A 201,518-nucleotide genomic window follows, 5' to 3' on the forward strand; every position below is an offset into this window, starting at 1 on the left:
GACCGCGGCGACCGACAGCGGCCACACGCCGTACGGGGCCCGGCCGGCGCCCCGGCTGCCCGTCCGCCTGGCCGGGGCGGTACGCCGCGAGGCGTGGCGCACGGCGGCCGCGGCGGTGAGCGGTGTCGCCCTGGCCGCCGCCTTCCCCCCGTACGGCGTGTGGCCGCTGTCGGTCGCCGCGGTCGCCGTCCTCGCCCTCCTCACCCGGGGGCGTACCGCCCGCCAGGGCGCCTGGCTCGGTCTGGCCATGGGGCTGCCGTTCTTCTTCGTGCTGCTGAAGTGGCTCCATGTGATCGGCTGGGACGCGGTGTTCGGCCTGTCCGTGGTCGAGTCGCTGTTCTTCGTGCCGATGGGCGCCGGGCTGGCCGCGACCTCGCGGCTGCCGCTGTGGCCGCTGTGGGGCGCCTGCCTGTGGGTCGCCGAGGAGTGGGCGCGCGACCGGATCCCCTTCGGCGGCTTCCCCTGGGGACGGCTGGCCTTCGCCGTCACCGACTCGCCGTTCCTGCCGCTGGCCGCCCTGGGGGGCGCCCCGCTGGTGACCTTCGCCGTCGCGCTGACCGGCGGCCTGCTCGCCGCGGCGGCCATCCGGGCCGCGGCGGCCGGCTCCCGTACGGCGCGCCCGGCCCTCGCCGCCGCCGGGGCGGTCGCCCTGGCGGCGGCCGTGACCGCGGCCGGCCTCGCCGTGCCGGTCCGCACCGCGGCGGCCGACACCGTCCGCATCGCCGTCGTCCAGGGCAACGTCCAGCAGCCGGGCATGGACTTCCTCGGCCGCCCGATGCTGATCCTCAACAACCACGTCGAGGCCACCCTGAAGCTGGCCGAGGACGTGGAGGCGGGCCGGGAGGAGCGGCCCGATCTGGTGATCTGGCCGGAGAACGCCTCCGACCTGGACCCGCACCGGTACCCGCAGGCGTACGACGCCATCGACCGGGCGGCGAGGGCCGTGGGCGTCCCCGTCCTGGTCGGCGCCCTCGTCGACCATCCCGAGCGCGAGGGCTACGTCGAGAACCAGGGCATCGTCTGGGACCCCGAGGCCGGTCCCGGAGCCTCGTACACCAAGCAGCACCCGGTGCCCTTCGGTGAGTACGTCCCCTACCGCGACCAGCTCAGCAAGGTCATCACCCGCCTCCAGCGCGTCCCGCGCGACTTCTGGCCCGGCCAGAGCACCGGGGTGATGGACGTCGGCCCCGCCAGGCTCGGCGACGTCATCTGCTTCGAGGTCGCCTACGACGAGATCGTGCGCGACACCGTCAACGACGGCGCCCGCGCCCTGGTGATCCAGACCAACAACGCCACCTACGGCAACACCGGCCAGCCCGAGCAGCAGCTGGTGATGTCCCGGTTGCGGGCCGTCGAGCACGGGCGGGCCGTGGTCACCGCCGCCACCAGCGGCATCAGCGCGGTCGTCGCCCCCGACGGCACGATCGGGCAGCGCACGGAGGAGTTCACGCAGGACGTGGTCACCGCCGACCTCCCGCTGCGCGACGAGACCACCCCGGCCGACCGGATCGGTCCCGCACCGGAGTGGGTGCTCGCTATGGTGGGCCTCCTGTCCTGCGCCGCGGCCTTCGCGACCGGCCGACGGGGGCGGGCACACGGGGTGAACAGGACGGACGAGATGAGGCGGCAGCAGTGAACGAGGCGGGGCAGCGCCGGAAGGATCCGCTCGGCAGGATCCTCGTGATCATTCCGACCTACAACGAGGTCGACAACATCCGGCCGATCGTCACCAGAGTGCGCGCCGCCGTCCCCGAGGCCCACGTCCTGGTCGCGGACGACAACAGCCCCGACGGCACGGGGAAGGTCGCCGACGAGCTGGCGGCCGGGGACGAGCGGGTCGAGGTCCTCCACCGGGAGGGCAAGGAAGGGCTGGGAGCCGCCTACCTGGCGGGCTTCCGCTGGGGCATCGACAACGGCTACGACGTCCTGGTCGAGATGGACGCGGACGGCTCCCACCAGCCCGAGGAGCTGCCCAGGCTGCTGACCGCGCTCAAGGGCGCCGACCTGGTGCTGGGCTCGCGCTGGGTCCCGGGCGGGCGGGTGGTCAACTGGCCGGGCCACCGCAAGTTCCTCTCGCGCGGCGGCAGCACCTACTCCAGGCTGCTGCTGGGTGTGCCCCTGCGGGACGTCACCGGCGGCTACCGGGCCTTCCGCAAGGAGACCCTGCTGGGGCTGGGCATGGACGACGTGGCCTCCCAGGGGTACTGCTTCCAGGTGGACCTGGCCCACCGCGCCGTGCAGGCCGGGTACCAGGTGGTCGAGGTGCCCATCACCTTCGTCGAGCGCGAGCGCGGCGACAGCAAGATGAACCGCGACATCGTCGCCGAGGCCCTGTGGCGGGTCACCGCCTGGGGTGTGAGGTCCCGTGTGAACCAGGCGCTCGGCCGCAGGCACACTGGATGACATGACGACCGGCGCACCGTACCCGTACGAGCCACCTCCGCGGCACTCCCGTCCCGGACCGCAGGGACCGGGATCTCCCGGCACCGGCCCCCGGCGCCGGCCCCGGCGCAGTTTCGTCCCCCTGGGGCTGGCCGCCTTCGTGATCCTGGAGATCTGGCTGCTGACCCTGCTGGCGGACGCCACGAACGGGCTGGTAGTCCTGATCGTCCTGGTCGCGGGGGCGGTACTGGGCGCCGCGGTCGTCAAGCGCGCGGGACGCCGTGCCTGGCGGGGTCTGGTCGAGACCGTCGAGAGCCTCCAGCCGGGCGCCGAGCCCGTGCCGGAGCCGCGGGCCGACCGGGGCGGCCACGGGCTGGCCATGCTCGGCGGCCTGCTGCTGATGCTGCCGGGGCTGATCTCGGACGCGGCCGGGCTGCTGTGCGTCTTCCCGCCGACGGCCGCGCTGCTGCGCCGCGCGGTGGAGCGCCGGCTCGGCGGCCGCGCCGGCCTCGCCCCCGGCTCCCTGGGGGACTCGCTGCGGCAGGCGCGCACGGCGGAGGAGCAGTTCCGCATCCACCGGCCCGACGGCAAGGTGGTGCAGGGGGAGGTCGTGCGCGAGGACGAGCGCGACGCCCGCGGCGGGGAGGGCGGGGAAGCGCGCTAGCCGTTTCGGCGGAGGCGCACACATGGGTGAGGGCCCGACCACCGGCCGGTGGTCGGGCCCTCACCCACGTGCTCCCGCGGCGCGGTGCCGCGTGCCGCCGTCAGGCGGACTTGCGCTTGCTGTCCCGCGGGTGCACGGCGATGTTCATGGTCCCGGAGCGCAGGACCGCCAGCCTCTCGGCCAGCACCTCCTCCAGCTCCTCACGGGTGCGCCGCTCCATGAGCATGTCCCAGTGCGTACGCGCGGGCTTGCCCTTCTTCTCCTCGGGCCCCTCGCCGTTGACCAGGAGCGCCTGGGCGCCGCATACCTTGCACTCCCACTCCGGCGGAATCTCGGCCTCAACCGAGAACGGCATCTCGAACCGATGACCGTTCTGGCATGCGTACTCCACGGCCTGGCGCGGCGCCAGGTCGATACCGCGGTCGGTCTCGTAGCTGGTCACCACGAGTCGCGTGCCGCGCAGAGCTCGCTCACTCATGAATCGTGCCTCCCGGGCTTGTCGCCCACAGGACAGGTGTCGCTGTCGTCGTCATCCGGTCAACGTCCGGTCGGCGGTGAAGATTCCCGATCTGGGACATGCGTCGCCCGTCGTGCCGCTGCCTCGTCGGATACGCGGTACCCGCAGCCGCCCGCTTTGTCACATCCCACAAGGGGCGTAACGTAACGTTCGCCTATCTTTGGCGTGCGGTAACGGTCCATCCGACGAGTTGCAGGCGTACACTACCCGCCCTTCGGCCGATGGCCTAAATCCGATCCGGCGCAACGGCACCCACCGCCGCCACCGCTCGTCTGACCGGTACCCGCAAAAGCAGGACGAAACCCAGAACGAAGAAGATCACCAGGGAGATGATCGCGTCCCGGTAGCTGCCGGTGAGCTGGTAGGTGAGTCCGAACACCAGCGGCCCCAGCCAGCTGGTGCCGCGGTCGCTCACCTCGTACAGCGAGAAGTACTCGGCCTCCTTGCCCGGCGGCACCAGTTGCGCGTACAGCGACCGCGACAGCGCCTGCGTGCCGCCCAGCACCATCCCGATCGCCGCGGCCAGCACGAAGAACCACACCGGCTCGCCCGCGGGCAGCACGTATCCGGCGCCCACCGTGGCCGTCCACGCCACCAGCGAGCCCAGGATCGTGCGCTTGGCGCCGTAGCGCACCGCCAGCCGTCCCAGCAGCAGCGCCCCCACCACGGCCAGGACCTGCACCAGCAGGATCGCGCCGATGAGGGTGGTCTGGTCCATCCCCAGCTCCCCGGCGCCGAAGACCGAGGCCTGGGTGATCACCGTCTGCACGCCGTCGTTGTAGAGCAGATAGGCCAGCAGGAACATCATCGTCAGCGGGTAGCGGCGCAGATCGCGCAGCGTCCCGGCGAGCTGCCGCCAGCCGCCCCGCAGGGACATCCCCCCGCCGGCCGGGCCGGCGGGGGCGTGGGCGGAGGGCCGCTCGCGCAGCCGCCGCAGCGGGATGACCGCGAAGACCGCCCACCACAGGCCCGCCGAGGCCAGGCAGATCCGCACCGCGGTGCCCTCGTCCACGCCCAGCGACTCGTGCCCGAGGAACAGCGCCAGGTTGGCCACCAGCACCAGGGAGCCGGAGGCGTAGCCGAAGGCCCAGCCGCGCGAGGAGACCGCGTCCCGCTCCGCGGGAGTGGCGATCTGGGGCAGGAAGGAGTTGTAGACCACCACGGCCGTGGCGTAGGAGACGTTCGCCACCACCAGCAGCACCCCGCCCAGCAGATAGCGGTCGCCCTCCAGGAAGAACATCCCCGTGGTGGCCGCCGCCCCCAGGTAGGCGAACGCGCCCATGATCGGCTTCTTGCGCCCCGACCGGTCGGCGACCGCCCCGGCCAGCGGCATCACCAGCACCGACAGCAGTACCGAGACGGAGACGGTGTAGGCGAAGTAGGAGCCGGCGCGAACCGGGATGCCCAGGGGGTGGACGTAGCCGGCGCCGTCCGCCGCGGCCTCGGCGACCGAGGTGAGATAGGGGCCGAGGAAGACGGTGAGCACGCTGGTGGAGAAGACGGAGACCGCCCAGTCGTAGAAGTACCAGCCGCGCTGCTCACGGCGCCGCTCGGCGTCCCCGGAGAAGCCCCCCGGACCCTTCGCCGGGGCGCCGGTGCCGCCCGTGCCCTCCGCGCCGCCGGTTCCGCCGCCCGCGCTCCTCGCCGTTCCTCCGGCGTCCCCGGCGTCCCCGGCGTCCCCGGCCCCCGCCACGGTCTCGGTCTCGGTGCCCACCCGCGCCCCCTCGTTCGTCCCGTGCGCGGCGGCGGGCCGCGGGCGGGGGGAGCGGTCCGTGCCGCCCGGTGGCTCCGGCCGTCCGGCCGCCGGACGTCAGATCCAGGCCCCCCGCTCGGCCAGCACCGTGCGCAGTGTCTCGATGTGATCGGTCATGATGCCATCCACGCCCATGTCCAGCAGCGCCCTCATCCGCTCCGGATCGTTGACCGTCCACACGTGCACCTGGAGGCCCCTGCGGTGCGCGTGGCGGACGAACGCCCGGTCCGCCACCGGTATCCCGCCGTGCCGCACCGGGACCTGCGCGCACAGCGCGCCGCGGGCGACCGCACCCGGCAGGCGGTACGAGCGCAGCCGCAGGCCCAGGACGCCGCGCGTGCCCAGCGAGGTGGCCAGCCGCGGGCCCGCCAGACGCCGGGCCCGGGCCACCCGGGACTCGTCGAAGGCCCCCAGGCACACCCGGTCCCAGGCGCCGGCGCGGTCCAGGATCTCCAGCAGCGGGGCGAGGGCCGCGTCCGCCTTGACGTCGATGTTCCAGCGGGCGCGGGGGAAGGCGCGCAGCAGGTCGGCGAAGAGCGGCACCGGCTCGCCGCCGCCCACCCGCACCCGCCGCACCTGCGACCACGGCAGGGAGGCGATCGCCCCGCCGCCGTCGGTGACCCGGTCCAGCGTGGCGTCGTGGAAGGCGACCAGCTTCCCGTCCGCAGTGGCGTGCACGTCGGTCTCCAGATAGCGGTAGCCCAGCTCCACCGCCCGCGCGAAGGCGCCGTGGGTGTTCTCCGCTCCCGGCGCCGCGCCGCCGCGGTGGGCGAAGGCCAGGGGGACGGGATGGTCGAAGAAGGGGTGGTCGGGACGCGGTGCGCGCAGGGCCGGTGCCGTCATGGACGCAGTATCGCGCGACGCCTTCGGCGCCCCTGCGGGCGGTTCGCCGAGCCGTCCCCGGGGCCGCCCGCCGGATCGCCTCCCGAACCGCCCCGTCCGCCTTCCGGTCCGGGGGCGGGTGTGCCGAAGACCCTCAGGAAGAACTGGGAGAGCGGACCGATCGCCAGGGCGTAGAGCACCGTGCCCGCGCCCACGGTGCCGCCCAGCAGGAAGCCGGTGGCCAGGGCGGCCACCTCGATGCCCGTCCGCACCAGGCGCACCGAGCGCCCGGTGACCCGGTGCAGGCCGGTCATCAGGCCGTCGCGCGGGCCCGGCCCGAAGCGCGCCGTGATGTACAGGCCGGTCGCAGCCCCGTTCAGCACCACCGCGCCCGCCAGCAGCGGCACCCGTACCGCGAGCGCGCCCGGTTCCGGAGTGAGGGCCAGGGTGGCGTCCATGGCCAGTCCCACCACGACCACGTTGGAGACGGTGCCCAGACCGGGCCGCTCCCGCAGCGGTATCCACAGCAGCAGCACGGCCGCGCCGGTGATGATCACCACGGTGCCGATGGTCAGCCCGGTGTGCCCGGAGACGCCCTGGTGGAAGACGTCCCACGGGCCGAGGCCGAGATCGGCGCGGACCATCAGCGCCAGGCTGGCCCCGTAGAGCACCAGGCCGGCGTAGAGCCGTACGAGGCGGCGGGCCAGGCGGCCGGGGCGGCGATCAGGACGGTGATCGGGGCGGCGGTCGGGATGCGCGGCGAAGCCGCCTGGATCCCCGGAGCCTGTGAACCCTGTGGAGCCGGACAAGGGGCCGTCCTTTCTGGCGCGTTGGACCGATGCGTGACACTCTGTGGCCTGTAAGCGGTTCCCGGACATGGCCAATCCCGAGAAGGTGGACTCAACCGATGGCTCAGTGGACCTCGGCGGTCGGAGCACCTCAGCTCGCCCGCCTCCTGTCCTCCCACCGCACCGAGGCGGACGGAGCGCGGCGGACGCCCGCCTACCGGGCCCTCGCCGACGGAGTGCGCCTGCTGGTGCTGGAAGGCCGCGTCCCCGTCGCCGCCCGGCTGCCCGCCGAGCGGGAGCTCGCCGCGGCCCTGTCCGTCAGCCGCACCACCGTGGCCGCCGCGTACGAGGCGCTGCGCGGCGACGGGTTCCTGGCCTCGCGCCGCGGCGCGGGGAGCTGGACGGCCCTGCCCGCCGGCAACCCCCTGCCGTCGGGTGGACTGGCGCCCCTGCCCCCCGACGCCGCCGGGACCATGATCGACCTGGGGTGCGCCGCCCTTCCCGCCCCCGAGCCCTGGCTCACCCGCGCCTTCCAGGGTGCCCTGGCCGACCTGCCTCCCTACGCCCACACCCACGGCGACTACCCGGCGGGGCTGCCGGTCCTGCGTCAGACCCTGGCCGACCGCTACACCGCCCGCGGCGTCCCGACGATGCCCGAGCAGATCATGATCACCACCGGTGCCATGGGCGCGGTGGCCGCGATCCGCGCGCTGTTCGTGCCGCGCGGCGAGCGCGTCGCCGTCGAGCACCCCTCGTACGCCAACGTGCTGCGCCTGCTGAGCGAGTCGGGCGCCCGGCTGGTGCCCGTCGCGATGGGCGAGGGCCTCACCGGCTGGGACCTGCCCGCCTGGCGCCGGGTGCTGCGGGACGCCGCGCCGCGGATGGCGTACGTCGTCGCCGACTTCCACAACCCCACCGGCGCGCTGGCCGGGGAGGAGCAGCGCCGGGAACTGGTGGCCGCCGCCCGGGCCGCGGGCACCGTGCTGGTGGCGGACGAGACCATGGCCGGCCTCGACCTCGACGCCCCGCCCGGCGAGCCGATGCCCCGCCCGGTCGCGGCGTTCGACGCGGGCGGCTCCACCGTTGTCACGGTCGGCTCGGCCAGCAAGGCCATCTGGGCGGGGCTGCGCATCGGCTGGATCCGGGCCGCGCCCGAGACCATCCGCAGCCTGGTCGCGGCCCGTGTCTACGCGGACCTGGGCAGCCCCGTGCTGGAGCAGCTCGCCGTCGCCCGGCTGCTGACCGAGGGCGGCGGTCCGGGCGGCGGACAGGGCGACGGACGGGAGGGCGGGGGCAGCGGCTGGGACCGGGCCATGGAGGTCCACCGGGAGCGGGCCCGGGAGAACCGGGCCGCCCTCACCGAGGCCCTGCGCGAGCACCTCCCGGACTGGGGGTTCACCGTCCCGCGCGGCGGCCTCACCCTGTGGGTGCGCACCGGTGACCTGTCCGGTTCGCGGATCGCCGAGGCAGGCGAGCGGCTGGGGGTGCGCGTCCCCTCCGGGCCGCGCTTCGGGGTGGACGGCGCGTTCGAGGGCTATGTGCGGCTGCCGTTCACGGTCTCCGGCCCCGTGGCCGCCGAGGCGGCGGCCCGGCTGGCGGCGGCCGCGCGGCTGGTCGCCGACGGTCGGAGCGCGGGCGGCGACATCCCGCGCAGCTCCGTCGCCTGAAGCGCCGCGCGCCCCGCCGCCGGGCGGAGCCTCAGTGGAGCGCCCGCCGGGCCGCGGCCCTCGGCGGACCGGCCACCGGCTCCGGCAGCAGCTCCAGGACCGCCCGCCGCTGCGGCTCGGCCGCCTCCTGGTCGAAGGGATCGGGGGCGGCGGGCACCTGGAGGCGGTGCACCGGCCCCGAGCCCAGCCGGGCGTAACCGCGCCCCGCGGGAACCTGGGGCGGCGCGGTGGTCGAGGGCGCCTCGCCGAGCACGGCCCGCACCTCCTGCGCGGTCGCCGCGCCGAGCACCACCCGCGCCCGGGTGTACGCGCGGACGGCCTCGGTCAGCTCCCCCGCGCCTTCGAACTGGTCGGCCAGCGCCACGGTCACCCGCACCGCGCGCCCGTACCGCAGGGGCACCTGGAGCAGGTCCTGCGGATCGCGCTGCCCCTCGGCACGGGCCAGGTGGCTGAGGACCGAGGGCCGGTCCACCAGTACCCACAGCGGGCGGCAGACGTCCTCCGGCGCGTCCCGTCCGGTCTGGCGGACCCGGTTGGCGGCCAGCAGCCTGCGCTCGGTCTCCCGCACCACCCACTCCAGCGCCGACAGCGCGCCGGCCGGGGTGGACTCCACCGCCCGCACCCTGCCGCGTCCGGCCAGGAACGCGTACTCGCCCGCCCCGCCGCCGTCCACGACCAGCACCTCGCCCTGTCGCAGGGCCTGGAGGGCGACCGACCGCAGCAGCGTGGTCGTCCCCGACCCCGGGTGGCCCAGCGCCAGCAGGTGCGGCTCGGTGGAGCGCGGGCCCGTGCGCCACACGACCGGAGGCACGTCCAACCGCTCGCCGCCCTCCGCGACCACCGGCACCGTGCGGGGGACGGTGTGGAGGTCGGTGAAGCCCAGCACGGTCTCGCCGGGTGCGGTGACGAAGCGCTGCGCGCAGACGCCGGAGGGCAGCGGCGGCAGCGCGGTCAGGGCGAGCTCGCCCACCTCCTCGTCCCAGGAGAAGTGGTACTCCCGGCCCCGGCCGACCTTGGCGCACAGCAGTTCTTGCAGGTGGGCGCGGGAATCCGGGTCGTCGTCGCCGAAGTGCGGTGGGTAGCGCAGCCGCAGCCGTGCCAGCCGCCCCTCCTCGGCGAACGCGAAGCCGGTGAAGGCCCGCCGCCAGTCGCCGTCGTGGGCGTAGAGCGGCTGCGGGCGGGGGTCGTCGGCGAGCGAGAGATGCGGCACCAGCGCTTCGTAGAGGGTCTGCAGCCGTGCGCGCTCGGCCTCGCCCGGCTCGCCCCCGGCGGCGTCCGGGGACCGGTCGCGGCCCTGCCAGAGCGCGGCGCCCGCCAGCGTGACCGCCCCCAGCAGCGGCCCGTACGGGGCCAGCCACAGTGCCAGCAGGCAGGCGGCCACGGTGAACAGCACCGGGCCGCGCCGCTCCCGGGGGGTGCGCTCCCAGCGGCGCCGTCCCGCGGAGGCGAGACGGCCCAGACCGCGGGCGGCCACGGCCGGCAGGTGCAGTACGTCGAGGGCGTGTTCCGCGGCCACCCGCCGCAGGTCCCGCCCGCGGACCGGCGGGGCGGCGCCCGGTGCGGGATGGGGGTGGGAAGCGTGCAGCGGGGTGAGTGCCGGGGGATAGGGCCGCCAGGCCACGCCGAATCTCCTGCCGTCCGGAGCCCTGGGGCTCGAAGTCCTGCGGGTCGTGGGTGCGGTGGTTCCGGTGGGTGTACCGGGGGAGCCGGGGAGGGGCTTTTCAGAAGGGGATGTTCCCCAGGAGGTTGGCGAGGGTGTCCCCGCCCGCCTGGATGCCGGGTGCGATCGCCGATCCCGCCAGGTAGAACCCGAAGAGCGCGCACACGATGGCGTGGGAGAGCTTGAGGTTGTCCTTGCGGAAGAACAGGAAGACGATCACTCCGAACAACAGGACACCGGAGATCGACAGCACCATGGGTCAACTCCCTGTGTGGCGATGGGTTTGTCACCGTGTGTCCCTCAAGCTTCACAGAGCGTCCGGGGCGCCGAAAGCGGCGGAAGAGTGATATCAGCACATTTCCTCTGCTCCGCCCGGGGTACCCCGTCCGGAGGGAGGGGGCGGCCGGTCCCCGGAGGCCGGGAGGTAGCTTCTCGGGAGCCGACACGCGACAGGGAACGGGAACCATGCGTCACAAGCCCGCACTGCTCTACGTCACCGACCTCTCCTACGAGGCCCGGGGCCGCCGCTACGGCGACGAGGACGTCCGCCTCTCGGCCCGGCTGCGCCAGGACTTCCGGATCGCGCTCTGCCACCCGCGCGACGCGGCGGTGCTGATGGACGCCTTCGACGCGGTCGTGGTGCGCAACAGCGGCCCCGTGCTGCACCACCGGGACGCCTGGGAGGACTTCCGCGCCCGGGCGCTGGAGCGGGGGAGCAGGGTCTTCAACGAGCTGTCGGGCAGGGCGGACATGGTCGGGAAGCGGTATCTGACCGAGCTGAGCGCGGCGGGGGAGCCGGTCATACCCACCGTCGACCGCCGCGAGGACCTGGACCGGCTGCCGCCGGCGGCCGAGTACGTCGTCAAGCCCGAGCTCGGCGCCGACTCCATCGGCCTGGAGATCGTCCCCGCGGAGCGGCTGGCACACCTCGCCCTCGGGCCGGGCGCCGGCCTGCTGGTCCAGCCGAGGGTCGACTTCCGCCACGAGGTCTCTTTCTACTTCGTCGACCGCTCGTTCCAGTACGCCCTCTACGCCCCCGACCCCGCGCGGCGCTGGGAGCTGGAGCCGTACGCCCCCACGGCGGACGACCTCGCCTTCGCACAGCGGTTCGTGGACTGGAACGCCATCGACCACGGCATCCAGCGGGTGGACGCCTGCCGTACGGCGGAGGGGGAGCTGCTGCTCGTGGAGCTGGAGGACCTCAACCCCTACCTGTCGCTGGACCGGGTGGACGCCGGCACGGGGGAGGCGTTCGCCGCCGCGATGACCGCCTCGCTGCACGCCCTGCTGGCCTGAGGCCGCTCCGGGCTCTGCTCCCGGGCCGTGTGCGGCGGCTAGGGTCGCCGTATGACGGACACGACGGGCACCGTGAACACCGCGGACGCGGGCGGTACGGCGAGCGCGGCGGAGGGGCCGCGCGGCGACGTGCGGCCGCCGGAGGTGGAAGCCGGTGAGCGGACCACTTTGCTGGCCTTCCTCGACTATCTGCGGGACGCGGTCGCGGCCAAGGCCGCCGGTGTGCCGGACGAGGCGGCCCGGGCGGCGGGGGTGCCCTCCGGGACGAGTCTGCTGGGGCTGGTCAAGCATCTGACGGCAACCGAACACAACTGGTTCGCCTGGGCGTTCGCAGGTGAGGGGGACGCCCCCGCGGACGACGGCGCGCCGCCCGCGCCCGGGGAGACGGCCGGAGAGATCCTGCGCGCCTACCGGGAGGCCGCCGGGCGCTCGAACGCCATCGTCGCAGCCTGCGACCGGCTGGACCGGCCCGGGGTGCGGTCGCTGCGCGAGGCCCCGCCGCCGACCATGCGCTGGATCCTGGTGCACATGATCGAGGAGACCGCCCGGCATGCGGGCCACGCCGACATCCTGCGTGAGCACATCGACGGCTCGACGGGCCGCTGACGGCTGGGAGCGGTACACGTCGGCGGGTACTGAGGGCCCTCGCCCGCAGGCCGGGTCAGGGGCGGAGCCCGGCCAGTTCGGCGGCGAGCCGGGCGCGCCAGGCCGGGACGCGGCCCAGCAGCCGCAGCGTCATGTCGCGGCCGGCGCGGACGGGCAGGGAGCGGGCGGTGACCGCCCGGGTGAGGCGGTCGGTGAAGGTGATGACGCGTTCGGCCGCCGGGCGCCGCTCCCGTTCGTAGGCGTCCAGCCGGGCATCCGGGTCCGCGCCGCGGAGGAGGATGTCGGCCAGCGCCCGCCCGAGGGCGCCGGCGTCCTGGATGCCGATGTTCATGCCCTGGCCGCCGGCGGGGCTGTGGACGTGGGCGGCGTCGCCGGCCAGCACGATCCGGCCGGCGCGGTAGCGGTCGGCGATCCGGTGGTGGACGTGGAAGCGCGAGCCCCACAGCACCTCGCCGACCCGTCCCTGCCCGCCCGCGCGCTCGTCCAGCACCCGCTGGACGAGCGCGGCGTCCGGTTCCCCGGGCGCCTCGGGCACGGCGGCCACCAGACGGAAGACGTCCCCGGGCAGAGGTGCCACCAGGACCGGTCCGTCCGGGCCGAACAGCATGGACACCTCCTCGCGGCCGGGCCGCCAGTCCATCCGCACGTCCGCCAGTACGAAGGACTGGGCGTAGCGGCCGCCCCGGTAGCCGATGCCGGCGGCCTCCCGGACCGTGCTGCGCATCCCGTCGGCGCCGACGGCGTACGCGGCCCGGACCGTCTGTGTCCCCCGCGGACCGTCCACCGTGACGGTCACCCCGCCGGGCTCCTGCCCGAGGCCGGTCACGGTGTACGGGCGGCGTACCGGGGCGCGGTCGCCGGAGAGGGCGCGGACGCGGCCTTGCAGCACGGCCTCGGTCTCGTGCTGCGGGAGCATCAGTGCGTAGGGGTACGGGGTCGGCAGGCCGTCGAAGGAGACGGTCGCCAGCCGGTGCCGTCCCCGGCTCACACCGAACCGCGTCACCCGCAGACCGCGTTCGACCAGCGGAGCGGTGGCCCCCACCGGCTCCAGCGTCTCCAGGGTGCGGGCGTGGACGACCCCCGCGCGCGAGGTGCCCGCGCCCTGCGGCAGCCGGTCCAGCAGGAGGAAGGCCACGCCGGCGGAGGCCAGGTGGGCGGCCAGGGCCAGGCCGGTGGGTCCGGCGCCGACGATGACGACGTCCGTCCGTCCGGGGAGGGCGGGGGTGGTGGCTTCGGCGGTTCCGCTCATGGGGCAGCACCTCTTCCGTTTGATGCCAACGGTTGTTGGCCAACGTCTGGTGTCAGGATGGCTCGCCGGACGGCATCGAGTCAACAGATGTTGGCCAACGGGTGTTGGCATGTGAGGTGCGTCAGGGCGACTCCGCCGTCAGATAGCGCTGCACCGTCGGCGCCAGCCAGGCGACGGCCTCCGCCCGCGGCATCCCGGCGGCGGGCGGGAAGCGCAGCACGTACCGGCTCACGGCCATGCCCAGGATCTGCGAGACCACCAGGGCCGCGCGGGCCCCCGCCCGCTCCGGATCGGGGCAGACGGCCGCCACCGCGGGCGCCACCTGCTCCTGGAAGACCGCCCGCATGCGCTCGGCGCCCGCGGGGTTGGTGACGCCGACGCGCAGCAGCGCGTTCAGCGTCTCGTCCTCCTCCCAGCGCTCCAGGAAGTGCCCGACCAGCACGGCCCCGGCCTCCTCGCGGGGCACGGCGGCCAGGTCGGGGAGGCGCAGGTCGAACTCGCTGGCCGCCGCGAACAGTCCCTCCTTGTTGCCGTAGTACCGCATCACCATCGAAGGATCGATGCCCGCGTCCCGGGCGATGGCGCGGATGGTGGCGCGCTCGTAGCCGTCGGAGGCGAAGCGCTCACGGGCCGCCTCCAGGATCGCGGCCCGGGTGGCGTCGGAGCGGCGGGGACGGCCGCCGGAGGCGGTGTCGGTCGGCTGCATGGCGGCGAGTCTAGGCCAACGCCCGTTGGCCCCCTCTTCCGTCCGGGGAGCAGGGGGCCGGGAGGCCGGGCGGGGAGGTCAGGAGCGGGACGGAGGCTCCCCGGGCGGCCGGGCGCCGCCCCGGCCGCGTACCTCAAGGTCGTCCAGGAGTTCCCGGGTCGCCTCCGCCACCGCCTCGACGGCACGCTCGAACGCGGCGCGGTTGTGGGCGGCGGGCGCCCTGAAGCCCGAGACCTTGCGGACGTACTGCAGGGCGGCGGCGCGGATGTCCCCGTCGCTCACCTCGGGCGCCATGGGCGGTCGGAGTGTCCTGATGCTGCGGCACATGCCCCCAGTGTGGCGCGTGTCCGGCCCGGCCGGGGGTACCGGGGAGAGACACCGGACCCCGCCCGACGGATGGAGTGGACGTGCAGGCACTGACCGTGGCTCCCGACCGGAAGAACTCCCTGCGGCTCGACACCCTCCCCGACCCCGAGCCGGGGGAGGGGGAACTGCTGGTGGACGGCCTGGCCGTTGGCGTGTGCGGCACCGATCTGGAGATCGTCTCGGGAGGCCACGGAGCCCCGCCGCCGGATCGGGAGCGGCTGGTCGTCGGCCACGAGTCCCTGGGCCGGGTGCGCCAGGCGCCGCCGGACAGCGGCTGGGTGCCCGGCGACCTGGTGGTGGGCGTCGTCCGCCGGCCCGACCCCGTGCCGTGCGGAGCCTGCGCCCACGGCTACTTCGACATGTGCCGCAACGGGATGTTCACCGAGCGCGGCATCAAGGGGCTCGACGGATACGCCTCCACCTCCTGGACGGTCGAGACCGACTACGCGGTGCGCCTGGACCCCGGACTGGAGCACGTCGGGGTGCTCATGGAGCCCGCCACCGTGGTGGCCAAGGCGTGGGACCAGGTGGAGCGCGTCGGCGGGAGGTCCTGGTTCGCCCCGCACTCGGTGCTCGTCACGGGCGCCGGTCCGATCGGGCTGCTCGCCGCGCTGCTCGGGCATCAGCGGGGCCTGGAGGTCCACGTCCTGGACCGGGTGGAGAGCGGCCCCAAGCCGGAGCTGGTCCGGGGGCTGGGCGCCGAGTACCACTGCGAGGACGCCGAGCGGGTCATGGAGCGGGTGCGGCCGGACGTGGTGATCGAGGCGACCGGCGCCGCGCCGGTGGTCTTCGGGGTGATGTCGGCCATGGACCCCTACGGAGTGCTCTGCCTGACCGGGCTGTCGTCCGCCGGGCGCACCCTGGAGGTGGACGCCGGATACCTCAACCGCGAGCTGGTTCTGGACAACTCCGTGGTGGTCGGGTCGGTCAACGCCAACCGGCAGCACTACGCAGCGGCGGCCGAGGCCCTCGCCAGGGCGGACCGGGGCTGGCTGGACGCGCTGATCACCCGCCGGGTGCCGCTGGAGTCCTTCGCCCAGGCCTTCGAACGGCGGCCGGACGACGTCAAGACGGTCATCGAACTCGCCCGGCACTGAGCGGGCCCGCCGGGCCCGTGAACGGTGGCCCGTGGGCGGCGGGTTTAGGGGCGCCCGTCGCCGGAGCGGAGGCGGGAGGGGCTCCGGATCCCGGCCAGGTTCTGCGCGGTGTCGATCAGCGGGATGTGGGAGAGGGCCTGGGGGAAGTTGCCGACCAGCCGCCGGTGCCCGGTGTCGTACTCCTCCGAGAGCAGGCCCAGGTCGTTGCGCAGGTCGAGCAGCCGCTCGAACAGCTCCCGGCCCTCCCGCACGCGGCCCTGGAGGATGTAGTTGTCGGCCAGCCAGAAGGAGCAGGGCAGGAAGGCCGCCTCGCCCGCGGGCAGGCCGTCCACGGAGTCGGTGCGGCCGCCCATGGTGTAGCGCTGCACCAGGCCGTCCCCGACCAGCTCCCGCTCGATCGCGGCCACGGTGCCCCTCATGCGGGGGTCGTCGGCGGGCAGGAAGCCCACGGACGGGATGAGCAGCGGCGAGGCGTCCAGCTCCGCGGAGCCGTAGAACTGGGTGAAGGTCGCGCGGTCGGGGTCGTAGCCGTACGCGCAGACCTCGCGGAAGATCTCCCGCCGCAGACTCCTCCACCGGTCGGCGGGCCCCTCCAGACCGAAGCGCTCCACGGCCTTGACCGCCCGGTCCGCGGCCACCCAGGCCATCACCTTGGAATGGGTGAAGTCCCGGCGCGGGCCGCGCACCTCCCAGATGCCGTTGTCGGGATCGCGCCAGTGGGACTCCAGGAAGTCCATCAGCACGCGCTGGACCCGCCAGGCGTCGGGGTCCGGCGGCACACCGTGGGCCCTGGCCTGGTGCAGGGCGTCCATGAGCTCCCCGTGGACGTCCAGCTGGAGCTGGCCGGAGGCGGCGTTGCCGATGCGCACGGGGCGCGAGTGCTCGTAACCGGGCAGCCAGTCCAGCTCCGTCTCGCTCAGCAGCCGTTCGCCCTCGACGCCGTACATGATCTGCATCCGCCGCGGGGCGCCGGCCAGCGCGCGCAGCAGCCAGTCGCGCCAGGCCACCGCCTCCCGCTCGTATCCGGAGTCCAGCAGCGCCATGAGGGTGAAGGTGGCGTCGCGCAGCCAGCAGTAGCGGTAGTCCCAGTTGCGCACACCGCCCAGTTGCTCGGGCAGGGAGGTGGTGGGGGCGGCCACGATGCCGCCGCTGGGCGAGTAGCTCAGGGCCTTGAGCGTGATCAGGGAGCGCACCACCGCCTCGCGGTACTCGCCGGAGTAGGTGCAGTGGCCGGCCCACTCCCGCCACCACCGCTCGGTGGCGGCCACCGTCCGGACCAGCTCCGCGGTGTCCGGCCGGTCCGGCTCCCCGTGGCGCAAGCCCCTCCATGCCAGTCTGAAGCCCACCTTCCGGCCCGCGTCGACGGAGAAGTCCGCGACGCAGCGGCCGTCACCGTCCACGGTGAAGTCCGCGCCGGAGTCGAGGACGACCACGTCCGGCCCCGCGTAGGCGCGCAGCCTGCGTCCCTCGGGCCGCAACCAGGCCGGGGTGACGCCGTAGTCGAAGCACAGACGCACCAGCGAGCGCATCCGCACCCGCCCCTCCAGGCCCTCGACCACGCGCACCACCGAGGGGTGCTCGCCGTCGACGGGCATGCAGTCGGTCACCCGGGCCCGGCCCTCGGGGCCGGCGTACTCGGTCTCCAGCACCGTGCTGTCGCCCCGGTAGCGGCGGGCCAGTGGCCGGGCCCGGTCGCGGGGGGCCAGCAGCCAGCGGCCGTGCTCGGGACGGCCCAGCAGGGCGGCGAAGCACGCGTCGGAGTCGAACCGGGGCAGGCACAGCCAGTCCACCGAGCCGTCGTAGCCCACCAGTGCGGCGGTGCGGGTGTCGCCCAGCAGGGCGTAGTCCTCAAGCCGGAGCGGCACGCGGCGTCTCCTTTCGGCCCGCTCGGGTCGCCGGCGGCACGGGTACCCGGTGATCCCGCCACCACACGGGCGGGCGGGGAGGAGCACCCGGGTTTCCGCGAAGGAAAGGGAAACTTCTCATTTTGGCCCACCTTTGTCTCTTTTGACGGTTTCCAGGGCCTTTCGGGTGGTTATCCGCAGTCTTGGAGTCAGAGGAAGCCGGCAACGAGGAGAGGCTCATGATCACCAAGGAGCAGATACCCGAGGTACTGGACCACCAGGTCTACGACGCCGAGGGCAAGAAGATCGGAGAGGCGGGGCACGTCTTCCTCGACGACGTCACGGGGCAGCCCGAGTGGGCGAGCGTCCGCACCGGGCTCTTCGGCAGCCATGAGACCTTCGTGCCGATCCACGACGCGGCCATGGTGGAGGACCACCTGGAAGTGCCGTACTCCAAGGACCAGGTCAAGGGCGCCCCCCACGTCGATGTGGACCAGGGCGGGCACCTGTCCGAACAGGAGGAGCGCCGGCTGTACGACTACTACGGCGTCGACTGGGGCGGCTACGGGCAGGAGGCCGGCCGCACCGACACCGGTCGCACCGGCACCACGGGCACGGCGGGCACCACGGGCACGGCCGCCGCGGCGGGTACCGCCGGCACCGCCGGGGGCCGCACCGGCACGGGCGGGACCCGCGGCGACCGCGACGAGGCCATGACGCGCTCCGAGGAGGAGATGCGCGTCGGCGTCGAGCGCCAGGAGACCGGCAAGGCCCGGCTGCGCAAGTACGTCGTCACCGAGGACGTCCAGAAGACGGTGCCCGTGCGGCGCGAGGAAGTCCGCGTGGAGCGCGAGCCCATCACGGAGGAGAACAGGGGCGAGGCCATGAGTGGCCCGGAGATCTCCGAGGCCGAGCACGAGGTGACCCTGCACGAGGAGCACCCGGTGGTCGAGACCGAGACGCGTCCGGTGGAGCGGGTGCGCCTGACCACCGACGAGCGCACCGAGGAGGAGACCGTCGAGGGGCAGGTGCGCAAGGAGCGCATCGAGGAGGAGACGGGCGAGGACAAGCGGCGCCGCCGCCGCTGAACCGCCGGTTCCATCCCCCGGGGCCCGTTCGGAGACGTCCTTTCCGTGCGGGCCCCGGCCGCGCCGGAGTGTCGCCGAGGCGTCGGCGGAGCGCGGCCGGAGGTTCGGGCAAAAGGGAATGTTGTGTGAATGCCGGGTCGAAGGCAGGGTACTTCGCCCTTCGTGAGCCACTAGTCACATATGACGCAAAAGGCAAATTCCGCAGGACCAACTGGAGGCACCGGTGAGTGAATCTCCGATCACGGGCAACGGCCCCGCACAGCAGACAGGCCAGACCGCGAAGCAGGAGACCCGCGCCACGGCCGACCGGGCGAAGGAGGCCGCGGGCACCGTGGCCGGCAGCGCCGGGGAACAGGCGCGCAATGTGACGGGCGAGGCCCGCGACCAGGTCGTCGGCATGGCGGACCACCTCAGGGAGCGTGCCACGCGGGAAGCGGACACGCAGACCAGGAGGACGGCCGACACCATACGTCAGTGGGCCGACGACCTGTCGGGCATGGCGGAGAACACCCGGTCCGACTCCCCGGTGCGGAACCTGGTGGCCCAGGCCGCCGACGGCGGCCGCCGCGCGGCGGACACGCTGGAGGAGCGGGGCGTCGGCGGCCTGATCGAGGGCGTGGAGTCCTTCGCGCGCCGCCGTCCGGGCGCGTTCCTGGCGGGTGCGGCGCTGGCCGGCTTCGCCATCGGGCGCGTGGCCAAGGCGGGCACCAAGTCGGCCCGGCAGGGGCAGGACGGTTCCGGTACGGCGCAGGCGCAGGGCTACGAGGCCTACCCGCCGACCCCGGGCGCCGCGGTTCCCACCGGCCCCGGCGGAGAGGTCCGGCAGATGCCCGGTTACGGGGAGCCCTCCTACGGCGCCCCGGGCGCCACCGGCACCGGCACCGGCACCGGCGGTTACGGGGCCACCGGCACCTACGGGACCCCCGACGTCCCCCGCCGTCCGGAGGTGGGCTGACATGGCGTACACGGCTCACCGGCCGGACACCGACCTGGAGGCCCGGGGCGGGACGGCGCAGGAGGACGCCTCGATCGGCGAACTGCTCTCCGCGGTCACCTCGGACGCGCAGAAGCTGTTCCGGCAGGAAGTGGAACTGGCCAAGGCCGAGATCCGCGAGGAGGCCACCAAGGCGGGCAAGGCCGCCGGCATGTACGGCGGAGCCGGGTTCGCCGGCTACATGACCGTCCTGTTCGCCTCGCTGGCGCTCACCTTCGGTCTGGCCAACGTCATGGACTGGGGCTGGGCGGCGCTCATCGTCACCGTCCTGTGGGGCGTGGCCGCGGCCGTGATGTACGTGATGGGCCGCTCGAAGATGAAGCAGGTCCACCCCAAGCCGGAGCGCACCGTCCAGACCCTCAAGGAGGACGCCGAATGGGCACGTCACCCGACGAGCTGAGGGCTCAGATCGACACCACCCGGCAGGAGCTGTCGGAGGACGTCGGCAGGCTTGCCGACCACGCCAACCCCCGCCACGCCGTCCGCCGTCGCAAGGAGCGGGCACGGGGCAGGATGACCGTAGTACGGGAGCGAGTCATGGGAACCACCTCGGACACGACGCAGTCGGTCCGTGAGAGCGCCGGGCACACCGCGGGCAGGGCGCGCGAGGGAGCCGGACAGGCGGGCGAGGCCGTCAAGGCCGCCCCCCACCACGCCGCGCGGAAGACCCAGGGAAACCCGCTGGCCGCCGGTGTGATCGCCTTCGGCGCCGGGATGCTGACGGCCTCGATGCTGCGCAGCTCGCAGAGGGAGGAGCAGGCGGTGGGCCGGCTCTCGGAGAAGGCGGGCGGCCTGGCCGAGCCGGTGAAGGAAGCGGCGATGGAGTCCGTGGAGCGCCTGAAGGAGGACGCCAGGGAGTCCGGCCAGCAGGCCGCTCAGCAGGTCAAGGAGACCGCCTCGGACGCCGCCCGCACCACCGCCGAGGAGGCTCGCGGGCAGGCCGGTGAGGTCAAGGGGCAGGCCCGCCAGTCCGGGCAGAGCGTGGCCGGTGAGACCCGCCGCCAGAGCCCCGGCTCGGCGCACTGAGACAGGCTCCGCGGCGTTCGCCCCCGCCCGCGAGGGCGGGGGCGGCCCGGCCGGGAACGGACGAGGTGCCACCACATGACGAACCACGAGAGGCGGCAGCGGGACGGCTCGGCCGGGCAGGCCCCCGAGGAGCCCACCGATCTGCCGAAGAGGTCCTGGAAGGGCGTGCTCAAGCGTACGGTCGCCGAGTTCAAGGACGACAACGTCACCGACTGGGCGGCCGCCCTCACCTACTACGGAGTCCTGTCGATCTTCCCCGCGCTGCTCGCGCTGGTGTCGATCCTGGGCGTGATCGGCAGCTCCGCTATCCAGCCCCTGATCGACAATCTCGGCAACATCGCCCCGGGGGCCGCGCGCGACATCCTCGAGAGCATGCTGACGCAGCTCCAGAACAACCAGGGGGCCGCCGGATTCGCGCTGGTCATCGGTGTCGCGCTGGCGGTGTGGTCGGCCTCCGGATACGTCGCGGCCTTCATGCGGGCCTCCAACGCCATCTACGACATCGAGGAGGGGCGCCCGATCTGGATGACGCTGCCGGTACGGGTGGGCATCACCCTGGTACTGCTGGTCATCCTGGCGCTGAGTTCGGTCGCGGTGGTCTTCACCGGCGACATCGCACAGCGCGCCGGCGACGTCATCGGCCTGGGCGAGACCTTCCTGACGGTGTGGAGCATCGCCAAGTGGCCGGTGCTGGTCCTGCTCGTCGCCTTCATGATCGCGCTGCTGTACTGGGCCGCGCCCAACGTCAAGCGCCGCTTCCGCTGGATCAGCCCCGGCAGTCTGGTCGCCGTGCTGCTGTGGATCGTGGCGTCGGCCGCCTTCGCCTTCTACGTCGCCAACTTCGGCAACTACAACAAGACCTACGGCAGCCTGGCGGGCGTGATCATCTTCCTGATCTGGCTGTGGATCACCAACATCGTGATCCTGCTGGGCCAGGAGCTCAACGCCGAGATCGAGCGCGGCCGGGCCATCGAGGCGGGGCATCCGGCCGAGGAGGAGCCCTACGTCGAGCCGCGCGACACCCGCAAGTTCTCGGACGACAACCCCAGCGGCCGGGACTGACCCCGGCCCCGCGCACGGCGGCCCCGGCCGCTTGGGCCGGGGCCGGCGCACGTCGGGGCGGAGGCGGGCATCGGACGGACCCCGGCGGGTACGGGGGACCAGCGGGGCGCCGCGCCGCCGGGCGCGGCGGGAACACGAGCACCGGGCGGACCGGGCCCGGAGGGAGAGGGAGACGATGCCGCAGAGCGGGACCGCGGGCGAACACATCGCCGACGCCGTGGAGCAGGTGACCCGGGAGGCGTCCGAGCTGTTCCGCGACCGCTTCCAGGGGTTCGGCGACGGGCTGCGCAGCGCCGCCCGGCAGGCGGGCGCGGGCGGTGCGCTGCTGGGCGGCGCCGGGGTGTGCGCGCTGCTGGCGGTGGGCTCCGCCCACCGGGCGGCGCTGCGTGCCCTGGAGTCCGCCCTGCATCCCGCGCAGGCGGCGGCCGTGCTCTCGCTGGCCTACGCCGCGGGGGCCGGGGCGTTGGCGGGAGCGGGCCGCGACCGGCTCAGGGCCGCCGGGCGCGCCTCGGGGGCGAGCCCGGCACCGACCGGCCCGTGACCGTGTGTCCCGTACCGGGCGAATCAGCCGGGAATGTGAGGGTACGCAGCAGACAAACCCGCTCATGAGGGGTGGAACCGAGCAGAGGAGGCTCGTTGTGAAGGGTGAACACGAGAAGGAGGAGTCCTCCGCACCGCGGCCGACGCAGCTGCGCACCGGCAGCGAGCAGCCGGTGGACCCGGAGGACCTGGTCAGGCTGTCCGGCCGCGAACCCACACCGGAGCGGATCGAGAGGGCACGCAGGGAGCTGGAGGAGCACGGAGCCGCCGCCGTCGAGAGGTACCTCCCCTAGGGCGTGTTTCCCGCGGCCGTTCCACGGCGCCGCCCGCCGCGTGCGGGCGGCGCCGTTCGCCGTCGGCCGGCCCGCGTGCTCCACGAGCGTTTCGGCCGTCCGTTCTCCGGAACGGGAACCGGGCGGCCGCCGGAAACGCTGTAAGTTCCAGCCACAGGTGCCGTCCGGCACCACGATGCCCGGGCGACGCGTGCGCCTGCGGTCTCGCCCCGGCGCATGCGTACCTCCCAGGAGCACGTCCCCAGTGACCACCCTCGCGCTCGGTCCGGCCTGGCTGGACCCGGACCACCTCATCCAGACCTTCGGCCTGATCGGCATCCTCTGCATCGTCTTCGCCGAGTCCGGACTGCTCATCGGTTTCTTCCTGCCCGGCGACTCGCTGCTGTTCACCACCGGCCTGCTGGTCGCCACCGATCAGTACCTGCACCACCCGCTGTGGCTGGTGTGCACCCTGATCGTCATCGCCGCGGTCGTCGGCGACCAGGTGGGCTATCTGTTCGGCCGCAAGGTGGGCCCGGCCCTGTTCAAGCGGCCGGACTCCCGGCTCTTCAAGCGGGAGAACGTGGAGAAGGCTCACGAGTTCTTCGAGAAGCACGGACCCAAGTCCCTGGTGCTGGCCCGCTTCGTGCCGATCGTGCGGACCTTCACCCCGGTCGTCGCCGGCGTCAGCCGGATGGACTACCGCACCTTCGTGCTCTTCAACATCATCGGCGGTGTGCTGTGGGGCGCGGGCGTGACGCTGCTGGGCGCGGCGCTCGGGCAGATACGGTTCGTCCGCGACAACATCGACCTGATCCTGGTCGGCATCGTGCTGCTCTCGGTGCTCCCGATCGTCGTCGAGTACCTGCGTGCCCGGCGCCGGCCGGAGGGCGCGGCGCCCGCCGCCGGCGTCCTTCCCGCCGGCGTTCTCCTCGACGACACCACCCTCGCCCTGCGCGCTGCGGCCGGGGCGCGGGCGGCCGGCACGCCCCCGGAGCGGAAGCGCGGCCGGGGCCGCCACGCCAGGCGTTGAACCGCCGCCCCGCCCCGGCCGCGCTCCCGGTCGTCACGGTCCGGTCGTCACGGTTTGACGCCGACCCCGCCGTACTCGTCCACGGCGGGGGGAAGGCCGCCGGAGAGCGGCGCATTGGTGGGTGGGGCCTGCGGCCGCCACCGCGAGACCGGCACCACCCCCGGCTCCAGCACCTCCAGGCCCCTGAAGTACCCGGCGATCTGCTCGGGGGTGCGCAGCAGGTAGGGAACCCCGGCCATCTCGTTGTAGAACCGCTGCGCGCGGTTGAAGGCCTCATTGCCGTCGGTGCCGTCGTTGCTCACCAGGCAGCTGCCCGACGGCAGGGCGGCCATCAGCCGCTTCACGGTCGCCCTGGCCTCGTCGTAGTTCTCGATGTGGCCCAGGATGTTCATCAGCATCAGGCCGACCGGCCGGTCGAGGTCCAGGGTCCGGGCGGCCTCGGCCAGGATGGTGTCGGGGCTGCGCAGATCGGCGTCGATGTAGGCGGTGGCGCCCTCGGGGGTGGAGGTCAGCAGGGCCCGGGCGTGGGCCAGGACCAGGGGGTCGTTGTCGACGTAGACGATGCGCGAGTCGGGGGCGACCCGCTGGGCGACCTCATGGGTGTTGTCGGCGGTCGGCAGCCCGGTGCCGATGTCCAGGAACTGCCGGATCCCCAGCTCACCGGCCAGATGCGTCACGGCGCGGGAGAGGAAGCCCCGCGAGGCGCGGGCGATCTCCACGATTCCGGGGAAGATCTCGCAGTACTGGTCGCCCGCCTCGCGGTCGGCGGTGTAGTTGTCCTTGCCGCCCAGCCAGTAGTTCCAGATCCGCGCCGAGTGCGGGATGCTGCGGTCGATCGCGGGCGGCGCGTCCCGGTCGGTGCGGGGTCGGCCGTCGGTCATGGGGGCCTCCTGATCCTGTGCCCTGTGGTGGCGGCGGCCGGCCCGGCCGCCGCCACACAACCTAGGACCTGTCGTCCTCCGCGCGCCGGTGGTCGCGCGATCGGGCGGGAGGCCGAGCGGCTCCGGGGTCCGCCGACGACTGCGGACATGCCATTCACGCATGTGTGCTGTGAGAAGTAAATCCGTTATGGTGGCGTTTACCCCGGGCGATTAACAGACATCGTGTGTACGTAGGTGAAACCTCACCCGGATGGGCGTGTGAGTTGTTCGGGTCCGGGTACGCGCCGTGCTGCACATGACAGATCAAAAGAGGAGGGCACGATGCGTACTCTGAGCCCGGAGGTTCAGCTGACGAGCGGTGACGTCTTGCCGGACCAGGAGCAGGAGACCGCCTCCACTGATCTGCCCGAACTGCCGAGAATCGAGGACGCGGGCAAGGTCGCGCCCCGCGACGCCCGGCAGCTCTCGAAGCTGTTCTTCGAGCGCCTGCGCGTGCTGGAGGAGGGGACGCACGAGTACCAGTACGCGCGCAACACCCTCATCGAGCTCAACCTGACGCTCGTCAACTACGTCGCCTCCCGGTTCCGCCACCGCGCGGAGCCCATGGACGACATCGTCCAGGTCGGCACCATCGGCCTGATCAAGGCCATCGACCGTTTCGACCTGAGCCGCGAGGTGGAGTTCACCTCCTTCGCCGTCCCGTACATCGTGGGGGAGATCAAGCGCTTCTTCCGGGACACCAGCTGGGCCGTGCGCGTCCCGCGCCGGCTGCAGGAGCTGCGCATCGAGCTGGCCCGCGCCAACGAGGAGCTCGGCCGCCGGCTGGGCCGCTCCGCCACCACCGAGGAGCTGGCGGAGTTCATGAACGTCACCGTCGAGGAGGTCATCGAGGGGCAGGTGGCCAGCAACGGCTACGTCGCCGGCTCCCTGGACCTCCCCGTGGGCGACGAGGGCAAGGACACCCCCCTGGCAGACCAGCTCGGGGATGTCGACCCGGCCCTGGAGAAGGTGGAGAACCTCCACGCGCTCAAGCCGCTGATGGAGCAGCTCGACGAGCGCGACCGGCGCATCCTGCAGATGCGCTTCGGCGGTGACATGACGCAGTCGGAGATCGGCGCCGAGCTGGGGATCTCGCAGATGCACGTCTCCCGGTTGCTGAGCAGGGCGCTGGCACGCCTGCGCGAGGGCATGCTGACCCAGAAGTGAGCCGGACGGCCGGTGCCCGCCGAAGGGCGGGGCGCACGGCGACGCGGGGCCCGCGGCCGACAGGCCGGGCGGCCCCGCGTCGGCATGTCCGGAACGCACCCGCGGGCGCGTTCCGGACCCCGCGGCCGGGGGCGCGTACGGCGCCGGGTCACCGGGCGTTAACCGCCCCGGACTCCGGGCACACGGTGCGTATGTCCGCTTTTCGGCGGACGCCTGTGACAGACGGCGAAAGGAAGACACCGGCCATGGGACACGGCGGAGACATCATCCAGGAGCTGAGCACGGACCACCGGGAGGTCGAGGAGCTCTTCGGCAGGATCGAGGCCATGCCCGTGGGAGACGCGCGGCGCAAGGAGTTCGCGGACCGGGCCGTCATGGAGCTGGTGCGGCACTCCGTGGCCGAGGAGCAGTACCTGTACCCGGCTGTGCGGGAGATGCTCCCCGACGGAGACGAGATCGCCGACAGGGAGATCGAGGAGCACTCCGCGGCGGAGCGCACCATGAAGGCGATGGAGGGGCGCGGCGCCGACGACCCCGAGTTCGGCCGGCTCGTCGCCGAGCTGATGACAGAGATCCGCTCCCACATCGCCGACGAGGAGCGCAACCTCTTCCCGCGGCTGCGGCAGGCGGCGACCCAGGAGCAGCTGGACAAGCTGGGCGACAAGGCGCGCACCGCGAAGAAGACCGCCCCGACGCGCCCCCACCCCTCGGCCCCCGACACCCCGCCGGCCAACAAGGTCATGGATGCCGGCGCGGGCATGGTCGACCGGCTCCGCGACGCCCTCACCGGCCGGGGCAAGGGGCAGTGAGGGACTGCTGAGGATTCATCGGACCCACCCACCGGACCATGTGCGGCGGCCGCCGCTCCCACCCGGGAGCGGCGGCCGCCGCGCATGCGCACCCGGGCGCGTGCGCCGCCTACGGCGCCGTCGGCGCGGCCGCCCGGTCCCGGCGGAAGACCAGGGCGCCGTCCGACACGTCCACCCGCAGCCGGGTGTGCGGCGCCAGCTCACCGCCCAGCAGCATCCGCGAGAGCTGGTTGTCCACCTCCCGCTGGATGGTGCGGCGCAGCGGCCGGGCCCCGTACTCCGGCTGGTAGCCGTGCCGGGCCAGCCACTCCACGGCCTGCGGGGTGAAGTCGACCTCCACGTCCTGGGCGCGCAGCCGCCGCCGCGTCTCGTCCAGCAGCATGTCCGTGATCCGCCGCAGCTGCTCGTCGGAGAGCTGCCGGAAGACCACGATCTCGTCGATGCGGTTGAGGAACTCCGGACGGAAGTGCTCGCGCAGCGGGCGCAGCACCCGCTCGCGGCGGGCCGCCTCATCGGCCTCACCGCCCGCCGCGCCGGGGGAGAAGCCCAGCGCGCCGCCGCGCCCGGTGATGGCCTCGGAGCCCAGGTTGCTGGTCATCACGATGACGGTGTTGGTGAAGTCCACCGTGCGGCCCTGGGAGTCCGTCAGCCGCCCGTCGTCCAGCACCTGGAGCAGGATGTTGAAGACGTCCGGGTGCGCCTTCTCCACCTCGTCCAGCAGCAGCAGCGAGTACGGGTGGCGGCGCACCGCCTCGGTGAGCTGGCCGGCCTCCTCGTGGCCGACGTACCCGGGCGGTGCGCCGACCAGCCGGCTGACGGTGTGCCGCTCCTGGTACTCGCTCATGTCCAGGCGCACCATCCGGTCGTCGGTGCCGAACAGCGCCTCCGACAGGGCGCGGGCCAGCTCGGTCTTGCCCACGCCGGTGGGGCCCAGGAAGAGGAAGCTGCCGATCGGGCGGTCGGGGCTGGACAGCCCGGCCCGCGAGCGCAGCACGGCGTCGGCGACCACGGAGACGGCCTCGTCCTGGCCCACCACCCGCCGGTGCAGATGCTCCTCCAGGCCCAGCAGCCTGGCCTTCTCCTCCTGGGTGAGGGTGCTGACGGGAATGCCGGTCTGCCGGGAGACGATGTCGGCGATGTCCTCCACACCGACCTCGGCGATACGGTCGCCCACCGGCTGCCTCCCGTCCCCCCCGGCGGCCTGCCGCTCCACCTCCGCCAGACGGTCGCGCAGCTCCTTGGCGCGCTCGTAGTCCTCGTCGGCCACCGCCTGGTCCTTGTCGCGCCGCAGCTGCTCGGCCTCGCGTTCCAGGGCCCGCACGTCGGTGCCCCGGGTGGAGGAGCGCAGCCGCACCCGCGCCCCGGCCTGGTCCATCAGGTCGATCGCCTTGTCCGGCAGGAAGCGGTCGGTCAGATAGCGGTCGGACAGCTCCACGGCCGCCAGCAGCGCCTCGTCGCTGTAGCGGACCTGATGGTGCGCCTCGTAGCGGTCGCGCAGCCCCCGCAGGATCTCCACGGCGTCGGCCGTGGTCGGCTCGGGGACCAGAACGGGCTGGAAGCGGCGGGCCAGCGCGGCGTCCTTCTCGATGTGACGGCGGTGCTCCTCCAGTGTGGTGGCGCCGATGACGTGCAGCTCACCGCGGGACAGGGCCGGCTTGAGCATGTTGCTGGCGTCCATCGCGCCGCTCTCGCCGCCGCCCCCGGCGCCCACCACCGTGTGCAGCTCGTCGATGAAGACGAGCAGTTCGTCGGTGTGCTCGCGGATCTCGTCGATGATGCCGCTGAGCCGCTCCTCGAAGTCGCCGCGGTAGCGGGTGCCGGCGACCACGCCCGCGAAGTCGAGCTGGACGACGCGGCGGCCCAGCAGGTTGTCCGGCACGTCGCCGTCGGCGATGCGCTGGGCCAGGCCCTCCACGATGGCGGTCTTGCCGACGCCCGCCTCGCCGATCAGCACCGGGTTGTTCTTGCCCCGCCGGGCCAGGATCTCGATGGTCTGCTCGATCTGCTCGTCCCGGCCGATCACCGGGTCGATGCGGCCCTCACGGGCGAGTTCGGTCAGGTCGCGGCCGAACTTGTCCAGGTTCGGCGTGCTGCCTCCCCCCGGCCGTCCTCCGGGGGCGGGCTGGCGTTCGCCGGCCGGGCCCGGGCCGCCGGGCTGCGGCCCCTCCGGGAGCCCGGAGCGCGGATCGAAGTGGGCGGCGTTGAGGATCTGGCCGGCCGCGGAGTCCCGGTTGGCGGCCAGGGCCACCAGCACGTGCTCCGGGCCGATGTAGGACGAACCGGAGGAGCGGGCGACCTGATGGGCGTCCATCAGGGCGCGCTTGACGGCGGGGCTGACGGAGATGGAGGAGCGCGGCGGACCGTCCCCGGCGTGCCGGTCGATCTCGGAGACGATGGTGTCGGGATCGCCGCCGGCACGGGAGACCATGGCGCGGGTCGGGTCGGTGGTGAGCGCAGCCCGCAGCAGGTGCTCGGTGTTGAGGTCGGTGCTGCCGTGCTGCGCGGCGTAGGAGGCCGCGGAGGAGACGAGCTGCCGGGCGGGCTCGCTCATCAGCCGCACGAAGTCGAAGTACCGGGGCCCCGGCCGCTGCCCGCCCGACGACGAGGAGCCCAGGAAGCGCGCGAGGAACTCTCCGAGCGGATCCCGGCCGAAGTCCTCGGGACCCATGTACCCGCTGGTCATAGATGTCCATCCCGCCGGCCCGGCGGTCCGGGCCGCGCTGCTGTCTCGGTGCGTCTGTCTCGACGCACCGGGGTTCCCCCTCGGACCGGTACGACACGTCGGGTACGCCCCCACTTGTCCGTGAGAGCCGCGGGCGGCAGGTGTGAGCCGGGCGTACGGGGTTATCCGGAGCGTGCGACTTCTCCGGCACGGTCTCCGCCGGCGTTGCCGCATGCCCGTGGATCCGTCCGCGGGTCCGTCTGTCGGTTCGGGGTCGGGAGGGCACGGTCGATGTCGTTGCTGTCGGGTCTGCCGGGGCTGCCGGGTCTGCGTCTGCCGGGGCCTTCGCCGGCCGATCTGGTGCCGCGGGGAGTGAGGGACGGGGCGCGCGAGGCGGTGGGCACCGCCGGCCGGCTGGCCGGGCAGTTCATGGGGCTGTCGCGCCGGGCCGTGTGGTCCCGGCCGGGGCGCTGCTACATCGCCGTCCACGGGGTCAACACCCCGGAGGGCGAGCGGACCGCCCGGCGCGTGGAACGCGTCCTGGAGCGGCACCCCGGGGTGCTGTGGGCGCGGGTGAACGCGCCGTCGGGGCGGGTGGTGGTGGCGCTGGAGTCCCCGCCGCCGCCCGAACGCGAACTGGTGGCGCTGGTGGAGCGAGCGGAGGGGCACGTCCCCTGCGCGGACGAGGAGCACGAGGAGTGGTGCCAGGAGCCGCACCACCCCTGCGAGGGGCCGCGGACCGGCCAGTCCGTCACCGCCCTGGCGGCCGACGTGGTGGGCCTGGGGCTGTCCACGCTCAACCGGGTGGCCCCCTGGACGCCGCTGCCGCCCGAGGTGGCGGCCCTCACCGGGGCGGTGGCCCGCCACCCCCGGCTGCGGCGACTGGTCGCCCAGGGGCTGCACGACCCGCAGCAGGCGGACTCCCTGCTGCCGGTCCTCACCGCCCTGACCCAGGGCGTGGCCACGCGCGGCGGCGGCCTCGTGCTCGACGTCGTGGAACGCATGGCGCAGTGGCGGGAGGCCGGGGCCTACCGCAGGGCCTGGGAGGAGGCCGAGGCGAGGCTGGTGGGCAGCCCCGGGGACGCGGCGGCCGGCCCGGTCGCGGTGGAGCGGCCCGTGCCCCCGCCCCCCGACGCGGTCGACCGCTACGTCGAGCGCTCGATGGCGCTGACGGCCGCGGCCGGGGCGGCGACCGCGCCGTTCGCCGGACCGCGGCGCGGGCTGGCGGTGGCGCTCTCCGGTGTGCCCAAGGCCCCGGACGCGGGCCGGGAGGGCTTCGCCACCACACTCGGCCGCGCCCTGGCACTGCGGGGGGCGACCGTCATGGACCGGAGCGTGCTGCGCAGGCTGGGCCAGACGGACACCGTCGTCCTCGACGAGGAGGCGCTCAGCGGCAGCCACCACGAACTGGCCGATCTGGTGCCGCTGGAGGGCGCCGAGCCCCGGGAGGCCGCCGAGCGGCTCTTCGCGCTCTTCGCCCCCGACAGGACCGGCCAGACCCACCGGGACGAGGACGGCTGGGTCCTGGGCCCGCTGGAGGAGCTGGAGCTGACCGGGCGCAAGGGGGCGCGGGCGGCGGCCCGGCTGCGCCGGCAGGGCAGTGAGAGCGTTCTGGGCCTGGCCAGGGGCAGGCGGCTGGAGGCCGTCGCCGGCCTGGCCCGGCAGAAGGCCCCGGGCGCGGACGCGGTGGCGGCCGCGGCCCGCCGCGCCGGGGCGCGTGTGGTCCTGGCCAGTGCCCGCCCCGAGCCGGCGTTCGGCTTCGCCGACGCCGTCGTCCCCGGCGGCGACCGCCTCACCGCCTCCCTGCGCGGGCTGCAGGCGGACGGCGCGGTGGTGCTGCTGCTGTCGGGCGACCGGCGGGCGCTGGCCGCCGCCGACTGCGGGATCGGTGTGCACCGCGAGGACGAGCCGCCGGCCTGGGGCGCGCACATCCTGATCGGCACCGACCTGGAGTCGGCCGGCCTGGTCGTGGACGCGGTCGGGGTGGCCGCCCAGGTCGACCGGGAGAGCCGGTTCCTGGCCGCGGGCGGCAGCGGCGTCGGCGCCGTCGCGGCCCTCCAGGCGCCTCCCGCCCGGGCGACGGCCCGCGGCGCCGCGGCGGGTACCAGTGCCGGGACCGCGGCGTTCTGCCTGGGTACCTGGCGGGCCCGGCAGCTGCTGTCCCGCCCGGTCACCCCACCGGTGGAGACCACTCCCTGGCATCTGATGCCCGCCGATCGCGTACTGGAGCGGCTGGACAGCACCGACGAGGGGCTGAGCAGGGAGGAGGCCGAGCAGCGGGCGGGCCGGGACACCACCTCCGGGCAGCCGGCGCGCATCGGCCTGCCGGCCGCGTTCATCGAGGAGCTGGCCAACCCGCTCACCCCGGTGCTCGCGGCGGGCGCCGCGCTGTCGGCGGCCGTGGGCTCGCGCACCGACGCGGCGCTGGTGGCCGGCATCACCGGTGCCTCCGCCCTGGTGGGCGCCGTTCAGCGGGTCAGGACCGACAAGGCGTTGGAGGAGCTGTTCGCCCGTTCGGCGATCGGCGCGCGGGTGCGGCGCGGCGGGGCCGAACGCCTGGTGGCCGCGGGGGATCTGGTGGTCGGGGACGTGGTGGTGCTGCGCTCCCAGGAAGTCGTCCCCGCCGACTGCCGGCTGCTGCGGGGCGAGGGACTGGAGGTCGACGAGTCCTCGCTGACCGGCGAGTCCCTGCCGGTGGCCAAGGACGCGGCGCCGGTGGTCGCCGCGCAGATCGCCGACCGCCGCTCGATGCTCTACGAGGGCACCACCGTCTCGGCGGGCACCGCGGTGGCCGTCGTGGTGGCCACCGGATCGGCCACCGAGGTCGGGCGCAGCCTGGCCACCGCCCGCCAGAAGGCCCCCGACACCGGGGTGGAGTCGCGGCTGCACGCCCTGACGAAGACCAGCCTGCCGCTGGCGCTCGGCTCGGCCGCCGCGGTCGCCGGATCCGGGGTGCTGCACGGCCGCCCTCTGGCGGACACGCTCGCCTCGGCGGTGAACCTGGCCGTCGCCTCCGTGCCCGAGGGGCTGCCGCTGCTGGTCAACGCGGCCCAGCTCGCCGCCGCCCGCCGCCTGGCCGACCACGGGGCGCTGGTGCGAAACCCCCGCACCATCGAGGCGCTCGGCCGCGCCGACGTGCTCTGCTTCGACAAGACCGGCACCCTCACCGAGGGCGATCTGCAGCTCGCCGCCGTCAGCGACGGCCGGCGCGAGCTGCCCGCCGACCGGCTCGACGCCGCCCGCAAGCAGATCCTGGGTGCCGCGCTGCGCGCCACCCCGCCGGCCCGCGCCTCCGAGCCCATGGAGCACCAGACCGACCGCGCGGTGGTGGCCGGTGCCCGGCGGGCGAAGGTGGCCGTACGCCAGGGCGCACCGCAGTGGCGGCGCACCGACGCCCTGCCCTTCGAGCCGTCCCGCGCCTACCACGCCACCGCCGGCCGTACCTCGCGCGGAATGCTGCTCAGCGTCAAGGGCGCGCCCGAGAACGTACTGGAGCGCTGCACCCGGCTGCGGGAGGGGAGCGGCGGCAAGGACGCGGGCAAGGACGCCGGGAAGGACAAGGAGCTCGACGCGGCGGCCCGCGAGTGCCTGACCGGCGCGGCCGAGGAGCTCGCGGGTGCCGGACGGCGGGTGCTGGCCGTGGCGGAGCGCCCGCTGGAGACGGGGGAGGACCTCACCGACGAGGCCGTCGCCGGCCTGACGTTCCTCGGCTTCGTCGCCCTCGCCGACCCGGTGCGCTCCTCGGCCGCGCCCGCCACCGCGCGGCTGCGGGCGGCCGGGGTGCAGACGGTGATGCTCACCGGCGACCACCCCGCCACCGCGGACGCCATCGCGGCCACGGTCAGCGAGGACCCCGACCAGAAGGTGTGCACGGGCGCCGAGATCGACGAGCTGAGCGACGAGGAGCTCGACGAACTGCTGCCCACACTCGACGTCATCGCCCGGTGCAGCCCCCACCACAAGGTCCGCATCGTCCAGGCGTACCAGCGCATCGGGCGGGTGGTGGCGATGACCGGGGACGGCGCCAACGACGCCCCGGCCATCCGGCTGGCGGACGTGGGCATCGCGCTCGGGCGGCGCGGCACGCCCGCCGCGACCGCGGCCGCCGATCTGGTCGTCGGCGACGACCGGCTGGAGACGATCATCGCCGCGCTGCTGGAGGGCCGCGCGATGTGGGGCTCGGTGCGCGACGCGCTGGCCATCCTCGTCGGCGGCAACCTCGGGGAGGTGGCCTTCAGCGTGCTGGCCGCCGCACTGACCGGCAGCTCGCCCCTGAACGCCCGTCAGATCATGCTCGTCAACCTCCTCACCGACCTCGCCCCGGCGCTGGCCATCGCGGTGCGCGAGCCGGCGACGGAGGCCGGCGAGCGGCTGCTGAGCGAGGGCCCGGACCGCTCCCTGGGGGCCGGTCTGAGCCAGGAGGTGCTGCTGCGCGGCGCCACCACCACGCTCGGCGCCGGGCTGGCCTGGGGCGCGGCCAGGCTCACCGGGCGGGGCAGGCGCGCCGGGACGGTGGCCCTGGCCTCGGTGGTGGGCACCCAGCTCGCGCAGACGCTGCTCACCGGCGGGCTGGACCGCAACGTGCTGACGGCCGGGATCGGTTCGGCCGCTGCCCTGGTGGGGGTCATCCAGACGCCCGGGGTCAGCCAGTTCTTCGGCTGCACCCCGCTCGGTCCCGTCGCCTGGGGCATCACCCTCGGCTCGATCACCACGGCCACGCTGCTGGGGGCGGCCGCGGGCCCGGTGGTGCGCAGGCTGGTGCCGGAACCGGAGGGGTGGGCCCCGCCGGAGCCGGCCGGGGAGCCGGCCGGAGAGCCCGCCGGGGAGGAGGACGGGACACCGCAGCGGCCGGGGGAGTGAGCCCGCGTGCGGGAGGGGTGTACGGCATGCCGTACACCCCTCCCGCACGTATGGGAGAACCATGGGAAAACCGCGGCCCGTGACCACCGTGGAGGTGGTCACGGGCCGCGGCCACATGACAGGGGGTGAGGAGCCCCCTCGCGGTCGGAGGACCGGGTCAGACCTGGCCGCGCCAGGCGCCCGTCTCCGCGCCACGCTTCTCGATGAACTCCTTGAACCGCTTCAGGTCGCCCTTGGCGCGGTGGCGGACCACACCGAGCTTGTCGCCGACGGTGTCCGTCGCGCCCTCGGGGTCGTGGTCCATCTGGAGCATCACCTTGGTCGTGCTGTCGTCCAGCCGGTGGAAGGTGACCACGCCGGCCTGCTTGGCCTCGCCGTCGACCGTCGTCCACGCCACCCGCTCGTCCGGGATCTGCTCGGTGATGCGGGCGTCGAACTCCCGCTCGGCGCCGGCGACCTTCGTCACCCAGTGGGTCAGTGTGTCGTCCTTCTGCTCCACCCGCTCGACGCCTTCCATGAACTCGGGGAAGCTCTCGAACTGGGTCCACTGGTTGTACGCGGTGCGCACCGGCACGCGGACCTCGATCGACTCCTCGACGTGAGACATCCAGCATCCCTTCTCTCGCTGTGATGACTGGTATGTGACGCTTTGTGTCGTTGCCTCACGCCTACCCGGAAGGAGTACGGCCATGCGGGTGTGTTCGGTGAACACCCGTCAGGTCCGCGGCTCCTGCCGGCCCGGCGTCAGGGCAGCGGAGTCCCGCCGGTGGCGTTGACGACCTCGGCGGTGATGTAACTCGCCTCCCGGGAGGCCAGGAAGACGTAGGCCGGGGCCATCTCGGCGGGCTGGGCGGGCCGCCCCAGCGGGGACTGCGCGCCGAACTCCGAGGTGTCGGGCATCGTCGCGGGGATCAGCGGGGTCCACACCGGCCCCGGGGCGACGGCGTTGACCCGGATTCCCCGCTCGGCCAGGTACTGGGCGAGCCCCTGGGTGAAGGTGACGATGGCGCCCTTGGTCATCGCGTAGTCGAGCAGATGGGGGCTGGGCTTGTACCCCTGCACCGAGGTGGTGTTGATGATGCTGCCACCCGAGGGGATGTGGGGCAGGGACAGCTTGGAGAGCCAGAACATGCCGTAGAGGTTGGTGCGCATCGTCCGGTCGAACTGCTCGGTGTCGATGCCTTCGATGCTCTCGGGCTGCGCCATCTGGAAGGCCGCGTTGTTCACCAGGACGTCGATGCGCCCGAACTCCGCCACCGCCCGGTCCACCAGCCGGCGGCACTCGGACTCCTCACGGATGTCGCACATCAGGGGCACGGCCTTCCGGCCGGCCTCCTCGACCAGCCGCGCCGTCTCCCGGGCGTCCTTCTCCTCCTGGGCGAGGTAGGTGAACAGCACGTCCGCGCCCTCCCGCGCGAAGGCGAGGGCCACGGCGCGTCCGATGCCCGAGTCGCCGCCGGTGACGACCGTCTTCCGGTCCGTCAGGCGGCCGCTGCCCCGGTAGGACGACTCGCCGTGGTCGGGCTCGGGCTCCATCCGTCCGGTCAGGCCGGGGTGCGGCTGGTCCTGCTGGGGAAACTCCGGCTGCGGGTGCTTCCGGGTGGGGTCCTGCTGCTCCTGGTCGCTCATGTCCGCCTTTCTTCCTCCGTCTCGTCGTCTCTTCCGTGCCGCCGGCCGCCCGGCTCTCCTCGCCGCCGCCGTCCGCCACCGCGGCGGACTCCCGCTCCCGCGAGACGCCGCACCGCCCGGAGCCTTGGCGCTCCGGGCGGTGCGGCGTCCGGGTGGACGCGGACGTCCGCCCGTCCCCGGGGGGAGGCGTACCCGGGCCGTCGCCGTCAGGTGCGGTGGCTGGTGTCCTCGACGCCCAGCCCGAGGGCCCGGGCGATGTCCTGGACGTTCCGGAACTCCTGCCCGGCCGGCAGCCTCTCCGCCAGTCCCAGCAGGCGGTCGGGGGCGTTGTTCTCGCGCAGTTTGCCGAGCACGGCGTCGCGGTCGGCCGGGTAGAGACCCAGGCCCAGGTGCCGGGCCAGCTCACTGCGGATCTCGACGTCGCTGTGGTCCATCCCCGGAGGGGTGCCGCCGGTGAGCACGGTGTTGGGTGCGCGGTCCACATCGGGCTGGTCCTCGCCCGAGGGCTGGAGTTCGTGGTCCTCCTCCATGCGGAGCGACCGGCCCGCGCGGAGCTCGCCCTCCATCTCCTGCTTGAGCTCGTCGTCCCGGGCGGGGCCGGTCTTGTTCTTCCCGTGCGTGGCCATCTGGTCCTCCCGAAAGGTCGAAGCGCTGGCCGGCGGCGTGCACCGACGTGGGGACCGCGTTCCCGGGGATGCCTGGATTACACCGTTTGCGGATCTTTTGCGTCCGTCCCCCGTGCTCACCCCATGTCGCCGCGCCGCTCCGGGGTGACGTCGGTGATGTCCCTGCGCCCGACGTTCTCGGCCTGGTCGATGGCCGCGACGTCCGGGTGGTGCAGGTCGAACGCCGGGGACTCGGAGCGGACCTTCGGCAGGGTGACGAAGTTGTGCCGCGGCGGCGGGCAGGAGGTCGCCCACTCCAGCGAGCGGCCGTAGCCCCACGGGTCGTCCACGGCGACCTTCGGCGCGTACTTCGCCGTCTTCCAGACGTTGTACCAGAACACCAGGAACGACATGCCCAGCAGGAACGAGCCGATGCTGGAGACCGTGTTCAGCGCGGTGAAGCCGTCGGCCGCCAGGTAGTCGACGTACCGGCGCGGCATGCCCTCCGCGCCCAGCCAGTGCTGGACCAGGAAGGTCATGTGGAAGCCGGTGAACAGCGTCCAGAAGGTGATCTTGCCGAGCCGCTCGTCGAGCATCTTCCCGGTGAACTTCGGCCACCAGAAGTGGAAGCCGGCGAACATCGCGAAGACGACCGTGCCGAAGACCACGTAGTGGAAGTGCGCCACCACGAAGTAGGAGTCGGTCACATGCCAGTCCAGCGGCGGGGAGGCCAGGAGGACGCCGGTGAGCCCTCCGAAGAGGAAGGTGACCAGGAAGCCGATCACCCACAGCATCGGCGTCTCGAAGCTCAGCGAGCCCTTCCACATCGTGCCGATCCAGTTGAAGAACTTCACGCCGGTGGGCACCGCGATCAGGAACGACATGAAGGAGAAGAACGGCAGCAGCACCCCGCCGGTGGCGAACATGTGGTGCGCCCACACGGTGATCGACAGACCGGTGATGGCGATGGTGGCGCCGATCAGGCCGATGTAGCCGAAGATCGGCTTGCGGCTGAAGACCGGGATGACCTCCGTGACGATGCCGAAGAACGGCAGCGCGATGATGTAGACCTCGGGGTGGCCGAAGAACCAGAACAGGTGCTGCCACAGCAGCGCGCCGCCGTTGGACGGGTCGAAGATGTGCGACTGGAAGACCCGGTCCGACTCCAGGGCGAACAGCGCGGCCGCCAGCGGCGGAAAGGCCAGCAGGACCAGCACACTGGTCAGCAGCACGTTCCAGGTGAAGATCGGCATCCGGAACATCGTCATGCCCGGGGCGCGCATGCAGATGATCGTGGTGATGAAGTTGACCGCGCCCAGGATCGTGCCGAAGCCGCCCAGGCCGAAGCCCATGATCCACAGATCGCCGCCGACCTGGGGTGTGCGGGTGTCGTCCGACAGCGGCGTGTACGCGGTCCAGCCGAAGTCGGCCGCGCCGTCGGGTGTGAGGTAGGAGGAGACCGCGATCAGCCCGCCGAAGAGGTAGAGCCAGTAGGCGAGCATGTTCAGGCGTGGGAAGGCCACGTCGGGCGCGCCGATCTGCAGCGGCATGATCCAGTTCGCGAAGCCGGCGAACAGCGGGGTGGCGAACAGCAGCAGCATGATCGCGCCGTGCATCGTGAACGACTGGTTGTACTGGTAGTTGGAGAGGATCTGTGTGCCGGGGCGGGCCAGCTCGGCCCGGATCAGCAGAGCCAGCACACCGGCGAGCGTGAAGAAGCCGAAGGAGCTGATGAGGTAGAGGGTGCCGATCTTCTTGTGGTCGGTGGTGGTCAGCCACTCGACCACCACCGCTCCCACGGTTTTCTTCTTGTTCTCCTGCGCCGGCTCCGACTCGTCCGTCCGCACTGCCATGCCCGTGTCCTCTCGACCCACCAGCTCCGACCGGTGCCGCGGTGGCGACGCCAGTCCGGCGCGCTCCTGCGGTCCCGGTTCCCGTCCTTCTCCACGGGCGGTCGCCTCCGACGGGCCGCCCCGACGTGGATAACACCGCCGCCCGGCTCCACCGGCTTTTGACCCTTCGGTGGGCGTGTGAAACGAATGATGCCTTTGTGGTCTCTGCCCTATGTCTTACGCGCGCCGGCCGTCGGCGGCAACGGCACGTCCGGGCGCCCGGCCCCCGGAGCGCCCGAGGAGCGGCCGCCGGACCCCGGGGAGACGGCCCCGCGCGATCCGGTTTCCCCGCCGGGCGCCTCACGGCCGCGGGGGTCGGCCGGGGCGAACCACAGCAGCCATGCGGCGAACGCCGCCCCGGTTCCCAGCAGGACGGCGAGGACGCAGTCGCCCAACACCTCGGGGGAAGGGGCGAAAGAGGCCGTCAGGTCGTAGGCGATGTGCCCGGCGACCAGCGGAGTGAGCCTGCGGCAGCGCAGGTAGAGCAGAAGGGCGCACGAGCCGAGCAGCAGCAGGGCGACTCCGGGCACACCCAGGTACAGGTGCGCCGCCACCCGCAGCAGCAGGCTGAGCGCGCAGGCCGCCCACAGCGGGCGTCCCGCCGCACGGCCCAGCACGACGACGGCGCCCACCAGTACCATCTCCTCGGCGACGCCCGTGAACAGGATGTTGGCCACCATGTCCGCGGGGCCGCTCCAGCCCAGTGCCGCGCTCTGGGCGCGGTCCAGAACGGGCAGCCAGGGCGCGGCCGCGGGCAGACCCTTCTGGAGGCCCGCCATCCAGGTGACGGTGGTGTAGGCGAGGACGAAGACCGCCCCGAAGACCATCACGGCCGTCAGCCGTTCGGCGGCGGGCCGCGCATCGGACGGACCGACCCCCAGCCCGCGCCACCCGGACCCGTGCCGCGCCGCCAACTCGCCGCACAGCCAGGCCAGCAGGATGGTGGTGGCGACGCTGCCCACCACCCCCTGGAACTCACCGGCCCGCACCAGATCGGCGATGCGGGCGGCACCGGCGACGGCCGCCACGGCGAGGGCGGCACCACGCGGCCGCGGCCAGCGAGCACAGCAGCCGCAGCCACGGAAGCACCGCGCCGGACCACCCGTCCACCGGCGCGCCGGACAGCCGGGCGAAGTCGAGCACCGATCCGGTGAGCGGCACCGCGCACGCCACCAGCAGCAGCCCCCACAGGTCGCGTTCGGCCCGCCGCGCGCCGGCGGTACGCGCGATGCGGCGGGCCGGGCCGCGGGCGGTGTCGCGCGTGATGTCGCGAGTGGTGGTGTTCGGCGGTATGTGGGCCACGGGTGTGCTCCCGTACGTCGGCGTCGGCGCGGGGCCGCGCTGTCGAGGAGTGCCGGAAAAGGCTCTCCCTGTCCGGGTAGCCGGTCGCGGGCGGCCGACACCTGCGAGGCCGGCATCCGGCCGCGAAGTCCCGTGGAACCCGGCGGAGGCTTTTGCGGGAACCCCACCCGAACGGACCCGGGAAACTGGGCTCCTGAGGCCGGGTCAGGAGCACGAACGGCACCGTGTCCGATCGCCCCTGCCCGCCCGGCCCGGCCTCCGGCGGGGCCGGGCCGGGCGGGACTCAGAAAACGTCCAGGGGGATCTCGGGAACGGCACCCAGCGCCTGCTCGGTCCAGATGGTCTTGCCGGAGAGGGTGTAGCGGCTGCCCCAGCGGTGTGCGAGCTGGGCGATGAGGAACAGCCCCCGGCCCCCCTCGTCGGTCAGCCGGGCCCGGCGCAGATGGGGCTGGGTCTGGCTGGGGTCGGAGACCTCGCAGATCAGGGTCTTGTCCCTGATCAACCGCAGCCCGATGGGGGAGCCGGCGTAACGGATGGCATTGGTGACCAGTTCACTGACGATCAACTCGGTGGTGAAGGCCATCTCCTCCAGGCCCCAGGCGGTGAGCTGGGCTGTGACCAGCTCGCGGGCCTGGCCGACGACGGTCGGGTCGGCGGTGAACCGCCAGGCCACGGTGGCACCTTCGGGCAGTGCCCGCACCCGGGCGACGAGAAGGGCGATGTCGTCGGCCGCCGGTTCGGTCAGGACCCGGTCGACGGCGGTGCGTCCGATGTCGGCGGGGGAGCCCCCGGCCTCCACCGCGGCGTGCAGACTCTCGCGCAGCCGCCGCGTCAGGCCCTCGGAGGACGTCTCGTCGTGGGCCACCAACTGGTTGGTGTAGAAGGCCAGTACGCTGCCCGGGCCCAGATGGAGTTCGACGGGCTCGAAGGGCATGCCGCCCACCCCCAGGGCGGGGCCGGGCTTGAGGTCCACATGGCGGGTGCGCCCCTCGGCGCTGGTCAGGATCGGCGGCGGATGGCCGGCGCTGGCCATCGCGCAGCGCCCGGTGACCGGGTCGTAGACGCAGTACAGGCAGCTCGCCCCCACGACCCCGCCCGCGCTGCCGTCCGGCTGCGGTTCGGTGTAGGCCAGGCGGGTGGCCAGATCGTCGAGGTGGGTGAGGAGTTCCTCGGGAGGGAGGTCGAGGTCGGCGAGGGTCTGCACGGCGGTGCGCAGCCGGCCCATGGTGGCCGTCGCTCCCAGCCCGTGCCCGGCCACGTCGCCGATGACGAACGCGACCCGTGTGGAGGACAGGGGGATGACGTCGTACCAGCTCCCGCCGATCCCCGCGGCGGTGCCGGCCGGCACGTAGGTGCCGGCGGTCTCGGCCGCGGTGAACTCCACCCCGGCCGGGGGCAGCAGACTGCGCTGCAGGGTCTCCACGGTGCGCAGTTCGGAGGTGTACCGGCGGGAGTTCTCCACGCTGAGCGCGGCCCGGGAGGCGACCTCCTCCGCCAGGGGGACGTCGTTCACCCCGAAGGGGAGCCGGTCCCGGCCGCGCCACAGACCCAGCACGCCCAGCACCCGCCCCCGGGCGCGCAGCGGGACGATCAGCGCCGAGGCGGCCGCCTCCGGGAACAGCAGCCGCTGCCGCGCCGGGTCGGGAACCAGGCGCTTCCCCAGGTCGGCCAGATCGGGTACGAGCACGGCCTGTCCGTCGCGGAGGGCGTCGCTCTCCAGATCCCTGGCGTGGATGGAGTCCCCGCGCTGGTACATCTCGGCCGGCCAGGAGCCGTCCACCGGGGCCACCGCGATCCGGCGCAGCGGCGTACCGGCGGAGAAAGCCCCGGGGTCGTCCCCCTGGATCACCTTCTCCACCAGGTCCACACAGGCCAGGTCCGCGAAGTCGGGCACCAGGATGCGGGTCAGCTCCTCGGAGTTGCGGGTGATGTCCAGGGTCTTCCCCAGCCGCGCGGCGGCGGCGTGCAGAAGGGCCAGCCTCCGCCGCGCGGTGTACTGCTCGGTGATGTCGGTGAAGACCGCGGCGACCCCGATGGCACGGCCGTGGCTGTCCTCGAGCCGGAAGGCCGAGGAGGACAGGATCCGCTCCTGGTCGGGAGCCTTCAGACGCCGGGCCGAGTGCTCCCAGTCGATCACCGCCTCGCCGGTCCGCAGGACCCGCCGCCACTGCTCCTCGATCGCGGCGGCGTCCTCCGGCACGAGGATCGACCGCAGGTCCAGGCCGGGAGCGTGCTGCCAGGGCTTCGCGGGCAGGGGGGTGCCGAAGAACTCCGAACCGAGGTTCGCGCGGGTCGTGTGCAGCTCGGTGTCGTGGATCACCAGGCCGATGCGGCTCTGGCCGAACAGCGCGCGGATGAGCGACTGGTCCTCCGTCCAGCGCCGCCCGGCGGCAGACTGGGCGGCGCACATCAGCAGGCGCGCCTCGCCGCCGGCGGGCAGCGGCAGCACCTCGGCGTCCACCTCGACCGGCGTGCCGTCCCGGTGGCGCAGGGCCGTGCGGAGTCCCACGGGTTCCGGACCGAGCTCGCCGGCCGCTCTGTCCCAGGGGCCGGGCGTGGTGGCGATCTCCGCCATCGGCCGTCCGCGGACCTGGTCGGCCGGGCGGCCGATCAGGTCGAGCACGCCGTCCGTGCACCGCAGCACGGTCCCGTCCCCGTCCAGCACGAACACCACCGGGCCGCCCCGCGCGGGGTCGGCACCGGCGTCGTGACGATCTGTGGTCGGGCTCACTCGGCTGCCTCGCTCCATGGGAGTGCGACGCTACTTTTGGCCATTCAACCCCGACCGGAGCCTGTGCGCATGACGACGGCCGCCCGCACACCGGCCCGGCGGGGTCCATACCGCGAGGACGGACGGTTACCTCGCGAGCCGGGCGGGAACCACGGTGCCGCTCAGGTGCCGCCCGCGCGTCTTCGGGGAGCGGCGGGGCAGGAGAGCGAGGGGAAGGCGGGGAGGGACGGCCGGAGCGCGGCGGACGACGGGAGGAGGCGCCATGGCGGAGGGCCCTCGGCCGGCTCCGGTGCTGTACACCGTGGGGCACGGCACGGCGGACCGGGAGAGGCTGGCAGGGCTGCTGGCGGAGGCAGGCATCGCCCTGGTGGTGGACGTCCGCACCGCCCCGGGCAGCCGCCGCGACCCCGACCTCGCCCGCGACAGGCTCGTGCGGTGGCTGCCGGGGCACGGCATCGCCTACCGCTGGGAGAAGGCGCTGGGCGGTTTCCGCAGGCCACCGGCCGATTCGCCCGACACCGTGTGGCGCAACGCGTCCTTCCGCGGATACGCCGCCCACACCCGGGACCCCTCCTTCCGGGAGGCGCTGGACGGGGTGCTGGAGGACGCCGCGCGGACCGCCACGGCGGTCATGTGCTCGGAGTCGGTGTGGTGGCGCTGCCATCGCCGGCTGATCGCCGACGCCGCGGTTCTGACCGCGGGGGCGGAGGTACGGCACCTGATGCACGACGGCAGGCTCATGCCGCACCGGCCGACACCGGGGGCTCGGTTGCGGGAGGACGGTCTGCTGGTCTACGACGACCTGGCCGCCGCCGAGGAGCGGTGACGGCCGGACGCCGGTCCGCGTCGGCCCCGCACCGGCGGCGGGCCGGTGCGGGGCCGGAGGTCACACCACCGTCCACAGGCCCAGGGCGATCAGGAACGCCGACAGGCCCAGGGTCGTCTCCATCACCGTCCAGGTCCGCAGGGTGGTCTTGACGTCCATTCCGAAGAAGCGGCTCACCAGCCAGAAGCCGGAGTCGTTCACATGTGAGAGCACCGTGGCGCCCGCCGCGACGGCCACCACCAGCAGGGTGAGCCTCAGATCGCTCAGCTCCGCGGCGCGGGCCGCCCCGGCGATCAGGCCGGAGGCGGTGGTCAGGGCGACCGTGGCCGAGCCCTGGGCGACGCGCAGCAGGGTGGCGATCACGAACGCCTGGACGATCAGGGACATGCCCAGGCCGGACAGGGAGTCACTGAGCGCGGTCCCGATGCCGGACAGTTCCAGCACACCGCCGAACATGCCGCCCGCGCCGGTGATCAGGATGATCGAGCAGATCGGCCCCAGGGCGCCGTCGACGATGTCGCCGACCTTCCCCATCGGGGCGCGCGGCCGCCCCAGTACGAGGATCGCGGTGATGACGGTGATCAGCAGGGCGACCGGGGTGAAGCCCAGCAGGCCCAGGAACTCCGCCCAGTCCTCGCCCTCGTCGATGACGCCCGCGGTGACCAGGGTGCTCAGGACGGTGTCGAAGGAGATCAGCACCAGCGGGATCAGCAGCAGGCCGAGGACCGTGCCGAAGGACGGCGGCCGCTCGCCGAGCCGCTCCTCGCCGGCGCCGTCCGCGCCGTCCCCCTCGCCGCGTCCGCGGGTGTCGCGGACCTCCCCGAAGATCACGTCGGGCAGCGACACATGGATGCGGGAGCCGAGGAAGCGGGATACCAGCAGGACGCCGACGTACCACGACGCCACCGCGACCGGGAGGCCCACCAGCAGGGTGAGCCCGATGTCCGCGCCGAGCACCTCGGAGGCGGCGACCGGTCCCGGGTGGGGCGGGACGATGGCGTGCATGGCGGCGAAGGCGCCGGCCGCGGGCAGGGCGTACAGCAGCAGCGAGCCGCCGAAGCGCCGGGCCACGGTGAGGATGATGGGCAGGAACACCACCAGCCCGGCGTCGAAGAAGATCGGGAAGCCGAACAGGAGCGCGGCCGTGCCCAGCGCCAGGGGCGCCCGGCGCTCCCCGAAGCGGTTGATCAGGGTGTCGGCCAGCACCTGGGCGCCGCCGGTGATCTCCAGCAGCCGGCCGAGCATCACTCCGAAGGCGACCAGGAGCGCCACCGAGCCGATGGTGTCTGCGAAGCCGAACATCAGGACGTCGGGGATGTCGGCCAGGGGGAAACCGACCGTGATCGCGGTCAGTACGCTCACCAGGACCAGCGACACGAAGGCGTGCAGTCTCACCTTCATGATCAGGAACAGCAGCAGGGCCACGGCGCCCGCGGCCATCAGCAGCAGTGTCGTCGTTCCGTAGGCCGGGTCGATCGCTTCCACGGACCACTCCGTTCTCGTGCTCGCATCACCGGTCGCCCCGCCCGCGACGGCCGGTGGCGGTCAGGGGCACCGTCCCCATGCCCCGGGGCGCTCCCTCCGACACGTGAGAAGCGGAGACCGGGGGAGGGGGCGGGAGGGGAGAGCGCCTCGGAACCCGCTGATGGAAGCGCTCCCATGGAAATGCCGGCAGAGGGTGGCGCCTCCGAGAGGTGCCGTGATGTCTCGTATCCCGGTGCGTGCCTGTTCGGAAAGGTGTCTCCGTTCGGTTGTCATGCAGTTTCCCTTGACGTCGGACTCAGTGTCATTACTCTTTCTGGGAGCGCTCCCATCCGTTCCTCCAGACCACATGCTCCGGATCGGCGGTCGGCCGCCGACGGTCGGCGTCCACCGCGGCGCCGCACCGCCGATCCGGTGACCGTGCTCTCCCGGCCCTCGCGTCCGGCCGGCCCCAGGGCTTCCGCGCGGTGCGGAGGCACTCCGTCCCGGCCGTGCGGGAGCGGGGCCGGGGCCTCCGGAGTCGCGACGGGCCGCCGGCGAGCGGCGGTCCGTTTCCCCCCACCGAGGAGTACGCATGCTCCGCAACACCTTCCCCCTGGCCGGCCGCGCGCTCGCGCTGGCCGCGGCCGCGCTGGCGGCCGCCGGTACGGCCCTGCTCCTGCCGGGCGGGTCCGCGCGGGCGGCCGCCGACGCGGCCCCGCCCTACTACGTCAACCCCGCCACCCAGGCCGCCCGCTGGGTGGCGGCCAACCCGGGAGACCCGCGCGCGCCGGTGATCCGCGACCGGATCGCCTCCGTCCCGCAGGGCCAGTGGTTCACCACGACCAACACCGGCACGGTCCGGGCCGAGGTGGACTCCCTCGTCACGGCCGCCGAGGAGGCGGGCGGGATCCCGATCCTGGTGGTCTACAACATGCCCAACCGCGACTGCGGCGGAGCCAGCGGAGGCGGAGCCTCCAGTCACGCCGCCTACCGGCAGTGGATCGACGAGCTGGCCGCCGGGCTGGAGGGCCGCCCGGCCGCCGTCGTCGTCGAGCCGGACGTCCTGGCCCTGATGACGAACTGCCAGAGCGCCGAGCAGCAGGCCCGGACCAGGGAGTCGATGGCCTACGCGGGCAAGGCCCTCAAGGCGGCGTCGTCCAGGGCGAAGGTGTACTTCGACGCCGCGCACTCCAACTGGCACCCGCCCGCGGAGATGGCCTCCCGGCTGAAGGCCGCCGGGATAACCGAGAGCGCCGACGGCATCTCCACCAACGTCTCCAACTACAACCGCACCGCCGACGAGACGGCCTACGCCAAGGCGGTCCTGGACGCGATCGGATCACCGGACCTGCGTGCGGTGATCGACACCAGCCGCAACGGCAACGGGCCCGCCGGAGCCCAGTGGTGCGATCCGTCGGGGCGGGCGATCGGCACCCCGACGACCGACCGGACCGGCGACGAGAGGATCGCCGCCTTCCTGTGGGTCAAGCTCCCCGGCGAGGCGGACGGCTGCGCCGGGCCGGCCGGGCGGTTCATCCCCCAGCTCGCTTACGACATGGCCGTCGCGGCACCCGCGGTGACGCGGTGAGCGGCGGCAGAACGGCCGAGAGAGGACACTCGATGGAATTGCTGGACAGGTACAGGGACCATGTGCTCGGGCTCTACCGGATCGTGGTGGGGCTGCTGTTCGCCTGCCACGGCGCGGCGACCCTGTTCAACGTGCTCGGCGGACCGCACGGCGGTCAGGTGCCCGGGGTCGGCCAGTGGCCCGCCTGGTGGGCGGCCGTCATCCAGCTCGTCGCCGGCGGCCTGGTGATGTTAGGCGTCGGGACCCGCGTCGCCGCGCTGCTCTGCTCCGGTTCGATGGCGTACGCCTACTTCGTCAAGCACCAGACCGAGGCGCTCTTCCCGATACAGAACGGCGGGGAGGCGGCGGCGCTGTTCTGCTGGGCCTTCCTCCTGGTCGCAGCGCTCGGCCCCGGCGCGTGGGCGCTGGGCTCCCTCTTCGCGCGCGCCGACCGCGCCGGCCGCGGCGAGGGGGTGCGGGTGACCGCGGCCTGAGACGGCCGGCCGTCGCCGGGCTCCGCGGGACCGCCGCGGGGCCCGGCCGCGCCGCTGCGTCCGCGCTGTACGGACCGGCGCGGACCGGCAGGGGCGGGGGACCGCCTCAGGCGCTGGACCGCTCCACCGGGGCGGGTTCGGAGTCGGCGAGGTTCTCCGGCAGGCGCAGCCCCTGGCGCAGCGGTACGAGTTCGGACTGCAGCACCAGGGCCGCGGCGCCGATCGCGGGCGCGGTGGCGGCCGACCGGGAGAGCCGGACGGCGACGGGGTGCGCCGCGCGGGAGAAGAAAGCGCGGTCCAGTTCCTCCCGCACCACCGGCAGGTACACCGAGCCCGCGATCGCCAGGCTCGGGCCGGTGAGCACCAGCAGCTCCAGGTCCATGACGTTGGCCAGCGTGCGGGCGGCCACCGCCAGGTAGCGCGCCGAGCGCTCCAGCAGGGCGCGTGCCCCCGGCTCGCCCCGGCGCGCGGCGCGGGTGACGGCCGCGAAGTCCGCGGTCACCGACGGCCGACGATGCCCGGGGCCGCCGTCCAGTCCGGCCGCGCGGGCCAGTGACCGGTCGGCGCGGGCGGCGGCGACGACGGCGGAGGGCCCGGCCAGGGCCTCGACGCAGCCCCGGGCCCCGCACCAGCACTGAGGGCCGTCCACGGCCAGGCAGCTGTGGCCGATCTCGCCCGCGTTGCCGCTGGCGCCGCGGTAGGCCATCCCGTCGACCAGCAGGCCCGCGCCGATGCCGGTGCCCATGTACAGCGCGGCGAAGGTCCCGGCCGCGCCGACCCCCCCGGACCAGTGCTCGCCCAGAGCGGCGGCCGTGGCGTCGTTGTCGGAGACCACCGGCAGCCCGGTGGCCTGTTGAAGGGCCCGGTCGAGGGGGAAGTCCTCCCAGTGCCGCATCAGGGGCGGGGTCAGCCGCATTCCGCTGGTGGGGGTCAGAGGGCCGGGGGAGACCAGGCCCAGGCCGAGCACCCGTTCGCGCCCGACGCCGACGCCCTCGATGAGGGCGCCGACCTCGCCCGCCATGCGCTCGACGACGGCCGGGGGGTCCTCGGCCCCCGCGCCCGCGCGGGACATCCGGGCGACGACCGAGCCGCCGAGGTTGGTCAGGACGTAGGTGATGCCCGCGTGGTCGAGATGGACTCCGACCGCGTACCGGGAGGACTGGTTGAGCTGGAGCAGGACGCGGCGCTTGCCGCCGGTGGACTCGGCGCGCCCGGTCTCCACCACCAGCCCGTCGTCGATGAGGCGGCGTACGACGGTCGAGATCGTCGCGCCGGTGAACCCGGTGGCGTTGATGAGGCCGACCCGGCTGATGGTGCCCGCCGCGCGGATCACGTCGAGGACGGCCGCCCTGCTGCTCGCGTGGGCCGTGGCCCGAGCCGGTCCGCTCACTGGTTCCTCCGCCCGCGCCCCACCGCGGCGGGAGCGCTGTCGATGTGCTCCGCGCGGTCCGTGCCGCGCGTGTACGAACCGTTAGTTTATTTACCTGCCGAAGGCGGGCAAGTGCCCACCCGTCTCCGGCGTCCGCCCCTCCCCGACGGCCCGGCGCCTCTTCCCGCGAACGGCCCCCACCAGGTCTCTTCCCTCGTATTCTTCCCCCGTGCTTCTCCCGGTGCCGGGGCCGGCCGCTTCCCGGCTCCCGCCCGGCCCCGGTCCCGCTTGTGTCTCCGCGGTGCCGGTGGCGCCGTAGAAGTATTGACTTTCTTTCTTCGGCGACTTAAGAATCGCCCCACTGAGTGACCCGCCGCCCGCGAGGCGGTCGAACGGCACAGGGACGCGCCCCTCCAGGACGAGAGGAACCATCCACCATGTTCCAGCAAGCAAGACGCCGCCGTGCGCGCGTCGCAGTGGCCGGGGTGGCCGCGATCGCCCTGCTGGCCACGGCCTGTTCGGGGTCGGGCGGCAGCGGCGGCGGCGGCGCCAAGGACGAGACCCTGGTGGTCTTCACGGGGCAGGCGGGCGACTACCAGGCCAACTTCAACCCGTTCTCGCCGACCATGAACGAGGGGCCGGGCACGATCTTCGAGCCGCTCTTCTACTTCAACCAGGTCCGCGACGAGCCGGCCGAGCCGCTGCTGGGCACCGAGTACTCCTGGAACGAGGACGGCACCGAACTCTCGGTCACCCTGCGCGAGGGCGTCCAGTGGTCGGACGGCGAGGCGTTCACCGCCGACGACGTCGTCTTCACGCTGGACATGATCTCCAAGTACAAGGAGATGAACGGCACCGGCTACAAGGGCAGCGCCGAGGCCGTGGACGACACCCATGTGAGGATCACCTTCGACGAGCCGTCCTACATGGACGGCCCGCAGATCCTGGGCAAGATCTTCATCGTTCCCGAGCACGTCTGGAAGGACTTCGAGGAGCCCTCGAAGAACACGGTCACCGAGCCCGTCGGCACCGGCCCCTACCTGCTGGGCGACTTCAAGGGCCAGGCCTTCACACTCAAGGCGAACCCCGGCTACTGGGACGGCGAGCCCGCCGTCGGACAGGTCCGCTACATCGCCCTGTCGGGCAACCAGGCCGGCGCGGACGCGCTGAAGGCGGGGAAGATCGACTGGCAGACCGGCCCGGTCCCGGACATGAAGAACGTGGAGAAGAACTACCCGGGCTACAAGGCCGTCACCGTCCCCATCAACCAGACCGCCCTGATGACCTGCTCCGACGCGGAGATGGGCTGCGAGGGGCCGCAGACGGACCCCGCGGTGCGCAAGGCGATCTACTACGCCATGGACCGCTCCCAGATCAACTCGCTGGCCTTCCAGGACACCTCCGGCCAGATATCGCCCGGGTTCGCGCTGGTGGAGAGCAGCGAGGAACTCGTCTCCGGCGAACTCGAGGAGAACCTGGCCCCGATGAAGCCGGACGTCTCCAGGGCCACACGCCTGCTGGAGCGGGCCGGCTGGACCAAGGGCCCGGACGGCGTCTACGCCAAGGACGGCAGGAAGCTCTCCCTGACCGTCCGGGTCGTCTCCGGGTGGACCGACTACATCACCGCCGTCGACACCATGGCCGAGCAGCTCAAGAAGGCCGGCATCAAGCTGACCTCCCAGCAGTCCTCCTGGAACGAGTGGTCCGAGGCCCGCGGCCAGGGCAAGTACCAGCTGCTGATCGACTCGCTGTACCCCGGGCCGACACCCGACCCCTACTACACCTACAGCTACTTCTTCAGCAGCGAGACCACCGCGAAGGTCGGCGAGACGGCGAACCCGAACTTCGCCCGCTACAGCGACCCGCGGGTGGACCGGGCGCTGGAGGAGCTGAAGAGGCTCTCCCCCGAGGCGGCCGAGAAGCGCCAGAGGCAGTACGACGTCATCCAGACCCGGATCGAGGAGGACATGCCCTACATCCCGATCCTCACCGCCGGCACCACCAGCGAGTACCACGACTCCAAGTTCGAGGGCTGGCCGACGGAGTACAACCTCTACGCCGTCCCGGCCGTCTGGAGCCGTCCCGACCAGGCGCAGATCTACAAGGCCCTCAAGCCCGCCGGCAAGTGACGGCCCGGCGGCCGACACGGCGGTGAGGCGGCGGTGAACGGTTCCGAGGAGAAGCAGACAGTGATAGGCGGAGATCGGTGAGGTACTACGCCCGGAAGCTCGGGTTCTATCTAGTCGCCCTGTGGGCGGCGCTGACCCTGAACTTCTTCATCCCGAGGATGATGCCGGGGAACCCGGTGGACACCCTCATGGCGAAGCTGCAACAGCGAGGCGGCGCAACCGACCCGTCGGTCCGCAGATCCTACGAGCTCCTCCTCGGAACCGACACCGGCGAACCGCTGGTGGTCCAGTACCTCTCGTACCTGGCCAACATGTTCCGCGGCGACCTGGGCGTCTCGGTGAGCGTCTTCCCGGCGGAGGTGGCCACCGTCATCGGTGACGCGCTGCCCTGGACGATCGTGCTGGTGGGCCTGGCCACCGCCCTGTCGTTCCTGCTCGGCGTCGGGCTCGGCGCCCTCGTCGGATGGAAGCGCGGCTCCTGGCTGGACTCGCTCGTCCCGGCCACCACCGTGCTCGCGGCGGTGCCGTACTTCTGGCTGGCCCTCATCCTGGTCGCGGTCTTCGCCACGGCCCTGAGCTGGTTCCCGCTCAACGGCGGGTACGACGTGATCCTCACCCCGGGCTGGGACGGGGAGTTCATCGCCTCGGCGGTCTACCACGGCATCCTCCCCGCCCTGACGATCGTGATCTCCTCGGTGGGCGGCTGGCTGCTGGGGATGCGGAACATGATGGTCTCGACGGTGTCGGAGGACTACGTCCTCACCGCCCGGGCCAAGGGCCTGCGCGACCGGCGCGTCATGACCCGCTACGCCGCGCGCAACGCGGTCCTGCCGTCCGTCGCAGGCTTCGCGATCTCCCTCGGTTTCGTGGTCTCCGGCTCGGTCATCACCGAGCAGGTCTTCTCCTACCCCGGCATCGGATCGAGGCTGCTGCAGGCCGTGGAGAACAACGACTACGCCCTGATGCAGGGGATCTTCCTGGTCATCACGGTGGCCGTGCTGGGCGCCAACCTGGTCGTCGACCTGCTGTACGGCCTCATCGACCCCCGCACCCGCGCCGGCAACTGAGAGCTGAGGAACCGACACCGTGACGAACATCAACCCGCCCGCCGAGGCCGCCGACGCGGCGCCGGACACCCCGGCCGGCACCACCGGTGCCTCCCCGGCCCCCCGGCGACCCGGCGCCGGCGGCTGGAGCTCCCTGGTGCCGCGCTGGTCGCCCAAGCTCGGGATCGGCCTGGGCCTGGTGGGCGCCATCGCCCTGTTCGGGATCCTCGGACCGGTGCTGACCGGCGACCCCGACACCATCCGCGACATCAGCATGACCCCGCCCGGCGGCGAGTTCTGGCTGGGCACCACCCAGACCGGCCAGGACGTACTGGCCCTGCTGGCCCACTCCACCCGCGGCTCCCTGCAGATCGGTCTGCTGGTGGGCGTCCTGGCCACCTTGCTGTCCGCGGTCTTCGGCGTCATCGGCGGTTATGTCGGCGGCGCGGTGGACGAGGGCTTCTCCCTGTTCTCCAACGTGATGCTGGTGATCCCGGGCCTGCCGCTGGTGATCGTCATCGCCGGCTTCGTCCCCGTGGAGCAGCGCGGCTGGTGGACCATCGCGGTCGTGCTGGCGATCACCGGCTGGGCGGCCTCCGCCCGGGTGCTGCGCGCCCAGACCCTCTCCCTGCGCAACCGCGACTACGTCGCCGCGGCGAAGGTGGCGGGCGAGAGACCCTGGCGAATCGTCTCCGTGGAGATCCTGCCCAACCTGCTGCCGCTGATGGCCTCGCAGTTCGTGTTCGCCGTCATCCTGGCCATCCTCAGCGAGGCGGGCCTGTCCTTCCTGGGCCTGGGCGCCTCCGGCTCCGACACGCTCGGCACGATGCTCTACTACGCCCAGAACGGCTTCGCCCTCCAGCGGGAGGCGTGGTGGTGGTTCGGCCCGCCCGGCCTCGTCATCGCGCTGTTCGGCTGCGGCCTCTCCCTGATCAACTTCAGCATCGACGAGATCATCAACCCCAGGCTGCGCACCGTCCCGGCCGCCACCCGCCGCACCCGCGGGCGTACGGGCGGCGCGGAGCGCGGGGGCCGTGCGGCCGCGGCCCGTTCCGTCCCCGGACGCGGGGAGCCCGGTCGCCGGGAGTCCGGCCGCGACGCCGTCCTGACGGTGGAGAACCTCAACGTGGTCTACCGGGGCGAGAAGCCCGTCCACGCCGTCAAGGACGTCTCGCTCACCCTCGGCCGCGGCGAGATCCTCGGCCTGGCCGGGGAGTCCGGCTGCGGCAAGACCACGCTCGCGTACGCGATCAACCGGCTGCACCGGCCGCCGGCCGAGGTCACCTCGGGATCGGTGGTCTTCCACGACCGCGACGGCTTTGACCTCGACCTGCTCGCACTGGGCGAGGAGGAACTGCGGGCCTTCCGCTGGTCGAAGCTGTCGATGGTCTTCCAGGGCGCGATGAACGCCCTGAACCCGGTCATCTCCGTCCGTGCCCAGTTGGAGGACGTGCTCACCACCCATCGCCCGGAGATGTCCGCGCGGGCCCGCCGCGAGCGGTGCGCCGAGGTCCTGCGCCTGGTCGGGGTGGACCCGCGCCGGCTGGACTCCTTCCCGCACGAGCTCTCCGGGGGCATGCGGCAGCGTGTCATGATCGCCATGGCGCTGCTGCTCGATCCCCAGGTGATGATCATGGATGAGCCCACCACGGCCCTGGACGTGGTGGTCCAGCGCGGCATCCTGAGGGAGATCCTGCGCTTCCGCGACGAGCTGGGTTTCGCCGTCGTCTTCATCACCCACGACCTGCCGCTGCTGCTGGAGCTGAGCGACCGCATCGCGGTCATGCGCGAGGGCGAGGTGGTCGAGTACGCCACCGCCGACGAGATCCACCGCGCCCCCAGGCACCCCTACACCCGCAGGCTGCTCGACTCCTTCCCCAGCCTCACCGGCGAGCGGGGGGCGTTCATCCGCACCGGGGAGTCCAGCGCCCGCGAGCGCCCCGGCCCCGGCACGGGCGCGGGCACGGGTACCGAAACGATCGTGAAGGAGGCGGGCTCGCGATGACGACGCTCGAAGTACGCGGCCTGACCAAGGACTTCCCCATACGCTCCGGCCTGCGCCACTCCCGCCTCCGCGCGGTTGACAACGTTTCCTTCACTCTGACTCCGGGCCGCACGGTCGCACTGGTCGGCGAGTCCGGATCGGGCAAGTCGACGGTCGCCCGCATGATCGCCCGTCTGGAGAAGCCCACCGCGGGCGAGATCACCGCCACCGGCCCCGACGGCGGGCGGGTCGCCGACCGGGCCTACCGCGACCACGTCCAGATGGTCTTCCAGGACCCCTTCGCCTCGCTCAACCCCTTCCACACCGTCGAGCACCACCTGGCCCGTCCGCTGAAGCTGCACGGCAGGGCCCGGGGGAAGGAGGAGGTGGCGCGGAGGGTCGAACAGCTCCTGGAACGCGTCAACCTGACCCCGGCCGCCGACATCGCCCAGCGCCGTCCCCACGAACTGTCCGGCGGCATGCGCCAGCGCGTGGCGATCGCCCGGGCCCTGGCGCCCGGGGCCCAGATCGTCGTCGCCGACGAGCCGGTCTCCATGCTGGACGTCTCCATCCGGCTGGGCGTGCTCAACCTGCTCGCCCGCCTCCAGCGCGAGGACGACCTCGCAGTCCTCTACATCACCCACGACCTCGCCACCGCGCGGCACTTCTCCGACGACATCCTGGTGATGTACCGCGGGCGCGTGGTGGAGAGGGGACCGGCGGACGAGGTCATCCTCAACCCGCAGCACCCGTACACCAGGATCCTGGCGGCCGCGGCGCCCAACCCCGACGCACGCGACCGGACCCGGCTCACCGAGGCGACGGGCATCGAGCCGGCGGGCAGCTCCGCCCTCCCCGGCGACGATCCGGGCTGCGCCTTCCGGGACCGCTGCCCCGAGGCGTTCGAGGCCTGTGCCCGTATGCCGGAGGACTCCGCGGTGGGTTACGACCACTACGCGAAGTGCTGGCTGCACTCCGGTGCCGGCTCCTCCGGCCGGCCGGGGGCCGGGGGAACCGCCACCGCGTAGGCCCGGGCCGCCCGCGCCGAGGCGCGCCGGGCGGGGCCGCCGGCCGGTCCGGCCCGCCGGGGTGCGAAGCCGCCCGCCTTCCCCGTCGCCGCGATCGACGCCCCGGTGCTGCCGGAGGTCCTGGCGGAGCCGGCGGCAGCGCGGGCGGACGAGGTGGACGCCGACACCGTCAACCGGGAGTTGTCCATCGCGCGCAAGGCGATCGGCTGGTGGCAGCGCCAGGGCTGGATCAACGGCGACCCGGTGATCGGCATCGAGCGGCAGCCGGCACCACCGGACCGCGCCAAGGCCCTGGTGGAGAACCAGATCGCCGCCCTGTGGCGGCCGGACGTCTCGCTGACGCCGACGCTCGACGTATGCCCTGAGACCGGACGGGCCCGACTCTCCTACCGCCGGGCCGGGGAGATCTTCGAGGGGAACACCCGGTTGCTGGTCAACCCTCTCGCCTCACCCGAGGACATTGAGGACCTGGACGGCCGGACGCTGTACCGGCTCCGGCTCCGGCTCCGGCTCCGGCTCCGGCTCCGGCTCCGGCACAGCGCACTCACGCACGACGCCGAGGGCTGCACCTCCACTCCGATGCTGCTCGCACGCTCCCGCCACGCCTCCGTACCGCTCCCCGGAGCGGTACGCCCGGCCCGGCGTCGACGCTGTCGCCCGGCACGTCGCGCGGTACGACCCCGCCGCCCGTCGCCGGGGCTTGAACCAGGAACCTCGGCGGTCAGGGCGCGGAAACCGTCTGCCGAGCGCCGTCACTTCCCGTCCTGAGTCGGCTGCGGTGAGGGTTCGGGGCTGGACGCCGTCGCTGGCCGGCGCGAGATGGCGCCGATCTGCCAGGTGGCGGAGTACAGCAGCAGTGCCACCGTGAACGAGGCGCCCGCTCTCTTGGCGGCCCCGGTCAACACACCTTCGGCGAGGGTCCCCCACGGAGCCTGGACCGTCTTGGAGGGATAGGTGGTCTCCATCGCACCGTCGCCCAGGTCGACGGTAGTCGGTTGGCTGTAGTCCACTTCGGTCACATAGCGGTAGGCGTTGAAGTCGCCACGGGTGTGGACGGCGCCACCCAGCACGGGTGCCGCAACCAGCAGAGTCACCACGCTCCACCGCATGACGGGACCCAGGCAGGCAACGGTTTCGGTGCCGCCATGGGTGCGCAGACGGTCCCGGCGCCGCCAAAGATGCCAGCCGACGGCCGCCAGGCCGAAGGCGGTGCTCGCGTACTGCAGCAGCCGGGCGACCGTCAAGCCGCCCAGGGCCGAGGCGCGCAGCGGCTGCACGTGGGTGACCAGGAAGCCGTCGCCGTGGGTGAAGGAGTCCCACACGAGGTGGGAGGCGATACCGATCAGGGCGGAGACCAGGAGCCACATGGTGTGGTGGGCCTTGGCCGGCAGGCCGGTTGTCCGCTCGGGTTCCGGGAGGCGGAGGCCGGACGGGAGCAGTGCGGTGATGGGCGCGCGCAGCATCCGGTAGGCGGCGACCAGACCGATGGCAAGGGGCAGACCGACCACTGGGCCCACACCGAGCGAGTGGGTCTGCGTGGCGTTGAGGAGCGGCCCGTACCAGTCCTGGGGGCCGTTCTCGGACACGCCGAGGACGGCCAGGAAGTACGGGACGTCGGGGGCCACGGCGCCCGCGATCAGGTATGCCGGAACGAAGGGCCGACGCATCAGCGGCAGCACCGCTGCGGGGTGGGACAAGGTGAACGGCAACTGATGATCTTCTCTGTCCGGAAGGGACCGGGCGGGGGGCCCGCACGTCGCGCTGCGGGTGCCCTTTCGCTGAGGGCACCCAAGATCGCACGGCCGGCCCGGACAGCACTCCCGGATAGAACACCGGAGAGAGTATTCATCTCGACGGACTATTGCAACGCGCGCGGGGCACGGTGTGCTGCCGGCGTGGAAGCCGTCAGGCAGGGCACATGGTCGGCACGGCGAAGCCGGCCGCCCGTTGGCGGGCGGCCGGAAAGTGAAGGCGGGGTCAGCGTCGGTGGCGCACTGCCTGGAAGAACGCGGTGAGCGCGGCCACGACCGACAGCAGGAGAAAGGTGCCGAGGACGGGCCGGAGATCGCCCCAGGCAGTCGCGTAGGAGTAGGCGACCAGCGGCGGAGAGGCCACGGCCATCGCGCCCATCTCACGCAGACCTGAGGAACGCGCGCGGAGGGCGAGGACGGCCCCGGTGAAGGCGAGGACCAGCACCGGCCAGGCACCGTAGTCCGTGGTCACACCGAAGGCCCCTGTATAGGTCCCTGCATTCACGACGACGACGGGAAACCACCCTGCGGCGGACATGGCGCCGGCCGCCGCCGACAGCCGCCTGTCACCGCGGCGATCCGGAGGGCAGGCGAGGACGACGGCGACGGTCAGCAACGCCGCGACCGGAGCGGCGGCCCCCTCGTCGTACAGGCGAGTGCCAGCGGCCCACTGCACGGCCGTCCCCAGCAGCCCGCACACGGCCATCCCCACACCCGGCCCCCACCGGCCGGTCAAGGCGATGACCGTGCCGACGCACACCAGCAGTGAGAGCAGCATGTACAGGCTCCACGCACCATCCATGGCGAAGAGCTGTACCCGTACCGGGGCCGGGGAGAGAACAAGCCCGGCGTACCAGCGTGTCAGTTGCAGCCCGCTGTCCACCGCACCGGCCGCCAGTGCGAACGGGGCAGCCAGGGCGAAGAAACGCCCCGCAGGCGACGCCGAGTCAAGCCCCAGCCGAACCCGTAGGGCGTGCGCGATCAGGTCGGCGTCCGCACGCAGCCGAGCCGCCCGCGGCATGTCTGACGTCATCTCCCGGTGCACATCGATGATTTCCTGCCCGTGAGCAGCCCGGTACGCAGCCGGATACAGACGGACGAGGAGATCACTCACGCCGGCGCCGCCGCACCGTCGGCCAGACGCCGCCTGACTTCCCGGGCGGTCGCGGCCAGCCGCTCCGCCTCGGCCTCCAGCCGCTCCCGCCCGGCGGGAGCGAGAGCGAAGACACGACGAGCCCGGCCGCCCACCACCTCCTCACGCTCCACTTGGATCAAGCCCTCCGCCAGCAGCCTGTCCAGCGCCCCGTAGAGCGCCCCGGTACGCGGCGCCACTCGGCCGTCGGTGATGGTCTTGACCTCCTGTGCGATGGCATACCCGTGCCGAGGGGCATTCGCCAGCGCCGTCAGCAGCAGCAGGGCCAGCTCCTGCATTCCTCGTTCGCTCATGCCGACAGGGTATTCCGCCCGACGGACCTTCGGCGGGCAGCAGATGCGGCACCCGCAGATGCCCGGCCTGCCGCTGCCGAGGCCCTGGCAGGGCGTACGTTCCAGGCGCCCGGACGGAGTTCGCGATCTCCACCCCCGGCACTGCTCACACCCGGGTCGCGCGCAGCAGCACCAGCCGCTCGGGGTGGAGCACCGGGGCCTGGAGCCCGGCCGCGGCCAGTACCCGGCCCGGCAGCCGTACCCCCTCCGGCGTCCACCAGGGCAGCGGGACGCCCCAGTGGTGGGCGTTGCCGTCCGGCAGGTCGCCGGGGGGCTGCGGGCGCACGTGGTAGAGGGCGTCCGCGTCCAGCCCCGGCAGCCGGACCGGGCCGGCCGGATACAGCCCGGAGGTGGCGGTGGCGACGAGGGCGTACACCGCGTCCGAACCGTCCTCGGCGACCACGCCGTGCAGACGGCAGGCCGGGTCCGGATGGTCGGCGTGGACGGAGGTGCCGGTGTGGAGCAGACCGCGCAGCTCCTTGTGGAGCTCCACCCACCGCGCCAGCCGCGCCAGTTCCTCCGGCGCGGCCGCGGTCAGGTCCCACTCGATGCCGAAGTGCCCGAACAGCGCCGTGCCCGCCCGGAAGTCGAGCGGGTGGCGGCGCCCGGTGGTGTGCGCGACGTCCGACCCCACATGGGTGCCCATGAGTTCGAGGGGGATCAGGGCGTTCGTCCAGCGCTGGATGGTCTGGCGCTCCAGGGCGTCGATGCAGTCCGAGACCCACACCCGGTCGGTGCGCTGGAGGATCTCCAGGTCCACCCGTCCGCCGCCCGAGGAGCAGGACTCGATCTCCACCCCGGGGTGGCGGCGGCGCAGCTCGTCCATCAGCCGGTAGACCGCCCGGGTCTGGCCGTGCACGCCGGCGCGGCCGGTGGGCCGGTGCCCGGCGTCCACCAGGTCCCGGTTGTGGTCCCACTTCAGATAAGCGATCGGATACGTGCTCAGCAACTCGTCCAGACGCCGGAGGATGTGCGCGAACGCCTCCGGGCGGGCCAGGTCGAGCACCTGCTGGTGGCGGGCCGCACCGGGCAGCCGGTCGCCGGCGGCCATGATCCAGTCGGGGTGGGCGCGGGCCAGCCCGGAGTCCTCGTTGATCATCTCGGGCTCGACCCAGAGGCCGAACTGCATGCCCAGACCGGTGACATGGTCGGTCAGCGGGCCCAGCCCGTGAGGCCACACCTCGTCCGAGACGTACCAGTCGCCCAGGGCCCGCCGGTCGTCGCGGCGCGCGCCGAACCAGCCGTCGTCCAGGACGAAGCGCTCGGCCCCCACCGCGGCGGCGGCGTCGGCCAGGGCGCGCAGCCGGTCCAGGTCGTGGTCGAAGTAGACCGCCTCCCAGGTGTTGAGGGTGACCGGCCGGGGAGCGGCGGGGTGGTGCGGGCGGGAACGCAGCCAGCGGTGGAAGCGGGCGGAGACCTCGTCCAGGCCGTGTCGGCCGTAGGAGCCGTACTGCCAGGGGGAGGTGTAGGACCGACCGGGCTCCAGCACCACCTCGCCGGACAGCAGCAGCTCGCCCGAGCCCAGCAGCGACACCGAGTGGAAGGTGCGCTCGGCGAAGGTGCGGTGGTTGCCGGACCACGCGGTGTGCACGGCCCACACCTCGCCCGAGCGGTTGCCGAATCCCTCGGTGCCCGCGGCCAGCAGATAGGCGCTGTCGTAACCGGTGCGGCCGGTGCGGTTCTCCCGCATCCGCAGGCCCTGGGTGAAGGCGGTGCGCTGCGGGCTGCGTTCGCGCAGGTGGTGCCCGGTGAAATCCAGCAGTTCGGCGGCCTCGGCGGGCACCGGCAGCATGAGGTTGACGGCGTCGACGGCGAAGGGGGAGGAGCCGAGGTTGGTGACCGTGGCGCGCTGGCGCACCAGCCCGGACGCGGTCAGCTCGATCACCAGCTCCAGGTCCAGGGCCGCTTCCTCGTCGCGGGCGAGGAGGGTGACGGCGGCGCCGCCTTCGCCGCCGAAGGAGCGGGACTCCCGCGCGGGCCCGGTGAGGGTGGCCTCGTGGACGGTGAAGGCGGTGGAGAAGTCCCGGCCGCCGCGGTTGCCCACCAGGCCGGGGGTACCCAGCCAGCCGGCCGACTGCTCGGGCAGCACGGAGACCTCGACCGGGCCGTCGACGGAGAAGCCGATGGGCTGCGGCGCCCCGGCCAGTCGCAGGGAGCCCAGTTCCCCGGGGGTCAGCGCGCCGAGGTCGGCACCCCAGTGCAGGACTCGTGGAAGGGTGCCGCCGGTCAGGTCCAGCACGAGGCTGACGCCGGCCGCCCGCAGATGCGTCACATCGAGGGGGAGGGAAGCGGAACGTGATGCCACGGTGGTGTCTCCGTCCTGGCCAGGCCGACGCCGGAGGCGCCGTTGACTTACTTTGTTCGGTGGCGTAAGAATCTCGGGCGACGATACTCGGCCCGCCGGGGAGAAATCCACCAGGGGCCGACCGCGATCCCGCGTCCGTTCCCGTCCCCGCCTCCATCCCCGCCTCCAGTGTCCCCGCCCTCCGTCCGTTCCCGGACGCCTTCGCAGACCAGCCGCTCCGCACCGCGGAGCCGACCGAGGAGTGAGCGTCGATGATCCGCCAAACCCTGCACGACGGCTGGCAGTTGTCGGCGACCGGCGGGCCGGTCCCCGCAGGTGTCGCGGGCCGGACCGTACCGGCCGCCGTGCCGGGCAGCGCCCATCTGGACCTGCTCGCGGCCGGCCTGATCCCCGATCCCTACCTGGACCGCGCCGAGGAGGAGCTGGTCTGGGCCCACCGCACCGACTGGCGCTACACGCTCGCCCTCACGGCCGGCGCCGCCGGGCCCGGGGAGCGGGTGGACCTCGTCTTCGACGGTCTGGACACCGTGGCCACCGTCGAGCTGGACGGGAAGGTGCTGGGCAGCACGGCCAACATGCACCGCGCCTACCGCTTCGACGTCCGAGGCGCCCTGACCGGCGGCTCCCAGGAACTGGCCGTCTCCTTCCGCTCCGCGCTGGAGTACGCCGAGGAGGTCGAGCGCAGTCTCGGCCGCCGCGACCACGTCTACCCGCACCCCTTCAACATGGTCCGCAAGATGGCCTGCAGCTTCGGCTGGGACTGGGGACCGGACCTGCAGACCGCGGGCATCTGGAAGCCGGTGCGACTGGAACGCTGGCACACCGCCCGTCTGGCCCGGGTGCGCCCGCTGGTGACGGTGGACGCCGACGGCACCGGACGCGCCGAGATCCACGTCGACGTCGAGCGTTCCGGCCTGGACGGCGGGGACGCCCCCCTGGAGCTGACCGCCACCGTGGACGGCCGCACCGAGCGCGTCACCGTACCCGCCGGCGAGACGGCCGCGACCGTCACCGCCACCGTGCCCGGCGCCCGCCTGTGGTGGCCCGCCGGATACGGCGACCAGCCCCTGTACGGTCTCACCGTGACCCTCGGCGTCCCGGGCCGGGCGGACTCCCGGGAGCCGCTGGACACCTGGGAGCGCCGCATCGGCTTCCGGACCGTCACCGTGGACACCACGCCCGACGAGGTCGGCACCCCCTTCACCGTCGTCGTCAACGGCAGGCCCGTCTTCGTCAAGGGCGCCAACTGGATCCCCGACGACCACTTCCTGACCCGGATCACCCGCGAGCGGATCGAGCGCCGTGTGGACCAGGCCGTCGGCGCCCACATGAACCTGCTGCGGGTGTGGGGCGGCGGCATCTACGAGACCGAGGACTTCTACGACGTCTGCGACGAGCGCGGCGTCCTGGTCTGGCAGGACTTCCCCTTCGCCTGCGCCTCCTACCCCGAGGAGGAGCCGCTGTGGAGCGAGGTGGAGGCCGAGGCCCGCGAGAACGTCGTGCGCCTGGCCCCGCACCCCTGCCTGGCCCTGTGGAACGGCGCCAACGAGAACATGTGGGGCTTCCGTGACTGGGGCTGGCCCGAGCAGCTCAAGGGCCGCACCTGGGGCCTGCGCTACTACACCGAGCTGCTGCCCTCCATCGTGGCCGAACTGGACCCGACCCGCTTCTACAGCGCCAACAGCCCCTACAACCCCGGCGCGCCGGTCGACGGGATCCACCCCAACGACCAGGACCACGGCACCCGGCACGAGTGGGAGGTGTGGAACCGCGTCGACTACACCCACTACCGCGACCACATCCCCCGGTTCTGCTCGGAGTTCGGCTTCCAGGGGCCCCCGACGTGGGCGACCTTGACCAAGTGGGTCCACGACGAGCCGATGACGCCCACCTCGCCCGCCTTCCTGCTGCACCAGAAGGCCGAGGAGGGCAACGACAAGCTCGCCCGCGGCATGGCCCCCCATCTGCCCGAGCCGCAGAGCTTCGAGGACTGGCACTGGGCGACCCAGCTCAACCAGGCCCGCGCGGTCGCCTTCGGGATCGAGCACTTCCGCTCCTGGTGGCCGCGGACGGCCGGATCGGTCGTCTGGCAGCTCAACGACTGCTGGCCGGTCACCTCCTGGGCGGCGGTGGACGGCGACGAGCGGCCCAAGCCGCTGTGGTACGGGCTGCGCCACGCCTACGCCCCCCGGCTGCTGACCGTCCAGCCCCGCGACGGCCGGCCCGCCCTGATCGCGGTCAACGACCACGACGGGCCCTGGAGGGGTGAGCTCCTCCTGGAGCGGCAGACCTTCACGGGCGCCGTACTGCGGAGCGTTAGGCTTTCCCTCGACGTGCCGCCCCGCTCGGTCGCCCGCATCGAAACGGACACGTCACTGGTCAGCCCGGACGACGCCCGCAGGGAGGTGCTGGTGGCCACCGCGCCGGACGCACGCGCCGTGCACCTCTTCGCCGAGGACGTGGAACTGGACTACGACCCCGCGCCGCTCAAGGCGGAGGCCGTCGCCGTGCCCGGGGGATACCGGGTGGACGTGCGGGCCTCGTCGTTCGCGCGCGACGTCGCGATCCTGGCCGACCGGGTCGCCCCCGACGCGGTCGTGGACGAGATGCTGGTGTCCCTGGTAGCCGGGGAGAACCGGTCCTTCACCGTGCGGACCGAGGCCGACATCGACCCCGCCGCGCTGACGGAGCCGCCTGTGCTGCGCTCCGCCAACGGCCTGAGCGCTCCGGTGGTGCGGTACTGAGTGGACGCTTCGGAACACACCGGGACGGCGGGCGCCGGCTTCTCGGGAGCCGTCGGGCTGGTGCTCGCGCGCCCCGCGCGGCTGCTGGGCGTCGAGCCGTTCTTCATGGAGTTCATCGCCGGTATCGAGGAGCGCCTCGCCGAGCGCGGCCTGTCCCTCCTGCTGCACGTCGTGGCGGACCAGGATGCCGAGATCGCCGCCTACCGCCGCTGGGCGGAACGCGGACTGGTCGAGGCGGTCGTGGTGGTCAACCGCACCGTCGACGACCGGCGGCCGGCGGTGCTGCGCGAACTGGGGCTGCCCGCCGTCCTGGTCGGCGCGGGCAGCGGTGACGACACGCCCATGCCCGCGGTCCGCACCGACGACGCGGGGCCGGTGCGCGAGGCGCTGGCACATCTGCTCGACCTCGGCCACCGCCGTATCGCCCGGGTCAGCGGCCCGGCGGGCCTGCTGCACACCCGGGCCCGTACCGGGGCGCTGGTCGAGGGGTGCCGGGAGGCCGGAGTCGAACCGGTGGTCGTCGAGGGCGACTACTCCGACGAGTCGGGCGCCAGGCTCACCGCGGAACTGCTGCGTCGGCCGGAGCCGCCCACCGCGATCCTCTACGACAACGACGTGATGGCGGTCGCCGGGCTGGGGGCGGCCAAGGAGATGGGCGTCGCCGTTCCCGAGCGGCTCAGCCTGATCGCCTGGGACGACTCGACGATGTGCCGCCTGGCGTCGCCGCCGCTGACGACCATGAGCGTGGACGTGCACCAGTACGGTGTGCTGGTGGCCGAGTCGGTGCTCGAACTGGCCGACGGCCTTCCGGTCGCCGAGCGGTGGTCGCCCACCGCCCGGTGCGTGCCCAGGGGCAGCACCGCACGCCGCACGGTCCCCTCCACCGCCTGACGCCGCCCTGCCGCGGGAAGCGGTGAAAGGGCGGGAACGGAAGACCTCCGGGGAGGGGGCCCTCGCCGAGGGCCTCCTCCCCGGAGGTTCTGAGTCCGGACGCGGCCGGCGGCGCGGTCAGCGGCTGCCGTGGTGCTTCTTGCCGTGGTCCTTCTTCTTGTGGTCCGCCTTCTTGTGGTGCTTCTTGCCGTGGTCCTTCTTGGCGTGGTGCTGGTCCCCGTTGACGCAGGTGTTGCCGAACGCCGGGTTCAGCAGACCGACGATGTTGACGGTGTTGCCACAGGCGTTGACCGGGATGTGGACCGGCACCTGGATGACATTGCCGGAGACGACGCCCGGGGAGCCGATGGCGGCACCCTGCGCCCCGGCGTCGGCGGCGGCGACTCCGGCGGAACCGGCCAGAGCGGCACCGGCGGCGGCCGTCACGGCGACAGCCTTGGCAATACGCGACATGAAGAGTCACTCCTTATAGCGAACAAACGCCCATCCGCCCGACTGGAGGCGGTGGTGCCGTGACCAACGCCCGATCCGCCCGGAGGTCACCGCGATTAGGCCGAATGGTGGTAGGAACGACGGCCCGGAGGCGGTCCGGGCGGCCCCGGCCGCCTCCGGGCGCGGCCGTTTCGGCCGGGAGCGCCCGGGTACCGGGACCCGGCCCGGAACCCGCCGTAGGAGGACTGAATGAACGCGCACAGCGACTCCCCCGCCCGCGTCGCGGTGATCACGGGCGCGGACTCGGGGATCGGCCGCGCCACCGCCGTACGCCTGGCCGAGCAGGGGATGGACATCGGCATCACCTGGCACGAGGACGAGCAGGGCGCGCGGGAGACGGCCGAGGAGGTGCGCTCCCACGGCCGCCGGGCCGCCGTCGAGCGGATGGATCTCACCGACCTGCCCGCCGCGGCGGACGCGGTCGACCGCCTCGCCGACGAACTCGGCAGGATCGACGTCCTGGTCAACAACGCCGGCACCGGCACCGCCACCCCCTTCCTCGACATCGGTCTCGACACCGTCCGGAAGGTCCTCGACGTCGACCTCGTCGGCCCCTTCCTGTGCGGGCAGCGCGCGGCCCGCCGCATGATCGACCAGGGCGACGGCGGCAGGATCGTCAACATCACCAGCGTCCACGAGCACCAGCCGCGGGTGGGGGCCGCGCCCTACTGCGCGGCCAAGGGCGGGCTCGGTCTGCTCACCCAGGTCATGGCCCTGGAACTGGCGGCGGACGCGATCACCGTCAACGCCGTCGCGCCGGGCGAGATCGCCACGCCGATGACCGGCCAGGAGGACACCGACGTGACCACCGAGGAGCGGCCCGGCATCCCCGCGGGGCGGCCCGGCGACGCCCGCGAGGTGGCGGCTGTGGTCGCCTTCCTCGCCGGGCCGGACGCCGCCTACGTCACCGGCGCGTCGTGGGCGGTCGATGGCGGAATGCTGCGGATGGGACCGCAGGCCGGCTCCCATCTGGAGAGCCACTCCTGGCGCCGCCCCTGAACGGCTCCCGCCGGGGACGGCCGTTGCCCCGGTTGGTGGACGCCGGTTTCCCCCCGGCGCCGCGAGAGGGCAGCATCGGTCCAGGAGAGCCCGGACAGGGCGGCCCGGACGAGAGACGGTGTGGTGATCGGCCGTGACGGAGACCGAGCGCGTGCCGCAGGGCGCGCCCTGCTGGGTCACCCTGCTGGCTCCCAACCTGGAGGCCGCGCAGAACTTCTACGGCGAACTCTTCGGCTGGCGGTACCGGCCGGGCTCGCAGCGGCTCGGCCACTACGTGGTCGCGCTGGCCGGGGACGTCCCCGTCGCCGGGCTGGGCGAGGCCAAGGACAGTCTGCGCACCCTCACCTCCTGGACGGCGTACTTCGCCTCCGACAGTGTCGACGTCGCGGCCGGGCGGGTGCGCGAACGCGGGGCGACCGTCGCCGTGGGGCCGGTGCGGTTCGCCTCCGGCCGGGTGGCGTGGGCGGCCGACCCCGCGGGGGCGGTCTTCGGGATCTGGGAGGGCGGCATCGACCCGGAGTGGCAGGCCGGAAGCAGGGTCAACGCCCCCTCCTGGCTCGAACTGATCACCCGCGACGCCTTCGCCGCCGCGCTCTTCTACGGCGAGGTGTTCGGCTGGGACAAGGGGGACCCCGAGCGCTACGACGTCCGCTACGAGCACGACCGGGTGATCCTGCGCATCGACCGGCGCACCGTGGCGGGACTGAGCGGCGGAGCGGTGGAGGACGCGCCCGATCCGCGGGTGCGTCCGCACTGGCACGTCCACTTCCGCGTCGAGGACGTGGACGCGGCGGCGGTGAGGGCGGAGGCGCTGGGGGCCGAGGTGGTCTCCGCACCGGCCGACACCCCCTCGGGGCGGCAGGCGGTCGTCCGGGACCCGCAGGGCGCCCTGTTCTCGGTGGAGAACAGGGCGCCCTGAGCCCGCGGGGAGCGTCCCGCGGGCCCGGCCCGCTCCTCGGGCGCTTCGGGCGCGCGGGTCAGTCGCCCGACTCCTCGCCGAGGGTGAGCAGCCCCTGCCCGACCACGGCGTCCAGCGACAGGGTGCGGTAGCCGACCGTGTCGAACAGGACGGTGACCCGGTCCTCCTCCTCGCTCATCACCAGGCCCTCGCCCCACTCGCGGTGGCGCACCCGCACCCCGGTGCGGAACCGGCCGGCGTCCGGCCGGGGGCCCTCCTCGACACGGGGCGCGGGCCGCTCGGGCAGGCCGCGCGCCCCGCGTTCCTCGTACCGCTCCGGCTCGCGGCCGTCCCCGCCCCGCGCCCGGTCCTCCCCGGCCGCCAGGCAGTTGTCGCAGTTGCCGCAGGGCGGGTCGTACTCCTCGCCGAAGTAGCCCAGCAGGAAACGGCGGCGGCAGCCGGAGGTCTCGGCGTAGCCGCGCATCATCTCCACCCTCGACCGCTCCAGCCTGTGCCGGGCCCCGGCCAGCTCCGCCGCGCGGTCGGCGGCCTCCCGGGGGCCGAGCTCCCCGGCGGGGGCCAGCTCACCGCCGGGGGTGACGGTCACCGCCCCGGCCTCCTCCAGGAGGTTGACGGCCGCGGTGAGACGGCTGGCGGACAGCCCGGTCCGTTCGCGCACCCGCGCCGCGGGCAGTGGGCCACCGCTGCCGCGCACCGCCTCGGCGACGTCGGTCAGCGTCCCGGTGTCGGTGTGCCCGGAGGAGAAGAACTTCCGCAGCCCCAGGTCCTCGGGCCGGTAGTGCAGTACGGCCAGTGCCGGTGCGCCGTCGCGGCCGGCCCGGCCGATCTCCTGGTAGTAGGCGTCCGGTGAGCCCGGCACGGAGGCGTGCAGCACGAACCGCACGTCCGGTTTGTCGATGCCCATCCCGAAGGCGGAGGTGGCGACCACCACGTCCAGGCCGCCGCCGAGGAACGCCTCGTGGGCGCGGGAGCGCTCGGCCGGCGGCAGGCCCGCGTGGTAGGCGAGGGCGGAAAGACCCAGCTCCGCCAGCTGCCCGGCGTACTCCTCCGCCTCCCGGCGCGTGGCGGTGTAGACGATGCCCGGCTTGGGCTCGGTGGCGGCCCGCTCCACCACGGCCCGGCGCTTGTCCGCCTCCTCCAGGAAACCGCGCACCTCCAGGCGGAGGTTGGGGCGGTCGAAGCCGGCGACGATCCGGGCGGGGCGCTCCATGCCCAGGCGCTCGGTGATCTCCTCGCGCACGGGAGGGGCCGCGGTGGCGGTCAGGGCGAGGACGGTGGGGCGGCCCAGCCGCCGCGCCACGTGCCCCAGACGCAGGTAGTCCGGGCGGAAGTCGTGGCCCCAGGAGGAGATGCACTGGGCCTCGTCGACCACGAACAGCGAGGGCCCGGTCCGCGCCAGCCGCTCCACCACCTCGTCCTTGGCCAGTTGCTCGGGGGAGAGGAGCAGGAACTCCGCGTCCCCCTCGCGTACGGCTCGCCAGGCCTCGGCCGTCTCGCCCGCCGCCTGGGCGGAGTTGACCGCGACGGCCTTCGGGGCGTCCGGCGCCCCGCCCTCCGCCAGCCCCTCGACCTGGTCCCGCTGGAGCGCGATGAGGGGGGAGACCACCACGGTGGGGCCGGGCAGCAGCACGGCGGGCACCTGGTAGACGGCGGACTTCCCCGCGCCGGTGGGCATCACCACCAGCGTGTCCCGGCCGCGCAGCACCTGCTCCATGGCCTCGGCCTGGCCGGGGCGCAGCTTGTTCCAGCCGAAGAGCTCCGCGGCGACACGCCCCAGCCGGTCCCGGTCCCGGTCCCGGACCCGGGTGCCGTCTCCGGCTCCGTCCTCCGCACGGGCGGCCCCGCGGCCGGACCCGGTGGTGTCGCGCACGCCCTGCTCTCCTTGTCTCATGCGGCGCGGGACGCATCCCGCGGGCCGGTGCTCCGACCGGCGCTCCGGCGGCTCAGCGGGAGGCCCCGGCCAGCGCCCCGGTTCCGCGTTCCGTGCCGGGCTCCAGGTGGTACACCGCGAAGGCGCGCCGGATGACCGGCTGGGCGACGTTGCGCACCCGCACCCCGCCGCTGGTCATGCCGTGCTCGGTGCCCGCGTGGGCGTGCCCGTGGACGGCCAGGTCGGCGCCCGCCGCGTCCACCGCCTCGGCCAGCAGGTAGCTGCCCAGGAAGGGGTAGATCTCCAGCGGCTCGCCGGCGAGGGTGTCGGGCACGGGGGAGAAGTGCGTCAGGGCGATCCGTACGGCGCACCCCTGCCACTCCAGCTCCTCCAGCGAGGTCCGCAGACCGTCCGCGCAGCGGCGGGTGTAGCGGATGAACTCCTTCATGATCGGCTCGCCGAACTCGCCGCCGCTGCGCCCGGCGAACCCTCCGCCGAAGCCCTTGGTCCCCGCGACGCCGACCCGGGTGCCGTCCACGTCCACGACCGTCCCCCCGCCCTCCAGGACGGTCACGCCCGCATCCCGCAGCACGGCGGTGACCTCCTCGGGGCGCTCGTCCTGGTGGTCGTGGTTGCCCAGCACGGCGATCACCGGCACCCGCAGGCCCGCGACCTCCTCGGCGACGACCCGCATCTCCTCGGGCGTGCCGTGGCGGGTCAGGTCCCCGGCGAGCAGCAGGAGGTCGGCGCAGTCGGGCAGGGTCTCGAAGGCGGGGCGCAGCACCCCCCTGCTGTCCGGCCCCATGTGGATGTCACCGACGGCTGCGACGCGGATCATGCCAGCTCCTCAGGACGGTCGGGGGCGGTGGGGTCGGCCACGACGATGTCGGTGCGCACCGGTGTGCCGCCCAGTTCCTCCTTCGCGACGCGCACGACGGTGTCGCGGCACTCGGCGGTGGGGACGGTGCCGCTGACGACCACCGTGTTGCCGCGGGACTCGATGCGCATGCCGAGTTCGGCGACCTCCTCGCGCACGAGCCTCTCCTGCAGATGGGCGATGCGGTACTCGGTGTTGTCCGCGCCGCCTCCCCGGCCGCTCCGGCCGGTGTCGTGGTCCGTCACGGCAGTCCTCCACGGTCGTCGTCCTGCGGCGAGATGACCTGCAGACGTTCCAGCAGGTAGAGAAAGGCGTCCGGCATCGGCGCCGCCCCGCACTCGTGCCGCACCCGGGGCCAGTCGACCTTCTCCCGCAGGGCCCGCGCGATCGGCAGCACGGCGCCGAAGTCGCAGTGGTGCTCGGTGAAGGCGTTCAGCAGGCTGGCGAGCAGGTCGGTCACCGACAGCACGGGCATGCGGACCGACTCCACGGGCAGCTCCTCGGCCCGCCCCAGCAGTTCGCGGGTCACCGGCTGCCGCGCCAGCTCGAAGATCAGATCGATGTCCTGGCCCATGCACCGGGCCTTGAGCAGCCAGTCCTCCGGCGGGGTGTACACCTCCAGCCCGGCGTCGCGGAGCGTGGCGGCCACCGCGTCTGCGTCCTCGGGAAGGACGCAGAAGTCGGCGTCGTGCTGGAGGTTCCCCGGGCCGCCGTGGGCGTAGACGGCGACGCTGCCCGCCAGGGCGAAGGGATGTCCGGCGCCCTTCAGCAGGGAGGCCACCTGCTTGGTGGCCTCCAGAATGGCCTGGGTGAGGTTGGGAGGCAGCTCCTCGAGTCCCGCGTCGGCCTCCGGGCGGACCTGCCCGCCGCTCTGCTCACCGCTCCGTCCGCCACTGCGCTCGCCGCCGGGCCCGGTTGCCGGGCGCGGGGCGGCCGGCAGGTCCCGCTCGGCCGGTGCCGCCTCGCCCGGATGCTCGGTCACAGTCACTCCGCTCTCCAGGTCGTCTCGTCGTTCCCCACCGCCGTGCCACCGTGGCGCCGTTCCGGGGCCGCCGGGGCCGGGCGCTTCCACGAGAGCACCGGTACCCGCCGTCGTCCGATCGATACCGGGCGCACCGGTGCGGGGGGACGGAGCGGACGGGCCGGCGGCCCGCCGCGGGGCGGGCCGCCGGTGGGCGGTGCGCGGCCGGAGGCCGCCCGGGACGCGCCTTCCCGCCGGCGGGGCGGAGCGGCGGTGCCCGTGGAACCGCGCCACGGGACGGGGCGGACGGGGGTCGCGCCTGCCGCCCGGTACGCGGTCAACTCCCTGCCATGCCGGGGGAGTTTCGGGGAACACCCCCATCTGACGGAGTCTCCCGCCGCCGATGGAGGTGCACGCAGATGGCCCGCCCCGACAGGTCCACGTCCTCCCCGAGATGGATCGCCCCGCTCCTGATGGTGGTCCTTCTGCTGGCCGGAGTGCTGCTGGCCGGACAGCTCCGCCTCCTGCCCGAGCTGGGAAACCCGTTCGCCACCGAGACCGAGGACCGCACCGGTCCCGCGGTGCTGAAGTCCTTGAGGGACATGAGCCGCTACGAGGGCGCCTCGGGCACCTTCCAGGTCGTCGTCGACCTGGACAAGGACGCGAAGTTCCTGCCGGACGCGGTGCGCGGCAGCCGGACGCTGTTCGTCGGCACGGGCAGCGTCGGCGCGTACGTGGACCTCGGCGGTCTCGGCGAGGAGGCCGTCACGGTCACCGACGACCGCAGGGGCGCCACGGTACGGCTGCCGCACGCCCGCCTGGAGAAGCCCGCGCTGGACGCCGAGCGCTCGTACGCCGTCACCAAGGAGCGCGGTCTGCTCGACCGGCTCGGCGACGCCTTCTCCGACAACCCGGGCGACGAGCGGGAGGTCCACCGGCTCGCGGCCGAGCACATCGGCGAGGCCGCGAAGGAGAGCGGGCTGGCGAAGCGGGCCGAGGTGAACACCGAGGACATGCTGGAGAACCTGCTGCGCTCCCTGGGCTTCGAGCGGGTCTCGGTGACCTTCGGCGAGGAGGGCGGGGGGCGCGGCTGAGCGCGGGCGCGGGGGCGCCCCGACCAGTACACACCGCCCGGCGGGGTGTCGCGGGGGAGCCGTCCGGCCGGGAGGCCTTCTCCGTTCCCTCCGGGGCGCGGTCCCGCTATCGTACCGACCGGCTGGTAGGCAGCTCCCGCCCGGCGGGCCGCCGTACGGCCCGGCGACAGGCGGCGGACCGCCCGACGGCCGCGGAAGCCGACCACCCCGGCCCCGGCCGGGCCCCGCCGAGGAGGAACACATGCCACGTGCCCTGTCCAACGGAATGGAACTGGAGTACGACACCTTCGGCGACCCGGACGGGCCGGTACTGCTGCTCGTCATGGGCCTCGGCACCCAGATGACCGCCTGGCACCCGCGTTTCTGCGGGATGCTCGCCGACCGGGGATTCCACGTCGTCCGCTACGACAACCGCGACTGCGGTCTGTCCACCTTCCTGGACGACTGCCCGCCCCCGGACATCCGGGCCGTCCTGGCGGGCGACACCTCCACAGCCCCCTACCGCATCGCCGACATGGCCCGGGACGCGGTGGGCCTGCTCGACGCGCTGGAGGTCGACGCCGCGCACATCGCCGGAGCCTCGATGGGCGGCATGATCGCCCAGCAGTTCGCGATCGACTACCCCTCGCGGGTGCGCTCGCTGTGCTCGATCATGTCCACCACCGGAGACCGCTCCGTCGGCCGGGGCGCCCCCGAGGCGCTGGCCGCGCTGGCGGCCCCGCCGCCCCGCGACCGGCGGGAGGCGGGGGAGCGGGGTGTGCGCTCCTTCTCCGTCCTCGGCTCGCCCGGCTACCCGACCGCTCCCGAGGAGCTGCGCGAGCGCGCCGAGGCGGCCTACGACCGCTCCCCCCGGCCCGACGGATTCGCCCGCCAGTACGCCGCGATCCTGGCCTCGCCCGACCGTACGCCGGACCTGCGGACCGTCACCGCTCCGGCGCTGGTCGTCCACGGCGCCGACGACCTCCTCATCGACCGCGACGGCGGCGAGGCGACGGCGGCCGCGATCCCCGGCGCCGAACTCCTGGTGATCCCCGGCATGGGGCACGACCTGCCCGAACAGCTCTGGCCGCTCCTGACCGACGCCATCGCGCGCAACGCCGCCCGCGCGGACGGCCGTGTCACCGCTCCCGGGGCCGCCCCCAGCGTTCCCGCGCCCTCCGGCACCGCTCCCGCGGCCCCCGCGGGCTCGGGAACGGGTGGCCCCGGGCACAGCGGCTGAGGGACCCTCGCGAACTCCTCCGGGGCACTTCCACCGCCCGGGCTTGACCCTGACACCGTGTGAGGCCCTGGAGTGGGAGGCGTCATGTTCAACATCGGAGACTTCGCCAGGCACGGCCGCGTGTCGGTCCGCATGCTGCGGCACTACGACGCGATCGGGCTGCTGCGCCCCGCCCGGACCGGTCCGGTCAGCGGCTACCGCTTCTACGAGGCGGGCCAGCTCGCCCGGCTCAACCGCGTCATCGCGCTGAAGGACCTCGGCTTCACCCTCGAACAGGTGAGGACGATCCTCGACGAGAGCCCGGGCACCGAGGAACTGCGCGGGATGCTCAGACTGCGGCGGGCGGAGCTGGAGGACGCGGTGGCGACCGCCACCGCGCGGCTGGCCCGGGTCGAGGCGAGGCTCCGGAGCATCGAGAGCGAGGGACACATGCCCACCGAGGACGTCGTGGTCAAGAGCATTCCGCCGGTGCGGGTGGCCGAGCTGAGCGGCATCGCCGACGGCTTCGGGCCCGAGCACATCGGCCCGGTCGTCCAGCCGCTGTACGACGAACTGTGCCGCCGGCTGGAGCGGGCCGGGGTGGAGGCGGCCGGGCCGGGCATCGCCTGGTACGAGGACGCCCCCGGCGGGGGCGGCGCGGTCGTCGTCCACGCCGGTATCACGGTCGCGGCCGGTCCCGGCGCGGAGGACGGCTTCGAGGTCGTGGACCTGCCCGGTATCGAGCAGGCCGCCACCGTCGTCCACCGCGGCCCCATGGACCGCGTCATGCCCACCGCCCAGGCGCTGGCCCGCTGGATCGACGCCGGCGGGTACCGCTCGGCCGGCTATGCGCGGGAGTTGTACCTGGAGTGCCCGCAGGACCGGGAGAAGTGGGTGACCGAGCTCCAGGAGCCGATCACGAGGGCCTGACGCCCATGCGCGCCGGTGCCCGCTCCCGCCCCGCCGCGGGGACGGGGGCGGGCACCGGCCGGCCTCGCGTGCCGGTCAGGGCCAGGAGGTCTCGCTGCGCGGCACCACGACCACCTCGGGCATCACGCTACCTCCGGGGACCGCCAGCGCGCACATGACCGCGTCCGCCACGATGTCCGGACTCTGCAGCTTGGAGGTGTCCGCGTCGGGGAAGCGCTCCGTCACGAACGGGGTCTCCATGCCCCCCGCGATCACCCCGGTGACCCCGATGCCGATGCAGTCGCGCTGCGCCTCCTTGAAAAGGGTGTGGGTGAAGGCGCGCAGTCCCGACTTGCCGGCCGAGTACGGGCCGGCCTCGGTCCAGGTGCGGTTGGAGGCGGTGGACAGGATGTTGACGATGTGTCCGCCGCCGCGGGCGACCATGCGCCGGTAGGTCTCCAGGCACATGTACATCGGCCCCAGCAGATTGGTGGAGACCACCCGGGTGACCTCCTCGGCGGACAGGTGCTCGACCGGCTTGGAGACGTCCACGGCGGCGTTGTTGACCAGGACGTCCAGGGGCCAGGACGCCTCGTCCAGTCCCCGGAAGGCCGCCTCGACCGCCTCCGGATCGCGGACGTCCACCTCCAGGAAGCGGACGTCCGCACCCTCCTCCTCGCTGAGCCGGGCGCAGAACTTCTCGCCCTCCTCGCGGCGCACGTCCACCACCCGCACGGCGGCCTTGGCCCGTGCGAGGCGGCGGGTGATGGACGCGCCCAGGCCGCGGGCACCGCCCGTCACCAGCGCGTTCCTGCCCTCCAGATCCAGCCGTACCGCTCCGCCCACGGTGCTGCCTCCTCACTCGGCCGCTGCGGCCGCTGTGGCGTCCGCGCCGGAGTGCCCTCCGGAGGGAGGCCGAAACGGGCGCCGCCCGCCGGGCGGCGGACGGACACCGCCCGTTTCACCCGGACGGAGTACCGCGGGCGGGAGCGCCGCGCAGCCGGCCGCGCGGTGGGGCGATGAGTTCCGCCCGTCCGGCCGGTCTGCCCCGGTGACCCCGGAAGCCCTCGTGACCAGGAGGCCCGGTCTTGGCAGCTCATGAGGAAGCACACCCGTCCGGCCGCGGGACGGCCTCGCTCGTACTGGCCGCCGATGGCCCGGTCACCCGCGCCGGCATACCGCGGCTGTGCGAACGGCTGCGCCGGGTGCTGTGCCGTACCCGGACGGACCCGGTCGTCGTGGAAGCCGGGGAGTTCTGCGCGGCGGACATGGTCACCGTCGAGGCGCTGGTCCGGATGCAGCTCACCGCCCGCCGCCTGGGGCGCCGGATACGGCTGGGCGGAGCCGACGAGGAGCTGTTGGGTCTTGTCGCCTGGACCGGGCTGGGCGGGGAGGTACCCACCGCCGGAGCGGGCCCGTGCGCGCCGCCGTACCGGGGGCGCTCAGCGGGGAGCGAGGCGTGCGGGCAGCCCGAACAGGGGGAACAGCCGCGCGGTGTCAAGAAAGGCGTTGAGCGCGGTGATCCGGCCGCCGGACACCTCGACGACCTGCAGTGCCCAGGGGGAGAAGCCGCCGTCCGGATCCGGCCGGTACTGCCCGAACGCCCCGCAGCCGTTCGCCGTGACCGGGATCAGGCGTGACCCCCGGCAGCCCGCGCCGTGCCCGGTGAGCCACGCCCGTATGTCGGCGTGGCCGCGCAGCCACAGTTCGTAGGGCGGCATCGACAGCGTCGCGTCGTCGTGCAGCACCGAGGTGAGGGCGTCGAGGTCGTACGCCTCGAAGGCGCTGACGTAGCGGGCGAGGAGCGCACGCTGTCCCTCGTCCATCGAGTCCGTGCTCCCGCCGGCGGTGGTCTCGGAGGTGACCTCGGCGGAGGCGAGCGTGGCGCGGGCGCGCTGGAGCGCGCTGTTGACCGACGCGACCGTGGTGCCCAGCAGCTCGGCGACCTCGCTCGCCCGCCAGGCGAGCACCTCGCGCAGGATCAGCACCGCACGCTGCCGGGGCGGCAGGTGCTGGAGGGCCGCGACGAAGGCCAGCCGGACCGACTCCCGGGCCACGGCCGTCTCGGCCGGATCGCCGTCGGGCAGGATCCGGCCGCTCGGCATCGGCTCTATCCAGGTGGTCTCCGGGAGGGCGGGTCCGGGCGGGTTCTCCGCCCCCGAGGGGGAGGACAGATCCATGGGGCGGGCGCGCCGCCGGCTGCCTCCGAGCATGTCCAGGCACACGTTGGTGGCGATGCGGTACAGCCACGACCGCAGCGAGGAGCGCCCCTCGAAGCGGTCCAGGGCGCGCCAGGCGCGCACCATCGTCTCCTGGACCGCGTCCTCCGCCTCGAAGGCCGACCCCAGCATCCGGTAGCAGTAGCCCGTCAGCTCCACCCTGTGCCGTTCCAGCCGCAGCTCCGCGGGCTCCGGCTCCGCGGACTCGCGCGTGGCCGTGCCCTTCGTGCCGCTCGCCGTCGCCACGTCACCCATCGGAGCCCCCTGTGACCCTCGTTCCCCGTCCGCGCGCTCCGCCCTGCGACGGAGGCACGGAACACACTTCCGGACCGGCCCGCCGAAGTCCGGCCGACCGCTTTCCAGCAAACCACCGGCCACTGACAATCGCGCCCCGGCGCACCCCCGGCACATCCCCGGCGCGGCCCGGACGTGCTCAGACCTCCGCCCCCCGCTCGGTGTCGGGACCGCGGCGGCGGCGACGGCGGCGGCGGGGCAGCCGGAAACGGCGCTTGAACTCGTACAGCACCGGGTGCCGGTCGCGTTCCTCGCGGGTGTAGCGGTCCAGCTCCTCCGCCAGGCGCGTCGAGCGCTTCTCCACGTCCAGCTCGTCCAGCACCCGGTCGAACTCCGACAGCAGCGCACCCAGCAGGTGCCACTGGCGCGGATGCTCCTGGACGCGGGCGAGCAGCAGGTACGCGACCCGCTCGCGCCCGGCGCGTCCGGCCTCCATCTCGGCCGCCAGCCGTTCCTCCGCCTCCTCGGAACTGGCGCTGTCGGCGCTGGTGACCAGGACGGCGAAGCTCTGCACCGCTCCGGCGACGTTGCCGAACAGCTCCTCCACGGCCTCGGCCACCTCGTGCGGGAACAGCGGCTCCTCCTCGCGCTCCCTGGCCAGGTCGGTGAGGGTCCGCGACATCGCGCGCATCACGGTGGTGCAGATCTCCAGGGTGTCCAGGCCCGTCCGCAGCACGACCCGGGACAGCAGCGCCTCCTTCACCCGGGGGTTCAGGCGCAGGCTCTCCTCGGCCTGCACGAGGGAGGCGTCGACCTGCGTGATGTCGTTGTCCAGCCGCCGCGCCTCGTGGAGGCGGGCGGCCGCCCGGTGCACCGGGGTGGGAGTGCTCAGCTGCTCACCCATGCGCAGCAGCAGCAGCCGCATCCGGCCGGCCAGGTCCACCAGCGCCTCCTCGGCGGGCTGCACCCACACCGGAGGCACGAACAGGAAGTTGAACAGCAGACCGACCGCGGCGCCGATCAGGGTCTCCAGCACCCTGCTCAGGGCCAGGTCCGTGGCATGGGACACCCCCAGCACCAGCATGGCGCTGATCGCCACCTCGGGGATGAAGTCGCCGGCCCGCACCAGATGCCCGACGGCCAGGGAGGTGAGGATGAGCAGGCCCAGACTCCACCAGCTCAGGCCCACCAGGGCGCTGAAACCGACGGCCACCGTGACCCCGGCCACCACGGCGTTGACCCGGGTGATGCCCTTGGTGATCGTGGCGAACAGGGTGACCTGGACGACCAGCAGCGCGGTCAGCGGGGCCAGCAGCGGGGCCCGTGCGTCGGTCAGCCAGAGGGCGGCGGCGTAGGCGAGCGTCGCGGCCGCCGTGGAGCGGAGGGCCTGGACGACCGCCGGCTCCCTGCGCCGCCGTACGAGCTCGATCACGGGTACGGGAACTTCAGGCACACTACCGCCCTTCCCGCCCGGGGAAGATCGATACCGTGCGTCCTCCCACCGCCCCACCCGTGCGTCCTCCCACCGCCCCGTCCACCCGGGCGGATCACACCCCTCCGCCAGAGGTGCGGAGGGCCGCGGAATGTCTGGGAGGCCGGGAAGCGGGTAACCCGCAGTGCCGCGGACCGGGCGTACGCGGGAGCGCGATACCGGTACGGGCAGGACGGGACGCGGCGGTCGGCCGGGCGAGGAGGCGGTGAAGGGCAGTGGGACCACCAGGGACGGCGGGGCGATGAGCGGGGCCGACCGGACGGAGGAGCCCGGTGTCCTGCGCGCGGTCTTCGACGGCCTGGGCGCGGGCATCTACGCCACGGACGCCACCGGCCGCCTGATCGCCGCCAACCCCCGGGCCGAGCGGATGGTGGCGCGGCCCGCGGCGCGGATGCTGGGCCACGACATGCACGACCTGCTGCATCGCGACGTGGACGGGCAGCGGATCCCCCGGGAGGACTGCCGGATGCTCGCGGTCCTCGCCGACGGCCGCACCCGCGAGGGGGGTGACGAGTACCTGCTGCGGGGTGACGGCACCACCCTCCCGGTCATCTGGTCGGCCGCACTGCTGGAGCTGCCGGGGGAGCCGCCCGGCCTGGTCCTGGCCTTCCACGACTTCAGTGTGCGCAGCGCCGCCGAGCGGCAGACGGCCGCCTACCTCCAGGCGCTGGAGGCCCTGACCACCCGGCTGACCGTGGTGTCGGAGGTGTCCTCCGTCCTCATCTCCAGCCTGGACATCCCCCGGGTGCTCCGGAAGCTGGGCCGGATGCTGGTGCCGGACCTGGCCGACTGGACGGCGGTGGACGTGCTCACCGGGCAGCCGGACGAGGTCCTGCGCATCGCCGTGCACAGTGCCGCGGACCCGGAGGCGGCCGGGGAGCTGGAAGGCCCCCTGCCACCGCTGGCGGAGTCCGCGGGCGCGGATCTGGTGCGCGCCCTGCGCGGCGCCGGGACGGTCTCGCTGAACGCCGCGGACCTCGCACGCGAACCCGACACCCCACTCACGGCGGCCCACCGGCGGCTGTTCGACCGACTCGGCGGGCACAGCGCCGTGGTGGTGCCGCTGCACAGCCGCCGCCGGGTCTTCGGCGCCTTCACCGCGGCGCGCACCGGCGACTCGCCCTCCTACACCGAGGACGAGGTGATGATGCTCGCGGACATCGGCCGCCGGGCCGGGCTGGCCATGGACAACGCCCGCCTCTTCGACCAGCAGAGGCACGTCGCCGAGACCATGCAGCGCCAGCTGCTGACCCCGCTGCCCCAGGTGGACCATCTGCGGATGGCCGCCCGCTACCGGCCCGCCCAGGTGGCGGCCGAGATCGGCGGGGACTGGTACGACGCCTTCCTGCTGGAGGACGGTGTCACCACGATGGTCATCGGGGACGTGGTGGGCCACGACCTCCAGGCCGCCGCCCACATGGCCGAGGTCCGCAACATGCTGCGCGCCCTGGCCTGGGACCGCAGGGAGCCCCCCAGCCTGATCATGCGCCGTCTGGACGAGGCGATGACCAACACCAGCGACGCCCCCATGGCCACCATGGTCTTCGCCCGGATAGAGGGCCGCGAGGGCGGCCCCTGGAGGCTGCACTGGGTCAACGCCGGGCACCCCCCGCCGCTGCTGGTCGAGCCCGGCGGCGGCACCCGCTTCCTGGAGGCCGGCCACGGCCCCCTGCTGGGCATGAGCGCGACCCTGAACCTGGGGCTGCACTGGCCCGACGCCTACGAGGACCTCCCGCCGGAGGCGACGGTGGTGTTCTACACCGACGGTCTGGTGGAGAGCCGTACCAGGCCGATCGACACCGGCATGGAGCTGCTGTGCCGCCACGCCTCCGCCCTGGCCCGCCACGGTCTGGAGGAGTTCTGCGACGAACTGCTGGAGCGCATGGACCCCCGCGGCGACGACGTCGCCCTGCTGGCCCTGCGGCTGCCGAGGTACGGGGAGGGAGCCCCCGGGGACCGCACCCCGCCGCCGGCGCGCGGCGAACCGGTGCACAGTCCGGCGGATCCCTCCAGGTCGGCCCCGGGAGCGGAGGCGCTGGGCGCGGAGGATGTCTTCACACAGGCGCCCCACGGAACCGACCGGCCGCCGCTGCCCTGAGAACCCCTGGGCTCCCCGGGAACCGCTGCCCCGGGGGTCCGAGAGCCCCGGGAGGCCCGGCCCCCTCGGCGGTACGCCGACCGCCCGCCCTCCGGGGGAAGGCGTCCTCCCGCGCGCATTTCCGCCGCCGCCCGGGGTACCGCGTGGCACGGCACGCACGGGCGGGAACAGGCAGGGAGAGGAAGCGCATGGACCGGATCGCCGACATCTGGGGGCCCCGCACACCGCACGCCAGGGGGACGGTGTGGCCCGCCAGGGTCGACCGCCATCTGGAGGAGGGGGTGGCGGAGGAGGACGTCGAGCGCTGGGTGCGTTCCGCCTGTGTGCTGTGCAGCAACGGCTGCGGCTGCGAGATCGCCGTCAAGGACGGGCGCATGGTCGGGGTGCGCGGAGTGGCCGGCGACGTCGTCAACCACGGGCGGCTGGGCCCCAAGGGCCTGTACGGGAGCTGGTCCTGGGCGAACGGCGCCGACCGGCTCACCCGGCCCCTGGTCCGGGAGAACGGCCGCCTGGTCGAGACCGACTGGGAGACCGCGATGGGCCGGATCGCCGGGGTCTCCCGGCGGCTGCTGGAGGAGAAGGGCCCGCTCTCCCACGGCTTCTACACCTCCGGCCAGCTCTTCCTGGAGGAGTACTACACCCTGGCCGTGATCGGGAAGGCCGGCCTGGGCACCCCCCACATGGACGGCAACACCCGGCTGTGCACGGCCACCAGTGCCGCCGCCTTCAAGGAGTCCTTCGGCACCGACGGGCAGCCCGGTTCCTACACCGACATCGAGCACTGCGACGCGCTCTTCCTCTTCGGCCACAACATGCCCGAGACCCAGACGGTGCTGTGGGCGCGCGTGCTGGACCGCACCCGCGCCGAAGACCCGCCGAAGGTGGTGTGCGTGGACCCGCGCCGCACCAAGGTCGCCGAGGAGGCCGAGCGCACCGGCGGAGTCCACCTCGCGCCCCGGGTCGGCACCAACATGGCCCTGATGAACGGCCTGACCCGGGAGCTGTTCGAATGCGGCCGGGTGGACGAGGAGTGGGTGGGGCGCCACACCCTGGGCGTGGAGGAGCTGCGCGGGACGGTGGAGCCCTACACGCCCGAGGAGACCGCCCGGATCTGCGGAGTGGACGCCGGCGACGTGCGGCGCGCGGCGCGGATCTTCGGGGAGAGCGAGCGGGTGCTGTCCACCGTGCTGCAGGGCTTCTACCAGTCGCACCAGGCCACCGCCGCCGCCGTGGCCGTGCACAACCTGCATCTGCTGCGCGGCATGATCGGCCGCCCGGGCGCCGGCGTCCTCCAGATGAACGGCCAGCCCACCGCCCAGAACACCCGCGAGTGCGGCGCCGACGGCGACCTGCCCGGCTTCCGCAACTGGAGCAACCCCGCGCACGTCCGCGAGCTGGCCAAGCTGTGGAACGTCGACGAGCTGACGATCCCGCACTGGGCCCCGCCCACCCACGCCATGCAGATCTTCCGCTACGCCGAGCAGGGCTCCGTCGGGCTGCTGTGGATCTCGGCCACCAACCCGGTCGTCTCCATGCCCGAGTCGTCCCGCGTCCGCAGGATCCTCGGCGGCGGGAAGTGCTTCACGGTCGTCCAGGACCTCTTCCTCACCGAGACCGCCGAACTGGCCGACGTGGTGCTGCCCGCGGCCGGCTGGGGCGAGAAGACCGGCTGTTACACCAACGCGAGCCGCGTCGTGCATCTGTCGGAGAAGGCCGTCGAACCGCCCGGCGAGGCCAGGAGCGACCTGGACATCTTCCTGATGTACGCCGACGCCATGGACTTCCGCGACGCCGACGGCGCTCCGCTGATCAAGTGGCGCACCCCCGAGGAGGCGTTCGGCGCCTGGCGCGAGTGCAGCCGCGGCCGCCCCTGCGACTACAGCGGCCTGTCCTACGACAGGCTGCGCGGCCCCACCGGCATCCCCTGGCCCTGCACCGACGAGCATCCCGACGGCACCGGCCGGCTGTACGCGGACGGGGTGTTCAACACCGGTCCCGAGTACTGCGAGACCTACGGCCACGACCTGCTCACCGGCGGCACGGTGACCCCCGTCGAGTACCGGGCCAAGGCCCCGGCCGGCCGAGCCCTCCTCAAGGGCGCGCCCTATGTGCCGCCCCACGAGGAACCAGATGAGGAGTACCCGCTGCTGTACACCACCGGGCGCACCGCCTACCACTTCCACACCCGCACCAAGACCGGCCGCTCCCGCGAGCTGAACCGGGCCGCGCCCGACGCCTGGGCGGAGCTGTCCGCCCCCGACGCGCGGCGGCTGGGGATCGCCGAGGGCGACCGGGTGCGGGTGGAGTCGCCGCGTGGGGCGATCGAGGTGCGCGCCCGGATCGGGCATGTGCGGGAGGGCACGGTCTTCGCGCCCTTCCACTACGGCCGCTGGGATCCGGAGGAGGTGTCGCCCGACGGCGCGCCCCGGCAGGCCAACGAACTGACCATGACCATCTGGGACCCGGTGTCCAAGCAGCCGTACTTCAAGACGGCCGCCTGCCGGGTGACCAAGGTCGCCGACGGTGACGGCCCCGCCCCCGCGCCCACCACGACCGCCTCCGGGCCGGCCGGCGGTCCCGTACCGCCCACCCGGGGCGGGCCGGAGGCGGACACCTTCGCCGAGCCCGCCCCCACCCCCGACTACCCGGGCGACCCCGCCACCGCCCCCGAGGCCCCCGGCCACATCGCCGAGGCCGCCGCCCCGGGGAGGTCCTGATGCCCCATCTGGCCGTCTACGTAGGTCTGCTCCACCGCAGCGAGCAGACCCTCGCCGAGGCCCTGCGCACCGTGGGGGAGGGGCACGCCGCGGAGGCCGATCTCCACCACACCTGCGACACCCTGGCGAAGATGAGCGAGGCGCACGTCCGCCGTCTGGAGCCCGTCGCCCGCCGTTACGGCGAGCAGGCCGCCGGCGAGGACGTCGAGGAGCCCGAGCGGCTGCACGCCGAGGGGCTCGCCGGGGTCCGCGGGGGGCCCGTCGGACTGCTGCGAGACCTCCAGGACCTGTACGTGCTGGGCACCCTCGTCCAGACGACCTGGACGGCCGTGGCCCAGGCGGCCCAGGGGGCCCGCGACCGCGAGCTGCTGGAACTCGCCCACGAGTGCGAGGGCGAGACGGACCGTCAGCTGTCCTGGCTCAACACCCGGCTGAAGGCGGCGGCACCGCAGGCACTGCTGGTCGCGGACTGACCGCGGGCCGCCCCGCCCCGCCCTGGCCGGCGCCGCGCCGGCCGCGTGGACAGCTCCGCGCCCGCGGGGCGGGTCACGGGGACGGGGGACGGAGTTCGCGGTCGAGCGCGCCCCGCGCCGCGGCGATGTACGCCGAGGCACGGGGCAGCTCGCGGAAGGCGTCGGCCATGGCCTCCAGCACCGCGGACAGGGCGTCGACGGGCAGGTTCCGGGCGGTCATGATCCGGCCCGTCCACGCGGTGAAGCCCTCGAACAGCCCGGGATCGTCGACGTACAGCGCGGCCACCAGGTACTCCACGACACGGTGGAGGTCCTCGACGGTGTACTCCCGCTGACGTCCGGCGTACTCCCGCAACTGCGGGAACCGCTCGGGCAGCACCGCCATCACGTCGTCGACGAGCCGCCCGCGGGCCTCGTCGACCAGGACGTGCTCGCGGTCGGCCAGGTGCGGCAGCGCCTCCTCGGCGGTCGGGGGCAGCTCGGAGGGGGGCGCGATGCCCGCCGCGAGGCGCTCGGCCGCGCCGCGGGCGCTGCCGGCCCAGGCGTCGGCGCCCAGCAGACGGGCGTAGCGGCCGCCCGGGCCGAACCCGGCGCCTCCCGCCAGCACGGGCACTCCGGCGGCCCGGCAGGCGGTGACGGCCGCGTGGGCGACGGGCAGCCGTACGGGCAGGGAGCACGACAGGGCCACCGCGTCCGGGCCGGTTGAGTGCAGGCGGGACACCAGATACCGGGCGGACACATGGGCCCCGAGGAAGTCCACGTGCCAGCCGCGCAGCCGCAGCACCTCGGCGACCAGCCGGGCGGGCAGCGTGTGCCACTCGCCGTCGGCGCAGGCCACGACGGCCCGGCCGAGCCGGGCGGGGACCTGTGCCGCCGGGTGGCCGGCGACGGCGGTGACGGCGCGGTCGCTGACGGCGGTGGCCGCGTGCTCCTGCGCGACGGTGAGCCGGTTCTCCGCCCAGCGCACGCCGACCCGCCGCTGCGCGGGCGCGATGACCTCCAGCAGGATGTCCTCGGGCGCGAAGCCCCGGTCCAGTGCCTCGGTGACCTGGGCGACGGCCCAGCGCTCGTCCGCGTTCTCCAGCGCCGTCCAGAAGTCCTCCATCCGGCTCCCGAGAGCCTCCGCTCCCGGGCTCACCGGTCGTCTCCCGCACGGACGTTCCCGCCCACCGCGCTCAGCGGGGTGCGGTGGGCCGCGGTGACGGCCACCAGCGCGATGTCGTCGTGCTCCCGGCCCGCCAGCCACTCGGAGGTGAGCATCCCGACGCGCTCGACGACGGCCTGGGCGTGCAGGCCCGCGCAGGAGCCCAGCGCGTCGGCCAGGCGCTCCTCCCCGAACATCTCGCCGTAGGGCCCGCCCCGGGCCTCGGTGACACCGTCGGAGTACAGCAGGCAGGTCTCCCCGGGCAGCAGGGCGGTGGAGCAGGTGGTCGCGGTCGCCTCCGGCAGCACGCCGATCAGCGTGCCCGAGGTGCGGGCGGCCTCCACACTCCCGTCGTGCCGCAGGATCAGCGGCGGCGGATGCCCGGCCGAGGTCAGCCGCAGCGCGACCCGGCCGGTGCCGGGGTCGGGGGCGCCGAACGAGGCGAGCACCAGGGTGACGAACCGGTTCTGGGGGCCGCTCAGCAGCGTGCGGTTGAGCAGGTCCAGCAGCCGTACGTGGTCGGACTCGACCAGCCGCAGCGCCGCGAGCGTGTTGCGGATCTTCCCCGTCAGGACAGCCGCCTCCGGGCCCTTGCCGGCCACGTCTCCGAGCACGACGTCGGTCTCCCGGCCGGGCCCGTCGGCCGGGAGCACGTCGTAGAAGTCCCCGCCGATGCTCTGGGCGCTCTGGGCGGGACGGTAGGCCCCGGCCAGCTCCACGCCCTCCGGATGCGGCAGTGCGGGCGGCAGCAGCTCGCGCTGGAGCACGGCGACGGTGGCGACCTGCTCCGCGTAGAGCGCGGCGGACGAGATCGCGGCACCGGCGCGGGCGGCGAAGATCCGGGTCACGGTGTCGTCCTCCGGGCCGGCGTCCTCGCTTCCGGCACGGCGCAGCAGCACCATCGCCCCGGCGGTCTCGCCGCTGCCCGGCAGCGGGACGACCGTCGAGGAGACCGGACGGCCGAACCCCTCGGGCAGCAGCCACGCGGGAACCAGGCCGGGATCGACCGGCCGGAAGGACACCGGCGGGAAGCCCGCCAGCGCCTCGGCCAGCCCCGGCATCTCCTCCGGGGACGCGGACAGGGTCTCCTCCTCCAGCCGCCCGTCGAAGACCGCCCGGGTCACCTCCGGGCGGCGGTCCCGCGACAGGCGGACCACGACGGCGGCGTCGGCGAGGTGGCCGGCCGCCAGCCGGGCGGTCGTCACCACGCACCTGCGCGGGTTGAGCGAGGCCTGGAGCCGGGCGGAGGCCCGGGCCAGGAAGGCGGTGCTCTCCCGTTCCGAGCGCAGCGACCGCTCGGCGTCCTCCCGGCCGGTGACGTCGGTGAGCCACCAGGCGGTGTGCCCGTCCGGAAGGGGAGCGGCGTACGCGGTGAAGACTCGCCCCCGGAGGGGCCCGTGCGCGGTCGTGGCCGCCCCGGCGTCCGGTCCCTCGTGCCCGCCGTGTTCGCCGTGCCCGCCGTGTTCACCCCGCGCGGCGGAGACCAGCCAGCCGGGCGCCACGCCGGCATCCGGCGGAACCCCGGGGGCGAGACCGGGCAGCAGGGCGCGCGCCGAGGCGTTCACCAGCGACACCCGTCCCCGCCGGTCCACCGCGATCACCGGCGCCGGCGCCGACTCGACCGCCTGCCCGGCCAGGGCGCGGGATTCCCCGGAGAGGTCCGGAAAGCGAGGAGGGTTGCTCACGGAAGAACGGGGGCACGGCACTCGGGGTGCTCCGCCCGGTCCCCCCTTCGACGGTCGGCGTGGATGGACGGTTGCTCTCTGCCAAGAGTCTCGCGGGGGAGGTGAGGGGCGCAAACCCGTCCCGCCGCGCCCCCTGCGCGCCGGCCCGCGCGGGCTCCGATCGCCTTCACCCCCCTCCCGTACCCCCCGGGGCCGGGACCTCACCCCGGCTCCTGGGCGCGGGGGCCGCGGTCGGAGGCGGGCCACACATACGGCAGATCGTCCGGCACGCCGGGGAACAGGGGCACGTAGTGGTCGGGGTCCTTGCGGACCAGGGAGGAGCGGTGGCTGCGGTGGAAGGCGGGATCACCCAGCCAGGGCGGCAGCTCGCCGGCCGCCTCCAGTTCCTCCTGGGAGCGGGGGACGGCGATGCCGGTCGCGTGCCGCAGATCGGTCAGCATGGTGGCCTCGCAGGTGTCGGCGCGCCCCGCCAGCCGCCAGTGGCGGCAGATCTCCATGCCGTAGCGGACCAGCGCCTCCTCGTACCCCGTCCACATGCGCACGGCCGGGTGCCGGGCCCAGCCGTAGCCGGGCACGGTCAGGGCACGCAGCACCTGCAGGGCCTCCACCCGCTGCTTGCCCAGCCGCCGTGCGTCGAGCACCCGGGCGGTCCCGGCGAAGTCGGCGAGCGGCAGGAACGTCTGCACGGTGTCCCATCCATCCCTTGCGTCCCCCTCGGTGCGGACTGCGATGATCGCAGTCCGCACCGAGGGGCGCAGTCGGGAGGCGGCCGACCGGGTGCCCGGCAGGCCGCCCCCGGGCCGGGGCCCGGGGGCACGTCCGCAGCGCCGCCGGGTCAGCCCTCGCGGGCGTCGACGACGCGGCGGATCTTGCCCACCGACCGCTCCAGGGTCTCCGGATCGACCACGTCCACGTCGACGGTGATGCCGACGCCGTCCTTGACGCCCTGGGCGACGGCAGCCGCCGCGGCCGCGCGTCGCTCGGGTCCGGCGTCCGGGCGGGCCTCGACACGCACGGTCATGTGGTCCATCCGGCCCCGGCGGGTGAGCCGTATCTGGAAGTGCGGGGCGACGCCGGGGACCCGCAGCAGGATCTCCTCGATCTGGGTGGGGAAGACGTTGACCCCGCGCAGGATGATCATGTCGTCGCAGCGGCCGGTGACCTTCTCCATGCGGCGGAAGGCGGGGCGTGCGGTGCCCGGCAGCAGCCGCGTCAGGTCACGGGTGCGGTAGCGGACGACCGGCAGGGCCTGCTTGGTCAGCGAGGTGAACACCAGCTCGCCCTCCTCGCCGTCGGGCAGCACCTCGCCGGTGAACGGGTCCACGACCTCCGGGTAGAAGTGGTCCTCCCAGATGTGCAGCCCGTCCTTGGTCTCCACGCACTCCTGCGCGACGCCGGGGCCCATCACCTCCGACAGCCCGTAGATGTCCACCGCGTGCAGCCCGGCGCGCTCCTCGATCTCGCGGCGCATCCCCTCCGTCCACGGCTCGGCGCCGAAGATCCCCACCTCCAGTGAGGAGTCGCGCGGATCGACGCCCTGTCGCTCGAACTCGTCGAGGAGGGCGAGCATGTAGGAGGGCGTCACCATGATGATCTCGGGCCGGAGATCCAGGATCAGCCGCACCTGCCGGGCCGTCATGCCGCCGGAGGCCGGTATGACGGTGCAGCCCGCCCGCTCGGCCCCGTAGTGCGCGCCGAGCCCGCCGGTGAACAGCCCGTAGCCGTAGGCGATGTGCACCTTGTGTCCGGGGCGGCCGCCGGCGGCCCGGATGGAGCGGGCGACGACGTCCGCCCACACCTCGAGGTCTTCCTCGGTGTAACCGACCACGGTGGGGCGCCCGGTGGTGCCGCTGGAGGCGTGCAGCCTGCGCACCTCGGACATCGGGACGGCGAACATGCCGTAGGGGTAGGTGTCGCGCAGATCGGCCTTGGTGGTGAACGGGAAGCGTGCGAGGTCCGCCAGGGAGCGGCAGTCCTCCGGTGTGACGCCCGCCGTCTCGAAGGCGCGCCGGTAGTGCTCCACGTTGTCGTACGCGTGCCGCAGGGTGGAGCGGAGCCGGTCGAGCTGGAGTGCGCGCAGCTCCTCGCGGTCCATCCGCTCGGCCGCGTCCAGCGAGGCTAGGGCGGGTGCCCGGCCCGGCCTCGGGGCCGGGGCGAGGGCCGGGCGCGGGGGAGGGGTGGTGCCGCCGCTCATGGCGCCTCCTTACCCGCCGGGGCGCCGCGTCCGTCCGCGCCGCGCTCGCCGACGGTGCGGCTGCGTCCGCGGAACTCGGCGATCACCCGGTCGTCCGCCTCCCGCCGGACGGTGACGTCGTAGACACCGCTGCGGCCGAAGCGGGCGCGCTCCTCGGCGACGGCCAGCAGCACGTCGCCCTCGTGGGCGGGAGCGGCGAAGACGACGTCCGCGCCGGCCGCCACGGTCACCGGGCCGCGGCTGTTGCAGGCGCAGGCGAACGCGGTGTCGGCGAGCGTGAACAGAAAGCCGCCGTGGGCGACGCCGTGGCCGTTCACCATGCGCGCCGTCACCGGCATCCGCACCGCCGCCGAGCCGTCACCGGCCCGGAGCAGCTCCATGCCCAGGCCCCGGGAGGCCCGGTCGGCGGCGAACATCCGCTGGGCGGGGCCCTGTCCGGCCTCCGTGAGCTGTGTCATACGCCTCCACCACTCCAGTCGTGGACGATCACGGGCCTCAGGGCCGCCGTGCGGCGCCGCGGGCCCGGACCCGCGCCCCTTGAGCCCGACCGACCATTCGGTTAGCTTTGCGGCGACGCCAGGTAAACCGACGTCCGGACCGCCTGTCAAGGGACGGGACGCCCGCCGGTACGGTCGCCCTGCCCCCGGCGTGCGCCCCGGTGCCCGTGCGGCACACGTACGCGCGGACGGGCACACGGGCGCGGCGGACACGGCGGGCACGGCAGCGGACGCGACAGACACGAGGAGAGCTCATGGCAGCGGCACCGGGAACCGTCGGCGTGGTGGGCGGCGGGCGGATGGGCGCGGGCATCGCGCAGTCCTTCGCGACGGCCGGCTCGGCGGTGGTCGTCGTGGAGAGCGGCGAGCAGGCCGCCGCGGCGGCCCTGGAGCGCGTCGCCACCGGCCTGCGCCGGGCCGCCGAGCGCGGCAGGCTGGAGGAGCCCGCCGAGCGGGTCCTGGCCCGCGTCACCACCGTCACGGCGGTGGAGGACCTGCCCGGCGGCGCCGACCTGGTCGTCGAGGCCGTCCCCGAGGACCCCGCCCTCAAGGCACGGCTGCTCGCCGCCGCGGAGAAGGCCGTCGGCGAGTCGGCGGTGCTGGCCACCAACACCAGCTCCCTGTCCGTCACCGAACTGGGCACCGCGCTGGCCCGCCCCGAGCGGTTCTTGGGCATGCACTTCTTCAACCCCGTGCCCGCCTCCGCCCTGGTGGAGCTGGTCGTGGCCGGGCGGACCGCGGACGGCACCGTGCGGACGGCCCTGGAATGGGTCCGCGCCCTGGGCAAGAAGGACGTCGTCGTCAGGGACTCGCCCGGCTTCGCCAGCAGCCGGCTGGGCGTGGCCCTCGGCCTGGAGGCGATCCGGATGGTGGAGGAGGGGGTCGCCGAGCCCGAGGCCATCGACGCCGCCATGAGCCTGGGCTACAAGCACCCGATGGGACCGCTGCGGCTGACCGACCTCGTCGGCCTCGACGTGCGCCTGGCCATCGCCGAGTACCTCCACGACACCCTGGGTGAGCGCTTCGCGCCGCCAAAGCTGCTGCGGGAGAAGGTCGCCCGCGGCGAGCTGGGCCGCAAGACCGGCCGAGGCTTCTACACCTGGGAGGACTGACACACCCCGGGAGCACCGGCACCCCGGGAGCACCGGTCCCGGGCGGGCCGGTGCCCCGGTGCCCGCCGCCTTCCGCGGCGGGCACCGTACTCCCCGCACCTTCCCTACTTCCCGCGGCGGGCGGTCGCTTTTCGTTGTCGGCCGTGCACCGAAGGTGGCATCCTCCTGTGTGCCGACGGTTGGTTGTCACGGGGGAGGGCCGGTCGGATGGAGGATTCCCGCGCGGGAACGGGCATGCGGGGGCGCAACGGCATCCTGGCCCTCGTCGCCGAGTGCCTGGAGCAGCCGCCCGGTACGGAGCGGCCGGTGACGATGCTGGTCGGCCCGCGGGGGAGCGGGGCCAGCGAGGCGCACGGCGCCGTCATGGGCCGCTTCGGCCCGGAACACCCCTTCGCCTACCTCAACTTCGCCGCGGATCAGGCACTGCTGCCCCGCTACGCCCTCGCCCTGATCGCCCGGCAGCTGGAGCGCAGGCTGCCGCAGTACCGCGTCTCGCGCTTCCCTCGGCTCACCCTCGGCCTGCTCGCCTCGGACCGCGAGCTGCGGATGCCCGACCGCTCGCAGGGCCGGCGCGCCGTCCAGCGGCAGCTCGAGGAGTTCCGGCGGCAGGCCGAGGACCGGCACGGCGACTACCTCTCCGCCTTCCTGGAGGTCGCCGGCAGCGCGCTGGGCGCGCCCAACGGCGCTCCCGCGGTGGTCGCGGCCCTCCTGCGGGACGCCGCCGCGCGCGGCGGCCGCAGACTGCCGGGGAGGGTCTTCGCCGGCGCCCCGCAGTGGTTCGGCGACCACCCGCTGGTGCCCTCCCGGGATCCGTGGGACGCCCTGCTGGAACTCAACATGTGGCGGCACAGCGGCAGCGAGCAGGAGAAGCGGATCCTCGACCGCGTCCTGTTCGCCGCGTTCCTCGACGACCTCCGCCACGACACCACCCGCTGGTTCGCCCCCGGCTCCTATCTGCTGCTGCTGGACAACTGCCACACCGACCAGGGCCGGCTGTTCCTGGAACTGCTCACCGGCGCCCGCCGCGACGCCGCCCTGACCGGGGCCGTCTGCGACCCCCTGACGGTGGTGGGCAGCTCCAACCGCTGGCTGGAGAACTGGGGCTCGTCCGCCGGGGACCAGTGGCCCTGGCGGCTGCGCGGCCCGGACCGGGCCTGTCTCGCCGACTGGCGCGAGCGCCGTCCGGCCCACGACAGCGACGACTCCTGGTGGTACCCGCTGCGGCTGCGCGATCTGACGCTCGACGAGGTGCGCACCGGCATCGAGCTGGCCTCGCCCCGCCACTCCGGCCTCGCCCCCTTCGTGTACCGGCTGACGCGTGGCCTGCCGGTGGCGGTACGGCAGGTGATGGACGTCCTGGACCTGGCCAACACGCCCCGCCGGGGCAGCGGCGAGTTCGACCTGTGGCTGCGCTCCCTGCCCGGCCGAAGGATGCGCCGCGCGCCGCACGACACCCTGGCCGACGCGGCGCTGGACCACCTTCTGGAGGACTTCCCGCAGGCCCAGCGCGAAGCGCTGGTGCGGTGCGCGGCGGCCCGCGACCTGTCCATGGGCAGCAGGGTCCTCGGCGCGGTGACCCCGGGCGGCGCCGGCGAGTCGCTGTTCAACGAGGTGCGCTCGCGCTGGCTGCTGGAACCCGGGCACGCGCAGCCGCGCCTGCACCCGTGGCTGCGCAGACTGCTGCTGTGGCGGCTGGCCGCGGACCCCGGCGAGTGGGACACCGTCCACGACCTGATGGCGGACCACTTCGAGGCGGAGGGCCGGCCCGAGGAGGCGATGTACCACCGGCTGGCGGCGCACCGCGTCGAGGACGTGGTGGAACAGATGGCGGTCCGCTTCCGCGAGTTGAGCGCCGCACGCTGGATCCGGCTGTTCAACGCGGTCACCTCCGCGCCCAACCGGCTGCCCGCCGACCGCTCGCCGCTGGAACTGCTGGGAGAGCTCGCTCCCGAGGTGCCCACCCACTCGATCACCGACGTCTCGGTGATCCGGGGACTGGTCTGCGCGCGCTGGCTGTGGAGCGACCCGCTCGGCGACCCCGGGCTGCGGCTGAACAGCGTGATAGCGGCCAAGTACGACCGGCTGTCCGAACTGAGGGGGAGTGAGATCGTGGCCCTGTACGACGAGGCCGAGCGCTACCGGCACTGGCGCCATCCGCTGACGCTCGCGGACGAGGGGTGATGGGCGTGGCCGGACGCCGGATCTCCCTGCTGACCGTCAAGCGCTCCGTCACCGCCGCCGTGGTGCTGGCCGTCCTGGCCGGGGTGTCGCTGTTCGTCCACGACTGGTACGTCCACCGCGACGACCTGTGCGCGCGGGGCGTGACGAGGATGGAGGAGCCGAGAGCGGAGTGCGTCGGGACCACCGACGGCTCGTACGTCTTCGCCGAGCACCTGGCCGCGGTGAGCGGGAGGATCGAGCGGGCGAACCGGGAGGTCACCGCGGGGGACGGGAAGTACGTCACCGTGGCGTACATGACCTCCGTCACGGTCGACGAGAACGACAGCAACCCCGAGGAGTCCATACGGCACGAACTCCAGGGCGCCCATCTGGCGCAGCAGCGGCACAACGAGCGCTTCACCCCGAAGATCAGGCTGCTGATCGCCAACACCGGCAGCGGCTCCGCGCACTGGCGGCACACCGTCGACGGGCTGATCGGGCTCAGGGACGGCGGCGAGCCGCTGGTGGCGGTCACCGGCCTGGGGCCGAGCACGGACCGCAACCTGGCCGCCCTCAGGAGACTGTCCGACGCCGGCCTGGCGACGGTGGCCAGCACGATGACCGCCACCGGCATCGGCGGCATGGAGGGCTTCGTCCGCGTCGCACCCACCAACGTCGACGAGGCCAGGGCGGCGGCCCGGTACCTCAGGCAGAAGAAGATACGCACGGCCATGGTGGTCCAGGACGTGGCGGAGGGAAACCTGTACGCCGACACCCTGGGCGACGCCTTCACCGAGGAGTTCCCCCGGGGAGGCAAGGAGCACGAACTGGTCGCCGAACGCAAACAGTTCGACTCCTCCCTGGAGGACAGCTGGAGGAACGAGCTGCAGATCCTGTCGAACCAGCTGTGTTTCCACCGGCCCGAGGCCGTCTACTTCGCCGGGAGGGGACGGCATCTCACCCACTTCCTCGACGCGCTGGCCGAGCGGTTCTGCACCGAGTGGGACTTCATCGTGATGACCGGCGACGACACCACCAACCTCACCGACGAGCAGGTCAGAAAGGCCGCCGACAGCGGGGTGCAGGTCTTCTACACCGGGCTGGCCCACCCGGAGATGTGGAAGGACGAACCGGACGGCGCGCCCGGGGCGGTGCAGGCGGCCTTCCGCAAGGGCGGCGTGCTGGAGCAGTGGTTCGGCAGGGAGCGGCACATCGACGGCCAGGCGATGATGGCGCACGACGCGGTGCTGACCGCGGCCCGTGGCGCGCAGATGGCGAGCAGGGGGACGCGTGTCACCGGCCGGGCGGTCGGCAGGATGTTCCAGCTCATGGAGGACAGTGCCCAGGTCAGAGGGGCGAGCGGCACGCTGACGTTCGAGGAGAACGGTGACGCGCACGACAAGGCGGTGCCGATCCTGAAGCTCGCCTCCAACGGCGATCCGGTCTTCGTCATGGTCCTCTCGCCCCGCGGCTGAGACGGGGGGCGGCGCGGGGCGGGAAGCGGTCCGGGGGAGTGGTGCGGGAGAAGCGGCCCGGGACCCGGCCCGTCAGGCCGGCGGCGGGTCCAGCCGGTCGCCGAGCGGGCAGATGCGCAGGGCCTGCTCGATGACACGGCTGCGCCGGTCCCCCTCGGCGGTGGGCAGCGAGACGTCGGCGGTGGCGTCGAAGCGGTAGTGCTGGGCGCCGCCGTTGCTGAGCCGGACGCGGGCGGTCACCTCGCTGCCGGAGGGATCCACGCCGGTCTCGGTGGCCGCGATGACCAGCGCCTGGTGCAGACAGGTGGCCAGCGCGGCCGCGTACAGCTGCTCGGGGTCGTACCCGTGCCCGCTGCCGCCCAGCTCGCTGGGGGCGCCGACCGGGAGGCCGGCCCTCCCGGAGACGTCCACCCGGCCGGTGCCGTGCAGGGAGCGGGCCTGGGCGGTGTACAGATCCTGTTGGGTTGGGGCCATGGGGGAGGTCTACCCGTGCGCTTTCGGTGGAAGGCGCCCCCGAACGCGTGACGCCTCGCGGGCGCCGGCCCGCCTCCCACTGGTCCTCGTGCCGGTCCCGCGTGTCAGCCCGCGTCCTCGGTGCGCATCCGCACCTCCTCGGCCAGCCTCTCCAGGCTCCGGTCGAGTGAGGCGTCGATCTCCTCCCGCGAGGGCGCGTGGCTCTCGTCGAAGAAGGACAGGTGCACGGTCACCTCGCTGGCCCCGCTGCCGATGCCCGCCACCTGGAGCCAGCCGGCGTACGCGCCCTCGTCGCGCGTGCCCCACTCCGCCCGGAACTGGTCGGGCCGGGTGTGGAACAGGGCCCGGACGTCGTGCCCTGTGCGGTCCTCGTGCACGGTCACGGCCGGGGGGTCCTCCACATGGGCGTGGAGGTCCGACGGAAGCCAGCGGTCCAGCCGCTCCGGGTCGCTGATCTGGTCGAAGACCAGCTCGGGCAGGGCGGGCATGGTTCGGGAACGCTCGTACTCGCTCACCGGATCTCGCTTTCGGGTCGTACGGCATCGGACCCGGCACTGGGTACCCCCGTCCGGGCCGGGCATCCCCGCCTTCTCCGTCCGGCCCGCCCCCGGTACGGTCAGCCGAACCCGCCCGCCGCGTCCAGGATCCGCCCGGCCACCCCCACCGAGTCCACCAGCGGGTGCAGCGCCAGCGCCCGCAGCGCCGCCTCGCGCGAACCGGTGAGCGCCGCCTCGATCGCGGCCCGCTCCACGGCCTTGAGCGTGAGCATCAGCCCGAGCTGGTCGGCCGCCACGGCGCCGGCCGCCAGCGGGTGCGCACCGGAGGCGTCGACCAGGCACGGCACCTCGACCACCGCGTCGCCGTCCAGCCCGGGGACGGCGCCGCGGCCGGGGACGTTCAGGATCAGCGTGGTGCGCTCGTCCCGGGCGATCGCCCGCATCAGGGCCAGCGCCACCCGGTCGTAACCCCCGCCCTCCAGGTCGCAGCTGTCGCGCTCCCAGCCGCCGGAGGCCTCGCGGCTCTCGGCCAGGTAGGTCTCCTCGCGCTCGCGGCGGGTGCGCTCCCACTCGCCGTACGCCTGCGCGGGGTCGTCCGGCCGCGCCAGCTCGTAGAAGCGGGACTGCTGGCCGTGGAGGAACTCGCCGCGCGTTTCCCCGGCCCCGCGGACGGCGGCGACCGCCTCGCGGCTGAAGTAGTAGTAGTGCAGGTACTCGTTGGGCAGCGCGCCCAGCGTCCGCAGCCAGTCGGCGCCGAACAGCCTGCCCTCCTCGAAGGAGGCGAGCGCGGCCGGGTCGGCCAGCAGCTCGGGCAGCCGGTCGCGGCCGTCCACCGTGAGGCGGCGCAGCCAGCCCAGGTGGTTCAGGCCCACGTAGTCGTAGCCGGCGCGGTCCGGGTCGGCGCCCAGGGCGCGCGCGGCGCGGCGGCACAGCCCGACGGGCGAGTCGCAGATGCCGATGACGCGTTCGCCCAGACCGCGCTCGCGCAGGACGGCGGCCATCGCCTCGGTCACCATCCCGGCGGGGTTGGTGAAGTTGATGGTCCACGCCCCGGGGGCGAGTTCGGCGATCCGCTCGGCGACGCGCACGGCCACCGGCAGGGTGCGCAGGCCGTACAGCACGCCGCCCGCGCCCACCGTCTCCTGCCCCAGCACCCCCTCGGCCAGCGGGATCCGCTCGTCGCGCACCCGGCCGTCCAGCCCTCCGACCCGGATGGCGGAGAAGACGAAGTCGGCGCCGCGCAGCGCGTCGTCGAGGTCGGTGGTGGCGCGCAGCGCGGGGGCCGGTCCGGTGTGCCGCCCGCGCTGGTGGGCGAGGACCGCGCCGATCGCGTCCAGCCGGGCGCGGTCGGTGTCGTACAGGACGAGTTCGGTGACGCGGCCGGCCCGGTCTCCCGCGTCCTCCAGCAGTGCCCGGTGCACCAGCGGCACCCGGAACCCGCCGCCGCCCAGCACGGTGAGCCTCATTCCCGGCCACCTCCGGCAGCCGCTCCCGGCACGGTCCGCGGCATGGTCGTCAAGACGTCTTGTCTCACGCCGCCACGGTCTCACACCGGACCCGCGCCGGGGTACGGTCCGGCCGCTCAGCCGTGGTCGACCAGCTCCACGTGCCCCTGCGTCCGCGCGCAGTGGGCGGAGCAGAAGAACCGCCCGTCCGCCGACTGCGAGCCGTGGCCCAGGATGCGGCACTGGCAGTTCTCGCAGATGGGCGCCATCCGGTGCGCCGCGCACTCCAGGCTGTCGAAGACGTGGACGGCGCCCGCCGCGTGCACCTCGAAGGCCATCTCGTAGTCGTTGCCGCACACCTCGCACACGCTCATGACATGTGTCCCTTCCGCCGGTCGTCCGCTGGGTGGGTCAGCGGCAAGGATGGCCGCGGACGCCCGCCCGCCCCCTCCGCGACGCGGCGGCCGGGCTCCGACCGGCGCACTGCCACCACCCGCCCGGCCGACGCGCCGGTGCGCCGCGGTGCGGACGGCGTGACGTGCTCACGGCAATAAGGTCCGGGTTCCGGACATCTCCTCTCCGCCGGTGGGGCATGACTGGCCGTGAAACCCACGGTGGGGCCCGGCAGGGCGCACCGACGGACCGGGAGGACGGGACGATGACGGCGACCGCGGAGGCCAGGGACAAAGAGCCGGGGAACGGCGAAGCGGGGAAGGGATCACCGCCCGCCTCACGGCGCGCGCTGGTGGCGGGATCGGTCGGCAACTTCATCGAGTGGTACGAGTTCGGGGTCTACGGGTACTTCGCGACGATCATCGCCGCGCGGTTCTTCACCCCCGAGGGCGGAAGCGACGTCGAGGCACTGGTGAAGACCTACGCCTCCTTCGCGCTGGCCTTCTTCTTCCGTCCGGTGGGCGCGGCCCTGTTCGGCCGGATCGGCGACCGGATCGGCCGCCGCCCCACCCTGATCCTGGTGGTCTCGCTGATGACCGCCGCCACGGCGGCCATCGGCCTGCTGCCGACGTACGCCACCGTGGGCGCCGCCGCGCCGTGGCTGCTCACCCTCGCCCGCGTCCTCCAGGGGCTGTCGGCGGGCGGGGAGTTCGGCGGTGCGGTGTCGGTGATGACGGAGTTCGCGCCGCCCGGCCGGCGCGGGCTGTACGGGGCCTGGCAGTCGTTCACGGTGGCGCTCGGCCTGCTCGCCGGCGCCGGCCTGGCCGCACTGCTGGCCACGGTGCTGGACGAGGCGGCCCTCCACGAGTGGGGCTGGCGGCTGCCGTTCCTGCTGGCCGTGCCGATGGGGCTGGCCGCGCTGTGGCTGCGGCTGCGGCTGGAGGAGACGCCCTCCTTCCGGCGCTCCTCTGGCGCGGAGTCCACGCCCGCCGAGGCCTCCCCACCGTCCGCCGCCTCGACCTGGCGGGCCATCGCCCTGGGGGTCGGCCGCCTGATGGGCTGGTCGGCCGCCGGATACACCTTCCTCGTCGTGATGCCCTCCTACCTCCAGAGCACCCTGGGGGCCTCCTTCCAGCAGGCGCTGCTGGCCACGGTCGTGGCCAACGCGGGCTTCGCGCTGGCCATCCTCCCCGCCGGGGCGCTCAGCGACCGGATCGGGCGGCGGGCCGTGATGGTCGCGGGCACGGTCGCGCTGATCGCCCTCGCCTTCCCCCTGCTGGGCCTCCTCCAGGACCCGGACGCCTCCCGGGCGGCCGGGGCGGCGGCGGTGTTCGCGGCCGGCGCGGCGGTGGGGCTGCTGGCCGGGCCCGGCCCGGCGATGCTCGCCGAGATGTTCCCCACCACCGTCCGCTACACCGGGCTGGGGCTGGCGTACTCGCTGTCCAACGCGGTCTTCTCCGGCTCGGCCGGGCTCATCATCACCGAACTGATCAAGCGCACCGGCGACGCCGACATCCCCGCCCTGTACGTGGTGGCCGTCTGCGCGGCGGGTCTGCCTGCGCTGCTCACGCTGCGCGGCGACGACCACCGGCGCGCGCTGCGGGACTGACCGGGTACGGACGGCGCGTGCGGTGCGGACGGCGCGGACGGCGCGCACCGGCGGGAACGGCACGGAGAAGACGGAGGGCACGGGCATGAGGGTGATCGGACTGATGTCGGGGACGTCCTGCGACGCGATCGACGCGGCGGCCGCCGACCTGGAGATCGAGGGCGACACGGTCGTCCTGACCCCGCTGGGCGACCTGGAGTGCGCATTCCCCGGCGGGCTGCGCCGCGAACTGCTCGCGGCGCTCCCGCCGTCGCCCACCACCATGGCCGCGGTCTGCCGGCTCGACACCCTCCTCGGGCAGGCACTCGCGGCGGCGGCCGACCGCGCCGACCGCGAACTGTGCTCCGAAAAAGCGGAGTTGGTCGTCTCCCACGGGCAGACCGTCTACCACTGGGCGGAGGACGGCCGGGTGCGCGGCACCCTCCAGCTCGGCCAGCCCGCCTGGATCGCCGAGCGCACCGGCCGCACGGTCGTCTCCGACCTGCGCCCGCGCGACGTGGCCGCCGGCGGGCAGGGCGCGCCGCTGGTGAGCGCCCTGGACGTGATGTGGCTGCGCGGCCGGCCGGGGACGCCCGTCGCCCTCAACCTGGGGGGCATCGCCAACATCACGGTGGCGCACGGGGCGCGCGGCCCGCTGGCGTACGACACCGGGCCCGCCAACGTACTGCTCGACACGGCCGTGCGGGAGCTGACCGGGGGCCGGGCCGACCACGACGCGGACGGCGCGCTGGCCGCAGCGGGCGCCGTCTGCCGACCGCTGCTGGACAGACTGCTGGCCGAGCCGTACTACGCCCGGCCCGCGCCGAAGACCACCGGCCGGGAGCTGTTCGACGCCGCCTATCTGCGCACCGCCCTGGCCGGTTTCGGGCATCTTCCGGCCGAGGACGTGCTGGCCACCCTCACCGAGCTGACGGCCCGCACCGTCGCCGACGCCGTACGCGCCGCGGGTGGCACCGAGGTGATCGTCTCGGGCGGCGGCACCCGCAACCCCGCACTGCTGGCCCGGCTCGCCCGCGCCCTGGACGGGACTCTGGTACGCGTGTCCGACGGGCTCGGTCTGCCCTCCGGTGCCAAGGAGGCCTACGCCTTCGCGCTGCTGGGCTTCCTCACGGCCCTCGGTCTGCCCGGCACGGTCCCGGCCTGCACCGGCGCGCGCCACGCCCGGGTGCTGGGGTCGATCACACCGGGTCTGGGAGGACCTCTGCCGCGGCCCTGGGGCGGTCCCGCGCCCGTACGGCTGCGTGTGGCCCGGACCTGACCTTCACATGACCCCCAAATTCGCATCACGGATGCGTATTGATATCTTCATGGCATGCGGCTGACGAAGTTCACCGATCTGGCACTGCGTGTGGTGATGCGCCTGGCGGTGATGGACGAGGGCGAGGTCCCCACCTCCCGGGAGGTCGCCGAATCGGTGGCCGCGCCTTACACGCACGTGTCCAAGGTGGTGAGCCGCCTCCAGCACATGGGTGTGCTGGAGGCCCGGCGGGGCAGGGGCGGCGGGCTGGAGCTGACCTCCCGCGGCCGGGAGGCCTCCGTCGGCCGGCTCGTCCGCCAACTGGAGGGCGCCGGTGACGTGGTGGGCTGCGAGGATCCGTCCGCGCCCTGCCCGCTGCGCGGCGCGTGCCGCCTGCGGTCCGCGCTGTACGAGGCCCAGGAGGCCTTCTACGCGACGCTCGACCCGCTGACGGTGCGGGACCTGGTGGGCGGACCGGCGGGGCCCGTGGTGCTCCGCCTGCTCACCGGCCCGCCGTCCCCCACGTAGCCGCCCGGCCCGACCCGTATCCGAGCCGGCCGCGAACCGAACCAGGTGCCGTGGAGTGGTTCCGCGCGCCCTAAAACTCGCATCCGAGATGCGAATTGAGGAGTCAGTGATGCTGTCCGAGAAGTCCACCGCCGTCGTACGCGCCACCCTGCCGGCCATCGGAGCCGCCATCGGCGACATCACCCCGGTCTTCTACCGCAGGATGTTCGCAGCCCACCCCGAGCTGCTGCGCGACCTGTTCAACCGGGGCAACCAGGCCAACGGCACCCAGAGCCGCGCACTGGCCGGTTCCATCGCCGTCTTCGCCACCATGCTGCTGGAGAACCCCGACCGGCGCCCCGACGCGATGCTGGCCCGCATCGCCCACAAGCACGCCGCCCTGGGCATCACCGCCGACCAGTACACGATCGTCCACCGCCATCTGTTCGCCGCCATCGCCGAGGTCCTGGGCGAGGCGGTCACCCCCGAGGTGGCCGAGGCGTGGGACGAGGTGTACTGGCTGATGGCCGGTGCCCTGATCGCCATGGAGGCGCGGCTGTACGCCGCGAGCGGCCTCGGCGACGGGGACGTGTGGCGGCCCTGGAAGGTGGTCGGCCGCATGGAGGAGACCGCCGAGGTGGCGACCTTCATGCTCCGCCCGGCCGACGACGGCTCCGTGCCGCCCTTCCGGCCGGGGCAGTACGTCTCCGTCCAGGTCGCCCTGCCCGACGGGGCGCGGCAGATCCGCCAGTACAGCCTCTCCTGCGCCCCCGACGGCGACGACCGCTGGATATCGGTCAAGCGCGTCGGCGGCGACCCGGCCGGCGAGGTCTCCAACTGGCTGCACGAGAACGTCCGCGAGGGCGATGTGCTCACCGTCGGCGCGCCCTTCGGCGACGTGGCGCTGGACGACGGCGACGGGCCGGTCCTGCTCGCCTCGGCGGGCATCGGCTGCACCCCGATGGTCAGCATGCTGGCCCATCTGGCCGCCACCGGCTCCCCGCGCCGCACCACCGTGGTGCACGGCGACCGCACCGAGTCCTCCCACGCATTCCGCGAGCAGATGGAGCAGCTCGCCGCCAAGCTGCCCGGCACCGCCCTCCACGTCTGGTACGAGCGCCCCGAGGGCCGGTGGCCGGCCGAGCGCACCGGACTGGTCGACCTGTCCGGCGTCGAGATCCCCGAGGAGGTCCGCGCCTACCTGTGCGGGCCGGTGCCGTTCATGCGCTCGGTGCGCACCCAGCTGCTGGAGCGCGGCGTCCCCGCCTCCCGCATCCACTACGAGTCCTTCGGACCCGACCTGGGCCTCGACGCCGGCTGAGCCCCCGCCGCCCGGCTCGCCCGCCCCGGGGCGGGCGAGCCGGATCACCCCGCTGCGCGGCGGGCGCGGTAGGCGTTGACCTTGGCCCGGTTGCCGCACTCCGCCATCTGGCACCAGGTGCCGGAGCGGTTCTTGGAATGGTCGTAGAACGCCCACTGACAGTCCTCGGACGGGCAGATCCTCAGCCGGCGCCAGGTGCCGTCGAAGGCCGCGTGCCCGGCGATGGCGAGGCAGCGGCCGAGCGCTCCGGTGACGCCGGCGGTGGTGCCGGGCGCCAGCTCCGGTGTCCCGTCGGGGAGGAAACGCAGTCGCACCCCGGCGTCGCGGATGGCCGCGTCGAGTGTTCGCCGGGAGGTGTCGTCCGCCCCGGCGGGGTCCTGGCCCGCGCGGCTCGGCGTGTTCACTCGCGCCAGGGCGCGCAGGGCCTCGCGGACCTCGGTGACGCGCAGGCGGTCGCGCTCGTCCAGAGGGTCGGAGGCGGCGATGAGCCCCTGTTCGACCAGCCATTCGCGGTGGCCGGCCTGGCGTGGCTGGTGGCGCAGTGCTTCAGCGGGGTTCCGGAACTGCTGCGCCACCCCGACCTGCTGGCCAGAGCCTGCCTCATCGGGGTGGCCGGCACTCTGGCGCCGTTCGTGCTCTACGCGTGGGGCGCCGCCGAGGTGGGAGCCCAGGCCGCGGCCGTGAACATCTCCCTCGAGCCGTTGTTCGGCGCCGTGCTGGCGTGGATGTGGCTCGGGCAGACCGTCGGCGGAGTCCAGGCCGCCGGAGCGGTGGTGATGATCACCGCCGTGGTGGCCATCCAGCTCCCGCGGCGCCGGGCCCGGTCCGGAGCCGTACGGCAGCGCGACGACTTCAGGTCGCCGGCGCGTGAACCGGACCGCCCCGAGGGCCGGACCACCGGGCGTTGAGCCGCCGCCCGCCGGATGGCCGGCCGCAGCCGCGCCGACGGTTCGGCGGGCGTACCCGCGCCAAAGCGGTTTGGCCGGCCGGCAGCGGCAGCGCCGGCTCGATCGGCGCCCACTCGTCATCGCTCGGCCTGCGTCTCGCCGCAAGAGCGTTCCACCGGTCCAGGGATCACGCCTCCGTGTACCCGCCGGGGGGGGGCGACATGACGGATACGCCGCAGGCGCGGGGTCCGCTCGGGCCCGTCGAGCGCAACGGTCACTGCGCTGATCCGGGGCGCTTGCGCCGGCCGGCGTTGAAGCGTGCTTTCTTCTGGCGGTTCCCGCACGTGTTCATGTCGCACCATCTGCGGGTGCGGCTCCGGCTGGTGTCGAAGAAGGCGGCCCGGCAGGTCGGTGACGCGCACAGGGCCAGCCTTCCGTCCCGCTCGCCCGAGATGATGCCGATCGCGTCGGCGGCGATCACGCCGAGGGCGTCCTCCACCTGGGAGCCCGGGCTGAGCCGCCACCGCCGCTCGCCCTCGGGTGTCAGGATCGCGGCGGCCCGGCCCTGGGCACTGCGGTCGTTGATGACTTCGACGGCGGATGCGGGCAGGGCCTCCTGGAGCGCGGCCGCTGTCGCGGTGGCGTGGATCGACTCCCTCAGCTCCCGGGCGAGGTCGAACTGGGCGGTGGTGCAGGAGCCCACGGCGAGGCCGCTCACCGCCAGCCAGTCGACGAGCCGGTGCGGCGTGGGGATGCGCTCCACGGCGTTGCCGCGACGCTCCGTCAGGGTCGCCGTGAAGCTGGTCGCCAGCACATTGCCGAGGCGGAAGTCGGGGAACCCAGCGCTCATGGAACCACCATAGCCGGTTGCACGCCGATATGACGGCGTGTTAGAACCGCCTTAGCCGGTTCACGATGGTTCGCGGCCGGTCCCGCGACGGCCAGGAGGTCCCATGCCCCACCCCACCCGCGACGTGCAGGCATTCGAAGCCCGCGCGGCCGACGCCGAACTCGACGACCTGCGAGCGCGGCTGGCCGCGGCGCGACTGCCGGAGGCCGAGACGGTCCACCGAGCCGCGCCCGGCCCCCGCCGGTGGGACCAGGGCGTTCCCCTCGCCGATCTCGTCGACGTCGTGGACTACTGGCGCACCGGGTACGACTGGCGGTCGTTCGAGGAGCGCCTCGAACGCATCGGCCAGTTCCGCACGGTCATCGACGGTCTGGGGATCCACTTCCTGCACCGCCGGTCCACGCGCGCGGATGCCACTCCTGTGGTCCTGACGCACGGCTGGCCGGGCAGCGTCGCCGAGTTCACCGACGTGGTGGACGAACTGGCGGACCCGGAGGACGCGGACGCGCCGGCCTTCCACGTCGTGGTCCCGTCGCTGCCGGGCTTCGGCCACAGCGACAAGCCGGCCGCCACCGGGTGGGGAACCGAGAAGATCGCGGCCGCATGGGTGGAGCTGATGGGAAGGCTCGGCTACGACGGGTTCCTGGCCCACGGCGGGGACTGGGGAGGCAACATCACCACGGTCCTCGGCGGCAGGTTCCCGGCACACGTCCTCGGCATCCACACGACGTTCGCGCAGGCGCCGCCCGGGCTGACGACGGACGGGCTGACGTCGGCCGAGCGCAGATGGGCCGAGGAGACCCGCGACTTCTGGCGCCACCGCGCGGCGTACGCCAAGCAGCAGGCGACCCGGCCGCAGACCATCGGCTACTCGCTGGTCGATTCGCCGGTCGGGCTTCTCGCCTGGATCCTCGACAAGTTCGCCGAGTGGTCGGACACCGAGGACAGCCCGTTCGAGACGATCTCCAGGGACCGAGTTCTCGACGACGTCACCCTCTACTGGCTGACGCGGACCGGCGCTTCGGCGGCCCGTATCTACTACGAGAGCCACAACTCCCTCGACCCCGGACTCCGGGTCGACGTCCCGTCGGCGATCACCATGTACCCCCGCGACATCGAGAAGTGTCCGCGCCCCTGGGCTCAGGAGCGGTACCGGCGGATCGTCCGCTGGAGGTCGCCCGAGAACGGCGGGCATTTCCCGTCGCTGGAGGTGCCCGGGTATTTCGTCGAAGACCTGCGGGAAGGCCTCGCGGCGGTGCTGGCCGCCGGCCGGTGAACGCGCCCCGGCGCCCCGGCCCCGCCCCCTGCGCCGCCGCGCCGCTCACCGCGCGGCGGCCGAGGCCCTCAGCGCGGCGATCACCTCCTCGTCGCCGACCTGGTGGAAGTCCTCGTACCACTGCCCGACCCCCTGGAAGGACGGCGGTGTCTCCAGGCACACCAGGCGGTCGGCCACCCGCTCCATCGCCGCTGCCGCCTGCACGGAGGAGACCGGGACGGCCAGGACCAGCACCTCCGGCTCCAGGACGCGGGCGGCGTGCAGCGCGGCGCGCGCGGTGACGCCGGTGGCCAGCCCGTCGTCGACGACGATCACCGCGCGGCCCCGCAGCTCCAGGGCGGGCCGGCCGCCGCGGTACAGGTGCTCGCGGCGACGCAGCTCCGCCCGCTCCCGCTCGACCTGCCCGGCCAGGTCCCCGGCCGTCAGTCCGAGCATCCGCAGGGACTGCTCGTCGAACAGCGGCGGGCCCTCACCCGCTATGGCCCCGATGCCGAACTCCGGGTTGAACGGCGCGCCGATCTTGCGGGCGACCAGTACGTCCAGCGGTGCGTGCAGCGCGCGGGCGACCTCCTCGCCGACGGGGACTCCGCCCCGGGGGAGGGCCAGCACCAGCGGGTCGCCGATCTCCCCGGCGCGCCGGAGGTCCCGCAGCGGCTCGGCGAGCATCCGGCCCGCCTGAGTGCGGTCGTGGAAGCGCATGATCTGTCTCCCTTCGCTTCCCTGTGGCCCCGCGCGGGGACCGGGTGCCGTGCGGCGGGGACCGGACGACCGGGGCCGGACGCCGGTGCGGCGGCGGGCGGTTCACCGGGGCACCGTCCGCCCGGCCATCCGGACGAACCAGTCGCGGGCCGCGGCTGCGGCCTGGTCGAGGGTGCCGGGCTCCTCGAACAGATGGGTGGCGCCGGGCACCACGTGCACCGTGCACGGGGCCGACAGCCGTGAGGCCGCCTGTTCGTTCAGCCGCAGCACCTCGCGGTCCTCACCGCCGACGATCAGCAGGACGGGCGCGGAGACCCGGTCCAGGGCGCCGCCGGCGAGATCGGGCCTGCCGCCCCGGGAGACCACGGCCCGCACCCGGCCGGGCTGCTCGGCCGCGGCCACCAGGGCCGCGGCGGCGCCGGTGCTGGCCCCGAACAGGCCGATCGGCAGCCGGGCGGTGCCCGGGCGGCCGCCGAGCCAGTCGACGGCCGCCACCAGGCGCCGCGCGAGGAGGGGGATGTCGAAGCGGTACTCGGCGGTGACCATGTCCGTCCGCTCCTCGTCCTCGGTGAGCAGGTCGAACAGGAGCGTGCCCAGCCCGGCGTCCTGGAGGACCCCGGCCACCGCCCGGTTGCGCGGACTGTGCCGGGAGCTGCCGCTGCCGTGGGCGAAGGCCACGACGCCGCGGGCCCCTTCGGGCACGGTGAGGTCCCCGGTCAGGGCGGCTCCTCCGTCGGTCGGGATCCTCAGTGTCCGGGGAATCATCGGCCGCCTCCCGTGCTGTGGGGGATCGGTGCGCCGCCGGGGTACCCGCCGGCCGCGGCGGTATGCGTCCGGGCGCGGGACGGGGGCGGTGCGCCTTTGCCGCGTCCGCGCGCCCTATCGGCCCGCCCCGCCCGCCGGTGCCGGCTTCTCCCGCCGCTCCCCGGCGTCCTCGGGGCCGAACAGCGAGATCGAGCCGTACCGGCCGTCGTAGCCGGGCTCTCGCCGTACCCGGTGGGCGCGCAGCCGCTCGATCGCCTCGGCCGTCTCCGGCTCGCCCGCCTGGCGCACCCGGTCCACCGGCATCTGGAGCAGCAGCGGCAGCTCGGGTCCCAGTGCGGCGGTCAGGCTCTCCAGGGCGCGTTCGACGGTCCTGGTCTTCGGCCCGACCCCGAGGACCTCGCCCGCGATCTCCGGCAGCGGGACGATCTTCAGGGCCTCGCCGCCGGTGGACGGCCTCCGCCCGGGGGTGCGGTCGGCCAGCTCCTCGACCCGGTGGAGCACACCGACGGTCGGTTTCCTGCCGCACACCGGGCACCTGCCGCCGCGCGCCCTGGTCTCGGCCGGTTCCAGCCGCACCCCGCAGGCGCGGTGCCCGTCCAGGTGGTACTTGCCCGCCTCCGGGTACAGGTCCACGGTGCCGGCGTACCCCTGGCCGGTCTCCAGGGCGCGGCGGATCGCGAAGTAGTCCACCTCGGTGTCGAACACGGTGGCGTTGCGGCCCAGGACGGGCGGGGAGTGCGCGTCCGAGTGGCTGACCAGCCGCAGGCGGTCCAGCGAGGAGACCCGCCAGTTCATCTCCGGATCCGAGGACAGACCCGTCTCCAGGGCGAAGACGTGGCCGGCCAGGTCGCCGTAGCACTCGTCCACGCCGTCGAAGCCGGACTTCGAGCCGAGGACGCCGAACCAGGGCGTCCAGGCGTGCGCGGGGACCAGGTAGGCGCCCTCGCCGCAGGACAGGACGGCCTCCAGCAGATCGCGGGAGTCCACCGCCAGGGCGGGACGTCCGTCCGAGGCGAGGTCGCCGTACGGGGACAGGGTGCGGGCCAGGCGCCCGGCCGCGTCGAAGTCCGGCGCGTAGCACAGGTGGTGGATCCTGCGGCCCCGGCCGCCGCGCCGGTAGTTGGTGGCGACCTCCACCTGGAGCAGGAAGCGCAGCGGGCCGCGGCAGGTCGGCGGCAGGTCTTCCAGCACCTCGCGGTCGAGGTCGTCGCGCAGCCGGAACAGCCCCGGCTCCGCGGGCACCAGCGACTCGCGCAGCGCCTTTGCCCACACGGGGTGGAGGAAGTCGCCGGTGCCCAGCACGGTGATGCCCTTGCGCCGCGCCCACCGGGCCAGGTGCGGCAGATCGCTGTTGCGGCTGCACGCCCTGCTGTACCGGGAGTGCACGTGCAGGTCGGCGTAGTAGCGCATGTACCACGCGTGCCCGGGAAGCGCGGCGGCATGACCAGGGGTGCCCAGGGGGCGCGGGGGCGGGGAGGGTGCGGACCGGTGTTAGGTTGCCCGTGGCGCCCCCGCGCCCCGGACGAGCGCGTCGTACCCGGCAGGACAAGACGGCGCAGGTCATACGCAGCAAGGCACATCACCTGCGGAGGTCACGTCGTGGCGTGGGTCGTACTGGTCGTATCGGGGCTTCTGGAAGCGGTGTGGGCCGCGGCGCTCTCGGCGTCGCACGGTCTGACCCGGCTCAGGCCCAGCGTGCTGTTCGTCGTCGCCCTCGCCCTGAGCATGGGCGGCCTGGCCTACGCGATGCGCGGCATCCCCATCGGCACCGGGTACGCGGTGTGGGTCGGGATCGGGGCCGTGTGCACGGCGCTGTACGGAATGGTCGCACTGGGCGATCCCGTCTCCACCGGGCGTGTGCTCTGCCTGGTGCTGATCGTCGCCGGTGTCGTGGGCCTGAAGGTCCTGGAGTGAGTGCGGTGGGGCCGCCCCGCGCGGGCCGGCCCCACCACACACGGCCCGGTGCCCTCCTCAGCGGGAGGTGTCGCCCTCGCCGGAGGCGCCGGTGCCGCCGGGGGCGCCCTTCTCGCGCCCGGTGTGCTCGGTCGTGGCCGGGTCGACCCGCCCCTTGGCGGTCTCGCCGGACAGGTGGCGGACGTGCTCCCTGGCGACCTGCCTGAGCCGCTCGTCCTTCTCGTGCCGTTCTTCCTTGCGGCGGCGTTTGAACATGGTGCCTCGCTCCCTGCCTCGTACGGGCTGCCCGTGCGGGCCGTACGGGCAGCCCGCTGTGGGCGTTCCGCGCTACGCGGTTCCCCGCTCCGGGGTGTCCATGCCTGCCGGGTGGGGAGCAGCGGGGAGGGGGCCGGAATAGGGAGGGGAGTCCGGCTGTTCGGTAAAGTGATTGAACAATCAACCATCGGGATGTGAGTGCAGTGCAGTTCGGAATCTTCACCGTGGGCGACGTCACCCCGGACCCGACCACGGGCCGGACGCCCACCGAGCACGAACGCATCAAGGCCATGGTCGCCATCGCGCTCAAGGCCGAGGAGGTGGGCCTGGACGTCTTCGCCACCGGCGAGCACCACAACCCGCCCTTCGTGCCCTCCTCGCCGACGACCATGCTCGGCTGGATCGCCGCCCGCACCGAGCGCCTGATCCTGTCCACCTCCACCACCCTGATCACCACCAACGACCCGGTCAAGATCGCGGAGGACTTCGCGATGCTCCAGCACCTGGCCGATGGGCGCGTGGACGTGATGCTGGGACGGGGCAACACCGGGCCGGTCTACCCCTGGTTCGGCCAGGACATCCGCCAGGGCATTCCGCTGGCGATCGAGAACTACGCGCTGCTGCACAAGCTGTGGCGCGAGGACGTGGTGGACTGGCAGGGCCGCTTCCGCACCCCCCTGCAGGGTTTCACCTCCACCCCGCGCCCGCTCGACGGCGTCCCGCCGTTCGTCTGGCACGGCTCCATCCGCTCCCCGGAGATCGCCGAACAGGCCGCCTACTACGGTGACGGCTTCTTCCACAACAACATCTTCTGGAACAAGGAGCACACCCAGCGCATGGTCTCCCTGTACCGGGAGCGCTACGCCCACTACGGCCACGGCACCGCCGAGCAGGCGATCGTCGGCCTGGGCGGCCAGGTGTTCATGCGGCGCAGCTCCCAGGACGCCGTCCGCGAGTTCCGCCCGTACTTCGACAACGCGCCCGTCTACGGACACGGGCCGTCGCTGGAGGACTTCACCGAGCAGACCCCGCTGACGGTGGGCAGCCCGCAGCAGGTCGTCGAGAAGACCCTCGCCTTCCGCGACTACGCCGGCGACTACCAGCGCCAGCTCTTCCTGATGGACCACGCCGGGCTGCCGCTGAAGACCGTGCTGGAGCAGATCGACATGCTCGGTGAGGAGGTCGTGCCCGTGCTGCGCGAGGAGTTCGCCGCCAGGCGCCCCGCGCAGGTGCCGGACGCCCCCACGCACGCCTCCCTTCTCGCCCGCCGCGAGGCGGGGGCCGGGGCCGGAGCGGAAGCCGCGGCCCCCGGGGCCACGGCCTGACACGGCCCGGCGCAGCCGCCGCATCCCTCCCGGACACCACCGGGCACACCGGACGCCCCGCACAGGACCCGTAGGAGTACGACCATGGAACCCATCCGGATCACGGCCGTCTCGGCCGGACTCGGCCGCCCCTCCTCCACCCGCCTGCTCGCCGACCGGCTGGCGCAGGCGGCCCGACGGCACCTGGAGGGCGGGGAGCGTCCGGTGGAGGTACGGGTGGTGGAACTGCGCGACCTGGCCACCGACATCGCCCACAACCTCGTCACCGGCTTCCCCGGTCCCGCCCTGGCCGAGGAGGTCGAGGCGGTGACGGGGGCGGACGGCCTGATAGCGGTCACCCCGGTCTTCACCGCCTCCTACAGCGGCCTGTTCAAGTCCTTCTTCGACGTCATCGACAACACCGCGCTGCACGGCAAGCCGGTCCTGATGGCCGCGACCGGCGGCACACCGCGCCACTCCCTGGTCATCGAGCACGCCATGCGCCCGATGTTCGCCTACCTGCGGGCGGTCACCGTCCCCACCGCCGTCTACGCCGCCTCCGAGGACTGGGGCGGCGTGGACGAGAGGGTGGGCGAGCTGTCGGCCCGGATCGAGCGGGCGGGGCAGGAACTGGCGGAACTGCTCGAGGCCCGGCGGAGGCTCGCAGGGAGGGCCGGTGCGACGGGCGTGAACGGTGCGAACGACGCGACCGGGGCAACCGGTGCGGCCGACGGGACCGGCGAGACGGAGACCGTCGTCCCCTTCGCCCGGCACCTGGCCGCCCTCGGCCTGGACTGATCCACCCGCACCCCGCCCGCCGCGTCCGCCCGGGGCCGATACTGGAGCGTATGGGCACCGCGACCGGAACCGGCACCGCGTCCCCCGCCGGCCCCGGGACGGCCGGCGGGGTGGTCGACGAGTACGTGTGCCGCAGTCCGGCCCCCGCCCTGCGGCCGTACGTCGCCCGGTACACCGGCTACCGCCAGGCCGGTCTGCCGCCGGCCCTCCACCGCGGTCTGCCCTCCCCGTATCTGACGCTGATCCTCACCCTGGACGACCGGCTCACCGTGGCCGCCCATCCCGATCCCCGGCAGCCGCCCGGCCACTACGACACACTGCTGGGCGGCCTTCACGCGGCGCCCGCGCTGATCGCCCACGAGGGCAGGCAGTCGGGCGTCCAGATCGCGCTCGGCCCGCTGGGCGCGCGGGCCCTGCTCGGGCCGCCCGCCGGGGAGCTTGCGCATCTGGACGTGCCCGCCGACGCCGTGCTCGGGCGGCACTGCGCCGAGCTCCACGACCGGCTGCGGCAGGCCGCGACCTGGCCGGAGCGCTTCGACGTACTGGACCGCGTCCTGCCGCGTCTGCTGCGCCCGGAACGGACCGCGCGCCCCGAGGTGGCGCGGGCCTGGCACCGGCTGCTGGCCTCCGGCGGTGCCGTCTCCGTCCCGGAACTGGCCGAGGAGGCCGGCTGGAGCCCCCGGCACCTCACCGGCCGCTTCCGCGCCGAGATCGGGCTCACGCCCAAGGCGGCGGCCCGGGTGGTCCGCTTCGACCGGGCCCGCCGGCTGCTCGCGGCCCGGGCCGCCCGGGCCGCCGGGGCCGCCGGGGCCGCGGAAGGTGGCGGGGTGGTCGCGGCGGGCGCGGGCGGGCTGGGGCTGGCCGCACTGGCGGCCGAGTGCGGTTACTTCGACCAGGCCCATCTGGCCCGGGAGTTCCGGGCGCTGGCGGGCTGCGCACCCAGCCGCTGGCTGGAGCGGGAGCACGGCACGCTGTTCCGAAACGTCCAAGCCGCCGAGGGCGCACCGGCGCAACAGTGGGACGTGCGGGGGCTCACCGAGGGCGGGTGAGCCGCGAGAACCCGGAGCGACCCGACGAAGGAGGGCGGCAGAGATGACGGCAGGCACGAACGGCACGGCACCGCACCCCACGGCACCGCACCCCACGGTGTGGCCGACGCTGCGGGCCCACGACGCCCCGGCGCTGATCCGCTTCCTGGCCGACGCGTTCGGCTTCGAGGAGACCCTGGTCGTCAGGGGTGAGGGCGCGGACGCGGACACCGTCCACCACGCGCAGCTGGACTGGCCCGAGGGCGGCGGGATCATGCTCGGCTCGGTGCGCGGCGGCGACGACGACCCCTGGCCCCTGGAACCGGGGAGCTTCGGGGCGTACGTCGTCACCGCACGCCCCGACGAACTCTTCACGCGGGCCGTGCGCGCCGGTGCGCGGGTGCTGAGGGAGCCGTACGACACCGACCACGGCTCCCGCGACTTCGCCGTACGCGACACCGAGGGCAACCGCTGGCAGTTCGGCACCTACCGCGGCGAGCCGCGCGGGGCTGCGCGTCCGCAGCGGGCCGCCGCCGGGAGCTGACGGGGCCGGGAGCGGGGGCCGCCGGGCGTACGGGTGCCGGGGCGCGGAAGCGGGTAGGCGTCCGGACCCCGCGTCCCGTCGCCCGGCAACCGGTGAGCCGGCGAGCCGGACCGCCGGGGCGTTCCGAGAGCCCGAGCCCGAGAGGGAGACAGCCCCCATGACGACCAGCGTCGGCAACCCCGGCAGCACGACGGCCGAGTACAAGAGGTCCCCGAGCCACTTCACCGACCGCATCACGGCCGACGGTGCCGACGGCTGGCCGGTCGAGGCCGGACGGTACCGGCTGGTGGTCAGCCGGGCCTGTCCCTGGGCGAGCCGCGCCCTGGTGGTGCGGCGGCTGCTCGGCCTGGAGGACGCGATCTCCCTGGCGGTCACCGACCCCCTGCAGGACGAGCGGAGCTGGCGCTTCACCCTGGACCCGGACGGCCGGGACCCGGTGCTGGGCATCGCCTTCCTCGGCGAGGCGTACGCCGCCCGCGAGCCCGGCTACGACGGCGGCATCAGCGTCCCGGCGATCGTCGACGTCCCCAGTGGCAGGCTCGTCACCAACGACTACCCGCGCATCACGCTCGACCTGGCCACCGAGTGGACCGCGCTGCACCGCGACGGCGCGCCCGACCTGTACCCCGAGCCGCTGCGCGACGAGATCGACGAGGTGATGGAGGACGTCTACCGCAATCTGAACAACGGCGTGTACCTGGCCGGTTTCGCCAAGAGCGAGCGGGCCTACGAGCGCGCCTACCGCAACCTGTTCGCCTGCTGGGACCGGCTCTCCGAGCGCCTGGCCGGCCGCCGCTATCTGGTGGGGGACACCATCACCGAGGCCGACGTGCGGCTGTTCACCACCCTGGTGCGCTTCGACGCGGTCTACCACAACCACTTCAAGTGCAACCGCAACAAGCTGACCGAGGACCCGGTGCTGTGGGCCTACGCCCGCGACCTCTTCCAGACCCCCGGCTTCGGCGACACGGTCGACTTTGACCACATCAAGCGTCACTACTACCAGGTGCACACCGACATCAACCCCACCCAGATCGTGCCGCTGGGCCCGGACCCGTCCGGGTGGCTGACCCCGCACCACCGCGAGGAGCTGGGCGGCCGGCCCTTCGGCGACGGGACCCCGCCCGGCCCGCCGCCCGCGGCGGAGGAGATCCCCGCCCGGGGCCGGGCCGACGCCGGATCCGGGGCCTGATCCGGTGCCGCTCCCGGACCCGTGACCGGGAGCGGCCCCCGCGGAGTACGAAACCGCCGGCCGGGCCGCATCCCCCGTCTCGGGCGCGGGTACCCCGGCGGGAACGCAAGGAGAGACGCAAGCACCGACGTGGGAGACAGGTGGTCACCGTGCTCGCCGGACGGCTGGACGTGAAGACGCGCGCCTTCTCGGTGGAGGAGGTGCCCACCCCGCGCCCGGGGCCGGGGGAGGTGCTGGTCAAGGTGGAGGCCGCAGGGGTCTGCCTGTCGGACGTGCACCTGATCGACGGCACGCTCACCCCGCTGTACCTGCCCGGGGACACCGTCACCCTCGGCCACGAGGTCGCGGGCGTCGTCGCCGAGCCGGGCGCGGGCGTGACCCGGTGGCGGCCGGGGCAGCGCGTCCTGCTCCAGGCAGGGGAGGAGCGGGACGGGGCGGTGTGGACCCGCGGCGTGGACTACGACGGGGGCTGGGCCGAGTACGCGGTGGCGACCGGGTCGACGCTGGTGGAGATCCCGGACGAGCTGCCCTTCGAGCAGGCCGCGATCATCCCGGACGCGGTGTCCACCCCGTGGGCCGCCATCACCGCCACCGCCCGCACCGAGCCCGCGCGCCCGGCCGGCGTCTGGGGCGCGGGCGGTCTGGGCGTGCACGGCGTGCAACTGCTGCGCCTGGTGGGCGCCGCGCCGATCATCGCCGTCGACCCCCTGCCCGAGGCGCGCGAACGGGCCCTGGCCTTCGGCGCCGACCTGGCCCTCTCCTCGGACGACCCCGAACTGCCCGCCCGGGTGCGGGGGGAGACCGGCGGGGCCGGACTGGCCGTCGCCTTCGACTTCGCCGGGATGCCGGCGGTGCGGGAGCAGGCGGCGCGCTGCCTGGGGCCGGGCGGCAGGCTGGTGCTGGTCGGGCTCACCGACAAGCCGCTGACCATCACCGACGGCACCGCCTTCAGCTACTTCCAGCAGCAGGTGCTGGGCCACTACGGATCCTCCGACGAGCATGTGGTGCGGCTCGTCGAACTGGTGCGGCGGCACCGGCTGGAGTTCTCGCGGTCGGTCAGCGGGGTGCTGCCGTTGGCGGAGGCGGGGGAGGCGGTGGACCGACTGCTGCGCAGGGAGGGCAACCCGATCCGGTTGATCCTGCGCCCCTGACGCGGCGCCGGCGAGGGGTCCGGGCGCGGCGGTGTGCCGGCGGGGCTCCGGTCCGGCGGTACGGGCCGCGCGAGGGGTGGGCGCCGGCGCCGGGCAGGGTCTCGTCCCTCCTGCCCGGCGCCGGAGTGGGGCCGCCGGACCGGCGTCCGTGGGGGGAGAAAAACGCCGGGCCGGCGGGCGGCCGCGCTGCTCGGCTGTTGGTCCGGCGAGCGGGCTCACCGGACCAACGGCCCCGTCGTCAGCGGGCCTTGGCGGCGGACTCCTTCTGGAAGGCGCTCAGGCCGTACGACCAGATCTGGTTGACCCGGCTGCGCTCGGCGGCGTTGGGGTAGGCGTTGGTGCAGGACGGGCCGGGGCCGCCGCCGGACATCAGCTCGCTGCACGGCCCGGAGTAGTTGTCCCGCAGGCCCAGCACATGGCCGGTCTCGTGAGAGGTGACGCGGGTGGAGTTGTAGATCTGGTTCTGCCGGTAGTCCAGGAAGATGTAGCCGTTGCCGCGGCCGTCGGTGCTGGCGTAGGAGCCGCGCGAGTCGTTGCCCTCGTAGTACCGGAAGTCGGCGTTGCTGCCCGAGACCAGGCGCACGTTGCTGACCGAGGAGTTCCAGATCTGGGCGCTGCGGGATATCTCGGTGGCGAACGAGGGCGCCCGGCTGGCGTCGTAGACGACCGTGACGGCCTGCGCCCCCGTGGTCCGCTGCTTGGACAGCGCGGACTCCATCACGGCCTCGAAGAAGGCCCGGGTGTTGGCCTGGTCGGCGGCGGAGCCGGAGTAGGCGGCGATCGAGGCGGGGAGCCGGTCCGCGGGGGCGGGGGCCGCGGAGGCCGGCACCGCGGTCAGGCTCAGGGCCGTGCCCAGACCGAGCGCCGCGGCCAGGGCCGCTCTGGAGGACTTCATGTGGGGGTCTCCTTCTCGTCGGTGAACCCGGGGGCGGAACCTGACGCGGAACCTGTGTGTGGGGGGCCGGGTCCGGCGGAGGAACTTCGGTCAGTCAGGATTGTGTTCGACCTCCGCGCCGCCGGGATGATGCCAACCGGTGATAGCGCCGGGCTATCACCCGTGATCACACCGCCCGGTCTCCCGGCCGGGAAGGCGCGCCGAGGACCCGCCGGAACGGCCCGGGACGGCCCGACTCGCGCGCCGGGAACGCCGGGCATGCCGTTTCGGCGGCGTTTGGACGTCTGGTGCCGCCTGTTGGGGCGTCGTTATCCTCCAGGTGTGGAGCTCGACGTGAGGCATCTGCGTGTGCTGTGCGCCATCGCCGACGCCGGCAGCGTCCGCAAGGCGGCGCTGCGCCTGGGCATGAGCCAGCCCTCTCTGACGACGCAGCTGCGCCGTATCGAGAACGCCATCGGCGGGCGGCTGTTCACCCGGGAGCGCACGGGCAGCCGTCCCACGGCCCTGGGGCGGTCCGTGCTCTGCCGCGCGCGCCCGATCGTCGCCGACATGGCGGCCCTGGTGAGCGAGGCGAGGAGCGCGGCGGCGCTGGCCGGAGGGGCGCGGCTGCGGATCGGCAGTACGGCCAGCCGTGCCGTGGCCGGATGGGTGCGCAGGCTCCGGGACCGCTACCCCGGCGCCGAGACGGGCATCCACATCGACGTCTCGGCCAACTCGCTGCTCCAGACGGTCGCCGACGGGCAGGTGGACGTGGCGTTCGTCCACGAGCCGGAGGGCTTCCCGCTGCGCTTCCCCCCGGGAGTGGAACAGCACGTCCTGGTGGCCAGGGAACCGCAGTTCATCGCCCTGCCCGAGACCCATCCCCAGGCCGGCCGCCGGATGGTCGACATGGCCGACCTCGCCGACGACCAGTGGATCGTCGACTTCACGGCGGACGGGGAGTGGGCCGCCACGCGCCGTGCCTTCGCGACCGCCGGACTGAACCCGCGCATGGTCCACGTGCCCGACAACACCACCGCCGCGGCACTGATCGCCGGCGGCGAGGCGGTGAGCGTGTGCCAGCCCGTCTCCCAGCAGCGCCAGGGAATGGTCATCCGCCCGCTGCGCGACGACCCGCTGGCGGTACGGCTGTTACTGGCCTGCCGGTCGGACAGCCCGTTGGCGGCCGAGATCGCCGGCCTGCGTACCGACCTCATGGCCGCCTACGCCGAGGTCGCCTGGGCCAGTCCCGCCTACCGCTGGTGGCTGCTGCGCCACGGCGGTGCGCTGCTGCCCCCGCCGGAGGGCGGCCCCGCCGGCCCCGCGCCGTCCGCCGCCGAGCCCTCCGGTGTGCCGGCGCCAGGCCGCACGTCCGGCCGCACGTCCGGTCTTACGGACTCCGCGGACGGCCTGGCGGACGGACCGCCGGAGCACGCCCTGGCCGCGGTGCCCGGCCCGCTCCGCGCGGCCCGGCGGCCCGCTCCGCACAGCACCGCTCCGCGCGTGCCCCGGGCACGCGGATGAGGCGTGTGCGGACGAGGTACGTGCTGACGATGCGTGTGCGGCGGACGCTCCCGGGTCAGCCCCTGCCGAGGTCCAGCGGCGGCTCGACGGTGTGGAAGCACTGGGTGCACACATAGCCGCCGTGCGGCCCCTCCTGGACGGACCAGCCGCACTGGGCGCAGTGCATCACGGCCACGTCGTGCGCCGGGACGTCGGAGTGCGAGGGGGTCATCCGGTGGCTCCGCAGTTGCCGCAGGACCAGCGCCCGTCGGGCCCCTGGATCACGGTGGCTCCGCATGTGGTGCAGTTCAACGGCAGTTCCCCTTCCGCCGTGCCCGCCGGGTCCGCCCGCGCCGCCGGTGCGGTCACCACCGGGGGGCGCGGCTGTCACAGGTCACCGTAGCCCGGCGCACGGCCGGTGACGAGACCCCCTCCGCGCGCCCTCCCTCCCGATCCGCCTTCCGGTGCGGTGCTCCGCGCGCCGGGAGGCGCCCGGTGTCGCAATTCACCCCGGCGGCCCGGGCGGGGCTCGTTACCATCGAGGTACCGAATACCGGAATCCGCTCTTCCGAAACGCGGGACCAAGGTGTCTGCTGATCTCTCCTCCGTCATAGCCGCCACCACCCGGTGGCTGGTCCGCGCCTATCCGACCGCCGGCGGCGTGCTCAGCGCCTCCCTGGCCGAGGCGCAGGCGCGCCAGGCGGTCACGGTCGCGGCCTGGCTGCGCTATCCGACACCGCTGGACGCCGCGCTGGTGGCGGTCGCCGGACCGGGCGGCGCCCTGCGGCTGGACCGGATCACCGGCGCGGCGGCCCCGGAACCGGCCGGCCCCGGCGGCACCGACGGCCACGACGGTCCCGGTGGCGCGTCCGCCGGACTGCCGTGGATCCCCCTGCCCCGCGAGCCCGGCGAGACGGGGAGCGCCTGGCGCACCTGGGTGGACGAGGTCCTCGCCAGCTGGGCGGCCTGCCTGCTGACCTCGCCGGATCTGGTGGGGGAGGCGGTGGCCGGTGCCCTGCGCAGCGAGCACGCGCGGGGACTGGCGGTCGACTTCCGCAGGCTGACCGCTCCCGACGGGCTCGACCGGCAGGCCGCGCCCCTGCTGCGGCATCCCGACCTGATGGAGCCGGTCGCCGGACTGCACCGTGACGGGCTTCTGGCCTGCCTCGGCTCCCACCGGGGCCCGGACGCCGAGACCGCCGCATCCGGCTGACCGCGTCCGGGCCCGCCACCGGATCCGGCGGCGGGCCCGGACGGCGTGGCCCGGCGGGCGTGGCTCAGCGGCCGGGATCAGGCCCGCCGCCACAGGGCCGGGGTGTTCGGCGGCTCCCAGCCCGCCTGGGACAGATGCGCCTGGAGGCACGTGTAGGAGGCTCCGCCGTACTCGACCCGGTCGCCGGCCCGGTAGTTCACCCCCGTGCGCCAGGTGCCGCCGGGGCCGTCCGGGGGCGGGGTGGGCGGCGGCGTCCGGGAGACGTCGAGGACGAAGTCGAACGTCGCCTCCTTCGCCGAGCCGACCGTCCGCACGTTCATCAGCAGCGCGGGGTCGAAGATCGCGTCGGTGCCGTTGCGCGGCTCGCCCGGGAAGTAGAGCTGGGTGGTCAGCACGGGGCGGCCCGGCGCCTGCGCCTTGACGTGGATGTGCCGGGTGCGGCCCGGGTACAGGCCGGGGACGATCGTGGTGAGTTCGAACGCCCCCCGCGCGTCGGTGTACTGGTGGCCGCGGAACCGGTAGCCGGTGTTGTCGTAGGTGCCGCCCGCGTCCGCCTGCCAGAAGTCCAGCAGGACGCCCGCGAGCGGCTGGCAGGCCCGGCCGAACACGTACCCGCTGACGGTCAGCCGGGTGCCCTGGGTGCCCGCGTCGACCAGCGAGGTGCGGCGCGGTGAGTTCGGCTTGAAGTACGGGCCCTCCATCTGCGGTGGTGTGGGGTCGTCCCCGTCGTCGCAGTAGGGGGTGAGCGGGAGCGGTTCGCCGGCGGACGACGGCCGCAGGGTGCGGGCCAGGGCCGGTGCGCCACCGGCGATCAGCGGCAGGGGAGCGGCCAGCAGCGCCCCCTTGAGCACGCTCTTGCGGCTGATGGGGCGCGGCCCGGAGCCGGCCTCGGAGGCCGGCCCGGGGCCGCTTCCGGGGCGGGGGGTGGCGTGGTCTTCCACGGTTTCTCCTGCTGTCGGGGAAGGTGGTATGGACCTTTCGCGAGCAGGTCTGAACCTATGCGGGTGTCCGGGCGGAGGCGATGGACAGAACTCAGCGGTCGTGGTGATTCGTTCCGCTCCCGCCCCGGCCCGCCTCGCTTTCCGTGCCCGCCCCGCCGCCCGCGTCCGCTCCACCGCCCTCCCCGGCCCCGCGGCGGAAGGCGCCGGGGGTGACACCGGTCTCCCGGCGGAAGAAGCGGCAGAAGTACGCCGGATCGGCGAAGCCCGTGTGCCGGGCCACCTGGCCCACCGTCATCCCCGTTCCCGTCAGCAGCCGTTTGGCCTCCAGCACCCTTGCTCGCCGCAGAAGCTGTCCCGGGGTGCGCCCGGTGGCCCGCTTGACCGTCTCGTTCAGATGGCCGGCCGACACCCCCAGCCGCGCCGCGCACTCGCGCACCGACAGCCGTCCCGCCTCCGGCTCCTCCAGCAGCCGGCCGAAGTCCCGGGCCGCCCCGGACGCCCGTCCGCCCTCCGTCCCGGCCGCGGCGGGCGGGCCGCCGCCGGACAGCCGGCTCGCGCGGACGAGGAGGACGTGCAGATAGGACTGGAGGACGGAGGCGAAGCCCCCGCCCCGGCCGCGGTACTCCCGGTCCATCTCCCGCAGCAGCGCCGAGAGCCTGACCGCCTCGTCGCGCGGCGGCCGCAGCCACGGCCGCTCCCGCAGTCCCCGCAGCGTCTCGCGGTCCTCCGGGTGCTCCAGCAGGAAGTCGTCGGTGAACAGCACCACCCAGCCGTTCAGGCCCGAGATCCCGCGCCAGTGGTGCACCTGCCCGGGGGCGACCGCGCAGAGGTTCGGCGGGCTCAGCCGCCACGGCACCGCGTCCACCACGTGCGTGCCGCGGCCGCTGGTGACGTAGACGATCTCGTGGAAGACGTGCCGGTGCGGGAAGCCGGCGCGTGACAGCGGACCGATGGTGTCGAAGGAGCCGATGGCGAAAGGCAGTTCGTTCGGCTCGGGCACCTCCAGCCGGTGCAGCGGTACCGGGTTGTGCGTCACTCACCCCACCTCCTCGGCGGCCGGGCGGCCCGGTGGAGCATAGTGCGGGACGCCCGGCCGCCGGGGAGGGATCAGGCCAGCACGCTGAAGGTGCGCGTGGTGCCGGAGAAGGAACGGGCCCCGCCCACCAGGGGCTTGGCGTCGCCGTGGTAGCGGACGCGGTAGCGGCCGGGGGTGGCACCGGCGGGCACGTCCCAGGTGACGGTCACCTTGGAGGCGGCGATCCCGTCGCGCTCCCAGCGGAAGGCCGTCGACCAGTCGCCGTCGTCGGCGACCGTGCGCCACGCCCCGCCCTCGTACCGCTCCACCCGCAGGTAGGTGCTGCCCCGGTGCAGGTCGTTGCCGGGGTGGGCGCCGGCGAACACCGCCGTGACCCGCTCACCGGCCCGGTAGCCCTCGCGCGGCTGGGTCAGCACGTCCCCGAACGAGCGTCCGATCTGCGGGGCGTCCAGCACGATCGGAGGCTGGAGGGCGAGCGGCGCGGCGGAAAGGTCGGGCGGCTCCGGGCCGGTCGGCAGCGCCCGCCCCTCGCGCATCGCACGGGCCAGCTGTGCCGAGACCTGCTGGATCGCGGGCAGCTGCCAGCGGCCGAAGAGGGTGCTGCCGCCCTCGTAGTGCTGGGCGTCGTACTCCTCGGGGGTGGTGAGGTAGTGGAAGTAGGAGTTGGCGTAGCCCGCCACCAGCACGTCGTCCAGATCCGCGCCGGTGGCCTGCGCGACGGTGCGCCGCAGCCGCAGCCCCGCCGCGACGGTGACCTCGCCGGGGACGCCGATCAGGTACAGCCGGCCGATCCGCACCAGCTGCACGGGCACGATCTCCTGCACCCAGGGGTAGATCCGGTTCATCTCCCCGATGGGCACGGCGATCGCCTTGGGCGCGTGGGCATCGCGCAGCTCCGGCGAGACGGTGTAGACCACCGAGTGGGAGATCGCGTCCCAGAAGGGGTTGCCGCCCTCGGAGAAGCCGGGGAAGGCCGGCCCGTCCTCCGTGCTGCCCGCCGCCATGGCCGCGCCGACGGCCGGCTTGGCCGTTCTGTGGGCGCGCCCGTCGCCGGTGAACTCCGGCCCCACGGTGACGTCGGAGAGGTCCACGTACACCAGCCGGGAGTCCACGCCGCCGGACAGCCGGGTGCCGGGCCGGTCCAGCTGCCGCGCGGCGGCCTCGTACTGGAGCAGTCCGTTGGCGCGGGTGCGCTCGAAGTCCTCCGGTGTGGTGGGCGGCTCCAGGTCGAGGTTGGGGGACATGTCGCCGGCGTTGGTCTGCGCGAAGGCGGCGATCACCTCGGGCGCGGTGCCGGCCAGGTAGTCCGCGCCCGCCACCTCGCGCTCCCAGTGGTAGGCGGCGTATCCCTTGTTGTCGGCGCTGATCAGTGTGTTGTCGCCGGACATGCTGGTGCAGTGGGTGGCGAACCAGTTGACCGCGCCCACCAGCCGCCCCTGCCGCTCGATCCGCAGCAGCGTGGTGAGCGGGTCGACGGCGTCGGGGAAGTGGGCTTTGACGTCGGCCGGGTTGCGCTCGAACGCGGTACGGGAGCGGTTGACGCTGGCGCCGAGCAACTCCCCATGGGAAAGGGAGAGTTCGGAGGGAGCCAGATCGGCGTGGGCCCGGCCCACGGCCTCCACGATGCCGCGCACCACCGCGTCGAAGGTCTTGGCGTGGAAGCCGAGCGTGGTGATGTTGTAGAGCAGGTGGTGGGAGTAGCCACCCGGACCGGCGTGGGTGTGGGTGGCGGTGATCATGGTGTTGCGGGCGTTGTAGAGGCCGCCGTACCGCTCGTCCAGGGCGCGCAGCACCGCCTGGTGCACGCTGGAGAAGATCATGGGGGAGTCGACCACGACGAGGGCCACCCGTTCCCCGGCGCTTCCGTCCGGGGCCCGGTCGGCGATGACGAAGGCGCGGGCCCGCAGCCGGTTGTGCAGGCCCTGGGCCTGCTGGTCGGTGCGCCCGTAGCCCATCATGCCGACCTCGGCGACCTCGCCGGTGGCGTCCGCGATGCCGCGTCCCACCAGATAGGCGCCGGCCCCCGCGGCGCCGGCCTGCCCGGGTGCGGCGGAGGTGCGGCCGGCGGTGGTGCCCTCGGCGGCGTGGGCCGCGGCCGTGGGGAGCCCGGCGATGCCGAGCCCGGCCGTCGCGGCGGCGGCGCGCAGGACGCCGCGGCGGCTGCTGCCCGGCGTACGGGCGGGGGCTTCCGGTGCGTCCGGTGTGTCCGAGGTGGTGCCGGACGGTGTGCGCCGCTGGGTTCGGGGATCGCTCACGTGCGGCTCCTCACGGTGCAGTAGGGGGTTACCGCCGGTTTACCGACAGGCGTTGTGAGCATGACACTCATGGCATCCGCAGACAATCCGTCTGCGCGGGATCGCCGCCGGAACGGACGCGGCGCCCCCGGCCGTTCCGGCCGGAACCCGCACGGCGGGTACGGCCCGCCCCGTGCCACGCCACGCCGGGCACCGGCCCCGCAGGCGGAGCCGGCCGGCTACCAGAGATCGCCCTCGCGCCAGTCGCAGACCAGCTCACCGCAGGTGTCCAAATCCGCACCCCCCGCCACCGACAGCACGTGGACGCACCCGTCGTCCTCCTCCGTGCGCACGGCGCCCGAGGGGGTGAGCGCCGAGACGGGCCCCCGCCACAGCAGCCAGCCGCGCGCCGCGTAGAAGCCCAGCGCCTCGTCGCTGGAGGCCAGCGCCCCCAGGTCGTACGCACCGCGCACCACCCGCTCCAGCGCCCCCATCAGCGCCGCCCCGTACCCGCGCCCGCGCCGGTCGGCACGGACCCCCACCCCCTCCACGTAACCGGCGCGCAGCGCCCGGCCGCCGTGCAGCAGCCGCCGCTGCACCAGCGAGGCGTGGCCCACCAGCTCCGGCCCCTCCCAGGCCAGCGCGTGCACACCGCCCAGGGCGTGCTCCCAGTCCTGGTCGGTCATGTCCCCCTCGAACACCTCGTCGAGCAGGGACCGGGCCGCCGCGCGGACGGAGGCGTCCAGATCCGCCGTGTGGACGAGGGAGATCCCGCCGGAACCGCCGCCGTCCCCGATCCTGATACCGGTCATGCGCCCATCCTGGCAGCACACCGCCGCCCGCCGGCGTGTCTCCACGGCGACGGGCGGCGGCGGTGCCCGGGGGTGAGGCCGCACCAGGGGGGCGGCGGGCCGGGCAGGGGCGGTACGCCTCAGCGGCGTCCCGGCCCCCGGCCGCGCAGCCGGCTCAGGGCCTGCTTGGCCTGGTTCCGCTTCCTGGGGTCGGAGGCCATCCTCCTGGCCTTCGCGGTCAGTCGGCGGCCCTGCGGGGTTCGGGAGAAAATGGCGATCTTGCTCAGAATGCCCGGCACGGTTCCTCCAGCTGATCACGGGCGCCCGCCGCGGCGAGCCGCACCCTTTGCACTCGGTTGTCCTCTTCGCCTCCTACCCCGGCGGGCGCGGGTGATGTGCGGGCCTCCCGGGGCCGGACCGGACCGGGACGGGACGGGGCCTTTGGGCGGCCTTCGGAACGCGTGTTCCGGGCGTGGGCGGGCCGCTCTAGGATGAGCCCCGGTTCGCCGGCGACCGCGGGCGGGAGGGAGAAGCGGTGAAGCGTCCCACGATGGTGGACATCGCCCGCCGTGCGGGGGTCACCAAGAGCGCGGTGTCCTTCGCGCTCAACGGCCGCCCGGGGGTGTCGGAGGCGACCCGCGCCAGAGTGCTCGCCATCGCGCAGGAGCTGGGCTGGCAGCCCAACAGCGCGGCCAGGGCCCTGTCGGACGGCAGGGCCGGGGCCTTCGGGCTGGTGGTGGACCGCCCGGCCCGCTCCCTGGGCGTCGAACCGTTCTTCATGCAGCTGGTCTCCGGCATCCAGGACGAGCTGTCCGGGGACGGCACCTCCCTGCTGTTCACCGTCGCGCCCGACGCGGACGCCGAGACGGCCACTTACCGGGCCTGGTGGGCGCAGCGCAAGGTCGACGGCGTCTTCCTGGTCGACCTGCGGGCGGACGATCCCCGGATACGGGCCCTGGAGGAGCTGCGCCTGCCCGCCGTGGTGATCGGCGCACCCGTCGGCACCGGAAGCCTGCCCGCGGTGTGGAGCGACGACGCGGCCGGGGTGCGCACCGCCGTCACCCACCTCGCCGACCTCGGCCACCGATCCATCGCCCACGTCACCGGGCCCGCCGCCCTGCGGCACACCCTCATCCGCACCGAGGCGTTCGCCGCGGCCACCGCCGAGCGCGACGTCACCGGCCGGAGCATGGAGGCCGACTACAGCGGCGAACAGGGCTGCGCCGCCACCCGCGCCCTGCTGGAGGGCGACGACCGCCCCACCGCGATCCTCTACGACAACGACGTGATGGCCGTCTCCGGCCTGAGCGCCGCGCAGAGCCTGGGCGTCCGCGTCCCCGCCGACGTCTCCCTGGTGGCCTGGGACGACTCACCGCTGTGCCGGCTGGTCCACCCCGGGCTGACCGCGCTGCGCCGCGACATCGCCGCCTACGGCGCCCTGGCCGCCCGCCGGCTCAGGGACGTCGTCGCCGGTCACCGCGTCGAACACAGCCGCGCCCCCGACCCCACCCTCACCGTCCGCGCCAGCACCGCCGCCCCCTCCCGGAGCGCGGCACCGCTGTAGCCCCGCCCGGTACGGGTCGGCCGGGCGCGGGCCGTGCCGGAAGCACCGCCGGGCGGCTCCCGGGCGGACCCGGGGTCCGTTCGTCCGGGTGCGGTCGTCCTGCCCGGCCCGGCTGATCGGGAACCGGAGTGTTGGACCACGTGCGGCCCGGAGCCCCGGGATCATGCACCTCATGAACGTGTTCAGCCAGGTCGCCGCCCTGACCGCCGCAGCGGTCCACGTCTTCGTATGGCCGCTGGAGAGCTTCCTCTACGGCAGCGCGCGCGTTCGGCTCTTCCTCACGGGAAGCACCGCCGACGCGCCGGAGGTCCGGCTGTGGCGGGTCAACGTCGGCTTCTACAACCTCTTCCTCGCGCTCGGCCTCATCGCCGGCGTCGTGAGCCTGCACACCGGCGACGCGAACACCGGACGCTCCCTCATCGTCTACGTCTGCCTCTTCATGGTCGCCGCGGGAACCGTGCTGTTCGTCTCCGACCGCGGACTGTGGCGCGGCTCCCTGGGGCAGGCGGCGCCGCCCGCCATCGCACTGGCCGCGCATGCCCTGCTCGACTGACGGGGACGCGCCTTGGAGGGCGTTTCACCTCCTTTCGCATGCTTGTCTCCGGCGCGGCCCTCGTGGCATCGGAGACAAGCGTCCCTCTGGTGCGGAAAGGAGCCACCGGAGCGTGAGAGCGGTGGGAGGATGTGCCGATGGGGATGGCCGACAGCGACAGCGAGACCGTTCAGTACGTGCGGTTCCAATCGCCGCACCGGAACAGCCGAGGCCACTTCACCGGCGTTTTCGGGCTCGTCAACAAGCTGGCGAGGGAGGGAAGGCTCTCGGACGAGCAGGAGTCCTTCCGCCGCCGCAACAACAGTTGGTACGACGCCGCGTACACCGACCCCTCGACCGTTGACCCCGGCGTCTACGACGACGAGATCAACCCCGGCGCGGCGGCATGGTTCAAGCCGTCGGCCACTCATCTCCTCGCCCGCGTTCCGGGCTATCTGGAGATCCTGTCCGCGCACGGCGTCGACTGCCGGGTCCTGCGTTCCGCGGACCCGGGACGGATCGTCTACGAGGACGACGTACAGATCGTGGTCGTGCCACACGCGCTGGAAGCGACTGCCGCCCACGGCGTCAACACCCAGACTTGAGGCGATGCGCGGCACCTGGACCTCGAACCGAACAACCCCGCCGGTGCGGAACGTCCTCGCGTTTTCGGCCGGCCCGGCCGACGGCGACGGCGCACTCCTCTCGCCCCGGGCGGGGCGTCAGGTCTCGGGGTTCAGCATCGCCGCCGCGGTCGCCCGGGGATCGCGGACGGGCTCTCAGCCGATGGTGACGACACGCGCCCAGGGCGGTGGGGCGTCCGGGACGTAGTAGGGGTCTTCCTCGTCCACGGCGCGGGCGGGGCGAGGGAAGAGACCGACGACGGTGCGGCAGGGCGGCTGCGCGGAGGGCCACGGCGTCTGCCCGTCGGTCAGGGCCACGATCACGTCCGGGCGGGGCCCGCAGCGCAGCGCCCGCTCGAAGCCGGAACGCAGGTCCGTCCCGCCGCCGCCGACCAGCTCCACGTCCTCGGCCCGGCACAGGGGCACGGCGACCCCGGCCGCCGCGTCGCAGGAGATCACCGAGACCAGGTCGCGCCGCCCGCCCACCGCCCGCGAGATCGCCACCACCTCCAGCAGCGCGCTGCCCAGTTCGGCGTCGCTCACCGACCCGGAGGTGTCGATCACGACGCGGACCCGGGGCGGCGTACGCCGCAGGCTCGGCAGCACCACGCCGGGGACACCGGCCGAACGCCGGGAGGGCCGCCGGTAGCTGTGGTTCTCACCCGCCCCCGGCGCGCCCGCCGCCGAGCGGACCGCCGACCCCAGCAGCCGCCGCCACGGCTGCGGCGGATGGAACGCCTCCTCGGCCCACCGGCGCCAGCCCTCCGGCGCGTCGCCCGGCCGTCCTTTGATCCCCTCGGCGACCCGGAAGCGGACCGCGTCCCGCTCCTGCCTGCTCAGCCCGTGCGCCCCGCCGGGCCCCAGCTCCCAGGGCCGCTCCCGTCCGTCGGCGCCGCTGCCGCAGTCCAGCCAGGCCAGGTCCGTTGCGAGCCCCGACATCGAGGCCGTCCGCAGGTACTCCTCCATCAGCAGCCCGTCGGACAGCCCCAGTAGCGACGGCAGCACCGCACCTGCCGGGCGCGGCAGCCCGTCACCGTAGATGTCGTCGTTGATCTCGAAGTCGGCGGCGATGTTCCGCCGCAGCGACTCGCCCGGTCCGTACTCCCCGTGTTCCCGCGCGTATGCCTCGCTGCGCTCGTGGTGGTCGCGGAGCAGATGGGAGACCTCGTGCACCCATACGCCCGCCAGCTCCTCCAGCGGGGTGCGCGCCACGAAGCCGGGGGAGACGTAGACGCGCCAGTGCGCGTCCACCGCCATCGTCGGCACCGAGCGGTCCTCCACCACGCGCAGCGCGAACAGCGCGTGGGCCAGATAGGGGCGGACCTTCACCGCGTGCAGCCGGGCGGCCAGCAACTTCTCCATGTCCAGGGCGAGTCCGGCCCGGTCGGCCGGGCCCGGCGCGGGCCGCCGCGCCGGAGCCGGCACCCGCGCCGGGCGCGGCAGTGGACGTTCCGTGTTCCCCGTCATCGGCCAGCCTCCGCCGTACGCCCGGCCCCGGTCGCCGCCCGTTCCGCCACCCGCTCCACGGACCGCTCCGCCCGCCGGGCCAGGCCGATCACCCCGGCCAGCCGTTCCACCGCCTCCGGCACCTCCCAGTCGTCGCGCCGCAGCGAGGCCAGCGTCTTCGCCGGGGCGATCAGCAGATCCGGGGCACCGGTCTCCATCGCCCTCACCAGCACCGCCCAGCCCGCCTCCCACCGTTCCCGCTCCGGCCGCGCCCCCACGGCCGTCACCACCGCCTCCAGCGCCGCCTGGCGCAGGTCACCGCGCTCCGGAAGCTCGGCGGCGGCCGGATCGGCCAGCAGCGACTCGGGGTCCGGCAGCTCCATCCGGTCCAGGTGCGCCAGGAGTTCGAGCCCCGGTCCGTCCCCCACCGCGCCCCGCACCAGCAGCGCCAGCACCTCCCGCGAGACGGAGGCCGCCGTACCGAAGGCCAGCAGGGTCAGCGCCGCCTCCCAGCTCCGGGGCGAGGGCCAGGCGCCGCCGCGCCGCGTCTCGCTGCCCGGCAGCCGGTGGACCAGCGTCGGCCGGGCCTTAAGGAAGCCGCAGACCGCCCGCCGGGCGAAGGCCACCGCCTCCGGCAGCCGCTCCGGCGCCAGCCGGGGCAGCTCGGCCCGGGGCCAGACGCCGCCCAGCCCGCGCACCACCACCTCCCGGTCGTGCGTCCAGTGCAGATGCACGAAACGGTTGGCCAGCGGCGCGCTCAGATCCCAGCCGTCCGCCGCTGACGCGGGCGGATTGGCCGCAGCCACGATCCGGACCCCCGGTGGCAGCCGCAGCGCACCGACCTTACGCTCCAGGACGACCCGCAGCAGCGCGGCCTGGACAGCCGGGGTGGCGGTGGAGAGCTCGTCCAGGAAGAGCAGCCCCCGCCCGGCCCGCACGAGCTCCACGGCCCACTGCGGCGGCGCCATCGGCACCCCCTGCACGGCCGGGTCGTCGCCCACGACGGGCAGCCCGGAGAAGTCGGACGGCTCGTGGACGCTGGCGATCACGGTCGTCAGCGGCAGGTCGAGGGAGGCGGCGAGCTGGGTGAGGGCGGCGGTCTTGCCGATGCCCGGCTCGCCCCAGAGCAGTACGGGCAGATCGGCCGTGACGGCCAGGGTGAGCGCTTCGAGTTGCTCGTCGGCGCGCGGCTCGGTGGTGGTCGTCCGCAGCAGGGACAGCAGGTCGTCGGCCACGGCCAGACGGGCGCCGGTTACGCGGTCGGCGTCGCCGGCACCGTCGGCCGGGGCAGCGGTGGGCAGGAGGGTGCTGGAGGACATGGGCATCACCTGATTCGGGACAGGGGGCGGGACGACCCACCCCGGACGTATTGGGAAGTGCTGCGCGGATGAAGGGACTTCGGTGGGGAACGGCCGGTCGGCCGAGCAGCCGGTCAGCGGGGCAGGGCGGTGCGGGGCCGGACCCGGCCGGCCCGCTTGTGGCGGATCGCGGGTGGCGTGTGGCGGTTCAGCCGGGGGCGGCGGCCCGCCCCCGCGCTGACGGCTTCCGTACCGGCGGCGGGGTGCACGGCGACGAGCCCCGCGCGGAAGAGACCGTGGTCGATGCGGCGTGCCGCGGCCGACCTCAGCTCCTCCCGCAGCGGCCCGTCGCGCAGGACCGCACCGGGGCCGAGCAGCCCTTCGACGACGGCCAGCGCTCCGGCCACGTCACCGTGGCGCAGCCGCTCCCGCACCGCGGGCAGGGCCTCCGGGCTGCGGTGCACCGCGTCGATCGCCCGCAGACAGGGCAGCGGCGGCCCGCCGAGCGCCACCAGCAGCTCCTCGCGCCGCAGTTGGGCCGGATCGTGGTCGACCGCCGTCAGCACCCCGTCCCGCAGCGCGATCCGGTGGACCTCGCCCCGGCACTCCACCCGGTGCGGATCACCGGGCCCGGCCTCCGGACCGGACGCGGACGCCGCACCGACGATGGGCGCCGCACCGGACTCCGCCAGCGCGGCGGTGACGAGCGGATGCAGCCGACCGGGCGTGACCAGCCCGGCCCGCAGCAACTCCAGATCCGGGAGGACCCGGGCCGCCGCCTCCGGCAGCACCGGAAGCGCGGCGACCTCCTGCGGCGGCAGCGCCTCCCGCAGCGGCCGGAGGGCCGGGACATGGCTGTCGTCTGGGGCGACGAGTTCGAGCACTGCGCGGCTGCGCGCACCGAGCCGCACGGTGAACGTACCGCGAGTGCGACCCTCGGCCCGCAGCAGCAACTCCGCCTCGGCGGCCCAACGACCCACCGCCCAGGGCGAGTCGGGAACAGCGAGCCCGCCGGGCGACCACGGCTCCACGAACGGCACCCCGCCCGCTCCCAACACACCGCATCGACAGGCCAGTTCAGCGCTCCGCCCGGCATCCCACAGATGCCGGTGCAGGTCGAGCCGGAAACGCCGGTCGGGATGCGGATGGTGCCCGAAAGGATCGCTTCCGGGCCCCTCCCACAGGGCCAGGGACATCCGCTGCCCGGCGTCCGCCCAGGCCGGAGGCGTCCGCACCACCAGTTGCGGTGACACGGCGCCGGGTGATGCCGGATAACGGGCCAGGCAGACGGTCAGGCCGGGCCGCAGCCGCCCGTCGGGGGCGATCCGGGGCATGTGCCAGCGCAGCAGATCCGGCGCCAGTCGGTGCAGATCCGCACGGAGACGGGTGACGAGTTCGGTGCCGTGGCGTTCGCGCACGGCGCGCAGATCGAGATCGACGTCGACGCGGGCGGCGGCGCAGGCCCCCGCCCAGTCACCGGCCGCACGGCGCGCGGTCGCGGTCTCGATCATGGACGGTGGCACGGCGTACTCGCGCACGCGCCGCCACATCAGCAGGCGGGACGGAACCGAGTTCACGAGGTGATGTGCCATCAGCACTCACCTTGCGGACACGATTCCCCCAATCCACAAGAGGAGAAGTTCTTCATCGTCGGCATCGTAACCACACCTGCGACGGTCTGTCAGTCCCCGGTGTGCCCGCCGATGTGAACGGTCCGCTCATACCTTCCCGACGACGACCCTGTCCGGTACCAGCCTCTCCAGGTCGTCCACGTCCGAGGTGAAGACCGTCACCCGGCCCGGCTGCTGCCGTGCGACGACGGCGAGTACGGCGTCGATCGCGTACTTGTGGCCGTGCAAACCGGCCCGGCTCAGAAGCCGACGTGCCTGCCGGGCCTCTTCCTTGCCGACGTCCGCGACGGTGAGGCGGGAGAGCACCCAGTCCCAGCGCCGCTCGGTGGTCCTCCCGTCGTACGCCTCGACAAGAGTCATGGGTGAGGTCACCACCTCGGCCTCACCCCGGGCCGCGAGGTCGAGCCGGGCGATCATGGCGCGGTCGCCACGCACGGCCAGCGACAGAGCCTCGCAACCCAGAACGAAGACGCGGGGCGGCGCGTTCCCACCGCTCTGCTTCCTCACGCGGCCTCTCCGGGACGGTTCCGTGCGGTGGTGCGGCGGCGCTCGTGCTCGGCATCGAGGTCTTCCAACTCCCGTAGTGCCGCAGCGCGCTCGCTCTCGGTGACCGGCCCGTGTTCCTCCTCCAACCAGTCGACCAGCTCCCGGAGCCGGTCCCGCTCCCGCTTCAGGCGCAGTGCCTCGGTGAAGTACGCCGACAGGCCGCGCTCGGTCACTTCGGAGCGGATCTCCTCCAGGAGATCCTCCGGGATCGTCACGGTGACCTTCTTGGTTGCCATACACGATACCATACTCATGGTGTTTCCCCCCATACTCGGTGAATCAGCAGGCCGCACGGAGTTCCTCCTGTTCCGTGCGGCAGTCGCGGCACAACTGGCCGGGCCGAGCCGCGCGGATGGCGCGTTCGCAGCCGTCGCAGGTCTGGAGGGGCAGGACGACGGGCTTGGCGGGCGACGGGGTCTGGACGGGCGCGGGCAGGGGCGGCTCGCCGAGGCGGAAGGCCAGGATGCGGGCCGGACGGGCCAGGAGCCGTTCGGGCAGGCCGGCGGTGAGCGTCTCGGTGATCCGGGCGGGGGACACGCCCGCCGCGAGCCACCGGGCCACGTCCGGGGCGAGCCGGGCGGCCTCGCCCTCGGAGAGGATCAGCCGGGGGTCGGCGGCGCGGAGGGAGGCCAGGACCCGCACCGCGTCCGGATCGGCCTCGCCGAGCGGAGCGGGCGGAACCTGCGGCGACCGCACCACCGCCGGGAGCGGGTCCGGGGGAGCGGTGGCCGGAGCTGGAGCAGACGGCAGAGACGCCGGGTCGGAGGCCGCACGCGGCGCGGGCACGCGGACGGGCGCGGGACGAGGCCGGCGGCCGGGCGGCGGCGTGGGATCCGGGTCGTCGTCGCCCGGCGGTACGTCGTGGAAGTACGTGCGGGTACGGACCCGGCCGTCCGGTCCGCGCTCGCGCCGCCGCTCCAGGTGGCCGAATGCTTCCAGCTCCCGCAGAGCACGGGAGATCAGGATCTCGCCCTCGGAGAAGTGCTCGCACAGCGCGGTGATGCTCACCGGAGCGCCGTCCGGGAGGGAGGAGATGTAGGCCGCGACCCCGATGGTGACCGCGCTGCCGGGCCGCTGGGCGAGGACGTTGGCGAGGACGGTGAAGTTGGCGGTGAGGCGGGTGCGTACGTGGATCACGCCGGATGTCGGTGCACCGGCGCGGGCGCGCGAACGCGCGCTAAACTGCGAGTCAGCCATCGGGAAGTTGCGCTCTTCCTGATCGGTGAGGCCCTCGATCGGGATGCCAGTCCCGGCCGGGGGCCGCAACTTTTTGCGGTTGTCGCGGTGAACGTAACCACTCGCTTTTCAAACCTGCAAGCTCGTCACCCGTACGGGTGACGAGGGGAAAGGGTGGGTGGGTGGGAGGTTCTTTCTCCGGGTTCCTTAAGGGAGTTCGTGGCCCGCCGGACCCTCGTGGGCGAGGGTCCGGCGGGACCGGGAAGCCGACGTACACCGGCCCCCGGACCGCTCAGGCGCGGCGGCCGGCCTTCAACTCGCTTATGAAGGAAGCCCAGGACGCCGACGGGAACGCCAGCACCGGCCCGTGCGGGACCTTGCTGTCACGGACGGGGACGCTGCCGGGGAAGCCGTCGGCCACCTCGACGCAGTCGCCACCCGCCTGGTTGCTGTAGCTGCTCCTGCGCCACTCGGCGTCGTTGAGTTCGGGACGGGACACTCGATTCACGGTTGTCCTCCAGCGCGGATCGGATCATGTCGAGAGACATGAGCGGGGGCAGGGCTGCCGCCCGCAGCCGATCGTAAATCTCCGAGTAGCGCTTGACTTCGGACGGCTCCTCGATGAGCTGACCGAAGTCGGCACCCTCCTTGTAAGCCACTTCCGAGCCGTTCGGGAGTTCCAGCACTGTGAGCGAACCGCCCAGCGCCTCGTGCCCGCCTTGTCCGAACGGCAGCACCTGCACGGTGATGCGGAACTCCTGAGCGGCCTCCAACAGCCGGACCAACTGGTCACGCATGACGGAACGGTCGCCGATCGGACGCCTCAACACCGCTTCGTCCAGGACGACCCACAGGTCGGGGCAGTCGGACGACCGGAGTCGCCCCTGCCGCGCCAGCCGTGCGGCGATCCGCTCCTCCAACTGCTCCCGGCTCTTGAGGAGTACGTCGAGACTCAGTACGGCCCGTGCGTAGTCCTCGGTCTGGAGAAGACCGGGAACCACATGCGCCGCGTACTGCTTGATGGATACCGCCCGCTCCGAGAGGTGGATGAACCTGCGAGACCAGTCCGGGAACGTCTCGCGGTAGACGTACGGCCACAGGTCGACCAGCAGGTCGTCCGCTGCGAGGGCGTCGTCCAGCGTGCGCGCCAGCTCGAGCGTCGGTCTCGCCCCGGAGGCCCGCTCGACCTGGGTGATCCGGCTGGCGACCACATGCGCCTTCTCACCCAGTTCCGCCTGGGTCAGCCCGGCGGCGACGCGGAGTCTGCGCACCCGCGAGCCGAACAGGGCCGCCATCGATGCCCCGGGATCAACATCCTTGGCCAAAACATCACTTCCGTTTCTTACGGGCTGGAAGGTAAGGCTTCATCCCCTTCCGAGCCTAGGCTCGCCGGTCGATCCTGAAGCACGGAACGTAATGATCCGCCTACGTTGCGGATCGAACGAGGAAGCGAAGGACGGCTTTCGTGCTGATGACGACGACCACGCCCGACGAGGAACCGCAGCCGGGCGCGGCACACCCGGGAGGCCCCGAACCCCGGCTGTTCACCATGCGGTTCACGTCATCGCCCAAGGGGGCGCGGCTCGCCCGGAAGCTCGCCGTGCGGCGCATGGAGGAGTGGGGGTGGCCGGCCGTATCGGACCTCTCGTGCACCGTCTCCCTGCTGGTCGGTGAGCTGGCCGCCAACGCGGTACGGCACGGCCGGGTGCCCGGACGCGGCTTCCGCCTCGCGCTCGAAGTGCGGGGGAACGTGGTCCGCATCGAGGTCTCGGACGCCTCCCCGGTCCCGCCTCCGGCCGCCCCGCCCTCGCCGTCCGCCGACGACGAGTCGGGGCGCGGCCTGCTCCTGGTGGACATCCTCGCCACCCGCTGGGGCGCGGTCCCGCGCGACCCCGTCGGCAAGACGGTCTGGGCCGAGGTGGCGGCCCTGGACCACTGAAAGGACCGGGCGGTTGTGCCGGGGTGTTCGCCGGCGCCTTCCGGTGTGCCGTGGAGAATGCGTGCATGTCCATCCGAGCTGTGCGCCTGAACGAGCTGCCCGTCCTCCAGGACATCGAGAGGGCCGCCGGGCAGTGCTTCCGGGACATCGGCATGCCGGAGATCGCCGAGGACGAGCCGCTCTCGCTCGGTGAGCTCGCCCGCTACCACCATGCCGGGCTGGCCTGGGTCGTGGCCAACGGCGCCGATGTCCCGGTCGCATACCTGATCGCCGACCGTGTCGACGGCAACCTCCACGTCGAGCAGGTCTCGGTGCATCCGGACAGCGCGCGCCGCGGTGTCGGCCGGTCGCTGCTGGAGCATCTGGCGGCACACGCCACGAGCGAGGGCGCACCCGCTCTGACTCTCACCACGTTCGCCCAGGTCCCGTGGAACGCCCCTTATTACGCACGCTGCGGTTTCCAGACCATGGACGACACCGGGCTCGCTCCCGGTCTGCGGAAGATCCGCGAGCGCGAAGCGGCCCACGGCCTGGACCGGTGGCCGCGGGTCTGTATGCGCCGGGCACTGTGACAACACAGCGGTGCCGGCGCGGGTTCGCTCAGGGGCCGGTGGTGCCGTCTATGCGTTCCCGCAGCAGGTCCGCGTGGCCGTTGTGGCGTGCGTACTCCTCGATCAGGTGGACCAGGATCCAGCGCAGCGATACCTCCTCGCTGCCCAGGTGCGCGGCCTCCTGCTCCGAGAGCCTGCCGGTCGCCTCCAGTGAGGCGCCGGCGGTCAGTTCGCGCCCCCGTGCGACCTCGGCGCGCCAGGCGGCCAGCGCCTCGTCGATGCCGCGCTCCGGGACGAGCCCGAAGCCGTCTCGGCCCGCGTCCGGGTGGACCGGTGGCACGTCGAGACTGGCGAACACCCGCTGGAACCAGTTGCGTTCGATCTCCGCCAGGTGCTGGACCAGGCCCAGCAGTGTCATCTGCGACGGCTCCAGCGGTGCGGTGCGAAGGCTGTGGTCGTCCAGCCCCGAGCACTTCAGCACCAGGGTCTCCCGGTGGAAGTCCAACCAGCCCTCCAGCATGGTGCGTTCGTCGGCGCGCGGTGGCGGGACGGTGCGCTCGTGCGGTGTCGTGGTCATGTGTTTCCTCTCCTCGGTGTCCTCCGGAAGATCATCCCCGAAACGGGGCCGACGCCGTCCGGACCGGATGGTTACCGCGCACGGTCGGGGCTCCAGTCGTAGGCTCCCGGAGCCGTCTCGACGACTTCGCGGGGCCAGGCCAGCCGTACCTGTTCCAGACGCTCCCGGTGCTCAGCGATCCAGTCTCCCCGGGGCCGGACGCCCAGGACCGTCGTAAGGCGGTCCGGGTCGCTGATCTGGATCGACAGCAGGCCGTCCTCGTGCACATGGATGTCGAGGCTCAGGCCGCGGCCCGAGTCGATGCCGGCTGTCCGGCCCGGCCCCAGGCTGGACAGCTGCTGCTCCCAGGAGTCCAGGTCACGCTGCGAGAGGTGAAGGTCGAGTCGGGCGTCGACGAAGCTCGCGGAGGCGAGCACGTCCGCGCGCAAGATGTCGTGGCCGATCAGAATGCCCGGCCGGAACCGCCCCGTGATACGCACGACGCAGCGGTTCCCGTCCGGATCGGCGAGGTGGATCAGGTCCGTCGGAGCTGGTTCCGTCACCAAGCCGCTCGCTTTCGTATGCCGACGTGGGCTGCACTGTCTTTCCGAACCAAGGGAGCCCGCTGGTGGACCATGATGGGGTGTCGGATCTCCTCGTAGGTCAGTTCCGGTTGACGAGTTGCAGGGCAGCGACCACCTCAATTACAAGGCCGGTGAACATATATCCCGCGCCCAGGAGCCGGGCTAGACTGGTCGGCGACATCAACATGCGTGAGCGAAAAGGAGATGCGTTGATCCAGATTTTGGCTATTCGCTCGCCCAGTCCTCTGTAATTGACGGCGAGCGTGAAACCCGTCAAGAGGAAGACCAAGCCGGAAATCCCGGTGAAGAAGAAAGGGAACAAGCCGGGATCGCCTGTCTGAACTGCCAACCTCATCAAAACCGTCCAAAACGATAGCGTTCGAAGTTGGGGCAGACTTCCGCCCCAGCCTTGTGTCACCTGCGGGGTGGCCAGATGCTATCAAGTGATGGGCCGGTAGGTTTTGGTGCTGAAATCAAGGTCTGATGTGGTGTTTCTTCGATCCTTTCGGAGCTGGCGCGCTGACCGTCAGCCCGCCACCCGGGTCTCGGCGAACGGACAGGCGATGGACAGTACGTCGCCGGCCCGGAAGTCCACATCCTCTGCCATGGGGCCAGATTAGGGCGTGATCAGGTGAGGTCGGGGTCCGTTCCGGGGCGACCCCTGGTGCCCGGACGTGAATCCGTCGGCAGTCCCCGCTGCGCGGCCCATGCGCTGTGCCGCCGCCTTGCCCGCGCCGTGCGTCCGAACCTGACGGCGGGACGGTGGATCGCGGCGGTTGCCTCGTCGAGAGGGCGGGCTTGGGGCCTGGAAGGGCGCGGGCCGGTGCCTCACGCGCTGTGCGCGATCTGAATCAGGTTGCCGCAGGTGTCGTCCAGGACCGCGGTGGTGATCGCGCCCATCTCCAGCGGCTCCTGGGTGAAGCGCACCCCGAGCCCGCGCAGCCGGTCGAACTCCGCCCGTACGTCGTCCACGGCGAAGGAGGCAGCAGAGATGCCGTCCTCGGCCAGTGCCGTCCTGTACGGCCGCACCGCGGGATGGCCGGAGGGTTCGAGCAGCAGCTCGGTTCCGTCGGGATCCTCCGGCGAGACCACGGTCAGCCACCGGTCCGTACCCAGCGGGACGTCGTGCTTCTTCACGAAGCCCAGCACGTCGGTGTAGAAGCGCAGGGCTTTGTCCTGGTCGTCGACGAAGACGCTGGTGAGGTGGATCCTCATGGTTTGCTCTCTGGGGTGTCGGGCCTGAGCCATCGGGTCACGATGAGCTCAAGGGGTTCGGTGTTCAGGTCGTGGAACTTGTAGCGGCCCTGGCGCCGTGAAACGACCAGGCCGGCGGACTCCAGTACGGCCAGGTGCTGGCTGATCGCCTGGCGGGACAGCCCCAGACCGTGTTTGGTCGCCAGCCGTGCGCAAATCTCGAAGAGGGTCTGGCCGTCCCGTTCCACCAGCTCATCGAGGATGCGCCGGCGGGTGGGGTCGGCCAGTGCCTTGAAGAGGTCCTCCGCCACGACCAACACCATAGGCAAGTGGGTACTTGCCTATCAAGGGGCGTGCCGCCTCGTCTGGTCGAAGAGGCGGGCCCCGCTGGTTCGACCCGTTTTCGTGTGCCGACGTGGGCCGCATCGCCTCCTATCGTGGGACGGGCGGCGCATCCGGGCCCCGGCCCGGAGAACCACGCATCCGGAGCCAAGCCGGCGCCTGCGGGCAGCCGTCGGTCACGTCCGATCGGGCGCGTGAGCGGGCGGAAGAACGACGGTGAGCCAATCTGTGTTCGCATCGACTGAACCAAGAAATCTCAAAAAGAAACCGGAGCGGTGTGAAATTGGCAGCGAGAAAACCGGCACTGGTCGGTTCGGCGTTAGTGGCGCTGGCCTTCAACGTCGCGTCCTGTGACGATTCACCTTCCGGTGATGCGGGTGATTTCGTCAGAAACCCGGTCGCCTTGATAGAACCTCCCGGTGGCGCCCGATTGGAGCGCGACACCCCGGATCCCGACCCTCCCTACAGGATCGAAGGAGTCCACGCATCGCTCGTGGACGACGCCTCGTACGTCGGCGAGCGATGCGGAGAGAGGAAGGTTCGGGAGGCAACGGGGGCGGGGCCTGTCGTGCTCATGTTGAAAGGTGAGGAGTCTGTTGAAAGCTCCTACTCCGCCTATGGTCAGATAAGTCGGAAAACCTTCGATGAAGGATTCGAAGTTCAGAGCAGAGAGATCGTCATGGCCGCCTCCTACGAGGTGCCGGGTGGGAAGTTCGGCCGTCTCACGGCGACTCCCCTTTATGACGTATACAGGTACTGGGCGAACGGTGGCGAGGATCGGCGCATTTCGGGGACCGCCGCGATTCCCGTGGGGTACTGCTACGTCAGGAGTGCTTCCTGAGAGTCAGAAACCCCTCAACCTCGCGTTTCAGGGCGGGCGACGCGCCGGCCTCAGCACCCGGCGCGAGCGCGAACTGCTCGCCGCCCTCGGCTGACAGCCGGGGAGCACCCGGACGGACGGCAGCGGAAGGCGCCGGGCGGCGGGGCCCGGCGCCTCAGCCGGGGCGCCTTGCCATGACGACCACGCCCGGACCGGTCTGCTCCTCGGCGGGCAGGCGGAGCTCGGCGACCGGAAGCAGGCCGGCCCGCTCGATCAGCTCCACGAGCTGCTCCGGTCGCCACTGGTGTGTCGTCCAGCGGACGGGCACGCCTCCGTAGGCCTCGGTGCGCGCGATGTCCTCATCGCCGACGTGTGTCGCCGTGATGAGGTGTCCGCCCGGCTTCAGGGCGCGCGCGAACATGGCGAGGACCTGGGGAAGGACGTCGCGGGGAAGGTTGAACAGCGACCACCAGCCGAGCACGCCGCCCAGGGACGCCTCACCGAGTTCGAGCTCGGTGGCGGAGGCGACGTCGAAGCGGCAGTGCGGGTAGAGGCGGCGCGCGTTCTCGATCATGCGGGGGGAGAGGTCGACCCCGGACACCTCGAGTCCGCGTTCGGCGAGGTAGGCGGTCACCGTTCCGGGGCCGCAGCCGACGTCGAGGACGGGCCCGAGGCCGTGCACGGTGTCGGCGAAGGCGTCGATCGAGGCCTTGAGCCAGGGATGGGTGCGGATGTCGCCGCATCCCGTCGTCCGGACCATGTGAACGTAGTTGTCGGCCACTCGGTCGTAGGACTCACGGACCGTGTCGAGATCGGCCGGGCGGTCGATGGGGTGTAAGCGCATCGACCGAGGATAGGACAGCCTTCCCTGGTCACGGGACCGTCGGCCTCCCCGTCGGGCCGAACGGCACTGGCCGCCGGAGCGGCGCGGTGTTGTCATGGGGAGGGAGGACGGCGACGGCGCGGACCGGCCGGCGAAGATGCGGCCGCCCCGCCGCGACGCGGAGGAGGCCGATGCCATGCTGTACCGCCACACGGTCGGTGACGTGATGACCGAGGACGTGGTCACCTTCCGCCCCGACACACCGCTGTCGGAGGTCGCCGCCCTGCTGGACGCCAACGACATCGTCGCGGCCCCGGTTGTCGACGACGACGGCGCCCCCGTCGGCGTCGTCTCCGCCTCCGACGTGCTGCGGCACGAGACCGGCATGCCCGATCCGCAGGGTCAGGACGGGGACGACGAGCGCTCCTGGGGCAAAGCCCGGGCCCGGACCGCGGGCGCGCTCATGAGCAGCCCCGTCTTCACCGCCCGCGCCGACTGGACGATCCCCCGGGTCGCGCGGGAACTGCGCAGGCGGCACGTCAAGCAGCTGCCGGTGGTCGATGACGACGGGCTCCTGGCCGGCATCGTCACCCGCAGCGACCTGCTCGACGTCTTCGTCCGCTCCGACGCCGAGATCCGCGAAGAGGTCGAGCAGGACGTCCTGGGGGACATCCTCGACCTGGACGAGGACGCCGTCGCGGTCGAGGTCCGGGACGGGGTCGTCACCCTTCGGGGGGACGTCCCGGAACCGCGTCTCGTCCCGGTGGTCGTGGGCCTGTGCCAGGGCATCGACGGGGTCGCGGGGGTGGAGGCCCACCTCGCCGCCGCCCGGACGGGCTGAGAGGGCGGTTCGTGAGGTGATGTCCGTTTCCGTATGGGGGTTATGCCAGGGGCGCTGGTCGTAGCGGTGGCCATTGCTTCCTGGTGAAGCTGCCCGGGTCGGCTTCGGTTAGGACGCCGGGTTCGGCCAGGCGTTTCAGCTTGGCACGGGTTCCTTTGATATCGAGTATCTGCCCTGGTGGCCGCCGCGTGGGGTGCGTTGCCGGTCCGGGCCTGTCCGAACCTGATTTTGGTATCAACCGAGTTGCGTTGATTCCTGAGATCGCAACACAGCGCCGCGGGGGCGTGGGCGCAGCTCCTGATGGGCGCTAGGCCCCGGGTGCGCCCTATAGGTGGCAATGGGCGGGGATTGTGGATAGAGCCACCCATCACACCGTTTCACCGCCCAGGCCGCAAAAATAGCGAGATAGGGAAAGTGTTCGAAGGTGACGCTCGGGTCACGATGGAATGAGTGATCTTGCTCGACTCTTGCGCAGCGGTATACGGTCCCGGAGCGCCAGGTAAACGATCATGGTCGGTTCAGGGCTTATTTGACTTGCGCATCATGTATTCCGCCGCTCGAATGACGTAAGCGAAACATTCTAGTGATACGCCACATGAATTACGCCAAAGCCGCCCGCTGGTTCGCCGGCGCGGCGGCTTTGGCCGCCGTCCTGGTCACGGGCCTCTTCCTGTATCAGCCCAAGGAGGATCAAGCCGGCGCCAAGCAATCGGTGACGCCGAAGCCGTCGACGCCTCAAGCGTGTGCGGGCAAAACCGTTCGCTGCCACCTACTCTCCACTGGGATATGGGCGGTGATCTACGCGCCCCTTCCCGATACGGAGGCCCCGCACGCCTCAGCCACCTTGAAGTCCAAAGAACAGGACGGGCTGGTCTTCTGGGATCCCGGAGGCCCGGGACTCCGCCCTCTCGAAGTGGGAATCACACGGTCACTTCTTCCTTCGTGGCTGAAGAACGAGACCGTGGCGATGTTCGTCGAGCCGTGGGCTGTCCATGAAGTCAGCCCGGACTGCCTCGACGTCCTGACGAAGGTATCGGGTGGTGGCGAGCTTTCCGAGCGGCAGGTGAAGGAATGGCCTGATCAGTTCAGGGGCTCCTGTGCTCTCGATCTTCACCGCCTCGATCGCGCGGAGTACGAGGAATCCTTCAAAGAGCTGAGCGAGAAGGAAGGCAGGATAGCCGGTGTCTACGCACAGTCGTTCGGCGCGGTCCGGGCAAGTGCTGTAATGCCCGAGTTGAAGCGCACCGGCGGCTGGGCGGTTATGGATGCACCTGCCCCGCCGCCAGGAACGCACGCGACCACACTCATGGTCGAGCGAAGCCTTGCTGTGGAAGAAGGCTTGCAGGACGTCATGGGGTGCACAGGTGACGATGCGACCGCCGACTGCCGGAAAGCTCTGCACCGGACGCTGCGCGAAATGGGTAGCGACAACACGACTCCGACTGGTCTCGGAGGCGGTGTCGAGCAGTATGAGCGGATGACCGCTCTGTTCTCACTCTCCAATAATATGGAGAGCAACAGAAAGCCCCTCCGCGAAATCTTGACGAACTGGCCTGAGTTGAGTGCGACCGACCAGGAGGTCGTAAAGTCGGGAAGCTACGCTTTCACCCGACGTCACGGAGACGGTCAAGTCCTGCCGGATTTCGTTGGATACATCGCCAATATCTGTCCAGCATACGACGGTTGGGGGGCAGGGGCGGGCTCGCAGGAGAGGAATCCGCTCGGGGCGGCAATGGCGCGTATGCATTACCCATGCTCGGCAATGCCAAGTGATGCAGAAGGATCTGCGTGGACGCTTCCAAAGCCAGAGGATGTGCCGAGGCTGCTTCTGCTCGAAAATCCCCAGGATCCCGTCACTCCGCAGAGTGCGGCGGACGCATGGGGTGAGAAGTATCCTGGCGCTGATCGTTTCGAATACGATTACCTGGGGCACACGAAAGCACCCGACAAGCTCAGCCAGAAGATTTCGGCTTGGCTCGCAGGGGCAGGCAACTGAGCCGGATGGATCGGAGGGCGCCCTCGGCCATTGGCCTCGATCTTTCGTGAGGGTCCGCCGGCGGGTCGTCCCGGCCGTAAGTAGGTCTTCGGCCGGGGTCGTGGCGCACACGAGCGGCCCCGTGCTCCTCCCGTGGAGAAGCACGGGACACGGGGCCGCCGGGGTGGAGCGGGGCCCGGAAGCGCCGGGTCAGCGGAACGCCAGTATGCCGCCCTTGTTGAGCCCGGCATCGTCGTAGTACATGTGTCTCACCAGGAAGAGCCCTCCGTCCTGCCAGTACGGGCGGCCGCTGCCGGTGGCCGGGATGCTGCGCTGCGCGTCCTCCTCCTCCGCGGGCAGTTCCATGTACGGGGTCGCCTCGCCCGTCTCGGGGTCGATCAGCGTGAGCACCCCCGCCTTGGCCATCGGGTACGTTTCGTAGCTCATCAGCTTGCCGTCGTGCATCGTCAGCGGACTGGCGAGGCGTTCCCCGGTGGGTTCGGAGCGCCACTTCGGCTTGCCGTCGGACAGGTTGAACGCCTCGATGTCGGCGGTGACGCCGTTCTCGCCGGCGATCAGGTACGTCTGCAGGTAGAGGGCGTCGTTCGCCTTGTCGACGACGACGTTGAAGCAGCCGGCCAGGGTGATGCCCTCGCAGGTGAACCGGTAACGCTTCTCGGGGATGGTGATCTTCGACCGCGCTTTGCCCTTGTCGTCCAGGATCATGATGTCGGTGATCTCGATGGAGTCGCCGGCCCGGACGCCGAACGCCGGAGGATCGACCGAGTAGATGTGGACGATCTCGGTTTCCCCGGGAGCTTTCCACTCCCAGCCCTTGCCGCCGTCCTCCTCGACCAGTTGGAGTGATTGCTTCTGCCCGTAGTCGCACTCGACCTTCGCGATGAGCCGCGGGCCACCGACGTAGGACGTGTCGCCGCAGTCGGAGTTCTCCTCCGTCTCCCACAGGCGCTTGCCGGTGTCCAGGTCGTAACCGACGGCGTTGCCGTTCCAGGCCGCGGCGACGGTACCGCCGCTGAGCGCCATCTCGGTGGAACCGAACTCGTTCATGTCCGAGTCCTCGCTGGGCAGGTCCTTGCGCCACAGCTCCTTGCCCCGGACGAGGTCGATCGCCATGACCTTCTCGCACCTGCGACCCCACTGCAGTGCGGCCTTGCCGTCCGAAGCGTGGGGAGTGGCAGCGCATTTGGGACCGCGGGTCAGATCGATGCTCCAGGCCTCCTCGCCGGTCTCCATGTCGTAGGCGGTGACGGCGTCGAACGACGCGTTGACGAGATTCCCGCCGGCGAACCAGGTGCCGTGGCTCTCGAAGACCAACTTGTCCAGGTCGGGCAGTTCCGCGGGGCCCACCTTCCAGGCCAGCTCGGCGCGGCCCTTGCGCTCGGTGCCGCCCCCCTTCTCCCCGGCGCCGCCCCCCTTCCCGGCCTCGGCGCTGTCGCCGGTGTCCGCGTTCTTCCGGGCGGTCTTCTCGCCTTCGTCCCCGGTCAGGAACCACACTCCGCCACCGGCGAGGAGCAGGACCGCCACGACCGCGGCGACGATCGCCAGGACCTTGCCCTTCCCGCCGCCACCGCCGGCCGGTGGCTGACCCCCCGCGCCGGGCGCGGGCTGCTGCGGGTACTGCCCGTAGCCGCCGTACCCGTATCCGTACTGCCCGTGGGGCGGTACCCCCGGCTGCGGGGGCCCTGCGGGCGGCTGCTGCTGCGGTGGCTGTTGCGGCGGCGCGGGGTACTGCGGGTAGCCGTAGGAGGGCGGGGGCTCCTGCGGCGGGCCGAAACCCTGCGAGGGCGGCTGGTTGAACGGCGGCTGCGACATGGGCCTCTCGGTCACGCACGGGCCGGCTGCCCGGTCCCCCGCACCTTCGCGGGACGGAGCCGATCGGAAGCGGTCCACCGCTTCTCGACCTGGAACACCGGCGGTTGAAGTCGAACTCTTTCTACCACCCGTCCCGCCAGGGCCTGTTGGGGGAGCGGCCCCGGCCGATCGGCGCGGGCGCGATCACTGGCGGCTGAGGGCGCGGGTGATGCCCGCCGCGGTCGTCGTGGCCAGGATCCAGCCGGTGACGACGAGCAGATACGCCAGCCACTGGTACGCGCCCTCGGGCGCGAAGGCGGCCTCCTGGCCGAAGCCGATGACCGGCAGCAGCAGGTCGAGGGTGTAGAAGAGGGGGTTGAAGTCGGGGGCCTCGTCGGCCTTGAGCGGGCGGGGGTGCTCCCCGGCGAAGACCAGCGTGCCGGCGAGCAGCAGCATCAACAGCCAGCCGGCCGCCCGCATCGGGCGGAAGCCGTAACCGACGGTCACGTCCTGGAGATACCCCCAGGACCTGGCGTACGGGGGCAGGGAGCGGCGGTGGCGGCGCAGTTTGGCGAGCTGCACGGTGCGGGCGCCCGCCTCGTCGCCCGCGGTGCGGTACGCGGTGGCCAACTGCTCGTACGAGTACGGAAGATGGCCGTTCTCCTCGCGTTCCAGCAGCGGCAGCCGCCGCTCGGCGGGCATATGCGGGGTCAGCCGCCGGTAGGTGAGCCCGTCGAGCCTGACCTGTTCGGGCCACACCTCCGGGGCGGCTTCCAGCAGATCGAGCCGGGCGCCACGCAGGTTCACGGCCCCCTGCACCGGGGCCGTGCCGCGCAGCCACAGTTCGCCGATGGTGCTGACGCTGGCCCGCAGCGCCTGCCCGGCGGGGTTGGAGAGCCGCGCGGAGCTCAGGACGAGTTGGCGGGGGATCGTGGCGCCGCTGAGGTTGACCATGCCGCGGGCGCGCAGCCGGGCGGCGCGCAGATCGGTGCCGACCGACAGGGTCTCGGCCTCCAGCGCGAGGCCGCCCGGGTCGTGGAGTTCGGCGTCGTCGAGGTTCACCAGTCCGCCGACGGTGGCGCCGTCCATCCGCACCCGGCCGTGTGCGGTGAGCCCTGTCGCCCAGACGTCGGTGCCGACCGTCGCGTGGTTGAGCTGGAGGACAGGTTCCGGCCGTTCCCCGGAGTCCTCCCGGCCCGGGCCCGGTGACGGGTCGCCCTGTGCTCCGGGGGCGCCCAGCACCGCGCCGTCGAGGAAGAGCGCCCCGGACAGCTGTGCCCCCGCCAGCCGTACGGGACCGGTGACCCGGCAGCCGGTCATCCGCAGCACGATGTCGACGCGGAGGGTCCCGGCGGTGAGGCCGGGGAGCACCGAGTCGGTCAGGACGAGGGCGCGGACCTGCGCCCCGTAGAGGTTCGGCGGCCGCTCGAAGTGGCAGGACCGCAGCCGTACGGCGGGCTCGACCGTCCCGTACATGAGGTCCAGTCGGCCGGTGACGCGCGCGCCGGTCAGCTTCAGGCCGGGCACCTCGCCGCCGGTGGTAGGGCCGTCGAGCAGCAGTGCCCGCAACACCTCGGCGCGGATCGTGCGCCCGGGGCCCCACGAGGCACCGTCCGCCGGGTCGTCGTCCGCGTTCTCGCGCAGGTCGACGCCCTTGTTGAGCGGAAAGGCCCGCCACACGCGGAGTTCGGCCGGGGTGAGGTCGGTGATCTCCACCCGGCGGATGCTGCCGTGGTTCCGCCGGGGGCGTCAACTCCGTTTGTGCACACAGGTATTCGAGGTCACGGTGTGGCTCGGGCGCAGGGCTCAGGAGGCGTAGAGGGCCTCGATCTCCGCCTCGTACATCTTCGTGATCGCCGCCCGCCGCATCTTCAGCGACGGCGTGACCAGCCCCTCCCGCATGCTGAACTCCGCCGGCAGGATCCGGAAGGCCCGGATGGACTCCGCGCGCGACACCGCGTTGTTCGCCTGGGACACCGCCCGCTGGACCTCCGCGTGCAGCTCCTCGTCGCGCAGCACCTCCCGGGGCGACAGCGGCTCCCGCCCGCGCAGCCGGAACCAGTGCTCCAGCGCATCGGGGTCGAGGGTGACCAGCGCCGCGACGTAGGGGCGGTCGTCGCCGACGACCAGGCACTGGGAGATCAGAGGATGGGCGCGGACGCGGTCCTCCAGCACCTGCGGGGCGACGCTCTTGCCGCCGCTGGTGACGATGATGTCCTTCTTGCGCCCGGTGATGACCAGATAGCCCTCGTCGTCCAGGTGGCCGACGTCTCCGGTGGCGAACCAGCCGTCGCGCAGCACCCTGGCGGTCGCCTCGGGGTCGTTGAGGTAGCCGGCGAAGACGACGTCGCCGTGCACCCAGATCTCCCCGTCGCGGGCGATGTGGATCGAGTGGCCCGGCATCGGGCGGCCCACCGTGCCGAACTTGACGCGGCCCATCGGCTGGCCGGTCACCGCCGCGGTGGTCTCGGTCAGCCCGTAGCCGTCGTAGACCGTGATCCCGGCGCCGGCGAAGATCAGGCCGAGCTCGCGGCGCAGCGTGGAGCCGCCCGAGACCGCGTACCGCACCCGCCCGCCCAGTACCGCCCGCAGCTTCCGGTACACGGTGCGCTCGAAGACCGCGTGCGAGGCCCTGAGCACCGCACCGGGGCCGGGGCCCGTGCCGGCGTCGCGCCGCTCCACGGCCTCGGCGTAACGCACCGCGACATCCATCGCCCGGTCGAACACATCGCCCTTGCCCGCCTCCAGGGCGGCCTGCCTCGCCTTGCGGTAGATCTTCTCGAAGACGTAGGGCACGGCGAAGACGAACGTCGGTCTGAAGGACGCGAGCGCGGGCAGCAGCTCGGCGGGCGCGATCTCGGGCTGGTGGCCCAGCAGTACGCCGTTGCGGACGCAGAAGACCTGCACCATCAGGCCGTAGATGTGGGACAGCGGCAGGAAGGCGAGGATGGCGGGCCGATCGCCCTGCGCGGCGATGAGCCCGGGCCAGCCGGCGAGCAGGATGTCGCACTCGGCCGCGAGGTTGGCGTGGGTGATCACGCAGCCCTTGGGGCGGCCGGTGGTGCCGGAGGTGTAGGTGACGGCGGCGACCGAGCGCGGTGTCACCGCCAGGCGGTGGCGGTCCACCAGATCCTCGGGGACGCCGCGCCCCAGCTCGGTCAGCTCCCGCACGCAGCCGGTGTCGAGCTGCCAGATGCGGCGCAGAGACGGCGCCGCGTCGCACACCGAGCCCACCGTCATGGCGTGCTCCTCGTGCTCGACGACGACCGCCACCACCTGCGCGTCGGCCAGGATCCAGCGCACCTGCTCGGCGGAGGAGGTGGGATAGACGGGTACGACCTGGGCGCCGATCGTCCACAGCGCGTAGCTGAACAGCGTCCACTCGTAACGGGTGCGGGCCATCACCGCGACCCGGTCGTCGAACCGTATGCCGTCGGCCAGCAGGCCCTTGGCAAGGGCCCTCACCTCGTCGCGGAAGGCGGCGGCGGTGACGGTGGCCCACTCACCACCCGCCCGATCACCGCCCGCGGGGGCCTGGCGGCGGGCGAGCTGCGCGAAGGACGGGTCACGTTCGGCCAGTTCGTGGACCGAGTCCGCCAGCCCTCCCTTCCGCATCGGCTCCACCACGGGCGGAAGAGTGAAATCGCGCACGGCACCCCCATCACCGAACCTCCGCCGCATCGCGTTCCGGGCGGCAGGGGGCGAAAAATACCGATGAACGCACCCGTTGCCCAGGGCTTGATCAGAACCGTTCCTCTGTGCGACTCCTCCGGGCCCGTACGGTCCATCGGGGCGGGGCCGGACATCGCGACGGCGCGCGGGGCACGGCAGCGGCCGGAGGGCGCTCCCCCCATGGGGCGCCCTCCGGCCTCGTGCCGCCCGCGCACCCGGGCGGCACGCGGTGGTGGTCAGGAACGGAACCGGACTCCGGCTCGGGTCGGGACGGTGCTCACACCCGCTGCCACAGCGCCGGGGTGTTCGGCGGCTCCCAGCCCGGCTGTGCCTGGTGGGCCTGGAGGCAGCGGTAGGTCGCGCCCCCGTAGGTCACCCGGTCGCCGGCCGAGTAGACGGCGCCGGCCTGCCAGGTGCCGCCGCCCGGCGGGTCGGTGGGCGGGTCGGTGGGGTCGGGGCCGGGGCCGCCGCCGGTGGTCTTCAGCGTCAGGCCGTAGGCGGAGAGGATCTCGTTAAGCGGCTGGTAGTAGGTGGTGCCGCCGGAGGAGCAGTTGCCGGAGCCGCCGGAGGTGACACCCTGGGCCTGGTTGCCGGAGATGTAGGAGCCGCCGGAGTCGCCGGGCTCGGCGCACACGGTGGTCCGGGTCACGCCGGTGATGGTGCCCTCGGGGTAGGTGACACTGGTGTTGTGCTGCTGGATGGTGCCGCAGTGCCAGCCGGTGGTGGAACCGGAGCGGCACACGGAGGCGCCGACGGTGGCCTGGGTGGAGCCGGCGACCTGGACGCTGCCGCTGGAGGTCTTCACGTACGGGGTGGCGGTCCAGTTGGAGTTGGCCGCGACCCAGGCGTAGTCGTTGCCGGGGAAGGACGAGCCCTGGAAGGTCCCCAGCGCCACCTGGTTGTAGCCCGAGACGCTGGTTCCGGTACGGCCGCAGTGGCCGGCGGTGGCGAAGCCCTGCTGGCTGCCCTTGGTGACGGGGAAGCCGACCGAGCAGCGTCCGCCGCCGCCCATGTAGTACGCGTCGCCGCCGCGCAGGTCGTACAGCGGACGGGGCCGCTCGGCGGACTTCACCACGCGCACCGGGCCGCCGTCCAAGTCCAGGCCCGCCGCCTCGGCGAAGGCGCGGGCCTTGCCGGTGTCGGAGGCGCGGACGACGACGGAGTTGGTCCTGACGTCGACGTACCACACCGGCGCGGCGGTGGTGGCGTTCTTCCGGGCGGCCCGGTCCAGCGCGGCCTTGGCGGCGTCGAGCTCGGCCAGGGTGTGCTCGACGACCCTCGCCCGGGCGCCCTGAGCGGTGATCGCGCGGGTCTCGGAGGCGTCGGTGGTGGCGACGGTGAGGGTCGCGGAGTCGTCGCCCGCCACCCAGGCGCCGGCGAAGTCGCCGCCGAGCGCCAGGCGCAGTTTCCCGGCGGCCTCTCCGGCCCTGCTCTCGTTCACCAGCCGGTCCTTGGCCTGGCCGGCGGTGAGGCCGAGATCGCGCTGCATGGCCTTGAGCAGGCCGGGCGGTACGGAGGACAGGGCGGACGAGGCGGGGTGGGCGTCCGCCGACTGCGGGGCGGAAGCGGCGGGATCGGCCGTCGCGGTGCCCGGCAGCAGCCCGGTCAGGACGAGTGCGCCGGCCGCCACGGCGGCCGCGCACGCGCCTGCGACGCGTCTGTGGAGCATGTGGTTCTCCTCGGTTTCGTCGGGGTGACCGAAACCGTAGACGCGGACGCGGTGGGGGGAGGAGCTGTCAACTCTCCTCCCCCCACCGCGTTATGGAAGCCGCCGTACCTCGTGTGACCTGCGGGTTCCGTCGCGTCGCAGTGCGCGGGTCAGTGCACGGATCAGCGCTTGCCCGCCGGGGCGAGGTGGTCCAGGGACGTGGTCAGGGCCTTGCGCCGCCCGTTCTTGGCCGGGGCCGAGACCACCTCGAGCCGCTCGAGCGCGTCCAGGGCGCGACGGGCGGCCGTACGGGAGAGGGAGAAGCGCTGCTGCACATAGACCATGCTGGCGTTCTGCTCGGTGACGACGGCCTGTGCGATCTCGCGGAGCGTCCCGGCGTCCATCCCGGCGGCCTCCGCCTCCAGGGCGAACGGGCCGCCGGCGGGCTCGGCGCCGGATTCGGCCGGTCCGGGCTCCGCGGGCGGCTCGGCGGCCGCGGCAGGTGCCTGGGGGGCTTCGGTCTCCTCGGGCGAGGAAGCCGCCTGCTTCACGATGCGCGCGGCGGGCGCCTCGGCCTTCTCGTCCTCGGCCGGCCCGGACCCAGGGGCGGTTTCGTCGGCGTCCCCGGCCTCCCGCGTGGAGGCGTCGGTGGCCGCGGACGGCACGGCCTCGTCGGCATCCTCGGCAGCCGGCTTCGGCTCCGCTTCCGGCTCCGGCGTGCGGGGCGCCGGGGTCTCGGCCGCGGGGGCGGCGGGAGCCCGGGCGGGTTCTCCGGCGTCTCCGGCGTCTTGCGTGGAGGCGTCGGCGGCTGCGGGCGCCTCGGCGGGTGCGGACGGCGGCTCGTCGACGGAGGGGGATTCCAAAGCCGCGGCCTCAGCGCCGTCGGTCTCCTCGGCAGCCACGGTGGCCGTGGCCACCGTGGCTGCCCCCTCGGCCCGGGGAGCGGGGATCTCGGCGGGGGTTTCGGCCTCCGGGGCGGGCGCCTCGGCCTTCACCGCCTCCGCCGTGGGGGAGGCCGGCTCGTCGGCACGCGGCTCCGGCGCCCCGGGCGCTCCGGTCTCCGGCTCCGGGGAGTCGTCGTCCCGCGCCTGCGGTTCCCGTGTGCTGTGCTCGGGCTCCGGCGTGGGGGAAGCCGAATCCCGGCTCTCCTCCAGGTCCTCCTCCCGGCTCTCCTCCCGGCTCTCCTCCAGGTCCGACCGGTCGGACCGCTCCGGCCGAGGGGCGGAGTCAGCGGGATCGGAGAAGAACAGACCGCCCACCGAAAGCCGTTCCGGAGCGGTCTCCTCCACGGAGACCGTCTCCACCAGGACGGAACCGGAGACGCTCCCCTTCTCCTCCTCGCGGCGTTCCGCCTCCTGCCGCGGCTCGGCCCCCGGCTCGGTCAGCGGTTCCGCCTCGGCGCGGACGGCAGCCGCGTCCTCCTCCGTCTTCGTCCCCTCGGTACCGCTCTGCGCGGCGGTCCGCTCACCGGCCGCCGGGGCGCGGCGGCTCAGCAGGACACCGGCCCCCGCCGCGACGAGGAGGACGGCACCGCCCGCCAGGAGCGGCACGGAGCCGCGAACGGCCCCGAGGCCGAGGAGGAGCAGGCCGACCAGGCCCAGGGCCGCGAGCACGGGCGCGGCCGCCTTCGTACGTTTCTTCCCGGCAGGACGCGGAGCACCCTCCTGCGGGGCCGGCGCCTCCGCGGCGGTCCGGCCCGCTCCTCGGCAGCTTCGGTCTTCGCTCTCGTGGTGGCCGATGACCCCGTCGGTCACCGGCGCCCGCTGCTCGCAGACCGGGCATGTATCGCGACGCATTCAGCCCCCTTGTGGCACTTCCCAGGACGACGGACTGTAGCGGACCGGGGGATGCCACCGTGGGGGTGGTACCGGCACTCCGCATCCGTCCGGGCGTACGCCCCGACCAGCGGCCCGCCGATCGCCGCGCAACTCCGTTCTGCTACGGGACCCTTGGCGGCGGGGCCGGACGGGCCGCCGAGCCACCCGCCGGAGGCTCCGGCGTGTCGCGCGGTGCCGTCCCGTCCGATCTCATCCGATCGTCATCCCGCGTTCATCCGACCCCCGCCGGGGAAGTCGCGCCGAACCCGGGGTGGTCGGCCAGCCACCGGGTGTAACTGGCGCTGCGGGCGGCGGCCTCGGTGTGCGCCGCGCGGGCCTGGGCGACCACCGGTCCCGCGACGCCCGCCGCGGGCGAGCCCGGATGCCAGCCGACCAGATGCCGCCAGCGCAGCGGAGCCCCGGCCAGCGGTCGGGTCACCACGCCCGGAGCCGGCGGGAACGTAGCCCGGCACAGCCCCACCGCCCGCCCCACCTGCACCAGATGGACACACGAGGCGGTGTCGGTCTCGTAGACGCGGGCGGGGGTGAACCCGGCGCGGGCGCAGACGGCGGCGAAGCAGTCCGCGAAGCAGCCGTCCCCCGGCACGTCGGCCCATGACTCCCCGGCCAGCCCGGCCAGTTCCACCTCGCGCCGTTCGGCCAGCGGATGGTCCCGGCCCAGCATCACGAACACCGGGTCGACGGCGATCTCCCGCCACACCAGCCGGTCCGCCGCCGGCGGCGGGCTCTCCCCGCAGGCGCCGACCAGGGCGAAGTCCACCCGCCCCTCGACCACCAGCGCGGCGATCTCCCGTTCCGACCAGGAGGTGCGCGTGGTCACCGCCACCTGCGGGTGGGACTCCGCCAGCCGGTCCACCAGGCCGCCCAGCAGCGGCCCGTGCGTACCGCCGAGCCGGAAGCGCGGCATGCCCTCCCACGCCCGCGCGAACCGTACGGCCTCCTCCTGGAGTTCACGCACCGCGGGCAGCAGCACACAGGCGCGGTCCAGCACCAGTTCGCCCAGCGCGGTCGGCCGGACCCCGAACCGGCCGCGGGTGAACAGCGCCCCGCCCAGGGCGCGTTCGATCCGCTTGAGCTGTGCGCTGAGGGCCGGCTGGGCCAGGCCCAGTGCCGTGGCCGCCCGGGTGAGACTGCCCGCGTCCGCGATCGCCCGGATCGTCTTCAGGTGCCGCAGTTCCAGGTCCATGCCCGACAGCTTGGGCCGCCCGGTACGCCGGGGCAATACATCGGCAGGGGATTGGTACGGACCACAACTCCGGTATGCGGTCGCCGAGTCGGCGCCCGGGTTAGGCTCTGCGCATGTCCGGGGCAGCGCAGAGGTTCGACTCGTCCATGGCCGCCTGGCGGCAGTGGCAGCAGGCCCCCTGGGGGCGCCTGCGCTTCGCCCTCGCCGAGGCCAACCTCCTGCGCCATCTGGACGGACTCGGCGACGGCCCCCTGCGGATCCTGGACCTGGCCGGGGGAGACGGCGGCGACGCCGTCCGGCTCGCGGCCCGCGGCCACCGCGTGACCCTGGTGGACCTCGCCCCCGGGATGCTGGCCGCCGCCGGGGAGCGCGCGGAGGCGGCCGGAGTGGCCGACCGCGTCACCCGCGTCCGGGCCCGTGTCGAGGAGTTGCCGCGGGAGATCGCCTCGGGCGGCTGGGACGTCGTGCTGTGCCACAACGTCCTCCAGTACGCGCGGGATTCGGACGCGGCGGAGGAGATGCTGGCGGCGGCCGTGGCGCCGCTGCGGGAGGGCGGCGTGCTGTCGGTGATGGCCGTCAACCGCCACTCCGCCCCGCTGGTCGCGGCCGTACGCGGACTGGACCCGGCCGCCGCGCTGGCGGCCCTCGACCGGGACCGCGCCGAGGGCCGCACCTTCGGCACCGCCATGACGCTGTACACCGCCGAGGAGATCGCCTCCCGGCTGGAGGACCTGGGCTGCCCGGGGGCCGCGCACTACGGCATCCGCAGCGTCAGCGACTACATCACCGACGACGAGCGCAAGCACGACCCGGCCTTCTACGCCGACCTGGAACGGCTGGAACTCGCGCTCACCGACCGGCCCGCCCACCGGCACACCGCCCGCCTCTTCCAGCTGATCACCCGCCGGGGGCCCGGCGCGGGCCCGGTCAGGGCAGGGTGAGGATGCGCGGGCCCTCCTCGGTGACCGCCACGGTGTGCTCGATGTGGGCGGCCCGGCTGCCGTCTGCGGTGCGCAGCGTCCAGCCGTCGGTGTCGGTGCGGTAGGCGTCGCTCCCGCCGGCCATCAGCATCGGCTCGATGGCGAGGACCACTCCGTGGCGCAGGGGGAAACCGCGCCCGGGGCGCCCGCGGTTGGGCACGTGGGGGTCCTCGTGCATGCGGCGGCCGATGCCGTGGCCGCCGAAGTCCCGGGGCATGCCGCAGCGGGCCGCCTCGGCGACTGAGCCGATGGCGTGCGAGATGTCGCCGATCCGGTTTCCGGCGGTGGCCGCGGCGATGCCCGCCTCGAGCGCCTCCCCGGTGGCCTTGACCAGTTCCAGGTCGGCGGGCCGGGGAGTGCCCACGATGAAGCTGACGGCGGCGTCACCGGTCCAGCCGTCGAGTTCCGCGCCGCAGTCGACGCTGACCAGGTCGCCGTCGCGCAGCCGGTAGCCGTCGGGGACGCCGTGCACGATCGCGTCGTTGACGGATACGCAGACCACCGCCGGGAACGGGGTGGGCGCGAAGGAGGGCCGGTAGCCCAGGAAGGGTGAGCGCGCCCCCGCCTCGGCCAGGACGGCGCGCGCCGCCTCGTCCAGCTCCCGCAGGGACACTCCGACGCCCGCCGCGTCCCGGGCGGCCGCGAGGGCCCGGGCGACGACGCGCCCGGCCTCCCGCATGGCCTCCAGTGCCGCGTCGGTCTTGATCTCCACCATGGTCCACCGCTCCTCGTCCGTGTCGGGCCGCCCGCGCCGGGCCGGGGCGCATCGCGCCAGGCCGATGCGAACCAATTCTTATACCGGTATTAGTATCACGGTCATGGTGAGAACTCCTCTGACCCCGTGGGAGCGGCAGCGCGGGGAGCGGCTCGGCGCGCTGCTGCGCGAAGCGCGCGGCGGACGCAGCATGGTGGAGGTCGCGGCGGCGGCCGGGGTGTCGGCGGAGACGCTGCGGAAGATCGAGACCGGGCGGGCGCCGACCCCGGCGTTCTTCACCGTGGCGGCCCTGGCGGCCGCGCTGGGGATCTCCCTGGACGAACTGGCCGCCGTCTGCGCCCAAGGTGGCGACGACGGCGAGCGTGCGCTGACGGCGTAGCGCCTTCCCGCTCCCTCCCTCTCGGCCGGTCCCGGGCGGGGCCGCTGCTCGCGCCGCCGCCGAACCGGGTGCGGGAGCCGCGTTCGGCCGGTCGGTGCCCACGGGGTCTTCGGGTGAACGCGGCGGTTTGCTTGCGCCCCGCCGGGAGCGGCGTCCTGTGGCGCGAGAAGCGAGACGAGACGTACCGTCTCGGATGTGCTACGGTCCGGTCATGCCCAAGCAACCGATGGCCGCCCGGCGCAGCGCGGCCTCCCGCGCCGCGATCCTGGAAGCGGCCTTCGAACTGGTCGGAGAGGTCGGCTACGGCAGGCTCGGCATCGAGGCGATCGCCTCGCGTGCCGGAGTCGGCAAGCAGACGATCTACCGGTGGTGGCCCTCCAAGGGCGCGGTGCTGTTCGAGGCGATCCTCGTGCGCAGCTTCGGCGACGGCGAGGAGCCGGTGCCGCTGCCCGACACCGGTGATCTGGAGGCGGACCTGCGCACCGTCCTGCGGGCCACCGCGCTGGAGCTCGCCAGTCCCGAGGTGGACCGTCCGCTGCGGGCGCTGACGGTCGCGATGGTCGAGGACGAGGCTCTGGCCGAGGAACACCGCATCCGCGTGGAGCAGCCCACCCGGGAGGCCAAGCGGGCCCGGCTGCGCTCCGCACAGCGCGCGGGTCAGCTCCCGGCCTCACTGGACCTGGACATCGCCGTCGACGCGATCTTCGCGCCGATGGCGCAGCGGTGGCTGACCCGCAGCGGGCCGCTGACCGAGGAGTACGCCGACGCGCTGCTGGAGACCGCGCTCAACGGCCTGCGGCACCACGGCCCGAACTGAAGGGGGAACACATGGAGACCTTCGTCGAAGCGGGGGACGGCTACCGACTGTGGGTCGAGACCGCCGGAGAGGACGACCTGCCACCGCTGCTGCTCATCATGGGCGCCGGAGCGAGCGGCCTGGGATGGCCCGACGCGCTCGTGTCCCGGCTGGCGCGGCACCACCGCGTCATCCGCTACGACCACCGCGACACCGGCCGCTCCACCCGCGCCTTCCACGAACGGCCCTACGCCGTGCGCGATCTCGCCGATGACGCCGTGGCGGTGCTGGACGCGCTGTCCGTCGACCGGGCGTACGTGGCGGGGATGTCGATGGGCGGCTACCTGGTCCAGTTGCTGCTCCTGGACCACCCGCGGCGACTGCTCGGCGCCGCGCTGTGGGGCACCTCCGTGCTGGGCGGCGCGCGCCCCGACCCGGAGATCCCCGACGAGGACCTGCCCGGCCCCGACCCACGCCTGCTCACGATGTGGGAGCAGATGGGGCAGGAGCGCGACCAGGAGGCCGAACTGGAGTGGCGGGTGGAGCACTGGCGCCTTCTCAACGGCGGCGTACTGCCCTTCGACGCCGAGGAGTTCCGCGATCTGGAGCGCCGGGTCGCCGCCCACAGCGGTACCTGGGCCACGTCGTCCGCACACGCGCTGGCCGACCAGTCCGGCATGGAACGGGGAGCGGAACTGGCGCGGGTGACGGTCCCGACCCTGGTCGTCGACGCACCCGAGGACCCGGTCACACCCCCGCCGCACGCGGCCCGGCTGGCCTGTGCGATCCCCTCCGCGCGGCTGGTCACCGTCCCCGGGCTCGGGCACGCGCTCGCAAGCGCGGCCGTGCCGCCGCTGGCCGACGCGATCCTCGCCCACACCCGCTCCGCCGGCGCGGGCGGCCGTACGCCCTGACCACCGGCCGCGCGGGGCCCGGTCCCCGACCGGGGGGGCCGGGTGGGGCGGGTCAGGGCGGAAAACGGGAGGACGCGGACGGACCGCGCCGGTGAGGATGGGGCACGTGGACACCGAACGCCGAGAACTCTGGGACATCGCGCCCCTGCACGTCGGGCATCCCGAGGCCGCGGCCCTGCTGCGCGCGTACTACGAGGACATCGTCGGCCGCTACCACGGCCGCCGCGCCACGGAGGAGGAGGTCGACGCGGCGCTCGCCGAGGAGCCCAGCGACGATCTCACCCCTCCCACCGGCCACTTCCTGGTGGGCCGGTGGCAGGGACGGCCCGCCGGATGCGCCGGCCTGCGCGTACTGGACGCGCGGACCGCCGAGCTGACCCGCCTCTTCGTGCTCCCCGGCGCGCGGGGGACGGGCGGAGGCGCGCGGCTGCTGGCGGCGGCCGAGCGCGCCGCCGCCGAGGTGCTGGGCGCGCGGGTGGTCCGCCTGGACACCCGCGCCGATCTGGTCGAGGCCCGCGCCCTGTACGCGCGCGGCGGTTACGCCGAGATCCCCGACTACAACGGCGGGAAGTACGCCGACCACTGGTTCGAGAAGCGGCTCAGTCCGTCACCCTGAAGGCCCCCTTCGCGCCGCGTTCGGCGTCGCTCATGATGTGCGAGACGAACGGATAGGTGCCGGCCTCGGGGAAGGTCAGCTCCACGAACCCGCCCGAGGCCGGGGCCAGATCCAGCACCTGCGCGCCGCCGCTGCCCGGATCGTCCGGACGCAGCCGGTAGGCGCCCTCCTGGTGGACGGTGTCGAACTGGCCGCCGACGACGTGGAAGGCGCTCGGACGGTTCGGCCCGGCCGCCAGCACCCAGATCCGTACCCGCTCGCCGGTGCGGACGGCCGGCGGGTCGTGGGCGTACTGGTTCGCGTAGCCGTTGAAGACCACGGCGTCGGGCCGCAGGGCCGCCAACTTGTCCGCGTCGGCCGTGCCGCCCTGCCCGCCCAGGTACAGATCGGACTGGACGAGCAGGAACTCCCGGTCGGCCTGGGGCAGTCGTGGTGGGTCGATCACCACGGCCCCGTACATGCCGTTGGCGATGTGCAGCGACATCGGCATCGTGGAGCAGTGGTACATCCACACCCCGCTGCGCTCGGCGGTGAACCGGTAGGTCAGCGACTGGCCGGGTTCGATGGTGCGCATCGGCCGGTCGGGGGCCAGCGCCCCGGCGTGGAAGTCGACGCTGTGGCCGATCGACCCGTCGTTGACCAGGGTGATCTCGAAGGTGTCGCCGACCCGGCCGCGCAGGGTCGGGCCCGGCGCGGTGCCGCCGAAGGTCCACATCCGCTGCCGCACCCCGGGGGCGACCTCGCGCACGGTCTCGCGCACCGTCAGGGTCCGGCGGTGGACGCGCGGCCCGGAGCCGCCGGCGGCGGGCGGCAGCACGGCGTCACGGGCGGTGAAGCCGGGGGCGGGCTCGGCCATGGGGTCGAACGCCGAGGCGGCGGACTCCTCGCCGGCGCCGCCCCGTTCGCCGTGCTCCCCGTGCTCCCCGTGTTCCGAGGGGCCCGCGGGCCCCTCGGAATCCCGCGGGTCGGCCGCAGTGCCGCCACCGCTGTCGCCGGTGACCCGTACGCCGAACACCATGCCCATCCGCCGGTGCCCCACCACCGAGCACCAGCCCTCCAGATCGCGGTCGACGACCCCGGCGTCCAGCGTCTCCCGCTCGCCGGGGGCGAGCCGGCCGGTGCGGGCGCCGGACTCCAGCACCAGATCGTGGCCGTCGTCGCCCTCGTTGCGCACCTCGATCACCAGGCGGTTCCCGGCGGGCACCTCCACGGAGGCCGGGTGGAACCGCATCCCGCGCATCACCACCTCCACGGTGGTGGTCCCACCGGTGGCCCGCACACCTGCGTCCGTCGCGCCGTCCGCCGTGCCCGAGGCGGCACGGGGCAGGGCCGGCAGGGAGCGCACATCCGCCGCGCCGCCCACCGCGACCGCCAGCACCACCGCCGCCAGCCCCGCGGCGACGCCGCCCAGGACGCGGTACGGGCGGGCCCCTCCGCCCGGCTTCCCGGACGGTTGCGCGGGCGGCCGTGCGGGAGGGGCCGAGGCCCCGCCCCGGCGGGCCCGCAGGCCGCCCGCGACGGTGCGGACCAGCAGCACCAGGAAGGCGACCAGCACACCCAGCAGCAGCACCGAGCCCACCACCCGGACCACCGAGGGCACCGGCAGCAGGCACAGCGCCAGCGCGGCGTTGCCCGCGGCCAGCCGGAAGGGCCAGCCCCGCTCCAGCGCGGCGGAGGCGGCCCGTACGGCGGCCGGCCCGCCGCCGAGCACGACCGGCACCAGGAAGGTCAGCGCGCCCAGCAGGGTCTGGGCGATCCACCCGGCGGCCAGCGGCGCGGTCAGGGCCGGCACCCGCGCCGCCGCCTGCGGCCAGGAGGACGAGGTCAGCAGGACCCAGGCCAGGCCCGCCAGCGAACCGAGCAGCCACACCCCGCCCGCCGCCACCGACCAGGTGGCGAAGGAGTGCGGCGCCTTCGTCCGCGCCTCGCGCGTCCAGGGCACGCCCGCCACCGCCCACCCGGCGGCGTAGGCGGCGACCCCGGCGGCGGCCAGGGGCGGCGGGCCGGCGAGCACGGCGGCGACGGCCGCGCCGAGCCCGGCGAGCAGTACGGGCAGGGCGCGCCGGCCCGCGCGCTCCGCGCCGTCCGCCACCTTGGTGCGCAGCATCGTGGGCCACAGGGTGATCAGCGTCCCGGCCACGGTCAGGCCCACCCAGCCCAGCAGATTGACCAGTTGATGGGCCGTCAGCAGCCGTGCGTGGAGGCCGCCGGACAGATCGCCGCGTGCCATGACCACGCCCAGCGCGGCCCCCGCGGGCAGCAGACAGGCGGCGGCCACGTAGTAGCGAACGGTCATGGTGAAACGGCCGGGCAGGGCGCGGCGCGTCAGCCGCACCAGCCACACCGCGTGGGCCGTCACCGCGCCCGCCACGGCCGTCCCGCCCGCCAGGACGGCCGGCCACACCCCGGCGGCCATCCCGCCGATCACGGCGGCGGCGCCGGCGTTGAGGCAGACCAGCCGCCATGCGGCCGGGGCCCCGCGGTTCGCCTCCGGCAGCCGCAGCACCGAGGCGGCGAAGTGCCCCGACCAGACGACGATCGCGTTGCTCACCGCACCGAGCAGCAGCAGATGGGCCATCAGCCAGCGGGCGGACGGCAGGAAGTGGTGCCCGGCCGCCGCGGCGGCGAACAGCGTCAGCCACAGCGCCACCACCGCGTTCGCGCCCAGGTGCCAGGAGGCGCGCGGTGAGCGCCCGGTTCTCCCGGCAGGCGAGCCGCCGGAGGGGCCGGGGGAGGGGGAGCCGGGAGGAGGGGAGAGGAGCGTCACCGGGAGACCTCCGGGGCGGAGGGGGTGGACGGGGAGGTCTGGGTGGACGGACTGGGCGAGCCGGGCCCGGCGGCCCGGGGAGTTCCGGCCCGGGAAGCACCGGTCCGGGAACGGCGGGCGGCGGCCACCGACGAGGACACCGCCACCGCCGCGAACAGCAGCACGGCGGCGATGTTGAGGGCCCCGCCCAGCCGCCAGGCCCACTCCACACCCCGCAGGTCGCCCACCAGGACCCGCAGGGCCAGCGAGAGGTGCAGCAGCCAGGCCGGTGCGGCGAGTGCGGGGTGGTAGGGGAGGGGGCGGCGCAGCACCGCGGGCAGGATCACCGGGGCGTGCGCCATGATCATCGACAGCACGAAGCCCAGGAAGACGCAGTGCACCACCGCGTCGTACCGCGCCCCGCCGGCGATCGGCCCGTACACCAGCCACAGCGCTCCGGCCAGCCCCAGCCAGGCGTAACCGGCCAGCAGGCAGGCGGCGCCGAAGCGGGGCAGCCCGGTGGAGCGCAGCGTCCGGCGGGCGACGTCGTACGCGGTGAGCCAGCCGACCAGGGCCAGCAGCGCGGCCCCCAGCAGCAGGGTGCCGGCGGCGGGCCACAGCAGGGCGGCGACGGCTCCGGTGAGCACGGCGCCGGAGCAGGCGAGGAAGGAGTGTTCGGCGCGGGGCGGCAGCAGCCCCACCCGGGACAGCTCCAGCCGCTCCCCGGCGATGGTCAGCACCAGGAAGGCGGCCAGCCAGGGCAGCAGCCGGGGCACGTCGAGTCCCCCGAGCCACAGCAGCGCGGCGCCCAGCGCGGCCACCGCGCCCGCGGCCTGCACGGCCAGAGCCGGGCCGGGCTGCCGCCGCCACAGCCGGACGTACACCGCGAGCAGGACGGCGGCGCCGGAGGCGAGCAGCAGCCCGCCCGGACGGAGTCCGCCGGGCGCGATCACCAGCAGGCCGCCCGCGCCCAGGCAGGCGGGGGAGAGGTACCCCCAGCGGGCGCCCAGGGCGACCGCCCGCTCCAGCGACACCAGCGCCCCGGCGAAGCCGAGCACCAGCAACACGCCGTGCACGCGCGGCAGTCGGTCGGCGTCGACGGGGGCGGGCAGGCCGAGCAGCAGCAGGGCGGCGTCGAGCCCGGCGAGCAGGGCCAGCCCGGCCGGCAGCAGCAGGACGGCGCGGCGGGCGCCCGTGCGCCGGGCCGCGGCGGCGGCCGGGACCGCTCCAGGGCCGGTCACCGGTCCCCTCCGGTGGTGTCGTCCTTCGACGGTCCGTGCGGTTCGGCGCCCAGGCTCAGCCGGCAGGCGTCCGGTTCGGCGAAGGGGTGCAGCGCCACCCGCTCCGCGTCCCCGCCCAGGGCGGCCAGCCCCGCCCTGACCAGGCCCTCGTGGACGGCGCAGACCACGCCGGGGTACTCGCGGGCGGCCTCGACGAAGGGGCAGCGCGGCAACCGCACCTCGCGGGCCGTCCCGCCGGGCCCGTCCGGCTGCGGGGCGAAGCCGATCTCCTCCAGCAGCACCAGCACCCTTGCGCGCGCCTCCCCGGGATCGCGCGCGGGCTCCTGCCCGGCGAGCAGGGCGCGGCCCCACTCCTCCCCGGCGGCCAGGGCATCGGCGCGCGGGTCGGGGCTGGTGCGGGCGATCCGCGCGGCGAGGACGGTGGCCAGCCCGGCGTACTCACGCACGGCGGACTGCTGCGGCGCCCGGGCCCGGTAGAGCCAGGCGGGCCGGCCCCGGCCGGCGGCCGGGGCCCGCTCGCGGTCGGCCAGACGGGCGTCGACCAGGGCGTCGAGGTGCTCGCGGACGGTGTTGGAGTGCAGTCCGCACTCCGCCGCGAGGCCGGCGGCCGTGACCGGCTGCGTCCGGCCGCGCAGATGCTGCAGGACCGCCCTGCGCTGCCGGGAGACCGGCGGACGGTCGTCCGAGCCGCCGCCCGGCAGTGGACCCTTATTTCTCACGGACATGTCCGTAGTATATTGCTCGCGCCGGCCCCGGACGACCCGGTGGGCCGCCCACCTTCGGGAGGAAAGCCATGAGCACTCTCACCCTCGCCTCCGACCCCCGGGATGCCGCGGCCGTCGAAGCCGTCGAGGCCCACCACGCGCAGCTCGCCGGCCAGTTGGCCGGACGCGTCGCGATGCTGCTGGACGCGGCCGACCGCGACCCGGCCGCCACCGGCCGTGCCCGCGCGGGCCTGGTCGCCTTCTGCGACCGCGAACTCCTCCCGCACGCCGCCGCCGAGGAGTCCGCCCTCTACCCCGCCGCGCACCGCACCGACGAGGCCCGGCTGCTGGTCGACGGCATGCTCGCCGAGCACCGCAGGATCGGAGCGCTCGTCGACGCACTGCGCGCCCCGCTCACCCCGGCCCGCGCGGCGGCCGACGCCCGGGCGCTCCAGGTCCTCTTCGAGGAGCACCTGGACAAGGAGAACGCCCTGGTGCTGCCGCTGATCGCCGCCGCGCCCGACGTCTCCCTGGCCGAGATGCTCGCCGGAATGCACGAACTGCTCGGCGGCCACGAGGAGTCCGGCCACGAGGAGTCCGGCCACGAAGAGCCGGGCGGGACGGGCCGGGGCGGCGAGGAGGGCGGCTGCGGCGGGGGCTGCGCCTGCGGGGAGACGGACGCAGGTGAGGCGCCCGAACTGGACGTGCGCGAGGTCCCGCACGCCATCCGCCACGCCACGGTCTTCGGAGCGCTCGAGGCCGTTCCCGAGGGACGGTCCATGGTGCTGGTCGCGCCGCACGACCCGCTGCCCCTGCTGGCCCAGATCGAGCAGCGCACCGGCGGCGCCTTCGCGGTGGAGTACCTGGAGCGCGGCCCGCGTGCCTGGCGTCTGCGCCTCACCCACCGCTGACGCGGCCGCCCCCGGTCCGGGCCCGGGACCCCCGGGTCCGGACCGGGGGCCGAAAGTCCCGGCGCGGGGGACCTTCGCCGCCCGAACGCCGGCACGCCCCGGAACGACAATCGGCCTCGATGTCCCGATCATCCGCCGCGACCGCGACGGGACCCTGAGGAGCGCACGTGACCACCCCACCCCCGGCAGAGGCGGCAGACGCCCCGCCACCGGGCACCCCCGGCCCGTCCACCCAGGCCGACCGGCCGCCCGGACCCCGCGGCGGACCCCCGCCCACGAGCACCTCGCGGCGGGCGCCCCTGTTCGGAGCCGCGGCCGGCGTCCTGCTGACCGTGCTGGCCGTACTGGTGGCCGGGACACCGGGCGGCGGGGCGGAGGCGGCGGGCGGCGGGGCGGAGGCGGCGGGCGGCGGGGGCGCCGGCACCGCCGCCTCCGGGACGCGCACCGTGCGCGTGGAGCTGAAGGCCATGCGGGTCAGCCCCGCCACCGTCGAGGTCCCCTCCGGCACCCGCCTGGTCCTGGAGGTCGTCAACCGGGATGCCATGCGGCACGACCTGCGTGTGGAGGACGGTCCCGCCACCCCGATGCTGGCGGAGGGCGACACCCATGTGCTGGACGTCGGACCGGTCACCGCGAGCCGTGAGGCGTGGTGCACCGTGGCCGGACACCGCGCCGCGGGCATGAGCATGCGCATCGCCGTACGGGAGGGCGGCACCGGGGGCACCGGCGGGGAGGAGGAGCACGGGGGACACGCCCCGGCCGCAGGTTTCTCGCCCGGCTGGTCCTCCCGCCCGGCCGCGCTGCCGCCCGCCGGCCCGGGCCGAACCCACCGGGTGACCCTGCGCACGGTGGAGAAGGACATCGAGGTCGCCCCCGGGGTGCGGCAGCGGATGTGGACCTTCGGCGGCACCGCGCCGGGCCCGACCCTGCGCGGCCGGGTCGGCGACACCTTCGAGATCACCCTGGTCAACGACGGGTCGATCGGCCACAGCGTCGACTTCCACGCCGGGGCGCTGGCCCCCGACCGGCCGATGCGCACCATCGAACCCGGCCAGTCGCTGACCTACCGGTTCACCGCCGAGCGGGCGGGCGCCTGGCTGTACCACTGCGGCACCGCGCCGATGCTCCAGCACATCGCCAACGGCATGTACGGGGCCGTGGTCATCGATCCTCCCGGCCTGCCCGAGGCCGACCGGGAGTACCTGCTGGTGACCTCCCAGCTCTACCTGGGCACCCCCGGCGGCGAGGAGCAGGTGGCGAAGATGCGCGCCAACCGCCCGGACGCCTGGGCCTTCAACGGGGTGGCCGGCCAGTACGCCGAGGAGCCCCTGACCGCGAAGGCCGGGGAGCGGGTCCGCTTCTGGGCGGTCGCGGCCGGGCCTGGCGACGGGGTCGCCTTCCACGTGGTGGGCACCGTCTTCGACACCGTCTACAAGGAGGGCGCCCACCTGCTGCGTCCGGACGATCCCGGAGGGGCCCAGGTGCTCGATCTGGCCCCGGCGCAGGGCGGTTTCGCCGAGACGGTGTTCCCCGAGGCCGGCCGCTACCCGTTCGTCGACCACGACATGCGCCGTGCCGAGGCCGGCGCCCACGGAGTGGTGGAGGTGAGGAGGTGAACGGGGTGGACGCCTGGGCCCTCGTACGCTTCGCCCACGTCATCGGGGCCGCGCTGTGGGTCGGCGGGCAACTGACCCTGTCGCTGGTGATCCTGCCGCTGGCCCGCCGGATGCCGGCCCCCGAGGCCCGGGGGCGGTTCGTCCGGGAGGCCGGACGCCGCTTCGGGAAGCTCACCGGGATGGTGTTCCTGCCCCTCCAGCTGACCAGCGGGGTGGCGATGGCCTGGCACAAGGGGGTGACCTGGGCCTCGCTGGCCGAGCCCGGCTACGGGCGGACCCTGGCCGCCAAACTGGCCCTGTTCACCGCCGTGATGGCCGTCGCCGCGCTGCACGGGCGGGCCCACTCGCGGGGCCGCCCGGAGCTGGCCCGCGCCCTGGCGGTCGCCTCCCTGGTGGGCTCCCTGGGAGTGGTGCTCCTGGCCGCGGCCCTGCCCGTCACCTGATGGACGCCGCGCCGCGGGGGCGGGTGCCGCGGGGGCGCGCCGGGCGGCCCCGGGAAGGGGAGACCAATGGTCCCTCGCGGGACCTCTTGGTCCCTTACGGCCGGACAGGGGTGTGAAGACCCTTGAGGTGCGGGCATGGCACCGGCCGCTCAGGGCACCTGGGCACACACCGCCGGTTTTGGCCCGCGACACGGAGTCACCATCGAGCCGGTTGAGGACGACATGACCACACTGCCGTACGGAACGGATACGGAAACCACCATGGACCGTGAGCCGCGTGGGACGACCGCGCCCGCCCGTCCGACCGCCGAGGGGGCCGGCGCCGACGAGGCCGCGAAGCGGCGTCTGCTGATGCTGACCGTCGCCACCCTCGGCTTCGCCCTGAACTTCTGGGCCTGGGCGCTGCTGAGCCCGCTGGGGCCCCGCTTCCAGGAGATCCTGGAGCTGTCCTCCTTCGAGCAGTCGCTGATCGTCGCGGTGCCGGTGATCGTCGGCTCGGTGGGCCGTATCCCGGTGGGCGCGCTCACCGACCGGTTCGGTGGCCGGGTGATGTTCCCGCTGGTCTCCGCCGCGACCATCGTCCCCGTCCTCTATCTGGGTCTGTCCGGCCACACCTCCCTGGCGGGACTGCTGGTCGGCGGCTTCTTCCTCGGCATCGGCGGCACCGCCTTCGCCATCGGCGTGCCGTTCGTCAACGCCTGGTTCCCGCCCGAGCGCCGCGGCCTGGCGGTCGGGATCTTCGGCGCGGGCATGGGCGGCACCGCCATCAGCGCCCTGACCACGGTCCAGCTCGTCAAGGACCACGGCACCGCCACCCCGTTCGTGATCACCGCCGTCGCCCTCGCCCTCTACGCGGTGCTGGCCTACGCCGTGCTGCGCGACGCCCCCGGCCGCACCGTGCCCTCCCAGCCCCTGCTGCGCCGGCTGGCCGCCACCGCCCGTCTGGAAATCACCTGGCAGGCGTCGGCGCTGTACGCGGTGGCGTTCGGCGGCTACGTCGCCTTCTCGGTCTACCTGCCGGTCTACCTCAGGACCGCCTACGGCCTGGAGCAGACGGACGCGGCCAACCGGATGGCCGGATTCGTAGTGCTGGCGGTGCTGATGCGCCCGATCGGCGGATGGCTGTCGGACCGCTTCGGCCCGGTACGCGTCCTGGCCGCCTCCCTGGCGGTGGTGGTCGTCGGGGCCGTGATGCAGTCCTTCACCCTGGAACTGGCCCCGCAGGGCACCGTGGCCTTCCTGTCCATGGCCGTCGCCCTGGGCGCCGGCAGCGGCGCGACCTTCGCCCTGGTCTCGCTGGCCGCCCCGGCGGACAAGGTCGGCTCGGTCACCGGTGTGGTGGGCGCCGCGGGGGGACTGGGCGGATTCCTGCCGCCGCTGGTGATGGGCGCGGTCCACGGAGCCACCGGCTCCTACGCCATCGGCCTGGCGCTGCTGGCCCTGGTCGCCGCGGCGGCCCTGGTCTTCACCCTCACCGGGGTGCGGCGGGCCGTGGAGCGGCACAACGCCTGACGGCACAACGCCTGCCCGCCCGGAGGACGAGAGGAAGGAGGAGACATGTGCGAGTACTGCGGCTGCCAGTCCCTGGAAGCCATCGAGGAGCTGACCCGTGAACACGACACGGTCGTCAACATGATCGGCGAGGTGCGTGCGGCCCGAAGCGACGGCGACGTCCCCCGGATGGCACAGGCCGCCCGGAACATCGCAGCGGTCCTCGGCCCGCACACCGAGGTCGAGGAGCACGGCCTCTTCCCCGCGATGAGGCAGGAGTTCCCCGACCACATCGCGGCGCTGGAGGACGAGCACCGGCGCATCGAGTCGGTGCTGGCCGAGGCCGAGGGCGGCACACCGGCCGACCCGGACTGGCCGCGGCGTCTGTGGGAGGCCCTGGAGACGCTGCGCGAGCACATCCTCAAGGAGCAGGACGGCGTCTTCCCCGCCGCCCTGTCCGTCCTGGACACCGAGGACTGGGAGGCGGTCGCCGCCGTCCGCGGCCGCGCCGGATCGGGGAAGCCCGCCGCCGCGGCCTGACCGCGCGAACGCGCCGGTGAACGATCGGAAACCGTTCCGAACGGCCCGTGTGAGATCTTGTTTCCCGGGTAATCAACGTGCCAGCACCGGCGCGGGGCGGGGATCGTGTCCACTCGGAAGTGAGCGCCTGGCCGTCCGCGGCCCGGTGCGCGAACCGACTTCCGATCCCGGGAGGGACGCGCTGGTGAGAGCGAGGAACAGGAAGACAACGGCGGAGAGGGAGCAACCTCCCGGCCTGGACGGTGAGTTGACCGACGCCCTGGTGGGCAGCCGCCGCTTCTTCACCCGCGCCGAGGTCTCCGGGGACCGCCGGGCCCTGTACCGCATCGGCGGACGCCAGGCCGACACCTTCTACCGCGACCGCTGGTCTCACGACAAGGTGGTGCGCTCCACCCACGGGGTCAACTGCACCGGCTCGTGCTCGTGGAAGGTGTACGTCAAGGACGGCATCATCACCTGGGAGGCCCAGCAGACCGACTACCCGTCGGTCGGCCCCGACCGCCCCGAGTACGAACCCCGCGGCTGCCCGCGCGGCGCCGCCTTCTCCTGGTACACCTACTCGCCCACCCGGGTGCGCTACCCGTACGTGCGCGGGGTGCTGCTCCAGATGTACCGCGAGGCGAAACAGCGCCTGGGCGACCCGGTGGCGGCCTGGGCCGACGTCGTCTCCGACCCCGAGCGCTCCCGGCGCTACAAGTCGGTGCGCGGCAAGGGGGGTTTGGTACGGGCCACCTGGGAGGAGGCGGCCGAGATGATCGCCGCCGCGCACGTCCACACCATCAAGGAGTACGGCCCCGACCGGCTGGCGGGCTTCTCCCCGATCCCGGCGATGTCGATGGTCTCCCACGCCGCCGGGGCCCGCTTCTACTCCCTGCTCGGCGGGGCGATGCTGTCGTTCTACGACTGGTACGCCGACCTGCCGGTGGCCTCCCCGCAGGTCTTCGGGGACCAGACCGACGTCCCCGAGTCCGGCGACTGGTGGGACGCCGGCTATCTGGTCATGTGGGGCTCCAACCTGCCGGTGACCCGCACCCCCGACGCGCACTGGATGGCCGAGGCCCGCTACCGGGGCCAGAAGGTCGTCGCCGTCGCCCCCGACTACGCCGACAACGTCAAGTTCGCCGACGAGTGGCTGGCCCCGCAGCCGGGCACCGACGGCGCGCTGGCGATGGCCATGGGGCACGTGATCCTCAAGGAGTTCTTCGTCGACCGGCAGGCCGGGCGCTTCGCCGACTACGTCAAGCGCTACACCGACCTGCCGTTCCTGGTCCACCTGGAGGAGGGCGGGGCGGGCGCGTACCGGCCGGGCAAGTTCCTGACCGCCGCCGACCTCGGCGGCGCCGAAGCGGAGGCGGAGAACGCGGAGTTCAAGACCGTCCTGCTGGACTCGGCCACCGGGGAGCCGGTGGTGCCGAACGGCTCGCTCGGCCACCGCTGGGGCGAGTCCGGCGCCGGGAAGTGGAACCTGGAACTGGGCGACACCGACCCGCTGCTCACCGCCTCCGGCGGTGGCGAGGCGGCGGTCGAGGTCGAACTGCCCCGCTTCGACACCCCCGACGGCCGGGCCGCGTCACTGCGCCGCGGTGTCCCCGTGCGCCGGATCGACGGGAAGACGGTCACCACCGTCTTCGACCTGCTGCTGGCCCAGTACGGCGTCGCCCGCGACGGGCTGCCCGGCACCTGGCCCACAGGCTACGACGACGCCTCCCAGCCCTACACCCCCGCCTGGCAGGAGGCCGTCACCGGTGTCCCGGCGGAGAAGGCCGCCCGCATCGGGCGGGAGTTCGCCGACAACGCCGAGGAGTCCGGCGGCCGCTCCATGATCATCATGGGGGCGGGCACCAACCACTGGTTCCACTCCGACACCATCTACCGGGCCTTCCTCACCCTGACCACCATCACCGGCTGCCAGGGCGTCAACGGCGGCGGCTGGGCCCACTACGTCGGCCAGGAGAAGGTCCGCCCCATCACCGGCTACTCGGCGCTGGCCACCGCCGCCGACTGGAACCGGCCCGCCCGGCAGATGATCCAGACCGCCTACTGGTACCTGCACACCGACCAGTTCCGCTACGACCCCTTCAGCGCCGACACCCTCTCGGCGGCCTCCGCGGGCGGCACGTTCACCGGGAAGACCACGGCCGACGTCATCGCCCAGTCCGCCCGCATGGGCTGGATGCCCTCCTACCCAACCTTCGACCGCAACCCGCTGGCCGTGGCCGAGGACGCCGCGGCGGCCGGCCGCGAGGTGGGGGAGTACGTGGTCGAAGAACTCAGGGCCGGGCGGCTGCGGTTCGCCGCCGAGGACCCGGATGACCCGGCCAACTTCCCCCGCGTGCTGACGGTGTGGCGGGCCAACCTGCTGGGCTCCTCCGCCAAGGGCAACGAGTACTTCCTCAAGCACCTGCTGGGCACCGACTCCTCCGTGCGCGCCGAGGAGGCGCCCGAGGGGGCCCGCCCGCGGGACGTGGTCTGGCGCGAGCAGGCCCCCACCGGCAAGCTCGACCTGCTGCTGTCGCTGGACTTCCGGATGACGTCCACCACCGTCTACTCCGACATCGTGCTCCCGGCCGCCACCTGGTACGAGAAGCACGACCTCAACACCACCGACATGCACCCCTACGTGCACTCGTTCAACCCGGCCATCTCCCCGCCCTGGCAGACCCGCACCGACTGGGACGCCTTCAACACCATCGCGAAAGCGTTCAGCCGGCTGGCCGCCGACCACCTGGGCACCCTCCGCGACGTGGTCGCCGCCCCGCTCCTGCACGACACCCCGGACGAACTGGCCAACCCCCACGGCCGCGTACGGGACTGGAAGGCCGGCGAGTGCGAGCCCGTCCCCGGCCGCACCATGCCGAAACTGGTGACCGTCGAACGCGACTACGCGGCCGTTGCGGACAAGATGACCGCCCTGGGCCCCCTGCTGGACGACCTGGGCGCCACCACCAAGGGCGTCACCTTCAAGCTCGACCGGGAACTGGAGTACCTGCGCGGCAAGAACGGCACCGTCCACGGCGGCGCGGCCGACGGCCGCCCCTCCATCGCCCGCGACGTCCAGGCGTGCGAGGCGATGCTCGCTCTGTCCGGCACCACCAACGGGCACCTGGCCACCCAGGGCTTCCGCACCGTCGAGGCCCGTACCGGCACCCAACTGGCCGACCTTGCCGCCGAACACGAGGGCAAACAGGTCACCTTCGCCGACACCCAGTCCCGGCCCGTCCCCGTCATCACCTCCCCCGAGTGGTCCGGGTCGGAGTCCGGCGGGCGGCGCTACTCGCCCTTCACCATCAACGTCGAGCGCCTCAAGCCCTGGCACACCCTCACCGGACGCCAGCACTTCTTCCTCGACCACGACTGGATGGCGGAGCTGGGCGAATGGCTGCCCGTCTACCGGCCGCCGCTGAACATGCACGCCCTCTTCGACGAGCCCCAGGTCGGCAGTACCGGCGAACTGGGCGTCACCGTGCGGTATCTGACCCCGCACAACAAGTGGTCCATCCACTCCGAGTACCAGGACAACCTGTTCATGCTCTCGCTCTCCCGCGGCGGACCGACCGTCTGGATGAGCCGGGAGGACGCACGGAAGATCGGGGTGGCCGACAACGACTGGATCGAGGCGGTCAACCGCAACGGCGTGGTCGTCGCACGCGCGATCGTCTCCCACCGCATGCCGGAGGGCACCGTCTACATGCACCACGCGCAGGACCGGCTCATCGACGTGCCCCGCGCCGAGACCAGCGGGCGGCGCGGCGGCATCCACAACTCCCTGACCAGGCTGCTGATCAAACCCTCCCACCTGATCGGCGGCTACGCCCAGCTCTCCTTCGCCTTCAACTACCTCGGCCCCACCGGCAACCAGCGCGACGAGGTCACCGTCATCCGCCGCCGCTCCCAGGAGGTGACCTACTGATGAAGGTCATGGCCCAGATGGCGATGGTGATGAACCTCGACAAGTGCATCGGGTGCCACACCTGCTCGGTCACCTGCAAGCAGGCGTGGACCAACCGCAGCGGCGTGGAGTACGTCTGGTTCAACAACGTCGAGACCCGGCCCGGCCAGGGCTACCCGCGCCGCTACGAGGACCAGGAGACCTGGAAGGGCGGCTGGGAGGTCAACAGGCGCGGACGGCTGAAGCTCAGGGCCGGCGGCCGGTTCAAGAAGCTGATCACCATCTTCTCCAACCCCAAGCTGCCCGCGCTCGACGACTACTACGAGCCGTGGACGTACGACTACGAGACCCTCACCAACGCGCCCCTGCAGGAGCACACCCCCGTCGCCCGGCCCAAGTCCCTCATCACCGGTGAGGACATGAAGATCACCTGGTCGGCGAACTGGGACGACAACCTCGGCGGGGCACCGGAGCACGGAAGCAAGGACGTGCTGGTCGCCGAGATCGCGGACAAGGTGAAGTTCGAGTTCGAGCAGACCTTCATGTTCTACCTGCCGCGCATCTGCGAGCACTGCCTCAACCCCTCGTGCGCCGCCTCCTGCCCCTCGGGGGCGATCTACAAGCGCAGCGAGGACGGGATCGTCCTGGTCGACCAGGACCGCTGCCGCGGCTGGCGGATGTGCGTGACCGGCTGCCCGTACAAGAAGGTCTACTTCAACCACCGCACCGGCAAGGCGGAGAAGTGCACCTTCTGCTTCCCGCGCATCGAGGTCGGTCTGCCCACCGTCTGCGCCGAGACCTGCGTCGGGCGGCTGCGCTACATCGGCCTGGTCCTCTACGACGCCGACCGCGTGCTGGAGGCCGCCTCCACCCCCGACGACAAGGACCTGTACGAGGCGCAGCGGAGCATCCTGCTCGACCCGGACGACCCGGAAGTGATCGCGGCGGCCGAGCGCGAGGGCATCCCCCGCGACTGGATCGAGGCCGCCCAGCGCTCCCCGGTGCACTCCCTGATCAACACCTACAAGGTGGCCCTGCCGCTGCACCCGGAGTACCGCACCATGCCCATGGTCTGGTACATCCCGCCGCTGTCCCCGGTCGTGGACGCCGTGCGCGGCACCGGCCACGACGCCGAGGACCGCGGCAACCTCTTCGCCGCCATCGAAGCGATGCGCATCCCCGTCGAGTACCTCGCCGAACTGTTCACCGCCGGCGACCCGGCCCCCGTCGACGCCGTGCTGCGCAGGCTCGCCGCCATGCGCAGCTACATGCGCGACATCAACCTCGGCCGTGAGCCCGACGCCTCCATCCCGGCCGCCGTCGGCATGGGCGAGGAGGAGATGTACGAGATGTACCGGCTGCTGGCACTGGCCAAGTACGACGAGCGGTACGTCATCCCGCCCGCCCACGCCGAGCAGGCGCACGGCCTGGAGGAACTGGCCACCGAGTGCAGCCTGGACTACGAGGGCGGCCCCGGGATGGGAGGGGCCGGGCGACGGGCGGGAGGCTCCGGCCCGTTCGGGGAGGCGTCCGGCGGGCCCGACCCGGTGGCCGTGGAGAACTTCCGGATGCTCCACGCCCGCCAGACCACCGACTCTTTCACCGACCCGGCGGACAAGGCCAATCGCGTCAACCTCCTCAACTGGGACGGAAAGGGCCGCCCGAAGGGGCTGTTCCCCGACAGTCCCGGCAGCGGGGAGGCGCCCCCGAGGGAACCGATGGACGGCACCGACCCGAACGCCGAGAGCGAGCCGAAGCCATGACCCCCCGCACCACCGACCACACCCCCGAGCGCGCCACCGGGCACACGTCCGGGCACACGTCCGGACCGGAAGCCTCCCTGCCCGCACCGGCCTGGCAGGTTCAGTCGCTGCTGCTGGCCTACCCCGACGAGCACCTGGACGGCCGCATCCACCTGGCCCGCCGGGTCGCGGCCGCGCTGCCCGCACCGGTCGCGGCCCCCCTGCACCGCTTCCTGGACCACGCCGAGCGCACCGGCGCCGCCCGCCTGGCCGCCGAGTACGTGGAGGTCTTCGACCACCGCAGACGCTGCTGCCCGTTCCTGACCTACTACGCCCACGGCGACACCCGCAAGCGCGGTGTGGCGCTGCTGCGCATCAAGCGGACGTACGCCGCCGCCGGACTGCGCCTGACCGACGAGGAACTGCCCGACCACCTGGCCGTCGTCCTGGAGTTCGCCGCCGGCGAGCCCGAGGCCGGGCGGAAGCTGCTGACCGAGCACCGCGCCGGCCTGGAACTGCTGCGCCTGGCCCTGCACGACACCGGCGCGCCCTGGGCGCACGTCCTGGACTCGGTCTCGGCCACCCTGCCGCCGCTGGGCGGCGACGAGCGCGAGGCCGTCGCCCGCCTGGCCGCCGAGGGTCCGCCCGAGGAGGAGGTGGGCCTGGCGCCCTTCGCCCCGCCCCAGTACATGCCCGACCCGGTGGGAGGCCGCCGATGACGCACCTGGCCCAGAACACCGCCGACCCCGGCGCGCTCGGCATCCTGCTGTGGGTGATCCTGCCGTACGTGGCGCTGGTGCTGTTCACCGGCGGACACGTCTGGCGCTACCGCTACGACAAGTTCGGCTGGACCACCCGCTCCTCCCAGCTCTACGAGAGCCGGCTGCTGCGCATCGGCAGCCCGCTGTTCCACTTCGGCATCCTGGTGGTGCTGGTCGGCCACGTCATCGGCCTGCTCATCCCCAACAGCTGGACCGAGGCGGCGGGGGTGAGCGAGCACACCTACCACGTCACCGCCGTCGTGCTGGGCCTGATCGCGGGCGTGAGCACACTGGGCGGGATCGCCATCCTGATCTACCGGCGCCGCACCGTCGGCCCGGTCTTCAGCGCCACCACCCGCAACGACAAGCTGATGTACCTGATGCTCACCGCGGCACTGGTACTGGGGCTGGCCGCCACCGTGGCCGCCAACGTCGTCGACGACGGCTACGACTACCGGACCACCATCTCCCCCTGGTTCCGGTCGATCTTCTACTTCCAGCCCGACCCCGCGCTGATGGCCGGCGTGCCGCTGCTGTTCCAGCTCCACGCGCTCAGCGCGCTGGCCCTGTTCGCGGTCTGGCCCTTCACCCGGCTGGTGCACATGCTGACCGCTCCGCTGGGGTACCTCACCCGTCCGTACATCGTCTACCGCAGCCGGGACACGCAGCTGGGCTCGCGTGCCACCCGGCGCGGATGGGAGCGTGTCCGATGATCACTCCGCAGGGCGGCCCCGAGCCGGACCGCGAGAAACACCCCGCCGGAGAGGTGGCCGGGCTGAAGGCCCAGGGGGAGTGGCTGCTGGCCGAGGCGGGGGCGGCCGACTCCGGGCGGAAGGCGCAGACCGTCGTCAAGGTCCCCGGACTCAGCGTGACCCTGATGGCGCTGGCCTCCGGCCACGGACTGGCCGAGCACCAGGCGCCCGGGGCCGCGACGCTGCTGTGCCTGACCGGCCGGGTGACGCTGAGCACCGTCGAGCGGGAGTGGGAGCTGGGCCCGGAGGACCTCATCGCCATCCCCGCGGAACGCCACCGGCTGACCGCCGACACCGACGCCCTGGTACTGCTCACCGTCCGGCTGGACTGACCCCGCCGGGCGGCCCGGCGCGCAGGGCGCCCCGTCACCGCGCCCGCGCCGGGCCGTCTCACAGCAGGCCGGTCCAGTAGTCCCAGAAGCGGGTGAGGACCAGCAGCACGATGACCGCGTACCAGGTCGCCAGGATCACGCCGTGCATCTCCAGCACGGCGCGCAGGGCGCCCCGCGCGCGGCGCGGCACCGGCAGGACGCCGTGCCGGAGGTTGTGCAGCGTCACGTACCAGAACAGCGGGATGGTGACGGCCCACACCACGGCGCAGTACGGGCAGATCCGGCCCAGCTCGTAGAGCGACTGGTGGATCAGCCAGTGGACGAGGACGACCCCGGCCAGCGCCCCGGCGTTCAGGGCCAGCCACAGCACCCGGTGCAGGCGCGCCCCGGAGAGCAGGGCGGCGCCGAGGGCGGCGACGGCGGCGAAGGCGCCCAGGCCGAGCAGCATGTTGGGAAAGCCCAGCACGCTGCCCTGCGGGCTCGAAAGCACGCTGCCGCATCCGACGACGGGGCTGATGTCGCACGAGGGCCGGTAGTCCGGGTCGCCCAGCACCCGCCAGCCGTCGGCGGTCAGCCGGAAGGAGGCCAGCCAGCCGACCAGCCCGGCGAGGGTGACGACCAGCGCCGTCGCCCGGCCCGCCCCCAGGGGGGAGCGCCGCGCGGGCGCGGCGCTCCCGGGTTCCTCGGCGCTCTCCTCCCGTGGGGCCCGTGCTCGCGGGGCCGGCGCGGCCGTCACGCCCGGCTCCCCGTGCGGCCACCGGGCCTGTGCCCTCCGGTTCCGTGCCCCCCGGTGCGGGGCCGGGGCGCCCCGCCCCGGGGGGCCGGGACCGCGGCGCCGCTCCGGCTCCGGTAGACCAGATAGGGCCGGGCCAGGTAGCCGACGGGGGCGGACCAGACGTGCACCAGCCGGGTGAACGGCCAGGCGGCGAAGAGCAGGCAGGCGGTCAGGGCGTGGAGCTGGAACAGCAGCGGCGCTCCGGCGATCGCCTCCGGCTGCGGCTGGAGGGCGAACAGGCCGCGGAACCAGACGGAGACGGTGGAGCGGTAGTCGTACCCCGCGCCGAACACGTTGTGGGCGGCGGTCGCCGCGATGCCCAGCACGACGGTGGCGGACAGCAGAGGGAAGAGGATCTTGTCGCTGCGGTCGGTGCCCAGCCGGATCCGGCGGGTCAGCAGCCGGCGGGCGCAGAGCATGCCGAGCCCCGCCACCATGGCCACTCCGGCGACCGAGCCCGCCCACACGGCCGTCAGGTGGTAGGTGTGCTCGTCGATGCCGACCGCCTCCGTCCACGAGGCCGGCACGGCGAGGCCGACGACGTGCCCGGCGATCACCATGAAGGCGCCCAGGTGGAACAGCGGGCTGCCCCAGCGCAGCCACCGGTGCTCCAGAAGCTGGCTGGTGCGGGAGGTCCAGCCGAACTGGTCCTGCCGGTAGCGCCAGACGTGTCCCACCGCGAACACGGCGAGGCAGATGTAGGGGACGGCCACCCACAGCAGGAGTTCGGCGCCGCTCGCCGCGGCGAGGGGGGCGGGTGAGGCGTTCATCGGGAGCCTTCCGGGGTCGGCGGGGGCGGCATCAGGGTGGGCGGGGCCTGCCGGGGCGGGACGAACGCGCCCGGCGGCGCGAACTCGCCCGCCCCGTACGGGTCGAGTCCGACGTCCTCGGCGGGCGGGCCCTGGGCGGCGAGCTCGGCGACGGCCCTCAGGTCGGCCTCGGTGGCGGGCGGCAACAGGGTCAGCAGCGCGGCGAGCACGTGCCGGTAGGGGGAGCCGCCGTCGGCCAGCGCGTGGTGGATCAGCTCCAGCCCGCGCCGGTGCTGCCGCAGCGGGGCCTCGCCAGCGCGCGGTCCGGCGAGCGAGGCGTACTCCAGGACGACCGGGAGGTGGTCGGGCAGCTCGCCGCCGTCGGTGTCCCAGCCGGTGGCACGGTAGCGCTGGGCGAGGGTCAGCAGCGCCATGCCGCGGCGGCGGGTGTCACCGTGCAGGTAGTAGGTGAGGTAGAGGCCGCTGCGGCGCCGCAGGTCGAACGTCTCGACGTAGTGCCGCTCCAGCGCGTCCGGCTCCTGCCCGGCGTACCACTCGGTGAACGCGGCCAGACGCTCGGCGGCGGGGGAGGGCGGCAGCGCCCCGACGGCGGCGGTGAGCACCGGCCGGGCGGCGGTGAGCGGGGCGTCCGGATACTGCAGCAGCAGGGACATCAGCCGCAGCAGCAGGGCCCGCGTCTCCTCCTCCTCGGGCGTGAGCGGGGCGGCCGACCGGTGCGGGCGGCGCAGGGCCGCCTTCACCCGGGTACGGACGGTGGCGGGCGGGGAGGCATCCCGGACGGAGTTCGGGAGAGGGCTCATGCGTGGTCTCCCGTCGAGGCGCGGCGCAGGGTGGGGATGCCGAGCATCACGCGGCGGCCGCCGGAGGGCCGCGGGTCGCCGGAGGACTCCACGGGGCAGCGGTTCTCCATCGCGGTCAGCGCCGCCGCGTCCTCCTTGTGCGCGGCAGGCACGACGTAGCGGTCGGCGTACTTGGCGACGGCCAGCAGGCGGTGCAGGTCCTCGGCCTCGCCGGGAGTGAGCCCGACGGCCCTCAGGGCCGCCTCGTCGCCGGCCTCGCCGAGGGCGCGCTCGCGCATGTAGGAGCGCAGCGCGGTTAGCTTCATCAGCACCCCGCCGACCACGTCCGCGTCCCCGGCGGTGAACAGCTCGGCCAGATACTCCAGGGGGATGCGCAGCCGGGTGACGGCCGCGAACACGTGGTCGGGATCGTCCTGGTCGCCGCCGGCCGCGTCGACGGCGTCCAGGACGGGCGACAGCGGGGGCACGTACCAGACCATGGGCAGGGTGCGGTACTCCGGGTGCAGCGGCAGGGCCACCCTGTACCTCATGGCCAGGTCGTACACGGGGGAGCGGCGGGCGGCCTCCAGCCAGTCCTCCGGGATGCCGGACGCGCGGGCCGCGGCGATCACCTCCGGGTCGCGCGGGTCGAGGAAGACACCGCGCTGGGCGTCCAGGAGGTCCTTGTCGTCGGGGGTGGAGGCGGCCTCGCCGACCCGGTCGGCGTCGTACAGGAGCAGGCCCAGGTAGCGCAGCCGCCCGACGCAGGTCTCGGAGCAGACGGTGGGCTGCCCGGCCTCGACGCGGGGGAAGCAGAAGGTGCACTTCTCGGCCTTGCCGGTGGCGTGGTTGACGTAGACCTTCTTGTACGGGCAGGCGGTCACGCACATCCGCCAGCCGCGGCAGCGGTCCTGGTCGACCAGGACGATCCCGTCCTCGACCCGCTTGTACATCGCGCCGGACGGGCAGGCGGAGACGCAGGCCGGGTTGAGGCAGTGCTCGCACAGCCTCGGCAGGTGGAAGAGGAAGGTCTGCTCGAACTCGAACCTGACCTTCTCGGCCCAGTCCCCGCCGAGGTTGGGGTCGCCGCCGGCGTTCTCCGGGGCGCCCCCGAGCCCGTCCTCCCAGTTGGCGCCCCAGGTGATGGAGGTGGGCTTCCCGGTGAGCACCGAGCGGGGGCGGGCGACGGGCATGTCCGGCCCGGCGGGGGCGCTGACGAGGTTGTCGTAGTCGTAGGTGACCGGCTCGTAGTAGTCCTCCAGGGAGGGCAGGTCCGGGTTGGAGAACAGCGACAGCAGCCGCCTGACCCGGCCGCCGGAGCGCAGGACGAGCCGCCCGCGCCTGTCCAGCATCCAGCCGCCCTTCCACTGGTCCTGGTCCTCGTAGCGGCGCGGGTAGCCGACGCCGGGCTTGGTCTCGACGTTGTTGAACCAGGCGTACTCCACGCCGCCGCGGTTGGTCCACGTCTGCTTGCAGGTGACCGAGCAGGTGTGGCACCCGATGCACTTGTCGAGGTTCATCACCATCGCGATCTGGGCCATGACGCGCATCTCAGTACTCCACTTGCTGGTCGCGGCGGCGGATGACGGTGACCTCGTCGCGCTGGTTGCCGGTCGGTCCGTAGTAGTTGAAGGCGTAGGTGAACTGCGCGTAACCGCCCGCGAGATGGGTCGGCTTGAGCAGCAGCCTGGTCAGGGAGTTGTGGATGCCGCCGCGCCTGCCGCTGACCTCGGTCCTCGGCACGTTCACGTTGCGGTCCTGGGCGTGGTACATGTACACCGTGCCCTCGGGCATGCGGTGGGTCACCACCGCGCGTGCGGCGACGACGCCGTTGCGGTTGTACGCCTCGATCCACTCGTTGTCCCTCACGCCGATCCTCTCGGCGTCCTCCCGGGACATCCAGATCACGGGGCCGCCGCGGGAGAGGTCGAGCATGTACTTGTTGTCCTGGTAGTTGGAGTGGATGGACCACTTCGAGTGCGGGGTGAGGTAGCGGACGGTGACCTCGGCCCGGCCGTCCTCGCGCAGCTGCTCGTCGCCGTAGTGCCGGGGCGTGTTCAGCGGTGGCCGGTAGACGGGCAGCTGTTCGCCGAGCTCGGCCATCCAGTCGTGCTGGACGAAGAAGTGCTGGCGTCCGGTGAGGGTGTGCCAGGGCTTGAGGTGCTCGGTGTTGATGACGAAGGGCGAGTAGCGGCGGCCGCCCGTCTCCGATCCGGACCACTCGTACGAGGTGATGACCGAGCGCGGCTGGGCGCGGGTGTCGGCGAAGGTGATCCGCTCGGCCTCGCGCTCGGCGGACAGCTCCACCAGGCCCTCGCTGCCGGTCTGCCGCTCCAGCTCGCGGAAGCCCTCGGTGGCCAGGCGCCCGTTGGTGGTGCCGGACAGGGCCAGGATCGCCTCGCACATGTCGGAGGCGGTGGCCAGGGAGGGCCGGCCGGCGGCCACCCCGTCGCGGACGGTCCCGCAGCGGCGGCGCAGTTCGCCGATCTCCTGGTCCGGGTGGACGGTGACGCCCTTGGTGGTGGTGCCCAGGGTGTCCAGCAGTGGCCCGACGGCGCGCATCTTCTGCGCGACCGCCGCGTAGTCCCGCTCGACGGTCACCAGCTTGGGCATGGTCCGGCCGGGCACCGGCTCGCACTCGCCGGCCTTCCAGTCCCGCACCACCCCGCCGGGTTGGGCGAGTTCGTCCGGGGTGTCGTGCAGCAGGGGTACGGCCAGGACGTCGGTGCGGGCGCCCAGGTGCTCCTCGGCCAGCTCGCTGAACCGGTCGGCGAGGGTGAGGAAGGTGTCGTAGTCGGTGCGGGCCTGCCAGGGCGGGGCGATGGCCGGGGTGAAGGCGTGGACGAAGGGGTGCATGTCCGTGCTGGACAGGTCGTCCTTCTCGTACCAGGTGGCGGCCGGCAGCACGACGTCGGAGAGCAGGCCGGTGGAGGTCATCCGGAAGTCCATGGTGACCAGCAGGTCGAGCTTGCCCTCGGGCGCCTCCTCGCGCCAGACCACCTCCCGCGGGCGTCCCTCGGGCGGCGTCTGCCCGGAGCGCACGGCCGCGTCCGTGCCCAGCAGGTGGCGCAGGAAGTACTCGTTGCCCTTGCCGGAGGAGCCCAGCAGGTTGGCCCGCCACACCGTCAGCACGCGGGGGAAGTTGGCCGGGTCGTCCGGGTCCTCGGCGGCGAACCGCAGCCGCCCGGACTTCAGCTCCGCCACGATGTGCTCGGGGACGGGCCGGCCCGCGGCCTTCGCCTCGTCCGTCAGATCGAGCGGGTTGCGGTTGAACGCGGGGTGCCCCGGCGTCCAGCCCAGCCGCACCGCCTGCGCCAGGCAGTCCGCGAACGCCTTGCCCGTGAACCGCCCCTCACCCAGCGGAGAGGCCAGCTCGCCGGGCCCGAACGCCTCGTAGCGCCACTGGTCGGAGTTCAGGTACCAGTACGAGGTGCCGGCCATGTGCCGGGTCGGCCGCTGCCAGTCGAACGCGAAGGCCAGGTGCTGCAGCCCGGTGACCGGGCGGACCTTCTCCTGGCCGACGTAGTGGGCCCAGCCGCCGCCGTTGACGCCCTGGCAGCCGGTCATGGTCGTCAGCGCCAGGAAGGCCCGGTAGATGGTGTCGGAGTGGAACCAGTGGTTGGTGCCCGCGCCGAGGGCGATCATGGAGCGGCCGCCGGTGCGCTCGGCGTTGCGGGCGAACTCGCGGGCGATCCGGGCCGCCTGCGCCGCCGGGACGGAGGTGATCGTCTCCTGCCAGGCCGGGGTGCAGGGCCGCTCCGCGTCCTCGTAGCCGGTCGGCCAGTCACCCGGCAGGCCGGGGCGCTCCACCCCGTACTGGGCGAGCATCAGGTCGAAGACGGTGGTGACGAGCTTCCCGCCGATCCGGAGCACGGGGACGCCGCGCACCATGCTGCCGCCGCCCTCGGTCGCCCCCTCGTCGAACCGGGGCAGCGCGACCGCGGCCGTCTCCCCGGCCCGCTCCAGCAGGCTCAGCTCGGGCACCACATCGCCCAGGTCCAGGTTCCAGCGCCCCTGCCCGGTCCCGGCCCAGCGGAAGCCGAGAGAGCCGTTCGGCACCACCGGCTCACCGGTGCGGCTGTCCAGCAGCACGGTCTTGGAGCCGGCGTTCTCCGCCCCGGCCTCGGCGCCGCCGAGGTCGGCCGCGGTCAGGAACCCCTCCGGCACGAGCGCGTCCGCCCGCTCGCGCAGGGTGACCAGGAACGGGGCGTCGGTGAACGCGCGCAGGTAGTCCCGGAAGTAGGGCACCTCGCGGTCCACCAGGAACTCGCGCAGGATCACATGCCCCATCGCCATCGCCAGCGCCCCGTCGGTGCCCGGGTGCGGGGCCAGCCACTCGTCGGCGTGCTTGACGTTGTCGGCGTAGTCGGGGGCGACGGCCACCACCTTGGTGCCGTTGTAGCGGGTCTCGGTCAGGAAGTGCGCGTCCGGCGTACGCGTGACGGGGATGTTGGAACCCCACATGATCAGATAGCCGGCGTTCCACCAGTCGGCCGCCTCCGGCACGTCCGTCTGGTCGCCGAAGACCTGCGGCGAGGCGACCGGCAGATCGGCGTACCAGTCGTAGAACGACAGCAGGGTGCCGCCGATCAGGGAGTGGTACCGGGCACCGGCCGCGAACGACGCCATCGACATCGCCGGGATCGGGGAGAAGCCCGCCACCCGGTCGGGGCCGTACTCCTTGGTGGTGTGCACCTGCGCGGCGGCGACCAGCTCGGCCACCTCGTCCCAGTCGGCGCGCACGAAGCCGCCCTTGCCGCGCGCCCGTTTGTAGCCGCGGGCCTTCTCCGGGTCACCGGTGATCTCCGCCCAGGCCGCCACCGGGTCGCCCAGCCGGTCACGGGCCTCCCGCCACATCCTCAGCAGCGTCCCGCGCACATACGGGTAGCGCACCCGGCTGGGGGAGTAGGTGTACCAGGAGAACGAGGCGCCGCGCGGGCAGCCGCGGGGCTCGTACTCGGGGCAGTCCGGGCCGATCGAGGGGTAGTCGGTCGCCTGGTGCTCCCAGGTGATGATGCCGTCCTTGACGTACACCATCCAGGAGCAGGACCCGGTGCAGTTGACCCCGTGGGTGGAGCGCACCACCTTGTCGTGGGACCAGCGGTCCCGGTAGAAGCCCTCCCACTTCTCGTCGCCCGTTCCGTACACCGCGCGGCCGTCGGCCGACACCTCGCGGCGGCTGAGCAGCCGGCGCGCGGCCAGCGGCCAGTCGCGTTCACCGCGGCCGGTCCGGACCCCCGCGTTCTCGTCGTTCACCATGGCCGGAACGCTATGCGGCCCCCCGCCCGCCGGGCCGGGGCCGGAGAGCCCCCGCCGCCCGGCCGGAAGGCCCCGGCCGGGCGGCGCGGCAGGGCCGATCGGCCCCTGGACCCGGGGCCGGTCGGCCGGGGAGGCCCGGAGGAGGGCTCGCTCGGGGGAGGAGAAGAGGGGGCAGCGAAGAGCGCGGGTGCCCCGGCCTCCCGGCCGGGGCACCCGCGCGGGGGCGAAAGGCTCAGACCGTCCCGGCGGGCGAGACGTCCTCCAGCAGCCGGCCGGTCACCAGCTCGGCCTCGATCCGCACATGGACCCCGTCCTCGACCGGGGCCCAGGACAGCGGCCCGGACCGGCCCAGCCGCTCGGCCTCACCGGGATCGGTCACCAGCGAGGCACGCCCGGTGACGACCACGCTCCAGCCCGAGCGCGTCGCCTCGTCGAACCGGTCCGCCTCGAAGGCGACCACGCTGCCGTCCACCGCGCGGGCCATCCGGGACGCACCAGAGGTGCGCAGGACCACGGCCTGGTCGCGGTCCAGGAAGAAGTTGACCGGGAGGACGGCGGGCAGCGCGTTCTCGGTGTAGACGATGCGTCCCAGAGGGACCTGCCCCAGCAGGTCCAGGCACTCCCGCCGGTCGAGTTCGCGGAAGCCGTCGTGTCGGTGCATGCGTCCATGGTGCGCGCGCCGCCCGGGCGGGGATAGGGCCGGTCGGCCCCATCCGGGGCGAAAACGGGCGGGGGCCGCCCCGGTGTGCGCCCCGCCCGGGTACGCCGGTCCCGCCGCCCGCACGCCCCCGGCTCAGCGCGGCTGCCGCCCCGGAGCCTGCGGGGCGGTCTGGGTGGCGATGACGGCGGCCTGGACCCGCCGCTCCACCCCCAGCTTGGCCAGCAGCCGGGAGATGTTGTTCTTGACCGTCTTCTCCGACAGGTACAGCTGCCGGCCGATCTGCCGGTTGGTCATCCCCTCGCCGATCAGGGCCAGGATGTCGCGCTCGCGGGGCGTCAGCGAGGCCAGCGCGGCGTCCTGCGGCTCCTCGGCGGGCTCCTCGGTGTCCTGCACCCGCAGGCTGTTCATCAGCCGCGCCGTGGTCGCCGGGTCCAGCATGGACTGCCCGGAGGCGACGGTGCGCACGGCCGCGATCAGGTCCGAACCCTTGATCTGCTTGAGGACGTAGCCGGAGGCGCCGGCCATGATCGCGTCCAGCAGCGCGTCGTCGTCGTCGAACGAGGTCAGCATCAGACAGGCCAGCTCCGGCATCCGCGAGCGCAGCTCGCGGCAGACGGCGATGCCGTTGCCGTCGGGCAGGCGCACGTCCAGCACGGCCACGTGCGGGCGCAGGGCCGGGCCGCGCGCGAGGGCCTGCTCGGCGGTGCCGGCCTCGCCGACCACCTCGATGTCGGGCTCGGCGTCCAGCATGTCGTGCACGCCGCGCCGCACCACCTCGTGGTCGTCGAGGAGGAACACCCGGATCGGGTCCTGTGGTGAGAACTGCTGGGCCTGGGTCATAGGGATCCTTCACGCTGTCGGTCAGGGGCACGCACCCCGCCCCATGATCCTGCCCCGGCCCGCCCGCCCGGCGCCAGGGCCCATCGGCCCCGCCGCCCGCACGAGCGGCCGGGGACGCGGGGCCGCCCGACTCCGGCACGCCGCCCCGGACGCCGGCTCCGCCACCGGCGGCCCTCGGCGGTCACCGGCGGCTCACACGGACCGCCCCAGGTCGAACCCGACGTCCACCACCCCCTCCACCGACCGCGCCATCCGGGCGGCCACCGGGACCAGCGCGGTGTTGCGGATCTCGCCGGTGAAGGTCACCACACCGTCCGCCACCCGCACCCCCACGCTCCGGTCACCGCCGGGGAAGAGGGGGTCGACGACCTCCCGGCGCACCTCCCGGGCGATGTCCTCGTCCGGGCGCAGGAAGACCTTCAGCAGGTCCCCGCGGCTGACGACGCCGACCAGCAGGCCGTCGGCGTCGGTCACCGGCAGCCGCTTGACGCGCCGGTGCGCCATGATCCGCGCCGCCTCGGCCAGCGTGGCGCGGGCGTGGACGGTGACCGCCGGCGCCGTCATCAGCTCGCCCGCGGTCACCGCCCCCACCCGGGCCAGCTCCTGCGGGCGCCGCAGCTGCTCCATGCGGCTGGGGTCGCCGTCCCGGAACTCCTCCTTGGGCAGCAGATCCGCCTCGGAGACGACGCCGACGACGCGGCCCTCGCCCTCCAGCACCGGCAGAGCGCTGACCTTCCACTGCTCCATGGTCATCACGATCTGCTTGAACGGGGCGTCCCGCCCGATGGAGACGACGGTCTGGCTCATCACGTCGCCGACGGTGTGCGGGGAGTGCGGGGCGCCGTCCGCGCCGGCGGCGGAATCCGGACCGGCCGTGCTGTCCACCCTGTCCGTACCGTCCATGGGACCCTCCTCGGGGAATCGTTTGCCGTGCCGTACAGTGCCGTGCCGTGTCCGGGCGCGTGTCACGGCATGGGGCCGCTGCCGTAGGGCCCGTACAGGTCCAGCAGCCGGGTGCGGGCCGCCTGCAGCCGGTGCGAGATGATCTCGGCCATCCGCAGGGCCACCGCGCGCCCCAGCAGCGGGTCGGCCTCGCACAGCGCCCGCACCCGGGCGGCGTCGAACTCCAGGGCCCGCACCGGGCTGAGCGCCTCGGCGCCCAGCTGCCAGGTGTAGGGCGGGAAGAGCCAGGACCAGCCCAGCAGATCGCCGTGGGAGAGCGTCTCCACCGCCGCGGGGCGGCGGCCGGGCACCCGCATGTCGAGGGTGACCGAGCCGGTGCGGATCACCCAGAACCGGTCGGCCCGGTGGCCCTCCTCGGAGATACGGGCGCCGGCGGGGAAGGAGACCTCGCGGGCGAGTTCCAGCAGCCGTTCGCGGCTCTCCGGGGGCAGTGCCCCGAGCAGGTTGTTGGCGGTGACGATCATGGCGGGCCTCCCTGGTGCCGGGCGGGCGGTGTACGCGCGGCGTCCGCTTCCGGTACGGGCGCCGCAGTGGTCCGCCGCCGCTGCCTCTAGTTCCGTTGTACTCCCGCGACCGGGAAGTGGTGCCTCACCGTCATCGTCGGATTTCCCGGCCGGCAGGGGCAGGGGCCGTACGGGGACCTCGGAGGGGACCTTCGGCCCCCGCACACGGGCCCGCGGACCCCTGCTGCCACGGCCGCCGCCGCGAGACGGTGTGAACGTGCCCGAACGGCGGGCCGGATTTCCACGAAGGGGATGAGCGACATGGCAGTCCACGGCCACACGCAAGGACACCGGGGGTTCCGCCTCCCGGTGCGGCGCACCACCCAGGCCGCACCCGCCTCCGGTGGGACGGCGGCCGCGACGGCCGCGGTGCCGGCGGAGTCGGCCGCGGCCCGCGTCCTGGCCGGGGTCCGCTTCACGACCGGGTTCGTCTTCCTCTGGGCGTTCGCGGACAAGGCCTTCGGCCTGGGCTACGCGACCCCCGCCGAGCGGGCCTGGACCGAGGGAGGCTCGCCCACGAAGGGCTTCCTCAGCGGCGTGGCCGCCGGCCCCCTGGAGTCGTTCTTCCACGGCATCGCCGGGGCCGCCTGGGCGGACTGGCTGTTCATGCTCGGTCTGCTCGGCATCGGCCTCGCCCTGACCGCCGGTGTCGCACTGCGGCTCACGGCGGTCGCCGGCACCGTGATGATGGCGCTGATGTGGGCCGCGGAGTGGCCCCCGGCCCGGTACCTGTCGGACGGCAGCCCCAGCATGTCGACCAACCCGGTGGTGAACTACCACGTGATGTACGCGGCCGTCATGATCGCCCTGGCGGTTCTGGCGGCGGGCGACACCTGGGGGCTGGGCCGGTGGTGGGCCAGGCTTCCCCTGGTCCGCGGCCTCCCCTGGCTGCGGTGAACCCGCCGCCCCGCGGCGGACCACCGGCCCGCGGCGCCCCCGGGGCGCCGCGGGCCGGCCGGTCTCCCCGCCGCGCGGGACGTCGGGCCCGCGGGAAAGGGACCAGTGACCCCTGCCGGACGCGGGTACCCGGACCGATCATGGAAAAGAAAGCGGCGCGGAGCCGCCCGTCAACGGAGGTGTTGTGATGGTACGTACGGTCACCGTGGGAGTGGACGGCTCCGCCGAGAGCCTGGCCGCCGCCGACTGGGCGGCCCGGGAGGCGGCGCGGCGCGGGGTGCCGCTGCGCCTCGTCCACGTGCGGGAGCCCGACCCCTTCACCCCTCCGGACTCCTTCGCCGACCCCGAGACCCGGCAGCACTGGGCCCAGCGGATCCCGCGCGAGGCGGCGAACGACCTCGCCCGCCGCCACCCGGAGCTGGAGATCACCACCGACCAGCTCACCGGCCGTCCCCCCGAGGTGCTGACGGCGGTCGCCGAGCAGGCCGAGGTGCTGGTCGTCGGCACCCGCGGCCTGGGGCCCGTGGCCGGCTTCCTGGTCGGCTCCGTCGGCCTGGCCACCGTCGCCCGTGTGAAGTGCCCGGTGGTGCTGGTGCGGGCCGAGACCTCCGAGGAGGGCGGACCGGAGGGCACGGAGCCCCCCACTCCGCCCCGCGACGTCGTCATGGGACTGGAGCTGTACCGGCCGGCCGACGAGCTCATCGAGTTCGGCTTCGACGCCGCGGCCCGGCGCGGCGCCGCACTGCGGGTCATCCACGGCTGGAACCCGCCGCTGGTCTACGGCGTCGACCCCATCGCCGTCGACCCCCGCCTGGCCACCGACCTGGCCCAGGAGAGCTCCCGCAACCTGAACGAGGCACTGCGCCACTGGCGGGAGAAGTACCCGGACGTGGAGGTGAAGGCGCAGGCCGTGGTGGGCCGGGCCGCCCGCCATCTGACGGAGGCATCCGAGGGCGCCTCGCTGGTCGTCGTCGGCCGCCGCATCCGCCGTTCGCCGATCGGCTTCCACATCGGGCCGGTCGCCCACGCCGTCATGCACCACTCCAAGGCGCCCGTCGCCGTCGTCCCGTTCGGCTGACGGACGCCCGCCGCCACGGCGCGCCCGCCACCGGGCCGTGACCCTTCGGTGTACACCGAAGGGTCACGGCCCCGGCATTGCCGTGTGGACGCCACGCCTTCCGGGACCGCAGCCGGCTCCCGGACCGGTGGCCGGGAGGGTCAGGGCGTGAACGTCTCCAGGTGGTCGACGACCACGAAGCGCGCGCCCGGACTCGCCTCCGCCACCGCCTCGCGCAGGCCCTCCAGTCCGCCCCAGTCCACGGCCGGCTCCTCCAGCGGCTCGTCGAAGTCGTCCCAGTGGGTGGGCACGACGCAGGGCGGGTGGTCCAGACAGGACAGCAGGCGCGGCACGTAGTCGTGCACGGTGGAACCGCCGGGCTGGATCATCGCCAGGTCCGGGGCGAGCCCGGCCAGGTCGGCGGCACTGAAGTTGGAGCCGCCGAAGTTGACCAGGGTGAAACCGGTGGCCTCGCTGGTGACCGCGTATGCCAGGGTCTCGCCCTCCACGAGGTCGGCGATGGTCCTGGGGCGGGGCGGCGGGCCACCGGGGCGGGTGCCGGGGAAGGGCACCCGGGCGCGCGGTCCCGGCATGGAGTGCAGGGAGCGCAGCACCCGGACGGAGTAGCCCTCGAAGCGGATGTGCTCGCCGCCTCGCACCACCGACAACTGCTCCTCCAGGGCGCGCCGCTCCTTTGGCCCGGCGAGCGCCAGCATCATGTTGGCGTGGCTCTCGGTGCCCAGCACGGTGGCGCCGGTGCGGGCCGCCAGATGCGGTACGTCGGGCATGTGGTCGTAGTGGCCGTGGGTGACCAGGATCTGGTCGGCGCGCAGCCGGTGGCGGTCGATGGCGGCCCGGTCGACGGTCACCGGCGTCCTCGGGTCGGCTCCCCGCTCGGAGTAGGTGCCGGTGCGGAAGCGGGTCAGCCAGGGGTCCACGAGCACGGTGGCGGGCGCGGCCCCGGGCCTTTCCACACGGATCTCCCAGCCGTTGTTGCCCAGCCAGCGCAGCCGGAAGCCGGACTTCCCCGGCCCGGGACGAGCCGGGCGCCCGGAAGGGGAGGGGCGGGCCGCCGGAGCCGCCGCGCCGGCCGGGACGGGGACGGCCAGGCCCGCGGCGGCCAGGCCGGCCGCCGAGGCGCCGAGCAGGCCGCGCCGGGACACGGCGGAGGAACGCGAGGATCGGGAGAACGGTCGCATGCCCTGATCAGAGCACGTGCCACGGCGAACCGTCCAAGATCGAAAATCGTTCCCGGCGATACCGGAAACGGTATCGTCCCGGCGTGGACCTGTTACGGCACCTGAGGTACTTCCGGGCGGTCGCCGAGGAGCTGCACTTCGGGCGGGCGGCGCAGCGGCTCCACATGGCACAGCCACCGTTGAGCCGCAGCGTCCGCGCGCTGGAGGAGGAGCTCGGCGCGCGGCTGTTCGACCGCACCTCCCGCGGCGTACGGCTGACCGCCGCGGGCGAGACGCTGCTGGCCGAGTCCGGGGAACTGCTGGCCCGGGCCGAGCGGATGCGGACCCTGGTCGCCCGCGCCGGCCGCGGCGAGCACGGGACGCTGCGGCTCGGGGTGCCGCCGGAGCTGCCCGGGCGCGTACTGGCCCGGATGCTGACCGCCTTCGCCGCCGAGGCCCCGGGCGTACAGGTGGAGCCCAGGGAGCTGAGCACCGCCGGGCAGGTACGGCTGCTGGCCGACGGGGAGCTGGACGCCGGGCTTCTCCAGTATCCGGTGGAGCCGGAACCGGCCGGGCTGGTGGGCGAACCGGCCACCGCTCTGCCCCTGGGCGTCGTCCTGCCCCGGGACTCCCCGCCGGCGGGGCCGGGGCCGCTGCCCCTCGCCTCGCTCGGCGCCCGCCCGCTGGTGATCTTCCCCCGGCAGGCCGCGCCCGGCCTGTACGACGCCACCCTCGGCGCCTGCCGGGCGCAGGGCTGGCACCCGTCCCGGATCGTCCACGCGGGGAGCCCCGAGGTGATGACGGGCCTGGTGATCGCCGGGCGCGGAGCGGCGCTGGCCCACGAGGCCGTGGCCCGTAAGGAGCCCCGTGTCCTGTGGCGCCCCCTCGGCGCGGACACCCCGCGGTGGCCGGTCTCCTTCGTACGGCCCGCCACCGCGCCCCACCCGGCCGCCCGGCGCCTGGCGGCCACCGCGACGGCCGTGCTGCGCGCCGAGGCGGGTGGGACGGGCGGGTGCCTCACCGGGCGGCCCGGCCCGGAGGAGGCGGGAGCGGACGGCGCGCCGCGCCCCTGGGACGTGGTCTACGCGGTGCGGCGGCCGGGGGAGGGCTGACCGCAGCAGCCGTACAGTTCCTCCACCGCCGCACGCCCCGCCGCGCCGATCGCCGCGTCGAGGTCCGGGCGCCGCCGGCCCAGGCTCCCGGTCTCGGTGAGCACCGCGACCGCGTAACGGCCGCCACCGGGCGGGGAGACGACGCCGATCTCGTGGCGGAAGCCGGGCAGGGTGCCCGACTTGGCGGCGACCGCGACCTCCTCCGGGAAGGCCGCCGCCAGCCGGTGCCAGCTCACCTGCCGTGCCATCAGGTCCCTGACCTCGGCGCACGCCCGCGGCGGTCCGGCCCGGTCGGTCCAGATCAGGGCGAGCAGCCGGGTCATGTCCCGGGCGGTACCGCTGTTGGTGCGCCGCGGGTCCGACGTGGGCAGGGAGCGTATCCGCTCGGGGGAGAGCGTGGGGTAGACGGCGGCGAACGCGACCGGGTCGGCGGCGCCCACCTCCGCCAGCACGCTCTCCAGCAGGTCCCGGGGCGAGCCGGCGATCCGGGTGCCCTCCAGCCCCAGTTCCCGCGCCAGCAGCGCCACGGTGTCGGCGCCCACTCTGCGGAAGAGGACGTCGGCGGCGGTGTTGTCGCTCACCGACAGGGCGAGGAAGGCCAGATCGCGCAGGCTCGCCTCCACGTCGTCCCGGAACCCGGCCGTGCCGGTGCCGCCCAGCCGGTCCGCCCGCCCCACCAGCACCCGTTCGGCCGGGTCCAGCTGGCCGTACGCCGCCTGCCGGGCGAACTCCAGGACCAGGAGCACCTTGACGACCGAGGCCAGCACCACCGGCTCGTCCGGCCGGACCCCCGTCTGCCGCCCGCAGTCCACACAGCGCGCGTGCAGCCGTACCCGGGCGCCCAGCGTGCCGAACCACCGCTCCACGTCCTGCTGTTCCACCACCGGGCCATCCTGCCGCAACGCCGCGGCGCCGCAACGCCCGTACCGTCAGATCACCATGGCCTCCTGGATCCACCGCCGCACCCGGTAGGGCAGCCACAGCACCAGGGGCCCCACGTCGGTCACCAGGCGCTCCTCGCGGAACTCCGCCAGGACCGGCGCGGGCACGTCACCGGCGCGGGCGCCGTAGGCGAGCGCGGTGATGGCCGCGTGGTACTCGGGCCCGTCGGCGGTGAAGCGGCGCAGATCCCCCCAGCGGCGGTCGCGTATCTGCACGAAACCCGGGCCCTGCCGCCACAGGCACTTGCACAGGTAGTGCCCCTCGCGCCACCGGGCCAGCGCACCGGCCGCGTCGCTGGGCCCCTTCAGCTCGGCGGGGGGCTGGAGGTGCCCCAGGACCTCCCAGTCGCCGGAGGGCTCCGGGGCCAGCCGCAGCCGCCACTCGACGAACACCGCGCGTGCGGTGAGGTCGCGCACCAGGCACAGGTCGCGGACGGCGCGGGCCGCGGCACCGGGATCACCGGTGGCGGCGAGGTCCACCGTGTGCGGCAGCCGCACCCGGCGGACGCCCGACTCCCACAGCCGGTCCACCGCGGCCGCGACCGGACCCTCGACGCACACATCGTCCATACGCATGCCGGGCAGCGCGCACGCCCGCGGGTCGTAGTCGCGCCAGGCGGCGACGGTCAGCGGCACCGGGCCGCCGGGGTGTTCCGTGATCGTCGTGCTCACTCGTGTCCTCTCCCTCGTAAGCATGCTCGGCCGGAAGCCGGAAGCCGGAAGCCGGAAGCCGGAAGCCGGAAGCCGGTGGTCGGTGCTCTCCGGCGGCCCGTGGAACCCTCAGACACCGGCCGTCGGCCGCGCCGCCGGTGTGGGGCCGCCCTCGCGCGGTGCGGCGTGCAGATGGCGCATGAAGTCCAGCCTCAGCAGATCCTCGTTGACCGCCGCGGGCGCCACGTGGACGTACTGGCCGCCCTCGGCGAAGACCAGGCCGAGCTCCAGCCAGTGCTGCAGCAGCCTCTCCACGGTGTCCCCCTCCACGGCGTACCGCAGCCGGGTGGTGAGTTTGCGGGTGAGGGCCGCGGGGGCGTGCGGCTGGTCCAGCAGCCGGAAGGCGGCGATCTCCAGTGGGTCGGTCAGCTCCAGCGCGCCCCAGTCGAACAGCCTCCGGCGGCTGACCAGCACGATCCGGTCGCCCAGGTCGGCGTGGGTGAGCCTGCTGTCGGCATGGGCCTTCTTCCAGGCGGCCAGCGCCTTGTTGAGCGACTTCACGGTCTCCTCGCCGATGCCGCGCGCCGGGGCCTTGAACACATAGGCCAGGTCGTACAGCTCCTCCTCGGGCAGGTCGTAGGTGAAGCGGTAGTGCTCCTCGGCGCGCAGGCCGGAGAAGCCGAGCTCGGGACGGGTGAAGTACGGGCTGAAACGCTCGATGGCGATGCGTGCGGACAGGTCGACCGGCGGGTTCAGGTGTTCCAGCGCCGGTATCTGGGCGATGACCCCCTCGTAGTCGGCGGCCGTCTCACCGGGGAAGCCGTGGAGGTAGTTCCAGGAGACCGACAGGCCGGTCTCGGCGCCGTCCCGCAGCATCCGGACGTTCTGGCAGCCGCTGACCCCCTTGTCCATCAGCCCCAGCACACGGCTGTTGAGGCTCTCGATGCCCGGCTGGACGTAGATCAGGCCCGCGTCCGCGAGGGTGCGCAGCTGGGAGCGGCGCATGTTCGCCTTGATCTCGATGTGCAGCCGCAGGTCGTACCCGCTGTCGATGATGCGGGGCAGCACCGTGTTGAGGTAGCCCATGTCGAGGATGTTGTCGACGACGTACATGTCCAGCACCCGGTGCCGGCGGGCCAGCTCCATGATCTCGTCGTGGAAGACCTCCGGGCTCTTGCTGCGGAACTGCATGAACGAGCCGTTGAGCCCGCAGAAGGTGCAGTGGTGCTTCTCGCCCCACCAGCAGCCGCGGGCCCCCTCGACGACGAGCTTGGGCTCCACCCAGTTGCGGGCCACGGAGGCGGCCAGCCGCTCGAAGTAGCCGGTGTAGTCGGGCGGCAGGATGGCGGACGGGGGTATCGGCGAGGTGCTCATCGGGTTGGCGGTGCGGGTTCCGTCCGCCCCCCGGTGGCACAGCCCCGGTATGTCCGACAGATCGGCCTTCCCGGTGCCCTCGGCCAGCGCCGTCAGCAGCCGGGGGAAGGCCACCTCGCCCTCTCCGCGTATCACGTGGTCCACGAACGGGAAGTTGCGGTGGACGGCGGCGCCCTGCTCGGCGTCGCAGTTGGCGCCGCCCATGACGGTCACGATGTGCGGGGCCAGCAGCTTGACCTGCCGGGCGGCGGCCAGCGCGGCGGTGTTCTGCTGGAAGGTGGAGGTGAAGCCGACCACGTCCGGTTCGTAGGCCACGATCCGCTCGGCGGTCTCCCGGACGAACTCCGGGGCGATCCGGTGCAGTTCACGTGTCAGCCGCAGACGGGAGGACCGCAGCCTCCCGCCCATCACGGCGGTGAACTCCTCGGTCCGCCACTCGGGGTCGTCGTAGAGCGCGGAGGAGAAGACCCAGTCGCCGCATCCCATGAAGTAGGAGGACAGGGCGTAGTACTCGTAGTCGTCCCCGGTGAACTCCATGCGGTCGGTGATCCAGTCGGTGAACTCCAGGTTGGCGTGCAGCACCTCGGCCCGGCCGCCGGGGACCCGCTCGTCCACGCTGCGCTTGAGGATGCCGAGCGCCAGGGACGGCAGATCGATCGGTGACCAGGGCATGTTGACAAGAAGGACGCGCATGGCAGCTCCTCGGAACGGAAGATGTGGCCGGAAGCGGCCGCCGGGTCCGGCGGCGGCCGCCCGGCCCGGCGGTGAGGGCCGGGCCGGGCGGTGAGGAGTCACTCCTCCTCGGTGTCCTCCGCGCTGCGGAGCGGGATGGTGACGGTGACGCCGACGGTGGGCTTGCGGTTCTCCTCGTCGCCCGCGAGCGGGTCGTTGTTGATGACGTCCTTCTGCATGGCTACCTCCTCTCGTGGTCCACTCGGTCCCCGGCCGCCGGTGCCGGCGGCCGGCCCTGCCCCCGCCCCGGCCGGGGCGGGGAGTCGTGGTCGCGGCCGGTCGCCCGGCCGGAGCCGCGCAGCTCCCGGTCCAGAAAGCCCAGCGCCCGGCGCAGCACGGCGACGTGGTCGCCGCCGAGGTAGCCGTCGTGGCCGGAGTCCAGCCACATCTCCTCGTGGCGCACCCCCGAGGCGCGCAGCGCCGCCAGATACGTGCGCACCTGCTCCGGCGGGCACTTGACGTCGTGGAGGGCCGCGGCCATCAGCAGTGGCGCCCGCACCCGGTGCGCGTAGTGGACGGGGGAGCTGCGTGCGTAGCGCTCGGGCACCTGCTCGGGGGTGCCGCCGAACAGCGCCTCGTCCAGGGCGCGCAGGGCCGGCGTACCGGTGCGGTGGGCGGTGGCGCAGTCGGCCAGCGGTTTGACGGCCACCCCCGCGCGCCACAGGCCGGGCCGGGTGCCCAGCGCCAGCAGGACGAGATAGCCGCCCCAGGAGGTGCCCCACAGGCCCACCGAGCCGGGGTCGGCCAGCCCGCGAGCCAGTACGTCGGCCCGGACCGAGACGAGGTCGGCGACCTGGGTCAGGCCCACCCCCTGGCCGTACGCCGTGCGCCAGCGGGGCCCGTAGCCGGTGGAGCCGCGGTAGTTGACCCGGGCCACGGCGAAGCCGGAGGCGACCAGCGAGTGCACGGTCGGGTCGTAGGCGTCCCGGTCGTGGTCGGCGGGACCGCCGTGGACGAGCATCACCAGCGGTGGACGGACGGCGGGGCGCTCGGGGAGGCTGAGCAGGGTGTGGACCTCCCCGTCCGGCCCGGGCGTCCACAGCTCGGTGTGCCGTCCGGGCACCCGGACGGCGGGGGTGTCCGCGGCCGGCGGCGGGGCGCCGGAGGCGGAGCGGGCGTACGGCGGGGTGGCGGTGTCGGTCCACAGGTAGTGCACGTCCCCGTCCGGCCGCGGCACGGCGTCCAGGACGCTGCCGCGGGGCACCGGCACGGGGGTCAGGGACCGCCGGTCCAGGTCGGCGGTGAACAGCAGGCTGCGGCCGCGGCGGTCCTGGCGTACCAGGACCCGGCGCCCCCGGGGGTACCAGCGTGCGGTGATCTCGGTGTCGAACGCGCACCACCGGTGCGGGCGCACCCCTTCCCCGGCGCGCCAGGTGGCGGCCTCGTAGCGGTCGCCGTCCTGCCGCACCAGCAGCAGCTCCGCCTCGCCGTCCCCGTCTCCCCCGTCCTCCCCACCGCCGCCGGGGGCGGCGGGGGCGAAACCCAGCGCCCACAGCCCGCCGCCTTCGCCGGACAGCTCCGCCACCGTCGCGCCGGAGGAGGTGTGGACGGTGACGGCCCGGTCCGAGGAGGCCGAGCGGGTGACGGCCAGCAGTCGGCCGTCCGGGGAGAGCCCGCACAGGACCGCGTGCCCCCGCACCCGCAGAACCGGTCGGCCCGGGCCGCCGCGCCGGCCGAGGTGGACGGTCAGACCGCTCCCGTCGCCGAGTCCGACGGCGACCGTCCCGCCGTCGCCGACGGCCAGCCCGCGCGGGGTGCCGGCGGGCAGACCGGTCAGGCCGGGCCGCACGGGACCGCCGCGGAAGTCCTGGTGGAGCCAGCGGCCGCGACCGGTCTCGTCCTCGTCGAACCACCAGACGGCGGCGTCGGCGTCGATGGCGCAGTGCAGGGTGCCGCGCGGGCGGTCGGTGACCTGCCGGGTACGGCCGGTGCGGGCGTCGAGGGCGAAGACCTCGCAGCGGCCGCCGGCGTCGCCGGTGAGCACCATCAGCGCCGGGTCACGGGGGCAGACCTCCGGCAGCACCGGCCGGTAGACGCGGTAGCCGGGTGCGGGGCGGCCCGCGTCCGGCGCGGAGGAGGCGGCCGCGCTCACAGCGCCCCCTTCACCGTCTCGGCCGGCCCGGGCGAGGGCGCGGACAGGGCGCCGCGGGCCACCGCCAGGGTGGTGCCCGCGGCGAGCAGGGCCAGCAGCGCCGCGCACCCGGCGATCGTCGGCGCGGGCCCGGCCCGGTCCACGGCCGCCCCGGCGGCCAGGGGCGCCACCGCCGCGGCGATCCCCGCCGCGGTGGCCAGCGCCGTCCCGGTGCGGGCCTGCAACTCGGGCGGCGTCACCCGCAGCACCCGGGTCTGGAGCACCACCACGGCGGCCGGGAGCAGCAGGGAGACGGCGCCGAACAGCAGCCCGTACGACCAGGGGCCGCTTCCGGCCGCCAGTGCGGCGGCGGGCGCCACCACCAGCCAGGAGACCGCCACCAGCGTCCGCGGCGCGGTCAGCCGCCGGACCACGGCGGGTGCGGCCAGCGCCCCGGCGAGACCGGCGGCGCCCGCGACGGAGAACACCAGGCCCACGGCGGCCGGGCCCCGCCCGCCGTCCTGGAGGGCGAAGACGACCGTGTAGTGGAGCGCGACCAGCACTCCGCCGGCGGCGGCCGTCCACACCAGCACCAGGCGCAGTACGGGGGAGCGCAGGACCAGGGCGAGACCCGCCCCCGCCTCGGAGACGAAGGCCGCCCACCGGGCCCGCGAAGGGCGCGCGTCCCGCGCCCGCGCCCCCGCCGGGGCGAGGTCCGAGCGCATGCCGCGCACGCACAGCGCGGCGGCGAGATAGGACAGGGCGTCCGCCAGGAACGGCAGCCACCGGCCGGCCTGGTAGAGCAGCCCGCCCAGCAGCGGTCCCAGCACCAGGGCGCCCTGCTCGCCGGCCTGGAGCCGTGAGACCACCCTCGGATGGTCGTCCGCCGGGCAGACCAGGGCCACGGCGCCGCGGGCCGCGGCCTCCTGGCAGGAGGTCGCGACGCGCTCGACGAGGACCGCGGCGAACAGGTGCGCCGGATGGAGCGAGCCCAGGGCCAGGGCCGCGGCGAGCGATCCCAGCGCGGCGGCGGACACCGCGGCGCAGAGGATCATCACGCGGCGACGGGCGCCCCGGTCGGCGGGCACGGCGGCGAACGGGCCCAGCAGCAGCCCCAGCGCGGTGGAGGCCCCCGCGACCGCTCCGACGAGTGCGGGGGAGTACCCCAGGCCCAGCAGGAGCAGGGGGAGAGCGAGGCCGGAGACCTGGGTGCCCAGGGCGTCGGCGCTGTTGGCCCACCACAGCAGCCGCACGTCGCGGCGCGGGGCTGGAGCCCGGTGCCCGCCGGCCGCCGGGCCGGCGGCCGTGGTCCGCCTCACCGGCCGGGCCGGGGGCGCGAGGCGGGAAGCGGGGCGGTGCGCGGGGTGGGGAGCGACGCGGAAAGCCGTACGGGGAGCCGGGGGGAAAGCAGCGCGTCCAGGCGGATCAACGCGGATAAAGCGCCCGTCTTCCGTGACGCCGGTTCTCTTTCCACGCGCAGTCCCCCCACTCGATCTCCACGTGGTGTCCGTGAAGTTCGGATCCGATGGTCGACATGCGAAGAAACCGTGTGCGAATCGCAGCGGGCGGGAGTCTAGCCACGGGGTGACGTGGGTCACAAGAGGCGTGCGGGAAAGGCGAGTTGGGGCCGCGGAACGGAACGCGTCCGTCCGCGCCCCGGGGCGGGGAGCGCGGACGGACGATGCGGTGGAGCGGCGGGAGCCGGGTCAGCGGATGTGGCGGCCGGAGACCGCGCGGGCGATCACCAGGCGCTGGATCTCGCTGGTGCCCTCGAAGATGGTGTAGATCTTGGCGTCCCGGTACATCCGCTCCACCGGATGCTCCCGGCTGTACCCGGCGCCGCCGAGGACCTGTACGGCCTTCTCGGTGGCGGCGACGGCCAGTTCGCCGGCGCGCAGCTTGGACATCGAACCCTGGGCCGCGTCGAAGGCGCGGTTGTTGCGGGCCATCCAGGCCGCCTGCCAGATCAGCAGGCGGACGGCCTCGATCTCGGTCCGCAGATCGGCCAGCGCGAAGGCGACGGCCTGGTTCTCGACGATGGGGCGGCCGAAGGCGACGCGGTCGCCCGCGTACTCCAGGGCGTACTCGTAGGCGGCGCGCGCGATGCCGAGCGCCTGCGCGCCCACGGTGGGCCGGCTCACCTCGAAGGTGGCCATGGCGGCCTGCCCCTTGGCCCGCCCGCCCTCGCGGGCGCGGGCCAGACGCGCCTCCAGCCTCTCCCTGCCGCCCAGCAGGCAGTGGCCCGGCACCCGTACCTCGTCCAGGAAGACGTCGGCGGTGTGCGACGCCCGCAGGCCCAGCTTCCTGATCTTGCGGCCGCCCTCCAGGCCGGGTGTGCCGGGCGGGACGATGAACGCCGCCTGGCCGCGCGCGCCGAGCTCCGGCTCCACCGAGGCCACCACCACGTGCACGTTCGCGATGCCGCCGTTGGTGATCCACGCCTTCTGGCCACTGATCACCCACTCGTCCCTCGCCTCGTCGTACCGGGCGCGGGTGCGCATGGCCGAGACGTCGGAGCCGGCCTCGGGTTCGGAGACGCAGAAGGCCGCCACCTTGGGGTCGTCCTCGTCGCCGAAGCACTGCGGGACCCACTCGGCGAGCTGGTCGGGGGTGCCGGCGGAGAAGATGCCCGCCACCGCCAGCGAGGTGCCGAACAGGGCCATGCCGATGCCGGCGTCGCCCCAGAACAGCTCCTCGTTGGCGATCTGGAGGGACAGACCCGAGGGGTCGCCGTACATGTCGGCCAGGGACTCGAAGCCGTACAGGCCGATCCTCGCCGCCTCCTGTATGACGGGCCAGGGGGTCTCCTCCCGCTCGTCCCACTCGGAGGCGGCCGGGCGTACGACGCCGGCGGCGAAGCCGTGCACCCACTCGCGCAGGTCGCTCTGCTCCTCGGTGAGGTCGAGGCAGAAACCGCTCATGATCCGCGTCCGCCCCTCACGCCTTGGGGATGTCGAAGTAGCGGGTCAGGCCGGAGGCCAGGCCGACGTCGCCGGCCAGCCTCAGCCTGCGCGTCATGAACATCGTCACGGGGCTGGCGTTGCCGGAGACGAGCCTGAGGAACTCGGCGTCGCCCATGGTCAGCGTCACGCGCGGGTCGGTCTCGCCGCGGCCCTCGCGGACGGTGCAGGTGCCGCCGGAGATGGTGATCTCGCGGACGACCTCGCTCTCCCCGGTGACCTTCCAGCGGATCACGGCGTCCAGCGATCCGGCCCGCTCGGGGCGGAACTGCCGCTCCATGCGCCGGAAGACCTCATCCAGCACGCGCATCCGCAGTTCGCCGCGCATGATCCCGGCGATCTCCCTGTTGGACAGGCCCTTGACGATCCGCGCGAACTCCTCGGGGGAGACGGTGGTGAAGTCGAGGGCGGCGAGGTCGGCCGGCTCCCGGCTGACGCCGTTGGTCATGGGGTTCCCCTTCACTCTTCTTACTCAAGAGTAAATTTACTGGTGAGTAAGATTACGACGCGGTAGGTAGGCTGGCAAGAGTGAGCGGCGAACGCAGGCGACGGGTGCCCCGGCGGATCCGGGAACAGCAGATCATCGACGTGGCGGTCCAGGTCTTCGCCAGGCGCGGATACCACCCCGCCTCGGTGGACGAGATCGCCGAGCTGGCGGGCATCTCCAAGCCGATGGTCTACCTCTACCTCGACTCCAAGGAAGGCCTGTTCCTGGCCTGCCTGCGCCGCGAGGCCGAGCGGCTGGTGGCGGCCTTCCAGGGCGCGGCGCGCGATGTGCGCACCCCGGAGCTGCGGCTGTGGGCGGGGCTGTCGGCGTTCTTCGCCTTCGTGGCCGAGCACCGCGACAGCTGGGTCGTCCTCCACCGCCAGGCGTCGCAGCTCAGCGAGGCCATCACCACGGAGGTCGCACAGGCCCGCCGCGCGGTCATGGCCGAGGTCGCGGGCCTGGTCCGGGACGGGATCGGCGAGGCGCTCGGGGCGGTCCCGGTCGCCGACGAGGAGGCCGACTTCGTGGCCCACGCGCTGGTGGGGGCGGCGGACTCGCTCACCGACTGGATGGAGCGCCACCCCGGGGAGTCCCCCGAGCGGGTCACCCGGCGCCTGATGAACATGGTGTGGGTGGGCATGCGCAACGTGCTGGCCGGGGAGGTCTGGACGCCCCCGGCGGATTCCGGCGCCCCGGGCCCGGCCGCGTCCGCCGGGGGGCCCGGGACACCGGGAACGTCCGGGGCGCCGGCGGCCCCGGAGCGCTCAGTCCAGGGCTGAGACCTCGCCGCGCAGGTGCTCGCGCCCCGCGTCGCCCTCCCCGCGCAGCCCGAAGTCCCACAGCACGCCGGTGCCGGCGGACGCGGCCGGGCCCGTGGCGCGAAAACGCACCGCCGAGGGCAGCGGGACCGGGGCCCGGAAGGAGACGTCCACCCGGCAGGCGCCGGGCAGATGTTCCTCCAGCGCCGCCAGACAGCGGGCCTTGGTCCACATGCCGTGCGCGATGGCGCGCGGGAAGCCGAACAGCCGCGCGGTGAGCGGGTGCAGATGGATCGGGTTGCGGTCGCCGGAGACGGCGGCGTACGCGCGCCCCGCCGAACCGGGCACCTCCCAGCGCTCCTCCAGCACCGGACTGCCCGGCCCGCCCGAGGTGCCCGCACCGCCGGACGCGGCCCCGCCGGAGCGGGCCCCTGTCCCCGGCGCGGGACCGGCCGCCGCGCGCCCCCGGCGCAGATACGTGCTGACCGACCGCCACACCGTACGGGCGCCGTCGTCGGCCTCGGCCGTCACGTCGAAGGCGGTGCCCCTCGGGTGCGGCCGCAGATCCCCCGCCCACACCCGGTAGGTGAGCCGCTCACCGGCCTCGACCGGCCTGTGCCGGTCGATCCGGTTGGCGATGTGCACCAGCCCGAGCAGCGGCAGCGGGAAGTCCCGCCGGGTCATCAGCGACATCGCCAGCGGGAAGGCGACGATGTGCGGGTACGTCACGGGCAGCCGGGCGGCGTCGGCGAAGCCGCAGACCTCGGCGTAGCGGCGCAGCCGCCCCGGGTCGGCCGCGACATCGCGCAGCACCAGCCGCCGCGCCGGCAGCGGACGGCCCCGCGTACCGCCGGGCCTGGGCAGCACCGCGCGGACGTACAGCCCGGCCGTGCCCGGCGCGGACGGCAACTCCAGCGTCTCCGGCTCCCCGGGGCCGGCGCTCCCCGCGCCCCCGGCGTCCTCCGAACCCCTCACGTCCTCCACGCCCCCTCACGCTCCCAGCAGGGACTGGCCGCACACCCGCAGCACCTGGCCGCTGACCCCGCCGCTGCCGGGCGAGGCGAGATAGGCGACGGCCTCGGCCACGTCGACGGGCTGCCCGCCCTGCTTCATGCTGTTCATACGGCGGCCCGCCTCCCTCACGAACAGGGGCACCGCCGCGGTCATCCTCGTCTCGATGAAACCCGGGGCCACCGCGTTGACGGTGACGCCGCGTTCGGCCACGACCGGGGCGAGGGCCTGGACCAGCCCGATCAGACCGGCCTTGCTCGCCGCGTAGTTGGTCTGCCCGACGTTGCCCGCGATGCCGCTGATGGAGGAGGTGCACACGATCCGGCCGCCCTCGCGCAGCACCGGCTCCCCGGACTCCCCGGGTTCCAGCAGGCGTTCGGTCAGGCACTCCACCGCGGTGAGGTTGACCGCGATCACCGAGTCCCACTTCGCGGCGTCCATCCGGCCCAGGGTCTTGTCGCGGGTGATGCCCGCGTTGTGCACCACGACGTCCACACCGCCGTGCCGGTCGCCCAGGTGCCCGGCCAGGGCGTCGGCGGCGCCGCCGGCGGTGATGTCCAGCTCCAGCGCGTCCCCGCCGATCCGTCCGGCCAGCTCGCGCAGCTCCCCGCCCTGGCCGGGCACGTCCAGGCAGACCACCGTCGCCCCGTCCCTGGCCAGGGTCTTCGCCACCACCGCGCCGATGCCGCGCGCCGCTCCGGTGACCACGGCCGTCCTCCCCTGAAGCGGGCGCTCCCAGTCGGCCGGCGCGGCGGTCCCCTTCACGGGCTGCCCGATCCGGACCACCTGGCCGGAGACGTAGGCGGAGCGGGCCGAGAGCGCGAAGCGCAGCGTGGACTCCACCGCGTCCTCCGCGCCGGGCGCGACGAGCAGCAGATGCGCGGTCGCCCCGCGCCGCAGCTCCTTGCCGACCGAGCGCACGAATCCCTCCAGCGCCCGCTGGGCGGCGGCCTGCCGCACCCCGCCGGCCGCCTCGGGCGGGGTGCCCAGGACCACGACCCGGCCGCAGGGGGCCAGCGAGCGGATCCGCGGATGGAAGAAGTCGTGCAGGGCGCGCAGCCCGCCGCTGCCGGTGATGCCGGTGGCGTCGAAGACCAGCGCGGCGGGGGAGCCCTGCGAACCGGAGGAGCCGCCGGAGCCGCCCGGCAGCGCGGTCACCAGCTCGCGCAGCGGCCCGGTCAGCCGCCCGCCCCCGGCGCCGTCCACGACCACCGGGCCGGACAGGACGGGGCGGCCCGGGTGGTGGCGCTCCAGGATCTCCGGGCGCGGCAGTCCCAGGCGCCGGGCCAGGAGCGCCCCGGGTCCGGAGGCCGTCAGTTTCTGGTAGCGATCCACCATTGATTTCTCCTTACGCATGAGTAAGTTTACTCCGAAGTAAGTAGAGGGGTTTCCTACCACAAGGAGTGGTGGCCATGGCAACGGCCGTCCGCCGCGTCGCGATCGTCGGCAGCAACCGCATCCCCTTCGCCCGGGCGGACGGGCCCTACGCCACCGCCTCCAACCAGGAGATGCTCTCCGCCGCCCTGGCCGGCCTGATCGAGCGCCACGGCCTGCGCGGCGAGGTGCTGGGGGAGTTCGCCGCGGGCGCGGTCCTCAAGCACAGCCGGGACTTCAACCTCGCCCGGGAGGTGGTCCTCGGCAGCGCGCTGGACCACCGCACCCCCGCCTACGACGTCCAGCAGGCCTGCGGAACGGGCCTGGAGACCGTCATCCTCGTGGCCAACAAGATCGCCCTGGGGCAGATCGAGTGCGGTGTCGCGGGCGGCGTGGACACCGCCAGCGACGCACCGCTGGGCATCAACGACGACCTGCGGAAACTGCTGCTCAAGGCCCGCCGGGCCCGCTCCCTGCCCCAGCGCCTGGGCGCCCTGGCCGGTCTGCGCCCCCGGCACGCCGTCCCCGACATCCCCCGCAACGCCGAACCGCGCACCGGCCTGTCGATGGGCGAGCACGCCGCCCGCACCGCCGCCGAGTGGGGCGTCGACCGCGCCGACCAGGACGCCCTGGCCGCCACCAGCCACCGGCGCCTGGCCGCCGCCTACGAGCGCGGCCTCCTCGACGACCTGGTCACACCCTTCCGGGGCCTGGAACGGGACCAGAACCTGCGCCCGGACAGCACGCCGGAGGCACTCGCCCGCCTCAAGCCGGTGTTCGGCAAGGGCGAGGGGGCCACCATGACCGCCGGCAACTCCACCCCGCTGTCCGACGGCGCCTCCACCGTGCTGCTGGCGAGCGAGGAGTGGGCCGCCGAACGCGGCCTGCCGGTGCTGGCCTACCTCACCCACTCCCGCGCCGCCGCCGTCGACTTCGTCGACGGCCCCGACGGACTGCTCATGGCGCCGGCGTACGCCGTGCCGAAGCTGCTCCAAGGTGCCGGGCTGAAGCTGGGTGACCTCGATCTGTACGAGATCCACGAGGCGTTCGCCTCCCAGGTCCTGGCCACCCTCGCAGCCTGGGAGGACGAGGACTTCTGCGTCCGCCGCCTGGGCCTGCCCGGCCCGCTGGGCACCGTCGACCGCGACCGGCTCAACGTCGCCGGCTCCTCCCTCGCCGCCGGGCACCCCTTCGCCGCCACCGGCGGCCGGATCGTGGGCACCCTCGCCAAGCTGCTCCACGAGAAGGCCGCCGAACGCGGCGGGCCCGGGAACGGAGGGGAGCCGACCGTACGCGGCCTGATATCGATCTGCGCCGCGGGCGGACAGGGCGTGACCGCGATCCTCGAACGCTGACCGCCGGGCCCGTACGAGCCACCGCCCGTACGGGCCGCCCCTTTCATCCCTCCTTACCCCGGCCCGGCACCGAGCCCGAGGGCGCCGGGCCGGCCCCGCTCCCGCCCCCCGAACCGAAGCCGATCCACACCCCTTCACCCCCCTCCCACCCCCCACACCGGCCAGTGCAGTCCTCCCCACGCCGCGAACAGGAGCCGACCATGGGCGTACGCAAGGACCTGAAGAGGGCGAAGCAGCGCAGTGAACTCGCCGACCGCGTGACGGTGGAGCTGATCCGGGAGGACGGCGCCGTACGCGAGGCGCGCTCCTCCTGGCGCACCCCGCCGCCCGCCGACCCGGGCACCACCGCCGACATCCCCTTCACCCGCGCCGAACAGGACCCCGACGCGGTGGTGCTGCGCCGCCGGGAGGCCGGCCGGTGGATCCCGGTCACCGCCGCGGCCTTCGCCCGGGAGGTGAACGCGGTCGCCAAGGGACTGATCGCCGCCGGGCTCCGGGCCGGCGACCGGGTCGCGCTGATGTCCCGCACCCGCTACGAGTGGGAGCTGTTCGACTTCGCCATCTGGGCGGCCGGCGGGCAGACCGTACCGGTCTACCCCACCTCCTCGGCCGATCAGATCGAGTGGATCCTGCGCGACTCCGGCGCCCGCTTCCTGGTCGTGGAGACCGAGGAGAACGCCGCCACCGCCGCGGCCGCCGCGGTCTCCCTCCCCGAACCGCCGCGCACCTGGCGGATCGACGCCGGGGCCGTCGCCCAACTGTCGGACCTGGGAAGCGAGGTGGGCGACGAGAAGGTGACCGAGCGCCGCGCCGGCCTGACCTCCGACACCGTCGCCACCATCTGCTACACCTCCGGCACCACCGGCCGCCCCAAGGGCTGTGTGCTGACCCACGGAAACCTGCAGGCCGAGGCGTACAACACCGTGCAGCTGCTGCACCCGGTCTTCGAGGCGGCCACCGGCAAGAAGGCCTCCACCCTGCTGTTCCTGCCGCTGGCCCACATCCTGGGCCGCACCATCCAGATCGCCTGCCTCCAGGCGCGTATCGAGATCGGCCACTGGCCCAGCATCAAGCCCGACGAACTGCGGCCCGAACTCAAGCGGTTCCGCCCCACCTTCCTCGTCGGCGTGCCCTACCTCTTCGAGAAGATCCACGACACCGGGCGCGCCACGGCGGAGAAGATCGGCCGCGGCTCCTCCTTCGAGCGGGCCGACCGCATCGCCGTGCGCTACGGCGAGGCCTTCATGGACACCTTCCGCGGCGCCGGGACCGGCCCCGGACTCAAACTCTCCCTCGCCCGGGGCCTGTACGACCTGCTGGTCTACCGGCGCGTCCGCAAGGAACTCGGCGGCAGGCTCCACTACGCCATCAGCGGTGGCTCCCCCCTGGACCGCCGCCTCAACCTCTTCTTCGCCGCCTGCGGCATCATCGTCTACGAGGGCTACGGCCTCACCGAGACCACCGCCGCCGCCACCCTCGTCCCGCCCCTGGACCCGCGCCCGGGGAAGGTCGGGCAGCCCATCCCCGGCACCGCCGTGCGCATCGCCGACGACGGCGAGGTGCTGATCAGGGGCAGCGTCGTCTTCGCCTCCTACTGGAACAACCCGCAGGCCACCGCCCAGTCCCTGCGGAACGGCTGGTTCGCCACCGGGGACGTCGGCTTCCTGGACGAGGAGGGCCACCTCACCATCACCGGCCGCAAGAAGGACATCATCGTCACATCCGGCGGCAAGAACGTCTCCCCGGCCGTGCTGGAGGACCGGCTGCGCAGCCGGCCGCCGATCGGTCAGTGCATGGTCGTCGGCGACAACCGGCCCTATGTGGCGGCGCTGATCACCCTCGAACCCGACGCCCTGGAGCACTGGCTGTCGGTGCGCAGGCGCCCCCTCGACACCCCCTTCGCCGAACTGGAGAAGGACCCCGAACTCCTCGCCGACGTCCAGCGAGCCGTGGACTACGCCAACGAGGCGGTCTCCCGGGCGGAGTCGATCCGCGGCTTCGCTTTGGTCGAGGGGGAGTTCACCGAGGACAACGGCCTGCTGACCCCGTCGCTGAAGATCAAGCGGCATGCCGTGGCCGCCGTCCACGCGGACCGGATCGACGCCCTCTACCGGAAGTGAGAGGGGACGGCCATGAGAGACCACCACGGCGACCGCGGAACCGGCCGCGGCACCGAGCGTGAGACCGGGCGCGCCC

At 73.7% G+C, this 201,518-nt stretch carries 181 protein-coding genes, 1 pseudogene and 1 riboswitch; of the genes and pseudogenes, 84 read left to right on the forward strand and 98 right to left on the reverse strand.

The features are described from left to right. The 3 genes from lnt to fxsA form a co-directional block, all read left to right on the forward strand. Nucleotides 1-1,636, forward strand: a 1,636-nt coding sequence (gene lnt / locus ACW69E_RS11910) for an apolipoprotein N-acyltransferase (protein ID WP_457498155.1), incomplete at its 5' end; no start/stop codon positions are given. Beyond that, on the forward strand, nucleotides 1,633-2,403 hold the full coding sequence (locus ACW69E_RS11915; RefSeq protein WP_457498156.1) for a polyprenol monophosphomannose synthase: 771 nt from the start codon (nucleotides 1,633-1,635) through the stop codon (nucleotides 2,401-2,403). The genes lnt and ACW69E_RS11915, both read left to right, overlap by 4 nt. Before the next feature lies 1 nt (nucleotide 2,404). Next, nucleotides 2,405-3,046 carry an FxsA family membrane protein gene (gene fxsA / locus ACW69E_RS11920; RefSeq protein WP_457498157.1) on the forward strand — a complete coding sequence of 214 codons (642 nt, stop codon included), beginning with the start codon at nucleotides 2,405-2,407 and terminating at the stop codon, nucleotides 3,044-3,046. A gap of 100 nt (nucleotides 3,047-3,146) precedes the next feature. Here the strand turns inward: fxsA and ACW69E_RS11925 are convergent, their stop codons facing one another. The 4 genes from ACW69E_RS11925 to yczE form a co-directional block, all read right to left on the reverse strand. Beyond that, nucleotides 3,147-3,524: an RNA polymerase-binding protein RbpA gene (locus ACW69E_RS11925; protein WP_093656502.1), complete on the reverse strand. Its 378-nt coding sequence runs from the start codon at nucleotides 3,522-3,524 to the stop codon at nucleotides 3,147-3,149. 265 nt (nucleotides 3,525-3,789) lie between these two features. Then, complete coding sequence (locus ACW69E_RS11930) at nucleotides 3,790-5,277, reverse strand: MFS transporter (protein ID WP_457498158.1); 1,488 nt, start codon at nucleotides 5,275-5,277, stop codon at nucleotides 3,790-3,792. A 96-nt stretch (nucleotides 5,278-5,373) separates the two neighbouring features. Then, nucleotides 5,374-6,159, reverse strand: a complete 786-nt coding sequence (locus ACW69E_RS11935; RefSeq protein WP_457498159.1) for a glycerophosphodiester phosphodiesterase — start codon at nucleotides 6,157-6,159, stop codon at nucleotides 5,374-5,376. After that, complete coding sequence (gene yczE, locus ACW69E_RS11940; RefSeq protein ID WP_457498160.1) at nucleotides 6,156-6,947, reverse strand: membrane protein YczE; 792 nt, start codon at nucleotides 6,945-6,947, stop codon at nucleotides 6,156-6,158. Before yczE ends, ACW69E_RS11935 begins: the two co-directional genes overlap by 4 nt. Before the next feature lie 98 nt (nucleotides 6,948-7,045). Between yczE and ACW69E_RS11945 the strand changes: the two genes are divergently transcribed. Further along, a complete protein-coding gene (locus tag ACW69E_RS11945; protein ID WP_457498161.1) occupies nucleotides 7,046-8,593 on the forward strand; it encodes an aminotransferase-like domain-containing protein in 1,548 nt (515 codons plus the stop codon). A gap of 31 nt (nucleotides 8,594-8,624) precedes the next feature. Here ACW69E_RS11945 and ACW69E_RS11950 read toward each other — a convergent pair whose 3' ends face one another. Together ACW69E_RS11950 and ACW69E_RS11955 are read right to left on the reverse strand one after the other, a co-directional pair. Further along, a complete protein-coding gene (locus ACW69E_RS11950; protein ID WP_457498162.1) occupies nucleotides 8,625-10,214 on the reverse strand; it encodes a hypothetical protein in 1,590 nt (529 codons plus the stop codon). A gap of 100 nt (nucleotides 10,215-10,314) precedes the next feature. Then, complete coding sequence (locus tag ACW69E_RS11955; RefSeq protein WP_093849355.1) at nucleotides 10,315-10,509, reverse strand: hypothetical protein; 195 nt, start codon at nucleotides 10,507-10,509, stop codon at nucleotides 10,315-10,317. Nucleotides 10,510-10,718: 209 nt separating this feature from the next. Here ACW69E_RS11955 and ACW69E_RS11960 point away from each other — a divergent pair, with 209 nt between their 5' ends. Both ACW69E_RS11960 and ACW69E_RS11965 read left to right on the forward strand, forming a co-directional pair. Then, a complete protein-coding gene (locus ACW69E_RS11960) occupies nucleotides 10,719-11,549 on the forward strand; it encodes a hypothetical protein (RefSeq protein ID WP_457498163.1) in 831 nt (276 codons plus the stop codon). 51 nt (nucleotides 11,550-11,600) lie between these two features. After that, complete coding sequence (locus tag ACW69E_RS11965) at nucleotides 11,601-12,155, forward strand: DinB family protein (protein ID WP_457498164.1); 555 nt, start codon at nucleotides 11,601-11,603, stop codon at nucleotides 12,153-12,155. A gap of 55 nt (nucleotides 12,156-12,210) precedes the next feature. Here ACW69E_RS11965 and ACW69E_RS11970 read toward each other — a convergent pair whose 3' ends face one another. From ACW69E_RS11970 to ACW69E_RS11980, 3 genes are all read right to left on the reverse strand, one after another. Beyond that, nucleotides 12,211-13,404 carry an FAD-dependent oxidoreductase gene (locus ACW69E_RS11970; RefSeq protein ID WP_457498165.1) on the reverse strand — a complete coding sequence of 398 codons (1,194 nt, stop codon included), beginning with the start codon at nucleotides 13,402-13,404 and terminating at the stop codon, nucleotides 12,211-12,213. Between the two features lie 121 nt (nucleotides 13,405-13,525). Further along, nucleotides 13,526-14,110 carry a TetR/AcrR family transcriptional regulator gene (locus ACW69E_RS11975; RefSeq protein ID WP_457498166.1) on the reverse strand — a complete coding sequence of 195 codons (585 nt, stop codon included), beginning with the start codon at nucleotides 14,108-14,110 and terminating at the stop codon, nucleotides 13,526-13,528. A gap of 78 nt (nucleotides 14,111-14,188) precedes the next feature. Beyond that, nucleotides 14,189-14,437 carry a DUF2277 domain-containing protein gene (locus ACW69E_RS11980; protein ID WP_457498167.1) on the reverse strand — a complete coding sequence of 83 codons (249 nt, stop codon included), beginning with the start codon at nucleotides 14,435-14,437 and terminating at the stop codon, nucleotides 14,189-14,191. Nucleotides 14,438-14,517: 80 nt separating this feature from the next. Between ACW69E_RS11980 and ACW69E_RS11985 the strand changes: the two genes are divergently transcribed. Beyond that, on the forward strand, nucleotides 14,518-15,573 hold the full coding sequence (locus ACW69E_RS11985; protein WP_457498168.1) for a glucose 1-dehydrogenase: 1,056 nt from the start codon (nucleotides 14,518-14,520) through the stop codon (nucleotides 15,571-15,573). A 44-nt stretch (nucleotides 15,574-15,617) separates the two neighbouring features. Here ACW69E_RS11985 and ACW69E_RS11990 read toward each other — a convergent pair whose 3' ends face one another. Then, nucleotides 15,618-17,438 carry a glycoside hydrolase family 15 protein gene (locus ACW69E_RS11990; protein WP_457498169.1) on the reverse strand — a complete coding sequence of 607 codons (1,821 nt, stop codon included), beginning with the start codon at nucleotides 17,436-17,438 and terminating at the stop codon, nucleotides 15,618-15,620. A gap of 218 nt (nucleotides 17,439-17,656) precedes the next feature. On the opposite strand from ACW69E_RS11990, the gene ACW69E_RS11995 reads away from it, so the two are divergent. The 8 genes from ACW69E_RS11995 (at nucleotide 17,657) to ACW69E_RS12030 (ending at nucleotide 23,432) form a co-directional block, all read left to right on the forward strand. Further along, entirely contained in the window at nucleotides 17,657-18,505 is an 849-nt protein-coding gene (locus tag ACW69E_RS11995; protein WP_457498170.1) for a DUF2382 domain-containing protein, read from the forward strand. Nucleotides 18,506-18,728: 223 nt separating this feature from the next. After that, nucleotides 18,729-19,460: a hypothetical protein gene (locus tag ACW69E_RS12000; RefSeq protein ID WP_457498171.1), complete on the forward strand. Its 732-nt coding sequence runs from the start codon at nucleotides 18,729-18,731 to the stop codon at nucleotides 19,458-19,460. A 1-nt stretch (nucleotide 19,461) separates the two neighbouring features. Next, a complete protein-coding gene (locus ACW69E_RS12005; protein ID WP_457498172.1) occupies nucleotides 19,462-19,899 on the forward strand; it encodes a phage holin family protein in 438 nt (145 codons plus the stop codon). Continuing rightward, nucleotides 19,875-20,525 carry a DUF3618 domain-containing protein gene (locus ACW69E_RS12010; protein WP_457498173.1) on the forward strand — a complete coding sequence of 217 codons (651 nt, stop codon included), beginning with the start codon at nucleotides 19,875-19,877 and terminating at the stop codon, nucleotides 20,523-20,525. The genes ACW69E_RS12005 and ACW69E_RS12010 overlap by 25 nt, the downstream gene beginning before the upstream one ends. Before the next feature lie 75 nt (nucleotides 20,526-20,600). Next, nucleotides 20,601-21,587, forward strand: a complete 987-nt coding sequence (locus tag ACW69E_RS12015) for a YihY/virulence factor BrkB family protein (protein WP_457498174.1) — start codon at nucleotides 20,601-20,603, stop codon at nucleotides 21,585-21,587. A gap of 175 nt (nucleotides 21,588-21,762) precedes the next feature. Continuing rightward, nucleotides 21,763-22,128, forward strand: a complete 366-nt coding sequence (locus tag ACW69E_RS12020; protein WP_457498175.1) for a phage holin family protein — start codon at nucleotides 21,763-21,765, stop codon at nucleotides 22,126-22,128. 97 nt (nucleotides 22,129-22,225) lie between these two features. Further along, a complete protein-coding gene (locus tag ACW69E_RS12025) occupies nucleotides 22,226-22,420 on the forward strand; it encodes a hypothetical protein (RefSeq protein WP_457498176.1) in 195 nt (64 codons plus the stop codon). Nucleotides 22,421-22,664: 244 nt separating this feature from the next. After that, entirely contained in the window at nucleotides 22,665-23,432 is a 768-nt protein-coding gene (locus ACW69E_RS12030) for a DedA family protein (RefSeq protein WP_457498177.1), read from the forward strand. A 47-nt stretch (nucleotides 23,433-23,479) separates the two neighbouring features. Here ACW69E_RS12030 and ACW69E_RS12035 read toward each other — a convergent pair whose 3' ends face one another. Continuing rightward, nucleotides 23,480-24,313 (reverse strand): SAM-dependent methyltransferase, encoded by an 834-nt coding sequence (locus tag ACW69E_RS12035; RefSeq protein ID WP_457498178.1) that lies wholly within the window; start codon nucleotides 24,311-24,313, stop codon nucleotides 23,480-23,482. Nucleotides 24,314-24,634: 321 nt separating this feature from the next. On the opposite strand from ACW69E_RS12035, the gene ACW69E_RS12040 reads away from it, so the two are divergent. Together ACW69E_RS12040 and ACW69E_RS12045 are read left to right on the forward strand one after the other, a co-directional pair. After that, on the forward strand, nucleotides 24,635-25,519 hold the full coding sequence (locus tag ACW69E_RS12040; protein ID WP_206347597.1) for an RNA polymerase sigma factor SigF: 885 nt from the start codon (nucleotides 24,635-24,637) through the stop codon (nucleotides 25,517-25,519). A 245-nt stretch (nucleotides 25,520-25,764) separates the two neighbouring features. Beyond that, on the forward strand, nucleotides 25,765-26,328 hold the full coding sequence (locus ACW69E_RS12045) for a hemerythrin domain-containing protein (protein ID WP_457498179.1): 564 nt from the start codon (nucleotides 25,765-25,767) through the stop codon (nucleotides 26,326-26,328). A 109-nt stretch (nucleotides 26,329-26,437) separates the two neighbouring features. Here ACW69E_RS12045 and ACW69E_RS12050 read toward each other — a convergent pair whose 3' ends face one another. Beyond that, nucleotides 26,438-29,011 (reverse strand): ATP-dependent Clp protease ATP-binding subunit, encoded by a 2,574-nt coding sequence (locus ACW69E_RS12050; RefSeq protein WP_457498180.1) that lies wholly within the window; start codon nucleotides 29,009-29,011, stop codon nucleotides 26,438-26,440. Nucleotides 29,012-29,281: 270 nt separating this feature from the next. On the opposite strand from ACW69E_RS12050, the gene ACW69E_RS12055 reads away from it, so the two are divergent. Beyond that, nucleotides 29,282-33,850 (forward strand): HAD-IC family P-type ATPase, encoded by a 4,569-nt coding sequence (locus tag ACW69E_RS12055; RefSeq protein ID WP_457498181.1) that lies wholly within the window; start codon nucleotides 29,282-29,284, stop codon nucleotides 33,848-33,850. A gap of 157 nt (nucleotides 33,851-34,007) precedes the next feature. On the opposite strand, the gene ACW69E_RS12060 is transcribed toward ACW69E_RS12055, so the two are convergent. The 7 genes from ACW69E_RS12060 to ACW69E_RS12090 all read right to left on the reverse strand — a co-directional run bounded on the left by ACW69E_RS12060 (nucleotide 34,008) and on the right by ACW69E_RS12090 (nucleotide 42,009). Then, nucleotides 34,008-34,457 carry an SRPBCC family protein gene (locus tag ACW69E_RS12060; RefSeq protein WP_206347593.1) on the reverse strand — a complete coding sequence of 150 codons (450 nt, stop codon included), beginning with the start codon at nucleotides 34,455-34,457 and terminating at the stop codon, nucleotides 34,008-34,010. 137 nt (nucleotides 34,458-34,594) lie between these two features. Beyond that, nucleotides 34,595-35,479 carry an SDR family oxidoreductase gene (locus ACW69E_RS12065; protein ID WP_457498182.1) on the reverse strand — a complete coding sequence of 295 codons (885 nt, stop codon included), beginning with the start codon at nucleotides 35,477-35,479 and terminating at the stop codon, nucleotides 34,595-34,597. Nucleotides 35,480-35,685: 206 nt separating this feature from the next. Continuing rightward, nucleotides 35,686-36,105: a DUF2795 domain-containing protein gene (locus ACW69E_RS12070; protein ID WP_457498183.1), complete on the reverse strand. Its 420-nt coding sequence runs from the start codon at nucleotides 36,103-36,105 to the stop codon at nucleotides 35,686-35,688. 116 nt (nucleotides 36,106-36,221) lie between these two features. Then, nucleotides 36,222-37,937: an aa3-type cytochrome oxidase subunit I gene (gene ctaD / locus ACW69E_RS12075; protein WP_457498184.1), complete on the reverse strand. Its 1,716-nt coding sequence runs from the start codon at nucleotides 37,935-37,937 to the stop codon at nucleotides 36,222-36,224. A gap of 209 nt (nucleotides 37,938-38,146) precedes the next feature. Beyond that, the gene (locus ACW69E_RS12080) at nucleotides 38,147-39,004 is read right to left on the reverse strand and encodes a CPBP family glutamic-type intramembrane protease (RefSeq protein WP_457498185.1); all 858 of its coding nucleotides are present in this window, start codon (nucleotides 39,002-39,004) and stop codon (nucleotides 38,147-38,149) included. Next, a complete protein-coding gene (locus tag ACW69E_RS12085) occupies nucleotides 38,952-39,278 on the reverse strand; it encodes a hypothetical protein (protein WP_457498186.1) in 327 nt (108 codons plus the stop codon). The genes ACW69E_RS12080 and ACW69E_RS12085 overlap by 53 nt, the downstream gene beginning before the upstream one ends. Nucleotides 39,279-39,561: 283 nt before the next feature. Then, nucleotides 39,562-42,009 (reverse strand): SpoIIE family protein phosphatase, encoded by a 2,448-nt coding sequence (locus ACW69E_RS12090; protein WP_457498187.1) that lies wholly within the window; start codon nucleotides 42,007-42,009, stop codon nucleotides 39,562-39,564. A 262-nt stretch (nucleotides 42,010-42,271) separates the two neighbouring features. Between ACW69E_RS12090 and ACW69E_RS12095 the strand changes: the two genes are divergently transcribed. Next, entirely contained in the window at nucleotides 42,272-42,835 is a 564-nt protein-coding gene (locus ACW69E_RS12095) for a DUF488 domain-containing protein (RefSeq protein ID WP_457498188.1), read from the forward strand. 60 nt (nucleotides 42,836-42,895) lie between these two features. Here ACW69E_RS12095 and ACW69E_RS12100 read toward each other — a convergent pair whose 3' ends face one another. Beyond that, complete coding sequence (locus ACW69E_RS12100; protein ID WP_457498189.1) at nucleotides 42,896-44,320, reverse strand: GntP family permease; 1,425 nt, start codon at nucleotides 44,318-44,320, stop codon at nucleotides 42,896-42,898. A gap of 571 nt (nucleotides 44,321-44,891) precedes the next feature. Here ACW69E_RS12100 and ACW69E_RS12105 point away from each other — a divergent pair. Then, on the forward strand, nucleotides 44,892-45,887 hold the full coding sequence (locus ACW69E_RS12105) for a glycoside hydrolase family 6 protein (protein WP_457498190.1): 996 nt from the start codon (nucleotides 44,892-44,894) through the stop codon (nucleotides 45,885-45,887). Between the two features lie 32 nt (nucleotides 45,888-45,919). Then, the gene (locus ACW69E_RS12110; RefSeq protein ID WP_457498191.1) at nucleotides 45,920-46,360 is read left to right on the forward strand and encodes a DoxX family protein; all 441 of its coding nucleotides are present in this window, start codon (nucleotides 45,920-45,922) and stop codon (nucleotides 46,358-46,360) included. Between the two features lie 106 nt (nucleotides 46,361-46,466). Here the strand turns inward: ACW69E_RS12110 and ACW69E_RS12115 are convergent, their stop codons facing one another. Then, nucleotides 46,467-47,750 (reverse strand): ROK family transcriptional regulator, encoded by a 1,284-nt coding sequence (locus ACW69E_RS12115; RefSeq protein WP_457498192.1) that lies wholly within the window; start codon nucleotides 47,748-47,750, stop codon nucleotides 46,467-46,469. Nucleotides 47,751-48,166: 416 nt separating this feature from the next. Between ACW69E_RS12115 and ACW69E_RS12120 the strand changes: the two genes are divergently transcribed. The 5 genes from ACW69E_RS12120 to ACW69E_RS12140 all read left to right on the forward strand — a co-directional run bounded on the left by ACW69E_RS12120 (nucleotide 48,167) and on the right by ACW69E_RS12140 (nucleotide 54,684). Beyond that, the gene (locus ACW69E_RS12120) at nucleotides 48,167-49,858 is read left to right on the forward strand and encodes an ABC transporter substrate-binding protein (protein ID WP_457498193.1); all 1,692 of its coding nucleotides are present in this window, start codon (nucleotides 48,167-48,169) and stop codon (nucleotides 49,856-49,858) included. Nucleotides 49,859-49,935: 77 nt separating this feature from the next. Next, a complete protein-coding gene (locus ACW69E_RS12125) occupies nucleotides 49,936-50,925 on the forward strand; it encodes an ABC transporter permease (protein ID WP_457498194.1) in 990 nt (329 codons plus the stop codon). A 19-nt stretch (nucleotides 50,926-50,944) separates the two neighbouring features. Then, nucleotides 50,945-52,909 carry a dipeptide/oligopeptide/nickel ABC transporter permease/ATP-binding protein gene (locus ACW69E_RS12130; RefSeq protein ID WP_457498195.1) on the forward strand — a complete coding sequence of 655 codons (1,965 nt, stop codon included), beginning with the start codon at nucleotides 50,945-50,947 and terminating at the stop codon, nucleotides 52,907-52,909. After that, nucleotides 52,906-53,916 (forward strand): ABC transporter ATP-binding protein, encoded by a 1,011-nt coding sequence (locus tag ACW69E_RS12135; protein WP_457498196.1) that lies wholly within the window; start codon nucleotides 52,906-52,908, stop codon nucleotides 53,914-53,916. Before ACW69E_RS12130 ends, ACW69E_RS12135 begins: the two co-directional genes overlap by 4 nt. Before the next feature lie 105 nt (nucleotides 53,917-54,021). Then, a complete protein-coding gene (locus ACW69E_RS12140; RefSeq protein WP_457498197.1) occupies nucleotides 54,022-54,684 on the forward strand; it encodes a hypothetical protein in 663 nt (220 codons plus the stop codon). Here the strand turns inward: ACW69E_RS12140 and ACW69E_RS12145 are convergent. The 4 genes from ACW69E_RS12145 to ACW69E_RS12160 all read right to left on the reverse strand — a co-directional run bounded on the left by ACW69E_RS12145 (nucleotide 54,669) and on the right by ACW69E_RS12160 (nucleotide 59,457). Next, nucleotides 54,669-55,625, reverse strand: a complete 957-nt coding sequence (locus tag ACW69E_RS12145) for a DUF4184 family protein (RefSeq protein WP_457498198.1) — start codon at nucleotides 55,623-55,625, stop codon at nucleotides 54,669-54,671. The genes ACW69E_RS12140 and ACW69E_RS12145 overlap by 16 nt on opposite strands. A gap of 268 nt (nucleotides 55,626-55,893) precedes the next feature. Further along, nucleotides 55,894-56,781: a hypothetical protein gene (locus ACW69E_RS12150; protein ID WP_457498199.1), complete on the reverse strand. Its 888-nt coding sequence runs from the start codon at nucleotides 56,779-56,781 to the stop codon at nucleotides 55,894-55,896. Next, nucleotides 56,778-57,113 (reverse strand): PadR family transcriptional regulator, encoded by a 336-nt coding sequence (locus ACW69E_RS12155; protein ID WP_055631055.1) that lies wholly within the window; start codon nucleotides 57,111-57,113, stop codon nucleotides 56,778-56,780. Before ACW69E_RS12155 ends, ACW69E_RS12150 begins: the two co-directional genes overlap by 4 nt. Nucleotides 57,114-57,258: 145 nt before the next feature. Beyond that, nucleotides 57,259-59,457: an alpha-galactosidase gene (locus tag ACW69E_RS12160; RefSeq protein ID WP_457498200.1), complete on the reverse strand. Its 2,199-nt coding sequence runs from the start codon at nucleotides 59,455-59,457 to the stop codon at nucleotides 57,259-57,261. A 251-nt stretch (nucleotides 59,458-59,708) separates the two neighbouring features. On the opposite strand from ACW69E_RS12160, the gene ACW69E_RS12165 reads away from it, so the two are divergent. Continuing rightward, complete coding sequence (locus ACW69E_RS12165; protein ID WP_457498201.1) at nucleotides 59,709-62,201, forward strand: glycoside hydrolase family 2 protein; 2,493 nt, start codon at nucleotides 59,709-59,711, stop codon at nucleotides 62,199-62,201. Further along, the gene (locus ACW69E_RS12170) at nucleotides 62,202-63,092 is read left to right on the forward strand and encodes a LacI family DNA-binding transcriptional regulator (RefSeq protein WP_457498202.1); all 891 of its coding nucleotides are present in this window, start codon (nucleotides 62,202-62,204) and stop codon (nucleotides 63,090-63,092) included. It abuts the gene before it with no gap. A 117-nt stretch (nucleotides 63,093-63,209) separates the two neighbouring features. Here ACW69E_RS12170 and ACW69E_RS12175 read toward each other — a convergent pair whose 3' ends face one another. Beyond that, nucleotides 63,210-63,545: a chaplin gene (locus ACW69E_RS12175; RefSeq protein WP_457498203.1), complete on the reverse strand. Its 336-nt coding sequence runs from the start codon at nucleotides 63,543-63,545 to the stop codon at nucleotides 63,210-63,212. Nucleotides 63,546-63,773: 228 nt separating this feature from the next. Here ACW69E_RS12175 and ACW69E_RS12180 point away from each other — a divergent pair, with 228 nt between their 5' ends. Continuing rightward, the gene (locus ACW69E_RS12180) at nucleotides 63,774-64,583 is read left to right on the forward strand and encodes an SDR family oxidoreductase (RefSeq protein ID WP_457498204.1); all 810 of its coding nucleotides are present in this window, start codon (nucleotides 63,774-63,776) and stop codon (nucleotides 64,581-64,583) included. A gap of 133 nt (nucleotides 64,584-64,716) precedes the next feature. After that, the gene (locus ACW69E_RS12185) at nucleotides 64,717-65,502 is read left to right on the forward strand and encodes a VOC family protein (protein ID WP_457498205.1); all 786 of its coding nucleotides are present in this window, start codon (nucleotides 64,717-64,719) and stop codon (nucleotides 65,500-65,502) included. A gap of 58 nt (nucleotides 65,503-65,560) precedes the next feature. On the opposite strand, the gene ACW69E_RS12190 is transcribed toward ACW69E_RS12185, so the two are convergent. The 4 genes from ACW69E_RS12190 to ACW69E_RS12205 form a co-directional block, all read right to left on the reverse strand. Continuing rightward, nucleotides 65,561-67,279 (reverse strand): RecQ family ATP-dependent DNA helicase, encoded by a 1,719-nt coding sequence (locus ACW69E_RS12190; protein WP_457498316.1) that lies wholly within the window; start codon nucleotides 67,277-67,279, stop codon nucleotides 65,561-65,563. A 166-nt stretch (nucleotides 67,280-67,445) separates the two neighbouring features. Further along, nucleotides 67,446-68,210 (reverse strand): metallophosphoesterase family protein, encoded by a 765-nt coding sequence (locus tag ACW69E_RS12195; protein WP_457498206.1) that lies wholly within the window; start codon nucleotides 68,208-68,210, stop codon nucleotides 67,446-67,448. Then, entirely contained in the window at nucleotides 68,207-68,494 is a 288-nt protein-coding gene (locus ACW69E_RS12200) for a BON domain-containing protein (protein WP_457498207.1), read from the reverse strand. Before ACW69E_RS12200 ends, ACW69E_RS12195 begins: the two co-directional genes overlap by 4 nt. Continuing rightward, nucleotides 68,491-69,231, reverse strand: coding sequence for a hypothetical protein (locus ACW69E_RS12205; RefSeq protein WP_457498317.1), 741 nt, complete (start codon nucleotides 69,229-69,231; stop codon nucleotides 68,491-68,493). The genes ACW69E_RS12200 and ACW69E_RS12205 overlap by 4 nt, the downstream gene beginning before the upstream one ends. A 398-nt stretch (nucleotides 69,232-69,629) precedes the next feature. Here ACW69E_RS12205 and ACW69E_RS12210 point away from each other — a divergent pair, with 398 nt between their 5' ends. The 3 genes from ACW69E_RS12210 to ACW69E_RS12220 all read left to right on the forward strand — a co-directional run bounded on the left by ACW69E_RS12210 (nucleotide 69,630) and on the right by ACW69E_RS12220 (nucleotide 72,432). Continuing rightward, nucleotides 69,630-70,304, forward strand: a complete 675-nt coding sequence (locus ACW69E_RS12210) for a DUF4230 domain-containing protein (protein ID WP_457498208.1) — start codon at nucleotides 69,630-69,632, stop codon at nucleotides 70,302-70,304. Nucleotides 70,305-70,545: 241 nt separating this feature from the next. Continuing rightward, nucleotides 70,546-71,523 carry an alpha/beta fold hydrolase gene (locus ACW69E_RS12215; RefSeq protein WP_457498209.1) on the forward strand — a complete coding sequence of 326 codons (978 nt, stop codon included), beginning with the start codon at nucleotides 70,546-70,548 and terminating at the stop codon, nucleotides 71,521-71,523. Between the two features lie 84 nt (nucleotides 71,524-71,607). Continuing rightward, nucleotides 71,608-72,432 (forward strand): MerR family transcriptional regulator, encoded by an 825-nt coding sequence (locus ACW69E_RS12220; RefSeq protein WP_457498210.1) that lies wholly within the window; start codon nucleotides 71,608-71,610, stop codon nucleotides 72,430-72,432. Nucleotides 72,433-72,507: 75 nt separating this feature from the next. On the opposite strand, the gene ACW69E_RS12225 is transcribed toward ACW69E_RS12220, so the two are convergent. Beyond that, on the reverse strand, nucleotides 72,508-73,257 hold the full coding sequence (locus tag ACW69E_RS12225; protein ID WP_457498211.1) for an SDR family oxidoreductase: 750 nt from the start codon (nucleotides 73,255-73,257) through the stop codon (nucleotides 72,508-72,510). 359 nt (nucleotides 73,258-73,616) lie between these two features. Between ACW69E_RS12225 and ACW69E_RS12230 the strand changes: the two are divergent. Beyond that, nucleotides 73,617-73,736, forward strand: a pseudogene (locus tag ACW69E_RS12230) (hypothetical protein); the annotation flags it as partial. Between the two features lie 117 nt (nucleotides 73,737-73,853). Here the strand turns inward: ACW69E_RS12230 and ACW69E_RS12235 are convergent. Continuing rightward, nucleotides 73,854-74,885, reverse strand: a complete 1,032-nt coding sequence (locus tag ACW69E_RS12235) for a sigma-70 family RNA polymerase sigma factor (protein ID WP_457498212.1) — start codon at nucleotides 74,883-74,885, stop codon at nucleotides 73,854-73,856. 178 nt (nucleotides 74,886-75,063) lie between these two features. Beyond that, on the reverse strand, nucleotides 75,064-76,317 hold the full coding sequence (locus ACW69E_RS12240) for an FUSC family protein (RefSeq protein WP_457498213.1): 1,254 nt from the start codon (nucleotides 76,315-76,317) through the stop codon (nucleotides 75,064-75,066). 280 nt (nucleotides 76,318-76,597) lie between these two features. On the opposite strand from ACW69E_RS12240, the gene ACW69E_RS12245 reads away from it, so the two are divergent. From ACW69E_RS12245 to ACW69E_RS12255, 3 genes are all read left to right on the forward strand, one after another. Next, complete coding sequence (locus ACW69E_RS12245) at nucleotides 76,598-78,454, forward strand: SpoIIE family protein phosphatase (RefSeq protein ID WP_457498318.1); 1,857 nt, start codon at nucleotides 76,598-76,600, stop codon at nucleotides 78,452-78,454. Between the two features lie 188 nt (nucleotides 78,455-78,642). Then, nucleotides 78,643-81,171 (forward strand): molybdopterin-dependent oxidoreductase, encoded by a 2,529-nt coding sequence (locus tag ACW69E_RS12250; RefSeq protein WP_457498214.1) that lies wholly within the window; start codon nucleotides 78,643-78,645, stop codon nucleotides 81,169-81,171. Continuing rightward, nucleotides 81,171-81,644: a hypothetical protein gene (locus ACW69E_RS12255; protein ID WP_457498215.1), complete on the forward strand. Its 474-nt coding sequence runs from the start codon at nucleotides 81,171-81,173 to the stop codon at nucleotides 81,642-81,644. The genes ACW69E_RS12250 and ACW69E_RS12255 overlap by 1 nt, the downstream gene beginning before the upstream one ends. 73 nt (nucleotides 81,645-81,717) lie before the next feature. Here ACW69E_RS12255 and ACW69E_RS12260 read toward each other — a convergent pair whose 3' ends face one another. The 5 genes from ACW69E_RS12260 to paaI form a co-directional block, all read right to left on the reverse strand. Next, nucleotides 81,718-82,782, reverse strand: a complete 1,065-nt coding sequence (locus ACW69E_RS12260; RefSeq protein ID WP_457498216.1) for a cobalamin B12-binding domain-containing protein — start codon at nucleotides 82,780-82,782, stop codon at nucleotides 81,718-81,720. After that, entirely contained in the window at nucleotides 82,779-84,473 is a 1,695-nt protein-coding gene (locus tag ACW69E_RS12265) for a SpoIIE family protein phosphatase (RefSeq protein WP_457498217.1), read from the reverse strand. The genes ACW69E_RS12260 and ACW69E_RS12265 overlap by 4 nt, the downstream gene beginning before the upstream one ends. A gap of 200 nt (nucleotides 84,474-84,673) precedes the next feature. Beyond that, a complete protein-coding gene (locus ACW69E_RS12270) occupies nucleotides 84,674-85,159 on the reverse strand; it encodes an MSMEG_6728 family protein (protein ID WP_457498218.1) in 486 nt (161 codons plus the stop codon). Between the two features lie 149 nt (nucleotides 85,160-85,308). Continuing rightward, nucleotides 85,309-86,667 carry a phenylacetate--CoA ligase PaaK gene (paaK, locus tag ACW69E_RS12275; protein ID WP_457498219.1) on the reverse strand — a complete coding sequence of 453 codons (1,359 nt, stop codon included), beginning with the start codon at nucleotides 86,665-86,667 and terminating at the stop codon, nucleotides 85,309-85,311. Beyond that, complete coding sequence (gene paaI, locus ACW69E_RS12280; protein WP_457498220.1) at nucleotides 86,664-87,125, reverse strand: hydroxyphenylacetyl-CoA thioesterase PaaI; 462 nt, start codon at nucleotides 87,123-87,125, stop codon at nucleotides 86,664-86,666. The genes paaK and paaI overlap by 4 nt, the downstream gene beginning before the upstream one ends. Before the next feature lie 293 nt (nucleotides 87,126-87,418). Between paaI and ACW69E_RS12285 the strand changes: the two genes are divergently transcribed. The 3 genes from ACW69E_RS12285 (at nucleotide 87,419) to ACW69E_RS12295 (ending at nucleotide 91,911) form a co-directional block, all read left to right on the forward strand. Further along, nucleotides 87,419-88,276, forward strand: a complete 858-nt coding sequence (locus ACW69E_RS12285; RefSeq protein WP_457498221.1) for a 3-hydroxyacyl-CoA dehydrogenase family protein — start codon at nucleotides 87,419-87,421, stop codon at nucleotides 88,274-88,276. A gap of 207 nt (nucleotides 88,277-88,483) precedes the next feature. Beyond that, nucleotides 88,484-90,457: a hypothetical protein gene (locus tag ACW69E_RS12290; RefSeq protein ID WP_457498222.1), complete on the forward strand. Its 1,974-nt coding sequence runs from the start codon at nucleotides 88,484-88,486 to the stop codon at nucleotides 90,455-90,457. Nucleotides 90,458-90,462: 5 nt separating this feature from the next. Further along, a complete protein-coding gene (locus tag ACW69E_RS12295; RefSeq protein ID WP_457498223.1) occupies nucleotides 90,463-91,911 on the forward strand; it encodes a branched-chain amino acid ABC transporter substrate-binding protein in 1,449 nt (482 codons plus the stop codon). A 72-nt stretch (nucleotides 91,912-91,983) separates the two neighbouring features. Here ACW69E_RS12295 and ACW69E_RS12300 read toward each other — a convergent pair whose 3' ends face one another. From ACW69E_RS12300 to ACW69E_RS12315, 4 genes are all read right to left on the reverse strand, one after another. Then, nucleotides 91,984-92,385, reverse strand: a complete 402-nt coding sequence (locus ACW69E_RS12300) for an OsmC family protein (RefSeq protein ID WP_237878119.1) — start codon at nucleotides 92,383-92,385, stop codon at nucleotides 91,984-91,986. 104 nt (nucleotides 92,386-92,489) lie between these two features. Then, complete coding sequence (locus ACW69E_RS12305; protein WP_457498224.1) at nucleotides 92,490-92,900, reverse strand: SRPBCC family protein; 411 nt, start codon at nucleotides 92,898-92,900, stop codon at nucleotides 92,490-92,492. A 101-nt stretch (nucleotides 92,901-93,001) separates the two neighbouring features. Further along, entirely contained in the window at nucleotides 93,002-94,348 is a 1,347-nt protein-coding gene (locus ACW69E_RS12310; protein WP_457498225.1) for a 6-phospho-beta-glucosidase, read from the reverse strand. Between the two features lie 116 nt (nucleotides 94,349-94,464). Further along, nucleotides 94,465-94,701, reverse strand: coding sequence for a hypothetical protein (locus ACW69E_RS12315; protein ID WP_206347554.1), 237 nt, complete (start codon nucleotides 94,699-94,701; stop codon nucleotides 94,465-94,467). A 284-nt stretch (nucleotides 94,702-94,985) separates the two neighbouring features. Here ACW69E_RS12315 and ACW69E_RS12320 point away from each other — a divergent pair, with 284 nt between their 5' ends. The 4 genes from ACW69E_RS12320 (at nucleotide 94,986) to ACW69E_RS12335 (ending at nucleotide 99,394) form a co-directional block, all read left to right on the forward strand. After that, a complete protein-coding gene (locus ACW69E_RS12320; RefSeq protein WP_457498226.1) occupies nucleotides 94,986-96,329 on the forward strand; it encodes an MFS transporter in 1,344 nt (447 codons plus the stop codon). An 85-nt stretch (nucleotides 96,330-96,414) separates the two neighbouring features. Beyond that, nucleotides 96,415-97,587, forward strand: coding sequence for an anhydro-N-acetylmuramic acid kinase (locus tag ACW69E_RS12325; RefSeq protein ID WP_457498227.1), 1,173 nt, complete (start codon nucleotides 96,415-96,417; stop codon nucleotides 97,585-97,587). A 54-nt stretch (nucleotides 97,588-97,641) separates the two neighbouring features. After that, nucleotides 97,642-98,094 carry an RrF2 family transcriptional regulator gene (locus ACW69E_RS12330; protein WP_457498228.1) on the forward strand — a complete coding sequence of 151 codons (453 nt, stop codon included), beginning with the start codon at nucleotides 97,642-97,644 and terminating at the stop codon, nucleotides 98,092-98,094. Between the two features lie 109 nt (nucleotides 98,095-98,203). Beyond that, nucleotides 98,204-99,394, forward strand: coding sequence for a globin domain-containing protein (locus ACW69E_RS12335; RefSeq protein ID WP_457498229.1), 1,191 nt, complete (start codon nucleotides 98,204-98,206; stop codon nucleotides 99,392-99,394). A gap of 44 nt (nucleotides 99,395-99,438) precedes the next feature. On the opposite strand, the gene ACW69E_RS12340 is transcribed toward ACW69E_RS12335, so the two are convergent. After that, the gene (locus ACW69E_RS12340) at nucleotides 99,439-99,969 is read right to left on the reverse strand and encodes a CGNR zinc finger domain-containing protein (protein WP_457498230.1); all 531 of its coding nucleotides are present in this window, start codon (nucleotides 99,967-99,969) and stop codon (nucleotides 99,439-99,441) included. Here ACW69E_RS12340 and ACW69E_RS12345 point away from each other — a divergent pair. Then, on the forward strand, nucleotides 99,928-100,302 hold the full coding sequence (locus ACW69E_RS12345; RefSeq protein WP_457498231.1) for an EamA family transporter: 375 nt from the start codon (nucleotides 99,928-99,930) through the stop codon (nucleotides 100,300-100,302). The genes ACW69E_RS12340 and ACW69E_RS12345 overlap by 42 nt on opposite strands. A gap of 253 nt (nucleotides 100,303-100,555) precedes the next feature. Here the strand turns inward: ACW69E_RS12345 and ACW69E_RS12350 are convergent, their stop codons facing one another. Then, entirely contained in the window at nucleotides 100,556-101,131 is a 576-nt protein-coding gene (locus ACW69E_RS12350; protein ID WP_457498232.1) for a CGNR zinc finger domain-containing protein, read from the reverse strand. A gap of 103 nt (nucleotides 101,132-101,234) precedes the next feature. On the opposite strand from ACW69E_RS12350, the gene ACW69E_RS12355 reads away from it, so the two are divergent. After that, nucleotides 101,235-102,407, forward strand: a complete 1,173-nt coding sequence (locus tag ACW69E_RS12355) for an epoxide hydrolase family protein (RefSeq protein WP_457498233.1) — start codon at nucleotides 101,235-101,237, stop codon at nucleotides 102,405-102,407. A gap of 45 nt (nucleotides 102,408-102,452) precedes the next feature. Here ACW69E_RS12355 and ACW69E_RS12360 read toward each other — a convergent pair whose 3' ends face one another. From ACW69E_RS12360 to ACW69E_RS12370, 3 genes are all read right to left on the reverse strand, one after another. Next, nucleotides 102,453-103,106 carry a phosphoribosyltransferase gene (locus ACW69E_RS12360; RefSeq protein WP_457498234.1) on the reverse strand — a complete coding sequence of 218 codons (654 nt, stop codon included), beginning with the start codon at nucleotides 103,104-103,106 and terminating at the stop codon, nucleotides 102,453-102,455. Nucleotides 103,107-103,208: 102 nt separating this feature from the next. Next, nucleotides 103,209-103,871, reverse strand: coding sequence for a dienelactone hydrolase family protein (locus tag ACW69E_RS12365; protein WP_457498235.1), 663 nt, complete (start codon nucleotides 103,869-103,871; stop codon nucleotides 103,209-103,211). A 114-nt stretch (nucleotides 103,872-103,985) separates the two neighbouring features. Then, on the reverse strand, nucleotides 103,986-105,281 hold the full coding sequence (locus ACW69E_RS12370; protein ID WP_457498236.1) for an endonuclease Q family protein: 1,296 nt from the start codon (nucleotides 105,279-105,281) through the stop codon (nucleotides 103,986-103,988). An 86-nt stretch (nucleotides 105,282-105,367) separates the two neighbouring features. Next, nucleotides 105,368-105,431, forward strand: a riboswitch (guanidine-III (ykkC-III) riboswitch). 39 nt (nucleotides 105,432-105,470) lie between these two features. Here ACW69E_RS12370 and ACW69E_RS12375 point away from each other — a divergent pair. After that, nucleotides 105,471-105,785 (forward strand): DMT family transporter, encoded by a 315-nt coding sequence (locus ACW69E_RS12375; protein ID WP_457498237.1) that lies wholly within the window; start codon nucleotides 105,471-105,473, stop codon nucleotides 105,783-105,785. A gap of 57 nt (nucleotides 105,786-105,842) precedes the next feature. Here ACW69E_RS12375 and ACW69E_RS12380 read toward each other — a convergent pair whose 3' ends face one another. After that, nucleotides 105,843-106,040: a hypothetical protein gene (locus ACW69E_RS12380; RefSeq protein ID WP_457498238.1), complete on the reverse strand. Its 198-nt coding sequence runs from the start codon at nucleotides 106,038-106,040 to the stop codon at nucleotides 105,843-105,845. A gap of 203 nt (nucleotides 106,041-106,243) precedes the next feature. Between ACW69E_RS12380 and ACW69E_RS12385 the strand changes: the two genes are divergently transcribed. The 6 genes from ACW69E_RS12385 (at nucleotide 106,244) to ACW69E_RS12410 (ending at nucleotide 112,057) form a co-directional block, all read left to right on the forward strand. Next, the gene (locus ACW69E_RS12385; RefSeq protein ID WP_457498319.1) at nucleotides 106,244-107,365 is read left to right on the forward strand and encodes an LLM class flavin-dependent oxidoreductase; all 1,122 of its coding nucleotides are present in this window, start codon (nucleotides 106,244-106,246) and stop codon (nucleotides 107,363-107,365) included. 84 nt (nucleotides 107,366-107,449) lie between these two features. After that, complete coding sequence (locus ACW69E_RS12390; RefSeq protein WP_457498239.1) at nucleotides 107,450-108,142, forward strand: FMN reductase; 693 nt, start codon at nucleotides 107,450-107,452, stop codon at nucleotides 108,140-108,142. Nucleotides 108,143-108,192: 50 nt separating this feature from the next. Beyond that, nucleotides 108,193-109,191 (forward strand): helix-turn-helix domain-containing protein, encoded by a 999-nt coding sequence (locus ACW69E_RS12395; protein WP_457498240.1) that lies wholly within the window; start codon nucleotides 108,193-108,195, stop codon nucleotides 109,189-109,191. A 43-nt stretch (nucleotides 109,192-109,234) separates the two neighbouring features. Then, nucleotides 109,235-109,714 carry a VOC family protein gene (locus ACW69E_RS12400; protein WP_457498241.1) on the forward strand — a complete coding sequence of 160 codons (480 nt, stop codon included), beginning with the start codon at nucleotides 109,235-109,237 and terminating at the stop codon, nucleotides 109,712-109,714. Between the two features lie 157 nt (nucleotides 109,715-109,871). Next, the gene (locus ACW69E_RS12405) at nucleotides 109,872-110,906 is read left to right on the forward strand and encodes a glutathione S-transferase family protein (protein ID WP_457498242.1); all 1,035 of its coding nucleotides are present in this window, start codon (nucleotides 109,872-109,874) and stop codon (nucleotides 110,904-110,906) included. Between the two features lie 140 nt (nucleotides 110,907-111,046). Continuing rightward, nucleotides 111,047-112,057: a zinc-binding dehydrogenase gene (locus ACW69E_RS12410; protein WP_457498243.1), complete on the forward strand. Its 1,011-nt coding sequence runs from the start codon at nucleotides 111,047-111,049 to the stop codon at nucleotides 112,055-112,057. A 238-nt stretch (nucleotides 112,058-112,295) separates the two neighbouring features. Here ACW69E_RS12410 and snpA read toward each other — a convergent pair whose 3' ends face one another. Beyond that, complete coding sequence (gene snpA, locus ACW69E_RS12415; protein WP_457498244.1) at nucleotides 112,296-112,952, reverse strand: snapalysin; 657 nt, start codon at nucleotides 112,950-112,952, stop codon at nucleotides 112,296-112,298. 321 nt (nucleotides 112,953-113,273) lie between these two features. On the opposite strand from snpA, the gene ACW69E_RS12420 reads away from it, so the two are divergent. Beyond that, a complete protein-coding gene (locus tag ACW69E_RS12420) occupies nucleotides 113,274-114,455 on the forward strand; it encodes a LysR family transcriptional regulator (RefSeq protein ID WP_457498245.1) in 1,182 nt (393 codons plus the stop codon). Nucleotides 114,456-114,510: 55 nt separating this feature from the next. Here the strand turns inward: ACW69E_RS12420 and ACW69E_RS12425 are convergent, their stop codons facing one another. Beyond that, entirely contained in the window at nucleotides 114,511-114,666 is a 156-nt protein-coding gene (locus ACW69E_RS12425) for a hypothetical protein (protein WP_237878097.1), read from the reverse strand. A 354-nt stretch (nucleotides 114,667-115,020) separates the two neighbouring features. On the opposite strand from ACW69E_RS12425, the gene ACW69E_RS12430 reads away from it, so the two are divergent. Then, nucleotides 115,021-115,647 (forward strand): hypothetical protein, encoded by a 627-nt coding sequence (locus tag ACW69E_RS12430; protein ID WP_457498246.1) that lies wholly within the window; start codon nucleotides 115,021-115,023, stop codon nucleotides 115,645-115,647. A 77-nt stretch (nucleotides 115,648-115,724) separates the two neighbouring features. On the opposite strand, the gene ACW69E_RS12435 is transcribed toward ACW69E_RS12430, so the two are convergent. From ACW69E_RS12435 to ACW69E_RS12455, 5 genes are all read right to left on the reverse strand, one after another. Further along, nucleotides 115,725-116,588, reverse strand: a complete 864-nt coding sequence (locus ACW69E_RS12435; RefSeq protein WP_457498247.1) for a dioxygenase family protein — start codon at nucleotides 116,586-116,588, stop codon at nucleotides 115,725-115,727. A 91-nt stretch (nucleotides 116,589-116,679) separates the two neighbouring features. After that, nucleotides 116,680-117,624 (reverse strand): helix-turn-helix domain-containing protein, encoded by a 945-nt coding sequence (locus ACW69E_RS12440; RefSeq protein ID WP_457498248.1) that lies wholly within the window; start codon nucleotides 117,622-117,624, stop codon nucleotides 116,680-116,682. Between the two features lie 71 nt (nucleotides 117,625-117,695). After that, complete coding sequence (locus ACW69E_RS12445) at nucleotides 117,696-119,771, reverse strand: neutral/alkaline non-lysosomal ceramidase N-terminal domain-containing protein (RefSeq protein WP_457498320.1); 2,076 nt, start codon at nucleotides 119,769-119,771, stop codon at nucleotides 117,696-117,698. Nucleotides 119,772-120,097: 326 nt separating this feature from the next. Continuing rightward, entirely contained in the window at nucleotides 120,098-120,670 is a 573-nt protein-coding gene (locus tag ACW69E_RS12450; protein WP_457498249.1) for a GNAT family N-acetyltransferase, read from the reverse strand. A 119-nt stretch (nucleotides 120,671-120,789) separates the two neighbouring features. Continuing rightward, nucleotides 120,790-120,948, reverse strand: a complete 159-nt coding sequence (locus ACW69E_RS12455) for a hypothetical protein (RefSeq protein WP_457498250.1) — start codon at nucleotides 120,946-120,948, stop codon at nucleotides 120,790-120,792. 236 nt (nucleotides 120,949-121,184) lie between these two features. Here ACW69E_RS12455 and ACW69E_RS12460 point away from each other — a divergent pair, with 236 nt between their 5' ends. The 3 genes from ACW69E_RS12460 to ACW69E_RS12470 all read left to right on the forward strand — a co-directional run bounded on the left by ACW69E_RS12460 (nucleotide 121,185) and on the right by ACW69E_RS12470 (nucleotide 123,350). After that, nucleotides 121,185-122,213 (forward strand): LacI family DNA-binding transcriptional regulator, encoded by a 1,029-nt coding sequence (locus ACW69E_RS12460; protein WP_457498251.1) that lies wholly within the window; start codon nucleotides 121,185-121,187, stop codon nucleotides 122,211-122,213. A gap of 172 nt (nucleotides 122,214-122,385) precedes the next feature. Then, nucleotides 122,386-122,766 (forward strand): DUF1304 domain-containing protein, encoded by a 381-nt coding sequence (locus ACW69E_RS12465; protein WP_457498252.1) that lies wholly within the window; start codon nucleotides 122,386-122,388, stop codon nucleotides 122,764-122,766. A 137-nt stretch (nucleotides 122,767-122,903) separates the two neighbouring features. Continuing rightward, complete coding sequence (locus ACW69E_RS12470) at nucleotides 122,904-123,350, forward strand: hypothetical protein (protein ID WP_457498253.1); 447 nt, start codon at nucleotides 122,904-122,906, stop codon at nucleotides 123,348-123,350. Between the two features lie 174 nt (nucleotides 123,351-123,524). On the opposite strand, the gene ACW69E_RS12475 is transcribed toward ACW69E_RS12470, so the two are convergent. The 8 genes from ACW69E_RS12475 to ACW69E_RS12510 all read right to left on the reverse strand — a co-directional run bounded on the left by ACW69E_RS12475 (nucleotide 123,525) and on the right by ACW69E_RS12510 (nucleotide 130,760). Continuing rightward, entirely contained in the window at nucleotides 123,525-124,835 is a 1,311-nt protein-coding gene (locus ACW69E_RS12475; RefSeq protein ID WP_457498254.1) for a vWA domain-containing protein, read from the reverse strand. Continuing rightward, nucleotides 124,832-126,133: an AAA family ATPase gene (locus tag ACW69E_RS12480; RefSeq protein ID WP_457498255.1), complete on the reverse strand. Its 1,302-nt coding sequence runs from the start codon at nucleotides 126,131-126,133 to the stop codon at nucleotides 124,832-124,834. Before ACW69E_RS12480 ends, ACW69E_RS12475 begins: the two co-directional genes overlap by 4 nt. Nucleotides 126,134-126,246: 113 nt before the next feature. Then, entirely contained in the window at nucleotides 126,247-127,704 is a 1,458-nt protein-coding gene (locus ACW69E_RS12485; protein ID WP_457498256.1) for a hypothetical protein, read from the reverse strand. Between the two features lie 126 nt (nucleotides 127,705-127,830). Then, nucleotides 127,831-128,250, reverse strand: a complete 420-nt coding sequence (locus tag ACW69E_RS12490; protein WP_457498257.1) for a hypothetical protein — start codon at nucleotides 128,248-128,250, stop codon at nucleotides 127,831-127,833. Then, nucleotides 128,247-128,525: a CopG family transcriptional regulator gene (locus ACW69E_RS12495; RefSeq protein ID WP_457498258.1), complete on the reverse strand. Its 279-nt coding sequence runs from the start codon at nucleotides 128,523-128,525 to the stop codon at nucleotides 128,247-128,249. Before ACW69E_RS12495 ends, ACW69E_RS12490 begins: the two co-directional genes overlap by 4 nt. Nucleotides 128,526-128,568: 43 nt before the next feature. Continuing rightward, nucleotides 128,569-129,486 carry a hypothetical protein gene (locus ACW69E_RS12500; RefSeq protein ID WP_457498259.1) on the reverse strand — a complete coding sequence of 306 codons (918 nt, stop codon included), beginning with the start codon at nucleotides 129,484-129,486 and terminating at the stop codon, nucleotides 128,569-128,571. Nucleotides 129,487-129,757: 271 nt separating this feature from the next. Further along, the gene (locus ACW69E_RS12505; protein WP_457498260.1) at nucleotides 129,758-129,886 is read right to left on the reverse strand and encodes a DUF397 domain-containing protein; all 129 of its coding nucleotides are present in this window, start codon (nucleotides 129,884-129,886) and stop codon (nucleotides 129,758-129,760) included. After that, nucleotides 129,849-130,760 (reverse strand): helix-turn-helix domain-containing protein, encoded by a 912-nt coding sequence (locus tag ACW69E_RS12510; protein WP_457498321.1) that lies wholly within the window; start codon nucleotides 130,758-130,760, stop codon nucleotides 129,849-129,851. The genes ACW69E_RS12505 and ACW69E_RS12510 overlap by 38 nt, the downstream gene beginning before the upstream one ends. A gap of 176 nt (nucleotides 130,761-130,936) precedes the next feature. Here ACW69E_RS12510 and ACW69E_RS12515 point away from each other — a divergent pair, with 176 nt between their 5' ends. Beyond that, nucleotides 130,937-131,404 carry an ATP-binding protein gene (locus ACW69E_RS12515; RefSeq protein WP_457498322.1) on the forward strand — a complete coding sequence of 156 codons (468 nt, stop codon included), beginning with the start codon at nucleotides 130,937-130,939 and terminating at the stop codon, nucleotides 131,402-131,404. A 65-nt stretch (nucleotides 131,405-131,469) separates the two neighbouring features. Continuing rightward, on the forward strand, nucleotides 131,470-131,976 hold the full coding sequence (locus ACW69E_RS12520; protein ID WP_457498261.1) for a GNAT family N-acetyltransferase: 507 nt from the start codon (nucleotides 131,470-131,472) through the stop codon (nucleotides 131,974-131,976). Between the two features lie 28 nt (nucleotides 131,977-132,004). Here the strand turns inward: ACW69E_RS12520 and ACW69E_RS12525 are convergent, their stop codons facing one another. From ACW69E_RS12525 to ACW69E_RS12545, 5 genes are all read right to left on the reverse strand, one after another. After that, nucleotides 132,005-132,532: a DinB family protein gene (locus ACW69E_RS12525; RefSeq protein WP_457498262.1), complete on the reverse strand. Its 528-nt coding sequence runs from the start codon at nucleotides 132,530-132,532 to the stop codon at nucleotides 132,005-132,007. 71 nt (nucleotides 132,533-132,603) lie between these two features. After that, complete coding sequence (locus ACW69E_RS12530) at nucleotides 132,604-133,074, reverse strand: DUF5959 family protein (RefSeq protein ID WP_457498263.1); 471 nt, start codon at nucleotides 133,072-133,074, stop codon at nucleotides 132,604-132,606. A gap of 100 nt (nucleotides 133,075-133,174) precedes the next feature. Then, entirely contained in the window at nucleotides 133,175-133,444 is a 270-nt protein-coding gene (locus ACW69E_RS12535; RefSeq protein WP_457498264.1) for a hypothetical protein, read from the reverse strand. A 479-nt stretch (nucleotides 133,445-133,923) separates the two neighbouring features. Further along, nucleotides 133,924-134,310 carry a VOC family protein gene (locus ACW69E_RS12540; protein ID WP_457498265.1) on the reverse strand — a complete coding sequence of 129 codons (387 nt, stop codon included), beginning with the start codon at nucleotides 134,308-134,310 and terminating at the stop codon, nucleotides 133,924-133,926. Beyond that, entirely contained in the window at nucleotides 134,307-134,612 is a 306-nt protein-coding gene (locus ACW69E_RS12545; RefSeq protein ID WP_457498266.1) for an ArsR/SmtB family transcription factor, read from the reverse strand. Before ACW69E_RS12545 ends, ACW69E_RS12540 begins: the two co-directional genes overlap by 4 nt. A 296-nt stretch (nucleotides 134,613-134,908) precedes the next feature. Here ACW69E_RS12545 and ACW69E_RS12550 point away from each other — a divergent pair, with 296 nt between their 5' ends. Beyond that, the gene (locus ACW69E_RS12550; RefSeq protein WP_457498267.1) at nucleotides 134,909-135,472 is read left to right on the forward strand and encodes a hypothetical protein; all 564 of its coding nucleotides are present in this window, start codon (nucleotides 134,909-134,911) and stop codon (nucleotides 135,470-135,472) included. Between the two features lie 154 nt (nucleotides 135,473-135,626). Here ACW69E_RS12550 and ACW69E_RS12555 read toward each other — a convergent pair whose 3' ends face one another. Continuing rightward, complete coding sequence (locus ACW69E_RS12555) at nucleotides 135,627-136,295, reverse strand: class I SAM-dependent methyltransferase (RefSeq protein ID WP_457498268.1); 669 nt, start codon at nucleotides 136,293-136,295, stop codon at nucleotides 135,627-135,629. 94 nt (nucleotides 136,296-136,389) lie between these two features. Between ACW69E_RS12555 and ACW69E_RS12560 the strand changes: the two genes are divergently transcribed. Continuing rightward, nucleotides 136,390-137,115, forward strand: coding sequence for a CBS domain-containing protein (locus tag ACW69E_RS12560; protein WP_457498269.1), 726 nt, complete (start codon nucleotides 136,390-136,392; stop codon nucleotides 137,113-137,115). 595 nt (nucleotides 137,116-137,710) lie between these two features. Continuing rightward, a complete protein-coding gene (locus ACW69E_RS12565) occupies nucleotides 137,711-139,111 on the forward strand; it encodes an alpha/beta hydrolase (RefSeq protein ID WP_457498270.1) in 1,401 nt (466 codons plus the stop codon). Between the two features lie 189 nt (nucleotides 139,112-139,300). Here the strand turns inward: ACW69E_RS12565 and ACW69E_RS12570 are convergent, their stop codons facing one another. The 6 genes from ACW69E_RS12570 to ACW69E_RS12595 all read right to left on the reverse strand — a co-directional run bounded on the left by ACW69E_RS12570 (nucleotide 139,301) and on the right by ACW69E_RS12595 (nucleotide 149,246). Next, a complete protein-coding gene (locus tag ACW69E_RS12570; RefSeq protein WP_457498271.1) occupies nucleotides 139,301-140,923 on the reverse strand; it encodes an outer membrane protein assembly factor BamB family protein in 1,623 nt (540 codons plus the stop codon). Between the two features lie 183 nt (nucleotides 140,924-141,106). Further along, nucleotides 141,107-142,618, reverse strand: a complete 1,512-nt coding sequence (locus tag ACW69E_RS12575) for a membrane-associated oxidoreductase (RefSeq protein ID WP_457498272.1) — start codon at nucleotides 142,616-142,618, stop codon at nucleotides 141,107-141,109. Nucleotides 142,619-142,708: 90 nt separating this feature from the next. Continuing rightward, on the reverse strand, nucleotides 142,709-144,553 hold the full coding sequence (locus ACW69E_RS12580) for an AMP-dependent synthetase/ligase (RefSeq protein WP_457498273.1): 1,845 nt from the start codon (nucleotides 144,551-144,553) through the stop codon (nucleotides 142,709-142,711). A gap of 298 nt (nucleotides 144,554-144,851) precedes the next feature. After that, a complete protein-coding gene (locus ACW69E_RS12585; RefSeq protein ID WP_457498274.1) occupies nucleotides 144,852-146,243 on the reverse strand; it encodes a carbohydrate-binding protein in 1,392 nt (463 codons plus the stop codon). A gap of 161 nt (nucleotides 146,244-146,404) precedes the next feature. Beyond that, nucleotides 146,405-147,835: a hypothetical protein gene (locus tag ACW69E_RS12590; protein WP_457498275.1), complete on the reverse strand. Its 1,431-nt coding sequence runs from the start codon at nucleotides 147,833-147,835 to the stop codon at nucleotides 146,405-146,407. A 436-nt stretch (nucleotides 147,836-148,271) separates the two neighbouring features. Continuing rightward, nucleotides 148,272-149,246, reverse strand: a complete 975-nt coding sequence (locus ACW69E_RS12595; RefSeq protein ID WP_457498276.1) for a LysR substrate-binding domain-containing protein — start codon at nucleotides 149,244-149,246, stop codon at nucleotides 148,272-148,274. A 113-nt stretch (nucleotides 149,247-149,359) separates the two neighbouring features. Here ACW69E_RS12595 and ACW69E_RS12600 point away from each other — a divergent pair, with 113 nt between their 5' ends. Then, nucleotides 149,360-150,187, forward strand: a complete 828-nt coding sequence (locus ACW69E_RS12600; protein WP_457498277.1) for a methyltransferase domain-containing protein — start codon at nucleotides 149,360-149,362, stop codon at nucleotides 150,185-150,187. Here the strand turns inward: ACW69E_RS12600 and map are convergent. Continuing rightward, on the reverse strand, nucleotides 150,174-150,941 hold the full coding sequence (gene map / locus ACW69E_RS12605; RefSeq protein ID WP_457498278.1) for a type I methionyl aminopeptidase: 768 nt from the start codon (nucleotides 150,939-150,941) through the stop codon (nucleotides 150,174-150,176). The genes ACW69E_RS12600 and map overlap by 14 nt on opposite strands. A gap of 103 nt (nucleotides 150,942-151,044) precedes the next feature. Between map and ACW69E_RS12610 the strand changes: the two genes are divergently transcribed. From ACW69E_RS12610 to ACW69E_RS12625, 4 genes are all read left to right on the forward strand, one after another. After that, nucleotides 151,045-151,320, forward strand: coding sequence for a helix-turn-helix domain-containing protein (locus tag ACW69E_RS12610; protein WP_457498279.1), 276 nt, complete (start codon nucleotides 151,045-151,047; stop codon nucleotides 151,318-151,320). A gap of 211 nt (nucleotides 151,321-151,531) precedes the next feature. After that, on the forward strand, nucleotides 151,532-152,137 hold the full coding sequence (locus ACW69E_RS12615) for a TetR/AcrR family transcriptional regulator (RefSeq protein ID WP_457498280.1): 606 nt from the start codon (nucleotides 151,532-151,534) through the stop codon (nucleotides 152,135-152,137). 11 nt (nucleotides 152,138-152,148) lie between these two features. Next, complete coding sequence (locus ACW69E_RS12620) at nucleotides 152,149-153,030, forward strand: alpha/beta fold hydrolase (protein ID WP_457498281.1); 882 nt, start codon at nucleotides 152,149-152,151, stop codon at nucleotides 153,028-153,030. Nucleotides 153,031-153,127: 97 nt separating this feature from the next. Next, entirely contained in the window at nucleotides 153,128-153,646 is a 519-nt protein-coding gene (locus tag ACW69E_RS12625) for a GNAT family N-acetyltransferase (protein ID WP_457498323.1), read from the forward strand. Here ACW69E_RS12625 and ACW69E_RS12630 read toward each other — a convergent pair. Genes ACW69E_RS12630 through ACW69E_RS12640 form a run of 3 tightly spaced genes read right to left on the reverse strand, consistent with a single transcriptional unit; the run spans nucleotide 153,630 to nucleotide 158,358 of the window. Next, nucleotides 153,630-156,413: a multicopper oxidase domain-containing protein gene (locus ACW69E_RS12630; RefSeq protein WP_457498282.1), complete on the reverse strand. Its 2,784-nt coding sequence runs from the start codon at nucleotides 156,411-156,413 to the stop codon at nucleotides 153,630-153,632. The two genes, ACW69E_RS12625 and ACW69E_RS12630, sit on opposite strands and share 17 nt — an antisense overlap. Next, nucleotides 156,410-157,633, reverse strand: a complete 1,224-nt coding sequence (locus ACW69E_RS12635) for a hypothetical protein (RefSeq protein WP_457498283.1) — start codon at nucleotides 157,631-157,633, stop codon at nucleotides 156,410-156,412. Before ACW69E_RS12635 ends, ACW69E_RS12630 begins: the two co-directional genes overlap by 4 nt. Continuing rightward, on the reverse strand, nucleotides 157,630-158,358 hold the full coding sequence (locus tag ACW69E_RS12640; RefSeq protein ID WP_457498284.1) for a helix-turn-helix transcriptional regulator: 729 nt from the start codon (nucleotides 158,356-158,358) through the stop codon (nucleotides 157,630-157,632). Before ACW69E_RS12640 ends, ACW69E_RS12635 begins: the two co-directional genes overlap by 4 nt. A gap of 68 nt (nucleotides 158,359-158,426) precedes the next feature. On the opposite strand from ACW69E_RS12640, the gene ACW69E_RS12645 reads away from it, so the two are divergent. The 10 genes from ACW69E_RS12645 (at nucleotide 158,427) to ACW69E_RS12690 (ending at nucleotide 170,814) form a co-directional block, all read left to right on the forward strand. Further along, complete coding sequence (locus ACW69E_RS12645) at nucleotides 158,427-159,248, forward strand: DUF2249 domain-containing protein (protein ID WP_457498285.1); 822 nt, start codon at nucleotides 158,427-158,429, stop codon at nucleotides 159,246-159,248. Between the two features lie 167 nt (nucleotides 159,249-159,415). Continuing rightward, on the forward strand, nucleotides 159,416-160,864 hold the full coding sequence (locus ACW69E_RS12650; RefSeq protein ID WP_457498286.1) for a multicopper oxidase domain-containing protein: 1,449 nt from the start codon (nucleotides 159,416-159,418) through the stop codon (nucleotides 160,862-160,864). Beyond that, nucleotides 160,861-161,307, forward strand: a complete 447-nt coding sequence (locus ACW69E_RS12655; protein ID WP_457498287.1) for a CopD family protein — start codon at nucleotides 160,861-160,863, stop codon at nucleotides 161,305-161,307. The genes ACW69E_RS12650 and ACW69E_RS12655 overlap by 4 nt, the downstream gene beginning before the upstream one ends. A gap of 351 nt (nucleotides 161,308-161,658) precedes the next feature. Next, on the forward strand, nucleotides 161,659-162,819 hold the full coding sequence (locus tag ACW69E_RS12660; protein ID WP_457498324.1) for a nitrate/nitrite transporter: 1,161 nt from the start codon (nucleotides 161,659-161,661) through the stop codon (nucleotides 162,817-162,819). Nucleotides 162,820-162,864: 45 nt separating this feature from the next. Beyond that, nucleotides 162,865-163,338 carry a hemerythrin domain-containing protein gene (locus ACW69E_RS12665; protein WP_457498288.1) on the forward strand — a complete coding sequence of 158 codons (474 nt, stop codon included), beginning with the start codon at nucleotides 162,865-162,867 and terminating at the stop codon, nucleotides 163,336-163,338. Between the two features lie 184 nt (nucleotides 163,339-163,522). Continuing rightward, the gene (locus ACW69E_RS12670; protein WP_457498289.1) at nucleotides 163,523-167,248 is read left to right on the forward strand and encodes a nitrate reductase subunit alpha; all 3,726 of its coding nucleotides are present in this window, start codon (nucleotides 163,523-163,525) and stop codon (nucleotides 167,246-167,248) included. Further along, entirely contained in the window at nucleotides 167,248-168,990 is a 1,743-nt protein-coding gene (gene narH, locus ACW69E_RS12675) for a nitrate reductase subunit beta (protein WP_457498290.1), read from the forward strand. The genes ACW69E_RS12670 and narH (ACW69E_RS12675) overlap by 1 nt, the downstream gene beginning before the upstream one ends. After that, nucleotides 168,987-169,688: a nitrate reductase molybdenum cofactor assembly chaperone gene (narJ, locus tag ACW69E_RS12680; RefSeq protein WP_457498291.1), complete on the forward strand. Its 702-nt coding sequence runs from the start codon at nucleotides 168,987-168,989 to the stop codon at nucleotides 169,686-169,688. Before narH (ACW69E_RS12675) ends, narJ (ACW69E_RS12680) begins: the two co-directional genes overlap by 4 nt. Further along, a complete protein-coding gene (gene narI / locus ACW69E_RS12685) occupies nucleotides 169,685-170,443 on the forward strand; it encodes a respiratory nitrate reductase subunit gamma (protein ID WP_457498292.1) in 759 nt (252 codons plus the stop codon). Before narJ (ACW69E_RS12680) ends, narI (ACW69E_RS12685) begins: the two co-directional genes overlap by 4 nt. After that, nucleotides 170,440-170,814 carry a cupin domain-containing protein gene (locus ACW69E_RS12690; RefSeq protein ID WP_457498293.1) on the forward strand — a complete coding sequence of 125 codons (375 nt, stop codon included), beginning with the start codon at nucleotides 170,440-170,442 and terminating at the stop codon, nucleotides 170,812-170,814. Before narI (ACW69E_RS12685) ends, ACW69E_RS12690 begins: the two co-directional genes overlap by 4 nt. A 58-nt stretch (nucleotides 170,815-170,872) precedes the next feature. On the opposite strand, the gene ACW69E_RS12695 is transcribed toward ACW69E_RS12690, so the two are convergent. From ACW69E_RS12695 to ACW69E_RS12735, 9 genes are all read right to left on the reverse strand, one after another. Further along, nucleotides 170,873-171,550 (reverse strand): vitamin K epoxide reductase family protein, encoded by a 678-nt coding sequence (locus tag ACW69E_RS12695; protein ID WP_457498294.1) that lies wholly within the window; start codon nucleotides 171,548-171,550, stop codon nucleotides 170,873-170,875. After that, a complete protein-coding gene (gene narI, locus ACW69E_RS12700) occupies nucleotides 171,547-172,359 on the reverse strand; it encodes a respiratory nitrate reductase subunit gamma (protein WP_457498295.1) in 813 nt (270 codons plus the stop codon). The genes ACW69E_RS12695 and narI (ACW69E_RS12700) overlap by 4 nt, the downstream gene beginning before the upstream one ends. After that, nucleotides 172,356-173,159 carry a nitrate reductase molybdenum cofactor assembly chaperone gene (gene narJ / locus ACW69E_RS12705; protein WP_457498296.1) on the reverse strand — a complete coding sequence of 268 codons (804 nt, stop codon included), beginning with the start codon at nucleotides 173,157-173,159 and terminating at the stop codon, nucleotides 172,356-172,358. Before narJ (ACW69E_RS12705) ends, narI (ACW69E_RS12700) begins: the two co-directional genes overlap by 4 nt. Beyond that, entirely contained in the window at nucleotides 173,156-174,688 is a 1,533-nt protein-coding gene (gene narH, locus ACW69E_RS12710) for a nitrate reductase subunit beta (RefSeq protein WP_457498297.1), read from the reverse strand. The genes narJ (ACW69E_RS12705) and narH (ACW69E_RS12710) overlap by 4 nt, the downstream gene beginning before the upstream one ends. A 1-nt stretch (nucleotide 174,689) precedes the next feature. After that, nucleotides 174,690-178,397 (reverse strand): nitrate reductase subunit alpha, encoded by a 3,708-nt coding sequence (locus ACW69E_RS12715; protein WP_457498298.1) that lies wholly within the window; start codon nucleotides 178,395-178,397, stop codon nucleotides 174,690-174,692. Between the two features lie 232 nt (nucleotides 178,398-178,629). After that, entirely contained in the window at nucleotides 178,630-179,058 is a 429-nt protein-coding gene (locus tag ACW69E_RS12720; RefSeq protein WP_457498299.1) for a pyridoxamine 5'-phosphate oxidase family protein, read from the reverse strand. A 132-nt stretch (nucleotides 179,059-179,190) separates the two neighbouring features. Then, nucleotides 179,191-179,898, reverse strand: a complete 708-nt coding sequence (locus ACW69E_RS12725) for a response regulator (RefSeq protein WP_457498300.1) — start codon at nucleotides 179,896-179,898, stop codon at nucleotides 179,191-179,193. Between the two features lie 192 nt (nucleotides 179,899-180,090). Continuing rightward, entirely contained in the window at nucleotides 180,091-180,705 is a 615-nt protein-coding gene (locus ACW69E_RS12730; protein WP_457498325.1) for a CBS domain-containing protein, read from the reverse strand. A 158-nt stretch (nucleotides 180,706-180,863) separates the two neighbouring features. After that, on the reverse strand, nucleotides 180,864-181,325 hold the full coding sequence (locus tag ACW69E_RS12735; protein ID WP_457498301.1) for a cyclic nucleotide-binding domain-containing protein: 462 nt from the start codon (nucleotides 181,323-181,325) through the stop codon (nucleotides 180,864-180,866). A 300-nt stretch (nucleotides 181,326-181,625) separates the two neighbouring features. Here ACW69E_RS12735 and ACW69E_RS12740 point away from each other — a divergent pair, with 300 nt between their 5' ends. Beyond that, the gene (locus tag ACW69E_RS12740; protein WP_457498326.1) at nucleotides 181,626-182,261 is read left to right on the forward strand and encodes a hypothetical protein; all 636 of its coding nucleotides are present in this window, start codon (nucleotides 181,626-181,628) and stop codon (nucleotides 182,259-182,261) included. A 187-nt stretch (nucleotides 182,262-182,448) separates the two neighbouring features. Next, nucleotides 182,449-183,339, forward strand: coding sequence for a universal stress protein (locus tag ACW69E_RS12745; protein WP_457498302.1), 891 nt, complete (start codon nucleotides 182,449-182,451; stop codon nucleotides 183,337-183,339). A gap of 140 nt (nucleotides 183,340-183,479) precedes the next feature. On the opposite strand, the gene ACW69E_RS12750 is transcribed toward ACW69E_RS12745, so the two are convergent. Beyond that, nucleotides 183,480-184,517, reverse strand: a complete 1,038-nt coding sequence (locus tag ACW69E_RS12750) for an MBL fold metallo-hydrolase (RefSeq protein WP_457498303.1) — start codon at nucleotides 184,515-184,517, stop codon at nucleotides 183,480-183,482. A gap of 83 nt (nucleotides 184,518-184,600) precedes the next feature. On the opposite strand from ACW69E_RS12750, the gene ACW69E_RS12755 reads away from it, so the two are divergent. Next, nucleotides 184,601-185,608, forward strand: a complete 1,008-nt coding sequence (locus ACW69E_RS12755) for a LysR family transcriptional regulator (protein WP_457498304.1) — start codon at nucleotides 184,601-184,603, stop codon at nucleotides 185,606-185,608. Here ACW69E_RS12755 and ACW69E_RS12760 read toward each other — a convergent pair. The 7 genes from ACW69E_RS12760 to ACW69E_RS12790 form a co-directional block, all read right to left on the reverse strand. Beyond that, complete coding sequence (locus ACW69E_RS12760) at nucleotides 185,578-186,489, reverse strand: serine hydrolase (protein ID WP_457498327.1); 912 nt, start codon at nucleotides 186,487-186,489, stop codon at nucleotides 185,578-185,580. The two genes, ACW69E_RS12755 and ACW69E_RS12760, sit on opposite strands and share 31 nt — an antisense overlap. Nucleotides 186,490-186,537: 48 nt before the next feature. Further along, the gene (locus ACW69E_RS12765; RefSeq protein WP_457498305.1) at nucleotides 186,538-187,221 is read right to left on the reverse strand and encodes a DUF5825 family protein; all 684 of its coding nucleotides are present in this window, start codon (nucleotides 187,219-187,221) and stop codon (nucleotides 186,538-186,540) included. Nucleotides 187,222-187,329: 108 nt separating this feature from the next. After that, the gene (locus tag ACW69E_RS12770) at nucleotides 187,330-189,267 is read right to left on the reverse strand and encodes a RiPP maturation radical SAM C-methyltransferase (RefSeq protein WP_457498306.1); all 1,938 of its coding nucleotides are present in this window, start codon (nucleotides 189,265-189,267) and stop codon (nucleotides 187,330-187,332) included. Between the two features lie 220 nt (nucleotides 189,268-189,487). Then, nucleotides 189,488-191,398, reverse strand: a complete 1,911-nt coding sequence (locus tag ACW69E_RS12775) for an alpha/beta fold hydrolase (protein ID WP_457498307.1) — start codon at nucleotides 191,396-191,398, stop codon at nucleotides 189,488-189,490. Next, on the reverse strand, nucleotides 191,395-192,696 hold the full coding sequence (locus ACW69E_RS12780; protein ID WP_457498308.1) for an MFS transporter: 1,302 nt from the start codon (nucleotides 192,694-192,696) through the stop codon (nucleotides 191,395-191,397). The genes ACW69E_RS12775 and ACW69E_RS12780 overlap by 4 nt, the downstream gene beginning before the upstream one ends. 387 nt (nucleotides 192,697-193,083) lie before the next feature. Continuing rightward, nucleotides 193,084-194,298, reverse strand: coding sequence for an acyl-CoA dehydrogenase family protein (locus ACW69E_RS12785; protein WP_457498309.1), 1,215 nt, complete (start codon nucleotides 194,296-194,298; stop codon nucleotides 193,084-193,086). 16 nt (nucleotides 194,299-194,314) lie between these two features. After that, complete coding sequence (locus ACW69E_RS12790; RefSeq protein ID WP_457498310.1) at nucleotides 194,315-194,785, reverse strand: SCP2 sterol-binding domain-containing protein; 471 nt, start codon at nucleotides 194,783-194,785, stop codon at nucleotides 194,315-194,317. An 80-nt stretch (nucleotides 194,786-194,865) separates the two neighbouring features. Here ACW69E_RS12790 and ACW69E_RS12795 point away from each other — a divergent pair, with 80 nt between their 5' ends. Continuing rightward, nucleotides 194,866-195,603: a TetR/AcrR family transcriptional regulator gene (locus tag ACW69E_RS12795; protein WP_457498311.1), complete on the forward strand. Its 738-nt coding sequence runs from the start codon at nucleotides 194,866-194,868 to the stop codon at nucleotides 195,601-195,603. Here ACW69E_RS12795 and ACW69E_RS12800 read toward each other — a convergent pair. Both ACW69E_RS12800 and ACW69E_RS12805 read right to left on the reverse strand, forming a co-directional pair. Then, the gene (locus ACW69E_RS12800) at nucleotides 195,589-196,566 is read right to left on the reverse strand and encodes a MaoC family dehydratase (protein ID WP_457498312.1); all 978 of its coding nucleotides are present in this window, start codon (nucleotides 196,564-196,566) and stop codon (nucleotides 195,589-195,591) included. The genes ACW69E_RS12795 and ACW69E_RS12800 overlap by 15 nt on opposite strands. A 6-nt stretch (nucleotides 196,567-196,572) precedes the next feature. Then, nucleotides 196,573-197,931: a 3-oxoacyl-ACP reductase gene (locus ACW69E_RS12805; RefSeq protein ID WP_457498313.1), complete on the reverse strand. Its 1,359-nt coding sequence runs from the start codon at nucleotides 197,929-197,931 to the stop codon at nucleotides 196,573-196,575. Between the two features lie 74 nt (nucleotides 197,932-198,005). Here ACW69E_RS12805 and ACW69E_RS12810 point away from each other — a divergent pair, with 74 nt between their 5' ends. Next, the gene (locus ACW69E_RS12810; protein WP_457498314.1) at nucleotides 198,006-199,322 is read left to right on the forward strand and encodes an acetyl-CoA C-acetyltransferase; all 1,317 of its coding nucleotides are present in this window, start codon (nucleotides 198,006-198,008) and stop codon (nucleotides 199,320-199,322) included. Nucleotides 199,323-199,522: 200 nt separating this feature from the next. Then, on the forward strand, nucleotides 199,523-201,442 hold the full coding sequence (locus ACW69E_RS12815; protein WP_457498315.1) for an AMP-dependent synthetase/ligase: 1,920 nt from the start codon (nucleotides 199,523-199,525) through the stop codon (nucleotides 201,440-201,442). Nucleotides 201,443-201,518 lie beyond the last annotated feature (76 nt).

The sequence above is a fragment of the Streptomyces sp. SS8 genome, assembly GCF_054072955.1.

What these genes read in the sequence shown, in the direction of transcription:
- fxsA (WP_457498157.1), top strand. Translation starts at nt 2,405, where the DNA reads ATGACGACCGGCGCACCGTACCCGTACGAGCCACCTCCGCGGCACTCC.
- ACW69E_RS11925 (WP_093656502.1), bottom strand. Translation starts at nt 3,524, where the DNA reads ATGAGTGAGCGAGCTCTGCGCGGCACGCGACTCGTGGTGACCAGCTAC.
- ACW69E_RS11935 (WP_457498159.1), bottom strand. Translation starts at nt 6,159, where the DNA reads ATGACGGCACCGGCCCTGCGCGCACCGCGTCCCGACCACCCCTTCTTC.
- ACW69E_RS11945 (WP_457498161.1), top strand. Translation starts at nt 7,046, where the DNA reads ATGGCTCAGTGGACCTCGGCGGTCGGAGCACCTCAGCTCGCCCGCCTC.
- ACW69E_RS11955 (WP_093849355.1), bottom strand. Translation starts at nt 10,509, where the DNA reads ATGGTGCTGTCGATCTCCGGTGTCCTGTTGTTCGGAGTGATCGTCTTC.
- ACW69E_RS11960 (WP_457498163.1), top strand. Translation starts at nt 10,719, where the DNA reads ATGCGTCACAAGCCCGCACTGCTCTACGTCACCGACCTCTCCTACGAG.
- ACW69E_RS11965 (WP_457498164.1), top strand. Translation starts at nt 11,601, where the DNA reads ATGACGGACACGACGGGCACCGTGAACACCGCGGACGCGGGCGGTACG.
- ACW69E_RS11970 (WP_457498165.1), bottom strand. Translation starts at nt 13,404, where the DNA reads ATGAGCGGAACCGCCGAAGCCACCACCCCCGCCCTCCCCGGACGGACG.
- ACW69E_RS11975 (WP_457498166.1), bottom strand. Translation starts at nt 14,110, where the DNA reads ATGCAGCCGACCGACACCGCCTCCGGCGGCCGTCCCCGCCGCTCCGAC.
- ACW69E_RS11980 (WP_457498167.1), bottom strand. Translation starts at nt 14,437, where the DNA reads ATGTGCCGCAGCATCAGGACACTCCGACCGCCCATGGCGCCCGAGGTG.
- ACW69E_RS11995 (WP_457498170.1), top strand. Translation starts at nt 17,657, where the DNA reads ATGATCACCAAGGAGCAGATACCCGAGGTACTGGACCACCAGGTCTAC.
- ACW69E_RS12005 (WP_457498172.1), top strand. Translation starts at nt 19,462, where the DNA reads ATGGCGTACACGGCTCACCGGCCGGACACCGACCTGGAGGCCCGGGGC.
- ACW69E_RS12010 (WP_457498173.1), top strand. Translation starts at nt 19,875, where the DNA reads ATGGGCACGTCACCCGACGAGCTGAGGGCTCAGATCGACACCACCCGG.
- ACW69E_RS12015 (WP_457498174.1), top strand. Translation starts at nt 20,601, where the DNA reads ATGACGAACCACGAGAGGCGGCAGCGGGACGGCTCGGCCGGGCAGGCC.
- ACW69E_RS12020 (WP_457498175.1), top strand. Translation starts at nt 21,763, where the DNA reads ATGCCGCAGAGCGGGACCGCGGGCGAACACATCGCCGACGCCGTGGAG.
- ACW69E_RS12035 (WP_457498178.1), bottom strand. Translation starts at nt 24,313, where the DNA reads ATGACCGACGGCCGACCCCGCACCGACCGGGACGCGCCGCCCGCGATC.
- ACW69E_RS12040 (WP_206347597.1), top strand. Translation starts at nt 24,635, where the DNA reads ATGCGTACTCTGAGCCCGGAGGTTCAGCTGACGAGCGGTGACGTCTTG.
- ACW69E_RS12045 (WP_457498179.1), top strand. Translation starts at nt 25,765, where the DNA reads ATGGGACACGGCGGAGACATCATCCAGGAGCTGAGCACGGACCACCGG.
- ACW69E_RS12050 (WP_457498180.1), bottom strand. Translation starts at nt 29,011, where the DNA reads ATGACCAGCGGGTACATGGGTCCCGAGGACTTCGGCCGGGATCCGCTC.
- ACW69E_RS12055 (WP_457498181.1), top strand. Translation starts at nt 29,282, where the DNA reads ATGTCGTTGCTGTCGGGTCTGCCGGGGCTGCCGGGTCTGCGTCTGCCG.
- ACW69E_RS12060 (WP_206347593.1), bottom strand. Translation starts at nt 34,457, where the DNA reads ATGTCTCACGTCGAGGAGTCGATCGAGGTCCGCGTGCCGGTGCGCACC.
- ACW69E_RS12065 (WP_457498182.1), bottom strand. Translation starts at nt 35,479, where the DNA reads ATGAGCGACCAGGAGCAGCAGGACCCCACCCGGAAGCACCCGCAGCCG.
- ACW69E_RS12070 (WP_457498183.1), bottom strand. Translation starts at nt 36,105, where the DNA reads ATGGCCACGCACGGGAAGAACAAGACCGGCCCCGCCCGGGACGACGAG.
- ctaD (WP_457498184.1), bottom strand. Translation starts at nt 37,937, where the DNA reads ATGGCAGTGCGGACGGACGAGTCGGAGCCGGCGCAGGAGAACAAGAAG.
- ACW69E_RS12095 (WP_457498188.1), top strand. Translation starts at nt 42,272, where the DNA reads ATGGCGGAGGGCCCTCGGCCGGCTCCGGTGCTGTACACCGTGGGGCAC.
- ACW69E_RS12105 (WP_457498190.1), top strand. Translation starts at nt 44,892, where the DNA reads ATGCTCCGCAACACCTTCCCCCTGGCCGGCCGCGCGCTCGCGCTGGCC.
- ACW69E_RS12110 (WP_457498191.1), top strand. Translation starts at nt 45,920, where the DNA reads ATGGAATTGCTGGACAGGTACAGGGACCATGTGCTCGGGCTCTACCGG.
- ACW69E_RS12120 (WP_457498193.1), top strand. Translation starts at nt 48,167, where the DNA reads ATGTTCCAGCAAGCAAGACGCCGCCGTGCGCGCGTCGCAGTGGCCGGG.
- ACW69E_RS12135 (WP_457498196.1), top strand. Translation starts at nt 52,906, where the DNA reads ATGACGACGCTCGAAGTACGCGGCCTGACCAAGGACTTCCCCATACGC.
- ACW69E_RS12155 (WP_055631055.1), bottom strand. Translation starts at nt 57,113, where the DNA reads ATGAGCGAACGAGGAATGCAGGAGCTGGCCCTGCTGCTGCTGACGGCG.
- ACW69E_RS12165 (WP_457498201.1), top strand. Translation starts at nt 59,709, where the DNA reads ATGATCCGCCAAACCCTGCACGACGGCTGGCAGTTGTCGGCGACCGGC.
- ACW69E_RS12175 (WP_457498203.1), bottom strand. Translation starts at nt 63,545, where the DNA reads ATGTCGCGTATTGCCAAGGCTGTCGCCGTGACGGCCGCCGCCGGTGCC.
- ACW69E_RS12180 (WP_457498204.1), top strand. Translation starts at nt 63,774, where the DNA reads ATGAACGCGCACAGCGACTCCCCCGCCCGCGTCGCGGTGATCACGGGC.
- ACW69E_RS12195 (WP_457498206.1), bottom strand. Translation starts at nt 68,210, where the DNA reads ATGATCCGCGTCGCAGCCGTCGGTGACATCCACATGGGGCCGGACAGC.
- ACW69E_RS12210 (WP_457498208.1), top strand. Translation starts at nt 69,630, where the DNA reads ATGGCCCGCCCCGACAGGTCCACGTCCTCCCCGAGATGGATCGCCCCG.
- ACW69E_RS12215 (WP_457498209.1), top strand. Translation starts at nt 70,546, where the DNA reads ATGCCACGTGCCCTGTCCAACGGAATGGAACTGGAGTACGACACCTTC.
- ACW69E_RS12220 (WP_457498210.1), top strand. Translation starts at nt 71,608, where the DNA reads ATGTTCAACATCGGAGACTTCGCCAGGCACGGCCGCGTGTCGGTCCGC.
- ACW69E_RS12235 (WP_457498212.1), bottom strand. Translation starts at nt 74,885, where the DNA reads ATGGGTGACGTGGCGACGGCGAGCGGCACGAAGGGCACGGCCACGCGC.
- ACW69E_RS12245 (WP_457498318.1), top strand. Translation starts at nt 76,598, where the DNA reads ATGAGCGGGGCCGACCGGACGGAGGAGCCCGGTGTCCTGCGCGCGGTC.
- ACW69E_RS12250 (WP_457498214.1), top strand. Translation starts at nt 78,643, where the DNA reads ATGGACCGGATCGCCGACATCTGGGGGCCCCGCACACCGCACGCCAGG.
- ACW69E_RS12255 (WP_457498215.1), top strand. Translation starts at nt 81,171, where the DNA reads ATGCCCCATCTGGCCGTCTACGTAGGTCTGCTCCACCGCAGCGAGCAG.
- paaK (WP_457498219.1), bottom strand. Translation starts at nt 86,667, where the DNA reads ATGAGCGGCGGCACCACCCCTCCCCCGCGCCCGGCCCTCGCCCCGGCC.
- paaI (WP_457498220.1), bottom strand. Translation starts at nt 87,125, where the DNA reads ATGACACAGCTCACGGAGGCCGGACAGGGCCCCGCCCAGCGGATGTTC.
- ACW69E_RS12285 (WP_457498221.1), top strand. Translation starts at nt 87,419, where the DNA reads ATGGCAGCGGCACCGGGAACCGTCGGCGTGGTGGGCGGCGGGCGGATG.
- ACW69E_RS12290 (WP_457498222.1), top strand. Translation starts at nt 88,484, where the DNA reads ATGGAGGATTCCCGCGCGGGAACGGGCATGCGGGGGCGCAACGGCATC.
- ACW69E_RS12300 (WP_237878119.1), bottom strand. Translation starts at nt 92,385, where the DNA reads ATGGCCCCAACCCAACAGGATCTGTACACCGCCCAGGCCCGCTCCCTG.
- ACW69E_RS12310 (WP_457498225.1), bottom strand. Translation starts at nt 94,348, where the DNA reads ATGAGGCTCACCGTGCTGGGCGGCGGCGGGTTCCGGGTGCCGCTGGTG.
- ACW69E_RS12315 (WP_206347554.1), bottom strand. Translation starts at nt 94,701, where the DNA reads ATGAGCGTGTGCGAGGTGTGCGGCAACGACTACGAGATGGCCTTCGAG.
- ACW69E_RS12320 (WP_457498226.1), top strand. Translation starts at nt 94,986, where the DNA reads ATGACGGCGACCGCGGAGGCCAGGGACAAAGAGCCGGGGAACGGCGAA.
- ACW69E_RS12325 (WP_457498227.1), top strand. Translation starts at nt 96,415, where the DNA reads ATGAGGGTGATCGGACTGATGTCGGGGACGTCCTGCGACGCGATCGAC.
- ACW69E_RS12330 (WP_457498228.1), top strand. Translation starts at nt 97,642, where the DNA reads ATGCGGCTGACGAAGTTCACCGATCTGGCACTGCGTGTGGTGATGCGC.
- ACW69E_RS12335 (WP_457498229.1), top strand. Translation starts at nt 98,204, where the DNA reads ATGCTGTCCGAGAAGTCCACCGCCGTCGTACGCGCCACCCTGCCGGCC.
- ACW69E_RS12350 (WP_457498232.1), bottom strand. Translation starts at nt 101,131, where the DNA reads ATGAGCGCTGGGTTCCCCGACTTCCGCCTCGGCAATGTGCTGGCGACC.
- ACW69E_RS12355 (WP_457498233.1), top strand. Translation starts at nt 101,235, where the DNA reads ATGCCCCACCCCACCCGCGACGTGCAGGCATTCGAAGCCCGCGCGGCC.
- ACW69E_RS12360 (WP_457498234.1), bottom strand. Translation starts at nt 103,106, where the DNA reads ATGCGCTTCCACGACCGCACTCAGGCGGGCCGGATGCTCGCCGAGCCG.
- ACW69E_RS12365 (WP_457498235.1), bottom strand. Translation starts at nt 103,871, where the DNA reads ATGATTCCCCGGACACTGAGGATCCCGACCGACGGAGGAGCCGCCCTG.
- ACW69E_RS12370 (WP_457498236.1), bottom strand. Translation starts at nt 105,281, where the DNA reads ATGCGCTACTACGCCGACCTGCACGTGCACTCCCGGTACAGCAGGGCG.
- ACW69E_RS12380 (WP_457498238.1), bottom strand. Translation starts at nt 106,040, where the DNA reads ATGTTCAAACGCCGCCGCAAGGAAGAACGGCACGAGAAGGACGAGCGG.
- ACW69E_RS12390 (WP_457498239.1), top strand. Translation starts at nt 107,450, where the DNA reads ATGGAACCCATCCGGATCACGGCCGTCTCGGCCGGACTCGGCCGCCCC.
- ACW69E_RS12395 (WP_457498240.1), top strand. Translation starts at nt 108,193, where the DNA reads ATGGGCACCGCGACCGGAACCGGCACCGCGTCCCCCGCCGGCCCCGGG.
- ACW69E_RS12400 (WP_457498241.1), top strand. Translation starts at nt 109,235, where the DNA reads ATGACGGCAGGCACGAACGGCACGGCACCGCACCCCACGGCACCGCAC.
- ACW69E_RS12405 (WP_457498242.1), top strand. Translation starts at nt 109,872, where the DNA reads ATGACGACCAGCGTCGGCAACCCCGGCAGCACGACGGCCGAGTACAAG.
- snpA (WP_457498244.1), bottom strand. Translation starts at nt 112,952, where the DNA reads ATGAAGTCCTCCAGAGCGGCCCTGGCCGCGGCGCTCGGTCTGGGCACG.
- ACW69E_RS12425 (WP_237878097.1), bottom strand. Translation starts at nt 114,666, where the DNA reads ATGACCCCCTCGCACTCCGACGTCCCGGCGCACGACGTGGCCGTGATG.
- ACW69E_RS12450 (WP_457498249.1), bottom strand. Translation starts at nt 120,670, where the DNA reads ATGACCGGTATCAGGATCGGGGACGGCGGCGGTTCCGGCGGGATCTCC.
- ACW69E_RS12465 (WP_457498252.1), top strand. Translation starts at nt 122,386, where the DNA reads ATGAACGTGTTCAGCCAGGTCGCCGCCCTGACCGCCGCAGCGGTCCAC.
- ACW69E_RS12470 (WP_457498253.1), top strand. Translation starts at nt 122,904, where the DNA reads ATGGGGATGGCCGACAGCGACAGCGAGACCGTTCAGTACGTGCGGTTC.
- ACW69E_RS12475 (WP_457498254.1), bottom strand. Translation starts at nt 124,835, where the DNA reads ATGACGGGGAACACGGAACGTCCACTGCCGCGCCCGGCGCGGGTGCCG.
- ACW69E_RS12480 (WP_457498255.1), bottom strand. Translation starts at nt 126,133, where the DNA reads ATGTCCTCCAGCACCCTCCTGCCCACCGCTGCCCCGGCCGACGGTGCC.
- ACW69E_RS12485 (WP_457498256.1), bottom strand. Translation starts at nt 127,704, where the DNA reads ATGGCACATCACCTCGTGAACTCGGTTCCGTCCCGCCTGCTGATGTGG.
- ACW69E_RS12495 (WP_457498258.1), bottom strand. Translation starts at nt 128,525, where the DNA reads ATGGCAACCAAGAAGGTCACCGTGACGATCCCGGAGGATCTCCTGGAG.
- ACW69E_RS12500 (WP_457498259.1), bottom strand. Translation starts at nt 129,486, where the DNA reads ATGGCTGACTCGCAGTTTAGCGCGCGTTCGCGCGCCCGCGCCGGTGCA.
- ACW69E_RS12510 (WP_457498321.1), bottom strand. Translation starts at nt 130,760, where the DNA reads ATGGCGGCCCTGTTCGGCTCGCGGGTGCGCAGACTCCGCGTCGCCGCC.
- ACW69E_RS12515 (WP_457498322.1), top strand. Translation starts at nt 130,937, where the DNA reads ATGACGACGACCACGCCCGACGAGGAACCGCAGCCGGGCGCGGCACAC.
- ACW69E_RS12520 (WP_457498261.1), top strand. Translation starts at nt 131,470, where the DNA reads ATGTCCATCCGAGCTGTGCGCCTGAACGAGCTGCCCGTCCTCCAGGAC.
- ACW69E_RS12525 (WP_457498262.1), bottom strand. Translation starts at nt 132,532, where the DNA reads ATGACCACGACACCGCACGAGCGCACCGTCCCGCCACCGCGCGCCGAC.
- ACW69E_RS12540 (WP_457498265.1), bottom strand. Translation starts at nt 134,310, where the DNA reads ATGAGGATCCACCTCACCAGCGTCTTCGTCGACGACCAGGACAAAGCC.
- ACW69E_RS12545 (WP_457498266.1), bottom strand. Translation starts at nt 134,612, where the DNA reads ATGGTGTTGGTCGTGGCGGAGGACCTCTTCAAGGCACTGGCCGACCCC.
- ACW69E_RS12555 (WP_457498268.1), bottom strand. Translation starts at nt 136,295, where the DNA reads ATGCGCTTACACCCCATCGACCGCCCGGCCGATCTCGACACGGTCCGT.
- ACW69E_RS12560 (WP_457498269.1), top strand. Translation starts at nt 136,390, where the DNA reads ATGGGGAGGGAGGACGGCGACGGCGCGGACCGGCCGGCGAAGATGCGG.
- ACW69E_RS12565 (WP_457498270.1), top strand. Translation starts at nt 137,711, where the DNA reads ATGAATTACGCCAAAGCCGCCCGCTGGTTCGCCGGCGCGGCGGCTTTG.
- ACW69E_RS12570 (WP_457498271.1), bottom strand. Translation starts at nt 140,923, where the DNA reads ATGTCGCAGCCGCCGTTCAACCAGCCGCCCTCGCAGGGTTTCGGCCCG.
- ACW69E_RS12585 (WP_457498274.1), bottom strand. Translation starts at nt 146,243, where the DNA reads ATGCTCCACAGACGCGTCGCAGGCGCGTGCGCGGCCGCCGTGGCGGCC.
- ACW69E_RS12595 (WP_457498276.1), bottom strand. Translation starts at nt 149,246, where the DNA reads ATGGACCTGGAACTGCGGCACCTGAAGACGATCCGGGCGATCGCGGAC.
- ACW69E_RS12600 (WP_457498277.1), top strand. Translation starts at nt 149,360, where the DNA reads ATGTCCGGGGCAGCGCAGAGGTTCGACTCGTCCATGGCCGCCTGGCGG.
- map (WP_457498278.1), bottom strand. Translation starts at nt 150,941, where the DNA reads ATGGTGGAGATCAAGACCGACGCGGCACTGGAGGCCATGCGGGAGGCC.
- ACW69E_RS12610 (WP_457498279.1), top strand. Translation starts at nt 151,045, where the DNA reads ATGGTGAGAACTCCTCTGACCCCGTGGGAGCGGCAGCGCGGGGAGCGG.
- ACW69E_RS12615 (WP_457498280.1), top strand. Translation starts at nt 151,532, where the DNA reads ATGCCCAAGCAACCGATGGCCGCCCGGCGCAGCGCGGCCTCCCGCGCC.
- ACW69E_RS12620 (WP_457498281.1), top strand. Translation starts at nt 152,149, where the DNA reads ATGGAGACCTTCGTCGAAGCGGGGGACGGCTACCGACTGTGGGTCGAG.
- ACW69E_RS12625 (WP_457498323.1), top strand. Translation starts at nt 153,128, where the DNA reads ATGGGGCACGTGGACACCGAACGCCGAGAACTCTGGGACATCGCGCCC.
- ACW69E_RS12640 (WP_457498284.1), bottom strand. Translation starts at nt 158,358, where the DNA reads ATGTCCGTGAGAAATAAGGGTCCACTGCCGGGCGGCGGCTCGGACGAC.
- ACW69E_RS12645 (WP_457498285.1), top strand. Translation starts at nt 158,427, where the DNA reads ATGAGCACTCTCACCCTCGCCTCCGACCCCCGGGATGCCGCGGCCGTC.
- ACW69E_RS12660 (WP_457498324.1), top strand. Translation starts at nt 161,659, where the DNA reads ATGCTGACCGTCGCCACCCTCGGCTTCGCCCTGAACTTCTGGGCCTGG.
- ACW69E_RS12665 (WP_457498288.1), top strand. Translation starts at nt 162,865, where the DNA reads ATGTGCGAGTACTGCGGCTGCCAGTCCCTGGAAGCCATCGAGGAGCTG.
- narH (WP_457498290.1), top strand. Translation starts at nt 167,248, where the DNA reads ATGAAGGTCATGGCCCAGATGGCGATGGTGATGAACCTCGACAAGTGC.
- narJ (WP_457498291.1), top strand. Translation starts at nt 168,987, where the DNA reads ATGACCCCCCGCACCACCGACCACACCCCCGAGCGCGCCACCGGGCAC.
- narI (WP_457498292.1), top strand. Translation starts at nt 169,685, where the DNA reads ATGACGCACCTGGCCCAGAACACCGCCGACCCCGGCGCGCTCGGCATC.
- ACW69E_RS12690 (WP_457498293.1), top strand. Translation starts at nt 170,440, where the DNA reads ATGATCACTCCGCAGGGCGGCCCCGAGCCGGACCGCGAGAAACACCCC.
- narI (WP_457498295.1), bottom strand. Translation starts at nt 172,359, where the DNA reads ATGAACGCCTCACCCGCCCCCCTCGCCGCGGCGAGCGGCGCCGAACTC.
- narJ (WP_457498296.1), bottom strand. Translation starts at nt 173,159, where the DNA reads ATGAGCCCTCTCCCGAACTCCGTCCGGGATGCCTCCCCGCCCGCCACC.
- narH (WP_457498297.1), bottom strand. Translation starts at nt 174,688, where the DNA reads ATGCGCGTCATGGCCCAGATCGCGATGGTGATGAACCTCGACAAGTGC.
- ACW69E_RS12715 (WP_457498298.1), bottom strand. Translation starts at nt 178,397, where the DNA reads ATGGTGAACGACGAGAACGCGGGGGTCCGGACCGGCCGCGGTGAACGC.
- ACW69E_RS12720 (WP_457498299.1), bottom strand. Translation starts at nt 179,058, where the DNA reads ATGCACCGACACGACGGCTTCCGCGAACTCGACCGGCGGGAGTGCCTG.
- ACW69E_RS12725 (WP_457498300.1), bottom strand. Translation starts at nt 179,898, where the DNA reads ATGACCCAGGCCCAGCAGTTCTCACCACAGGACCCGATCCGGGTGTTC.
- ACW69E_RS12730 (WP_457498325.1), bottom strand. Translation starts at nt 180,705, where the DNA reads ATGAGCCAGACCGTCGTCTCCATCGGGCGGGACGCCCCGTTCAAGCAG.
- ACW69E_RS12735 (WP_457498301.1), bottom strand. Translation starts at nt 181,325, where the DNA reads ATGATCGTCACCGCCAACAACCTGCTCGGGGCACTGCCCCCGGAGAGC.
- ACW69E_RS12740 (WP_457498326.1), top strand. Translation starts at nt 181,626, where the DNA reads ATGGCAGTCCACGGCCACACGCAAGGACACCGGGGGTTCCGCCTCCCG.
- ACW69E_RS12745 (WP_457498302.1), top strand. Translation starts at nt 182,449, where the DNA reads ATGGTACGTACGGTCACCGTGGGAGTGGACGGCTCCGCCGAGAGCCTG.
- ACW69E_RS12750 (WP_457498303.1), bottom strand. Translation starts at nt 184,517, where the DNA reads ATGCGACCGTTCTCCCGATCCTCGCGTTCCTCCGCCGTGTCCCGGCGC.
- ACW69E_RS12770 (WP_457498306.1), bottom strand. Translation starts at nt 189,267, where the DNA reads ATGCGCGTCCTTCTTGTCAACATGCCCTGGTCACCGATCGATCTGCCG.
- ACW69E_RS12785 (WP_457498309.1), bottom strand. Translation starts at nt 194,298, where the DNA reads ATGAGCGGTTTCTGCCTCGACCTCACCGAGGAGCAGAGCGACCTGCGC.
- ACW69E_RS12790 (WP_457498310.1), bottom strand. Translation starts at nt 194,785, where the DNA reads ATGACCAACGGCGTCAGCCGGGAGCCGGCCGACCTCGCCGCCCTCGAC.
- ACW69E_RS12805 (WP_457498313.1), bottom strand. Translation starts at nt 197,931, where the DNA reads ATGGTGGATCGCTACCAGAAACTGACGGCCTCCGGACCCGGGGCGCTC.
- ACW69E_RS12810 (WP_457498314.1), top strand. Translation starts at nt 198,006, where the DNA reads ATGGCAACGGCCGTCCGCCGCGTCGCGATCGTCGGCAGCAACCGCATC.
- ACW69E_RS12815 (WP_457498315.1), top strand. Translation starts at nt 199,523, where the DNA reads ATGGGCGTACGCAAGGACCTGAAGAGGGCGAAGCAGCGCAGTGAACTC.